Annotated in this window: 209 protein-coding genes and 3 tRNA genes (2 of these 212 only partly in view); 94 read left to right on the forward strand and 118 right to left on the reverse strand. The window is 62.8% G+C overall.

Features of this window, described 5'->3' with window-relative positions; translation table 11 throughout:
- The 9 genes from ACHAC9_RS11475 to ACHAC9_RS11515 all read left to right on the forward strand — a co-directional run.
- Positions 1-822 carry the 3' portion of a porin gene (locus ACHAC9_RS11475; RefSeq protein WP_435760112.1) on the forward strand. Its footprint begins 459 nt before the window's first position, so only the last 822 of its 1,281 coding nucleotides appear in the window; the start codon falls outside the window, past its left edge; the stop codon is at positions 820-822.
- Positions 823-949: 127 nt separating this feature from the next.
- Positions 950-1,612, forward strand: a complete 663-nt coding sequence (locus tag ACHAC9_RS11480; RefSeq protein ID WP_435760113.1) for a DUF484 family protein — start codon at positions 950-952, stop codon at positions 1,610-1,612.
- Between the two features lie 9 nt (positions 1,613-1,621).
- Positions 1,622-2,551 carry a tyrosine recombinase XerC gene (xerC, locus tag ACHAC9_RS11485; RefSeq protein WP_435760114.1) on the forward strand — a complete coding sequence of 310 codons (930 nt, stop codon included), beginning with the start codon at positions 1,622-1,624 and terminating at the stop codon, positions 2,549-2,551.
- Between the two features lie 118 nt (positions 2,552-2,669).
- Positions 2,670-3,719 (forward strand): CobW family GTP-binding protein, encoded by a 1,050-nt coding sequence (locus tag ACHAC9_RS11490; protein WP_435760115.1) that lies wholly within the window; start codon positions 2,670-2,672, stop codon positions 3,717-3,719.
- A 208-nt stretch (positions 3,720-3,927) separates the two neighbouring features.
- Positions 3,928-4,377 (forward strand): RNA polymerase-binding protein DksA, encoded by a 450-nt coding sequence (gene dksA / locus ACHAC9_RS11495; protein WP_435760116.1) that lies wholly within the window; start codon positions 3,928-3,930, stop codon positions 4,375-4,377.
- A gap of 226 nt (positions 4,378-4,603) precedes the next feature.
- Entirely contained in the window at positions 4,604-5,890 is a 1,287-nt protein-coding gene (locus ACHAC9_RS11500) for an STAS domain-containing protein (protein ID WP_435760117.1), read from the forward strand.
- A 94-nt stretch (positions 5,891-5,984) separates the two neighbouring features.
- Entirely contained in the window at positions 5,985-6,521 is a 537-nt protein-coding gene (hslV, locus tag ACHAC9_RS11505) for an ATP-dependent protease subunit HslV (protein WP_435760118.1), read from the forward strand.
- 14 nt (positions 6,522-6,535) lie between these two features.
- Positions 6,536-7,873, forward strand: coding sequence for an ATP-dependent protease ATPase subunit HslU (gene hslU / locus ACHAC9_RS11510; protein WP_435760119.1), 1,338 nt, complete (start codon positions 6,536-6,538; stop codon positions 7,871-7,873).
- A gap of 22 nt (positions 7,874-7,895) precedes the next feature.
- Positions 7,896-8,096, forward strand: coding sequence for a hypothetical protein (locus ACHAC9_RS11515; RefSeq protein ID WP_435760120.1), 201 nt, complete (start codon positions 7,896-7,898; stop codon positions 8,094-8,096).
- A gap of 75 nt (positions 8,097-8,171) precedes the next feature.
- Here ACHAC9_RS11515 and ACHAC9_RS11520 read toward each other — a convergent pair whose 3' ends face one another.
- Positions 8,172-9,797: a hypothetical protein gene (locus ACHAC9_RS11520; protein ID WP_435760121.1), complete on the reverse strand. Its 1,626-nt coding sequence runs from the start codon at positions 9,795-9,797 to the stop codon at positions 8,172-8,174.
- A 266-nt stretch (positions 9,798-10,063) separates the two neighbouring features.
- Here ACHAC9_RS11520 and ACHAC9_RS11525 point away from each other — a divergent pair, with 266 nt between their 5' ends.
- Positions 10,064-10,795, forward strand: a complete 732-nt coding sequence (locus ACHAC9_RS11525) for a helix-turn-helix domain-containing protein (RefSeq protein WP_435760122.1) — start codon at positions 10,064-10,066, stop codon at positions 10,793-10,795.
- Positions 10,796-10,897: 102 nt separating this feature from the next.
- On the opposite strand, the gene ACHAC9_RS11530 is transcribed toward ACHAC9_RS11525, so the two are convergent.
- The 16 genes from ACHAC9_RS11530 to gpmA all read right to left on the reverse strand — a co-directional run bounded on the left by ACHAC9_RS11530 (position 10,898) and on the right by gpmA (position 26,719).
- A complete protein-coding gene (locus ACHAC9_RS11530; protein WP_435760123.1) occupies positions 10,898-11,581 on the reverse strand; it encodes a type II secretion system protein N in 684 nt (227 codons plus the stop codon).
- Positions 11,582-11,592: 11 nt separating this feature from the next.
- Positions 11,593-12,813, reverse strand: a complete 1,221-nt coding sequence (gene gspF, locus ACHAC9_RS11535; RefSeq protein WP_435760124.1) for a type II secretion system inner membrane protein GspF — start codon at positions 12,811-12,813, stop codon at positions 11,593-11,595.
- A gap of 18 nt (positions 12,814-12,831) precedes the next feature.
- A complete protein-coding gene (gene gspE, locus ACHAC9_RS11540) occupies positions 12,832-14,253 on the reverse strand; it encodes a type II secretion system ATPase GspE (protein ID WP_435760125.1) in 1,422 nt (473 codons plus the stop codon).
- A gap of 7 nt (positions 14,254-14,260) precedes the next feature.
- Positions 14,261-16,564 carry a type II secretion system secretin GspD gene (gene gspD / locus ACHAC9_RS11545; protein ID WP_435760126.1) on the reverse strand — a complete coding sequence of 768 codons (2,304 nt, stop codon included), beginning with the start codon at positions 16,562-16,564 and terminating at the stop codon, positions 14,261-14,263.
- On the reverse strand, positions 16,564-17,337 hold the full coding sequence (gene gspN, locus ACHAC9_RS11550; RefSeq protein WP_435760127.1) for a type II secretion system protein N: 774 nt from the start codon (positions 17,335-17,337) through the stop codon (positions 16,564-16,566). Before gspN ends, gspD begins: the two co-directional genes overlap by 1 nt.
- Positions 17,334-17,855, reverse strand: coding sequence for a type II secretion system protein GspM (gene gspM, locus ACHAC9_RS11555; RefSeq protein ID WP_435760128.1), 522 nt, complete (start codon positions 17,853-17,855; stop codon positions 17,334-17,336). The genes gspN and gspM overlap by 4 nt, the downstream gene beginning before the upstream one ends.
- A complete protein-coding gene (gspL, locus tag ACHAC9_RS11560; protein ID WP_435760129.1) occupies positions 17,852-19,060 on the reverse strand; it encodes a type II secretion system protein GspL in 1,209 nt (402 codons plus the stop codon). Before gspL ends, gspM begins: the two co-directional genes overlap by 4 nt.
- Positions 19,061-19,076: 16 nt before the next feature.
- Positions 19,077-20,198 (reverse strand): type II secretion system minor pseudopilin GspK, encoded by a 1,122-nt coding sequence (gene gspK, locus ACHAC9_RS11565; protein WP_435760130.1) that lies wholly within the window; start codon positions 20,196-20,198, stop codon positions 19,077-19,079.
- Positions 20,198-20,803 (reverse strand): PulJ/GspJ family protein, encoded by a 606-nt coding sequence (locus tag ACHAC9_RS11570; protein ID WP_435760131.1) that lies wholly within the window; start codon positions 20,801-20,803, stop codon positions 20,198-20,200. The genes gspK and ACHAC9_RS11570 overlap by 1 nt, the downstream gene beginning before the upstream one ends.
- Positions 20,800-21,180, reverse strand: coding sequence for a type II secretion system minor pseudopilin GspI (gene gspI / locus ACHAC9_RS11575; RefSeq protein WP_435760132.1), 381 nt, complete (start codon positions 21,178-21,180; stop codon positions 20,800-20,802). Before gspI ends, ACHAC9_RS11570 begins: the two co-directional genes overlap by 4 nt.
- Positions 21,177-21,683, reverse strand: coding sequence for a GspH/FimT family pseudopilin (locus tag ACHAC9_RS11580; protein ID WP_435760133.1), 507 nt, complete (start codon positions 21,681-21,683; stop codon positions 21,177-21,179). The genes gspI and ACHAC9_RS11580 overlap by 4 nt, the downstream gene beginning before the upstream one ends.
- 8 nt (positions 21,684-21,691) lie before the next feature.
- The gene (gene gspG, locus ACHAC9_RS11585; RefSeq protein ID WP_435760135.1) at positions 21,692-22,144 is read right to left on the reverse strand and encodes a type II secretion system major pseudopilin GspG; all 453 of its coding nucleotides are present in this window, start codon (positions 22,142-22,144) and stop codon (positions 21,692-21,694) included.
- Positions 22,145-22,267: 123 nt separating this feature from the next.
- Positions 22,268-23,029, reverse strand: coding sequence for a HesA/MoeB/ThiF family protein (locus ACHAC9_RS11590; RefSeq protein WP_435760136.1), 762 nt, complete (start codon positions 23,027-23,029; stop codon positions 22,268-22,270).
- A 28-nt stretch (positions 23,030-23,057) separates the two neighbouring features.
- The gene (locus ACHAC9_RS11595; protein WP_435760137.1) at positions 23,058-24,533 is read right to left on the reverse strand and encodes a S41 family peptidase; all 1,476 of its coding nucleotides are present in this window, start codon (positions 24,531-24,533) and stop codon (positions 23,058-23,060) included.
- Positions 24,534-24,541: 8 nt separating this feature from the next.
- Entirely contained in the window at positions 24,542-25,969 is a 1,428-nt protein-coding gene (locus ACHAC9_RS11600) for a murein hydrolase activator EnvC family protein (RefSeq protein WP_435760138.1), read from the reverse strand.
- A gap of 3 nt (positions 25,970-25,972) precedes the next feature.
- A complete protein-coding gene (gpmA, locus tag ACHAC9_RS11605) occupies positions 25,973-26,719 on the reverse strand; it encodes a 2,3-diphosphoglycerate-dependent phosphoglycerate mutase (RefSeq protein ID WP_435760139.1) in 747 nt (248 codons plus the stop codon).
- 120 nt (positions 26,720-26,839) lie between these two features.
- Here gpmA and ACHAC9_RS11610 point away from each other — a divergent pair, with 120 nt between their 5' ends.
- From ACHAC9_RS11610 to ACHAC9_RS11630, 5 genes are all read left to right on the forward strand, one after another.
- Positions 26,840-27,241 carry a rhodanese-like domain-containing protein gene (locus ACHAC9_RS11610; RefSeq protein ID WP_435760140.1) on the forward strand — a complete coding sequence of 134 codons (402 nt, stop codon included), beginning with the start codon at positions 26,840-26,842 and terminating at the stop codon, positions 27,239-27,241.
- A gap of 22 nt (positions 27,242-27,263) precedes the next feature.
- Positions 27,264-27,527 carry a glutaredoxin 3 gene (gene grxC / locus ACHAC9_RS11615; protein ID WP_435760141.1) on the forward strand — a complete coding sequence of 88 codons (264 nt, stop codon included), beginning with the start codon at positions 27,264-27,266 and terminating at the stop codon, positions 27,525-27,527.
- Between the two features lie 168 nt (positions 27,528-27,695).
- Positions 27,696-28,157 (forward strand): protein-export chaperone SecB, encoded by a 462-nt coding sequence (secB, locus tag ACHAC9_RS11620; protein WP_435760142.1) that lies wholly within the window; start codon positions 27,696-27,698, stop codon positions 28,155-28,157.
- Positions 28,158-28,303: 146 nt separating this feature from the next.
- The gene (locus ACHAC9_RS11625) at positions 28,304-28,747 is read left to right on the forward strand and encodes an SH3 domain-containing protein (protein WP_435760143.1); all 444 of its coding nucleotides are present in this window, start codon (positions 28,304-28,306) and stop codon (positions 28,745-28,747) included.
- Positions 28,748-28,773: 26 nt separating this feature from the next.
- The gene (locus ACHAC9_RS11630) at positions 28,774-29,787 is read left to right on the forward strand and encodes an NAD(P)H-dependent glycerol-3-phosphate dehydrogenase (RefSeq protein WP_435760144.1); all 1,014 of its coding nucleotides are present in this window, start codon (positions 28,774-28,776) and stop codon (positions 29,785-29,787) included.
- Between the two features lie 41 nt (positions 29,788-29,828).
- On the opposite strand, the gene ACHAC9_RS11635 is transcribed toward ACHAC9_RS11630, so the two are convergent.
- From ACHAC9_RS11635 to mscL, 4 genes are read right to left on the reverse strand one after another with little or no spacing between them, the layout of a single operon-like run.
- Positions 29,829-30,197 (reverse strand): cupin domain-containing protein, encoded by a 369-nt coding sequence (locus tag ACHAC9_RS11635; RefSeq protein ID WP_435760145.1) that lies wholly within the window; start codon positions 30,195-30,197, stop codon positions 29,829-29,831.
- Positions 30,198-30,206: 9 nt separating this feature from the next.
- Entirely contained in the window at positions 30,207-30,899 is a 693-nt protein-coding gene (locus ACHAC9_RS11640) for a DUF2461 domain-containing protein (protein WP_435760146.1), read from the reverse strand.
- Between the two features lie 34 nt (positions 30,900-30,933).
- Complete coding sequence (locus ACHAC9_RS11645) at positions 30,934-32,121, reverse strand: Do family serine endopeptidase (protein ID WP_435760147.1); 1,188 nt, start codon at positions 32,119-32,121, stop codon at positions 30,934-30,936.
- Entirely contained in the window at positions 32,118-32,552 is a 435-nt protein-coding gene (gene mscL / locus ACHAC9_RS11650) for a large conductance mechanosensitive channel protein MscL (protein ID WP_435760148.1), read from the reverse strand. The genes ACHAC9_RS11645 and mscL overlap by 4 nt, the downstream gene beginning before the upstream one ends.
- A 304-nt stretch (positions 32,553-32,856) precedes the next feature.
- Here mscL and petA point away from each other — a divergent pair, with 304 nt between their 5' ends.
- The 8 genes from petA to ACHAC9_RS11690 all read left to right on the forward strand — a co-directional run bounded on the left by petA (position 32,857) and on the right by ACHAC9_RS11690 (position 38,714).
- Complete coding sequence (gene petA, locus ACHAC9_RS11655; RefSeq protein ID WP_435760150.1) at positions 32,857-33,471, forward strand: ubiquinol-cytochrome c reductase iron-sulfur subunit; 615 nt, start codon at positions 32,857-32,859, stop codon at positions 33,469-33,471.
- 1 nt (position 33,472) lies between these two features.
- On the forward strand, positions 33,473-34,888 hold the full coding sequence (locus ACHAC9_RS11660) for a cytochrome b (protein ID WP_435760151.1): 1,416 nt from the start codon (positions 33,473-33,475) through the stop codon (positions 34,886-34,888).
- A 26-nt stretch (positions 34,889-34,914) separates the two neighbouring features.
- Complete coding sequence (locus ACHAC9_RS11665; protein WP_435760152.1) at positions 34,915-35,676, forward strand: cytochrome c1; 762 nt, start codon at positions 34,915-34,917, stop codon at positions 35,674-35,676.
- Between the two features lie 97 nt (positions 35,677-35,773).
- Positions 35,774-36,385, forward strand: coding sequence for a glutathione S-transferase N-terminal domain-containing protein (locus tag ACHAC9_RS11670; RefSeq protein WP_056342583.1), 612 nt, complete (start codon positions 35,774-35,776; stop codon positions 36,383-36,385).
- Positions 36,386-36,608: 223 nt separating this feature from the next.
- Entirely contained in the window at positions 36,609-37,094 is a 486-nt protein-coding gene (locus tag ACHAC9_RS11675) for a ClpXP protease specificity-enhancing factor (protein WP_435760154.1), read from the forward strand.
- Positions 37,095-37,121: 27 nt separating this feature from the next.
- Positions 37,122-37,197, forward strand: a tRNA-Thr gene (locus tag ACHAC9_RS11680).
- Between the two features lie 336 nt (positions 37,198-37,533).
- A complete protein-coding gene (locus tag ACHAC9_RS11685) occupies positions 37,534-37,740 on the forward strand; it encodes a hypothetical protein (protein WP_435760155.1) in 207 nt (68 codons plus the stop codon).
- Between the two features lie 206 nt (positions 37,741-37,946).
- Positions 37,947-38,714 carry a GIN domain-containing protein gene (locus ACHAC9_RS11690; RefSeq protein WP_435760156.1) on the forward strand — a complete coding sequence of 256 codons (768 nt, stop codon included), beginning with the start codon at positions 37,947-37,949 and terminating at the stop codon, positions 38,712-38,714.
- 7 nt (positions 38,715-38,721) lie between these two features.
- Here the strand turns inward: ACHAC9_RS11690 and ACHAC9_RS11695 are convergent, their stop codons facing one another.
- From ACHAC9_RS11695 to ACHAC9_RS11750, 12 genes are all read right to left on the reverse strand, one after another.
- On the reverse strand, positions 38,722-39,033 hold the full coding sequence (locus tag ACHAC9_RS11695; protein ID WP_435760157.1) for a BON domain-containing protein: 312 nt from the start codon (positions 39,031-39,033) through the stop codon (positions 38,722-38,724).
- 96 nt (positions 39,034-39,129) lie between these two features.
- Entirely contained in the window at positions 39,130-40,257 is a 1,128-nt protein-coding gene (locus tag ACHAC9_RS11700; protein ID WP_435760158.1) for a tetratricopeptide repeat protein, read from the reverse strand.
- A 16-nt stretch (positions 40,258-40,273) separates the two neighbouring features.
- The gene (locus tag ACHAC9_RS11705) at positions 40,274-41,212 is read right to left on the reverse strand and encodes a type II secretion system F family protein (RefSeq protein ID WP_435760160.1); all 939 of its coding nucleotides are present in this window, start codon (positions 41,210-41,212) and stop codon (positions 40,274-40,276) included.
- Between the two features lie 9 nt (positions 41,213-41,221).
- Positions 41,222-42,205: a type II secretion system F family protein gene (locus ACHAC9_RS11710; RefSeq protein ID WP_435760161.1), complete on the reverse strand. Its 984-nt coding sequence runs from the start codon at positions 42,203-42,205 to the stop codon at positions 41,222-41,224.
- Positions 42,206-42,238: 33 nt separating this feature from the next.
- Positions 42,239-43,585, reverse strand: coding sequence for a CpaF family protein (locus tag ACHAC9_RS11715; protein WP_435760162.1), 1,347 nt, complete (start codon positions 43,583-43,585; stop codon positions 42,239-42,241).
- Between the two features lie 17 nt (positions 43,586-43,602).
- Positions 43,603-44,778 (reverse strand): AAA family ATPase, encoded by a 1,176-nt coding sequence (locus ACHAC9_RS11720; protein WP_435760163.1) that lies wholly within the window; start codon positions 44,776-44,778, stop codon positions 43,603-43,605.
- Positions 44,779-44,842: 64 nt separating this feature from the next.
- Positions 44,843-45,115 (reverse strand): hypothetical protein, encoded by a 273-nt coding sequence (locus ACHAC9_RS11725; protein ID WP_435760164.1) that lies wholly within the window; start codon positions 45,113-45,115, stop codon positions 44,843-44,845.
- 9 nt (positions 45,116-45,124) lie between these two features.
- On the reverse strand, positions 45,125-46,663 hold the full coding sequence (locus ACHAC9_RS11730; protein WP_435760165.1) for a type II and III secretion system protein family protein: 1,539 nt from the start codon (positions 46,661-46,663) through the stop codon (positions 45,125-45,127).
- Positions 46,664-46,688: 25 nt separating this feature from the next.
- The gene (cpaB, locus tag ACHAC9_RS11735; protein WP_435760166.1) at positions 46,689-47,549 is read right to left on the reverse strand and encodes a Flp pilus assembly protein CpaB; all 861 of its coding nucleotides are present in this window, start codon (positions 47,547-47,549) and stop codon (positions 46,689-46,691) included.
- A complete protein-coding gene (locus tag ACHAC9_RS11740; protein WP_435760167.1) occupies positions 47,546-48,979 on the reverse strand; it encodes an ATP-binding protein in 1,434 nt (477 codons plus the stop codon). The genes cpaB and ACHAC9_RS11740 overlap by 4 nt, the downstream gene beginning before the upstream one ends.
- A gap of 101 nt (positions 48,980-49,080) precedes the next feature.
- Positions 49,081-49,611 (reverse strand): A24 family peptidase, encoded by a 531-nt coding sequence (locus tag ACHAC9_RS11745; protein WP_435760168.1) that lies wholly within the window; start codon positions 49,609-49,611, stop codon positions 49,081-49,083.
- A 55-nt stretch (positions 49,612-49,666) separates the two neighbouring features.
- A complete protein-coding gene (locus ACHAC9_RS11750; RefSeq protein ID WP_435760169.1) occupies positions 49,667-49,849 on the reverse strand; it encodes a Flp family type IVb pilin in 183 nt (60 codons plus the stop codon).
- 348 nt (positions 49,850-50,197) lie between these two features.
- Between ACHAC9_RS11750 and ACHAC9_RS11755 the strand changes: the two genes are divergently transcribed.
- Positions 50,198-51,238, forward strand: coding sequence for a GGDEF domain-containing protein (locus ACHAC9_RS11755; protein ID WP_435760170.1), 1,041 nt, complete (start codon positions 50,198-50,200; stop codon positions 51,236-51,238).
- A 9-nt stretch (positions 51,239-51,247) separates the two neighbouring features.
- On the opposite strand, the gene ACHAC9_RS11760 is transcribed toward ACHAC9_RS11755, so the two are convergent.
- On the reverse strand, positions 51,248-52,468 hold the full coding sequence (locus ACHAC9_RS11760; RefSeq protein WP_435760171.1) for an HD-GYP domain-containing protein: 1,221 nt from the start codon (positions 52,466-52,468) through the stop codon (positions 51,248-51,250).
- A 123-nt stretch (positions 52,469-52,591) separates the two neighbouring features.
- On the opposite strand from ACHAC9_RS11760, the gene ACHAC9_RS11765 reads away from it, so the two are divergent.
- The 3 genes from ACHAC9_RS11765 (at position 52,592) to icmF (ending at position 60,708) form a co-directional block, all read left to right on the forward strand.
- A complete protein-coding gene (locus ACHAC9_RS11765; protein WP_435760172.1) occupies positions 52,592-53,524 on the forward strand; it encodes a LysR substrate-binding domain-containing protein in 933 nt (310 codons plus the stop codon).
- Positions 53,525-53,721: 197 nt separating this feature from the next.
- Positions 53,722-57,279, forward strand: a complete 3,558-nt coding sequence (locus ACHAC9_RS11770) for an indolepyruvate ferredoxin oxidoreductase family protein (protein ID WP_435760173.1) — start codon at positions 53,722-53,724, stop codon at positions 57,277-57,279.
- 141 nt (positions 57,280-57,420) lie between these two features.
- Positions 57,421-60,708: a fused isobutyryl-CoA mutase/GTPase IcmF gene (icmF, locus tag ACHAC9_RS11775; RefSeq protein WP_435760174.1), complete on the forward strand. Its 3,288-nt coding sequence runs from the start codon at positions 57,421-57,423 to the stop codon at positions 60,706-60,708.
- A 79-nt stretch (positions 60,709-60,787) separates the two neighbouring features.
- Here the strand turns inward: icmF and ACHAC9_RS11780 are convergent, their stop codons facing one another.
- From ACHAC9_RS11780 to ACHAC9_RS11795, 4 genes are all read right to left on the reverse strand, one after another.
- The gene (locus ACHAC9_RS11780; RefSeq protein ID WP_435760175.1) at positions 60,788-62,038 is read right to left on the reverse strand and encodes an MFS transporter; all 1,251 of its coding nucleotides are present in this window, start codon (positions 62,036-62,038) and stop codon (positions 60,788-60,790) included.
- 33 nt (positions 62,039-62,071) lie between these two features.
- Positions 62,072-62,713 carry a beta-phosphoglucomutase gene (gene pgmB / locus ACHAC9_RS11785; RefSeq protein WP_435760176.1) on the reverse strand — a complete coding sequence of 214 codons (642 nt, stop codon included), beginning with the start codon at positions 62,711-62,713 and terminating at the stop codon, positions 62,072-62,074.
- On the reverse strand, positions 62,710-65,052 hold the full coding sequence (locus tag ACHAC9_RS11790; protein ID WP_435760177.1) for a glycoside hydrolase family 65 protein: 2,343 nt from the start codon (positions 65,050-65,052) through the stop codon (positions 62,710-62,712). The genes pgmB and ACHAC9_RS11790 overlap by 4 nt, the downstream gene beginning before the upstream one ends.
- Positions 65,053-65,250: 198 nt before the next feature.
- A complete protein-coding gene (locus tag ACHAC9_RS11795) occupies positions 65,251-66,261 on the reverse strand; it encodes a LacI family DNA-binding transcriptional regulator (RefSeq protein WP_435760178.1) in 1,011 nt (336 codons plus the stop codon).
- Positions 66,262-66,524: 263 nt separating this feature from the next.
- Here ACHAC9_RS11795 and ACHAC9_RS11800 point away from each other — a divergent pair, with 263 nt between their 5' ends.
- The 6 genes from ACHAC9_RS11800 to ACHAC9_RS11825 all read left to right on the forward strand — a co-directional run bounded on the left by ACHAC9_RS11800 (position 66,525) and on the right by ACHAC9_RS11825 (position 75,415).
- Entirely contained in the window at positions 66,525-68,960 is a 2,436-nt protein-coding gene (locus ACHAC9_RS11800; protein ID WP_435760179.1) for a TonB-dependent receptor, read from the forward strand.
- Between the two features lie 95 nt (positions 68,961-69,055).
- On the forward strand, positions 69,056-69,367 hold the full coding sequence (locus tag ACHAC9_RS11805) for a hypothetical protein (RefSeq protein ID WP_435760180.1): 312 nt from the start codon (positions 69,056-69,058) through the stop codon (positions 69,365-69,367).
- 259 nt (positions 69,368-69,626) lie between these two features.
- Positions 69,627-72,395, forward strand: a complete 2,769-nt coding sequence (prsT, locus tag ACHAC9_RS11810) for an XrtA/PEP-CTERM system TPR-repeat protein PrsT (RefSeq protein ID WP_435760181.1) — start codon at positions 69,627-69,629, stop codon at positions 72,393-72,395.
- A gap of 129 nt (positions 72,396-72,524) precedes the next feature.
- Positions 72,525-73,310, forward strand: a complete 786-nt coding sequence (locus ACHAC9_RS11815; protein WP_435760182.1) for an N-acyl amino acid synthase FeeM domain-containing protein — start codon at positions 72,525-72,527, stop codon at positions 73,308-73,310.
- A 141-nt stretch (positions 73,311-73,451) separates the two neighbouring features.
- A complete protein-coding gene (locus ACHAC9_RS11820) occupies positions 73,452-74,339 on the forward strand; it encodes a ThiF family adenylyltransferase (protein WP_435760183.1) in 888 nt (295 codons plus the stop codon).
- Positions 74,336-75,415, forward strand: a complete 1,080-nt coding sequence (locus ACHAC9_RS11825; protein ID WP_435760184.1) for a nitroreductase family protein — start codon at positions 74,336-74,338, stop codon at positions 75,413-75,415. The genes ACHAC9_RS11820 and ACHAC9_RS11825 overlap by 4 nt, the downstream gene beginning before the upstream one ends.
- A 212-nt stretch (positions 75,416-75,627) precedes the next feature.
- Here the strand turns inward: ACHAC9_RS11825 and pepA are convergent, their stop codons facing one another.
- The 7 genes from pepA to ACHAC9_RS11860 all read right to left on the reverse strand — a co-directional run bounded on the left by pepA (position 75,628) and on the right by ACHAC9_RS11860 (position 81,423).
- Positions 75,628-76,485, reverse strand: coding sequence for a flocculation-associated PEP-CTERM protein PepA (gene pepA / locus ACHAC9_RS11830; RefSeq protein WP_435760185.1), 858 nt, complete (start codon positions 76,483-76,485; stop codon positions 75,628-75,630).
- A 203-nt stretch (positions 76,486-76,688) separates the two neighbouring features.
- The gene (locus ACHAC9_RS11835) at positions 76,689-77,777 is read right to left on the reverse strand and encodes a nucleotidyltransferase domain-containing protein (protein WP_435760186.1); all 1,089 of its coding nucleotides are present in this window, start codon (positions 77,775-77,777) and stop codon (positions 76,689-76,691) included.
- Positions 77,774-78,691 (reverse strand): HprK-related kinase A, encoded by a 918-nt coding sequence (locus tag ACHAC9_RS11840; RefSeq protein WP_435760187.1) that lies wholly within the window; start codon positions 78,689-78,691, stop codon positions 77,774-77,776. The genes ACHAC9_RS11835 and ACHAC9_RS11840 overlap by 4 nt, the downstream gene beginning before the upstream one ends.
- On the reverse strand, positions 78,685-79,011 hold the full coding sequence (locus ACHAC9_RS11845) for an HPr-rel-A system PqqD family peptide chaperone (RefSeq protein ID WP_435760188.1): 327 nt from the start codon (positions 79,009-79,011) through the stop codon (positions 78,685-78,687). The genes ACHAC9_RS11840 and ACHAC9_RS11845 overlap by 7 nt, the downstream gene beginning before the upstream one ends.
- A gap of 17 nt (positions 79,012-79,028) precedes the next feature.
- Positions 79,029-79,655 (reverse strand): hypothetical protein, encoded by a 627-nt coding sequence (locus tag ACHAC9_RS11850; protein WP_435760189.1) that lies wholly within the window; start codon positions 79,653-79,655, stop codon positions 79,029-79,031.
- A 207-nt stretch (positions 79,656-79,862) separates the two neighbouring features.
- Positions 79,863-80,510 carry an XrtA/PEP-CTERM system exopolysaccharide export protein gene (locus tag ACHAC9_RS11855; protein ID WP_435760190.1) on the reverse strand — a complete coding sequence of 216 codons (648 nt, stop codon included), beginning with the start codon at positions 80,508-80,510 and terminating at the stop codon, positions 79,863-79,865.
- Positions 80,511-80,640: 130 nt separating this feature from the next.
- The gene (locus tag ACHAC9_RS11860) at positions 80,641-81,423 is read right to left on the reverse strand and encodes a S1 family peptidase (RefSeq protein ID WP_435760191.1); all 783 of its coding nucleotides are present in this window, start codon (positions 81,421-81,423) and stop codon (positions 80,641-80,643) included.
- A gap of 384 nt (positions 81,424-81,807) precedes the next feature.
- On the opposite strand from ACHAC9_RS11860, the gene ACHAC9_RS11865 reads away from it, so the two are divergent.
- From ACHAC9_RS11865 to ACHAC9_RS11930, 14 genes are all read left to right on the forward strand, one after another.
- The gene (locus ACHAC9_RS11865; RefSeq protein ID WP_435760192.1) at positions 81,808-83,322 is read left to right on the forward strand and encodes an XrtA system polysaccharide chain length determinant; all 1,515 of its coding nucleotides are present in this window, start codon (positions 81,808-81,810) and stop codon (positions 83,320-83,322) included.
- A gap of 39 nt (positions 83,323-83,361) precedes the next feature.
- Positions 83,362-84,360 (forward strand): XrtA-associated tyrosine autokinase, encoded by a 999-nt coding sequence (locus ACHAC9_RS11870; RefSeq protein WP_435760193.1) that lies wholly within the window; start codon positions 83,362-83,364, stop codon positions 84,358-84,360.
- Positions 84,341-85,897: a TIGR03016 family PEP-CTERM system-associated outer membrane protein gene (locus ACHAC9_RS11875; RefSeq protein WP_435760194.1), complete on the forward strand. Its 1,557-nt coding sequence runs from the start codon at positions 84,341-84,343 to the stop codon at positions 85,895-85,897. Before ACHAC9_RS11870 ends, ACHAC9_RS11875 begins: the two co-directional genes overlap by 20 nt.
- Before the next feature lie 13 nt (positions 85,898-85,910).
- Entirely contained in the window at positions 85,911-86,948 is a 1,038-nt protein-coding gene (locus ACHAC9_RS11880; protein ID WP_435760195.1) for an XrtA/PEP-CTERM system-associated ATPase, read from the forward strand.
- Positions 86,945-87,829 (forward strand): XrtA system polysaccharide deacetylase, encoded by an 885-nt coding sequence (locus ACHAC9_RS11885; protein ID WP_435760196.1) that lies wholly within the window; start codon positions 86,945-86,947, stop codon positions 87,827-87,829. Before ACHAC9_RS11880 ends, ACHAC9_RS11885 begins: the two co-directional genes overlap by 4 nt.
- Entirely contained in the window at positions 87,826-89,085 is a 1,260-nt protein-coding gene (locus ACHAC9_RS11890; protein WP_435760197.1) for a TIGR03087 family PEP-CTERM/XrtA system glycosyltransferase, read from the forward strand. The genes ACHAC9_RS11885 and ACHAC9_RS11890 overlap by 4 nt, the downstream gene beginning before the upstream one ends.
- The gene (gene xrtA / locus ACHAC9_RS11895; RefSeq protein WP_435760198.1) at positions 89,085-90,614 is read left to right on the forward strand and encodes an exosortase A; all 1,530 of its coding nucleotides are present in this window, start codon (positions 89,085-89,087) and stop codon (positions 90,612-90,614) included. The genes ACHAC9_RS11890 and xrtA overlap by 1 nt, the downstream gene beginning before the upstream one ends.
- A 3-nt stretch (positions 90,615-90,617) precedes the next feature.
- Positions 90,618-91,829 (forward strand): TIGR03088 family PEP-CTERM/XrtA system glycosyltransferase, encoded by a 1,212-nt coding sequence (locus ACHAC9_RS11900; RefSeq protein WP_435760199.1) that lies wholly within the window; start codon positions 90,618-90,620, stop codon positions 91,827-91,829.
- Positions 91,814-93,757, forward strand: coding sequence for an XrtA/PEP-CTERM system amidotransferase (locus ACHAC9_RS11905; RefSeq protein ID WP_435760201.1), 1,944 nt, complete (start codon positions 91,814-91,816; stop codon positions 93,755-93,757). The genes ACHAC9_RS11900 and ACHAC9_RS11905 overlap by 16 nt, the downstream gene beginning before the upstream one ends.
- Positions 93,758-93,774: 17 nt before the next feature.
- Positions 93,775-94,992, forward strand: coding sequence for a TIGR04063 family PEP-CTERM/XrtA system glycosyltransferase (locus ACHAC9_RS11910; RefSeq protein WP_435760202.1), 1,218 nt, complete (start codon positions 93,775-93,777; stop codon positions 94,990-94,992).
- Positions 94,989-96,167, forward strand: a complete 1,179-nt coding sequence (locus tag ACHAC9_RS11915) for a glycosyltransferase family 4 protein (protein WP_435760203.1) — start codon at positions 94,989-94,991, stop codon at positions 96,165-96,167. The genes ACHAC9_RS11910 and ACHAC9_RS11915 overlap by 4 nt, the downstream gene beginning before the upstream one ends.
- Before the next feature lie 130 nt (positions 96,168-96,297).
- Positions 96,298-97,644, forward strand: coding sequence for a putative O-glycosylation ligase, exosortase A system-associated (locus ACHAC9_RS11920; protein ID WP_435760204.1), 1,347 nt, complete (start codon positions 96,298-96,300; stop codon positions 97,642-97,644).
- 378 nt (positions 97,645-98,022) lie between these two features.
- Positions 98,023-99,021 (forward strand): polysaccharide deacetylase family protein, encoded by a 999-nt coding sequence (locus ACHAC9_RS11925; RefSeq protein ID WP_435760205.1) that lies wholly within the window; start codon positions 98,023-98,025, stop codon positions 99,019-99,021.
- Positions 99,018-100,286, forward strand: a complete 1,269-nt coding sequence (locus tag ACHAC9_RS11930) for a glycosyltransferase (RefSeq protein WP_435760206.1) — start codon at positions 99,018-99,020, stop codon at positions 100,284-100,286. Before ACHAC9_RS11925 ends, ACHAC9_RS11930 begins: the two co-directional genes overlap by 4 nt.
- 79 nt (positions 100,287-100,365) lie before the next feature.
- Here the strand turns inward: ACHAC9_RS11930 and ACHAC9_RS11935 are convergent, their stop codons facing one another.
- From ACHAC9_RS11935 to ACHAC9_RS11970, 8 genes are all read right to left on the reverse strand, one after another.
- Positions 100,366-101,334, reverse strand: a complete 969-nt coding sequence (locus ACHAC9_RS11935) for a N(5)-(carboxyethyl)ornithine synthase (protein ID WP_435760207.1) — start codon at positions 101,332-101,334, stop codon at positions 100,366-100,368.
- The gene (locus tag ACHAC9_RS11940; protein ID WP_435760208.1) at positions 101,331-103,112 is read right to left on the reverse strand and encodes a hypothetical protein; all 1,782 of its coding nucleotides are present in this window, start codon (positions 103,110-103,112) and stop codon (positions 101,331-101,333) included. The genes ACHAC9_RS11935 and ACHAC9_RS11940 overlap by 4 nt, the downstream gene beginning before the upstream one ends.
- Positions 103,109-104,581, reverse strand: a complete 1,473-nt coding sequence (locus ACHAC9_RS11945) for a lipopolysaccharide biosynthesis protein (RefSeq protein WP_435760209.1) — start codon at positions 104,579-104,581, stop codon at positions 103,109-103,111. The genes ACHAC9_RS11940 and ACHAC9_RS11945 overlap by 4 nt, the downstream gene beginning before the upstream one ends.
- Before the next feature lie 260 nt (positions 104,582-104,841).
- On the reverse strand, positions 104,842-105,906 hold the full coding sequence (locus ACHAC9_RS11950; RefSeq protein ID WP_435760210.1) for a polysaccharide deacetylase family protein: 1,065 nt from the start codon (positions 105,904-105,906) through the stop codon (positions 104,842-104,844).
- 1 nt (position 105,907) lies between these two features.
- Complete coding sequence (locus ACHAC9_RS11955; protein WP_435760211.1) at positions 105,908-106,840, reverse strand: hypothetical protein; 933 nt, start codon at positions 106,838-106,840, stop codon at positions 105,908-105,910.
- Positions 106,841-106,845: 5 nt separating this feature from the next.
- A complete protein-coding gene (locus ACHAC9_RS11960) occupies positions 106,846-107,898 on the reverse strand; it encodes a sugar-transfer associated ATP-grasp domain-containing protein (protein WP_435760212.1) in 1,053 nt (350 codons plus the stop codon).
- Positions 107,899-108,044: 146 nt separating this feature from the next.
- Entirely contained in the window at positions 108,045-109,280 is a 1,236-nt protein-coding gene (locus tag ACHAC9_RS11965) for a pyridoxal-dependent decarboxylase, exosortase A system-associated (protein ID WP_435760213.1), read from the reverse strand.
- A complete protein-coding gene (locus tag ACHAC9_RS11970; protein ID WP_435760214.1) occupies positions 109,277-110,872 on the reverse strand; it encodes an acyl-CoA ligase (AMP-forming), exosortase A system-associated in 1,596 nt (531 codons plus the stop codon). Before ACHAC9_RS11970 ends, ACHAC9_RS11965 begins: the two co-directional genes overlap by 4 nt.
- A gap of 194 nt (positions 110,873-111,066) precedes the next feature.
- On the opposite strand from ACHAC9_RS11970, the gene ACHAC9_RS11975 reads away from it, so the two are divergent.
- The 5 genes from ACHAC9_RS11975 to ACHAC9_RS11995 are packed head-to-tail and all read left to right on the forward strand — an operon-like array spanning position 111,067 to position 115,256.
- Positions 111,067-112,254: an aminotransferase class I/II-fold pyridoxal phosphate-dependent enzyme gene (locus ACHAC9_RS11975; protein ID WP_435760215.1), complete on the forward strand. Its 1,188-nt coding sequence runs from the start codon at positions 111,067-111,069 to the stop codon at positions 112,252-112,254.
- Entirely contained in the window at positions 112,251-113,321 is a 1,071-nt protein-coding gene (locus ACHAC9_RS11980; protein ID WP_435760216.1) for a GNAT family N-acetyltransferase, read from the forward strand. Before ACHAC9_RS11975 ends, ACHAC9_RS11980 begins: the two co-directional genes overlap by 4 nt.
- The gene (locus tag ACHAC9_RS11985; protein ID WP_435760217.1) at positions 113,318-113,566 is read left to right on the forward strand and encodes an acyl carrier protein; all 249 of its coding nucleotides are present in this window, start codon (positions 113,318-113,320) and stop codon (positions 113,564-113,566) included. The genes ACHAC9_RS11980 and ACHAC9_RS11985 overlap by 4 nt, the downstream gene beginning before the upstream one ends.
- On the forward strand, positions 113,567-114,403 hold the full coding sequence (locus ACHAC9_RS11990; RefSeq protein ID WP_435760218.1) for a hydrolase 2, exosortase A system-associated: 837 nt from the start codon (positions 113,567-113,569) through the stop codon (positions 114,401-114,403). It abuts the gene before it with no gap.
- A complete protein-coding gene (locus ACHAC9_RS11995) occupies positions 114,396-115,256 on the forward strand; it encodes a hydrolase 1, exosortase A system-associated (RefSeq protein WP_435760219.1) in 861 nt (286 codons plus the stop codon). Before ACHAC9_RS11990 ends, ACHAC9_RS11995 begins: the two co-directional genes overlap by 8 nt.
- A 60-nt stretch (positions 115,257-115,316) precedes the next feature.
- Here the strand turns inward: ACHAC9_RS11995 and ACHAC9_RS12000 are convergent, their stop codons facing one another.
- From ACHAC9_RS12000 to ACHAC9_RS12030, 7 genes are all read right to left on the reverse strand, one after another.
- Positions 115,317-116,282: a hypothetical protein gene (locus tag ACHAC9_RS12000; RefSeq protein ID WP_435760220.1), complete on the reverse strand. Its 966-nt coding sequence runs from the start codon at positions 116,280-116,282 to the stop codon at positions 115,317-115,319.
- 80 nt (positions 116,283-116,362) lie between these two features.
- Positions 116,363-117,781, reverse strand: a complete 1,419-nt coding sequence (locus ACHAC9_RS12005; RefSeq protein WP_435760221.1) for a NosD domain-containing protein — start codon at positions 117,779-117,781, stop codon at positions 116,363-116,365.
- Positions 117,778-119,139, reverse strand: coding sequence for a PEP-CTERM-box response regulator transcription factor (prsR, locus tag ACHAC9_RS12010; RefSeq protein ID WP_435760222.1), 1,362 nt, complete (start codon positions 119,137-119,139; stop codon positions 117,778-117,780). The genes ACHAC9_RS12005 and prsR overlap by 4 nt, the downstream gene beginning before the upstream one ends.
- A 14-nt stretch (positions 119,140-119,153) precedes the next feature.
- A complete protein-coding gene (gene prsK / locus ACHAC9_RS12015) occupies positions 119,154-121,232 on the reverse strand; it encodes an XrtA/PEP-CTERM system histidine kinase PrsK (protein WP_435760223.1) in 2,079 nt (692 codons plus the stop codon).
- A gap of 58 nt (positions 121,233-121,290) precedes the next feature.
- The gene (locus ACHAC9_RS12020) at positions 121,291-122,694 is read right to left on the reverse strand and encodes a TIGR03013 family XrtA/PEP-CTERM system glycosyltransferase (protein WP_435760224.1); all 1,404 of its coding nucleotides are present in this window, start codon (positions 122,692-122,694) and stop codon (positions 121,291-121,293) included.
- A gap of 22 nt (positions 122,695-122,716) precedes the next feature.
- Entirely contained in the window at positions 122,717-123,769 is a 1,053-nt protein-coding gene (locus tag ACHAC9_RS12025; protein ID WP_435760225.1) for an SDR family oxidoreductase, read from the reverse strand.
- 92 nt (positions 123,770-123,861) lie between these two features.
- Positions 123,862-125,151 carry a nucleotide sugar dehydrogenase gene (locus ACHAC9_RS12030; RefSeq protein WP_435760226.1) on the reverse strand — a complete coding sequence of 430 codons (1,290 nt, stop codon included), beginning with the start codon at positions 125,149-125,151 and terminating at the stop codon, positions 123,862-123,864.
- A 404-nt stretch (positions 125,152-125,555) separates the two neighbouring features.
- Here ACHAC9_RS12030 and ACHAC9_RS12035 point away from each other — a divergent pair, with 404 nt between their 5' ends.
- The 3 genes from ACHAC9_RS12035 (at position 125,556) to ACHAC9_RS12045 (ending at position 131,004) form a co-directional block, all read left to right on the forward strand.
- Positions 125,556-126,629, forward strand: coding sequence for a GNAT family N-acetyltransferase (locus ACHAC9_RS12035; RefSeq protein ID WP_435760227.1), 1,074 nt, complete (start codon positions 125,556-125,558; stop codon positions 126,627-126,629).
- Between the two features lie 224 nt (positions 126,630-126,853).
- Complete coding sequence (locus ACHAC9_RS12040; protein ID WP_435760228.1) at positions 126,854-129,574, forward strand: AMP-binding protein; 2,721 nt, start codon at positions 126,854-126,856, stop codon at positions 129,572-129,574.
- A gap of 8 nt (positions 129,575-129,582) precedes the next feature.
- The gene (locus ACHAC9_RS12045) at positions 129,583-131,004 is read left to right on the forward strand and encodes an MBOAT family O-acyltransferase (protein WP_435760229.1); all 1,422 of its coding nucleotides are present in this window, start codon (positions 129,583-129,585) and stop codon (positions 131,002-131,004) included.
- Positions 131,005-131,093: 89 nt separating this feature from the next.
- Here the strand turns inward: ACHAC9_RS12045 and ACHAC9_RS12050 are convergent.
- Positions 131,094-131,169, reverse strand: a tRNA-Arg gene (locus ACHAC9_RS12050).
- 221 nt (positions 131,170-131,390) lie between these two features.
- Between ACHAC9_RS12050 and ACHAC9_RS12055 the strand changes: the two genes are divergently transcribed.
- Both ACHAC9_RS12055 and ACHAC9_RS12060 read left to right on the forward strand, forming a co-directional pair.
- Positions 131,391-132,299, forward strand: a complete 909-nt coding sequence (locus ACHAC9_RS12055) for a c-type cytochrome (RefSeq protein ID WP_435760230.1) — start codon at positions 131,391-131,393, stop codon at positions 132,297-132,299.
- A gap of 293 nt (positions 132,300-132,592) precedes the next feature.
- Positions 132,593-134,842, forward strand: a complete 2,250-nt coding sequence (locus ACHAC9_RS12060; protein ID WP_435760231.1) for a hypothetical protein — start codon at positions 132,593-132,595, stop codon at positions 134,840-134,842.
- Positions 134,843-134,999: 157 nt separating this feature from the next.
- Here ACHAC9_RS12060 and ACHAC9_RS12065 read toward each other — a convergent pair whose 3' ends face one another.
- Both ACHAC9_RS12065 and ACHAC9_RS12070 read right to left on the reverse strand, forming a co-directional pair.
- Entirely contained in the window at positions 135,000-137,075 is a 2,076-nt protein-coding gene (locus tag ACHAC9_RS12065) for a M13 family metallopeptidase (RefSeq protein ID WP_435760232.1), read from the reverse strand.
- Positions 137,076-137,220: 145 nt separating this feature from the next.
- Positions 137,221-139,305 (reverse strand): M13 family metallopeptidase, encoded by a 2,085-nt coding sequence (locus ACHAC9_RS12070; protein ID WP_435760233.1) that lies wholly within the window; start codon positions 139,303-139,305, stop codon positions 137,221-137,223.
- Between the two features lie 439 nt (positions 139,306-139,744).
- Between ACHAC9_RS12070 and ACHAC9_RS12075 the strand changes: the two genes are divergently transcribed.
- On the forward strand, positions 139,745-141,169 hold the full coding sequence (locus tag ACHAC9_RS12075; protein ID WP_435760234.1) for a S41 family peptidase: 1,425 nt from the start codon (positions 139,745-139,747) through the stop codon (positions 141,167-141,169).
- Between the two features lie 103 nt (positions 141,170-141,272).
- The gene (locus ACHAC9_RS12080; RefSeq protein ID WP_435760235.1) at positions 141,273-142,394 is read left to right on the forward strand and encodes a beta-ketoacyl-ACP synthase III; all 1,122 of its coding nucleotides are present in this window, start codon (positions 141,273-141,275) and stop codon (positions 142,392-142,394) included.
- Positions 142,395-142,473: 79 nt separating this feature from the next.
- On the opposite strand, the gene ACHAC9_RS12085 is transcribed toward ACHAC9_RS12080, so the two are convergent.
- The 8 genes from ACHAC9_RS12085 to ACHAC9_RS12120 form a co-directional block, all read right to left on the reverse strand.
- On the reverse strand, positions 142,474-144,504 hold the full coding sequence (locus tag ACHAC9_RS12085) for an FAD-dependent oxidoreductase (RefSeq protein WP_435760236.1): 2,031 nt from the start codon (positions 144,502-144,504) through the stop codon (positions 142,474-142,476).
- Positions 144,505-144,554: 50 nt separating this feature from the next.
- A complete protein-coding gene (locus ACHAC9_RS12090) occupies positions 144,555-145,010 on the reverse strand; it encodes a hypothetical protein (protein ID WP_435760237.1) in 456 nt (151 codons plus the stop codon).
- A gap of 35 nt (positions 145,011-145,045) precedes the next feature.
- On the reverse strand, positions 145,046-145,501 hold the full coding sequence (locus tag ACHAC9_RS12095) for a DUF2721 domain-containing protein (RefSeq protein WP_435760238.1): 456 nt from the start codon (positions 145,499-145,501) through the stop codon (positions 145,046-145,048).
- A 79-nt stretch (positions 145,502-145,580) separates the two neighbouring features.
- Positions 145,581-146,537, reverse strand: coding sequence for a prolyl aminopeptidase (pip, locus tag ACHAC9_RS12100; RefSeq protein ID WP_435760239.1), 957 nt, complete (start codon positions 146,535-146,537; stop codon positions 145,581-145,583).
- Between the two features lie 51 nt (positions 146,538-146,588).
- A complete protein-coding gene (locus ACHAC9_RS12105) occupies positions 146,589-147,911 on the reverse strand; it encodes an amino acid deaminase (RefSeq protein WP_435760240.1) in 1,323 nt (440 codons plus the stop codon).
- A 10-nt stretch (positions 147,912-147,921) separates the two neighbouring features.
- Entirely contained in the window at positions 147,922-148,326 is a 405-nt protein-coding gene (locus tag ACHAC9_RS12110; RefSeq protein ID WP_435760241.1) for a DUF2750 domain-containing protein, read from the reverse strand.
- Between the two features lie 139 nt (positions 148,327-148,465).
- Entirely contained in the window at positions 148,466-149,206 is a 741-nt protein-coding gene (gene phbB, locus ACHAC9_RS12115) for an acetoacetyl-CoA reductase (protein ID WP_435760242.1), read from the reverse strand.
- A 77-nt stretch (positions 149,207-149,283) separates the two neighbouring features.
- Positions 149,284-150,462: an acetyl-CoA C-acetyltransferase gene (locus tag ACHAC9_RS12120; protein ID WP_435760244.1), complete on the reverse strand. Its 1,179-nt coding sequence runs from the start codon at positions 150,460-150,462 to the stop codon at positions 149,284-149,286.
- A 369-nt stretch (positions 150,463-150,831) separates the two neighbouring features.
- On the opposite strand from ACHAC9_RS12120, the gene minC reads away from it, so the two are divergent.
- From minC to ACHAC9_RS12180, 12 genes are all read left to right on the forward strand, one after another.
- Complete coding sequence (gene minC, locus ACHAC9_RS12125) at positions 150,832-151,620, forward strand: septum site-determining protein MinC (RefSeq protein WP_435760245.1); 789 nt, start codon at positions 150,832-150,834, stop codon at positions 151,618-151,620.
- Positions 151,621-151,656: 36 nt separating this feature from the next.
- Positions 151,657-152,472 (forward strand): septum site-determining protein MinD, encoded by an 816-nt coding sequence (gene minD, locus ACHAC9_RS12130; RefSeq protein WP_435760246.1) that lies wholly within the window; start codon positions 151,657-151,659, stop codon positions 152,470-152,472.
- A 1-nt stretch (position 152,473) separates the two neighbouring features.
- A complete protein-coding gene (gene minE, locus ACHAC9_RS12135; protein ID WP_193687891.1) occupies positions 152,474-152,725 on the forward strand; it encodes a cell division topological specificity factor MinE in 252 nt (83 codons plus the stop codon).
- A 411-nt stretch (positions 152,726-153,136) separates the two neighbouring features.
- On the forward strand, positions 153,137-153,829 hold the full coding sequence (locus ACHAC9_RS12140) for a response regulator transcription factor (RefSeq protein ID WP_435760247.1): 693 nt from the start codon (positions 153,137-153,139) through the stop codon (positions 153,827-153,829).
- A gap of 129 nt (positions 153,830-153,958) precedes the next feature.
- Positions 153,959-155,242, forward strand: a complete 1,284-nt coding sequence (gene hemA, locus ACHAC9_RS12145; RefSeq protein ID WP_435760248.1) for a glutamyl-tRNA reductase — start codon at positions 153,959-153,961, stop codon at positions 155,240-155,242.
- Between the two features lie 90 nt (positions 155,243-155,332).
- On the forward strand, positions 155,333-156,409 hold the full coding sequence (gene prfA, locus ACHAC9_RS12150) for a peptide chain release factor 1 (protein ID WP_435760249.1): 1,077 nt from the start codon (positions 155,333-155,335) through the stop codon (positions 156,407-156,409).
- A gap of 103 nt (positions 156,410-156,512) precedes the next feature.
- Positions 156,513-156,989, forward strand: coding sequence for a disulfide bond formation protein B (locus ACHAC9_RS12155; protein WP_435760250.1), 477 nt, complete (start codon positions 156,513-156,515; stop codon positions 156,987-156,989).
- Positions 156,986-157,810, forward strand: a complete 825-nt coding sequence (gene prmC, locus ACHAC9_RS12160; protein WP_435760251.1) for a peptide chain release factor N(5)-glutamine methyltransferase — start codon at positions 156,986-156,988, stop codon at positions 157,808-157,810. Before ACHAC9_RS12155 ends, prmC begins: the two co-directional genes overlap by 4 nt.
- Before the next feature lie 85 nt (positions 157,811-157,895).
- Complete coding sequence (locus tag ACHAC9_RS12165; protein ID WP_435760252.1) at positions 157,896-159,755, forward strand: DUF885 domain-containing protein; 1,860 nt, start codon at positions 157,896-157,898, stop codon at positions 159,753-159,755.
- 131 nt (positions 159,756-159,886) lie between these two features.
- The gene (gshA, locus tag ACHAC9_RS12170; protein WP_435760253.1) at positions 159,887-161,485 is read left to right on the forward strand and encodes a glutamate--cysteine ligase; all 1,599 of its coding nucleotides are present in this window, start codon (positions 159,887-159,889) and stop codon (positions 161,483-161,485) included.
- Positions 161,486-161,500: 15 nt separating this feature from the next.
- Positions 161,501-162,553, forward strand: coding sequence for a histone deacetylase family protein (locus ACHAC9_RS12175; RefSeq protein WP_435760254.1), 1,053 nt, complete (start codon positions 161,501-161,503; stop codon positions 162,551-162,553).
- Positions 162,554-162,568: 15 nt separating this feature from the next.
- On the forward strand, positions 162,569-163,021 hold the full coding sequence (locus ACHAC9_RS12180) for a GNAT family N-acetyltransferase (RefSeq protein ID WP_435760255.1): 453 nt from the start codon (positions 162,569-162,571) through the stop codon (positions 163,019-163,021).
- Between the two features lie 23 nt (positions 163,022-163,044).
- Here ACHAC9_RS12180 and ACHAC9_RS12185 read toward each other — a convergent pair whose 3' ends face one another.
- Positions 163,045-163,482 carry an FKBP-type peptidyl-prolyl cis-trans isomerase gene (locus ACHAC9_RS12185; protein ID WP_435760256.1) on the reverse strand — a complete coding sequence of 146 codons (438 nt, stop codon included), beginning with the start codon at positions 163,480-163,482 and terminating at the stop codon, positions 163,045-163,047.
- Positions 163,483-163,575: 93 nt separating this feature from the next.
- Positions 163,576-165,453: a potassium transporter Kup gene (locus tag ACHAC9_RS12190; RefSeq protein WP_435760257.1), complete on the reverse strand. Its 1,878-nt coding sequence runs from the start codon at positions 165,451-165,453 to the stop codon at positions 163,576-163,578.
- Positions 165,454-165,618: 165 nt separating this feature from the next.
- On the opposite strand from ACHAC9_RS12190, the gene rarD reads away from it, so the two are divergent.
- The 3 genes from rarD to ACHAC9_RS12205 all read left to right on the forward strand — a co-directional run bounded on the left by rarD (position 165,619) and on the right by ACHAC9_RS12205 (position 168,979).
- Positions 165,619-166,509, forward strand: a complete 891-nt coding sequence (gene rarD / locus ACHAC9_RS12195) for an EamA family transporter RarD (protein ID WP_435760259.1) — start codon at positions 165,619-165,621, stop codon at positions 166,507-166,509.
- A 64-nt stretch (positions 166,510-166,573) separates the two neighbouring features.
- Complete coding sequence (gene ettA, locus ACHAC9_RS12200) at positions 166,574-168,241, forward strand: energy-dependent translational throttle protein EttA (protein WP_435760260.1); 1,668 nt, start codon at positions 166,574-166,576, stop codon at positions 168,239-168,241.
- Between the two features lie 159 nt (positions 168,242-168,400).
- Positions 168,401-168,979 carry an REP-associated tyrosine transposase gene (locus ACHAC9_RS12205; protein WP_435760261.1) on the forward strand — a complete coding sequence of 193 codons (579 nt, stop codon included), beginning with the start codon at positions 168,401-168,403 and terminating at the stop codon, positions 168,977-168,979.
- A gap of 73 nt (positions 168,980-169,052) precedes the next feature.
- Here the strand turns inward: ACHAC9_RS12205 and ACHAC9_RS12210 are convergent, their stop codons facing one another.
- From ACHAC9_RS12210 to ACHAC9_RS12255, 10 genes are all read right to left on the reverse strand, one after another.
- Complete coding sequence (locus ACHAC9_RS12210) at positions 169,053-169,628, reverse strand: porin family protein (RefSeq protein WP_435760263.1); 576 nt, start codon at positions 169,626-169,628, stop codon at positions 169,053-169,055.
- 180 nt (positions 169,629-169,808) lie between these two features.
- A complete protein-coding gene (locus ACHAC9_RS12215) occupies positions 169,809-170,405 on the reverse strand; it encodes an alpha-ketoglutarate-dependent dioxygenase AlkB family protein (protein WP_435760264.1) in 597 nt (198 codons plus the stop codon).
- A 48-nt stretch (positions 170,406-170,453) separates the two neighbouring features.
- Positions 170,454-170,816, reverse strand: coding sequence for a hypothetical protein (locus tag ACHAC9_RS12220; protein ID WP_435760265.1), 363 nt, complete (start codon positions 170,814-170,816; stop codon positions 170,454-170,456).
- 124 nt (positions 170,817-170,940) lie between these two features.
- Positions 170,941-171,318: an MAPEG family protein gene (locus ACHAC9_RS12225; RefSeq protein WP_435760266.1), complete on the reverse strand. Its 378-nt coding sequence runs from the start codon at positions 171,316-171,318 to the stop codon at positions 170,941-170,943.
- Positions 171,319-171,348: 30 nt separating this feature from the next.
- Complete coding sequence (locus tag ACHAC9_RS12230) at positions 171,349-172,182, reverse strand: Rossmann-like and DUF2520 domain-containing protein (protein ID WP_435760267.1); 834 nt, start codon at positions 172,180-172,182, stop codon at positions 171,349-171,351.
- Positions 172,182-172,760, reverse strand: a complete 579-nt coding sequence (locus tag ACHAC9_RS12235; protein WP_435760268.1) for a DUF924 family protein — start codon at positions 172,758-172,760, stop codon at positions 172,182-172,184. The genes ACHAC9_RS12230 and ACHAC9_RS12235 overlap by 1 nt, the downstream gene beginning before the upstream one ends.
- Positions 172,761-172,786: 26 nt before the next feature.
- Entirely contained in the window at positions 172,787-173,530 is a 744-nt protein-coding gene (locus ACHAC9_RS12240; protein WP_435760269.1) for an MgtC/SapB family protein, read from the reverse strand.
- Positions 173,531-173,582: 52 nt separating this feature from the next.
- Positions 173,583-173,843 (reverse strand): hypothetical protein, encoded by a 261-nt coding sequence (locus tag ACHAC9_RS12245; protein ID WP_435760270.1) that lies wholly within the window; start codon positions 173,841-173,843, stop codon positions 173,583-173,585.
- Positions 173,844-173,845: 2 nt separating this feature from the next.
- Positions 173,846-175,672, reverse strand: coding sequence for an aminopeptidase P family protein (locus ACHAC9_RS12250; RefSeq protein ID WP_435760271.1), 1,827 nt, complete (start codon positions 175,670-175,672; stop codon positions 173,846-173,848).
- 55 nt (positions 175,673-175,727) lie between these two features.
- The gene (locus ACHAC9_RS12255) at positions 175,728-176,414 is read right to left on the reverse strand and encodes a Crp/Fnr family transcriptional regulator (protein WP_435760272.1); all 687 of its coding nucleotides are present in this window, start codon (positions 176,412-176,414) and stop codon (positions 175,728-175,730) included.
- Positions 176,415-176,558: 144 nt separating this feature from the next.
- Between ACHAC9_RS12255 and ACHAC9_RS12260 the strand changes: the two genes are divergently transcribed.
- The 8 genes from ACHAC9_RS12260 to ACHAC9_RS12295 all read left to right on the forward strand — a co-directional run bounded on the left by ACHAC9_RS12260 (position 176,559) and on the right by ACHAC9_RS12295 (position 185,566).
- Entirely contained in the window at positions 176,559-178,514 is a 1,956-nt protein-coding gene (locus ACHAC9_RS12260; protein WP_435760273.1) for an AMP-dependent synthetase/ligase, read from the forward strand.
- The gene (locus ACHAC9_RS12265; protein WP_435760343.1) at positions 178,514-179,344 is read left to right on the forward strand and encodes an ABC transporter ATP-binding protein; all 831 of its coding nucleotides are present in this window, start codon (positions 178,514-178,516) and stop codon (positions 179,342-179,344) included. Before ACHAC9_RS12260 ends, ACHAC9_RS12265 begins: the two co-directional genes overlap by 1 nt.
- Positions 179,341-180,237, forward strand: a complete 897-nt coding sequence (locus tag ACHAC9_RS12270; RefSeq protein WP_435760274.1) for a branched-chain amino acid ABC transporter permease — start codon at positions 179,341-179,343, stop codon at positions 180,235-180,237. The genes ACHAC9_RS12265 and ACHAC9_RS12270 overlap by 4 nt, the downstream gene beginning before the upstream one ends.
- Positions 180,238-180,240: 3 nt before the next feature.
- Positions 180,241-181,299 carry a branched-chain amino acid ABC transporter permease gene (locus ACHAC9_RS12275; protein ID WP_435760275.1) on the forward strand — a complete coding sequence of 353 codons (1,059 nt, stop codon included), beginning with the start codon at positions 180,241-180,243 and terminating at the stop codon, positions 181,297-181,299.
- Between the two features lie 45 nt (positions 181,300-181,344).
- Complete coding sequence (locus ACHAC9_RS12280; RefSeq protein WP_435760276.1) at positions 181,345-182,646, forward strand: ABC transporter substrate-binding protein; 1,302 nt, start codon at positions 181,345-181,347, stop codon at positions 182,644-182,646.
- 55 nt (positions 182,647-182,701) lie between these two features.
- Positions 182,702-183,520 (forward strand): ABC transporter ATP-binding protein, encoded by an 819-nt coding sequence (locus ACHAC9_RS12285; RefSeq protein ID WP_435760277.1) that lies wholly within the window; start codon positions 182,702-182,704, stop codon positions 183,518-183,520.
- Positions 183,521-183,547: 27 nt separating this feature from the next.
- Positions 183,548-184,801, forward strand: coding sequence for a phenylacetate--CoA ligase family protein (locus tag ACHAC9_RS12290; RefSeq protein ID WP_435760278.1), 1,254 nt, complete (start codon positions 183,548-183,550; stop codon positions 184,799-184,801).
- Between the two features lie 126 nt (positions 184,802-184,927).
- Entirely contained in the window at positions 184,928-185,566 is a 639-nt protein-coding gene (locus ACHAC9_RS12295) for a hypoxanthine-guanine phosphoribosyltransferase (protein ID WP_435760280.1), read from the forward strand.
- Between the two features lie 72 nt (positions 185,567-185,638).
- Here ACHAC9_RS12295 and ACHAC9_RS12300 read toward each other — a convergent pair whose 3' ends face one another.
- The 4 genes from ACHAC9_RS12300 to ACHAC9_RS12315 all read right to left on the reverse strand — a co-directional run bounded on the left by ACHAC9_RS12300 (position 185,639) and on the right by ACHAC9_RS12315 (position 188,261).
- Positions 185,639-186,601 carry an NAD(P)H-dependent flavin oxidoreductase gene (locus ACHAC9_RS12300; RefSeq protein ID WP_435760281.1) on the reverse strand — a complete coding sequence of 321 codons (963 nt, stop codon included), beginning with the start codon at positions 186,599-186,601 and terminating at the stop codon, positions 185,639-185,641.
- Between the two features lie 87 nt (positions 186,602-186,688).
- Positions 186,689-187,621 (reverse strand): MBL fold metallo-hydrolase, encoded by a 933-nt coding sequence (locus ACHAC9_RS12305; RefSeq protein WP_435760282.1) that lies wholly within the window; start codon positions 187,619-187,621, stop codon positions 186,689-186,691.
- Entirely contained in the window at positions 187,618-187,824 is a 207-nt protein-coding gene (locus ACHAC9_RS12310) for a DUF1289 domain-containing protein (protein WP_435760283.1), read from the reverse strand. Before ACHAC9_RS12310 ends, ACHAC9_RS12305 begins: the two co-directional genes overlap by 4 nt.
- Positions 187,821-188,261, reverse strand: a complete 441-nt coding sequence (locus ACHAC9_RS12315; protein ID WP_435760284.1) for a thioesterase family protein — start codon at positions 188,259-188,261, stop codon at positions 187,821-187,823. Before ACHAC9_RS12315 ends, ACHAC9_RS12310 begins: the two co-directional genes overlap by 4 nt.
- Positions 188,262-188,401: 140 nt before the next feature.
- On the opposite strand from ACHAC9_RS12315, the gene ACHAC9_RS12320 reads away from it, so the two are divergent.
- Together ACHAC9_RS12320 and ACHAC9_RS12325 are read left to right on the forward strand one after the other, a co-directional pair.
- Positions 188,402-188,815, forward strand: coding sequence for a CopG family transcriptional regulator (locus ACHAC9_RS12320; protein ID WP_435760285.1), 414 nt, complete (start codon positions 188,402-188,404; stop codon positions 188,813-188,815).
- A 33-nt stretch (positions 188,816-188,848) separates the two neighbouring features.
- Positions 188,849-189,952, forward strand: a complete 1,104-nt coding sequence (locus ACHAC9_RS12325) for an extracellular catalytic domain type 1 short-chain-length polyhydroxyalkanoate depolymerase (RefSeq protein ID WP_435760287.1) — start codon at positions 188,849-188,851, stop codon at positions 189,950-189,952.
- Here ACHAC9_RS12325 and ACHAC9_RS12330 read toward each other — a convergent pair.
- Positions 189,926-190,288: a cysteine-rich CWC family protein gene (locus tag ACHAC9_RS12330; protein WP_435760288.1), complete on the reverse strand. Its 363-nt coding sequence runs from the start codon at positions 190,286-190,288 to the stop codon at positions 189,926-189,928. The two genes, ACHAC9_RS12325 and ACHAC9_RS12330, sit on opposite strands and share 27 nt — an antisense overlap.
- Before the next feature lie 16 nt (positions 190,289-190,304).
- Here ACHAC9_RS12330 and argB point away from each other — a divergent pair, with 16 nt between their 5' ends.
- Complete coding sequence (gene argB / locus ACHAC9_RS12335) at positions 190,305-191,234, forward strand: acetylglutamate kinase (RefSeq protein WP_435760289.1); 930 nt, start codon at positions 190,305-190,307, stop codon at positions 191,232-191,234.
- A 38-nt stretch (positions 191,235-191,272) separates the two neighbouring features.
- Positions 191,273-191,347: transfer RNA gene (locus ACHAC9_RS12340), tRNA-Thr, on the forward strand.
- Between the two features lie 7 nt (positions 191,348-191,354).
- Here ACHAC9_RS12340 and ACHAC9_RS12345 read toward each other — a convergent pair.
- Positions 191,355-192,239: a TraB/GumN family protein gene (locus ACHAC9_RS12345; RefSeq protein ID WP_435760290.1), complete on the reverse strand. Its 885-nt coding sequence runs from the start codon at positions 192,237-192,239 to the stop codon at positions 191,355-191,357.
- A 24-nt stretch (positions 192,240-192,263) separates the two neighbouring features.
- Here ACHAC9_RS12345 and ACHAC9_RS12350 point away from each other — a divergent pair, with 24 nt between their 5' ends.
- The 3 genes from ACHAC9_RS12350 to pabB are packed head-to-tail and all read left to right on the forward strand — an operon-like array spanning position 192,264 to position 195,454.
- Complete coding sequence (locus ACHAC9_RS12350; protein ID WP_435760291.1) at positions 192,264-193,004, forward strand: pyrimidine 5'-nucleotidase; 741 nt, start codon at positions 192,264-192,266, stop codon at positions 193,002-193,004.
- A 30-nt stretch (positions 193,005-193,034) separates the two neighbouring features.
- Complete coding sequence (gene slmA / locus ACHAC9_RS12355; protein ID WP_435760292.1) at positions 193,035-193,613, forward strand: nucleoid occlusion factor SlmA; 579 nt, start codon at positions 193,035-193,037, stop codon at positions 193,611-193,613.
- An 8-nt stretch (positions 193,614-193,621) separates the two neighbouring features.
- Positions 193,622-195,454, forward strand: a complete 1,833-nt coding sequence (gene pabB, locus ACHAC9_RS12360) for an aminodeoxychorismate synthase component I (RefSeq protein ID WP_435760293.1) — start codon at positions 193,622-193,624, stop codon at positions 195,452-195,454.
- A 26-nt stretch (positions 195,455-195,480) separates the two neighbouring features.
- Here the strand turns inward: pabB and ACHAC9_RS12365 are convergent, their stop codons facing one another.
- On the reverse strand, positions 195,481-196,068 hold the full coding sequence (locus ACHAC9_RS12365) for a glutathione peroxidase (protein WP_435760294.1): 588 nt from the start codon (positions 196,066-196,068) through the stop codon (positions 195,481-195,483).
- Between the two features lie 17 nt (positions 196,069-196,085).
- Entirely contained in the window at positions 196,086-196,508 is a 423-nt protein-coding gene (locus ACHAC9_RS12370) for a CoA-binding protein (protein WP_435760295.1), read from the reverse strand.
- 117 nt (positions 196,509-196,625) lie between these two features.
- Between ACHAC9_RS12370 and ACHAC9_RS12375 the strand changes: the two genes are divergently transcribed.
- Complete coding sequence (locus ACHAC9_RS12375) at positions 196,626-197,240, forward strand: peptidoglycan recognition protein family protein (RefSeq protein WP_435760296.1); 615 nt, start codon at positions 196,626-196,628, stop codon at positions 197,238-197,240.
- Between the two features lie 43 nt (positions 197,241-197,283).
- Here the strand turns inward: ACHAC9_RS12375 and ACHAC9_RS12380 are convergent, their stop codons facing one another.
- The 15 genes from ACHAC9_RS12380 to ACHAC9_RS12450 all read right to left on the reverse strand — a co-directional run bounded on the left by ACHAC9_RS12380 (position 197,284) and on the right by ACHAC9_RS12450 (position 211,233).
- A complete protein-coding gene (locus ACHAC9_RS12380; protein ID WP_435760297.1) occupies positions 197,284-198,687 on the reverse strand; it encodes a serine hydrolase in 1,404 nt (467 codons plus the stop codon).
- 178 nt (positions 198,688-198,865) lie between these two features.
- Positions 198,866-199,288 (reverse strand): F0F1 ATP synthase subunit epsilon, encoded by a 423-nt coding sequence (locus ACHAC9_RS12385; RefSeq protein ID WP_435760298.1) that lies wholly within the window; start codon positions 199,286-199,288, stop codon positions 198,866-198,868.
- A gap of 28 nt (positions 199,289-199,316) precedes the next feature.
- On the reverse strand, positions 199,317-200,720 hold the full coding sequence (gene atpD / locus ACHAC9_RS12390) for a F0F1 ATP synthase subunit beta (protein WP_435760299.1): 1,404 nt from the start codon (positions 200,718-200,720) through the stop codon (positions 199,317-199,319).
- Positions 200,721-200,752: 32 nt separating this feature from the next.
- The gene (gene atpG / locus ACHAC9_RS12395) at positions 200,753-201,628 is read right to left on the reverse strand and encodes a F0F1 ATP synthase subunit gamma (protein WP_435760300.1); all 876 of its coding nucleotides are present in this window, start codon (positions 201,626-201,628) and stop codon (positions 200,753-200,755) included.
- A gap of 71 nt (positions 201,629-201,699) precedes the next feature.
- Positions 201,700-203,241 (reverse strand): F0F1 ATP synthase subunit alpha, encoded by a 1,542-nt coding sequence (gene atpA, locus ACHAC9_RS12400; protein WP_435760301.1) that lies wholly within the window; start codon positions 203,239-203,241, stop codon positions 201,700-201,702.
- A gap of 88 nt (positions 203,242-203,329) precedes the next feature.
- Positions 203,330-203,863 carry a F0F1 ATP synthase subunit delta gene (locus ACHAC9_RS12405; protein WP_435760302.1) on the reverse strand — a complete coding sequence of 178 codons (534 nt, stop codon included), beginning with the start codon at positions 203,861-203,863 and terminating at the stop codon, positions 203,330-203,332.
- Positions 203,864-203,865: 2 nt separating this feature from the next.
- Complete coding sequence (locus ACHAC9_RS12410; RefSeq protein WP_435760303.1) at positions 203,866-204,336, reverse strand: F0F1 ATP synthase subunit B; 471 nt, start codon at positions 204,334-204,336, stop codon at positions 203,866-203,868.
- Between the two features lie 73 nt (positions 204,337-204,409).
- Entirely contained in the window at positions 204,410-204,655 is a 246-nt protein-coding gene (atpE, locus tag ACHAC9_RS12415; RefSeq protein WP_435760304.1) for a F0F1 ATP synthase subunit C, read from the reverse strand.
- A gap of 88 nt (positions 204,656-204,743) precedes the next feature.
- Positions 204,744-205,580 carry a F0F1 ATP synthase subunit A gene (gene atpB, locus ACHAC9_RS12420; RefSeq protein ID WP_435760305.1) on the reverse strand — a complete coding sequence of 279 codons (837 nt, stop codon included), beginning with the start codon at positions 205,578-205,580 and terminating at the stop codon, positions 204,744-204,746.
- A gap of 1 nt (position 205,581) precedes the next feature.
- The gene (locus tag ACHAC9_RS12425) at positions 205,582-205,920 is read right to left on the reverse strand and encodes an ATP synthase subunit I (RefSeq protein ID WP_435760306.1); all 339 of its coding nucleotides are present in this window, start codon (positions 205,918-205,920) and stop codon (positions 205,582-205,584) included.
- A 634-nt stretch (positions 205,921-206,554) separates the two neighbouring features.
- Positions 206,555-207,421 carry a ParB/RepB/Spo0J family partition protein gene (locus ACHAC9_RS12430; protein ID WP_435760307.1) on the reverse strand — a complete coding sequence of 289 codons (867 nt, stop codon included), beginning with the start codon at positions 207,419-207,421 and terminating at the stop codon, positions 206,555-206,557.
- 19 nt (positions 207,422-207,440) lie between these two features.
- The gene (locus ACHAC9_RS12435; protein ID WP_435760308.1) at positions 207,441-208,211 is read right to left on the reverse strand and encodes a ParA family protein; all 771 of its coding nucleotides are present in this window, start codon (positions 208,209-208,211) and stop codon (positions 207,441-207,443) included.
- A gap of 99 nt (positions 208,212-208,310) precedes the next feature.
- Entirely contained in the window at positions 208,311-208,964 is a 654-nt protein-coding gene (gene rsmG / locus ACHAC9_RS12440) for a 16S rRNA (guanine(527)-N(7))-methyltransferase RsmG (protein ID WP_435760310.1), read from the reverse strand.
- The gene (mnmG, locus tag ACHAC9_RS12445; RefSeq protein WP_435760311.1) at positions 208,961-210,904 is read right to left on the reverse strand and encodes a tRNA uridine-5-carboxymethylaminomethyl(34) synthesis enzyme MnmG; all 1,944 of its coding nucleotides are present in this window, start codon (positions 210,902-210,904) and stop codon (positions 208,961-208,963) included. Before mnmG ends, rsmG begins: the two co-directional genes overlap by 4 nt.
- Positions 210,905-211,095: 191 nt before the next feature.
- A complete protein-coding gene (locus tag ACHAC9_RS12450; protein ID WP_435760312.1) occupies positions 211,096-211,233 on the reverse strand; it encodes a hypothetical protein in 138 nt (45 codons plus the stop codon).
- A gap of 129 nt (positions 211,234-211,362) precedes the next feature.
- On the opposite strand from ACHAC9_RS12450, the gene ACHAC9_RS12455 reads away from it, so the two are divergent.
- A complete protein-coding gene (locus ACHAC9_RS12455; protein WP_435760313.1) occupies positions 211,363-212,520 on the forward strand; it encodes an iron-containing alcohol dehydrogenase in 1,158 nt (385 codons plus the stop codon).
- 1 nt (position 212,521) lies between these two features.
- On the opposite strand, the gene ACHAC9_RS12460 is transcribed toward ACHAC9_RS12455, so the two are convergent.
- The 8 genes from ACHAC9_RS12460 to ACHAC9_RS12495 form a co-directional block, all read right to left on the reverse strand.
- On the reverse strand, positions 212,522-213,379 hold the full coding sequence (locus tag ACHAC9_RS12460; RefSeq protein WP_435760314.1) for an alpha/beta fold hydrolase: 858 nt from the start codon (positions 213,377-213,379) through the stop codon (positions 212,522-212,524).
- Positions 213,376-214,398 carry a branched-chain amino acid ABC transporter permease gene (locus ACHAC9_RS12465; RefSeq protein WP_435760315.1) on the reverse strand — a complete coding sequence of 341 codons (1,023 nt, stop codon included), beginning with the start codon at positions 214,396-214,398 and terminating at the stop codon, positions 213,376-213,378. Before ACHAC9_RS12465 ends, ACHAC9_RS12460 begins: the two co-directional genes overlap by 4 nt.
- A gap of 3 nt (positions 214,399-214,401) precedes the next feature.
- Entirely contained in the window at positions 214,402-215,286 is an 885-nt protein-coding gene (locus ACHAC9_RS12470; protein ID WP_435760316.1) for a branched-chain amino acid ABC transporter permease, read from the reverse strand.
- A 195-nt stretch (positions 215,287-215,481) separates the two neighbouring features.
- The gene (locus ACHAC9_RS12475) at positions 215,482-216,687 is read right to left on the reverse strand and encodes an ABC transporter substrate-binding protein (protein WP_435760317.1); all 1,206 of its coding nucleotides are present in this window, start codon (positions 216,685-216,687) and stop codon (positions 215,482-215,484) included.
- 63 nt (positions 216,688-216,750) lie between these two features.
- Positions 216,751-217,458, reverse strand: coding sequence for an ABC transporter ATP-binding protein (locus tag ACHAC9_RS12480; protein ID WP_435760318.1), 708 nt, complete (start codon positions 217,456-217,458; stop codon positions 216,751-216,753).
- On the reverse strand, positions 217,455-218,228 hold the full coding sequence (locus ACHAC9_RS12485) for an ABC transporter ATP-binding protein (RefSeq protein ID WP_435760319.1): 774 nt from the start codon (positions 218,226-218,228) through the stop codon (positions 217,455-217,457). The genes ACHAC9_RS12480 and ACHAC9_RS12485 overlap by 4 nt, the downstream gene beginning before the upstream one ends.
- A 169-nt stretch (positions 218,229-218,397) precedes the next feature.
- Positions 218,398-220,023, reverse strand: a complete 1,626-nt coding sequence (locus ACHAC9_RS12490; protein ID WP_435760320.1) for a GMC family oxidoreductase — start codon at positions 220,021-220,023, stop codon at positions 218,398-218,400.
- A 9-nt stretch (positions 220,024-220,032) separates the two neighbouring features.
- On the reverse strand, positions 220,033-221,064 hold the full coding sequence (locus ACHAC9_RS12495; RefSeq protein ID WP_435760321.1) for an NAD(P)H-dependent flavin oxidoreductase: 1,032 nt from the start codon (positions 221,062-221,064) through the stop codon (positions 220,033-220,035).
- A gap of 1,381 nt (positions 221,065-222,445) precedes the next feature.
- Here ACHAC9_RS12495 and ACHAC9_RS12500 point away from each other — a divergent pair.
- On the forward strand, positions 222,446-223,207 hold the full coding sequence (locus ACHAC9_RS12500; protein ID WP_435760322.1) for a 5'-methylthioadenosine/adenosylhomocysteine nucleosidase: 762 nt from the start codon (positions 222,446-222,448) through the stop codon (positions 223,205-223,207).
- Between the two features lie 22 nt (positions 223,208-223,229).
- On the opposite strand, the gene ald is transcribed toward ACHAC9_RS12500, so the two are convergent.
- Both ald and putA read right to left on the reverse strand, forming a co-directional pair.
- Positions 223,230-224,345 carry an alanine dehydrogenase gene (ald, locus tag ACHAC9_RS12505; RefSeq protein ID WP_435760323.1) on the reverse strand — a complete coding sequence of 372 codons (1,116 nt, stop codon included), beginning with the start codon at positions 224,343-224,345 and terminating at the stop codon, positions 223,230-223,232.
- A 42-nt stretch (positions 224,346-224,387) separates the two neighbouring features.
- Positions 224,388-228,035: a trifunctional transcriptional regulator/proline dehydrogenase/L-glutamate gamma-semialdehyde dehydrogenase gene (gene putA / locus ACHAC9_RS12510; protein WP_435760324.1), complete on the reverse strand. Its 3,648-nt coding sequence runs from the start codon at positions 228,033-228,035 to the stop codon at positions 224,388-224,390.
- A gap of 217 nt (positions 228,036-228,252) precedes the next feature.
- Here putA and ACHAC9_RS12515 point away from each other — a divergent pair, with 217 nt between their 5' ends.
- Entirely contained in the window at positions 228,253-228,708 is a 456-nt protein-coding gene (locus ACHAC9_RS12515) for an Lrp/AsnC ligand binding domain-containing protein (protein ID WP_056340766.1), read from the forward strand.
- A 41-nt stretch (positions 228,709-228,749) separates the two neighbouring features.
- Here the strand turns inward: ACHAC9_RS12515 and ACHAC9_RS12520 are convergent, their stop codons facing one another.
- A complete protein-coding gene (locus ACHAC9_RS12520) occupies positions 228,750-229,706 on the reverse strand; it encodes a LysR family transcriptional regulator (RefSeq protein WP_435760326.1) in 957 nt (318 codons plus the stop codon).
- 158 nt (positions 229,707-229,864) lie between these two features.
- Here ACHAC9_RS12520 and ACHAC9_RS12525 point away from each other — a divergent pair, with 158 nt between their 5' ends.
- A complete protein-coding gene (locus ACHAC9_RS12525) occupies positions 229,865-230,089 on the forward strand; it encodes a hypothetical protein (protein ID WP_435760327.1) in 225 nt (74 codons plus the stop codon).
- A 119-nt stretch (positions 230,090-230,208) separates the two neighbouring features.
- Here ACHAC9_RS12525 and ACHAC9_RS12530 read toward each other — a convergent pair whose 3' ends face one another.
- Positions 230,209-230,686: the 3' portion of a DUF1003 domain-containing protein gene (locus ACHAC9_RS12530; protein WP_435760328.1), read on the reverse strand. The gene runs 77 nt beyond the window's last position; only the last 478 of its 555 coding nucleotides appear in the window; the start codon falls outside the window, past its right edge; its stop codon occupies positions 230,209-230,211.

Consider the following 230,686-nt stretch of genomic DNA (forward strand, 5'->3'; position numbering starts at 1 on the left):
TACACCCCAGGCTACGAAGTCTTCGCCGCTGCCGACACGTTTGAGTCGGGCACCGCTGGCACCTGGGGCGGCATCACCGGCGGCACCGCCGGCTTCACCGCGCTCGGCGCAGACATCCGTTCGCAGGAATCGATCCAGTACCGTATCGCCCACCCATCGGGCTTCGGCGGTTCGATCATGTACGGTGCGCGCAATTCCGGCTACCTCGGCCGCTACAACAAGTTCCGTGCGGCGGCTGTCACCTACAAGGCCAACGGGTTCGACCTCGGCCTGGGCTACAACCACGGCTACGACCAGCAAAACCGTCCTAGCCTGCGTACCTTCACCGCCGGCGGTTCGTACAGCATGGACGCGTTCAAGTTCTTCGCCGGTTTCCATAGCCAGCGCAACGAGAACTCGGCCCTGATCGCCGATTACCTGAACGCATGGGACGCCAGCATCGCACCGGCACTGGCTGCACAGCCGGCCCCGGTCCGCGCCGGCCTGCGCAATACCTTCCAGAACATCATGCGCGCCAACACGACGCAAGATGCGAACAGCTACCAGCTCGGCCTGCACTACAAGCTCGGCGGCGGCCGCGTGATGGCATCGTATGCGCACCAGAACGACCGTACCGCCTCGGACAGCGACGCCGATCTGTACGCAATCGGCTACGACTACTTCCTGTCGAAGCGTACCGATATCTACACCGTCGCCGCTATCATCAAGAACCAGAACGATGGCCAGTACACGCCAGGCACCGCCGGTTCGCCAGGCGGTTTCACGAAACTGCCGGGTGACGACGGCCGCGCCTTCCAGGTCGGCATTCGTCACCGCTTCTGATACAGCAACACGGCGCGCCTGGCGCGCCGCCCTGCTCACAAGGGCGCCTGCGGGCGCCCTTTTTGTATCTCCCGCCCCTCCCCGCTGCGGTAGAATTGCGCACCCCTTATTTCTTGCAAGATTACCGATGACTGTCACCCTGGACTCCGCCGCCGTCGCCCAATACCTGGCCGACCACCCGCGCTTTTTCGAAGAACATGCCGGCCTGCTGGGCGAAGTCAAACTGTCGAGCCCGCTGACCGGGAAAACCGTGTCGCTGCAGGAGCGCCAGATGGAAGTCATGCGCGCCAAGTACAACGCGCTCGAGCTGCGCATGGCCGAACTGATCCGTACGGCCAGCGACAACACCGTCATCCTGAACCGCTTTCATGCCTGGCACCTTGCGCTCCTGAAGTCGCGCGGCGGCGCGGCCATGGCGCGTGACCTAGTCGATGGCCTGGTCACGCATGTCGGCGTACCGCAAGCGACGCTGCGCCTGTGGAACGTGGGCGCCGAGCATGCCGACGCCTGGTTCGCCAGCAATGTGGCCGGGGATGCGCGCCTGTTCGCCTCCAGCCTGCGCGCGCCCTACTGCGGTCCGAACAAGGATTTCGAGGCAGTGCGCTGGCTCGACGAGGCCGGCGCCGTGCGCTCGACGGTACTGCTGCCCTTGACGATGGATGGCGTCACCTTTGGCTTGCTGGTCATGGGTTCGCCCGACGCCGAGCGTTTCAGCCCGATGATGGCAACCGATTTCCTGGTCCAGCTCGGCCAGTCCGCCAGCGCAGCGCTGGCGCCGCTGCGCGCCTGAGTACTTAGCATGGAACCGGCGCGCGAGGATTGGGTCGGACGCTACCTCGGCGAACTGGCTACCCAGCGCCAGCTGTCCGAACACACGATCGCCGCCTACCGGCGCGACCTGGCCGAACTGCGCCAACTGGCCGGGCACGACGACTGGACCCTGCTCACCCATGCCGACATGCGCCGCTTCGCCGCGCGCCTGCATGGCGGCGGCCAGGAACCGCGCTCGATCGCCCGTAAACTGTCGGGCTGGCGCGGCTTTTACCAATGGCTGTCGCGCCAGGTTTCCCTGCCTGCCAACCCGGTCGAAGGCGTACGCGCGCCGCACCGCCCCAAAACATTGCCCAAGGCGCTCGCCGTCGATGCCGCCGTGCAGCTGCTGGAAGCAAATCGCCACGGCCATCCGGAGCCAAGCGAACTATGCAACCGCGCCATGTTCGAGCTGCTGTATTCGAGCGGATTGCGGGTCTCGGAACTGGCCGGGCTCGACCTGGCCTATACGACTGGCGACGGCAACACCTCACTTGGCTGGCTCGATCTTGCGGCCGGCGAAGTCGTCGTCACCGGCAAGGGCAATAAAATGCGCCGGGTGCCGGTCGGCGGCCCGGCGCGCGCGGCCCTGGCAGCCTGGCTGGCGGTACGCCCGCCCGCCGCGGACGGCGGTGCCGCGCTGTTTCTGTCAAGCCGCGGCACCCGCATCACCCCGCGCGTGGTCCAGCAAAGACTGAAGACCCATGCGCTGCAAGCCGGCTCGCCCGTGCACGTGCACCCGCACGTGCTGCGCCACTCGTTCGCCTCGCACCTGCTGCAATCCTCGGGCGACCTGCGCGCCGTCCAGGAATTGCTGGGCCACGCCAGCATCACCTCGACCCAGGTGTATACGGCGCTCGACTTCCAGCATCTTGCTGCGGTGTATGACCGAGCGCATCCACGAGCGAAAGCGAAGTAGACAAAGGTTCGCGTGAGCTGGCGCAAAGACCGGTGCGGTTGATGTGGCAGATTGCAAATTACGGCATAATCTTCGGCTTCCCCATTGCCTCATCGGCCGGCCCGAACTGCGAACAACCATGTCACCCATCCCGACCACCATCCTCACCGGCTTCCTTGGCGCCGGCAAGACCACCCTCCTCAACCGCATCCTGCGCGAGGAGCACGGCCTGCGCATTGCCGTTATCGAGAACGAATTTGGCGAAGAAAACATCGACAACGAAATCCTGGTGCAGGACAGCGGCGAGCAGATCGTCGAGATGAACAATGGCTGCATCTGCTGCACCATACGCGGCGATCTGGTGGTCGCGCTGACGAGCCTGGCGCAAAAGCGCGAAGCCGGCGAGATCAGTTTTGATCGCGTCGTCATTGAAACGACGGGCCTGGCCAACCCCGGCCCGGTGGCCCAGACCTTCTTTGTCGACGAGGAAGTCGGCGCCCACTACATGCTCGATGCCGTGGTCACGGTGGTCGATGCGCGCCATGCGATGGACCAGCTCGACCGCCACGAGGAAGCCCAGCGCCAAGTCGGTTTTGCCGACAAGATCTTGCTTTCGAAGCTGGACCTGGTGGATGCGGACACGCTTGAAACACTCACAATGCGCTTAAAACGCATCAACCCGCGCGCGCCGATCTCGACCTCCGACTTCGGCCGCGCGCCAATCACCGACGTGCTCGACCTGCGTGGCTTCAACTTGAACGACAAGCTCGAACTCGATCCGGACTTCCTGCTCGCCGAAGAACACGATCACGAACATGCCGATCATGGCGATGGGCACGGCCACGTGCACACCGAGGCCTGCAAGCACGACCACCACCATGCGCACCACAGCGACGACATCGCCGCCTTCGTGTTCAAAGCCGAGCGCCCATTCGATTCGGAACGGCTCGACCAGTTCCTCGGCAGCATGGTGCAAGTCTTTGGCCCGAACATGCTGCGCTACAAGGGCGTGCTGTCGATGGAAGGCGCCGAGCGCAAGGTCGTCTTCCAGGGCGTGCATCAAATCATGGGCAGTGACCTCGGCGCAAAGTGGGAAGCGGATGAACCCCGTGGAAGCAAAATGGTCTTTATTGGTAAAAATTTACCGAAAGACGTATTTATCCGCGGATTGGAACAATGTTTGGTATAAACTATCCCGGTTTAGCGGTACCGGTTGCGCATCAAGAAGGACGCGACAGGTACGAATGATGGACCGCTGTCCCCGGCGGGCAGTGAAGACGGCGGATCGTACGGGCCGTCATGGCAGCAGCAAGGGCGCGCACCTGTGAGCTCAGGGTGCTACGGCTGAGCTAGCTGATAAAATGAAAACCTCTGTCGTATCGAAGGTAAGTGAAGTCATGACTAAAACAACGAAACCGAATGCCGCTCAGGCCGAAAACCGACTCTTGACGGAAGATGAAATTCGGGCGATGGGCGAAGAGGACTACATGAACCCGGCCCAGCTCGCGTTCTTCAAGGACCGCCTGCAGCAGCTCGAGAAGGAACTATTGAAAAACGCTGGTGAGACCACCGAACACCTGCGCGAGACCGTGCTGGTTCCGGATCCGGCCGACCGCGCCACGATCGAGGAAGAACACGCCCTCGAACTGCGCACCCGCGACCGCGAACGCAAGCTGCTCAAGAAAGTACAGCAGTCGATCGCCTCCATCGACGGCGGCGACTACGGCTGGTGCGAAGAAACGGGCGAGCCGATCGGCATCCCGCGCCTGATCGCGCGTCCAACCGCCACGCTGTCGCTGGAAGCCCAGCAGCGCCGCGAACTGAAGCAAAAGCTGTACGGCGACTGATCTTCCAGTCCGCACCCACAAAAAAAGCATGCGCAGGTCGCATGCTTTTCTCATTTTTACGCCCTGTCCGGCGCGCCGTACGCGATCAAAACTTTCCCATGAGATACACTAACGCTCGCCCGCACAGGCTTTGCGCGGGCGCACGTGTGCGCGGGACGCCGCAGGCGGGTCCATGCTACCGTCATGGATGAGCGCTTCGGCTGTGCCGGATGATGGATAGGATGACGTGGGCATATTTTCCTTCTTAAAGAAAAAACCCGAACCGGCTGCGGCGCCGGTCCTGCCCCCGCGCGCCGATGCACCGGCACGCCTGTCGCCTGAGGCAGACCGCGAGCGCCAGCGCGACATTGCGCGCGCCACCGCCGCCAAGATCGATGCCATCGAACTGGCGATGACGACCGATTTCTTCGACGATGCCGAAGCACGCTGGGGCAGCACGCGGCGCGCACCCGCCGCCACCGCCGCGGTACTGGACGAGCCCGGTGAAGTCGAACTCGTCACCCTGGCCGACGAGCCCGATGCCGCCGCCGCGCCGGTCGCGGCGCCGGTGGTCGAGGAAAGCGCGATCCTGTATGCCAACGGCCAGGGCCTGCTTGCCGAACAGATGTTACGCGACAGCCTGCGTGAGCTCGGCCGCACCGAGCGCCAGCCGTGGTGGATGCTGTTCGACCTGTACCAGGCCGAAGGACGCGAGCTCCATTTCGACAGCATCGCGATCGACTACGCGAGTCACTTCGAAACCTCGCCCCCTGCCTACGTCAACCGTTTGCCGGCAGGCCCGCCGCAGGGAGTCTATGCCGGCGTCGCACCTGCTGTGCGTCTGGGCGGCACCCTCGCCCTGGACGCCGGCGTACGCTTGCAAACCTTGCTCTCCGCCGGCGACGCTCCGGTGCGCATCGATATCGGCGGCGTCACGGGCGCCACCCATGATGGTTGCGCCGCCTTGCTGGCCGCCCTGCAGGGCCTGCGCCGTGCGGGGCGCGACATCGTGCTGGCCGGCGCCGATACCCTGCTGGCAGTGCTGCGGCCGATGCTGGCGATCGGCGAGCGCAGGGGCGGAGAGGCGCCCTGGCTGCTGCTGCTCGAACTGCTGCAACTGCTCGATCGCGAAAAGGATTTCGAAGAAACGGCAATGGACTATTGCCTTACCTTCGAGGTGTCGCCGCCCTCCTTCGAAGCCCTGGCGCAGGGCAGCAACACGCGTGTGGCCGGCAGCCACATGGCGGCGGAACAACGCTTCATGCTGCCGGCCGTCGTCGACGGCGACGTCAAGGACTTGCTGGCGGCGATCGCGTCGTATGCGGCCATCGATCCTGCCGGACCGGTCGTACTCGACTGCGCACGACTGGTGCGCATCGATTTCAGCGCAGCCGGCAAGCTGCACGCCAGCCTGCGCCGGCTGGCCTTCGATGAACGGCGCATCGAACTGCGCGAGCTGAACCACCTGGTGGCGGCACTGCTTCGCCTGTTGAACTACGGGGACTGCGCGCGCTTGTACGTACACAATTACTAAGAGCGACTTACTGTCGCGTTACCTGGCCCCATCCTGTCTTGCAATCCTGTGCAATATCCCCACTTGCGGAGGGCGAGTTAATCATGAGGCAGATATGGAACAATTTCACGGCACTACCATTGTGAGCGTACGTCGCGGCTCCCAGGTCGCATTGGGCGGCGACGGCCAAGTCACCTTGGGCAACGTCGTCATGAAGGGCTCGGCCCGCAAGGTGCGCAAGCTGTACCAGGGCAAGGTCCTGTGCGGCTTCGCCGGCGCTACCGCCGACGCGTTTACCTTGCTCGACCGCTTTGAAGCGAAACTTGAAAAGCACCAGGGCAACCTGCTGCGCTCCTCGGTCGAACTGGCCAAGGACTGGCGCACCGACCGCATGCTGAGCAAGCTTGAAGCGATGCTGCTGGTGGCCGACAAGGAAGTGACCCTGATCATCACCGGGAATGGCGACGTGCTCGAGCCCGAAGACGCCATCGGGGCGATCGGTTCCGGCGGCATCTATGCCCAGTCCGCAGCGAAGGCCTTGCAGGAAAACACCGACCTCTCTCCTGCGGAGGTGGTCAAGAAGGCGCTGACCATTGCAGGCCAGCTATGCATCTACACGAATCTGTCCCACATCATCGAAACGCTGGACTGACCGGCGCGCATACCATGAACATGACTCCCATTGAAATCGTCTCGGAACTGGACAAGCACGTCGTCGGCCAGGGCAAGGCCAAGCGCGCCGTCGCCATCGCCCTGCGCAACCGCTGGCGCCGCCAGCAGGTGGACGAACCCCTGCGCCACGAGATTACCCCGAAAAACATCCTCATGATTGGCCCGACCGGCGTCGGCAAGACAGAAATCGCGCGCCGCCTGGCCAAGCTGGCCGACGCGCCCTTCATCAAGATCGAAGCGACCAAGTTCACGGAAGTGGGTTACGTCGGCCGCGATGTCGACACCATCATCCGCGACCTGATCGACATCGGCGTGAAGCAGACCCGCGCCAGCGAAATGAAAAAGGTGCGCCAGCGCGCCGAAGACGCGGCCGAAGACCGCATCATCGACATTCTGGTGCCGCCGGCGCGCGACTTCGGCTTCAATGTCAGCGCCGCCGCCGAGGCGAAGGAAGGCGACACCACGCGCCAGACCTTCCGCAAACGCCTGCGCGAGGGTTCGCTCGACGACCGCGAAGTCGAAATCGACGTGCTCGATGCCGCACCGCAGATGGAAATCATGGCCCCGCCCGGCATGGAAGAAATGACGGAACAGATCAAGTCGATGTTTGCCGGCGTCGGCGGCGCGCGCAAGAAGGCGCGCAAGATGAAGATCAAGGAAGCGATGAAGGTGCTGGCCGAGGAAGAAGCGGGCCGCCTGATCAACGAAGACGAGATGAAACAGAAGGCGATCCACAATGTCGAGAACAACGGCATCGTGTTTTTGGATGAGATCGACAAGATCGCGACACGCTCCGAGCACGGCGGCGCCGACGTTTCACGCGCGGGCGTGCAACGCGACTTGCTGCCGCTGGTCGAAGGCACGACGGTGAACACGAAATACGGCATGATCAAGACCGACCACATCCTGTTCATCGCCTCGGGCGCATTCCACCTGGCCAGACCGTCGGACCTGATTCCCGAACTGCAGGGGCGCTTCCCGATCCGCGTCGAGCTCGAATCGCTGTCGATCGACGACTTCAAACGCATTCTGACCAGCACCGATGCTTGCCTGACGACGCAGTACGAAGCCTTGCTCGGCACCGAGGGCGTGACATTAACCTTCTCCGAGGACGGCATTCACCGCCTGGCCGAGATCGCTTTTGCGGTCAACGAGCGTACCGAGAACATCGGCGCGCGGCGCCTGTACACAGTCATGGAAAAGCTGCTCGAGGAAATCTCGTTCCACGCCAGCGACACCCAGGACAGGCAGATCACGATCGACGCGGCGTATGTCAATGAACGGCTCGATGTGCTGTCAGCCAACGAAGATCTGTCGCGCTACGTGTTGTAAGGCATTCGGGAAGGAGAGGACGATGGCGAACAAGGCACTCGCGACGCGGCAGAAGATGATGTTGCGCGCCCTACCAGCCCAACAATTCGGCAAGCCGCGCAATCCGGTCGCGGCCCTGGCCAAGGCGCGCTCGGCGGGCGCGCACGCCAAGCCGCTCTCGAACGAGCGCCACGCGGCCAAGCGCCAGCTGAAAAAAGCGCCGCTCGTTTCCGAAGACGATTGAAAAAACCGGGGCAGGTCCTGCATCAGGAGGGACATGCCCCGGCGTTCTGCCAGTAAACTTTGGCGGATTGACCTCTTACGGCTGCTGCCCGCCTTCGCACTTCGCGCTGTAATACGCCGCCTGGCCCTGGGCGCGCATCGTCCGCGACAGCTCGGCCGCCTCAGCTGCCGCCGTCTTGACGCGGGCAAAGGCATGGGCGTCATTCGCAAGGCTTGCCAGGGTCTGCTCCGCCTCCGCTTTGCCCGTCAGCGCCAATCCGAAGGTCGCGGACACGGCCAGTTCGGCTGCAAGCACCTCGGCGCCCGGCGCGTCAACACCCGCTACCGCCGCCTCGGCCGCCGCGATGGCAGCCCGGGACACGACCAGGGTTTTCGCCGTCTCCATATCGGTCGCAACCTTGGTGACGAAATCGAGGGCGGCCTGGCTTCCCGACTTGTTGATCAGGTCGCCCAGGTGGATCAGGACAGCGTTCTTCGCATTGAATACCGACCGGCTGGCGCGCGCACTGTGCACGAAGTCGATCAGCGGCTTGACGGCGATCTCGCTGCCGATGAAGCCGAGCGTGGTCACGATCTCCGGCAGGAACTCCTCGTGCTTTTCGGGCTCGTTGACCAGCCATTCCAGTAGCCGCTTGGCATCCTCCTCGGTGTATTGCGATGCGGCTTGATAGGGGATGCCCTGGATCCAGTGCTGGGAAACGAATTCGCGCACATCCTTCGTTGGCTGGATCGCCACGCCCAGCGAGCAGCTCGACGCCATCGCTTCGCCGGCGGTAATGGCCAGGGGGCCGGCCAGGAAGCTTGCCGACTCGGCACTGTTGACCACATTATGGTCCGCGCCGACGCTCGGATACATGACGGCCCTGAGGTCATCCGTGCGGTGGCCGAGGCCAGCATTGTGGCCATACTCATGCACCCAGATAAGCCCTTCCTGGTTGGCAGTGAAGCGCACCGCCGCCAGGTTGACCGTCGGGCTGCCGAGCGGGGCGCATCCGATGATCGAGCCGCCGGGACCGCCGCACCAGCGAATGGCCTGGACGATCTTGATCCCTGAGCCGGCATTGAGCAGCGCGGTCAAATCGGCCGCTGTCGCAATCGTCCCTGGTACATTTGCCGGCAACAGCCGAACCGGCCCATTGCGTACAAACCGGACTTGGGTCGCGACGTCGGCAGGCGAGTCGTCGCTCTGGAGAATGGTGCCCATGTCGCCCAGGATCCGGTCCGCCTCGGCGTCGCTCAAGGCCACGGTGCTGTGGCGCTGCACGGTGACCTGGACCGTCCTGATCGTCGCGGCCGGATTGACCACCAGGTAATCGACGTAGAGCGGTATGTCCGAAGGCCACTCGATGTTGACCCGGATATCGACGCCGCCCGCGCGCGGTGCCACGTTGTGCAGGTTGTAGCGGGCCGATCCGATGAACTTGCCTGCGTCCGGTCCACCCGCGGCCCCTTCTCCGACCGACACGAACACTTGCGAACGCGGGTTGACGTCTGCCCAGTTGAGCCGGAGCGTCCACTGGCCACGCCGCGCACCCCAGTCATGCCGATAAGTAAAACCGGCCCCGCTCAGCTCGGGCTGGGGCGAGGCCGCGCCGAACAGCGGCTGCGCCGCTTCCTGCAGGGCTTCTTGCTCGACCTCCGCGAAGGCGGCCGAGAAGGCCGACGAGATATTTTCAGGTGCTTGAAGCTGATTGTTAGACATGACCATCTCCTTTTGCATGCCGTTTAACCCAATGGTTACCCCGTCCGTGAAGCGATATGCTGGGTAGATCAGTTCGCCAGTGCCGGACCTGTACGACCCTAATTGATGTTTTTTCAGGCTGAGCTCGTTTAAATCAAGTCCAGATGGAAGGGTAACTTGAAGGGATGTTGAAGTTTCTCAGCACCTACAGTTTTCAAGCGCCAACTTGCCGCTTTGACCATTCGCCTGTACATTGATCGCCGCCCATTGCCGAGTACAGGAACCCCATGAGCTCACCCGAGCTGATCGTCGACGTGCTGCGCGCCGAGCTGCGTGCGGCCAATCTCACCTATAAAACCCTGGCCGAGCGCATCGACATGAGCGAGTCGAGCGTCAAGCGCATGTTCGGCCAGAAAGACATGCCGCTGTCGCGCCTGGCGCAGATCTGCCAGGTGGCCGGCATTGCCTTCGAGGATGTGTTGCGCGGCGCGGCCGACGCGCGGCCCCAGCCCGACGCGCTGACGCTACCCCAGGAAACCTCGCTCGTCGCCAAGCCGCGCCTGCTGCTGGTGGCGATCTGCTGCCTCGGTTACTGGAGCATGGAGCAGATCGTCGAGACCTATCGCCTGACGGAGGCCGAATGCATCGGCTGCCTGGCCGAACTCGACCGGCTTGGCATCATCGAACTGCGCCCCTTGAACCGCTACACGCTGCGCGTCTCGAACGCCTTCCACTGGCTGCCGGACGGGCCGGTGCAGCATTATTTCCGCGAACAGATCGTGCCGGATTATTTTGCGGGCCGCTTCGATGGCGCCGGCGAGACGCTGATGTGCCTGCCTGCACGGCTGTCGCCGGCCAGCGCGGCCGAGCTGGCGCAGAAGATTCATCAATTGGCGGGGGAACTGACGCGGCTGCACCGGAACGACCGGCGGCTGCCGGCGGACGAGCGCGAAGGGATGACCTTGCTGGTGGGATTCAGGTCGTGGGAGTTTACGGCGTTTACGAAGTTGCGGCGCTGAGCGCGTGTGAAAAAATCCTCCATGGCTGCGTTGAATTCGTCTCGCCGTACTAGCGTACTGTCTTCGACGATGCGCCTTGCCATGGAGTTTTTTTCACATGCTCTAGCGCACGACCGGCGCCTCGCCGCTGACCGGGCTGCCCATCGAACGGGTCGGTGGCGGCATTTGCGGCTGATTCGGCGGCGGCTGGGCGATGTCGGACGGCGGGCCTTCCTGCGGCGGCTCCTGGCCTTGGGGCACCACCGGGTTGACTTCGCCCGGCGGCGGCGCGCTTTGTACGGCGCCGGGCGCCATTTGCGGTTCATTAGGAGGCATGGCGCCGGCCGGGGCGATCGTCGGCTGCTGCGGCATGGCCATCGGCGGCGCGGCGGCGCCCGACAAGGGGATCGCCGGCTTGGTGTCGGCTGCGAGGTCGACGCGTTTCATGACGCCGCCTTCGGACAGCATCACGTAGCGCGCATGCACTTCGCTGATGCTGACCCCCGGCGCCAGTTCGCGTCCCACTTTCAACGCTTTTGGCGGCTGGCCGTCGGCGACGATGATGGCGGCACTGTCGCGTCCGGCAAAAATGATGCCGGTCAATTGGTAATTCATGGCGACGTTCGCCACCGGCTGGCCGCCGAACAGCGTGGCGGCGGCATCGGGCGACGGCTCGGGCAGGCTGGCGGTCGCTGCCGCGGCGATCGGCCGTTGCACCGGCTTGTACAGCTGCATGCCCCAATAGGTGGCCGAGACCGCCAAAAAGATCAGGGCAAGCAGGGTGAAAAGAAGAGGCAGACGCTTCATTGGTTTCCTTGTTAGCGCACCAGCTGGTTGATTTCAATGATCGGCATCAAGACCGCCAGCACGATCAAGAGCACCACCAGGCCCATGGCCAGGATCAGTACCGGCTCGAGCAGGCCGGCGATGGTCAGCGTGCGGCGCTCGAGGTCGGCCTGCTGCGAATTGGCAGCCCGCTCCAGCATCGCCGGCAGTTCGCCGGTGATCTCGCCGGCACGGATCATGTGCACCAGCATCGGTGGAAAGTGTTTTTGCACGGATAGTGCCCGCGCCAGGCTGACGCCTTCGCGCACGCTGGCCGTGGCCTGTTCGACCAGTTCGCGCATGGCGACGTTCGACAGGGTTTCGCGGCTGGTATCGAGCGCGCGCAGGATCGGCACGCCCGAGCCGGTGGTAATGGCCAGCGTGCTGGCGAAGCGCGCCGTGTTCAGGCTGCGCTCGAATTTGCCATACACGGGCGCGGTCAGCAGCCAAGTATGCCAGCGCCGTTTCAGTACCGGGTTGAGCAGTGCCCGGCGCCAGGCGAACCAGGCCGCGATCAGCGCCAGGCCCAGCAAGATGCCATAGGCGCGCATGAAGTTCGACACCCCCAGCATCATCACCGTCAGTAAAGGCAGCTTTTGCTTGGTGTTGGCGAATACGGACACAATCTGCGGTACCACATAGGTGAGCAGGAAGATCACGATCGCGAACGCGACCACGGTGACAATGGCCGGATAGGTGAACGCCAGGCGCACTTTTTGTACCAGCGCGTTGCGCCGCTCGATATAGTCGGCCAGGCGCGACAGCACGCGCGCCAGCTGGCCGATTTGTTCGCCCGACGAGACCAGTCCGCGGAAAATCGGGTCGAAATCGCGCGGATGGTGCGACAACGCATCGGAAAAGGCGATGCCGCCGATGACTTCGGAGCGGATCGAGGCGATCAGGTCGCGCAGATACGCTTTTTCGGCTTGCTCGAGCAGCGCGGTAAACGCCTGTTCCAGCGGCAGGCCCGCTTCCAGCAGGCTGGCCAGCTGGCGCGTAAACAGGGCCAGTTCCACCTGCGACAGGCGCTCGCCGAAACCGCGCGAACGGGTCACCCCGGCGGCGTCGACCTGGGCCGTGATTGCTTCGACGTTCAGGGGCGTGAGTCCCTGCACGCGCAGGTCCGAGCGCGCCGCGCGCGGACTGTCGGCGTTGACCACGCCTTTTCTCGTGGCGCCGCCCGCGTCGACCGCTTCATAACGAAATGCCGGCACTTAGTTGATCCTCATTCGCTAGTCCTTCGTTACGCGCAGCAACTCGGCTTGCGTGGTGGTGCCGTCATGCAGCCAGCGCTCACCGTCTTCGCGCATCGTGCGCATGCCGCTGTGCTGGGCCGCCACGCGGATTTCCGCTTCCGACGCCTGGTTGTGGATCTGGGCGCGAATCCCCTCGTTTGTTTCCAGCAACTCGTAGACGCCGACCCGGCCCTGGTAACCGGTGTGGCCGCAGCGCTCGCAGCCGACCGCATGCCAGTGCACGCCATCGCTCTTCTTGCATTGCGGGCACAGTTTGCGCACCAGGCGCTGAGCCATCACGCCCAGCAAGGACGACGACAGCAGGAACGGTTCGATCCCCATGTCGAGCAGGCGCGTGACGGCCGCCGCGGCATCGTTCGTGTGCAGGGTGGCCAGCACCAGGTGACCGGTGAGCGAGGCCTGCACGGCAATTTGCGCCGTTTCCAGGTCGCGGATTTCGCCGATCATGATGACGTCCGGGTCCTGGCGCAGGATTGCGCGCAGAGCCTTGGCGAAGGTCATGTCGATGCGGGCGTTGACCTGGGTCTGGCCGACGCCGTTCAGGTCGTACTCGATCGGGTCTTCCACCGTCATGATGTTGGTGGTCGAGGCGTTCAGGCGAGACAAGGCGGCGTACAAGGTGGTCGTTTTACCGGAGCCGGTCGGGCCGGTGACGAGCACGATGCCGTGCGGCTGATTGATTAATTTGTCGAACTGCGGCAACAGGTCCGGACTCATGCCCAAGTGGGATAAATCGAGCCGTCCCGCTTCCTTGTCGAGCAGACGCAGCACGGCGCGCTCGCCGTGCCCGGTCGGCAAGGTCGAGACGCGCACGTCGACCGGTTTGCCGCCGATCCGCAGCGTGATGCGGCCGTCCTGCGGCAGGCGTTTTTCGGCGATGTCGAGCTGCGACATGATCTTGATACGCGAAATCAGCGAGGCGTGAATGCCCTTGCGTGGACGCACGATGTCACGCAGCGTGCCGTCGATGCGAAAACGTACGACCGACGTCTGCTCGAAAGGTTCAATGTGGATGTCGGACGCGCCTTCGCGCAGCGATTGCGTGAGCAGCGCGTTGATCATGCGGATCACCGGCGCATCATCGGACGATTCGAGCAAGTCTTCGATCGCCGGCACGTCCTGCAGCAGGCGCGTCAGGTCGAGGTCGGCGTCGAATTCCTCGGAGACCTGGCTGGCGTCGCCGCCGGCCGAGGCGTACGCGGCGGCAATTGCGTCGTCGAGTTCGCCCCGTTCCATGCGGCGCAGCAGGATGCGCCCGAAGCGGCGCGACACCTCGGCAATGGCGGCCGGGGGGGTAGCGCTGGACACCAGGACTTCGACGCTCTGTCCGGAATCGTCGCCGGTGCGCGCCAGGACCCAGTGATCGCGGGCGAAGGCGTAAGGCAACAAATTGGTCATGATCGGATCACTTCTGGTTCGGCGGCGTCACCGGGCGAAACTCGGGCACGGGCGCCTGGTTCTGTTGGGTCGGTTGCGGCGATCTCGGCTGGCTGGTGCCGGGGCCGGTGGCCGCACCCGGACGGGCAGCCGGCGGGGCCGGTGGCGGCATCGTCGCCATGGTGCCGCCTGCCGGGGGCTGGCCGTTGATCAGCGGGGGCAATTCTGGCGCGCCCAGGTTTTGCATCAGGATCGTGTCGTCTTGGGGGCGGGTCGATGCGCCCAGCGCACGCATGTATTCGTAGCGGTCGAGCGAGATGCTGTTGTTCTGCTCCTTGCTGCGCACCACCACTGGACGCAGGAAGACCATCAGGTTGGTCTTGCCGCGCGTGCGGGTGCGGTATTTGAACAAATTGCCCACCAGTGGCAGGTCGCCCAAGCCACGCACTTTTTCCTGCTGGTGGTTTTCGTTGTCCGAGATCAGGCCGCCCAGCACGATGATCTGGCCGTCGTCGGCAATGACATTGCTTTCGATCGCGCGCAAGGTGGTCACGATGCCTTCCGGCCGGTCCAGCGTGTCATCGATGTCGGAATTTTCATGATAGATCGACAGTTTGATGACGCCGCCCTCGGAAATCTGCGGACGCACCTTCATCAACAGGCCAATGTCCTTGCGGTCGACCGTCTGGAATGGATTGGTCGAGCCGCTCGATCCCGTGGTGAACGAACCCGTGAGGATAGGGATATTCCGGCCCACCTTGATGGTCGCCAGCTCGTTGTCGAGGGTGATCATGTTCGGTGTGGACAAGATGTTGGCGGAGCCCTCGTTTTCAAGGGCGCTGGCGACCGCGCCCAGTCCCAGCTCGCCATTGATCTGCTTGAAGAGGCCCAAGGTCAGGCCCGGCAGTGAAGGAAGGCCGCTTTCCCCGGTCGTGCCGGCACGCGCGGCAGCGGCAAGATTGATGATGTTGTTGCTGGCGCCTGAATTGAACGACTGGATGCCGCCAACACGGTACTTGCTGGTGTCGCTGCCCGACAAACCGAGCCACTGGACGCCGAATTCGGCGGCTTTGGTCGTATTCATCTCGACCACCAGGGCCTCGATGTAGACCTGGGCGCGGCGCACGTCGAGCTGGTCGATGACGCCGCGCAGGTTGCGGTAGACCGCGTCCGGTGCGGTGATGATCAGGCTGTTGGTCGAAGCATCGGCCTGGATGAAGCCGGAACCGGCACCGCCGCCGGCGCCGCCGGCGGTCGCCTGGCTTTGCTGGCCGAAGTTGCTGCTGGTACCGCCCGCCCCCTGGCCCTGCTGACCCTGGCCACCGAGGCCGCCGCCGGTGCCGCCCTGGGCGCCGGTCTGGATCGAGCCGCCCGCGGTGCCCTGTTGCTGCACCGGCACCGCCGAGGCGTCCTGCGAGACGACCGCGCGCAGGGTCTGCGCCACCTTGCTGGCGTCGGCATTCTTCAGGTAGACGACGTGGATATTGCCCCTTTCGGTGGTCGCCTGGTCGAGCTTGGCGATCAGCGATTTCGCCAGATTCGCGCGTGCCTGCGAGGGAGCACGCACGATGACCGAATTGGTGCGTGAGTCGGCGAGGATCGTGACGCGCCCGGAGTCGCCGCCGGCGGCCGGTTCCATCAGGCGCGAGACGAGCGTCGCGATGTCGCTGGCGATGCCGTTACGGATCGGCACCACGTCGAGGTCGGCCGCCACCGGCGCGTCGAGCGCGGCGATGATGCGAGAGAGGCGGCGCAGGTTGTCGGCGTAATCGGTAATGACCAGGCTGTTGTTGCCCGGATTGGCCATGATCGAATTGTTCGGCGAGATCAAGGGACGCAGCACGGCCGTCAGGTTGGCGGCCGACTCGTAGGACAAGCGAAAAATCTGGGTCGCGATCTGGTCACCCTGCACCCGTGTGCCGCGCGTGCCGACCTGGGTCGGCGAGGATTGCAGTTTCGCTTCGGCTTCCGGCACCACCTTGGCATAGCCTTCGCCGGTGGTGACCACCGCAAAGCCCTGCAGGCGCAAGGCGGAGGTGAGCAAACCAAACGCCTGGCTCTTGGTCAGGGACTTTTCGGACACCAGGGTCAGCGTTCCTTTTACACGCGGATCGATAATGAACGTCATCCCCGTGTAGTGGCCGACGGCCTTGATCACCGATTCGATGTCGGCGTTCACGAAACTGAGGGCGGCGGAATTTTCCTGGGCGAAGGCCGGCGCCGGCGGCAAGGCCGTGGCCACCGCGCAGCACAGCATGACGCCCGCCGTGATGCGGCGCAAAGTTGGGCGCACTGCGGGGAATTCGGGGGTGCTACGGGAGGATGTTTTCATTATCTGAATTCTAATGCGATTATGTTCTTACCGTTCACCATACGGCGCTGGCCTAGGAGATTGAGCATATTGCCCAAGGTTTCCTCATAGCCATCGGCGGCCGACGCCTGACCCGAAAAACGCAGGCGTCCATTCTGTAACGTTCCATTTCCCGACAACAGCAAGGCGCCGCGCACCGTGCGCAACACCAGGTCGGCTTGCTGGCCGCGCCAGTCCATCACCATCTCGTAGCTGCCGAGCGGCTTGACGGGCGCCATGCGCGAGCCCATGTCGCTCATCGAGAGGATCGTGCGTCCCGTTACCGCCACGGAATTTGGCTGGCGCAGCAGGTCGAGCCGGTTCCACGACAGCCGGATCACGCCCGACGGCACCAGGGTATTCAATGGTGCGCCCAGACCGGCCAGACCCTCGGCCGGCAACAGCAATTGTCCTTCGCTCACCTGCCACTGCGACCAGCTGCCGGTGACGTGCACCGGTCGCGCCAGCGCCTGTGGATTCTCGAGCGCCATGTCCACGCGACCGACCAGCACCAGTGGCGACAGGCGCCAGTTGAAGCGGCCCGGCAACAGCGGCGTCACCGATCCACCTTCGCCCGGCGCCCCGCCCACAAAGGCTGAGCCGTTCCAGAGCGTACCCTGCGCATCCCCGAGAGTCAAACGACCGGCGCTCTGGCGTTCCACCATCGTGCCGAGCCAGCTGGCCGGCAGGAAGGCGAACACCGTCAGCGCGATCGCCAGGGCGACCACGACCAGCCAACCGAGGCCGCGCCTCATCGGGCGGCGGTCCCGTTATCCTGGCGCAGGGTCAGGTTGGCGTCGACCTGCCCGAGCGGATCCTGGGCAGTAAAACTGCCTTCCTGCACGGCGATGCGGTTTTCGCGGCGTTGGGCGTCGAGCCAGGAGACCAGGTTGGCGAACGACACCCCGGTCACCTGCAAGCGCGCGAATTCCCCGGTCAGTGTGAGCGAGCCGGGTGTGATGCTGCGCGCACCCAGGCTGGCCATCAGGCTTTCGCGCGTCATCGGGCTCACCGGTATCGGCGCCTGCCCGGCCAGCGCGCGTGCCTGGTTGGCCATACCCGAGAGCTGGGCGGCCTGCTGGCGCAGCTCGGGCAACGAACGCTGCAGCCGTGCGCGGCCCTCGACCGCCGGTTCGATCAAGCCCGTATACACGAGCGCCAACAGGACGACGCCGAACCCGGCAGCCAGGTAACGGCGTTCCTGCTCGCTGCGTGCAATCCAATATCCCGAGGCGCGTTCACGCGCCCGGCCGTAGGTACTGACCAGACTCATGGCTTGGCTCCCGTGCTGCGCACTACCCAATTGCCGGGTGCCGCCGCTTCCAGTGAAAGACTGCGCGCGGATAACGCCGCCTGCAGTTGGCGCAAGCTGGCGGGGTCAACCGTCTCCGGTTTGACCCGTACCCGCAGCGTGCGTTCCTTGTATTCGATTGAGGCAATTCCAGGCGGGCGCATCAATTCGCGGCTGGCGTCGCCCAAGGCCCCGGCCAGGTAGATGAATTCGTCGGCGCCGATCTGGCCACTGCCGGCCTGCGCGCGCGCAATACCCTGGCGCATCTGCGCGACCGGATCGACCATCGGCTGGTTCGGATACACCGACTGGAAGGTTTGCGCCATCTGTTTGCGCACCGCGTCGGCTTCGCCGCGCAGGCGCAGCCATTCGATATTGATACCAATTAAATTCACGACCACGCCCAGCAGGGCCAGCGCGATCGGCACGCGCCAGCGGCGCCAGTCGGTCTGGCGCGCACCGGCCGAACCGAGGCCCGGCACCAGGTCGAAGCTTGTCGTTTTCGCGCCCGCGATCCAGTGCGCCCAGTCATCGGCTTCTAGGGTCGTGCCGGGACCGGCTTCGGCCAGCAGCACGCCGTACTCACCGAGCTGCTCGCGCGGCACGTACAGGGCGAGCGGTGCGTCGCCGGCCAGCGCACGCGCGGTCTGCAAGGCACTGGCCGGATTGGCGTCGAGCGCCAGGCCGAGGCCGCTGAATTGACTTTGGCGCAGCAGCAATTCGCCACCGTTCAGGGCAGCGCTGACGCTGCCTGGCTGCAGGGGCAGGCACAGCTGGGCCGGCAGCACGACAACGGCACGCGCCCCCTGCGCCAGCAGGGTACGCACGAGCGGCTCGAGCCAGTCGCGCGCCACCACCGCCACCGGCCGCATACCCCCGCCCGTCGGGGGGCCGGCCACCAGCACGCAGTCGCCCGGGTCACCCAGGATGTGTTCTTCGACCAGGCCCGGCAGTGCGGCGCGCAGGCGCGCACCAGTCAGCGGCGGCACCTTCAGCGCCAGCAGGCTCACGTCGGTGCCGGCCAGCAGCAGCACGACGCGGCGGCTGGCGGCGACGATATCGGTGAGCGCGCGCAGCGCGCCTTCGCCCTGCTGCTCGATGGTGCCGCCGTCGCCGACGACGGCAAAACGGCATGACGCGCCTTCGCCTTCTGCGCGTCCCGGATGCCGGATATAAAGTGTAGTCAAACCGTCTCGCTTTCTTTTAGTTTTGACGAACCCAGATTACCTTGACGCCGCCGCCAATCGGATTGGCGCTGCGCTGGATCAACGACTGCGCATTCAATGTTGCGCGGTCGAGGCGGATCCGACTGTTCACGAGGAACCAACTGCTTTTCACGCTCACCGAATCGGCTACCAGCGTCCGCCCGGGGATATCGGTCTGGAACTTGGCGATGTCATCCCAGGGCACGTTGCGGCGGCGCGCCAGCAAGGCGTTCGCCTCCGACAGCGAAAAATTCGGAATCACCGCCGCCAGCACTTCGGCCGACGCCGTGTTCACGTTCACCGGCGTGCGTTCCGGCAGCACGATGACATACGGGCGCAGCTTTTCCAGCATTTCCGGCGTCAGGCCGCGCACCGCCAACAGATCCTCGACTTCGAGGAATTTGATTGGCGTGCCCAGGCCGGCGCGCGCAACCGGGATCGTCGCAGGCTGCTCGGGATTGGCCGGATCGGCGCCGCCCGGCGCTGCGCCATCGACTGCGCCGGCCGCGCCGGCCGCGTCCGGATTGCCACCCTCGGTTGGATCCTGCTCCTGTCCGCCGACTTCCTGCCCCGTAATCGGGTCGACCGTGCCGGCTGCCACAATCAACGGCTGGCTGCCGGCGATCAAATTCGCCGCCGTCTTCGCCAGCGCCGGGTTGATCTGCAGGTTGGTCAGCAGACGTTGGAAGATCGCCAGCTGGGCCGTATCGATCGCAGTGTTGCTTGCCAAATTGCGCAGATTGTAACGCGAGGTGGCGTCCACGATGTTACCGGAAAGGTTGGCGTCGAATACTTCGCCTTCGATCCGTTCACGTTCAATGTACTGGTCGAGCCGGGTTTCCGCCAGTGGCGTGGCCCAGACATGGGTCAGTGCCGTGTAGCGCGGATTGTCGTAGGCATCCTGGCGCAGCACCAGCGTCGACCAGTCGAGCGCGCCGCGCAGGATCCAGCGCGTCTGCAGGTGCAGTCTCTGGTTTTCCATCGAGCGCACCTGCACTTGCTGCTGCCAGAACAGGCTGGCGACGATGGAAATTGCCAGCGTGGTCAGCAGCAAGGCGGTAATGACGGCGACCCCGCGCTGGCGCCGTGGGTAGCGATGGGCGTTTGCCAACTGGCGCATCAGATGCTCCCCAGCAGGAAGGACTTGGTCAGCGGCTGCGGATAGCTGCGCGCGGCCAAGTCCACTTGCAGGCCGGTGATGGGGGTCGTGGGCATGCCTCCCGGCGTCAGGTCCGGCTGCTTTTTCCAGGCATTGTTTTGCCAGACCAGCACGCCCATCGACTGCACGCCGCCCTGCAGCATCACCCCTGGCGTCGGATCGGTATCGCTGACCGAGGCCTGCCACAGCGCATCGAGCTCGACCAGGTCGCGGGTCGTGTTCGATTCGCGCCGCATCAACTGGCCGTTGACGAGGCGGTAGGCGATCACTTGCAGGCGCGCCGGTTCGTTTTCGTTGAAGACGGTGCGTACCAGGGTCAGGCGGTTGTCGGCTTGCAGCAAGAAGGGACGGCGCCCGAGCATGGTGGCGTCGACCGCATGTTCGCAATCGCTTTGCATTTGGGCAAAGGCCAGCTGCATGCCGCGCGTCATTTCCATCTGGTCGGTGAGCGCGACCCGCGCGCGCACGATGCCATCCAGGCCACGCCAGCCGAGCACGGCCACCATGGCGAGGATACCGATCGCGACTAGAAGTTCAACCAGGGTAAAACCGCGTGCCGTCTTCATGAGGTCGGCCTCAATACCAGTTGCACGAGTTTTAGAATGCGCCGGTTCGGGTTGTCGAGGTCGTAGACGGATACTTCGACGCGCCGCAGTTGCGGATTCGGGCTGGCCAGCACCTCGTCCGTGCACATCAGCTTCAGGTCGGCCTGGCCGCAGGCATAGCTGCGCTTGCCCACTTCGGGGAATTCCTTGTTCAAGCGGATCTGCACCAGGCGGTTCTCCGCCGACCAGGTTGCCATCATGGAAGCGCGCAGGCCGGCACCGTTCGAGGCCAGGCTGCCGACAGCGCGCAGGCCGGCGGCGAGCGCCGTGCCGACGATGACAAGGGCCACCAGCACTTCGAGCAAAGTGAAACCGGTACGCGATCGGTAAGGGCTCATGGCTGTTCTCCCGGTTCGGCGACCGTGAAGTGGCCGACGCCATCGGCGCGGATCGCCACGCTGTTGTCGCCGCTGACCAGCGTCAGGACAAAAGGCTTGTCGACCGGCTCGCGCCCGAAGGTCACGCGCATGGTGTCTCCGCCCGTGCCGATGCCGGCGGCGGGCGGGTCGAGCAGCAGGCGCACCGGGGCATTCTTGAAGGGCCGCTCGCGCAATAAATCGTCCTCGGTCACGGGGACCCAGCCGGTGTCATTGCGCACCAGGAAGCGGTAGCGGTCCGGCGTGGCTTCGAACGCGACTTGCCGGTTGCGCACGATGGCTTCGTCGCGCGCCAGCTGCAAGAGCAAGGTCAGGCGCTTCGCCTCGTTCTCGAGATCCTGGCGCGGGCTGGGAATCGCATTGAGCGAGGCCATCCCGAGCGTGATGCCGATGATGACCATCACGACCAGGATTTCCACCAAGGTGAAGCCGGCGGCCCTGCGCGATGGCACGAGGCCAGCCATGACCGGCCTTATTGCTGCCAGGAGCCGACGTCGGCGTCTTCGCCCTCGCCGTTGGCCTGGCCATCGGCGCCGAACGAGAAGATGTCGACTTCGCCATGCAGGCCGGGCGACAGATACTGGTACGAATTACCCCACGGGTCCTTCGGCAGTTTCTCGACATAGCCGCCGTCCTTCCAGCCATTCGCGGACGGGCCCGAGGTCGGCTTGGTGGTCAGAGCTTGCAGCCCCTGTTCGGTGGTCGGGTAGCGCTGGTTGTCGAGCTTGTAAAGTTTTAAAGCCTGCATCATGGTGGCGATGTCGGTCTTGGCCGCAACCACGCGCGACTCGCCGGTACGGCCCAGCAACTTCGGCACGACCAGCGCGCCGAGAATACCGATGATGACCACGACAACCATGATTTCAACGAGGGTGAAGCCGCGTGCGAAACGCCGGCCAACTGCACGGTGCGAAACAATCTGCATAGTCAATCTTGGAAAGCCCTGGAAAGGTGGATCGGAACAATCGACTTAGTATAAGGCGGAATGGCGGTAGCGGCCACCCATGGCAGTGCGCCATTGTATTGCAGAGCAAGGCCCGCTGCACTCTCAGGCGTGCGCGGGTCTTTCCGCGCAGACAGTACAGGCCGGATCGCGCGCCGCCTTGATCTCGGTCCACTCCATGGCGCGCCCGTCGAGCAACAGCAAGCGCCCGGCCAGCGGGGTGCCGATACCCACGATCAGCTTCAAGGCCTCTGCCGCCTGCACCGCGCCGACGATCCCGACGAGGGGCGCGAACACCCCCATCGTACTGCAGGCAAGGTCTTCAAAACCACTATTCTCCGGAAAAACGCAGGCGTAACAGGGGCAATCGGCGCGGCCCGTATCGAACACGGACAATTGCCCGTCAAAACGGATCGCGGCGCCCGCCACCAGTGGCACCCCGGCGGCGACGCAGGCGCGGTTGACGGCGTGACGGGTGGCAAAATTGTCGCTGCAGTCGAGAACGACCGAGGCAGTTGGTACCAGGTCGCGCAAGCGTTCTTCATCGGCGCGCTCGCACAGGGCGGTGACCTTGACTTCCGGGTTGATCTCGCGTAAAGCCACGCGGCCGGACTCGACCTTCGCCATGCCGATGCGTCCGCTCGTGTGCATGGTCTGGCGCTGCAGGTTCGTCAGGTCGACCATGTCGTCGTCGACCAGGGTGATGTGGCCGACACCACTCGCGGCCAGGTACATCGCCGCCGGCGAACCGAGGCCGCCGGCGCCGATGACGAGCACGTGCGTCTCGAGCAGGCGGGCCTGCCCCTCGATCCCGATCTCGTCGAGCAGGATGTGGCGCGAATAGCGCAGGAGCTGGGTGTCGTTCATGGGTGGACGACCGATTCGATGGCGACGATTATTTCTTCGAGCCCTTCAACTCCGGTGGTTTTGTCTCGGTTCCCGGCAATTCCTTCGGCGCGGGCGAGGTCACCTCGACCGCTTCCGGCTGGGCGACCTTGACTGGCAAGCCCTTGAAATGGTTCAAGGCTTGCGCCAGTTGAAAATCATCCTTGCCGCCCAGTTCGAGCGGCTTGCGGTTTTTCAATAAGGCCAATGCGCGCTGTTTTTGCTCGGCGCTGTCGCGCGCATCTTTTGGCGCTGCGCCCGGCTTTTCGTTTTCGCCCGTCAGGTGGCGCTGCAAATCGACTTCGCGCACGCGCAGCGCATTCAAACCATCGCCTTCCGCCGTTTCCTGCACCAGCATGTCCGGCACGATGCCGCTGGCCTGGATCGGACGGCCCTTCGGCGTGTAGTAGCGCGCCGTGGTCAGTTTAATCGCGGTATCGGCCGATAACGGACGCAAGGTCTGCACCGAGCCTTTTCCAAAAGTCTGGCTGCCCATCACGATCGCACGCTTGTAGTCCTGCAAGGCGCCGGCGACGATTTCCGACGCCGATGCCGAGCCGCCATTGACCAGCACGACCATCGGCACCGTCTTCAATGCCGCCGGCAGTTTGACCAGCGGATCGGCGCCGCGCGGCGCATAGAATTCGCGCCGGCCGTAATAGCTTTGATTCGAGTCGGACAATTGCCCCTTGGTCGAGACAATCAGCTCTTCCTTCGGCAAGAAAGCCGTCGAGACGCCAATCGCCCCCGGCAGCAAGCCGCCCGGATCGTTGCGCAAGTCGAGTACCAGCCCCTTGATGTTCGGATTCTCGGCGTACAGCGCTGCCGTCTTGGTCGCCAGCTCGTCGAGCGTGGCTTCCTGGAACTGGCTGATGCGCACCCAGGCGTAACCGGGCTCGACCATCTTGGCTTTCACGCTCAGCACGCGGATTTCTTCGCGCGTGACCGGCACCACCCAGGGACGATCCTCGCCACGGCGGGCAATCGTCAGCGTGACCTTGCTGCCGGGCTTGCCGCGCATTTTCTTGATGGCTTCGTCGATCGACAAGCCTTTGACGGGGACATTGTCGATGCGGGTGATCAGGTCTCCCGCCTTGATGCCGGCGCGGTAGGCCGGCGAATCCTCGATCGGCGAGACGATTTTGACGTAGCCGTCTTCGGCCGCCACTTCGATGCCGACACCGACGAATTTACCTTGCACGCTTTCGCGCATCTCGCGGTAGGACTTCTGGTCGAGATAGACTGAATGCGGGTCGAGCGCGGCGACCATGCCGCCGATGGCGTCGGACAACAGTTTCTTGTCCTCGACCGGCACCACGTAATCGCTTTTGATGAGGCCAAAGACATCGGCCAGCTGGCGCAGTTCGTCCAGCGGCAGCGGGCTCGCCTCCCCCTTCTGCGCCCAGGCCGAGACCTGCACCGTCAGCGCCACGCCGGCCACCACACCGAGACCGACCAGCCCCATGCTTTTTGCTTTGTTGCCCATCGCTGCCCCTAGAAGTTGACCCAGCTTGCCGGATCGAAGGCTTTACCCAGATGCCTGAGCTCAAAGTATAGCCCCGATTCTTCGTTACCGCCGGTGTTGCCCGCGCTCCCAATCGGCTCGCCTGCGCGCACCGCGTCGCCCAGGCGTTTTAGCAGTGTCTGGTTGTTGGCGTAGATCGACAGGTAGCTGCCGCCGTGGTCGATGATGATCAGGTTGCCGAAGCCACGCATCCAGCCCGAGTGCACCACGCGGCCGACCGCGACAGCGCGCACTTCGGTGCCTTCCGGGGCCTTGATGAACATGCCTTTCCAGCTTGGCCCGTCGCCGCCGCGCTTGGCGCCGAAGCGCGCGGCAACCGTACCGCTGACCGGCGCGCTCAGGCGTCCGCGCATGGCGGCGAAGGCGCCCGCCGGAGCCGCCGGCGCGAGCGAAATATCGGGCGTGCGTTCGACCGGCTTTGGCTGCTCGGCCACCCTCGGTGCTTCCGGCTCCGGTGGCAACGGTTTCGGTGCCGGCTTGCCGGCTTTCGCCGCTTCACGCGCCAGGCGTTCGCGCTCGGCTTTCGCGGCGGCGCGGGCAAGTAGCCGGGCTTTTTCGGCGGCTTCCGCTTCCGCCCTGGCCTTGGCACGCGCGGCGGCCAGCGCTTCCTGGCGTTTGCGTTCGGCTTCGGCCTGCTCCTGGATCAGGCGCGTCAGCTTGTCGACCAGGCCGCTCATGCGCTGCTCGTCGCGCTGCAAGCTGTCGACCTGCTTGCGCTGCACCACCAGTTTGCTCGACAGCTCGCCCAGCAGCGCGGCGCGGCGTGCCTTTTCCTTTTCCAGCACGGCTTTCTGGTCGCGCTGTTCTCCGGCGATTTCGTCGAGTTCGATCTTGGCGTTCTCGACCTTTTCGCGGTTGTCCTCGACCTGCGCCAGGTTCGCGTTCAGCGAGGCGATCAGTCTCGCCTGGGCCTGCGAGACATAGGCCATCAGCTGCAAATCACGGTTGATGCGGTTCGGATTGTCGCCCGAGAGCAGCAGCTTGATCCGGTCTTCATTGCCGGCCACATAGTGCTCGCGCAGCAGGGCAGACACACGTTTTTTCTGATCAACAATTGTTTGTGCGAGGCGCTCCTGTTCGGTAGCCAAGCCTTGCAGGCGCACATTGGTTTCCAGCGTCTCCTGGCCCAGGTCGCGCAGGGCGCGATTGGCGTCCGAAATCTTCTCTTCCGACTCGGCCAGGTTGTCGGCGACATCTTCTTTTTCGCTCTCGGTACGGCTGATCTCTTTTTTGAGTGCAGTGAGCTTTTGCTGGATGCCGGCGCGCTGGGCTTCGGCCGCCGCTTTTTGCTTGCTGCGCTCGGTGGGCTTGGCGGCCGCGACAGATCCTGCCGCGGACAGGGCCAGCAAGCCGCACAGCAATGCGCTGGCGGCCGACTTCTTGATAGGAAAGCGCAAGACTTACTGTGCCTTCCCTTGGTTCGCCACGGCCGCGACCGCTGCGGCGATCGCCTCCTGGTCTCCCAGGTAGTAATGGCGGATGGGTTTGAGGTTGTCATCCAGTTCGTAGACCAGCGGCTGGCCGTTCGGGATGTTCAGGCCGACGATGTCGGCATCGCTGATGTTGTCGAGCATCTTGATCAGGGCACGCAGGCTGTTGCCGTGGGCCGAAATCAGGATCTGCTTGCCCGAGCGGATGGCCGGGGCGATGTCTTGTTCCCATACCGGCATCACGCGCGCCACGGTGTCCTTCAGGCATTCGGTCAGGGGAATGCTCTCTTTCGGCAAGCCGGCATAGCGCGGATCGTTGAACGAGGCAAGCGGATCGTTTTCTTCCAGCGGCGGCGGCGGCGTGTCGTAGCTGCGGCGCCAGACCAGCACCTGCTCGTCGCCGTATTTGGCGGCGGTCTCGCCCTTGTCGAGGCCCTGCAAGCCACCGTAGTGGCGCTCGTTCAGGCGCCAGTCGTTCTTGATCGGCAGGTACATCTGGTCCATTTCGTCGAGCGCCAGCCACAGCGTGCGGATCGCGCGTTTCAGGACCGAGGTATACGCGAGATCGAAAGCGAAACCGGCCTCGCGCAATGCGCGCCCGGCAGCTTTCGCCTCGTTGACGCCCTTGTCAGTCAGGTCGACGTCGACCCAGCCGGTAAAACGGTTGGCCAAATTCCAGGTGGATTCGCCATGGCGCATGAATACGATTTTGTACATAAGCTCTTCTATCAAAAGATTGCAAAAGGAATCCGCGGCAGTTGCTCGCGGCCCCAAAAAATATTTCAGTCCGGCTTCTATTTTATAATGGCCGGATTGAGTTCAACCATTGGAAGCCTTGTGAAATTCATCCTCGATAATATCTTCATCGTCGCTATTGCTGTCGTTTCCGGTGGCGCGCTGCTGTGGCCAGCCCTCGCACCGAAGGGCCGCCGCGCCAGCGCGCTGCAAGTGACCCAGCTGATCAACCGCGGCAAGACCACGATTCTCGACGTACGTAGCGCCGAGGAATTTGCCGCTGGTCACATGCGCGACGCGAAAAACATTCCGCTGGCAGACTTCAGCAATCGCATCGGCGAACTGGAAAAGTCGAAAGGCCGTACCCTCGTCGTCGTCTGCCAGAGCGGCGCCCGTTCGGACAAGGCGGTGCGCCAGCTGAAAACCGCCGGCTTCGAGGACGCCCTCAGCCTGGAAGGCGGCATGACTGCCTGGACGACTGCCGGTTTGCCGGTAACCAAATAAATCAAGATAGGAAGGAAACACCATGAGCGCCCACGTTGTCCTCTACCACACCGCCAGTTGCCCGTATTGCGTCCGCGCCGAGCGCCTGCTCGAAGCGAAGGGCATCACTGAAATCGAGCGCATCCGTGTCGACCTCGACCCGGAACAGCGCCAGATCATGATGCAAAAGACCGGCCGCCGCACGGTGCCGCAGATCTATGTCGGCGAGACCCACGTCGGCGGTTTCGACGACCTCTATGCACTCGACCAGGCGGGTCGCCTCGACCCGTTGCTCAAGGGCGAGTAAGCGACGCATTAGCAAGACATGGTGGGCTGGAGCGGGGTCTTTGAACGGCCCCCTCGCCGGAGCTATTCCATCCAAATTGATTTTGATACAATTGCCGTTGCGTTTGACTCCAAGCCCATCGGGGGGCGGCGCTTTGCCGTTCCTTTTACTTCACATCGAAAGCGTTCCATGTCCGACGAAAACCTGCAACCAGTCTTCCAAATCCAACGCGTCTATCTGAAAGACATGTCGCTGGAGCAACCAAACTCCCCAGGGATCTTCCTCGAGCAGGAAGCCCCGACCATCGAAGTCTCGCTGGACGTTGGCGCTGAAGCAATCGCCGATGGCATCTACGAATCGACCGTCACCATCACCGTGACCGCCAAGGTCAAGGACAAGGTCGCTTTCCTGGTCGAAGGCAAGCAAGGCGGCATCTTCGAGGCACGCAACATTCCTGCCGACCAGATGGATCCATTGCTGGGCATCGGTTGCCCGAACATCGTCTACCCGTACCTGCGCGCGAACATCGCCGACGTGATCACCCGCGCCGGCTTCCCGCCAGTGCACCTGGCCGAGATCAACTTCGAAGTGTTCTACCAGCAGCGCCGCCAGGCAATGGCTGAAGCCGCTGCAGCCGCGCCGGCAAACTAAGTTTACTGTTATTCGGCCCGTCCGGCACGCTGTCGGATTGGCTGGACTTCGTGATGGGCATTCTTGCCGCGCCTTTCCAGGAAAGCGTGGTGAGCATGCCCTTGCTGCCATATTGGCGTCTGGTTTTACGAAACCCGGGCCCTGCCATGATGTTTCCCCGATTATTTGCTACCGTGCTCTTGTCGCTGGCATGCGCACAAGCTTGCGCCGCCGACTTCCGCTCGGTCGGCGCGGCATCGGTCGTGCTGTATGACGCGCCCTCGGTCAAAGGCGCCAAGCGGTATATCGCACCGCGCGGCATGCCGGTCGAGATCCTTGCGCGCTACGGCGCCTGGGTCAAGGTGCGCGATGCCGATGGCGAGCTGGCCTGGACCGAGACGAAAGGCCTGTCGGCGCGCCGCAATGTCGTCGTCAAGGCGCTATCGGCAAAAGTACGCGCCGCGCCCGACGATAACGCCGCCATCCTGATGACCGCCGACAAGGGCGTGCTGCTGGAGCTCAGCGATCCGGCAGGGAGCATCTGGGTCCGCGTGCGGCACGAGGACGGCATCGCCGGCTTTGTGCGCGCCACCGAGGTCTGGGGCATCTGAATCCAACTATGCAAGAGACCAAGAAAATGAACAAGATCACTGTTCTCGGCGCCGGCGCCTGGGGCACGGCCGTCGCCATTGCGGTCGCCGCACGCCACGACGTGCTGCTCTGGGGCCGCAACGCCGAGCAGATGGCCGCCACCGAAGCCGCACGCGAGAACACGACGTATTTGCCGGGCCAGCCGCTGCCGGAGGGCTTGCGCGTGACGGCCGATTTCGAGGCAGCGCTGGCGCACGTGCTCGATGCGAACGCGGACGAGGCGCCGCTCCTGATCGCGGCCTGTCCGGTGGCGGGCTTGCGCCCCTTGCTCGAGCAGCTCAAGGGGAGAAATATCCCGAACGTCGTCTGGCTCTGCAAAGGGTTTGAGTACGGCACGGGTCTGCTGCCGCACCAGGTGGTGCGCGAGGTGCTGGGCGATGCGCTGCCGGGTGCGGCGCTGTCGGGCCCATCGTTCGCACAAGAGGTCGCCCGCGGCCTGCCTTGCGCCCTGGCGGTGGCGTCGACCTCGAAGGCCTTGCGCGACAGCGTCGTCGCTACCGTCCACGGCGGCAACCTGCGCGTGTATGCCTGCGACGATGTCGTGGGTGTGGAAGTGGGTGGTGCGGTGAAAAATGTTCTGGCGATCGCGACCGGCACCGCCGACGGTCTCGGCCTGGGCCTGAACGCGCGCGCGGCGCTGATCACGCGCGGCCTGGCGGAGATCACACGCCTCGGTACCGCGCTGGGCGGCCAGGCCAGCACCTTCATGGGGCTGACCGGGATGGGCGATTTGATCCTGACCTGCACCGGTGATTTATCGCGCAACCGACGTGTCGGCCTGGCGCTGGCGCAAGGAAAGCCCCTGGAGACCATCGTCGCCGAACTGGGCCACGTGGCCGAGGGCGTGCCCTGCTCGAAAGCCGTGCGCGACCTGGCGGCCAAGTTGGGGGTGGACATGCCGATTACGAATGCGGTGGCGGCGGTGCTGTTCGACGGGTATGACGCGGCGGAGATGGCCAAGCAGTTGCTGGCGCGCGACCCAAGGAATGAGTTGGCCTAAGCTTTATCCATTCAGCGTGGGCACGGAGCCCACGCCATGCATTATTTACCCTGCCCCGTATGCGTCGGACCACCGCCACGTGTCGGACCCAGCAGAATCGTCATCAAGGCCACCGCATCCTGGTTCGCACGGATGCCGTGCGGCTCGCCGCCCGCCAGGTACACCATCTCGTTCGGCTGCAGCACGACACTGTTGCCGTGCGCATCAACGACGATCTCGCCTTCCAGGCACAGCACCGTCACTTCTCCCTCGACCCGGTGTTCCGGCATCGGCTTGTCTTTCGGGACGATGAGCCGGATCAGTTCCATGTGTTCGGTCTTCGCCAGCGCGATCGACGTGAAATTGGCGATGTCGTCTTCGCCGCGTTGCAAGGCGATTCGTTCGCCCGATCGTGCGTGTTGCAAGGCCATGTCGCCTCCTTATTCGTTTTCTAAAAGTGTATGCGGTACCCCGCGCAGCCAGGTCACCAGCGCGAAAGCATCCTCGAATCCGCGCGCAAGCCGCGGCACCAGCTCGTCCGGATCATTCACCTTGAGCGGCAGTTCCGTCCACACGAAAAAGCTTTTCAGCTTGATGTGCTCGATATGCGGGTGCGCCGGATCAAACCCTTTTGGCGGACGCTGCAGTTTGTCTTCGTCGAGCAGATCGCCATAGGTCGCGCGCAGGTGTTTATTCTTTAACATTTTTGCGAAACCTGTCGCATCGTTGACCACGTGTTCGCGGATGGCTTTCAGGCGCGCCGCAGGCGGCAGATATTCGCCGGCACCGATGCCGAGGATCCCGTTGCCATCGACCTGAAAATAATAGGTCGAACCGCCGCCGGCGCTCGGACGGCGCTTGTTGTTCGGCGCGATGCCAGCCGAAAAACGCGTTTTATACGGGGTCTTGTCGTTCGAAAAGCGGATGTCGCGATTGATGCGGAACATCGCCTTTTTTGGGTCGACGGCGGCGATCTGGCGGTCGAAGGTCGACAACTCGCGGATCAGTTCTGTGACCACGGCCAAAAACTCTTCGCGCAGGATGTCGTAGCGCGGTTTGTTCATGATGAACCAGGGACGGGCGTTGTTTTCGCTGAGCTCGCTAAGAAATTGCGTCAAGTCACGCAGGTGCATGGAAAATCCGAAAAAGTAAAAGTAAAAGTAAAAGTTACGGGGAAAGACGTGGACGCTTGCCGACGGTGACATCGACCGTCGACTCGCGCTTTTGGCGCATGAGTTTCAAGCGCGCCTTGGCGCCGGGTGCCAGTTGGGCGATCAGGTTCAGCATGTCGCCGGTATTCTTGACGTTCTGTCCTTCGACGGCGAGCAGGATGTCGCCCGGTTGCACGCCGGCGCGGTCGGCCGGACCGTTGCGCACGACGCCGGCGATGATGGCGCCGCTCTGGCGCCCCAAACCGAAGCTGTCGGCCAGTTCGGGCGTGATGTCTTGCGATTCGATGCCGATCCAGCCGCGCACCACTTGCCCGTGCTTGATGATCGACTCGAGCACGTTGCGCGCAGTCGACACGGGAATCGCGAACCCGATGCCGATCGAGCCGCCGGTCTGCGAGTAGATTGCAGAATTGATGCCGAGCAGGTTGCCATGTGTGTCGACCAGTGCCCCGCCCGAGTTGCCGAAGTTGATCGCGGCATCGGTCTGAATAAAATTCTCGAAATGGTTGATATGCAGGTTATTCCGTCCCAGGGCAGAGATGATGCCCATGGTGACCGTCTGGCCAACACCGAAAGGATTGCCGATGGCCAGCACCACGTCGCCGACACGCGCGTCGTCCGGCTGGCCCAGCACCATCACCGGCAGGTTGCGCTCGCTGATGCGGATCACGGCGAGATCGGTTTCCGGATCGATGCCGACCACGCGGGCGGTGGCTTTGCGTCCATCGGCCAGGCCGACTTCGATCTGGTCGGCCCCTTCGACAACGTGGAAGTTGGTGATGATGTATCCCTCGCCGCTGACGATGACGCCCGAACCCAGGCTCGACATTTGTTCCTGGGGCGGCATGCGCTCGCCGAAAAAGCGGCGGAAAAACGGGTCCTTCAGGATCGGATGGGCTTCGCGCGACGCCTTGCTGGTGAGGATGTTCACCACGGCCGGCATCGCACGCCCGGCGGCATCGCGGTAGCTCTCGGCCACCGCGCCGGACGGGGCCTGCAGCACCGGCACCGTGCGCGCGCCGGGGCCGACCGGCACCTGGACCGGTGAACGTCCAAGCCAGTCGGGACGCATCGTCGCCACCACGAAGTACAAGGCGAGCACGACCGTTACCACCTGGGCGAACAGCAGCCACAGCCGGCGTAGCGGCGAGGCCGGGCGAATCGGATGGATGTCGTCTTTCACTTTTCCGGTGCGCGGCGCAGGGAGTCGCGGATTTCACGCAGTAACAGGACGTCTTCCGGCGTGGCCGGCGCTGCGGCCGCTTCGCTTGGGACGATGCGTTCGCGCATGCGGTTCATCAGGCGCACCATCTGGAAGATGATGAAGGCGAGGATGATGAAATTCAGCAAGATCGTCAGGAAATTGCCGTAGGCAATCACCGCGCCGGCTTTTTTCGCTTCCGCCAGCGCGAGTGCGGTTCCCTGATTGTTCAGGGGTATATAGTAATTTGCGAAATCGAGACCACCAAACAATTTACCGATAGGCGGCATGATGACGTCCTGGACCAGTGAATCGACGATGCGCCCGAATGCGCCGCCAATGATGACCCCGACTGCGAGATCGACGACATTGCCACGCATTGCAAATTGCCTGAACTCATCCATCATCGACATCGTTCTCTCCCGGGGTTATCGAATTAACCAAGGCGATGATACCGCAAGCGCTTTTTATCCGTGCGTACCGCGCGCCCTCGCCTGGGGCCGTGGTGGCGGCGGTCAGGAGCCGATACGTCCCGTTCCGATGGGTAAGAACGACTCGACAGGACGCCAGATTCAGTGCTCAAGGGACGCCAATTCCAGCGTTGCCGCACACCGAATATTTTTTCTCCAATAAAGATTGCCATTCACATATAATTTTATGTTGCTGCAAGCTCTTAATTGATACTCAAGATTCGACATTTCACGGAGTGGGGTTGGTATGAGTAATGAAAAGCAGGTCGATTCAGGCCGGCGCGGTTTGCTCGTTGCGACATGCGCGGCGGGCGGCGTCGTCGGTGTGGCCACGGCAGGTGCCCTGGTCAGTACCTTCCAACCGTCCGAACGGGCCAAGGCTGCCGGCGCTCCGGTTGAAGTGGATATCTCGGACGTCAAGCCGGGAGAGATGAAGGTCGTCGAGTGGCGGGGCAAGCCGGTGTGGATCCTGCGCCGGACGCCGGAAATGCTTGCCAGCCTGCCGAAGAACGATGCTCTCGTTGCCGACCCCAAATCCGAAAAAATCTTTCAGCTCGATATGCCGGAATACGCGAAGAACGAATTCCGTGCCCGTCCCGAGCACAAGGAAGTCCTGATCACGGTCGGCATTTGCTCCCACCTGGGTTGCTCGCCTTCCTCGCGCCTGTCTCCGGGACCGCAGCCGAACCTGCCCGATGACTGGCAAGGCGGCTTCATGTGCCCTTGCCACGGCTCGACCTTCGATCTGGCTGGCCGCGTGTTCAAGAACAAGCCGGCACCGACGAACATGGACATCCCGCCGCACATGTATCTGTCCGATAACAAGATCGTGATCGGCAAAGACGAGAAAGGCGAGGCATAACATGGGCGCCGCATTCAAGGAAACAAAACTGCCGGCGAACGCACCGGCCGGCCAGAAGGCGCTGGCCTGGGTCGACGACCGCTTCCCGCTGTCGAAACTCTGGAATGACCAATGGGGCAAGTACTACGCCCCGAAAAACTTCAATATCTGGTACCTGTTCGGCTCGCTCGCGATGTTGATCCTGGTGCTGCAGATCGTGACAGGTATCTTCCTGACGATGCACTACAAGCCGGACGCCAACCTGGCCTTCGGTTCGGTCGAATACATCATGCGTGAAGTCCCGTGGGGCTGGCTGGTGCGTTACATGCACTCGACCGGCGCCTCGGCCTTCTTCATCGTCATCTACCTGCATATGACCCGTGGCCTGCTCTACGGTTCCTACCGCAAACCGCGCGAATTGATCTGGATCTTCGGTTTCGCGATCTTCCTGTGCCTGATGGCGGAAGCTTTCTTCGGCTACCTGCTGCCATGGGGACAAATGTCGTACTGGGGCGCCCAGGTGATCGTCAACCTGTTCGGTGCGATTCCCGTGATCGGCCCGGACCTGTCGCTGTGGATCCGCGGCGACTACGTCGTCTCCGACGCCACCCTCAACCGCTTCTTTGCTTTCCACGTCATCGCCCTGCCGCTAGTCCTGCTGGGCCTGGTCGCGGCGCACCTGATCGCGCTGCATGAAGTCGGCTCGAACAACCCGGACGGCATCGACATCAAGGACCACATCGGCCCTGACGGCCACCCGCTCGACGCGATTCCGTCGCATCCGTACTACTCGACGAAGGATTTGTTCGGCGTGTCGGTGTTCCTGCTGATTTTCTCGGCGGTCGTGTTCTTCGCACCGGAAATGGGTGGTTACTTCCTCGAGTACAACAATTTCATTCCGGCCGATTCGATGAAGACGCCGGCGCACATTGCGCCGACCTGGTATTTCACGCCGTTCTATTCGGTGCTGCGCGCCACGACGGCCGACTTCATGTACGTGCTGATGGCGGCAATCGCCCTGTATGTCGTGTTCATCTGGATGAAGTCGCGCCTGTCGTTCAAGGCCAAGGTGGCGATCGCCGCGATTGCCCTGGTACTCATCATCGGCATGCTGCCGCAGGTGCTGGAAGCGAAATTCTGGGGCGTGGTGCTGTTCGGCTCGTCGGTCGTGATTATCGGCGCGCTGCCTTGGCTGGATCACTCGCCGGTGCGCTCGATCCGCTATCGTCCGGACTGGCACAAGTGGGTGTATTGGCTGTTCGGCCTGTCGTTCGTGGCGCTCGGCTACCTCGGTACCCAGTTGCCGACGCCGGCCTACACGCTCATTTCCCAGGTGTGCACGCTGTTGTACTTCAGCTTCTTCCTCCTGATGCCGTGGTGGAGCACCGCCGGCCGGTTCAAACCGGTGCCGACGCGCGTGACCTTCCACCCGCATTGATCGCAGGCTCAAGCTTAAGGACAACCATGAACTTCACAAAGAAACTGATTGCGGTCCTGGCACTCGTGCCGGGACTGGTATTCGCAGCCGAAGGCGGCTTTCCGCTGGACCGCGCACCGGAGCGCAGCGACATGGCGTCGCTGCAAAACGGCGCCAAGCTGTTCGTCAACCATTGCCTGAATTGCCACTCGGCCGTGTCGATGCGCTACAACCGCTTGCGCGATCTGGGCTTGAGCGACGAGCAGATCAAGACCAATTTGTTGTTCTCAGCCGACAAAGTTGGCGAGCTGATGAAGACGTCGCTGCGTACGGACGATGCGAAAGCCTGGTTCGGGGCAGTACCGCCGGATCTGTCGGTGATCGCACGTGCAAAATCGTCGCCGGCGGGCAGCGGCGCCGACTATCTGTACACCTATCTGCGTACCTTCTACAAGGACGATACCCGCCCGACCGGCTGGAACAACATGGTCGTGCCGAACGTGGCCATGCCGCACGTGATGTGGCAGATGCAGGGCCTACGTACCCCCAAAATGGTGGAGCAGGCCGACCCGCACGATGCGACCAAGAAGATCCATACCTTCGCCGGCTGGGATCAGGTAGCACCGGGCACGATGTCGTCGGCCGACTTCGACACCGAGACGGCGGACCTGGTTGCCTATCTCAGCTGGATGGCTGAGCCAGCGCAAGGAACCCGTAAGAAACTCGGTGCCATCGTGCTGATTTTCCTGTCAGTATTTGCTTTCCTGGCCTGGCGATTGAACGCGTCCTACTGGAAAGATCTGAAGTAATTCGTTTTCATTGCCCACTTGGCTATAATACGGGCACATTTTTTCGGGGTGAGTCGCTTGGCGCTTCACCCCTTTGTTTCTTAAGGAACGACCAACCATGATGGTTCTCTACTCTGGCACCACGTGCCCGTTCTCGCAACGCTGCCGCCTCGTCCTGTTCGAAAAGGGCATGGATTTCGAAGTGCGCGACGTCGACCTGTTCAACAAGCCGGAAGACATCTCGACGATGAATCCGTACGGCCAGGTCCCGATCCTGGTCGAGCGCGAATTGATTCTGTACGAATCGAACATCATCAACGAGTACATCGATGAGCGCTTCCCGCACCCGCAGCTGATGCCGGCCGACCCGCTGATGCGCGCACGTGCCCGCCTGATGCTGTTCAATTTCGAAAAGGAATTGTTCGTCCACGTGCACGTCCTGGAAAGCGACCGCAACAAGACGAACGAGAAGGCCCACGACAAGGCAAGAGCTGAAATCCGCGACCGCCTGACGACGCTGGCACCACTGTTCCTGAAGAACAAGTACATGCTGGGCGACGAATTCTCGATGCTCGACGTGGCGATCGCACCGCTGCTGTGGCGCCTGGACCACTACGGCATCGAGCTGTCGAAGACGGCCGCACCGCTGATGAAGTACGCCGAGCGCATCTTCTCGCGTCCGGCCTATATCGAAGCGCTGACGCCGTCCGAAAAGGTAATGCGCCGTTAACAGCGCTTGCCGCCATGGTGCTGTCCGCATAGACGGACCGCGCCATGTGCCGGCTTTACCTGATGCCAGTGTTGCGACGTCGTTTGACAAACCGCAGTAAGCTGGCAGCTTGTAGTTGTACGTTCCGCACGCGTTCGCTGGCGTTCACGCCGCGGCAGCGCGCGGCAGCGGTGGCGCATCCGTTCGCCGACCCATTGACGGATTACTGTTTAATTTTTTGCACATGCCTGACATCTCCACCAAGCCCTATCTGCTGCGCGCCCTTTACGAATGGTGCACCGACAGCGGTTTCACACCCTATCTCGCAGTCAAGGTTGACGCGGCAACTACGGTGCCGATGGAATACGTCAAAAAGGGCGAGATCATCTTGAACATCGCCTATGGCGCGACCTCGGGCCTGAAGATGGACAACGACGCGATCCAGTTCCGCGCCCGTTTCTCCGGCGTCTCGCGCGACATCTATGTGCCGGTACATAACGTGCTGGCGATTTACGCCAACGAAAACGGCCAGGGCATGGCCTTCGACGTCAGCGCTACCGCTGCCGAGATGGCGGCAACGGCGGAAGAACCAGGCACGAGCGCCCCAACCTTGTCGGCTGTGCCTGACCTCGCCAGTGCGGCGCCCCCGGCGCAGGTGTCGCATTCGCCCGACGACGATGACGAGCCCCCGAAAAAAGGCGGCCGCCCGACGCTGACCCGAATCAAATAGCGTTATAATTCCTGCCGTACAGATTACGCCGGCTTAGCTCATTTGGTAGAGCAGTTGATTTGTAATCATCAGGTGGCCAGTTCGAAACCGGCAGCCGGCACCAATATCCGCTGAAAAGCCCAACCTTCAAAGGTTGGGCTTTTTGCGTTTGGGGTACTGCCAGCGGCTTGAGCGGCAATCCGGACACCTCCACATGCACCTCGACAGCCTGCATCGGGTCGCTCGCGTGGATGGGCAACCTGAATTGAATTGCCTGGCCCTGGACGGCCAGCGTGCGATGACGCGGCCCCACGGCGGTACACCTTACTGCCGACGCACCGTCCAGGTGCGTCCGCGTGCGGTTTTGTGCAGGGAAGCGGGGCGCCGGCAGCGGCATGGTTCTTGCTGACTTCTTGATGTCGGCAACACGCCTCCCTCTTCCATCTCACAAGGAATGCTCATGTCCCTTTTCCTGCGTCGCCTCGTCCCTGTTGCCGCCCTCCTGGTTGCGATCCTTGCTGCCACCTTCCCCGTCGCGCCCGCCCAAGCCCACGAGACCGGTATGCCGCACCTGATCCATGAGTACGAAGCTTCGGCGGCGCTGGCTGTGGTGGTGCTGTCGCTAGTGGGTGCGGGTTTGCTGGTCAGGCGATCTCTGCGCCGCTGATCGATGGCCCCAGTGTGCACGCCATCTCGTTCCCGGTGTGCAGCGCTTTTCTCATGCTCGACCATACACGCTTGCATGCGCGAGCTCCCAGGATCACCCGCGTTTCGGCGTTTCATTCCCCCTATTGCGCAGCCGGTCGCACAGCCCGCGCCGAAGCAGGCCCCCGTATCTACAGTGGCACCATCGACTAGATGACGGAGACCACCATGAACAAACTGCTCGGCACTACCCTGATGGCTACGGCCCTGACCTTGAGCGCGAGTGCTGCCGTGGCGGCTGACCTGATGCGCGAATCGCGCACGGTCGATGCGCAAGTCACCCGCGTCAAGCTCGACGGCGTGGTCGATCTCGTCGTACGCCAGGGTGCCACGTCTTCACTCGTGATTTCGGGCGAACGTGCGGATGTTGCGCGTGTGACGACGCGCCAGCAGGGGGAGACGCTGGAGATCGGCACCGACCGCCGCAACAATTACGCCCTCGGACGCAACCCGAAACTGCGCGCCGAACTGGTCGTGCCGAACCTTGCCGAGTTTGTATCGGAAGGCGTGGGCGCCAGCACGGTCAGCGGCTTCAGCGGCGAAAAAATCGTGCTCGCCCTCGATGGTGCCGGGGCCGTAACGCTGAACGGCAGCTACCGCAATGTCGACGCCCGACTGGGAGGCGTCGGCAGCCTGAGGATCGATGGGGTCAAAGCCGAACGCATGGACCTTGCGCTGCGCGGGGCCGGCCAGCTCGCCGTGACCGGCCAGACCCGTGCCCTGCGCGCGACCCTCGCAGGCGTCGGCAACCTGGACGCGGAAAAGCTGCGCGCCGAAACCGTCAACCTCGACATGAGCGGCCTCGGTGGCGCGACCGTGTATGCCAGCTCGGCGGCGAGCCTGAGCCTCAGCGGCATGGGGTCGGCCACTGTTTATGGCAAGCCGACGCAACGTAATGCAACGACCGACGGCATGGGCAAGGTCAGCTGGCGCTAGCGGCTGACTACTTCAGGACGGTATTGTTGCGCACCTCCTTCACGCCCTTGACCTGACGCGCGAGCTGCACTGCCTTCTGGGCGCTCTCGCGCGATTCGACAAAGCCGCTCAGCTGTACCGTACCCTTGAAGGTTTCCACCTTGACTTCAGTAGCTTTTACGTTGGGATCGGCGGCAAAGGCCGCCTTGACCTTGCTGGTGATGACGGTGTCGTCAATGTATTCGCCCGTGCCTTCGCGCGTCGCGGTCGGCGCGCAGCCGACGAGCAAGAACACCATGAAGGCGGCGAACATCGAGGTGAAAGGCTGTGCAATATTCATGGCAACGCTCCCGTAAAATGAAGAATATCCCCTCATTTTCGGGTGGACGCATTGACAGCGTTTGATGCGGAACAAAGGTGCCGGGCTGCTGCGCGCTCAAGGCGCCTTGGCCGGCAACTCCGCTGTCGCCAGGGTATGGTGATTCTGCAACGCCGGGCGCAGCGCCAGTTGCCCGCGCACCAGGTCCTGGCCCAGGATCAGACGCACGTCGGTCGGCTTGCAATTGTCGACTTGGACGATCTGGGCGGGGTCGAAACGGCCCGTCTGGCGGTCACTCAGTCGCTGGGCCAGCCGTTCGGCCGCAGCGCGATAATCCGCATGATGCTCGATGCGGGTACGGCGTACCTGGAAACCTTTTTCATTGCTCAGCCGCGTTACCTGCAGCCCATCGCCCATCACCTTGCGCGACAGTGAGCGCGCCATGCCCGTAACGCCATTGCCATTGCGAATTTCCAGCAACACGAAATCAAACCGCGCACGCGGCACTGGCGGCACTGGCGGCACTGGCTTCGGCACTGGCGCGCTCTGCGCCAGCGCGCCTTGTGCGGGCAGACGCAGCAGCTCGAGGGTGCCGTCAGCGGCTGTGCGCACTTCGGTTGCCGCCCAGCCGGTATCGGGCCGCGCCGCACTCGTGACTGCAGCTTTGATCGCAGCCACCGCCGTGCCCCCGACGGCTGCATAGTCGCCGCGGAAATCGTGTTCACGCAGCGCATCGGCCTGGCGGAACATCAATGCAGCGCGTTCGTCCTGGCCCAGCCGACGCAGGCTTTCACCGAGATTGTTCCAGGCGCGATGGTCGAGTGGATCGAGCACACAGGCTTTTTCCAATGCGGCCACGGCGTTGTGAAGGTCTCCGCCCAGCAGGTAAGCATAGCCGAGGTTGGCGAACAAGTAGGCACCCTCCGGTCCCGTGCTCGGCGTCAACTCGTCGGTGAGGGTACGCCAGATGGGAACGGCCTGGGCGAAGTCGCCCCGGCGCGCAAACGCCGCGGCCAGCGCATTGCGCGCGCGAACATGGCGCGGCGTAGCAGCCAGTACCGTGCGGTAGGCCGCAATGGCCTCGTCGTAGCGGCCGGCCAAGTGATGCTGACGCCCCTGGTCGTATGTGCGATCGGCATCGACCCCAGGCGCAGCGCCGGGCTGACGCGCGACGTCGGCACAGGCCAGCAACAGCGCACCAGCGCACACTACCGAGATTTTCTTGAGCATTCGACGGGGTTGCATGGGGATTCTCCTCGATTCAGGATGCGCCGTTAACGGAAGCAAGTGTGCGGCTCAGCAGGATCCCTGCCGGCCCCAGCAGGACCATCAGCAACGTCGGAAAAATGCAAAAGATGAGGGGGAACAGCAGTTTCAGGCCAATTTTGGCGGCACATTCTTCGGCCAGCAGGCGCCGTTTGTTGCGCAAATTCTCCGAATACACACGCAGCGAGTCGCCGACGCTGGTACCGAAGCGCTCGGACTGGATCAGCATGGCTACCAGGGTATCGACGTCGTCGACGCCACTGCGCAGGGCAAAATTGCGCAAGGCCTTCTCCTTGCTAAAGCCGGCGCGCATTTCCATCAGAACCAGCTGCAGTTCCTGCGCCAGCGTCACGCTTTTGATATGGATCTCGCCCGCCACTTTTACAAAAGCCCGCTCCAGGCTCAGTCCGGCCTCGACGCAGACGGTAAGCAGGTCCAGCGCATCCGGCAAGGTTTCGAAAATCTCGCGCTGGCGGCGTCGTGCGATGTGATGCAGGCTTGCGTTCGGCATGTAGTAGCCGACCGACGCGGTCAGCAGCAGCAGGAACAGGAGGGATATGCCTGATAGCCCGATCACGGCGGTCGCGACCAGCACGCCAATCACGGCTGGCCCGAGTAATGCCAGTACTGTCTTCGACGCAAAGAACAGTGTCGGCGCAAATGGGTTCCGCCAACCTGCGTTCATGAAGCGGGTGCGTAGTGTTGATTTTTCCCACCCCTCTTCCGGGATCGATAGCTTGGTCAGCGGCTGGCTGACCTTGGCGACCCGTTCGACCCAGCCATCGGACTCGAGCTGGGTGGTATCGGACTTACCGATAAAACGGCGCAGGCGGGTACGCAGCGCCACCGGTGCGAACAACATCATCGCCAGCCAAGCCAGCGCGCAGACGATACCGAAGACGATCAGCAGAAACGATAATTGTGCGGCATTCATTGCAGCTCCTCAAATGCGAATCCGGATAACTTTGCGCAGCCAGATGACGCCGAGCAGGATCATGCCGGCCGCGTACCACATAAGACGAACACCGCTCGGGTCGGTCCACAGGAAGCTGACGTAATTCGGGTTGACCACGGTGAGTACCAGCATGACGGCAAATGGGAGCAGGCCGAGAATCCAGGCCGACATACGGCCCTCGGCCGACAGCACGCGCACCTGGGCTACCAGCTTCAATCGGTTGCGAATGATGGTACTGATGTTGCCGAGTATTTCGGCCAGGTTGCCGCCCGACTCGCGTTGGATCAGCACCGCGATGATCAGGTAGCGTAGGTCGGTGAGTGGAATGCGCGCCGCCATGTTATGCAGGGCTTCGCCCATCGGCACACCATAGTTGATTTCCTCGCGCGCGAGGCGAAACTCGCTGCTCAGCGGTTCCGGCAGCTCGTTGCCAACGATTTGCAGCACATTCGTAAAGGAATGCCCGGCACGCAGGGCACGTGCGATGAAATCGGCGGCGTCCGGCAACTGGTGCTCGATGCGGCACAGGCGCCGCGTGCGTGCGCGCCGCACCAGGAGGTAGGGGACGGCAAGCGCCGGCAGGACCAGCACGAAGCGCAGCGCCACCGGCAGCGGCAGCGGCCAGCGCATGCTCGCCATGAAGGCCAGCATGAAGGCCATCAGCGAACAGCCGAGGAAGCGTTCGACCGTCAGCCCGCTGCCGGCCTGGATCAGCAACGCATCGAGCCACTGAAGCGGCGCGATCCGGTGCAGCAAGCGATCGAAGCCGTCATGGACGCTGAACCGACGTTGCTTGAGAATCGAGATGCGCTCGCCGGTGCGTCCCATTCCTCCGGACATGACCTGCAACCGGCGCGCAATGCGCCTGGCGGCCTTGCCGTGGGTGCTCGACCACCATAAATAAACGCCCTCGATCAACAGGATCACGGCGGCGAACAGGAAAACGGTGAAGCTGTAGAAAAGCAGGTCCATGGCGCGGCTCCACTGCAGGCACGGCCTGCGGGTTCATTGGAAAATGCGGTCGGGATCGAAGGTGTCATCGGGGATTTCGACGCCGTACATCTTCAGGCGGTCGGCAAAGCGCGGACGCACGCCGGTGGCGGAGAAATGCCCGAGCACCTTGCCGTCGCGGTCGACACCAGTCTGCTCGTAATGGAAGATCTCCTGCATCGAGATCATGTCGCCTTCCATACCCGTGATTTCCTGGATGCTGACCAGTTTGCGGCCGCCGTCGATCAGGCGCGAGGCTTGCACCACCACTGTCACCGCCGAGCAGATCTGCTGACGGATCGCACGGGGCGTCAGGCTCACGCCGGCCATGCCCACCATATTCTCCAGGCGCGACAGCGCGTCGCGCGGCGTGTTTGAGTGGATCGTCGCGAGCGAGCCTTCGTGACCGGTATTCATCGCCTGCAGCATGTCGAGCGCCTCGGGACCACGCACTTCGCCGAGAATGATGCGGTCAGGGCGCATGCGTAGCGCATTCTTGACCAGCGCGCGCTGCGTAACCTCGCCCTTGCCTTCAATGTTCGCGGGCCGTGTCTCGAGGCGAACCACGTGCGGTTGACGCAGCTGCAGCTCGGCCGCATCTTCGATGGTGACGATGCGCTCGTTGGCGGGAATGAAGCCTGACAGCAGATTGAGCAGCGTGGTTTTGCCGCTACCAGTGCCGCCCGAGATCAGGATATTGATCTTGGCGATACCCAGGCCCTGCAACACCTTGACCATCGGCGGCGTCACGCTCTTGTACTCGATCAGGTTTTGCACTGTCAGGGGCGTGGCGCCGAAGCGCCGGATCGACAGGATCGGCCCGTCGATCGCCAGGGGCGGAATGATCGCATTGACGCGCGAGCCGTCCGGCAGGCGGGCGTCGACCATCGGGCTCGACTCGTCGACACGGCGGCCCACACGTGAAACGATCTTCTCGATGATCTTCATCAGGTGCGCATTGTCGTGGAAGGTGATGTCGGTCATTTCAAGCTTGCCACGGCGCTCGACGTAGACGCGACTGGCCGTATTAACGAGGATGTCCGAGACGGTCGGGTCGTTCAGCAGCGGCTCGAGCGGGCCAAAACCGAGCATTTCGTGCTGGATATCGAGCACGAGATTGTGGCGCTCATGCTGGTTGAGGACGATGCGTTCCTCCTCGATGATGCGCTGGATAAGCAGCGCCAGCTCGTGCTTGAACTGCTCGGCGGTCAGGCGCTTCAGGCGTTCCAGGTCGATCCGGTCGAGGATCATCTGGTGCATCATCTTTTTCAGTTCCTGGTAGGCCCCGTTGCCGGCTTCGACCGGCAGCACGCCGGTTTTGCGGTCATCGTCCGAGATGGAAAGGCGTTCACGCAGCGACATGGGAATCTCCTTGCAAATCAATAGTCGGCTTCACCGCGCCCGAACAGGCGGTCGAGCAGGCCACGGGTTTCGGGAGCGCGCCGTGCGGTGACAAGTTCCACCAGATCCGCCAGGCTGCGCGCCGCCGCGCTGGCGCGTGAGAGTTCGAGAACCGGGACGCCCTGATTCACCGAATCGGTGACAGCGACGTAATCGTTCGGCACGGTATGCACGACCTCGCAACCGAGCGCTGCATGCAGGTCGGGCAGGCGCAGGCGGCCACCTTTTTCGTAGCGGTTGACGATCAGGCGGATCGTCTCGGGGGGATAGCCGAGCGAACGGAAGATGTCGAGCAGGCGGCGCGCGTCGCGGATGTCGGGCAGCGCCAGCTGGAGCACCGGGTAGATGGTGTCGGTGCTGTCGAGCGCACGAAGCGAAACAGCATCAATCTGGCGCCCGACATCGAGCACGATGTAGTCATAGTGCTGGCGTGCCACGCGCAGGATGGCGTCAATGTGTTCCGGCTTGGCTTCCTTCGCCTGCGATGGGTCGTCGGCCGCGGCCAGCACGCCGAAGCCGCGCGTGACGTGCACCAGGCAGGAGTCGAGAAAGGGACCGTCGATGCGAGCGATCTGCTCACACACATCGGACAGTGTCATAGCCGGCTTCTGGTCCGAGACATACAGCGCTGCGTCGCCGAACTGGCCGTGCAGGTCGATCAGCAGCACCTTCTTTTCGGCCAGCGTGGCCAGCGCATAGCCAAAATTAGTCGAGATGAAGGTCGCGCCGCTACCGCCCTTGCAGGCGATGAACGCAAGCACCTTGCCTTCGCGTAGCTGGGCAACGCCGGCGGCGGTGGAGATGCGGTCCATCGCCTCATGAAAGGCACGGTGCACCAGCGGCAGCTGTAGCACTTCGCGCACACCCGCGCGCATCGCACGAATCAGGAATTCCGGCTGATGCTGGCTGGTGAGCAGCATGAATTGCGCTTCAGGGTACTGGCGCGCCATCCGTTCGAGCAGGTCGGCATCATCGGGCGCGCCATCGCCGGCATCGACGATTACCAGGCCCGGCGCCTCGCCCAGCGGCCGGTCGAGCGCCTCGCGCATCGACACACGGCTGTTGGCCACGTTCAGCGGCGGCACGCGTGCCGCGCCCTGGGAGGCGAGCTCGGCAAACAGCAGGCTGTCGCGGCTGATCAGAAGGGCTTTCATGACAATCCTCGTGGAGCACTGGAGTTGGAAATGACGGAGGAATTGCGGCTGGGCGCCGCTCGGCTTACTTCCCGCTGCCGAGCGTGTTGAGCAGCGGCGCGCTACCCTCGCCGCCGGGGTGGACAAAGGAACGCTGATAACGCTCATGCGCGGCGCGCGCCGCCGGCCCGTCAATGCCGCTGGCAGGGTTGGTGTTGGCTGCAGCGCGCGGATCGACTGTCTGCGCCGCGAGATTCGCACGCACTGACGCGCCGAAGTTCTTTTCGAAACGTGGAGCGGTCGAGCAGCCTTGCAGCAGCAGCAGCGCTACGATTCCTGCGATTGTCCTGGTTCTCATTGCCGCCTCCTATTTGAGTTCGAATCCATCGACGCTCTGCCCCGTGCGGGCCGTCGGTACGGGCAGTTTCGCCGCGCTCTCGAGCCGGCCGCCGAGCATCAGGGCGGCGCGTGACGGTGCATCCACGCCATCGGTCGGCAGTGCGTAGCCTGTAGCTGTCAGGGGTTTGACGAGGCGCGCCGTGATCACGAAGACCAGTTCGGTACGGTCCTGCTGAAAGTCAGTACTGCGAAACAGCGCGCCGAGCACGGGGACCTCGCCAAGCACCGGCAGCCCCTTTAAATTCGTCACCAGGTTGTTCTTGATCAGGCCGCCGATGACGAAACTTTGGCCGTCGTATAGCTGCACCGTGGTACTGGCGCGGCGCGTGGTCACGACCGGCAGGATCGCGCTACCGGAAATGCCGGCGGCATTGATGCCGATGCCTTCGCGCGACAGCTCGGACACTTCCGGTGCGACACGCAAGTTGATTCGGCCACCGCCCAGCACTGTCGGGGTAAAGCGCAGACCGACGCCAAATTCCTTTTCTTCCAGTGTGACCTTGTTGTTGTCCTGCGCCACGGGGATATAGAACTTGCCGCCGGCGAGGAAACTGCCTTCTTGCCCGCTGATGGCCATGACGTTCGGCTCGGCCAGCACGCGCACCAGGCTGTCCTGGGTCTGGGCGTCGATACCGAAACGGTTACCGTTCGAACGCTGGGCGGTCAATCCTCCTTTTGCGGTGCCGCTCAGGAAGTTCGCCGCCAGGGTGGCGGCCCAGCTGCCGGATCCGAAGCTCCAGTTGGTTCCCGCTTCGAGCCGTTCGAGCAGGCTCTTCGACACTTCGGCCACCTTCACTTCGAGTTGCACCTGCTGTGGTGCTGCCACCGCGAGCAGATTCACCAGCCGCAGGCTGGCATCGCCGGCAGGGGCGGCGCCGGCCGCATTCGGAGCCAAATCCTTCGGTACAGCGCCCAGCGGACGTAGCGGACGGCGCACATAAGCAGTGGCCAGCTCGGCGGCCCGGGCAACTGCCGATGCGTCGGACACGGTCCCGGTCAGCACCAGCGAATCGGCAGCAGCGAGCACGCGGATATCCTTTTCCTCCGGCATGACTGCAGCAAGCGTTGCCTGAAGCGCGCTCGGATCCATCGATACCGTGATATCGAGCACGCTGCATAAACCGCTGCGGCCCTGGACGATCATATTGGTGGTACCCACGTCGACGCCGGCAATGTACATTGTGTCGGGCGACACCAACATTGCCTGCACGACTTCCGGGTTGCCCACGGTGCGGTTCTGGACTGCCTCCGGCAGGCGCATCAGGGTCGATTTACCCATCTGCAGCGCCACCTGTGCAGGGCGCGCCGCTTCGCCGCTGCAACGTGGCCCGGCACCGGTACGCTCGCCGGCGCCGGGCGCGACATCGGCTTGGGGACCAGGACGCGCAGCGTGAGCGGCGCCGGCCAGCACCAACGCCGCGCCCCCAAGCGCGCACTGGCGCAACAGGGACCCCAAGTCGACGCACGGATGAATAGAGTAGCCGGACGGTTTTGAACTGGTGTTCATGATTTCACCTGACACGGTAAAGGGATCAGAAGCACTCTTGCGAGGAATGCAGGCCGTTGATGACGGTGACGCAATTGCGCCGCACGGGTGGCGTCGCGACCCGATGCACCGTGGCTTTTTCAGGACGGCGCGGTGCGGCGGCTGGCTTCGGCGCTACCGGCTTGACCACCGGCGCCGCGACCGGCAACAAGGTCAGCTTGGTGGCACCCTCGGTCTGGGCCGATTGCGGATCGACCTGGTTGCGCAGCGCCAGCGACAGCGTGCCGACACTGCGTGCCAGGTCGAGTTTCTCGGCCTGTTCCGGCGTGACCTCGAGTGTGACGGCATTTACCACGCGTGGCTTGGTCTCGTCGCGGTTGACTTCCTGTGCCACGGCCAGCACCAGGATGCGTTCGAGTACGATCTTCGAAATGCTTTGTTCGCGCGCGTTCGCCTCGGGGCCCGGGTCCTTTTCGGTACTGACGATGATGTCGACATAATTCCCCGGCAGCGTGAAGCCAGCCACACCGATGACATCATTGACGCGTACCGTGATCGCGCGCTTGCCTTCGGTGATCAGGGCCGACAGGCCTCCCAGCGTGCCGGCTGGCGCCAGCTTCGCTTCGCTCACCGGTTCGCCGGCCAGCACGCTGCTCTTGAGCACCCGGCCGGCCAGCTTCGCCGGATCGGTAAAGGCGCCCTTGGGCACGCTGTCGGCAGGCCACTCGGCCAGCTTGACCATCTCGGGCGTCAGGCGCTGGCCGAGGTTGATGTCGGTCGCAGCGATTGCGATATGCCCGGCGCTGGCGCTCGGTTGCAGCAGCAGCCAGCGTGAAGCGAGGATCACGGCGGTCAGGCCGAACAGGATGGCAATGGCCATCACGACAAGGGCGCGCTTGTTTTTCATGGTTCGATTCCTGCAACGTGGCATGAGGCCGGGGCGCTGCCGCTGGTACAGATGCTGTTCCACGCCTGCTCCAGGGCAGCGATCGTCAGGCGGGGTTCGGTTCCGGCCAAGCCGGCAAAATCGAGCACACGGCCGAGCAGCTCGTGCGGATAGCAAGCCAGTAGCGGTGTGCCACTGGCGCGGTGCAAGCGCGTGACCAGATGGTCAATCACGGCCTCGTCGCAGTCGATGCCGTGCAGCCGGCTGGCACGGCGCAGCAGTGCGCGGTAGGCCGGTTCAACCAGCGCCCCGAGACCGACGCGGTAAGCGATGCGGCGCAGGAAAGCAGGATCGAACACGCTGGCCGGGGAAAGGTTAGTCACCAGCACGAGCATGGCGTCGAATGGCATGGTCTCGCCATGTCCACCCGCCGCAAGGCGTGCCGGAGCGCCGTCGAGCATGCCGAACCAGGCCGCGAGCAGCTCGGCCACCGGTGCGCGGCCACGTCCGATATCGTCGAGAACAAGGATGCCGTTGTTGGCCTGCAGCTGCAGCGGGGCGTGATGTATACCGCTGTCAGGATCGGAATGCAGCGTGAGCATGTTCGCATCGAGTTCGGCGCCGACATGCACCAGCGGGCGTTGGCAGATTGCCCAGCGCGCGTCGCAGCTGCGCCGTTCTTCCTGCTGGCGTCCTGACGGCAGCGGCGCCGGGTGGCGCAGCGGATCGTAAAACGGGACGATATGGTCCCCGATCAGGATCGCGTATGGCACCGCCACTGCGCCCGGTAGCAAGCGCGCCAGCTTGCGGGCCAGTGTGGTCTTGCCGGAGCCGGTCGGGCCATGCAGTAACAGCGGGCGCTGCGCATGCAGGGCGGCCCCGAGCAGCTCGCGCTGGACCGGGTCGAGCCCGTCGTCGGCCAGCATCGCAGCCAGCGCTGGGGTAGGTCTGCATATCGGAGCCGACGGGCACCCACCCTGCCGTTCGGGATAGCGCAGCGCCGGCCGGCGCAGCGACTGGCGCTCGACCATCGCGCGATAGGCATCGAGCGTGACCGGCGCCGGCCCGCTATAGGAGCACTGAGCCAGACACGCGAGCGCGGCGCGTTGACCGATGGGAGTCAGTTGGTATTGCACGTCGATGTCGGAATCGCCCGACCAGGCCACCTCGACCTGCTGCTCAGTCGTCATGGCCCCCAACACTTCGCGCAGCACGCTGACGGACAGGCGCAGCTTTCCGGACAGAAGCGGCAGCGGCGCCCGGCCTGTTGTCTGCAAGGTCTTGAGCACGAGGGTGGCTAACAGACGCGCATCGAGTCCGGTATCGCCGACGGTCCTCGGTTGACGCGGCAGGATCGCGGCAATCTCCAGTTCGCCCGGCGGCATTGCGGGCGGACCCGATGCCATACCGAAAACCGCTGCGGACGCTGCGAAAGACAGCGTTTCATTCATGGCGTTTCTCCTTGCATTCACGAAGAACATTCCCTCGGAATATTGAATTCATTCTAACGACCGGGTCTTCGGAGCCATTGAGGCGCAGCAAGGGGTTACCGTCACGGAAGATGACGGTGTGCTAACAGCCATAAGGTGGTCAGCGCGATTGCGAATCCGTAAGGCATCGAACCGACGCTCGGCCGCGCCATCGAAGCGGGTCCGGGGACTTCAATGCGCAGCAGCATGGGGCGCAACAGGGTACGCAGGTTGGCATAGGTGTCCGACCAGCGCCGTGTAAACAAGATCATCACCAGTGCCATCACACCCCCTACGCACCAGGTCAGGATGCAGGCTTGCGCTGTTGCAGCGGGACCGAGGAAGAGGCCGACGGTTGCCATCAGCTTGACGTCGCCGGCGGCCATGCCGCGCATCACGTACAGTGGCAGGAACAGGGCAAAGCCGACGAGCGCACCGCCGAGGGCGATGGCGATGCCGCTGGACGGTCCGGTATCGCACAGACGCAGGCCGAGCGCGGCGCACCAGGCGAGCAACAGAAAAAGATTCGGGATCTTGCGTATCGCCAGATCGGTTACGGCCGCACTGACGACCAGAATGAGTAACAACAAGTCAAGCCAGGTCGGGATAGGCATGATCAGGCCCCATAAAAAAGCCCTCCGGATGATATCCGCAGGGCAAACCGGCTGATTAAACGGCAGCTGCCAGACGTGCCGTTACGTTAGCGAACGTGGCGCTGATCCCTTCGCCCAGGTCGCCTGCAGCGATCGCCACACCAACACCAACCAGCGCAGCGATCAGGGCATACTCAATGGCAGTGACGCCGTCTTCGTCAGCGATGAAAGCTTGCACAGCGGTAAAGATGGTTTTCATGAAAAACTCCATATGGTGGTTTATAAGAACAACCCCGCAACGGCTGGAAACTTCCCTTGACGCCGCTAACTTCGCTTTGTCGTTTCCGCTGCAGTGAGTTCACTATAGAAGATGATGCCTCAAGGAAAGTTGACTGTTAGCAAGTTTTTGGTGGAATTTATTTCCCTCGAAAAACATTGATCCAGATCGCATGCGCCTCCATGTGTCACCGGTAACAGCAAAAAACGGCACAAATATTGCTCGGATAACAAAAAGAGATTATGCTGTTTCGCTTGCTCTTAGGAAATTTTGGCATCAATGCCAGCCTGGGAGAAGTCGTGGCGGGTTGATTACATTTCTGAGAATGACATGGATTCCCTTCTGAAACACATGGTGGACATGACCGGCCACCGCGACCATGCGATGCTCGACATTTCGGTGGTGGCGGCAGTCCAGGAACTGGCCGCCGCCACGCAGACGCGGGTATTATCCATCTCCACAATCGGCACCCGCCAATATGTGCGGGTTCGTGCCACCGTCAGCGCCGGCGGGGCTGCCCACGTCGAAGACCTGCACGACAACAGCACGCCCGGCGAGCCACTCGACGCCTACCCGGACCTGGCAGCCTGCCTGGCGCGCCACGACACCAGCACTGAAGCGTGCGGCCCCGGTTGCACGCGAACATTGTGGCTGCCGATCTGGTTCGGCGAGAAAGCCGATACCTGCCTTGAAATCGTGCGCGAAGCGCCCTTCCCGGCCGCCACCATCCACATGGTCGCCGGCATCGTCGGCGTCTACCGGAATTTCCAGAATTTGCTCGACTATAGCGAACGCGATTCGCTCACTGGCCTCCTCAACCGCAAGACCTTCGAAGACCAGCTCGCACGCATGCTGCAATGCCCGGCCGAGCCGGAGCCGCCGCTACCGGGCCAGCTTGAGCGGCGCTGCAATCAGGGTGAGGAAAAAGGATGGCTGGCCGTGGTGGATGTCGACCATTTCAAGATGGTCAATGACACCTTCGGCCACTTGTACGGGGATGAAGTGCTGATCCTGATCGCGAACCAGCTGCAGGCATCGTTTCGCGCCCAGGACCGGGTGTTCCGATTCGGCGGCGAGGAATTCGTCGTCTTGCTGCGCTCGACGACGCTGGAGAATGCGCGCCGCATCATCGACCGATTCCGCGCCAATGTCGAGACCTACCGATTCCCGCAGGTAGGACGGGTGACGGTAAGTATCGGTTTTGTCAGCATCAGCCCCTACGATTCGCCCGTGGTTACGCTCGGTCATGCCGACCAGGCCTTGTACTACGCCAAGACCCACGGCCGCAACCAGGTCTGCCATTACAACGCGCTGGTCGAGCATGGGCTCTTGCAGACGATGACGTCGAACGACACCGCCGAATTCTTCTAGCGCGCCAGTTCAGGGCACGATCAGGAACTTGTTCGGATCGACACGCCACTTGTCGGGCGACTCGTGACGCACGATCTTGTCGCCACCGCCGAAACCAAGCGCGCGCGACAGGTCGAGCAGCTCGGGGCGGATGTACATCTGGCTCTTGGTGTTGAAGAACACATTCACCTTCGGCGCGAGCAGGTTGCTTTCGTGTGGTTCCACCACCACGCCCAGGCGTCCCGATTCGAGCATCACCATCGTGCCGACCGGATAGATGCCGACGCAGCGCATGAATTCCTGGGTCAGGACCGGATTGAAGTGGAACTTGCTCCACTCATAGATCTTGCGCAGCGCATCGGCCGCCGGCATGCCCTTGTGGTAGCAACGGTCCGATGTAATGGCATCGTAGACATCGACGATCGCCGCCATCTGGGCCAGTTCGCTGGTTTCTCCCTCGTTCTGCATTTCCGGATAACCACTGCCATCGCGCCGCTCATGGTGGTGCAGGGTGATGTCGAGGGGGATGGCGCCAATTCCCGGCGTCTGGCGCAGGAAATCGTAACCGTCGCGCGGGTGCTTCTTGATGATCGCGAATTCCTCATCGGTCAGGCGACCGGGCTTGTTCAGGATGGCGTCCGGCACGAGCGCCTTGCCGGTGTCGTGCAACAGGCCGCCTACCCCGGCCTGGTAAATCGTCTCCTCGTCCATGCCGCGCGAACGGGAAAACGCCACCAGCAGCGTACACACGCTGACCGAATGCAAAAAGGTATAGTCGTCCTTGGTCTTGATGCGCATCAGGCTGAGCAAGGCGCCGCTATTGCGCAAGATCGATTCGGCGATGTTCTCCACGACCGGCGAGACATTCTCCATTTCAACCGCCTTGCCCAAGCGCGCATCCTGCATCACCGTGCGCACCAGGTTGACCGCGTGGCGCCGGATGCCAACCGCACGCTGCATTTCGTCGCCGAGCGTGGAGCGCAGCGCTCTGGCCGGTTTGCTGGCAATGGCCGTCACTTCGGCCTCGATTGTCGCCTGGGATTCCGACAGCGTCGGCGCCGCGTCGACATCGAGGCCTTTGGAACTGTCGATGACGACATTGCGGATCCCGGCGCGCGTAATCTTGCGAATCTCCTCGTCGCTGCTCAGGACGAACTTGGCACGCACGAAGGGGTGCGCCATCCACCCGCAGTCGAGGTCGTGGATGGCCATGCCCACGCGAAGCTGGGAGGAATCGATTTTCTTAAGCATTGCTATGGCCCGGCGATATGTTAATCTCCGCCACCGCGACGGACGGGGCAGTATATCAATCCGATTTCCGTATATAAACTTTTCGTCATTAAAGTGTTGCGAATAGGCACAAATTAGTTCCTAATGGAATTACGACAACTTCGCTATTTCGTCGCCATCGTCGACCACGGCTCCCTGTCGCGGGCCGCCCTGGTGCTGCACGTGGCGCAACCGGCGCTGACCCAGCAACTGCGTCAGCTGGAAGAAGAGCTCGGCGCGCAATTACTGCACCGTTCCGTGCACGGCGTGCTCAGCACCGATGCCGGCAAAGTTTTCTACGAGCACGCCCAAGCCATCCTGAAACAGGTCTCCGACGCACGCTCTGCCGTCACCCAGTCGACCACGCGCCCCTCGGGCAGCGTCACGCTCGGCCTGCCACACAGCATTTCCGGGGCCCTCGCCCTGCCCCTGCTCACTGCCGCGCGCGCAACTTATCCGGAAATCACGCTGCAGCTGACCGAAGAAATCTCGGGCAGCCTGATCGAACAATTGAAATCGGGGCGCCTGAACCTGGCCGTCCTGTTCGACGACGGCCAGCTCGGCGGCTTCGAAGCGACACCGCTGGTCGAGGAAGACCTGATGTACATCTGCCGCGCCGATTCCGCGACGAAGCCGCCGGGAGCGTCGATCGCACTGGGCGCCGCGCTCGGAACGACCCTGATCCTGCCTGCCCAGCAGCAGGGCGTGCGTCCCCTGATCGAGCAGGCCGCTTCCAGCGCGGGCCTGACGCTGACCCACCTGATCGAGATCAACTCGATTGCGATCCTGAAGTCGGCGCTGCTGGCCGACATGGGCGCGACGCTCCTTCCGCTGGCCCCGCTGCGCGCCGAAATCGACAGCGGTTTGTTAGCCGCAACGCCCGTCGAGAACCCGGCGATTCGCCGCAAGGTCACCCTCTGCGCCTCGCGCAATATCCCGCTGACGAATGCGGCGGCCGCCATCAGCCGCCTGGTGCGCCAAGTCACTGAAATGCTGTGCGCAGATGACGGTTGGCCCGGCGCGCGCTTGCGTGAATAACAGGTATCATTTTTTCTTATACCCCTATTCGCATTCCCTATTTCCCCTATCAGCGCGAAGCTCCTACACTCCACGCGCCCGATACACCACCCTGGTGAGTCGCGCACGTCGCCCACCGCGGCACCACCCCACCGTCAAACTCCGCCTACCCGGCGCGGCAGAACCGGCGGGATCCCTAGCACACCCATGGAGTCCGTATGCCCGATACCGTCGCGCCGCAAGCCGCGCAGGATGTTATTTCGTCCCGCCTTAGCACCGTCACCCTCGACGACAAATACACCGCGAAATCGGGCAACATTTTCCTGTCGGGCATTCAGGCCCTGGTGCGCCTGCCGATGATGCAGCGCGAGCGCGACGGCGCCGCTGGGTTGAAGACTGCCGGTTTTGTTTCCGGCTACCGAGGCTCCCCACTGGGTGGTCTCGACGAGACCCTGTGGAAAGCAAAAAACCACCTGGAAGCGAGCCATGTGCAGTTCGTGCCGGGCGTGAACGAAGACCTCGCCGCGACCGCCGTCTGGGGCACGCAAACGGTCGACCTGATCGGCCCGACGAAATACGACGGCGTGTTCGCCATGTGGTACGGGAAGGGCCCGGGCGTCGACCGCTGCGGCGACGTGTTTAAACACATGAACCATGCCGGCACCGCGAAACACGGCGGCGTGCTGTTAGTGGCCGGCGACGACCACGGCGCATACTCATCGACCCTGCCGCACCAGTCGGATCACATTTTCTCGGCTTGCATGATCCCGGTGCTGTATCCATGTAACGTGCAGGAATACCTGGACCTGGGCGTGCATGGCTGGGCGATGTCGCGTTTCTCGGGTTGCGCGGTCGCCTTCAAGGCGCTCGCCGACACGGTCGAATCGAGCGCTTCGGTCGATGCCAATCCGCACCGCGTGCAAGTGAAACTGCCGCAGGATTTCGCCATGCCGGAAGGCGGCCTGAATACGCGTTTGTCGTCCGTCCCGCTGGGCCAGCAGGCGCGCAATCAGGAAGCGCTGATGCAGGACTACAAGATCTACGCGGCGCTGGCCTACGCGCGCGAAAACAAACTGAATCACACGACGATCGACAGCCCGAACGCGAAGCTCGGCATCATCGCCTCCGGCAAATCCTACCTCGACGTTTTAGAGGCGCTGGAAGAACTGGGTATTGATGAGGCCATGGCCGCGAAAGTCGGCCTGCGCCTGTTCAAGGTCGCGATGATCTGGCCGCTCGAACCCGAAGGCGTGCGCGAATTCGCGCAGGGCCTCGATGAAATCCTGGTGGTCGAAGAGAAGCGCCAGGTCGTCGAATACCAATTGAAAGAGCAGCTGTATAACTGGCGCGACGACGTGCGTCCTCACATCATCGGCAAGTTCGACGACAAGGGAGAGTGGGTCGCGCCGCGCGGCGACTGGCTGCTGCCGCCGAAGGCCGATTTCTCGGTGGCGCAGGTAGCACGTGTGATCGCCGGGCGCATTTCCCGCCTGATCACCGACGAAGCGACGCGTGATTTAATCAAAGCGCGCCTGGCCTTCCTCGATGCGAAGGACGCGGTATTGCAAAAAGCGATCACCACGCCCTTCCGTCCCGCCTTCTACTGCTCCGGCTGCCCGCACAACACCTCGACCAAGGTGCCGGAAGGGTCGTTCGCGCTGGCCGGTATCGGCTGCCACGTGATGGCGACCTCGATCTACCCCGAGATGAACAAGCTGACCACCCACATGGGCGGCGAAGGCGCGCCGTGGATCGGCCAGGCCGCGTTCTCGAAAGTGCCGCACGTGTTCCAGAACCTGGGCGACGGCACCTACTTCCACTCCGGTTACCTGGCAGTGCGCGCAGCCGTCTCCGCCAAGGTCAACATCACCTACAAAATCCTCTACAACGACGCGGTCGCGATGACCGGCGGCCAGCCGGTCGACGGCCAGACCTCGGTGCCGATGATCGCCCAGCAGATGGCGGCCGAAGGTGTCAAACGCATCGCCCTCGTCACCGAAGACCTGTCGCGCTACGCCGACCGCTCCTCGCTCCCAAGCCTGGTGACCCTGCACGACCGCAAGGAGATGGACGACATCCAGCGCGAACTGCGCGAGCTCCCGGGCGTGAGCGTCATCATCTACGACCAGACCTGCGCCGCAGAAAAGCGCCGCCGCCGCAAAAAGGGCGAGTTCCCCGACCTGCCGAAACGCATGGTCATCAACGAAGCCGTCTGCGAAGGCTGCGGCGACTGCGGCATCGAGTCGAACTGCGTCTCGATCCTGCCGAAGGAAACCGACTTTGGCCGCAAGCGCACCATCGACCAGTCCTCCTGCAACAAGGATTATTCGTGCGCCAAAGGCTTCTGCCCAAGCTTTGTCACGGTCGAAGGCGGCACGCTGAAAAAGAGCAAGGCCGGCGTCACCAAGGGCGATGCCGATGATGGTTGGGGCGCCCTGCCGGAGCCGGTGCTCCCAATCATCGAGCACCCGTACAACATCCTGATCAACGGTATCGGCGGCACCGGCGTGATCACCGTCGGCGCGCTGATGGGCATGGCCGCGCATTTGGAAGGCAAAGGCGCCTCGGTGCTGGACATGACCGGCATGAGCCAGAAGAATGGTTCCGTCACCTCGCACGTCAAAGTGGCAGCCACGCCGGAGCGCCTGCGCGCCCAGCGCATCGCCACCGGCGAAGCGGACCTGGTCTTGGGGTGCGACATGCTGACCACGGGCGCCGCCGACGCGATTTCTAAAATGCGCCCGGGCCGCACGCTGGCCATCGTCAACCTGCACGAGCAGCCAACCGGCACCTTCGCCCAGAACGCCGACTGGCAGTTCCCGGCCGACGACGTGCGCGGCCTGATCCTGGAAGCCGTGGGTGGCGCGGATGGCGCCGATTTCGTCGACGCCACCAAGCTCGCTACCGCCCTGATGGGCGATTCGATTGCAACGAACCTGTTCCTGATGGGTTACGCCTGGCAGAAGGGCCGTATTCCACTGACCGAAGCATCCTTGATGCGCGCGATCGAACTCAATGGCGTCGCGGTTGCCTCGAACAAAAAGAGTTTTCTGTGGGGCCGCCGCGCCGCGGTCGATGTCAAGCGCGTCGAAAAGGTGGCGATGCCAACCCAGGCTGTGCTGGTGCAGATGCCGCAAAGCCTCGATACGGTCATCAAGAAGCGCATCGAATCGCTCACCGCTTACCAGGATGCCGCGTACGCCGCTGTGTATGCCGGGCTGGTGGAAAAGGTGCGCGCGGCCGAGACAGCCGCCGGCCTGGGCAACAAGCTGTCGATGGCAGTGGCGAAATACACCTTCAAGCTGATGGCCTACAAGGACGAGTACGAAGTGGCGCGCCTGTACACCGATGGCCGCTTCCTCGAGCAGGTGGCATCCCAGTTCGAAGGCGACTTCACGTTCAAATTCAACCTGGCCCCGCCGCTGTTGGCGAAGAAGGACGCCAGGGGCAAGCTGGTGAAAGCCGAATTCGGCCCGTGGATGATGAAAGCCTTCAAGGTGCTGGCGAAGCTGAAAGGCCTGCGCGGCGGGACCTTCGACGTGTTCGGCCACACCGCCGAGCGCAAGATGGAGCGCGCCTTGATTGCCGAATACCGTGCGATGATCGAAGCGCTGCTGCCGTCGCTGAATGGCGCGAACCATGCCACCGCGGTCGAGCTGGCGAACCTGCCGGAACAGATCCGCGGCTTTGGCCACGTGAAGGAAAAGGCGGTCGAGGCATTCCGCGTGCGCAAGGCGGAGCTGCTGAGCGGCAAGGTCATCAAGCGCGCAGCGTAATTTCCGGCCTTGTACCGCGTGGGCTCTCGAACCCACGCGGTCACCCGTTGATCATCCGAACATCCTGAACTTGACGTTAACGTTAACGTCATATACCGTACAAATCGAACCTGTCCGCCGTCCGACTCCAGAAGGAACCCCATGAACGACATCACCACCGCTGCCAAGCTCGAGCTGCAAGAGCCGCCAAAGCTCGCCAACAAGGTCCGCTTCGTCACCGCCGCGTCGCTGTTCGATGGCCATGATGCCTCGATTAACATCATGCGCCGCATCCTGCAGTCGAACGGCGTCGAAGTCATCCACCTCGGCCACAACCGCTCGGTCGACGACGTCGTCACCGCAGCGCTGGCCGAAGACGTGCAAGGCATCGCCATCTCCAGCTACCAGGGTGGCCACGTCGAATATTTCAAATACATGATCGACCTGCTGCGCCAGCGCGGCGGCGCCCACATCAAGGTCTTCGGCGGCGGCGGCGGCGTGATTGTCGCTTCCGAAATCGAAGAACTGCACGCCTACGGCGTCACCCGCATCTTCAGCCCGGAAGACGGCCAGCGCATGGGCCTGGTGGGCATGATCCGCTCGATGATCGACACCTGCGACGTCGATTTGTCGCCGTATGCCCCGACCACGATCGACGCCCTGCGCACGGGCGAGATCGCCGAGCGCCATCGCCCGCTGGCCCAGCTGATCACGGCCCTGGAAAACGGCAAAGTCGACCCCGAACTGCGCAAGCAGATCGTGGAAGTGGCCGACACGGTCAAGGTGCCGGCGCTTGGCATTACCGGCACCGGCGGCGCGGGTAAATCCTCGCTCACCGATGAACTGATCCGCCGCATCCGTCTCGACCAGAACGACGCCCTGAACATCGCCGTGATCTCGATCGACCCGTCGCGCCGCAAGTCGGGCGGCGCCCTGCTCGGTGACCGCATCCGCATGAACGCGATCGCTCCGTGGAACGGTGTGAGCCGCGTCTTCATGCGCTCGCTCGCCACGCGCGAAGCGGGTTCGGAGATTTCGCACGCGCTGCCCGACGTGATCGCCGCCTGTAAAGTCGCCGGTTTTGATCTGATCATCGTCGAAACTTCCGGCATCGGCCAGGGCGACGCCGCGATCGTGCCACACGTCGACGCCTCGATGTACGTGATGACCCCGGAATTCGGCGCCGCCTCGCAGCTGGAAAAAATCGACATGCTCGATTTCGCCGATTTCATCGCGATCAACAAGTTCGACCGAAAGGGTGCGCAGGACGCGCTGCGCGACGTCGCCAAGCAGTACCAGCGCAACCGCGAACTGTGGAGCCAAAACCCGGACCAGATGCCGGTGTTCGGCACCCAAGCCTCGCGTTTCAATGACGATGGCGTGACGGCCCTGTACCACGGCCTGCTGCCGAAGCTGGCCGAACTGGGTCTGCAAATCGCGCCGTCGAAGCTCGCCGTGCCGCCGCAAAAGCAGTCGAGCGGCAAGCACGTGATCGTGCCGCCAGCCCGCGCGCGTTACCTGGCGGAGATCTCGGACACCGTGCGCGGCTACCACAAGAACACCGCGAAACAGGTCAAGTTGGCGCGTGAACGTCAGCAGTTAAGTGAAACCAAGCGCATGCTGGCCGCAGCGAACCGCGAAGTGGTGCTGGACGACCTGATCGTCGAGCGTGAGAACGCGATGGACGCCGGCGCCAAAAAGCTGCTGGCCATGTGGCCGGATATGCAGGCCGCCTACGCCGGCGACGATTACGTCGTCAAAATCCGCGACAAGGAAATTCGCACCACTTTGGTGCAAAAAACCCTGTCCGGCACCACGATCCGCAAAGTCGCGCTGCCGAAGTTCGAGGACCACGGCGAAGTGCTGCGCTTCCTGATGCTGGAAAACGTGCCAGGCTCGTTCCCATTCACGGCCGGCGTATTCGCTTTCAAACGCGAAGGCGAAGACCCGACCCGCATGTTCGCCGGCGAAGGCGATGCCTTCCGCACGAATAAACGGTTTAAATTAGTGTCGACTGGGATGGATGCGAAGCGCCTGTCCACGGCCTTCGACTCGGTCACGCTGTACGGCGCCGACCCTGCACTGCGTCCCGACATTTACGGTAAAGTCGGCAACTCGGGCGTCTCGATCGCGACGCTCGACGACATGAAAGTACTGTACGACGGTTTCGACCTGTGCAGTCCAAGTACGTCCGTCTCGATGACGATCAACGGCCCGGCGCCGACGATCCTGGCGATGTTCATGAACACCGCCATCGACCAGCAAATTGAAAAATTCGTGGCCGACAACCACCGGCAGCCGACCGACGACGAAGCGGCGAAAATCAAGGCATGGGTGCTGGCGAATGTGCGCGGTACCGTGCAGGCCGACATCCTGAAGGAAGACCAGGGCCAGAACACCTGCATCTTCTCGACCGAGTTTTCGCTGAAAGTCATGGGCGACATCCAGGAGTATTTCGTGCACCATCAGGTGCGCAATTTTTACTCGGTGTCGATCTCGGGCTACCACATCGCCGAAGCCGGCGCGAACCCGATCTCGCAGCTCGCATTCACCCTGTCGAACGGTTTTACTTTCGTCGAAGCCTATCTGGCGCGCGGCATGCACATCGACGACTTCGCCCCGAACCTGTCGTTCTTCTTCTCGAACGGCATGGACCCGGAATACACGGTGCTGGGCCGCGTGGCACGCCGCATCTGGGCCGTCGCGATGCGCGACAAGTACGGCGCCAACGACCGTTCGCAGAAACTGAAATACCACATCCAGACCTCGGGCCGCTCGCTGCACGCGCAGGAAATCGATTTCAATGACATCCGCACCACGCTGCAGGCGCTGATCGCGATCTACGACAACTGCAACTCGCTGCACACCAACGCCTACGATGAAGCCATCACCACGCCGACCGACGAATCCGTGCGGCGCGCATTGGCGATCCAGCTGATCATCAACCGCGAATGGGGTCTCGCCAAGAACGAGAACCCGAACCAGGGCGCGTTCATCATGGACGAATTGACCGACATGGTCGAAGAAGCCGTGCTGCAGGAATTCGAGCGCATTGCCGAGCGTGGCGGCGTGCTGGGCGCGATGGAAACCGGCTACCAGCGCGGCAAGATCCAGGAAGAGTCGATGCTCTACGAGCACAAGAAGCACGACGGCTCGCTGCCGATCATCGGCGTGAACACCTTCCGCAATCCGAAGGGCGCGGAAGCGCCGGCGACAATCGAACTGGCCCGCTCGACCGACGACGAAAAGCAGTCGCAGCTGACGCGCCTGGACGCCTTCCACCAGCAGCACGCCAACGAAGCACCGGCCGCGCTGGCGGCCCTGCAACAAGCGGCGATCGACAACCTGAATGTGTTCGACAAGCTGATGGACGCCGTGCGCGTCTGCTCGCTGGGCCAGATCACGACCGCGCTGTTCGAGGTGGGTGGGCAGTACCGCCGGAATATGTAAATCCGACGGCCCACATAAAAACGGCATTGGTGGCGCGAGCCCCAATGCCGTTTTTTCTTCGTCCGCAAAACAGGTGCGCTCACACCGTCTGCGCGACCGCCTCCCCCGTCTGCTCCACCTGACGGCGGAAGAAGAACAGCGTGATGAGCACCATCGTGATCGGCACCAGCGTCAAATAAAACGCAAAGTGGCCGCTGAAGTTACCGAACACGTAACCGGTGATGAAGGAACCCGTGGTGCCGCCCAAGGCCGAGAAGATGACCAATAAGCCGGTCATGCTTGAATGCTGATTCTTCGGCAGGGAGCTGAGCATGACCGAATTGATGCCCGGGTAGATCGGCGCCATGAACAGGCCGATCAGCGGGAACAGGAAGGTCGCCAGCGGCGCAGTCGCCCAGCTCACATTCGCGTCGATGGCCAGGTCGCGCGTCAGCGGCAGCGCCAGCAGCACCATTGCCGCCATGCCGATCACGCAGCCGTTCATCACCGTGTACCAGTGCACCTTGCGCATCACGACGCCGGCCGACAAACGCCCGATCGCCAGACACGCAGCAAAAATGCTGGCCACCTGCACGCTCATCGCTGCCGGCAATTTCAGGATCTCGTTGTTGAAGGTCGGCAGCCAGGTGCCGACGCTTTGCTCGATCAGCACATACAGGAAGGCGGTCAGCACGAACACGCACACCAGCGGCTTGAAGAACAGCTTGATCATCGCCAGAAAATCGTCCCAGCGGCTGCGTCCTTCCGGCAGCTGGGCGCCGCTTTCATCGAACGGCGTCGTGGCCAGCAGCAGGAAGGTCAGCGCGCACAAAGCGCCCAGCACCCAGTACACCTGCAGCCAGCTTTGCGACTTCGGATTGCTTGAATCAATGAAGTGGGCGAACACCCAGTAGGCGCTCAGCACGCCCACCATGAAGAAGCCTTCCAGCATGTTCATGATGCTGGCGTGGTGCTTGCGGTCGGTGGCGATCAGCCCCAGCGTCGAATACACCGACACTTTTACCAATGCAAACGCCACGCCCACGCACAGGAACAGCAGTTTCGCCATCAGGAAGCCCGGCACCAGCGGCATCGCGATACAGGCGCCGGTGACGATGGCCAGGGCGACCAGCATCGCATTCTTGTAGCCCAGGCGCGGCAGGAACGAGGCGACCATGAACGACACGGCCGCGATCGGCAAGTCCTTGAACGCCTCCAGGATGCTGGCGCCCGATTTACTCACATCGTAGTTGTTGATGACTTGCAGGATCACCGTGCCCACGCTGTTGAGCAGGATCGCGAAGACGAAGTAGATCAGGAATAAGGCCAATAAAATGCGCTGGTTTTTCACGCTGTCTCCCGGTTTTTATAGTTGTGCGTGCTGTCAGTAGTCGCCGAGCGAAAATTGCGCCAGGCTCGGAATCACCAGGTCGGCCTGCGTCAACACGTCCGGACTGCCGACGCCCAGCGCGAACATCCCCGCCGATTTGATCGAGGCCACGCCGGCCACCGCGTCTTCCACGCCGAGGCAGTCCTCAGGCGCCACGCCCAGGCTTGCTGCCGCATTCAGGAAGATTTCCGGATGCGGCTTGCTGTTGGCGATCAGCGCCGCGTCGACCACATAATCGAAGCGCTCGCGGATGCCGAGGCGGTCCAGCACCGTAAAGGCGTTCTTGCTGACCGAGGCGAGACCAATCGTCAAGCCCGCCGCACGGACCGCCGCCAGCGCGTCGAGCGCGCCCGGCAGCAGGTCGGCCGCGCTCATCGTCGCGATCAGTTCGACGTACTGCTTGTTCTTGCGCTCGGCCAGCGCCAGCTTCTGTTCCATCGAATAGGTGTTGGAAGAACCGGCCAGGATCAGGTTCAGGGACCCCATGCGGTCCACGCCCTTCAAATTTTCGTTGAACGCGTGATCGAAATGCACGCCTTCCGATTCGGCCAGCGCTTTCCAGGCCAGGTAGTGGTAATGGGCGGTGTCGGTGATGACGCCGTCGAGATCGAAAATGACTGCTTTAAAACGGCTCATACTTGCGCCTCCATCGGGATGCGGGCGTGTGGCGCCGCGCGGGTCAGGGCCAGCGGCTGGCCCAGGTGGGTAAAGTCGAGAGAATCGCCGGAGAGCAGCGTGTATTCGGCCGCCTCATCCGTAATGCGCACCTGCAGCTGGGCGCCGCGCAGCTGGATCTTGAACTGGTAGTGCTGCCACTTTCGGGGAAGCGTCGGTGCGAAGCGCAAGGCGCCATCCGAGACGCGCATGCCGGCAAAACCGTAGGCCACGCCCATCCAGGTGCCGGCCATCGCCGCCGTGTGCACGCCGTAATGGGTATTGCCATGGGTGTCGTCCAGGTCCAGGCGCGCCGTCTCCATGAAGTAATCGTAGGCCTTGTCGTGGTAGCCGACCTCCGAGGCGATGATGCTGAAGATGCACGACGACAGCGACGAATCGTGCGTGGTGACGGCTTCGTAGTAATCGAAGTCGCGGCGTTTATCATGGATCGAGAATTCGTTCGACAGCAGCAGCAGCGCCAGCACCACGTCGGCCTGTTTGCAGACCTGGTGGCGGTAGATCACCATCGGGTGGTAGTTCAGCAGCAGCGGGTAATTCTCTTTTGGCGTGTTCGCGAAATCCCACACCTTTTTCGACAGGAAGCTGTCGTCCTGCTCGTGGATGCCAAGCTTGCCGTCATACGGTAGATACATGCGCTCGGCCGCATCGCGCCAGACGGCGACTTCTTCCTCGCTGACACCGGTGACAGCTGCGACGCGCGCAAAGTCATCAAAGCGTGCGCGCTTCAGGAGGTCGGCCATGTCGGCGGCAAAGCGCAAGTGCATGCGCGCCATCGCGTTGGTGTAGTAATTGTTGTTCACCAGCGCCGTGTATTCGTCCGGGCCCGTGACTTCATTGATGCAGAAGCGCCCTTCGCGGTCATCGCTGCCGATGCCGATCCAGATGCGCGCCGTTTCCATCACGATTTCCAGGCCCGCCTGCGCCATGTAATCGAGGTCGCCGGTCGCTTCGTAATACGATTTGATCGAATACGCGATGTCGGCGTTGATGTGGTACTGGGCGGTGCCGGCCGGGAAGTATGCCGAGCACTCGCCGCCGGCGATGGTGCGCCATGGGTACAAGGCGCCCGTGACATGCGCCATCTGGCGTGCACGCTCGCGCGCTTGCTCCAGGCCGGCGTAGCGGTATTCCAGCAGCTTGCGCGCGATCTCGGGTTTTGAGTACAGGAAGAACGGGAAGATGTAGATTTCGGTATCCCAGAAGTAGTGGCCTTCATAGCCCTCTCCGGTGACGCCCTTGGCGGCGATATTCGTGCGCCCGTCGCGACCGACCGATTGCAGCAGGTGGTATTCATTAAAACGGATGCCCTGCTGGAGGGCGTCGTCGCCGGCAATCTCGACGTCGGCGCTGGCCCAGAAGTCGGCGAGGAAGGCCGCTTGCGAGGCGCACAGGGCCTCGAAGCCGGCCGCTTGCGCGCTTGCCAATGTCTCGCGCGCACGCGCCAGCAACTCGCCTTCCGGATAGTCGCGCGACGAGTGGTAGCTGCCGTATTTCGTCAGGCGCAGGACCTGGCCTTCGACCGCTGCGCACATGAACGATTGGCCGGCGCGTTGGCCTTCCTGCCAAGCGCTCGCTTCGGACCCCTCGACCGTCGTCCCAATCGCGCTGACCAGCATGAAGCCGCTATTGTGCGTGCGCTGCACGAGCGCCGAGAACGCCCCATCCTGTTCGGTTGACACCGTATGCAGGGCAGGCCCCGACACCGCCGAGCCGACGCGTGGATCGTCGCCCGCTTCCTGGTTCTTGACGGCGCCGTCCACAAACGAGCGCAAGGTGATCGTCCCCGAAAAATTCAGGGGCGTGAGTTCGACCTCGATCGCAAACAAATGTTTATTCGCGAAGGCGACGACGCGACGGCTGCGCATTGCAATGCGCTTGCCGCCTGGCGCGGTCCACTCCAGGGAACGCACCAGCACCCCGGTGCGCAGGTCGAGCATGCGCTCGTACCGGCCCAGCGTCCCGGTCAAGGGATCGAAGCGCTCGCCGTCGATGACGATTTCGACACCCTTCGCGTTCGGCACATTGAGCATGAACTGGTTGGTCTTGGCCAGCGCAAAGGCGGCTTCCGGATAGACGATCGGCTCTGATTCGTAGAAGCCATTCAGGTAGGTGCCGTCGAGCGAGGTGCCGGCCGGGCCGGTGTAACCTTCTTCGCCGGTGCCGCGCAGGCCAATGTAGCCGTTACCGAGTGCGAACAGGGTCTCGCGCAGGAAGTGCGAGGCAGTATCGAAACCGCTCTCGCGGATACACCACGAATCAAGCGGAAGGGTAAAACTTGGGCTGTCGGATGGCTGCACGGCGAGTCCTCAAAAACGGTGATGGCGGTGGATCGAAGTCGAAACATATCAGGCGGCCGCGCGGGCGGACACCGGGGTGTACAAAGTTAAATAAGAGCGGCTAACAAAGCCCTCAGGGCAAGGCGCATCGTCGAAGACAGTACGCTAGTACGGCGCGACGAATGCAACGCCGCCATGGGGGCTTTGTTAGCCGCTCAATCAGGTCTGGCGCACGATCAGTCTGGTCGGGAGCGTCTCGGAGGCGACCGGCTCGTCATTGAGCAGCGCCAGCATCTTGCGGCCCAGCAGGACGCCGCCGTCCCGTAAATCCTGGTGCACGCTGGTCAGCGGCGGTACGAAACTGGCCGCGCCCGGCGTGTCGTCGTAGCCGATGACCGACACTGCGTCCGGCACGCGCAGCCCCTGTTCGGCCAGCGCGCGGATCGCGCCCATGGCCAATAAATCGCTGGCGGCGAACACGCCGTCCACGGCGCCGGCGCCCTTCTTCTTCAGGTAGGTGCTCATGCTCTCGAAACCGGCTTCGAAGGTGAACGCTTTCGGGCGGATGATGTGGACGATGCCGTTGCCGCGCATGGCCTCGATAAAACCGGCGCAGCGGCTGTGCACTTCGGCGTGGTCGACGTCACCGAGAAAAACCAGTTTGCGCCGACGCTGCTCGATGAAGCGCGCCGCGGCGCTGGCGCCGCCTGCATGATTGTCGCTGCCGACCACGACATACGAATCGGACGCTCCCGGCGCGCCCCACACGACCAGCGGCAGGCCCGCCTTCTGTAGCACCTTCACAGCCTCGCCGTGCGAACCTTGCCCCAGCAGGATCATGCCGTCGGCGCCGCGCACCGGGGCGCTGTCGAGCAGCTGGCGCGAGGTGAGCACGACCGTATAGCCGGCCGCCGTCAATTCTTCGGTGATGCCGCCCAGCAGGGCCAGCGGATACGGGTCCGACATCGGCCGCCCTTTGATGGGCGTCATTTCCACCACCACGGCCACCGAATTGCTGCGTCCCATGCGCAGGTTGCGCGCACTGATGTTCAGCCGGTAGCCCTGCTCTTCGGCGATGCGGCGCACTTTATCCCGGGTCTTGTCGGTCACGAGCGGGCTGTTGCGCAGTGCACGCGACACCGTGATCGTCGACACCCCTGCCAATGCGGCCAGGTCTTCCATCGTCATGCCGGCATCGCTGTTGCGCTTTACATTTTTATTGGTCGCCATACGATGCTCGGGGGAGGAAGAACAAAACTGCGGCAAATTATGACAGATTTAAATGCGTGTGGAACGAAAATGACATCGATAACAATTTCATTGACATCGATATCATTCCTTGATTCAATGACACATATTGAGGCATTCATGCACCGACTGAAGCCGCCAATGCACCGAATGAGAGCACTGCGACAGTACTGCGTTTGACGACCCCAGCGGTCCGCATGTCAAGGAGACAAAATTTTGAACCATAATATAAAGAGAGCAATCACATGAACCAATCCAAGCAGTTCGTGCTATCGACGGTCGCACTGGCCGTGCTGACCCTGGTCAGCCAGGCCCAGGCCGCCGGCCAGGCGCAAGATGCGACCAGCACTGCGGTGACCCAGGAAATCCAGCAGGTTGTCGTGACCGGCACTGCGTCGGCTTCCGGCACGCGCAAGATCGACACTTCCTTCTCGATCACCACCGCCAATGAAGAGCAGCTGAAATCGGCATCGCCAAGCAGCACCGCCGACATCCTGAAACTGGTGCCGGGCGTGTATGCCGAATCGACTGGCGGCCAGTCGGGCGCCAATGTCGAAGTGCGCGGCTTCCCGTCGGGCAGCGATTCGCCATTCGTCTCGGTCCAGCTGAACGGCAATCCGGTGTATCCGGTGCCGGTGCTGTCCTTCTTCGAGGGCACCTCGGCCTTCCGCCTGGATGACACGATCGAGCGCGTCGAAGTGCTGCGCGGCGGCCCGAGCACGATCTATTCGGTCGGCCAGCCTGGCGCAACGATGAACTTCATCCTGAAAAAGGGCGACGATACGCCTGAGCGCACGATTCGCCTGACCACCGGCACCGGCAAGCTGCGCCGCGGCGATGTATTCATCGGCGGCAAGATCTCCGATGGCTGGTACGGCACCGTCGGCGGCTTCTACCGCCAGACCCAGGGCGTGCGCGACCCGCAGTTCAAGGCCGACGATGGCGGCCAGCTGACCGCAACGCTGACCCGCAAGCTCGACGGGGGCGAAGCGACCTTCTACGTGCGCTCGACCGACGAAAAGAACGCGTTTTACACGGGCGTGCCGCTGATCTCCAGCAATAACGGGCGCACGATCAGCGAATTCCCGGGTTTCGATCCGCTCACCGGCACCCTGATGAGCAACGAAATGCGTCATTTCACGATCGACGCCGCGCCCGGCAAGACGCTCGAGCGTGACCTGGCCGAAGGCCGCGGCATGAAGGCCACCGTGTGGGGCGCGAACTACGAGCAGAAGATCGCCGGCTGGGACGTGTCGAACAAGGCAAATTACTTCAGCGGCGACCTGAACACCATCTCGATGTTCACCGGTGACAACCCGCTCACCGCCGCCGCCTACCTGGCCGCTGCCAACACCAGCTACAACCCGACCGCGGCGACCGCCTCGGGCAGCATGACCTACGTGAATGGCGGCGGCGCCGTCGATCGCAACCAGCAAGTGGTGCAGGCCGGCCTCTGGTCGGTGGAAAAGCAGTTGAGCTCGTTCACGAACGAGCTGCGCGTCAGTCGCGAAGTGATCGCCAATCATACGCTCACCGTCGGCGGCTACTACGCGAACTACCGCTCGAACGACGAGTGGTACCTGGGCAATGCCCACCTGATGACGGCGACGCCGAACGCGCGCCTGATCAATGTCAGCCTCGACAACGGCACCGTCGTCGCACGCAACCGCAAGTCCGGCAACGTTTTCTATGCGCCGCTGGCCAACTACACGGGCGAAAACATGGCCCTGTTCCTGGCCGACGAGTGGAAGATCAGCGAGAACCTGCGCGTGGACGCCGGCCTGCGCCGCGAAAAGCAGCGCCTGGAAGGGTCGATCTCGAACCTGCGTTCAGGCGACACCGACGACAACCCGCTGACCGTCTACAACAACGGCACCTCGATCCCGACCGGCACCTACACCAACCTCAAGCGTGACGACAGCGTCAATTCCTTCACGGTCGGCGGTTTGTACAAGCTGAACAAGGATGCCAGCGTGTTTGTGCGTGCCAACAAAGGCAACACCTTCATCTATTTCGATGACCTGCGCAATGCCGGTACCCAGGCCGCGGTCAACGACCGCAACGGCGTGCCGAACCCGGAAGTGACGCAGTACGAAATCGGCTTTAAAACCGCCAATTCCTTGTACAGCGCCTACATCAACGCGTTCTACACCGACTTCACCGGCATTTCGTTCCAGCAGATCACGACCAATGCGGTCCTGAACTCGGTCAGCGGCTCGCGCGGCCATGGCGTTGAATTCGAACTCGCCGTGCGTCCGGTCAAGAACCTGCAAGTGAGCATGACCGGTAACTACCAGAAATCGAAGTACCGCGACAACCCGGCCATCGTCGGCAATGAAGTCCAGCGCCAGCCGAACTTCCAGTTCCGCCTGAGCCCGAGCTATCGCATCCCGCTGGGTGACAATGCCGTGAAACTGTACGGCACCTACACCCACATCGGCGACCGCTTTGCCGACCAGGCCAACCTGTCCTACCTGCCGTCCTACCAGACCGTCGACCTCGGCGCGCTGGCCTCGATCGGCGACAAGTGGGAAGTGCGTGTGGCTGCGACCAACCTGACGAATGAACTGGGCCTCACCGAGGGCAACTCGCGCCTGACCGGCGCCCAGAGCAGCGGTCCGATCAACGCCCGTCCGATCTTCGGCCGCGCCGTGGAAGCCTCGCTGCTGTACCGCTTCTAAGACTTACGCGTCAGACCCGGCTTGGGAGCGGCTTTTGCCGCTCCTTTTTTTTGCGTGCTCTAGAATGAAAACCTGACCCATTCCCGGAGGCCCGCATGCCGATCAAACCGGAAGACCTTGCCGCGCTGATGCGCGAAGTCGAACTCGAGGACCCGATCGATTTCGCCGACCTGCCCTTCGCCGAAGACGATTTGCGTGCGCTGGTGGCCAGCCACCTGTGCGAGATGGCGGGGGCGCTGGACAATTTCAGTACCGAAGACCGCCTGCTGACCCTGCTTGCCGTGTCGGCCAAGCTGGTGCTCGAGAACCTCGTTCTGCATGTTCAGTTGCTTCGGCGTCACGGCTTGCCCGTGAGCGAGGACGTTGACGCCCTCCTCGGGCGCCTGCGCAAGCGCGAGGAAGAGTGAAGCGCGTCCGTCCTTCACAGTTTGCCCTCCGACATTGCTATGAAATAAGGGTGGAAAAGCAAGCAAACACAGTGCAAGCTGGCGGTCGGCGCTGCGCCCCCCTGCCAACAGCCTTTTTATTGCGGCGCGGAAATCCCCTGTCTACAACGATAGTCTGATTGTGCGGTAATTAATCTGTTCCTTGAGGTATTATTGTTGGCTAGGAAACTTGTCGCCGGGTGTATCCCGGTCGGCATCAGCTGTCAAAATTGAGGAAGCCATGTCCCGTAACAAGATCAAATTCACCACCGCTGTCGTTTCGGGCGCACTGCTGCTCGGTGGCCTGACTGCCTGCAACCGCGATCAGTCGACCGCGAGCCTGCTGGCCGAGGCCAAGCAATACCAACAGAAGGGCGACCAGAAGGCCGCCCTGATCCAGCTGAAAAATGCGGTGGCGAAGAGCCCCGAAGACGCCGAGGCGCGTCTGCAGCTCGGTACGCTGTATCTGGAAACCGGCGACGCCGTGTCGGCCACCAAGGAGCTGCGCAAGGCTGCCAGCCTTGGCCTCGCGCCTGCGCGTACGCTGCCGCTGCTGGCCCAGGCCATGCAGACCCAGGGCCAGTTCAAGGAAATGCTGGTCGAGATCAAGCCGGAGCTGGCCGCGAAGTCGGCGCCTTTGATGGCGCTGCGCGGCGATGCCCTGCTCGCCACCGGCGACACCGACGGCGCCAAGGCTGCCTACGAGGTGGCGCTGACGCTCGCGCCGGCCAGCGGCGCGGCCCTGACCGGCCTGGCACGCCATGCCCTGGTGAAGGATGACCAGGCAACGGCGCAGCGTTATGTGGCCGAGGCGATTGCGAAGGACAGCAAGAATCCGGACGTCTGGATGTTCCAGGGCGGCATGCTGCGCGGCCTGGGCAAGCCTGACGAGGCGCTCGCCGCCTTCGACAAGGTCCTCTCCCTGCGTCCGCAAGACCGCAATGCGAACCTGGAAAAAGCCTATATCCACATCAACCAGAAAAAATTTGTCGAAGCGCGCGCCCAGATTGAGGCGGGCAACAAGGTTGCACCGAACAGCCTGCTCGTCACTTACGCCAGCGCCCTGCTTGACTACAACGAAGGCAAGAACAAGGAAGCGCGCGAGTCGCTCCAGCGCGTCCTCACGAGCGCTCCGAACCACATGCCGAGCGTCCTGCTGGCCGGCGCCGTCGAGCTGAATCTGAACTCGCCGCAACAGGCGCAGATGCACCTGCGCAAATACCTGGAAATCGACCAGAATAACGTGTATGCGCGCAAGCTGATGGCGCAGGCAATGCTGAAAAGCGCCCAGCCGGGCGACGCCGCCGCGATCCTGGCCCCGGCCTTGACCGATACGCGCGATCCCCAGCTGCTGGCGCTGGCGGGCGAGTCGTACATGCAGGCGCGCGATTTCGGCAAGGCCACGACCTACCTCGAAAAAGCGGCCGAGCTGGCGCCGGAAGCGGCCGTGCTGCGCACCTCGCTCGGCATCTCGCGCTTGAGCCAGGGCGACACCGCCAAGGGCATCGCCGAACTGGAACGGGCCACCGAGCTCGATCCGAAGTCGGACCGTGCGCTGGCGGCGCTGGCGCAGGCCGAACTCGGCCTGAAACACTACGACAAGGCACTGGCTGCCGTCAACAAGCTCGAGACGCTCAAGCCGCAAGAGCCGCAGACCTACAACCTGAAGGCAACCGTGCTGCTCAGCAAGGGCGACGTGCCCGGTGCCCGCGCCGCTTTCGAAAAAGCGCTGCAGGTCACGCCGACCTTCTTCCCGGCCGCCGCCAACCTGGCCAAGCTCGACCTGATGGAGAAGAAGCCGGAAGCGGCGCGCAAGCGCTTCGAGGCGATCCTGGAAAAGGACAAGAAGAATTTCGGCGCCATGGGCGCGCTGGCCGAACTGGCGCTGCTCGAGAAGCGTCCCGAAGAAGCCACGACCTGGCTGGAGAAGGCCCAGGCCGAGAATCCTGATGCAATCCCGCCGGTCCTGAAGCTGGCAGGCCACTACCTGGCGACGAAGCAGGAAAAGAAGGCGCTCACGCTGGCACGCAAGTTCCAGACCGCGAACCCGACCAGCCCCGAGATGATGGACCTGCTCGGCCAGGCGCAGCTGGCAAACAATGATGCCCAGGGTGCACTCGACAGCTTCAGCAAACTGGTCAACATGGCGCCGAAGTCGGCGCTGGCCCAGATGCGCCTGGCACAGGCGCAGGGCATTCTGAAGAACGATGGCGGCGCGGCCGAGTCGCTCAAGAAGGCCAATGCCCTGGCACCGAACATGATGCAGGCACGTGTCGCCCAGGTCGAGCTGGCGACGCGCCGCGGCCGCCACGACGAGGCGCTGACGCTCACGCGCCAGCTCCAGCAGGACGCGCCAGGCTCGCCGATCGGTTTCCTGCTCGAAGGCGACTTGCAGCAGGCGCAGAAGAAACCGGCACTGGCAGTGGCTGCGTATGACAAGGCACTCGCCATCACCAAGTCGGGTGCGGTCTTGCTGCGCAGTGCCCAGGTACTCAAGCAGATGGGCAAGGAAGCCGAAGCGAACGGGCGCGTTACCCAGTGGCTCAAGGCGCATCCGGACGACATGCAGGTGGCGATGTACATGGCCGAATCGCACCTGTCGGCCAAGCAGTACAAGCCTGCCGCGGCGCTCCTGGAAGACATCGTCAAACGCATGCCGGAGAACGGCGCGGCACTGAACAACCTGGCATGGGCCTACCAGCAGGAAAAGGATCCGCGTGCGCTGGCCACGGCCGAACAGGCATTCAAGTTCGCCGGCAGCAATGCCGCGGTGATGGATACGCTGGGATGGATGCTGGTGGAACAGGGTAATACCCAGCGCGGCCTGCCGCTGCTGCAAAAAGCGGCTGCTACACCGGCGGCCACACCGGAAATCCGGTATCACCTGGCGGTCGCCTTGCATAAATCGGGCGACAAGACGGGCGCGCGCAAGGAACTCGAAACCCTGCTCGCGCAGAACAAGCCATTCGCCCAAATGGAGGAAGCACGTTCGTTGCTAAAAACGTTGTAACCGACTACTATTTGACTTAAATAAAATCAACAGGACCGCGCTTTTCCGCCCGACGGACAAAGCGCGGCATAGCGCCAAGAAAAAGACGCCGCCCAACCAGGCGGCGTCCTGAAATGAAGGTGTCTCGCGATGACAAATCCCGACGAAGTGAAGGAACGTGACGATGGTTCCATCGAATTTCTAACGAACGCTCATGTGTCAGAGGATCGCGATACTATAGCGAACTCAGAATTAGAGGATGTTATCGTGAACCAAGATTCATATGGAATCCGGCTTACCGATACGGCAAAAGGACGCAATTCGGCCAGCATGCTGGTCAACAAGATGTATGCTTGGCGCGGCTATGCTGGCACGCACCAGTTCAGCGACGATCCCAATCGCATCACTCTGACTGCTACCGACAAAGGTGAGGTAGTCGGCACCCTGACGCTAGGTATCGATTCGCCCATCGGCCTGATGGCCGACCAGATCTTCAAGGAAGAACTCGACGCGCACCGCGCCCGCGGCGCCAAGCTCTGTGAATTCACCAAGCTGGCGTTCGATCCGACCGTGCGCTCGAAAACGTCGCTCGCCAACTTGTTTCACTTGGCGGTCATTTACGCCCGCGATATCCACGATTGCACCGACATTGTTATCGAGGTCAATCCGCGTCACCGCCGCTTTTACGAGCATATGCTCGGATTCAAGCGTGAAGGCGATATGAAGAATAATCAGCGCGTGAATGCACCGGCCTACCTGCTGCGTATCGAGCTGGCGTATGTCACCGAGCAGATTCAAAAGCACGGCGGCAGCTTCAGCGAAACGGCCGGCGAAGCGGGCACCGAACGTTCGTTCTATCCCTATTTCTTCTCCCCGCGCGAGGAGCAGGGTATTATCAACCGCCTGCGCCGCATCGACGAACACCAGGCTGCCTGATTTACCGCCCCGTTCCGGCCTGCTTTCTCGAAGCAGCGCCGGCAGGCGTGCCACGCAGATGCGCGACGCAGTTGCGCCAATATAGTGCGCCTACTTTTCGCCATCCCGACATTCACCGCCGATCGATTCGCCTCCCCTTACATGACCACTCCTTTCCGCTATGAGCAGGCTTTTTCCCGAAATATTGGCTGGGTAACGCGGGAGGAGCAGGCGCTGCTACGCAGCAAGCGGGTCGCGATTGCGGGCGGCGGCGGCGTCGGCGGCGTTCATGCGCTGACCCTGGCTCGCCTGGGCGTGACGAAATTCCGCATCGCCGACTTCGATACCTTCGACGTTCCCAACTTTAACCGCCAGGTCGGGGCGATGGTCTCGACCTTGAACCAGCCGAAGGTCGACGTCATCCGCCGCATGCTGCTCGACATTAATCCCGAATGCGAAGTCGACGTGTTTGCGGAAGGTATCAACGAGGCCAACCTGAACGCCTTCCTCGAAGGCTGCGACATGTATGTCGATGCGCTCGACTTCTTTGCCTTCGATATCCGCCAGAAAACCTTCGCGCTGTGCGCCCGGCTCGGCATTCCCGCCAGCACCGTGGCGCCGCTGGGCATGGGGGCGGCCCTGCTGAACTTCCTGCCGGGCCAGATGACGTTCGAGGAATATTTCCAGTGGGGAGATCTGCCGGAAACGGACAAGGCCGTCCACTTCGTGGTCGGCCTGGCGCCGGCCGGCCTGCACCGTCCTTACCTGGTGGTGCCGGAAGCGGTGAATTTTGTCGAGCGCCGCGGCCCCTCGACCATCATGGCCTGCCAGTTGTGCGCCGGCGTGATGGGGACCGAAGCGTTAAAGATCCTGTTGGGACGCGGACGCGTGCTGGCGGCGCCCTGGGGCATCCAGTTCGATGCCTACCGCAACAAACTGGTGCGCACCTGGCGCCCTGGCGGCAACAGGAATCCGCTGCACCGCCTGATGATTAAAATTGGAAAGAAACAACTGGCCAAGGACTTGGCAGCCGCGGGAGTGACAGCATGAACGACAGCATCAAGGCGGGTACGATCGAACAGATTCTCGAACTGGCGCGCTGGGCGCCCAGCGGCGACAACATGCAGACCTGGCGCTTCGAGATCGTGGCGCCGGATCACCTGGCCGTGCATGCCTATGATACGCGCGACCACTGCGTCTACGACCTCGACGGTCACCCGAGCCAGATCGCTTTCGGCACCCTGCTCGAGACGGTTGCCATTGCCGCCAGCGGCCACGGCCTGCGCGCCGACGTTGGGCGTCGTCCCGAGGGACGCGCCACGCATCCGGTGTTCGACGTGCGTTTCAGAAACGACTCGTCGGTAGTGCGCAGCCCGCTGATCGAGGTGATCGACAAGCGCACCGTGCAGCGCCGGCCGATGCGCACGACAGCGCTCACGGACGAACACAAACGCATCCTGGCGGCGACCGTGGCGCCGGCGTATTCGCTCACCTGGCTCGAGAGCCGTGGGCAAAAATGGCAGGCAGCCAAACTGATGTTCAATAACGCCCGGCTGCGCCTGACGATGCCGGAAGCCTTCGAGACCCACCGCAGCATCATCGACTGGAAAAACCGCACGCATAGCCCGGACAAAGTGCCGGCCGATGCGCTCGGCGTCGACGCGATGACGCTGCACCTGATGAAATGGGCGATGGTCAGCTGGCGCCGCATGTCTACCGTCAACACGTTAATGGGCACCTGGGCGCCGCGCCTGCAGATGGACCTGGCGCCCGGCATGGCCTGCGCCGCCCACTTCGTGCTCAAGGCGCACAATGCCCCGACATCGATCGACGATTACGTGGCCGCGGGCCGCGCGCTGCAGCGCTTCTGGCTGACGATGACTACGCTCGGTTTGTACATGCAGCCGGAAATGACGCCGCTGATCTTCTCGAAGTATGCACGTGAAGGCACGCGCTTCACGGCCCAGCCGAAGCTGGCCGCTGCTGCCGAAGCATTGCAGCGCGACACCGAGGCCCTGATCTTCAACGACAGCCTGTTCCCGGTTTACATGGGCCGCCTCGGCTATGGCCCGGCACCCGAAGCACGCTCGGTGCGGCGCCCGGTCGCCGAGCTGATGAAGCGCTGAGCCCAGCCAGACTCATGACAAAAAAAGCGGCGATGACCTGATGGTCATCGCCGCTTTTGCTTTCATTTCCCTGCTTGGAAGATCTTTTTTGTGACCGCCAGCGCTTGCCCAGCAACTCGCGTCTTATTTTATTTGCAAAAAATTATTGCTTCATGAAAAAGAGCGGGCAAGCCCGCTCTTTTTCAGTCCTTCAGGTGCTGCTCAGAGGGCAATTAAGCCTTCTTTGCGCGCTTGCGGCTCATGACGCCGGCGCCCAGCATGGCGATACCGAACAGGGCCAGCGAACCTGGCTCTGGCACTTCAGCCAGCTTGAACTGACCGTTGTTGCCAAGGAAGATGTTACCTGGGCCGTTAGCGTAGGCGGTGCCGTTGCAACCAGCACCGGTGAAACCGGCGAATTCGCAGGCGATTTCGCTCACTTGCACGGCGTCTGGGCGGCCGACGGTGTTGGCGTTGGTGAAGGCGAAGGCCATCACCGATTCCAGCGACAGGTCGTCGCCGTTTTCACGGAAGAAGTAGCCAGCGTCCAGGGAGCCAGCGTCGGCTTTCGCGAACACGGTCACTTGACCGTTGTTGGTTGGCGAGCCGCTTGCATCGACCAGGCCACCGCCGCCAGCCATCACGGTGAAGGTAGCGATTTCCTCGCCCAGGTTGGCGCCGTAGAAGCCGTTCGTGCTGGCGTACTGGTTGTTAACTTCGTTCTGATACATGCGAATGGTGCCGCCCGAGAACGAGAAGGCGCCGCTGAAGTTACCGCTACCGGCACCGACGAAGGTTGCGGTGATGTTGCCGCCTGGGTAGTTCACAGGGAACAGCGCGCCGTTGGCGTCAGCCTGGACGATGTTGAACACAGCGTGCTCGGTGAACGAGAAACTGGTGCCGCCGGTTGGGGTGATCTGGATGAAGGCATTGCCGTTCACATCCAGCGATTCCTTGACCGTCTGACCGCTGGCGAAGCCGCCGCCGGTTGGGTTGAAGACCCAGTTGTTCAACACGGTCGCGGCGCTGGCGCTGCCGGCGAAGGTCATTGCAACAGCTGCGGCACAGGCCAGTTTCTTCAGAAATTTCATGATTCAGATTCCTCGCTTAAGTTAATAGGTTGGGCAAACACACTCTGCTATTAGCAAGTGCCGTGCCAGCCTATTAATTTCTTTTGAAATCAGGAACTTATGTCGAGTAATTTGATCTAGCTCAACCACCGTGTAAAAAAACCCGACAGCATAATGTCACAAAAATTTCTTGTAAGAATTTTAATGTTATTAAAACATTTTTCTCAAATAGATTTAACATTTCCCGGAGACAAGAAAGCTTTGTGAAACAGGTGGCGCGCCAGCATCAGCGGTGGCATGCGCAACCAATTGCCGCGTATATATAACAAGCTGTCGCCCGCGGGAGCGAGCACACTGCCGCTGCCAGGCAGGAATGGCCGCAGCGCATTGCGAAACAAGGCATCCATCAGCGCCAGCAAGGCCGCGTTCGGACGCCCCCCGTCGGCGTCGGCGACGGTTGCAGCCGGCACGGGCGTGCCGAGCAGCTCCATGGAATAACGCAGCGCGTAAAACAGCGGACGCTCGAGCTCGAGCTGGCGCGCGCGCCCAGGGAGCGCCTGCCAGAAGCCTGGCTCGGCCGCGCCGAAATGGCAGAGCAGCCGGTGCAGGTCGAACAGGTCGCGCAGGCCGTGGTCGTACTCGCCTTCGGAAAACAGGTGGGTGGCGCTGTGCAGCACCATGTCGCACGGCGCGAGCACTTGCAGGCCCGGCACGCCGGGAAGGGCGCGCGCGTCCGCGCGCAGCAGTGCCGGGTCCGGCCGTACCGCCGCCGTCTCCGGCAGGATCGCATGGTGCACGTCGATCACGGTGGCGCGGCGCATGTGCTGCATCGGCGGCAGCTCGTGCATCCACTCGCGGTAATACCGCTGGTCGTATTCGTCGTGGTGGCCGGCCGCCCAGCCGTGCAGGATCAGCAGGCTTTCGACGTCGGGCAGCGCCGCCTTCGGCACCAGGATGTCGATATCCGAAAACAGGCGCCCGCTTGCCGCCGGCAATCCTGCCGCCACGTAGGCCGTACCCTTGAGCAGGAGCAGCGGCAAGCCGGTGTCGGCCAATGCGCGCTGGACCTGCTGCACTTCGAAGCGTACCGCCTGGGTATGGCGTTCCCATGCCGTGCGCGACCACGCCAGGCGGCGCTGCACGCGTTCCGGCAACGCCGCCAGCACGCCGTGCTCTTCGGCCAGCAAGGCCAGCGTGGCGCCCAGGTCCGCCGCGCCCGCCTGGCGCAGCAATAATTCCCAGTCGGGCGCGTCAAACGCCGCCATCGACGCGGGCTCGCGCAGTACCCGGGTCAGCAGTGGCAAGGTGTTCATGGACGCTCCGCCAGCAGGCGCTCGAACACGACAATCGCGTCGTCGAGCGCGCCGTAGCTGAAATCGAAGGTGCGGGTGCTGTCGATCAGGCGGGCGGCCGTCGTAAAACCGGCGGCGCCGAGCAGGCTGTAATTGAACGCGTTCTCGGCCAGGCGCAGGTGAGCCCGTGCCTGCGGCACCGGCACCAGCTCCGCCGGCGCACCGGCGCGCCATTTCGGGAATACGATCCAGGCCGGCGTCGCCGGCTCCTGCGCGCGCGCGACGCTGGCGCCAGGGACGCGCATGTGCGCCACCGTCCCCTTGATCGTATCGGCGACCGGGGGCGACAGGTGGGCCTCGGGCGCCCAGGCGCGAATCACGTCGATCGAACCATTTTTCAGGCTGACCGGACGCGGCACCGGGTCGATACGCCCGTCTTCCAGGCGTATCAGGGTCAATTCATCGGACAGCAGGCGCCAGCCGCGCGCCACCAGCGCGGCGCACAGGGTGCTCTTGCCGGAGCCCGGCGGGGCCGGCAGGATCACGGCCGCCCCTTCCCTTTCGACCACCGCGGCGTGGATCACCAGCCAGGAGTGCGCATGGCTCGAGACGCACCAGTTCATCGCCCACTCGAACATCGGGTACACCTGGGCCAGCGGCAGCGGCTGGAACGGCGCCATGCCATCGTAATGGAAGAATACCTGGGGCTTGACCAGGCGCCGCAGTCCGCGCGGGCTGCGCAGCAATACGTCGAAGTCGGCAGGCGTGTCTTCGCCCAATACCGGATAGTCGGCATACATGCGTCCCAAGGCCCGCGCCAGCGCCGGCAAGGCGCTGCGCACGCAGGCAACGAAGGGCCCGGTTTGCAGGCGCAGCCCGGGACCGCGCAGGCGCGCGGCCAGCGCTTGCGGGCCGAGTGCCGCAACGGTCAGCATGGGGCGCAGTCGATCAGGTGCAGCGCGGCCAGGTCGGTCAGCACGGCGTGGAGGAATTCGTCATGCGGCACGGGGGGCGCCCAGGCGTCGCCGCGCGCGGGCGCGGCGCCAGGATCGGCGTCGAAGTCGAACTCGAAATGTGCCGCAAGGCGCGAGGCCGGCTGCGGCCCCGCCTGCAGGTGGTGCAGCAAGGCGAGGGCGAATTCGTCGAGCAGGTGGGTATCGCCCGACAAGTCATTGTAGAGCACGCATTCGCCATCCCAGCAGCGGTGCAGCAGGCGCTGACCAGGGGCCAGGCGCCAGATCGGCGAATTTGTCATGCGTGCGCCCGGTCGTGCTAGCGGAAGGTGCTCTCGAGATAGGCAGCAATCGCCGCCCCACTCCAGGGCGTTGCGCCAGCGCCGGGCGAGTAATAGCCCTTCGTAACGAAGCTGTTCCAGATTTCCATCAGTCGCTCTTCCGGCAACACGCTCGGAATACCCTGGAAACGCGCTGCCCGTGCATTGAGCAGGGCCGCCACGCATTGCATCGCCACGTTATTGCGGTCGATCGCCTTGACGGTCTTCGATGGATTGATGACCCCCATGAGCGTGACGTCGGCCAAGCCGGCATACTTGCCGGCACAACCGAACACCTTGCCGAATCTCGCAGTCGGATCGATACCGGCGCCCTTCCATGCGTAGGCATGGGTTTTCCAGTAGCCGTGCGAGCGGTTGTAGCTGCATGATTGCTGCGGCTTGGCGCTGGCGCCCGGCTTCATCGACATGAAGCCAGAAGGCGAGATGCAGACCGACTGTCCGTAGGTCGCCATGCCGGGCTGGCTGTGCAGCGTCAGGATGACACCGGTCGCGCCGGCGCTGGCGCGCGTGAAGCGGCGCCGTGCTAGGCCTTTGGCGTCGAGAACAGGTACAGGGGCAAGCTGGTTGCCAGACGACAGTGAGGAGTTTTTTTCTTGGGTGTCCATATAATCGTTTCCTGAGTTCAACGAAAGTATGCCACGCCCAATTCACGACCGGGATTTTTACTGCTCAGCAATTTTCATGCCATCAGGAAACCAACTGATCAATTTCAACAACAAATCAATTACTTAGCTGCGTTTAACTGAGCTGTGCCCAAAAACAACAACGGCGCCGAAAGGCGCCGTTGCAAGAAAGCCGACCGTCGATTCAGGTCAGAAGAAGCTTTCCGGAATCACCAGGATGTCGCCCGGACGCATCGGCATGTTGGCCGAGATGTCGCCGTCCTTGATCAGGTCATCGAGACGTACATTCAGTTTTTCCTGCTTGCCGTTGACGTTGCGGATGATGCTGGCACGGTTGCCCGATGCAAATTCGGTAACGCCGCCGACCGCGATCAGGACGTCCATCAGCGACATGTCGCGCCGATAAGGCAGCGCTTGCGGCTTGGCGGCCTGGCCGATCACGCGAATCTGCTCGCCGTAATTACCGATGAAACCGGTGACGACGACGGTCACGACCGGCTGCTGGATGAACTTGGCCAGCGCCTTTTCGATGTCGCGCGCCAGTTCGGTCGAGGTCTTGCCGGCTGCCGGCAGGTCTTCCACCAGCGGGGTCGTGATCTTGCCGTCGGGACGGACGGGAACCGACATCGACACTTCCGGATTGCGCCAGACGATGATGTTGACGGCGTCGCCAGGACCGATCAGGTAATCGGCCGGCGCGGCGCCGGCCATCGCGGCAGCCGAAGGTGCAGGCGGCTTGTTCCACAGTGCGCAGCCGGACAAGGCCAGGGCGCAGGCGGTTGCCAGGGCCAGTTTCGTCAGATTCGTCGAGATCTTGCTCACGTCATTCCCCTTCATGACAGCAGCGACAGGCAAGGCCAGGCTGTTGTTCTAGCAAATTAAAAATTGTTATTTAGCCATCAAAACGGGCATATTGTATCTCAATCGTGCCTGCACGAAAGGCGTACACGATTGAAATACTTCCTTTTCACTTTTGCTGCAACAGTTCCTGCACGTAGCGCGCCGGGATCGCGTAGGAAATACCGCTCGGACTCGTGATGGCCGTCTCCTTCAGCCCCTTGACGAGTACCATATTAATGACGCCCAACACTGCGCCAGTTTCGACGTCATAGACCGGGCTGCCGCTGTTGCCGGGATACGCCGTGCCGTCGAGCTGGAAAATCTTCAATGGGTCGCGCTGCAACTGGGTGATCGCACGCGCGTCGAGGCGGCGCGAACTGATCGACGGCATCACGATCGGCGTGATCGCCGACAGCGTGGCACGGTGGGTGACGTGGTTCAGGCCAAGCACCATCCCAAGCGGAAACCCGGTCAAGGCCAGCACCTGCCCTTCGGCGACCATGCGCGAGTCGCCCAGTGCCAGCGCCGGCAGCGGCGGGCCGTCGGTCAGGCGCAAATGCGCGAGATCATGGGCCCGGTCGAGCGCCACCAGGCGCGCCGGGCGAAAGCGGAAATCCTGGCCGGAACCGACCACCACGCCGAGCTCTTCCATTTTGGCGGTATCGAGTGTCATCGGCACGACATGCGCGTTCGTGATAATACTCAAGCCGTCGCCGACGGCAAAGCCGGTGCCGGTAAACACGACGGACGGGCTGCGTGTCTTCAGAAAGCTGCCGACCCCGACGACCGACGGTTTAATGGTGGGAATGGTGCGCGCCAGGCCATCGGCCCGTACTGGCATACTCCATGCCAAGGCGCCCAGCACGGCACATGCGGCCAACGCACGGCGGCGGCCCGATAGCTTAATCATGTGGCATTCATTATTTCGAATAGGAATCAATCGTGCAAGCCTCTTTACGAATAAAACATTACAATACAAGGGTTTGATGTTCCGCAAAGACGTTGTCACGACCTGCTGGCGACGGTTTGCTCTTCACCTCATCCTTGATGAAGTGCAACACTTTTCACTGCTTTAGTTTGTCTGGCGGCAATAATAACGCCGAAGATGAGGTGCGGCGGTAGAATTAGCATTGCAATTTAGTATTTGTGTTGTAACGGGTCCTACCCGGCACGTTTATTACCACAATTTTCCGCAACGCAATTGCAATTGCACATACTACAAGCGATGATGCGTGTTCTTTTGTGATTGTTCCTGCCTGGCTGCGCGCCGGGCCCTCATGGCGAGACTGACGAGATGGCAGAAATAACAGCCCTAATCCTGAACTTCCTCAAGGCCCTCGGTAAATACCGTTGGCATGCAGTGACCATCGCCTGGCTGGTGGCACTGATCGGCTGGGCAGTCGTGCTCAGGCTGCCGAACACGTACGAGACTTCGGCCCGTGTGTACGTCGATACCCAGAGCATCCTGAAACCGCTGCTGGCCGGCATGACCACCCTGCCGAACCTGGATCAGCAAGTGATGTTCATGCGCCAGACCCTGATCAGCCGTCCGAACGTCGAGCGCGTCATGCGCGATACCGACCTCGACGTCAGGGCGACCAGCAGCCGCGAGAAAGAAAAGATGGCCGACGAGTTGATGGCCAAGATCAAGATTGCCGGCACCGAGCGTGACGACATCTATACCATCAGCTATACCTCGACCGACGCGAAGCTGGGCAAGGACGTGGTCCAGTCGCTGCTGACCATCTTCGTCGAAGGCAGTTTTGGCGGCAAGAAGCAGGATTCCGACAAAGCCATCCAGTTCATCGATGAACAGATCCGCCTGGCGGAAGAAAAACTGGCCGCCGGCGAAAACAAGCTCAAGGAATTCAAGATCAAGAACATGGGTCTGATGCCGCAAAGCGGCGATTTCAGCGGCAGGGTCGCCGGCGCCACCGACGCGCTGAGCCAGGCGCGCCTCGAGCTCGCCGAAGCCGAGCAGTCCCGGAATGCCATTCGTCGCCGCATGACCGGCGGTGGCGGCTCGGGAAGCGGCGGCGGTATGGTCGATCCGGAACTCGAAAGCCGCATCGCCACTGCCCAGAAGAACCTCGACACGCTGCGCCTGCAGTACACCGAGGAACACCCGGACATCATCGCCACCAAACGCCTGGTCGAGCAGCTGCAGGTGCGCAAGAAGGAAGAAGCGAAGAAGGGCCGTCCTGATCCGGGCGTGGCCGCCAGCCCGATGATGCAGCAACTGACCGTGACCCTGTCGGATGCCGAATCGCGTGTCGCGGCGCTGCGTGCGCGCGTGAATGAATACACCAGCCGCGTGGCGACCCTGCGCAGCCAGAGCACGACAGCGCCGGAAGTCGAGGCCCAGCTGGTCCAGCTGAACCGCGACTACGAGATCAACCGCGAGAATTACCAGAAGCTGGTCGAGCGCCGCGAGCAGGCCAAGCTGTCGGGCGACCTGTCCTCGGCCACCGACATGCTGACCTTCCGCGTGGTCGAGCCGCCGATGGCCGCCAGCCAGCCTAGCGGCCCGAACCGCCTGGCACTGTTCTCCGGCGTGTTCGCATTGGCCCTGGCAGCCGGCCTGGTCGGCGCCTTCCTGATGAGCCAAGTGCGCCCGACTTTCCTCAGCCACTCCACGCTGCGTGAGGCGACCGGTTATCCGGTACTGGGATCGATCAACATGCACTGGACCGACAGCCAGAAAGTGCTGCGCAAGCGCCGCCTGCTCGGTGTCGCCGCCGCGGTGCTGGTGCTGGTCGGTGCGTATGTCATCGGCGTGGCCGTCATGCTGGTGCGCGCCAGCGCCTGAAGCACCTGAAGCCGTAACGGACCAATATTAGGAGCGAATGTGAGCATTATCGAAAAAGCGGCCAGCCGCATTGACCAGGCCCGCGAAGCGGCCCCGGCCCCGGTCGTCGTCGAGCACGACGGGCAGAAGATCGTCCTGGAACCGCAGGCGCAGGCCGCCGCCCCGGTTGCACGTGTCGAAGCGCCCCACGTCGCTACGCCGGCGGTGGCTACTCCCCGCGTCGAAGCACACCGCGCCGAAGCACCTCGCCCCGCCGCGACGCGCGTCGCTGCGCCGGGCGTTGCTACGCCACGCAAGACGGCGCCAAAACCAGGCGTGCCCAAGGTCGATCTCGATTTGGTGCGCATGCGCGACGCCGGCATGGTCACCGCCGCCAGCGGCCGCACCAGCCTGCTGGAAGATTTCCGCGTCATCAAGCGCCCGCTGCTCAAGCAAGCCTTCAGCGAGGGCTCGCCAGGTCGCCCGAACAACCTGATCATGATCACCAGCTCGCTACCGGGCGAAGGCAAGACCTATACCGCGATCAACCTGGCGATGAGCATCGCGATGGAACTCGACCACACGGTGCTGCTGGTCGACGCCGACGTTGCCCGTCCATCGGTGTTGCGCACGCTCGGCCTGCCGGCCCAGCGCGGCCTGATGGACATCCTGGTCGACGACAAGCTCGACCTGTCGGACGTGATGCTGCGCACGAATGTCGACACGCTGAGCATCCTGCCTGCCGGCACCAGCACGCCGCGCGCCACCGAACTGCTGGCCAGTTCGACGATGAGCAGCCTGGTCAACGAGATCGCCAGCCGCTATCCGGACCGCGTCATCATTTTCGATTCGCCGCCCCTCCTGCTGACGAGCGAATCGCGCGTGCTGGCCAGCCACATGGGCCAGATCGTGATGGTCGTCGAGGCCCAGGCCACGACCCAGCACGCGGTCAAGGAAGCGCTGCGCCAGCTCGAGGGCTGCAGCAACGTCAATCTCATCTATAACAAGGCGCGGGACATCCCGGGGATCGAAGAGACGTATGACTATCACTACGGCTAAACGCATCGCTGCACGTGTGCCGCAACTGGCGCCGCTGGCCGCCGCGCTGATGCTGGCGCTGCCGGCCCAGGCGCAGTGGAAAGTCACGCCCTCGCTGACGCTGGGCCAGACCTATACCGATAACGTCGGCCTGCAAAGCGATGCCAACAAGCGCAGTGACTGGGTCACCGAAGCGACGCCGGGCATTGCGGCCTACGGCCGGAATTCGCGCGTGCAGCTGAGCGCCCGGGCGAGCGCCTCGTTCTACAAGTACGCCAGTGGCGAGCCGGTCGGCACGCGCAGCAACAACAGCCAGTATTCCGCCAGCGGCCGCGTCAAGGTCATCGACGAGCTTCTGTATGTCGATGCGAGTGCGCAAGGTGGTAGGCGTAGCCTGTCCGCCTTCGGCCTGCGCCAGGACAGCGGCAACCGTTTCGCCGACGAGAACAGCACCGACGTTGCCAGCTGGAGCATCAGCCCATATCTGACCCGGCGCTTCGGCAACTTTGCCGTCGCGTCGCTACGCTATACCCACGAACAGGTCAATGCCGACGATATGCGTTTCGGCAACAGCAGCACCGACAGCGCCCTGTTCACCCTGGGCAGCGGACGCGCGTGGCGCGACGTCGGCTGGAACCTGCGCTATGCGCGCCAGGATCTGCAGACCGACCGGTTCGGAGACACCACCTCGGAAAACGCGCTGCTTGGCCTCAACTACTCAGTGCACCGTACGCTGAAACTGACCGCCACGGGCGGCTACGACAGCTACGATTACCAGGCGCTGGGCGGCCGCACGGCCGGGGCCAGTTGGTCGGCCGGCTTCGCCTGGGCTCCGTCCGCGCGCACCGCCGTCGATATGTCGGTCGGCCGCCATTTCCTTGGCAACACCGGCTCCCTGCTGGCCTCGCATCGCAGCCGCCACACGGTCTGGCGCCTGAGTTACTCCGATGGGGTGACGAATTCGCGGCAGGAGTTTGCGCAGGCGCTGACGATCGACACGGCAACGGTGATCGACGCGCTGTTCTCCCCGACGATCGCCGATCCGTTCGCGCGGCGCCAGGCGGTGCAAGACTATCTGCTCGCCAGCGGCCTGCCGCTGAGCACGACGCAGAACGTGAATTACCTGACCAACCGCTTCTTCCGCCAGAAGCAGGCGCTGGCCTCGTTCGCCTTCAACAAGCGCGCCCACAGCACCTTGATCTCGGCCTTCGTCAACGAACGCCTGGCGCTGTCGACGGGCGAAGCCGATGCCGGTCTGCTGGGCAGCGAACTGTTCGCACTGAACAACAACGTGCGCCAGTTTGGCGCCAGCGCCGCCCACAGCTACCGCATCAATGCGCTCACCAGCGCCACTGCGACACTGACGGCGACGCGCAACCGTTCCCTGACCACCAGCTTCGAAACGGACCAGCAAAGCCTGCGACTGGCCATGACGCGCCGCTTCAGCCGCAAGCTGCTCGGTAACGTCGAGTTGCGCCGCGCGCGCGGCGACCGTGGCCTGTTCGGCGCGGGATACACAGAAAACGCAATCAGCGCCACCCTTTCGGCCCAGCTTTAAGCGGAGTGACACGATGTACGAACCGTATTATGGATTTACAGCCAAGCCTTTCCAGCTGCGTCCCGACCCGCACTTCTTCTTCGGCAGCAAGGGCCACAAGCGCGCCATGGCCTATCTCGAATATGGCCTGTCGCAAGGTGAAGGCTTCATCGTCGTTACCGGCGAAGTCGGGGCCGGCAAGACGACGCTGGTGCGCAACCTGTTCAACAAGCTCGCGTCAAACCAGATCGTGGCCGCCCACATCGTCAATACCCACCTCGACCCGGACGACACGCTGCGCATGGTGGTCTCGGGCTTCGGGCTGCCCTACGAGGGCGCCAGCAAGACCGACCTCCTGACCCGTCTCGAGCAGTTCCTGCACGACGTCGACCGCCAGGGCAAACGCGCCCTGCTCGTCATCGACGAAGCGCAGAACCTGAACCCGAAGACGGTCGAAGAGCTGCGCATGCTGTCAAACTTCCAGACCGACGACAAGTCGCTGCTGCAGACCTTCCTGCTGGGACAGCCGGAATTTCGCAGCACGCTGCACAGCCCCGGCATGCAGCAGCTGCGTCAACGCGTCATCGCCAGCTACCACCTGGGCCCGATGGATGCGCCGGAAACGCGCGCCTACATCGAGCACCGCCTGCACACGGTCGGCTGGAAGGGCGATCCCGGCTTCGATGACGCAGCCCACGAGGCGATCTTCGCCCATACCGGCGGCATCCCGCGCAAGACCAACACCTTGCTCGACCGCGTGCTGCTGATGGGCTACCTGGAAGAGCTGCATCACTTTACCGAAGCGCATATCCAGACCGTCATCAGCGACATCAGCGAAGAATTCCAGCAGCCCGAGGTCCTGGGCACGCCGACCATCCGCACCATCGACGGCGAATCGATGGCCGACGGCATGGGCAGCGTCGCTGATCGCCGCGACAGCATCGAAGTGCTCGACGAGCGCATGATGCGGCTCGAGAAATCGGTCGTCTCGGTGCTGTCGATCCTGAAAAAAATCGTCGCCACGCCGCAAAACGGCGTGCCCGTTAACCAACACGTGGATACCTCCGAATGAAGATGCAAACTCCCGCCGCCCGGCCGCAGCGCCAGCCGGGCGAGCGCATTCGCAACGCGATGACCTGCGACGTCGAGGACTATTTCCAGGTCTCGGCATTCGCTCCCTACATCAGCCGCGACAGCTGGCCGACGCGCGAATGCCGCGTCGAGGCCAACATCGAGCGCATCCTGGCGCTGTTCGAGCGCCACGACGTCAAAGGCACCTTCTTCACGCTCGGCTGGATCGCCGAACGCTATCCGCAGATGGTGCGCCGCATCGTCGCGGCCGGCCATGAACTGGCCAGCCACGGCTATGGCCACCAGCGCGCCTCCGACCAGAACCGTGCCGAATTCGACAACGACATCAGGTCAAGCAAAGCGCTGCTGGAAGACATCTGCGGCCAGCAGGTGATCGGCTACCGCGCGCCGAGTTTCTCGATCGGAGAAGGCAACCTGTGGGCTCTGGAAGCGTTGGCCGAAGCCGGCTACCGCTACAGCTCGAGCATCTACCCGATCGCCCACGACCATTACGGCATGCCCGACGCGCCGCGCTTCGCCTTTTATCCGAACGGGCCGGACGGCCTGCTGGAAGTGCCGATCACGACCGCCATGCTGGGCAATCGTAAACTGCCAGCCGGCGGCGGCGGCTATTTCCGTTTGCTGCCGTACGCGCTGTCGCGCTGGATGGTGAAACGCGTGAACGAATCGGACAACGAGCCGGCGCTGTTCTACTTCCACCCATGGGAACTCGATCCGGGCCAGCCGCGTCCCGCAGGCCTGGACGCCAAGTCGCGCTTTCGCCACTACATCAACATCGAGCGCATGGAAGGACGCATTGCCGCCCTCGCCCGCGATTTCGCGTGGGACCGGATGGACCGCATCTTCCTGAGCAAGCCATGAATTCGATCATCGAGGGCGCGTTGCAGCGCAAGGCGGCCGCAGTGCAAGCCGAGGCCGTCGAGGCGGCCAGGCAGGACCTGCTGCTGCTGGTGCACCGCATCCCTTACCCGCCGAACAAGGGCGACAAGATCCGCTCGTACAACCTGCTGAAACACCTGGCGACGAAGTACCGGGTGCACCTGGCTACTTTTGTGGACGACGCCGACGACTGGCAGCACGTGCCGGCTGTCGAGGCGATGTGCGCCAGCAGCCATTTCGTGAAGCTCGATCCGCTCAAGGGAAAGATTCGCAGCGCCAAGGCGCTGGCGACGGGCAAATCGCTGTCGCTGGAATACTATCGCGATGCCGACATGAAGCGCTGGGTCGCGCGTACGATGCGCGAACGCGGCATTGCGCGCGTGATGATGTTCTCGTCGGTCATGGCACAGTATGCGGACGATTTTCCGGCGGCGCGCCGCGTGATCGACTTCTGCGATGTCGACTCCGACAAATGGCGCCAGTACGCCGAGAAAAAGAAGTGGCCGATGAGCTGGGTGTACCGCCATGAAGCGCGCAGCCTGCTGGCCTACGAGAGAAAAGTCGCCAACGAATTCGACGCGTCGCTGTTCGTCTCCGCGCCCGAGGCCGAACTGTTTCGCACCCTGGCGCCGGAAAGCCGCGCCAAGATCGGTCATTTCAGCAATGGCGTCGACACGGAGTATTTCAGCCCGGCGCGTGACTATGACAACCCGTTCGCCGCTGGCGAGCAGTCGCTCGTGTTCACCGGTGCGATGGACTACTGGCCGAATATCGACGCCGTCAAATGGTTCGCCGAACACGTGCTTGAGCGCGTACGCGCCGCCGTGCCGGGCGCACGTTTCTACATTGTCGGCTCGCGCCCGGCGACCGAGGTGCTGGCGATGGCAAGCGACGCCATTGTCGTGACCGGCACCGTGCCCGACGTGCGCCCGTATCTCGCCCACTGCGTCGCCGCGGTGGCCCCGCTGCGCATCGCGCGCGGCATCCAGAACAAGGTGCTCGAGGCGATGGCGATGGCCCGTCCGGTGGTCGCGTCGCCCCAGGCGTTCGAGGGCATCGATGCCGTCAACGGCCACGAACTGCTGGTGGTCGACGCGCCGGCCGACTACGCCGACAGCCTGATCGAGCTGCTGCGTTCTGCGCACCCGAACATGGGCCGGGCCGCGCGCACCAGCGTCGAGCGCCACTACAGCTGGCCAGCCCACCTGTCCCAGATCGAAACGAGGTTCGAATGCTGATGAACGAGAACCCGGCCCTGGCCGGCGCTGCCTCTGGCCGCCTGTCGGTGCCGAAGATCGCCGTCATCGTCGCCGTCTTCCTGGCCCTGCTGGTACTGTACTGGGGCACCGCCGCCTCGATGGTGGCGGTGTGGAACAGCTCCGAAACCTTCGCCCACGGTTACGCCATCGTGCCGATCAGCCTGTGGCTGATCTGGCGCCGGCGCGAAGTCTTCTCGCGCATCCCGGCCGCGCCCTACTGGCCGGCGCTGCCCGTGCTGGCCCTGTGCGGCGGCGCCTGGCTGCTCGCGCGTGCCGGCGAAGTGCAGGTCGTGATGCAGTACGCCTTTGTCTTCATGGTCCCGGTCGCCGCTGCGGCCGTGCTCGGCCGGCGCCTGGCCGGCGCCCTCGCCTTTCCGCTCCTGTTCCTGCTGTTCGCGGTGCCGTTCGGCGAAGTCTTCGTACAACCCCTGATTAACTTCACCGCCGACTTCACCGTCGCCGCGGTGCGCGCCACCGGCATCCCGGTACTGCGCAACGGCACCTTGTTCGAGCTCCCGACCGGCAACTGGTCGGTGGTCGAAGCCTGCAGCGGCGTGCGCTACCTGATCTCGTCGATCACGCTCGGCTCCCTGTACGCTTACCTGAGCTACCGCTCGACCACGCGGCGCGTCCTGTTCATCGGCCTGTCGATCGTCGTGCCGATCATTGCCAATGGACTGCGCGCCTACATGATCGTCATGATCGGCCACATGAGCGGCATGGAACTGGCCACCGGCGTCGACCACCTGATCTACGGCTGGTTGTTCTTCGGCCTGGTCATGTTCATCATGTTCTGGATCGGCAGCTACTGGCGCCAGGAAGAAGCGGTCCCGGCAAACGCTGGCGCCGCCCAGGCGGCAGTTGCGCTGCCTGCGAAATCGATCATCGGCGTGGCCATCGCGACGGTGCTGGTGGGCGCACTCTGGCCAGCCCTGGGCGCGCTCAGCGACAAGGCGGCCTACAATCCGGCGCGCGTGCAGCTCGACGGAGCGCGCCTGGCGTCGAGCCCTGCCGGCCTGCCGGCCTGGAGCCCGGAATTCCAGACCCCCGATGCGACGCTCAAGGGCCTGTACACGGCCGCCGGCGCGCCGGTCCACCTGAACCTGCTGTACTACCGCAACCAGGGACCGAACAAGCGCCTGATCACCTCCGTCAACCGCGTCGACAACCGCAAGGAGGCCTTCTTGCAGATCGGGTCAAACGGCCGTCTCGAGGAGATCCGCGGCCAGAAGCTGGCGCTGCGCGAAACCCGCGTCAAGGGCCCGGACGGCAATTACCTGGTCTGGCACTGGACCTGGGTCGACGGCCAATTCGTCGCCAACGACTACCTCGGCAAACTGCGCCAGGCCAAAGCCAAGCTGATGCTGCACGGCGACGACGGCGCCGCCCTGATGGTCGCGACGCCGGTCGGCGAGCAGGCCGACACCGCGCGCGCCACGCTGCGCGCTTTCCTGGACGCGAACCTGGCACCGCTGCAGGCAACGCTCGAGGCAGCACGGGAACACTAAATCATGGCTGTCACGAAGAACCGGCCAGCGCAACCCCCGCTGGTCGTGCACCTGATCTACCGGCTCGACTTCGGCGGGCTGGAAACCCTGCTGGTCGACTGCATCAACCACATGCCGCCCGAGCGCTACCGCCATGCGGTCGTCTGCCTGACCGACTACACGGCGTTTGCCGACAAGATCACGCGGCCCGGCGTGGAACTGTATGCGCTGCACAAGCAGCCGGGCCTGGGCCTGGGCATTCACGTAAAACTGTTCAAACTGCTGCGCCGGCTGCGGCCGGCGATCCTGCACACGTATAATTTCGCCTGCGCCGAGTATGCCGTCCCGGCCTGGGCCGCCGGCGTGCCGGTGCGCATCCACGCCGAACACGGGCGCGACGCCGGCGACCCGCACGGCCTGAACCGCAAGCACAATTTCCTGCGCCGCAGCCTGGTACCGTGGATCGACCGCTATGTACCGGTCTCGCACGACCTGGCGGGTTGGCTGAAGGAGGTGGTCGGGATCCCGGCCGCGAAGCTGGAACTGATCATGAACGGCGTCGATACGGTACGCTATGCGCCGCACCTGCCGGCGGCAAGCATGCCCTGGGCGGACGGTGTCGAAACGCCTGGCGCGGCCCGACCGTTCGTGATCGGCACCGTCGGCCGCCTGCAGGATGTCAAAGACCAGGCCACGCTGATCGAGGCCTTTGCCCTGCTGTGCGCAGGGCGCGGCGCGGCGCGGGGCGACCTGCGCCTGGCGATCGTCGGCGACGGCCCGCTGCGCGAGCGGCTGGCCCGGAAAGCGCAAGATGCGGGCGTGGCTGACCTGGTGTGGTTCCCGGGTGCGCGCAACGATATCCCGCAACTGATGCGCAGCTTAGACGTGTTCGCCCTGTCCTCGATTGCCGAGGGCACGCCGGTCACCCTGCTCGAGGCCATGGCCTGCGGGCGGCCGGTGGTCGCCACCGCGGTCGGCGGCATCCCGGAAGTGGTGCAGGACGGCGTGAATGGCGCCCTGGCTCCGGCGCGCGACCCGCAGGCGCTGGCCGATGCCCTGGCCCGCTATGTGGACGACCCGGCGCGCCTGGCGGCACACGGCGCCGCGGCGCGCGAACGGATCGAACGCCATTACAGCGTTGCAGCCATGGTCGGCGCCTATACGGCCCTGTACGGCCAGCTCTGCAACTCCAAGACAACTTTTAAAGAAATCACCCAACCATGTGCGGAATCGTAGGCATTTTTGACCCGCGCGGCGTCGCCCAGTTCGACCGCGCCGCCCTCGTCCGGATGAACCAGACCCAGTTCCACCGCGGCCCCGTCGAGGGCGACGTGTACCTCGAACCGGGCGTCGGCTTCGGCCACCGCCGCCTGTCGATCATCGACCTGGCCGCTGGCCAGCAGCCGCTGTTCAACGAAGACCGGTCGGTCGTCACCGTGTTCAACGGCGAGATCTACAACTTTCGCGAACTGACGAAAGAGCTGACCGCCCTCGGCTACAAATTCGCCACCAGGTCCGATACCGAGACCATCGTCCACGCCTGGGAAGAATGGGGCGAGGACTGCGTCAAGCACCTGCGCGGCATGTTTGCATTCGCCATTTGGGACCGCAACAAGCAAACCTTTTTCGTGGCGCGCGATCACCTCGGCATCAAGCCGCTGCACTATGCCTTCCTGCCGGACGGCACCTTCGTGTTCGGCTCGGAACTCAAATCCCTGCTGTCCTTTCCGGAACTGCCGCGCGTGATCGAACCGCGCGCCGTCGAGGAATATTTCGCCTACGGCTACGTGCCGGAGCCGCGCACCATCTTCAAGGACGCCTTCAAGCTCGAACCAGGCTACTCGCTGACCCTGAAGGTCGGCGCCGGTGCGCGCAACGTGAAACCGAAACGCTGGTGGGACGTGCCCTTCGCGCCGCACGCGCCGATGGCGGAAAAGCAGATGGAAGAAGAGCTGATCGTACGCTTGCGCGAAGCGGTCGAGAGCCAGCTGGAAGCGGAGGTGCCGCTGGGCGCCTTCCTGTCCGGCGGCGTCGACTCGAGCGCGATCGTGGCGATGATGGCCGGCCTGAACAAAGGTCCGGTGAACACCTGCTCGATCGCCTTCAACGACCCGGCTTTCGACGAATCGACCTATGCGCGCCAGGTGGCCGAGCAGTACAAGACGAACCACCAGTGCGAAACCGTCGACAAGGACGACTACGGCCTGGTCGACCTGCTCGCCGGCCTGTACGACGAGCCGTATGCCGACAGCTCGGCCATTCCGACCTACCGCGTCTGCGAACTGGCCCGTAAACGCGTGACGGTCGCCCTGTCGGGCGACGGCGGCGACGAGAACTTTGCCGGCTACCGCCGCCACCGCATGGCGATGGGCGAAGAGCAGGTGCGCTCGATGCTGCCGCTGGCGCTGCGCAAACCCGTGTTCGGCTTCCTGGGTAAAGCCTACCCGAAGGCCGACTGGGCGCCGCGCATCTTCCGTGCCAAGACCACCTTCGAGGCGCTGGCGCGCGACCTGACCGACGGTTATTTTCACGGCGTGTCGATCCTGGTCGACCGGGTGCGCGACCAATTGTTTTCGACAAGCTTTCGCAGCCAGCTGCAGGGCTACCGCGCGGTCGAGGTCATGCGCGGCCACGCCGCCAACGCGCCGACCGACGATCCGCTCTCGATCATCCAGTACGTCGACATGAAGACTTACCTGCCAGGCGACATTTTGACCAAGGTCGACCGCGCCAGCATGGCGCACGCACTCGAGGTGCGCGTGCCGCTGCTGGACCACAAGTTCGTCGAATGGGTCTCGGGCCTGCCGTCGTCCAGTAAGCTGCGTAACGGAGAAGGCAAGCACATTTTTAAAAAGGCATTGCAGCCTTACCTGTCGGACGACATTTTGTACCGCAAGAAGATGGGCTTCTCGATTCCGCTGGCCTCGTGGCTGCGCGGCCCGCTGCGCGAGTCGATGACGGCAGCGGTGCTCAACCCGATGCTGCTCGACACCGGCATCTTCAATCCCGCTTTCCTGAAGCAGATGGTCGACGAGCACCTCGCCGGCACCAAGGACCACAGCACCGCGCTGTGGGCGGTGCTGATGTTCGAAGCCTTCCTGCGTAAAAACGGCGCCGATGGCGCCACCAGCGCGAGCGGTTCCCTGATCGCCACCGCCGCCTAACGGAGTTTCAAGAAATTATGCGTGTCCTTCACGTCCTCGACCATTCGATCCCGCTGCACAGCGGCTACACTTTCCGCACCGCTTCGATCCTGCGCGAGCAGCGCGCGCTCGGCTGGGAAACTTTTCATGTGACCGGTTCCAAGCACGCGGGCGGCAACAACGCGACCGAAGAAACGGCCGACGGCCTGCATTTCTACCGCACCGCGAAATCAAACGGCGCGCTGGCGAAGCTGCCGATCTTGAACCAGCTCGAAGTGATCCAGGGCCTGGAAAAGCGGCTCTTGGAAATCATCCCGCAGATTAAACCGGACGTGCTGCACGCCCACTCGCCCTGCCTGAACGCGATCGCCGCCCTGCGCGCCGGGCGCAAGTTCGGCATCCCGGTCGTGTACGAGGTGCGCGCCTTCTGGGAAGACGCCGCGGTCGACCACGGCACCAGCAGCGAGAACGGCCTGCGTTATAAGCTGACGCGCGGCCTGGAAACCTATGCGTTAAAACGCGCCGATGCGGTGACCACGATCTGCGAAGGCCTGCGCCGCGACATCGTCGAGCGGGGCATCCCGGCAGCCAAGGTCACGGTGATCCCGAACGCGGTCGACATCGACAAGTTCGCCGTCGGCGGCGAAGCCGACCAGATTCTAAAACGCCAGCTTGGCCTGCATGGCCATCGCCTGATCGGTTTTATCGGTTCGTTCTATGCCTATGAAGGCCTGGACATCCTGCTGCGCGCGGTGCCGGCCCTGACGGCACGCTCACCCGACCTGCGCGTGCTGCTGGTCGGCGGCGGTCCGCAGGATGCCCAGCTGCGCCAGCTGGCAAAGGACCTGAACATCGCCGACAAGGTCGTGTTCACCGGCCGCGTGCCGCACGACCAGGTGGCAAAATACTACGACCTGCTCGACGTGCTGGTCTACCCGCGCCTGTCGATGCGCCTGACCGACCTCGTCACGCCTTTGAAACCGCTGGAAGCGATGGCGCAAGGCCGCATCCTGGCCGCCTCGAGCGTGGGCGGGCACCGCGAGCTGATCGTCGACGGCAAGACCGGCATCCTGTTCGCACCGGACGACCCGGCCGCGCTGGCGGTCAAGGTCGGCGATTTGCTCGACGCCCAGTCGACCTGGCCGGCACTGCGCCGGGCCGGGCGCGCATACGTGGAAACCGAGCGCAACTGGCCGGTCAGCGTGGCGCGCTACAAGAACATCTATGGCCGCTTGACGGGACTGAAGGCTGCATGAAGATCCTGACGTTCAGTACCCTGTTTCCGAACAGCGAGAAACCGGGTCACGGTATTTTTGTCGAAACGCGCTTGCGCCACCTGGTCGCGAGCGGTCAGGTCGAGGCGCGCGTGGTGGCGCCGACTCCCTGGTTCCCGTCGACCAATCCGCGCTTCGGCAACTACGCGCGCTTTGCGAAAGCGCCGCGCGAAGAGATGCGCCACGGGATCCAGGTCTCGCACCCGCGTTACCTGGTGGTCCCGAAAGTGGGCATGAACCTGGCGCCGGCCTTGCTGGCGCAGGCGGCGAAGCCGCGCATTGCGCGCATGATCGACGAAGGCTACGACTTCGACCTGATCGATGCCCACTATTTTTATCCCGACGGCGTGGCTGCCGCCATGCTGGGGCGCTATTTTAATAAGCCGCTGGTGATCACGGCACGCGGCTCGGACATCACCTTGTTCCCGCAGTACCCGCTGCCGCGCCGGATGATCACGTGGGCGGCGAAACGCGCCGACGCCGTGATCACGGTCTGCAACGCGCTGCGCGACGAAGTGGTGGCGCTGGGGATCGACGCCGAGCGCGTGGTGTCGCTCCGTAACGGCGTCGACCTCGAACTGTTCCGCCCGACAGAGCGGTCGCCGAACGCCATGTTCACCTTGCTCGCGGTCGGCCACCTGGTGCCGGTCAAGGCGCAAGACCTGATCATCGGCGCGCTGACCTTGTTGCCGGGCGTGCGCCTGGTGCTGGCCGGCGACGGCCCGGACCGGATAAAACTGGAAACCCTGGCACATGAGCTGAAGGTCAGCGACCGTGTTACCTTCCTCGGGGCGGTGCCGCAGGCGCAGCTGCGCGGCCATTATGGCGCGGCCGACGCGCTGGTGCTGTCGTCGAGCCGCGAAGGCTGGGCCAACGTGCTGCTCGAGGCGATGGCTTGCGGCACACCGGTCGTGGCCAGCCGCGTCTACGGCACGCCCGAAGTGGTGGCGGCGCCCGAAGCGGGCGTTCTGATGCAGGAACGCAGTTACCAGGGCGTTGCCGACGCGGTCAATGCCCTGCGCGCGCATTACCCCGACCGCGGCGCAACGCGCCGTTATGCCGAACGCTTCAGCTGGGACGATACGACCGCGGGCCAGATCCGCCTGTTCGATCGCGTGCTGGCCGCCCGTTCCAAAACGGTCGCTTGCTTAACATGATGGAAATGGACGGATGCTATGGAATCATTATTGTGGGCACTTGACCTGCTTGCGGTCACCTACTTGTGCCTGTGGGCGCTGAAGCAGGAAAAGCGCAAGGACAAGGCTGAGCGCGAGGGGAAACAGAACGATGCGTGACCTTGTCATGCTTACACTGCTGCCGGTCATGCTGTATGCGATGGTGCAGCGCCCCTTCATCGCGGTCGGCATGTGCCTTTGGACGGCGCTGTTCTTTCCAAATGCCTGGGTCTATGGCATTGCCAGCATACCGAGGTACAACCTCCTGTTCGCGGCCGTGGCCATCATCGGCTATCTGGCGTGGAAGGACAAGCCGACGGTACGGCTCACCGGACTTGGTATATTGGTACTTGCCTTCTTCCTGTGGACCGTGGGCAGTACCGCGACCTCTATCGGGAATCAGGAGGTTTCCTGGATGATCTGGAACCGTTTTGCAAAGGTCGTGGCGCTGTTCGTCTTCGTCGTGCTGGTCGTCAAGAACAAGCTGCACTTCGATTTCATGCTGTGGTGCGTCGTGCTGTCGGTCGGCTTTTACGCCGACCTGGAAACACTGAAGTTCATCGCCAGTGGCGGTGGTCACAGGATTGTCGGTCTCGACGGGCACGTGCTGGGCGACCGTAATGAATTGTCGCTGGCTTTCGTGATGACCCTGCCGCTCTGCTACTACCTGTGGACCGAATACGGGAAGCAGTCTCGCATGCTTAATCTGGCACTGCTGGGCACGATGGCCTTGCTGGGCCTTGGGGTCATCGGCACCCAGTCACGCGGTGGCCTGGTCGCGTTGCTCGCACTGGGTGGTTATATGTACCTCAAGAGCGACCGCAAGATGCTTCTTTCGGTGCTCATCATTGCCTTCGGCATCGGTGCGTCGTTCTATATCTCCGAGGATTACGCCGCGCGTATCGACACGATCACAGCCGCAGGCGAGGATAGTTCATTCATGGGCCGGGTGGTCGCCTGGAAGTTGAGCTTCATCATGGCGATGCAGAACCCCTTCTTCGGCGGGGGTTTCAAGTCGCTCGAGTACTTCCCGGTCTGGTCCGACTTGACGAGAAACTTTTTCGATTATCCTTGGTTCCATACGGGCACCTCATTGCCCAACACCCAGGTTGCGCGCGCCGCGCACAGCGTCTATTTCCAGGTACTGGGCGACCATGGCTTCGTTGGCCTGGCCTTGTATCTGAGCTTCCTGGTGCTCGCTTTCATCAAGGCCGGCAAGGTCGCGCGCAAGGCGCGCAAGGCCGGTGCGCCGGACTGGTTGCCGCTGGCAGCGACCATGGTGCAGTTGAGTATTTTCGCGTTCGCAGTCGGGGGCGCCGCACTCAGCCTGGCGTATTTCGACCTGCTGTTCGCACTGTTCGGACTGGTCGTGGTGCTGGAAACGCGACTCCTTGCCGCTGTCACGCCGCAAGCCGGCGTGGCGCCCGGTGCGATGGCAGCGCACAGACTGGCTGCATGAATGAGACCGGTGGCCCGTTTCCGAACAGAAGACCCTGGAGTATGCCCACCTGCTCAAGGTTCTGTGTATCATAGGCAATGACTATTGTGTTCGCGATGTCCCGGGCCGCCGTCTGGCAGGACGGCATGCCGTCGGAGGCTGAGGTTTCCCGAACCGCCAACGCGTTTTCCCGGCCCCATTTCCAGCCTGCCCGGGCACGTCTGCCCGTGCAGCGGGTCAGCGGGTCGGCACCGTTACCCGCACCCATGATCGCTAGCCCACCAATTCGATGAATCCATACACTGCATGCTTCCTCCACCCTGCGCTCCCCTGCCCCCCGGCCGCGCTGGACGCGCAGGGGGAGGCGGCGTCGCAGTTGCCGAGATTGCCGCCGCTCCAATGAACCGACCCAAACGACATAACTGGCTCGGCGCGCTGTTACTGCGTGCGACCGGCAGCGCCATCGGGCTCTCGCGCCAGCACAGCCTGGCGGTCGTGAACTACCACCGCGTGCTGGCGCGTCCCGATCCGCTGCTCGACACCGAACCCGACGTCGCCGCCTTCCACTGGCAGATGGCGCTGCTCGCCGACTGCTTCAACGTCATGCCGCTGCACGACGCGTTGCGCGCGCTCGACGAAGGCCGCCTGCCTCCGCGCACCGTCTGCATCACCTTCGACGACGGCTACCGTTCGGTGCACGACCTGGCGCTGCCGATCCTGCGCAAGTTCAAGCTGCCGGCGACGGTCTTCGTCACCAGCGGCTTTATCGGCAGCAACGCCGGCAATATGTGGAACGACCGCATCATCCATGCGGTGCAGTCGCTGCCGGCGGGCACCCTCGACCTGACCGACGTCGGCCTGGGAAGCTATTCCCTGGGCTCGCTGGAAGAGCGCAAACAGACCGCGCAGCGCCTGACCGAGGCCGGCAAATACCTGCCGCCGCTTGAACGCGACAGCTTGGTCAAATGCCTCGACCGCATGAGCGGGATGCACCACGACGCCCTGATGCTCACGCCCGAGATGCTCGTCGCACTCGAGCGCAATGGCGTGGAAATCGGCGCGCACACGATTTCGCACCCCATCCTTACCAGCCTCGACGACGAGAGCGCACGTGCCGAGATCGTGACCGGCAAGCGCCAGCTCGAGGCCCTGATCGGCAAGCCGGTGCGCCTGTTCGCCTACCCGAACGGCAAGGTCGGACAGGACTACGATGCGCGCCATGTCGAAATGGTGCGCCAGGCGGGCTTTTTCGCCGCCTTCACAACCGCAGTCGGTGCGATCACGGGCGACCAGGACCGGTTCCAGCTGCCGCGCAGCCGTCCCTGGGACCGCACGCCCTTTCGCTTCGGCCTGCGCCTCCTGAGCTGGATGGCGCTCGGCAACCGGCAACCACGATGAGCAACAAGGATAGCAACATGCACAACCGTGCGTTATTGATCGCATTTCATTTCCCCCCACAGTCAGGTAGCAGCGGCATCCAGCGCAGCCTGAGTTTTTCGCGTCACCTCCCTGCCAGTGGCTGGGAACCGATGGTACTGACAGCTAAAGCAAACGTCTACGAAGCCCAGAATCCCTCGCAGCTGGCCAGCATCCCCGCGAACCTGACGGTGCGCCGCGCGTTCGCGCTCGACGCCAAGCGCCATCTGGGCTGGCGCGGCCGCTACCTGAATGCAAGCGCCCTGCCCGACCGCTGGATCACCTGGAGCCTGGGCGCCATACCCGCCGGCCTGTCGATGATCCGTGCCCAGCGTCCACGCCTGATCTGGTCGACCTTCCCGATCGCCACCGCGCACCTGATCGGACTGGCCCTGCACCGCCTCACCGGTCTGCCCTGGGTTGCCGATTTCCGCGACCCAATGCTGCAGCCGGCCTATCCTACCCACAAGGGACAGCGCCGCATGTATGCCTGGATCGAGCAGCAGACCATCCGCCGCTGCCAGAAAGCGGTGTTTACGACCCAGGGCGCGATGGATTCCTATCGCGAACGCTTCCCGGACATCAGGGCGGACAAGTTCGTCGTGATCGAGAACGGCTACGAAGAGGATGCTTTCGGCCCGGTACCAGCCGGCACAGCACCAGCAGCAGCGCCCGACCGTCCACTGGTACTCGTGCACAGCGGCCTGCTGTACGACACCGGACGCGACCCGTCAGCCTTCCTCGAAGCGCTTGCGCGCCTGAAAGCGGCTGGCGTGATCGCGCCCGGCAGCCTGCGCATCGTCCTGCGCGCGCCCGGGAATATCCCCGCAGTGTCCGCCCTGATCGACAAATACGGCGTGGCCGACATTGCAGCGGCCGCTGCGCCCGTTCCCTACCGCGAAGCACTGACTGAAATGGCGTGTGCCGATGGCCTGCTGCTGTTCCAAGGCACGCCCTTCAATAATCAGATTCCGGCCAAGGTATACGAGTACTTCCGGGCGCGCAAACCGATCTTCGGCCTGGTCGACCTTCAAGGAGAGACGGCGCGCGTGCTGGGCGCAGCCGGCTTCGGGGACGTCGCCTTCATCGACGATGCCGGCGAGATCGCGGCCGCCCTCGAGCGCTTTCTCGGCCACCTGCGCGCCGGCAACGCCCATGTAGCGCCGCTCGAACTGGTGGAACGCTCCTCGCGCGCGCACCGTGCGCGTCAGCTGGCGGCAGTGTTCGACAGCGTCGTCAGCAAGTAAGCGGGCGCCATCGGGCGCCGAGAAAAAAACGGCGTGCGAACCATTGGTTCGCATGCCGTTTTTTTGGGTCCGCCCGTCCTTACTTCTGGCGCTGCTGGAAGTCGTTGATGCGCTGGTCGACGATCTTCCCATCGTGGATACAGATCGCCGGCTTGAGTACCGGATCGTTTTCCGCGCGGCCTTCGATAATGATGTCGAGGTATTTCACCATCTCTTCGCCCAGGCAGGCGGTCACCGAGTAGCCGATCAGCGCCGGCGTATGGTCGACCGCGTAGTGCAGCACACCGTCCACCATATAGACCGGGTCCTCGATCGTGGTCGGGCGGCTGGTCTCGATGGCGCCGGCACGATCGCAACTGATGTCGACGATCATTGCCGGATTTTTCAGTTGCGACAGGTCCTCGCGGTAGACGATGTGGTCCTTGCGGTACACGTCCCACAGCAAACCATTGACCACCACGTCGTACTGCGACAGTTCCTGCCGCAACAGCTTCTCGGTCCTGCGTTCATAGACGTTAATGTGCGCACCCATGCACGAGAGGACGCGGTGCGCGCCGCGCGCGACATTGCCGCGCCCGATCAGTGCCACATTGCACTCGTAGACCAGCTTGCCGTACAGGGTGAACGCATGCATGATCGCCGCTTCACCGGCCAGTTCGTTACTGCGCCAGAAGACGTGGCGCCCGCCCTCGTACATGTCTTCCCAGGCGATCGCGGTAATTTGCTTCTCCACGATCTTGTCGGTGATCGAGCGGTTCTGCACCGCGTGGACCCAGCCGAACACCGTCTGGCCGCTGCGCAGCTCGGACAAGTACGTGGCATCGCCAATCTTCGGGTCGACGATCACGTCTTGCGCCAGTGCTTCCTCGCGCGAGACGATGTTGGCGCCGGCGGCAATGTACTCCTCGTCCTTGTGGCCGAAGGACTCGCCGTAGCCAGCCTCGAAGTACAGCTTGTCGCGGTTGCGGATGCGTGCGATATGCTTGGGCAGCATGGCCCGGCGCTTCTCGTTTTCCTTCGTGCTGATCATCAGTCCGACTGTTTTCATGCTGTCACCTTTTTGGCGGGTTGTACTTCGTTGAACAGGGTTCCGCCCGTGCGGTGCGAGCGCTGCGCAGCCGACCCGGCGTCGATAAAGATGGGCGCCTCGCGTCCCGTGCGCACCAGCAACAGTAGCGGCCGGAACAGCCAGTCGCGGCGGCGGCGAAGCGCCGGCAACAGACGCGAGGCCAGCAACAGCAGCTTGTTTTTCCAGTTCAAGTACTTTAACGCGGCAAGTACGCCTGCCGATTCCCCGTATGCGTAGCGCTCCTCCGCACGGGCACGCTCAAGGCTCGTTTGTTCGTCAAGCGGGGCGTGATCCGCCGGCAAATTACGTGAGCCATGGAAATCGTAAAACTCAGGGTAGAAGCGCCGCAGGCATTCTTTCTGGAAGAAATATTTGTACTTTTCGGCAGGGTGGTATCTCAGCGTCGCCAAGGCAAACTCGAGGTCGCAGTACGGAAAAACGACGACGTGGCCGGGAGGGTGCATCATCGTGATCCATGGACTGATACAGCGCCGCGTACGCGATTGCAGGAAAGCCATCTCGGCCTGGTTCAAATTCGGCGCAAACTGATCGAGGTAGCCACGGTAACGCTCGCGCAGGGCATCGACAGAGGGAAACAACGACGATAACTGGCGCAAGGCAAACGGCTGCGTGGCACGGTTGAGTACCAATTGGTAGTCCTTGGACGGCGTCTCATGCAAGCCGTCGATCTCGAAACCCGAGTTTCCAAAGGTGTCGCCTGCGAGGCCATCGAAAATCAGCGACGGCGGCCGCTTCGCCAGCCAGCGCATAAAAGGCAGCGCCCAGCCATGCATGAAACTCTCGGTTCCGATCAGGGCCTGGCGACGCACCGCATCGGTCTCCATCTCGGCAGGCGGGACTGCCTGGACCAGCTCGCAGTCAATGCCGAAGGCGCCTGCGATCTTCGGCGCATAGAACGAGTCAATATCGTAGTCGTGGCCATTTTTGTGATGGAAGGTCTGGCATGTCACGGCCTTGAACGGGACCTTCTTCCGGACCAGCGTACCAAAGAAGCGACGCGAGTCGAAGCCGCTGGAAAATGGCAGAGTAACACCGCCTACATCAAGCTTCAGGCAGCGCTCCATCGCCGACATATAAGCGTCTTCGACAATGCGGAAATCATCGTCCTCGATCTTGTCCTCTCCAGGCGGCAAATGGGCGAAGTCGTACCACTGAGCGACATCAGCGCCGTCGCGCCGGATTGTCATCTGCGTTCCCGACTTGAAGCGCGCAATGTTACTAAAGAAGCTCCGGTCGGCCATCGGAAAGCCATTTTGCATCATGGTGACCCAGGAAACCAGGTCTGGCTCGTCATCGGCGAGATGGATGAGGACCGGATGAGACGCGAAGAACCATGCCCCATCCATCTGGCGATAATACATCGGTCCGAAACCGAACGCATCGCTCCGGACGACTGCCTGGCCTAGCTGCGAATCGTGTCGTATACAGGCAAACGCACCGTTCTTCAGGGCTTCGGGCGCCTTGATTTTCTCAAGAGCAGCATCGTCAGAATATGAGTGCACACCCAGCTCGGCCTCGTAACCGCGAAAGACCAGCTGGACGTCGCCATGTTCGTGTACCAGGGCGCGGCTGCTCGCCGGAGCACGCGAGCTTACGGCCCAGAACTGGGGCGTACTGATGAGCGCTAGACTGGCGGGCGCGCCCGTGAATTCAGCTACGCTTTGGGGAAATATGCAGGCTACGAAAAACTCGACGTCGGCAAACTGCCGCGACATCAGGTCCAGGTCGATCTTCATTTAGTCTCGCTCGGTATGGCAACAGCCGGCGGCGTTGTCCGTTTGATCTTATTGAGGAAAAAGGCTTCGGCGCCGTCGGGAGAACCGGCGAGCCGCCATAGCCCCAATACGACGACGCAATAAACGATGGCGCCGGTGACGACTTTCATGACCAGCATCAGCCAGTCCGGTGCAGTTACTTCCGATTGCAGCAGCAACAGAGCGAGGACCATTGCCAAGCATCCAAGTGCTGGACGCCCGGTTCCTCGCGCCAGCATCGCGACTGTCAGCCCGGGAATATTGCGCATTACCAACCAGTACGACACGCCAAAGGTCAACACGATTGCAGCCATGCGTACTGCGGCGATGCGTTCGGGCAACAGCTCACTTTGCAGCAATAACAGGCCGACACCGAACAAAATGATTTGGACCCAGCTGGTTACGGCCAGCAGGCGCATTTTCCCGATCACGGTCAGCACATAGTTGGCACTGCTGTTAATTGCCTGGATGATGTTCGAGAGGGCAAGAATCTGGACGAAAGGGACGATGAATGTCCACTTCGCGCCAAGCGCCACGGGCACCAGTTCGTGCGCCGTCAGGACGAAGCCGATGCAGGTAGGAAAAGTAATCATCACCTGTACCGCCTGGGCCCTTACCAGCAACCGCGTCAGCTCGGCCAAGTCGTCCTTGACACGCGCAAAAGCGGGAAACAATACACGGTTGATCGGCGCAAGCAAATCGTTGCCGGGAACGTTAGAAATCTCGTTAGCCAGCGTATAGCCGCCGGTGATGCCGGTTTTGGCTACGCCGCCGACAAGGAAGATGTGCAAGTTGCGGTCCAGGTAGCCACTGATATTCTTAACCAGCACCCATTGCGAGACCGAAAAGATGGACCCGATTTCTGCCAGCGAGAATTTCGGGCGCATAGGGTGCACCATGTAGCTGCGCAGGGTGCTGAACAGGCGCGAGCACAGCGCCCCGATCACCATGCCCCAGTAGCTCTGCAGGATGAGGGTGAGGGCGATTGTGGTAAAAAAGCTGACGAGACGCTTGAACAGCATGAATTTCGCGTCTTCCGCAAAACGAAGCTCTTTCTGGAAGGTAATAACGCCGACGTTCTCGTACGACGCGATCATCATCGACAAAGCCATCAACTGCACAACAGGCATGACGCGCGGATCACGGTAATAGTCAGCGGCGAAGGGCGCCAGGATCATCAGGACGGTCGCTACGGCGGCAACCTGCAGGATGCGCAAGGTCCATGCCGTGTTGTAGAAGGCTTGGCTGGGGTTCTTGCGTTGGATGATGGCAACGTTGATGCCAAGGTCGAAGATGACATCGGCAAACGCTACAACTACCGAGGCCATGGCAACAATACCGAAATCGTCGGGAATGAGGATGCGGGCAAGGATGAAGGTACTGACAACACCGACGATGCGGTCGATCCAGCGCATGGCGACCATGATGATGGCACCGCCGGTAATGCTCATGTTCTTACTCTGGGACATCTCTACTGACTACCTTTGTTGCGATTCGAATCGGTGGCAGGACGCCACAGGATGGAGCACACCATAACGGCGGGGCAAAGCGCGGGTCGGCCGCATTGCTACGAATTCACCGAAGGCCCGATCCGGCGCAGCGCGCCTTGCTTTGATTCTGGGAAATGTTATCCAAGGCAGAGTAGACCAAGCCATTGAGCGTGTCAACAAATGCAACAATCGTGCGCACCCGCGGCATGCCGGGCTGTGCATCAGGTGGGCGAGGGCTGCAACGCGTGCGCCGTCAGGTTCGCGCGCCGCGTCAGCGTGCGCAGCAACTGGAGCACCCCGCTCATCTCTGCTTCGAATTCGATCATCGCAACATCGCCGCCGTCGAGGAAACGCGGCAGGAAAAATCGCGTATTGCGGCCGCGCAAGTTGACCAGTCCGGGCACGCAGGTGGTGGCGGTGGAGACACCGGCCGCCTGCATGACGGCGGGTGCGCCGGCGTCGAAGGCACCACTCGGATAACAGTAATGGGTGGGACTCGGCAAGCCCGCAGCTTCGATGACTTCCCGGCATTGCTCGATGTTGGCGCGGTTGCGCGCGTCCTGTCCCGGCATGTATTCGTGCACGTGGCCGTGCAGTTCGATACTGCATCCCCGGACTGCGGCGGCGTGCAGCTCGTCGGTGGTCATATAGCTGAAACGTCGCGACGCCAGGTCGAGCTGCGCCGGCGTGACGCCGAGCGCAATTCCGAGGCGTTCGAGACAGGACGCCCGTCCGGCATGCGGTTGGCCTGCCAGCCATGTCTCGGCTGCGCCGCACAGGCGCCGCCGCTGGGCGGCGTCGGCCAGGTTGCACGGGCCATCCACGGCAGGATCAATGCCCTGCACCAGCACCGCCTTCGGTCCGGCCTTCCACAACAGGTAGCGCAGCGCGACTGCGATGATCGGAGCGCCAGCCTTGTAGGCTTCCGTATGCAGGTACAGGGCGGGCCGGTGGCCAAAGTCTGCCAACAGCGGGAGCAGGTCATGCCAGGACGAATACCAGCCATCGTCGAGCGTGACAGCGACGGGAATACCGCGCACCGCCGCGGCCGTGCCATCGGCTACCTGGTCGAGCGTAACCGGCACAAAGCCTTTCTTGCGCAACCACTTCAAACGTTCGCGCAACTGCCCGGGTGTGCAAAACAATTTCGGGTTGTACAGGCGCTCGTCGCCAAGGCTGCCACCGTGATAGCACAGGATCCGCGGATACTTACGCGTTAGCACGCGCATCAGCGCAAACACGCCGGCCATCCTGGCCGCGCGCAGAACCGTTTGTTTCATATTCATCTTAATTCCTATCTAACACATCGGACCTGTGCGACCAGGCTATCTGGTCGCGCCTGATCCATACCAGCGTCCACGATGCTGGCCGATACCGGCCGGCGGCATGCAGCGCGCGCCGCTTTTCCGAGGTTGCCGTGGCGTTTCCAACGGCCTGGGTGTCATGGGAGACGTATAGCACGCGCGCGCCACCCGATTCTGGCACCTTGCGCAGATAAGCCAAGTGCGGGCTGATGGCTTCTACCGCCGGGTCATAAAACCAGCTACCGCCAATCATGCCCAGCACATCGGGGTAAAGGCTGTACAAATCCGCACAGCAGCGGTAGCACTCGTTTCGCCCCGCCTCGTTGAATTCGTCGAGATAAAGTTTGTGTACATGGACTTCAAAATAGGGCCGAAAGCCGCCGGCGCGCACGAAAAAAAGCAGGCGCCCGGGAAGCTTGCGCAACCCCGCCTTCCACAAAAGTGAGCGGCCGACGCCGGAATGCGGATCGATGACGCTCGATGCCCCTGCATACAGGCGCAAGGTGGCCAGGCCCAGCTCCTTCAGGAACACGTCGGCCTCGAGCCTGCAATATTGCAAAACGCTATCGTCATGCGCAGCGATGCGTTCGAACTGCCTGAACTGGTGTGCGCGCACGCGTGCAGGAAGCAGGTCGGCGCGGCCGCTGCGCAATGTGGAACGGACAGCCGACAACAGGCAGGCCAGCAAGAAAATACGGGCGCCCTGCTCGCCGGCCTCGCGGAGTATGCCCGCATGTACGGCCTGCGCTTCAGGTGCGATGTACTTGAAGCCAGCACGCCCAGGCGTTACCTCAATGCATGCCACGAAAGCGGCGACACGCTCGGCAAGACCTGGCAGGTCCGGCAGGCGTCCAAAGAGCGTACCCAGCCCCGTGGCGAGCCGCGTTGCGAGGTCAGGAACGGGCTGGTCGCGCATCGGGGTCAACCATTGAGCGCAACTTGCGACGGGATTTCGAGGATGGCAAAATCGATGTAGTCGGGTTTATTGTTGACTTCGATGATGACGGGCCCTTGCGCAGTAAATGCCACATCGACGCCGAGGTAGCGGGTATGCGGAAAGGCTGCCAGCGTGCGGCAGGCAACTTCCTTTGCCTCGTTCCAGAACGGCACCATGACGCCCTCGATGCGGGCAGCGTGGTCTGGATGCACCACGTAATCGATGTCGACCTGTGGCCGCCGGCCCGGCCCCAGGCGTCCGGTATCGAGGTTGGCTACCGTCCACATGCCGCCGGCACCGACGTTATCGACAAGCGTGCCGGCGCGTCCGATACGGGCAAAGGCGCCGAAAGCGTGGGCGTCGCCCTTCTCCGGCTGGTACACCATCATGCGGATCGTATTAACACTCGATGGATTAAGAGCATGCATGACGGGGTGCTGCTCGATGAATTCCTGCAGGATGCGGTTGCCATGCGGCGCATACTGGGCATAACGCTCGACGAATACGTCGCAGCTGATCATTTCACCCGACCCGAGCAAACGCAGCGTCGGCTTGCCACCCTCGCGCACGACGTCTGCGGCGACGAAGCCGCGGCCATTCCAGCCTTCAGTTTCCTTGGCACAAAAGCGGTCCACCGGCTCGTTCATCAGCAACCGTTCGAGATCGGCTCCTGTGCGCAATGGCAGGCCGTGCAAGTCCAGGCCCTTTTTTGCACACAAGTGCCCGAAGGTGCGCGGTGCGGGAATACCCAGCAATTTGAACAACGCCGCTTCGGGCAGTTTATTTTGCGGCAACTTGTTGTAACGCGGGTCGTTCAATTCAGACACGCGCTTCTCGTACAACTTGTGGCCGTAGAACCCCTTCTTGAAGCTCATCGTGGCGTTGCGGCGACTTAGTCCGGCATCGAAGTAATAGCCGGGGCCGAAGCCGCGTGCGATATACAAATAGCCGATTTCGTAAATCTTGCGAAGTACGGTGACATCGCGCCCTTGGTTGTCGTCGAGTATGCGACGAACAAGCTTGGAAATCTTGATCATGGAGATTGTTTCAGCATGGGGTGTGGCCTAAGCAGCATGAACCACTGCATTCGCGTTGTTTTGGAAGGTCTTTACTTTTTAACATATATTCTATATGAATCGACGGCAGGCATGGCTTCTTGTACCGCCCAGGCAACGACAGGTTGTTAAACCAGCACTTCGGGAGCGTCGGGATGGCTGAGAAAACCTTGCGGACTGGCCGAGCGGCCATAGGCGCCCGACTGGAACACGACCACCAGGTCGCCGATCTCGGCCACCGGCAACTCCATGCGCTCGGCCAGCAGGTCGAGCGGGGTGCAGAGGGGACCGACGACCGAGGCCATTTCGCGTTCATGCGCGGCGCTCATCCGGTTACCGATCGCGACCGGGTAATTCTTGCGGATCACCTGGCCGAAATTGCCCGAGGCGGCAAGATGGTGGTGAAGGCCGCCGTCGGTGACGAGGAAGACCTGGCCGCGCGAGATTTTACGGTCGATGACGCGCGCCACGTACACGCCGGCCTCGCCCACCAGGTAGCGCCCCAGTTCGATCGATACCTGCGTGTCCGGCAAACTCCCCTTCACGCGCGCCAGCGCTGCATCGAGCGCTTCTCCGATCGGCGCCAGGTCGAGCGCGGCTTCGCCCGGAAAATACGGAATGCCGAAGCCGCCGCCGATGTTCAGGATCCGCACCGGGTCGCGTGTGTCATCGGCGAGCCGCTGCGCCAGCACCAAGGTCTGCGCCTGCGCCTCGATGATCGCCTCGGCCTTTAAACTTTGCGAACCGCTGTAGATGTGAAAGCCGAGCACCGTCAGGCCAAGCGCGGCGCACAGCGCCAGCAGGCGCGGCGCATCTTCGGCGTCGATGCCGAACTGCTTGGCGCCGCCGCCCATGCGCATGCCCGAGCCCTTCAGCTCAAAATCCGGATTGATGCGCAGCACCAGCAGCGGAGACAAGCCGAGCGCGTTGCCGATCCGTGCCAGTGCACGCAGTTCGCGCTCGGATTCGGCATGCACGACGGCGCCGGCGGCCACCGCCCGCGCCAATTCCGCGTCGGACTTGCCGGGACCGGCAAAGCTGATCCGCCCCGGGTCGATCCCGGTATCGAGCGCGACCTTCAGTTCGCCGCCGGAGGCCACGTCGATGCCATCCACCAGCTGCACCATGTGCTGCACCAGCGCCGGCATCGGGTTGGCCTTCATCGAAAAGTGCAGTTCGACTGCCGGCGGCAAATGCGCGCGCACGTGGGCGACGCGCTCGCTCAGCAGGCGCCGGTCATAGGCATAGAACGGGGTGCTGCCGACGCGCTGCGCCAGGCGCGTGAGCGGCATTCCGCCCACCTGCAGGCAATCGTCGGCGACCGGGAACAGGGTCTGGGCGGCGTGAACCGGTTTCGCGTTCATGATGGGGCTTTCAGGCTGTCGAACAGGGTCATGAAGGATTGCTGCAGCAGCTTGCGGTCGATCTTGCCGTTCGGGTTGCGCGGCAAGGGTTCACTGCGCAGGCCGACGTGGGCCGGCACCATCCAGGCCGGCAGGCGGCGCTGGCATTCCTTCAGCAATGCGCCAGGGACGAGACTGTCGTCCTGCGCCAGCGCCAGCAGCACGATTGCCTGGCCCAGCTGAGGGTGCGGCACCCCGAAGGCGACTGTTTCCACGACCTGGCCGCTGGCGTACACCGCTTCCTCGACCTCGGTCGGGCTGACACGGTAGCCGGACACCTTGATCATGTCGTCGCTGCGGCCGATGAAGTAGAGATAACCCTCTTCGTCCCTGCGCACCGTGTCGCCCGACCAGACGGCCATCTCGGCCAGCGGCAGGGCCGGGTCCTGGCCCGGCGCCGGCTTGAAGCGCTCGGCGGTTTTAACGGGATCGTTCCAGTAGCCGAGCGCGACGAGCGCGCCGCGATGCACCAGTTCTCCGGGTTCTCCCACTGCGCACGGCGTACCGTCGGAACGCACTACCATCACCTGCGCGTTCGGGATCGCGCGACCCATCGAATCGGGGCGACGGTCAAGTTCCGACGGCGGCAGGTAGGTCGAACGGAAGGCTTCGGTCAGGCCGTACATCAGGAACAGTTCGGCATTCGGCAAGGCCGCGCGCAAGCTTGCTACCGTGGCTGTCGGCAGCGCGCCGCCGGAATTGGTCAGATAGCGCAGCGAGCAATCGGCTGGCCACGCCAGGTTCGCCAGCTGGAACCACAGCGGCGGTACCGCGGCCAGGCCCGTGATGCCTTCGTCGGCCACCGCTTTGAGAATGTCCTTCGCGAACAGGTGGTTGATCAGGACTGCAGTGGCGCCAACGAGGAAGGCGCAGGTCAGCTGGCTCAAGCCGTAATCGAAACTGAGCGGCAGCACCGCCAGGATGCGCTCTTGCGGCGTGAGCGCCAGATAGCTGGCCACGCTGCGCGCGCCGGCGGCCATGTTCCGGTGCGACAGCACCACGCCTTTCGGCTTGCCGGTGCTGCCCGAGGTGTACAGGATCGCCGCCATGTCGGCGTCGATCGGACGACGCGCGGCGAGCACGCCGGTGGCCGGGCTCGCCTGCGCCGCGTCCCAGGCGCGTACAGCGAAGGCTTCATGCGGCAGATGCACTTGCGGCGCGTCGGTGACAAACACCGTGCGCAGGTCCGGGCAGTCGGCCAGCACAGCGCTCAATTGCGCCAGCCGCGCCGGGGACGTGACCAGCACGCGCACGTTGCAGTCGGCCAAGATGTGGGCGACCTGCTCGGGTTTCAGCTGCGGATTGACCGGTACGAAGACGGCGCCGGCCAGCGCCGCGCCGAACATCGCTGCCACGTTCTCGACCCGTTTTTCCAGGAACACGGCAACGCGTTCGCCCGCTTGAACGCCGGCGCCGATCAGCGCCTGGGCTGCGCCTTCGACGGCGGCGGCCAGCGCGGCGTAGTCGAGGCGACTGGCGCCATACACCAGCGCCTCGGCAGCGGGCGTGCGGCGCGCGGAATCGAACAGAAAATCGTGAATCAGGTCAGCCATAATCGGAACAATGCGAGGTCAATGCTGTATCAATGCGGTATGAATGCGAGCCCACTGCGGGAGCGCGCGCCCTGGCGCGGCGCAGCCCGCAATCTTAACAGCTTGCAGCTTGCGGCCTTGTCTAACGTGCCGGTTTCGTGGCAAGGGGGCATGTCTCGTGGCAAATTTTTCAACACCCGGTTTATACTGGCCGGATGCTCGCGAACCCGCTCCCTGGCCGGCCCCTGATTCCGCTGGCGCCGATCCTGTCGGCGTCCTCGTTCCGGCGTGCCGCCGGCGCGCGCGTGCATACCGTGCTCGACGCCGGCAACTACCGCCTGGTGACGAGCGGGCGCGTGGCCATCGCCCTGGCGCTGCGTGAGATTGGCGTCGGACCCGGCGAGCAGGTTCTGGTGCCGGCCTACCATAGCGCCTCGATGATCCCGCCGGTGCTCTGGCGCGGCGCCGAACCCGTGTTCTACCGCGTGCAGCCCGACGCCTCCGTGGACCTGAAAGACCTGGAGGCCAGGATCGGCCCCACCACGCGAGCGGTGATGGTCACCCATTATTTCGGCTTCCCGCAAGACATCGCGCCGATCCGTGCCTTGTGCGACGCCCGTGGCATCGCCCTGATCGAAGACTGCGCGCACTGTTTTATTGGCGAGCACGGCGGCCGCCCGGTCGGCGCCTGGGGAGACTATGCGATCGCCAGCAGCATGAAATTTTTGCCAATCTACGAAGGCGGTGCGCTGGTCTCGGCACGGCACCGGCTGGACAAGGTGGTGCTGGAGTCGGCCGGCGCCGGTTTCGAGGCGAAAGTGGCCTTGAATTCGCTGGAAAAAGGGTTTGAGTACGGCCGCCTGCCCGCGGTGCGCGCCGCCCTCTCCTTGCCGCTGCGCGCCAAGGGCGCCCTGTGGGGACTGGTCAAGCAGAGGCGCGGCGGCGCCGTCCCTGCGCTGGCGCCGGACTCCTCGGACAGCAGTTTCAATTTCGATCCGCGCTGGATCGACAAGCGTTCTTCCCTGTTCGCGCGCGCCATGCTGAAACTGGCCGCGCCGGCGCGCATCCAGGCGTTGCGCCGCAGCCACTACGCGCGCCTGGAAGCGGCAGTGCAGGGTGTATCAGGCGTGCGCCCCCTGCACCCGCGCCTGCCCGACGGCGCCTGTCCCTGGGTGTTCCCGCTGCTGGTCGACGACCCGGAACCTTTGTTCGTGCGTTTAAAAACGCGCGGCGTGCCGCTGACGCGCTTCGGCACACCCCAGTGGGAAGGCGTCGATGCGACCACCTGCGCCAACAGCGCCATGCTGGCGCGTCACGTCCTGGCCCTGCCCTGCCACCAGGAATTGAAGGAAAGCGAAATCGCCTGGCTGGCCTCGACCTTGCGCGAAGCGATCTCGCAATGAGCTGGCAACTGGGTCCGGCGCGCGAATTCGCACGCCACGCCGAGGACTGGGCGCGGCTGCACGCCTCGCTCGACGCGCGCCACGCATCGAGCCTGCTGGCGGCGGAGTTTGTCGCGCCGCTGCTCGAACAGTTCGGGCGCGGCGACGAACTGCTCGCCTGTTGGCGCGACAAGAGCAAGACGGTGCGTGCGATGGCGATCGTGCGCCCGAGCAGGCGCGGCGCCTGGAGCACCTTTCAGCCGGCGCAGGCGCCGGTCGGGCTGTGGCTGCAACAGACGGACATCGACACTGAACCGCTGGCGCGCAGCCTGCTTGGCGCCCTGCCCGGCTTCCCGCTGCTGCTGGCGCTGACGCAGATGGACCCGATGCTGCTGCCACGCCCGGCCGACGGATCATGTGTGCGCACCCTCGACTACATCGACACGGCGCGCGTGACCCTGGCCGGCAGTTTCGACGATTACTGGAACGCGCGCGGAAAAAACCTGCGCGGCAATTTGAAAAAGCAGCGCGCGCGCCTGGAGCGCGAAGGCGTCGACACGCGGATGGTGGTCGAATGCCGGCCTGCGGACATGGCGGCGGCGGTAGCCGACTACGGGCGCCTCGAAACCTCGGGCTGGAAAGGCGGCGAAGGCACGGCGGTCAGCGTTGAGAATGTTCAGGGCCGCTATTACCGCGCGATGCTGGAAGGGATGGCCGCACGCGGCGCCGCCAGCGTCTATCGCTATTATTTCGCAGAGCAGCTGGTGGCGATGGACCTGTGCGTGGAAGACGGCGAGAGCATCGTGGTGCTGAAAACGGCGTATGACGAAAGCGTGGCGTCGAACCTGTCGCCGACCTTGCTGATGCGCGAGCAAGCCTGCCGCAGCCTGTTCGATGGCGGGCGCTTCCTGCGCCTCGAGTTTTACGGCCGCGTGATGGATTGGCATACGCGCTGGACGGAAGAGGTACGCACTATGTACCATGTCAATTATTACCGCTGGCCGGGAGTTGGCCGCCTTCACACACTGTTGGAAGCGCGCTCCAAGGCGCACTCCCAACCCGCTCACACTACGACGACAAGCCCATGAAGTATCTCCAAGAAGTCAAAACGCTCCTGATCGACGTGCTCCATCTCGGCCCCGCCGGGGAAAGCCTGACGAGCGATTCGCCGCTGCTGGGCAGCCTGCCCGAACTCGACTCGATGGCCGTGGTCACGCTGATCGGCGCGCTGGAAGAACATTTCGGCATCATGGTCGACGACGACGACATCAGCGCCAGCACGTTTGCCACCCTCGGCAGCCTGGCCGAATTCGTGGCCGCGCGCGTCGGGTAAATGAGCGATCCCGCCCACGCGCGCGCCGACGCGTTCTTCCTCGACACGCCAGACGGAACGCGCTTTTGCATGTACCACGCGCCGAGCGGCGAATGCCGCGGCGCGCTGGTCTATGTGCACCCGTTTGCCGAAGAGATGAACCGTTCGCGCCGCATGGCCGCGCTGGGCGCGCGCGCCCTGGCCGCGCAGGGTGTCGGTGTTCTGCTGATCGACCTGCACGGCTGCGGCGACAGCGCGGGGGACTTCGGCGACGCCACCTGGGACGGCTGGCTGCGTGACATCGCGGCAGCACGCGCATGGATCGAGCAACGTTTAGAACGCACAGCCGGCCTGTGGGGGCTGCGCGTCGGCGCCCTGCTCGCAGTGCTGCATGCGCAGCGCGCACCGGTGGCACCGGAACGGCTGCTGCTGTGGCAACCGGTCACAAACGGCGCGGGCTACCTGAATGGCTTCCTGCGCCTGCGCCTGGCGGGCGAACTGCTGGCGGGCGGCAGCGACAGCGGCGGCACCGAAGCGCTGCGCGAAGCGCTGGCCGCTGGCGAATCGCTCGAGATCGCAGGCTACACCCTGAACCCGCAACTGGCCGCCGGGCTGGATGCGGCCGATGCGCGCGCGCTCGGCCCGCGCTGTCCGATCCACTGGTTTGAAGTCACAGCCGCCGCCGGGCGTCCGCTGCCGCCGGCCGCCGTGCGCGTGGCCGATACCTGGCGCCTGCAAGGCAGCCGGGTCGACGTCCACCCCGTGCAGGGCCCGCAATTCTGGACGGCGCCCGAGACCGTCGATTGCCCGGCCCTGTTGGCGCTTACCCTGGCCTGCCTGGAGAACCGCGATGCCTGAAGAACGCGCACTTGCCTTCGCCTGCCGCGGCGCCTGGCTGTACGGGATTGTGAGCTTGCCGGCCATGGCGGCCACGCCACAAGCGCGCGGCGTATTGATCGTCGTCGGCGGCCCGCAATACCGCGCCGGCAGCCACCGCCAATTCACCCTGCTCGCGCGCGACCTGGCGGCAAACGGCATCCCTGCCATGCGTTTCGATTACCGCGGCATGGGCGACAGCGAGGGAACATTGCAGGATTTCGAGAACGTCGACGACGACCTTCGCGCCGCGATTGACCGTTTTTTTGCCGAATTCCCGGACATGCGTGAGGTCGTGCTCTGGGGCCTGTGCGACGGCGCCTCGGCGGCGGCGATGTATGCGCCGCAGGATGCGCGCGTTGCGGGACTGGTGTTGTTGAATCCCTGGGTACGCACCGAGGAAGGCGCGGCGCGCGCCACCATCAAGCATTATTACAAGAACCGCCTGTTTGACCGGCACCTGTGGAATAAGATTAAAAATGGCGAATTCGACGTCAAGGCATCGGTAGGCTCACTACTTGACAACGTCGGCAAGGCCCTGAGCCCGCGCCGCAGCGGCAGCGGTGGTGGCGACGCCAGCAGCGCCTCGCTACCGGAACGCATGGAGGCGGCGCTGACCCACTTCGGCGGCCGCGTGCTGGTCGTGCTGAGCGGCGCCGACCTGACAGCTCAAGAATTCGCAGGCCTCGTGAATCGCCCTGGCGCTTGGCAACGCCTGCTCGCCACGCCCCGCTTTATGCGCAAACAGATCGACAAGGCCGACCATACGTTTTCGCGCCGGCCCTGGCAAGACCAGGTGTCGCAGTGGACGCGCGACTGGCTGCGCAGCTGGTAAGGTCAGTAGAACACTCGACCGTTTGGCTTCCTGTTGCCACCTCCCAATATCGGGGCTGTATTACGCTGCTACGTGCGCCGTCTCCGATGTGTGCGTGCACAGTAACAAGGGCGCTACTTGCGTCGCCGACCAGTCACGCGGAGCACGCAGCTGGCGCGCAGCATACAGGCATGACGGGTGTTTCAGGAACATCGCGCGCGCCTGCTCCGGTTGGGCGCTCAGCCATTGATTGATCATGTCCTGAGCCGTCGCTGGCAGCAATTGCGGCGGCAAGCGATTAACCGTCATATGTTCGCGTACTGCTCGAGTTTCCAGCGTCCCATGGGCTTGGCGCAGCTGCCGCTTGAAATAAGCGACAACATTCTTATAGTTAAGTTCGGATATCCCATCCACGTCCCAAGTTGCGTCCGCTACAGCCACGACGGTACCCCGCTTCCACTGGTTATTAGCAGGATCGAGCCTGAAGCACAAAGCCGCACCGAGCAGGGGGTCGGTGCGATACAACCCAAGCGGGAGGCGGAAACCTGCGTTTCGTATCGCACTCATACTGGTGGCCTTCAGCGCATACAAATTGCCGTGAATGCCGCCGGTGCGCAGCATTCCCTCGCGCAACCGTTTGGCCGATCGCCCGGAAGTTGGAACGCCGCTTGCAGCCAGCGCGTCTGGTGACGTCGCTAGACGATGTTCGATTGCAGCGAGCGCACCAGGCCTGACACGTGCATAGCCATCAATGAAAAACGTGATGCCGCCCGTATCCCATATGCGATGGACGTACTCGTTCCAGGTGTGGGCCTTGTCGGGTGCGGCAATCGACCAGATCCGCAAGGTACAGCCACCGGTGGCGAACGTGGCCGCCACGTCGGCAAAAAGTGCGGCAAGCTGTTGATTACCGTTGATTAGTACATCGATCGTCGCTTGTCGTCCCGCACATGCGGCGATGACGGCACGCACAGTGCCTGACAACACTGACGGCGTTTCGCGCGCCGTAAAAATCGCGACGGCCCAACGAGAGGTCACATTTGACATTCTGTACTCCACACTTGCATAAATGGTTGACGATTATAGATCGTTCGCTACCTTGACCTTGGTTCCGGCACGTTACAGCTTCAGCCTGTGCCACGGCGCAAGCATCGGGCGAAATTGTCGAAGGCACCATAGTCTCGTTGCGTCTCACGCACATTTTCACACAGGCCGGAGGCAGGTGCGCCCGCGTCCCGCCCGGCCGCCTCGTCGCGCCAGCGCAGATCAAGCCGCGCCGGATCGGCAAACAGGCCGCGCTGCGGATGCCATCCGAAATACAGCTGCCAGACAGGCGTGTGGAGGTTGTCCCCGGCGCGCAACATGCCGCCTTCGTCGGACCATAACGGTCCATCGACCAGGTTGCCCTCGAGCGTGGCGCCGCTGGTCGGAAAGCGCACCTGCACCCCCGCCGTATTTAATATCGTGTTGTCGGAAAGCGTAGTATTCGCCGCGCTGTTCAGATAAATGCCGACGTCCGAGCAGCCCGACACCAAGTTGGCACGCATGATGCCGCCATCGTGTTCGGTGATGCAGCGCCCGTCGCGGCAGTAGGGTTTGCCGGTGGCGCCGCCGCCAAAGGAGAGGCCGACGCGCTGTCCCGGCTGGCCGGCCAGCGCCGCTTCGCACAGCACCACGTTGCGCTCGAAGACGGTACGCTCGGCGCCGCCTTTGGCAAACGCCCCGTAGCTGATGCGGTCGCCCCCGGTCTTGACGAAATCCTGGATCAGGTTGGCGCGAATGGTCCAGTCGCTGGCGGCGACCAGGTCGATCGGCGTGACCGGATGCGAGGTTTGTCGCGGCGCCGCGTTACTGAGGGTGTTCGATTCGATCAGGCCATGGTCGGGAAAGGCACCGCCCTCGCCGTTGATTTTAAAATGGGCGTTGAAGTCGCGGATGGTGTTGTTGCGGGCAACAAAATGGTGGGCCTTGCCGACCACGTGGAAGGCATGGTCGCAGGTGTCGTCGTATTTGCAGGTGCCGCGCAATTGGAGGTTCTCGAAACGCCAGTATGGCGCCGTCACCTTGAAACCTTCAGCGGCGGCAACGTCGATGCGCACCGAGCCGGGGCGCGCCGCGCGCACGACGATCGGCGCGCTGGCAGTACCGGTAAGGCTCGCGTACACCGTGGCACGCAGCGCATACTCGCCTGGCAGAAAGGTGATGACGTCGCCCGGCGCGGCGTTCGCGATGGCGCGCCATGCTTCTTCGCTGGAGGCGACCAGGCGCTCGTTACCGGCAGGCGCGCGCGGTGCGTCCGGCTGGGCGCCGAGGGTCAGCGCCGGCGGCACGTATGGGCCGACGTCGCCGCGGTCCAGGCGCAGCAAGGTAGTTGACGTAAAACGGCCGGCGCCTTCGATCAGGCTGTTGTGGCCACTTGTGCGCTTCTCGATATACGGCGCCAGCGCACGCGGCGTGACGCCTTCGGATTGCAGAATGTACAAGCCGGCAGCGCCGGAGGAGGCAGCCAGCACCAGCGGCACGGCCAGCAACGTGAACAGCCTCATGCGCCGGTCTTGATGTTGTGACGGCTCATCAGGTCGTACATGGTCGGGCGGCTGATGCCGAGGATTTCGGAAGCCTTGACGATATTCCCGTCAACGCGCCCGAGCGCCTTCACGATGGCTTTATATTCGGCTTCGTCGCGCACCTGGCGCAGGTTGATCGGCTCTTCTTCCAGCCCCTCTCCCGGCAGGCCGAGGTCGTCCGCGACGATGGTGTTGCCGTCGGCCATGATGACGGCGCGTTTAATATAATTTTCCATCTCGCGCACATTGCCCGGCCATGGGTAGGCTTCGATGGCGGCGATCGCATCCGGTGCGAAGTGCAGCGCCGCACGCCCTTCCGCGGCGCAGAATTTATTTTTGAAATGGTGGGCCAGCAGCGCCGCATCGCCCTCTCGCTCGCGCAGTGGAGGAATGGTCACCACGATCTCGGACAGGCGGTAATACAAATCTTCGCGGAAGCGGCCGGTGGCGCACAATTCCTTGAGTTTCTGGTGCGTCGCGCAGACGATGCGCACATCCACCGCAATCTCTTCGTGGCCGCCGATGCGCTCGATCACGCGCTCCTGCAGGAAGCGCAGCAGTTTCGCTTGCAGCGGCATCGGCAAGTCGCCCACTTCATCGAGGAAAAAGGTGCCGCCGTGGGCCAGTTCGACTTTGCCCTTGGTCTGCTTGGCCGCGCCCGTAAACGCACCCTTTTCATAACCAAACAGTTCGCTTTCCAGCAGGTTTTCCGGAATCGCCGCGCAGTTGATCGCCATGAAGCGCTCTTTCGCGCGCGGACTCAAGGCGTGCACGGCACGCGCCAGCACCTCTTTACCGGTTCCCGATTCGCCCAGCAGCATCACCGAGGCCGAGGTGGGGGCCACCTTTTCGACGTTGCGGCAGATTTTCAGCATGGAGGGGGCGCGCGAGATCACGCCGGCCATCGGCGAATCGGCTTGCTGCTGCTGCATGCGGCGGTTTTCCTGCTGCAGTTGGTGCAGGAAGAAGGCGCGCTGGATGACCAGGTTCAGCACCTCGGGGTCGCACGGCTTCTGGTGGAAGTCGTAAGCGCCCAGGCCGATCGCTTTTACCGCATTTCCATGGTCCTGGTTACCGGTCAGGACGATCACGCGTGTATCCGGCGCCAGCGCCAGGATCTGCTGCAAGGTGGCCAGACCCTCGGTCGAGCCGTCCGGGTCGGGCGGCAGGCCCAGGTCCATGGTCACCACCGCCGGTTCGTGGCGGCGGATTTGCGCAAGCGCGGCCTCACGGTCGCCGGCAACGGCGACGTCGTAGGCGTCGAGGCTCCATTTCAGCTGCTTTTGCAGCCCGGGGTCGTCTTCGATGATCAGGAGTTTCTGTTTATTCTGTGTCACGGTAATCCTCGGGGTCAGGCTGCCCGTTCGAGCAGCGCATCCTGCCGGTGCAGGGGCAGGATGACTTTGAAAGTGGTGCCGAGCGACGGCCTGCTGGAGACTTCCAGGCGTCCGCCCAGTTCGTTGATGTATTCGCGGCTCTCGAACACGCCGATGCCCATGCCGGCCGATTTGGTCGACTCGAATGGCTTGAACAGGCGCTCGCGGATGAAGTCCTCGCTCATCCCTTCGCCGGTGTCGGTGATCTCGATCCGGACCGCTTCGCCCTCGCGCCAGAGGCCGATGATGACGCTGCCGTCCTTTGGTGTCGCTTCGATCGCGTTCTGGATCAAGTGGCCGACAACGCGTTCCAGCCGCTCGCGGTCGGCCAGCACGCGCAGTCCCGTGTCGCGCACGTCCAGCTGTGGACGCGGCTCGAACGCCGCCTTCATGGCGACGGCCTGGCGCACCACCTGGTCGATTGCCAGGGACATCGGCTTTTCCTCGACGTCGATGCGCGACAGCTTTTGCAGCATCAGCCGCATTTTTTGCACCGACAGCGATACCGTCTCGAGCATGTCGGCCTGGAATTCGGGGTTATTCTTGTGCTTCTCGGCGTTCGCGTTCATCAGCGACAGTTGCGAGACCAGGTTTTTCAGGTCGTGCACGACAAAGGTCGACATCCGGTTGAACGACTCGAACTGGCGCGCTACCATTAGCTCGTTGGCCGCGTCCTGCTGGGCCAGATAGCTGGCGGCCTGGCTGCCGGCAATCTCCAGCAGATCCAGCACTTCCCAGTTCAGCTTGACGCGGCTGCGCGCGGTCTGCAGCACGACAAAGCCGGACAATGTCGTCCCCATCATGAGCGGCACCACCAGCCAGCCGCGCGGCCAGGACAGCAGCCATTCCGGCAGAACCAGGCCTTCGTATTTTTCCGGCTCGTCCGCGTATTCGCCAAGGTCGATCACCCACTGGGTCGATTCGAGGAAGCGGCACAGGGAAGAGTCCGCCGGCTCATTGAAGTCCGGCAGCGGCACATCCCACCCGGCAACCGGCTCGAAGGCACCGCCTTCGCGATGTTGCCAGAGCGCCCCGCCCGGGCTTTCGACCAATGCGGCCACCGCCTGCACGGTACGCTCGCCCAGGTGCGGGCCGGCGGCCGACAAGGTGCGCGTAAAGCGCATCCACTCTTCGCGGTAGTCGTAGCCGTAGCTGTAGAAATGCTTGCTGATGAAGACCTTCAGCCAGGCGCGGAAGGTGCCAGAGAACAGGATGCCGGCCAGCAGCAGCAGCGCGCCGAACAGGAAGGTGACCTGCATCACGGTGCCCCAGCTGCCGCCGAAATAGCGCAGGTAGTAGCCGGCCGAACCCATCGCCAGCAGGTAGATGGCCGAGCCGAACAGGGCGGCGGAGTGGAACATCGCGCGGCGCGACACCGCCAGCGGCGAGCGCCACGATGTGGCGCGCCGCATCGACAGCGCCAGCAGCGGCACCGTCAGCGCATTGATGACGCCGCGCGCGGCCCAGATGTCCGGGTCGACCTCGCGGAACAGCATCGCGTGGCTGTACAGATAAAAATCATAGGCGAACATGCCGCCGATGCCGAGGCACGCAAATTTGATCGCCCAGCGTTCCTGGGTGGTCTTGTTGCGGTAGGCCTGCTCCACCAGCAGCATGCCGCCGACCGCCTGCACCACGCGCGCCATCACCGGCAACACGCTTTCGAGCAGGGCCAGGTCCCAGAAGCCGAGGGTGGCGGCGGCCAGCGCCAGCAGGTAGCAGACGGCCGCCACGAACAGGGCCGGGCGCAGCTTCAGGGGTAATTTACTGTCGGGATCGCGCCAATCGCCCAGCAACACGACCAGGAACAGCGACCAGACGGCATTTCGCGCCACCTCGAAGCCGTCGGAGAGATCGGTCCACATCAGCAAATCGGTCGCTGCCCAGGCCAGCGAGCCGGCCCAGAAGCAGGATGTCATGCACGCGGCCACCAGCAGCGGGCCGTGCGCCCGCCCGCGCCAGCTGGTGAGCAGTGGTACGCCCAGCAACAGGAAGCCGACGGCCGCGAGGCCGTAGCTGTAGGTGGCGATACTGGTCAGGGAAACACTATCCATGTGCACCTGTCGGGCACATGGGCCCGGCGGAAAATATTAGCGCGGGCCTTGAGAGCAATTAACGGCCGCTGCGGAACAGGACGACTTTTAAAGTGTTAATCAGGACCAGGAAGTCGAGGAACAGGCTGTTGTTCTTCACGTAGTACAGGTCGTATTGCAGCTTTTGCAGCGCGTCCTCGGCCGACGAACCGTAGCCGTAACGCACTTGCGCCCAGCCGGTGATGCCTGGCTTGATGCTGTGTCGGACATTGTAGTACGGGACCACTTCAATCAGCTGCTCGACGAAATACGGACGCTCCGGACGAGGACCGACAAACGACATTTCACCCTTGAACACGTTCAGGATTTGCGGCAGCTCGTCGATCCGGGTCTTGCGCATGAAGTTGCCCACGCGCGTGACACGCGGGTCGTCCTGCGCGGCCCACTGTGGCTTGCCGCCCTTTTCGGCGTCGGCGCGCATGCTGCGAAATTTATGCACGAAGAAGCTTTTACCGTCCTTGCCAACCCGTTCCTGCGAATAGAACACCGGGCCGCGGTCTTCGAACCACACCGCGAACGCGGCCAGGAACATCAAGGGGAAAGTCACGGCAAGGATGGCCGTGCTGCAGATCAGGTCGAAGGTGCGCTTCATGAAGATGCGGACAAAGCTCTGGTCGAAGCCGCCGCCGAAGACGAGCCAGCTCGGCTGGATCGAATCGACGCGGATCTGGCAGGTTTCGCGTTCGAAGAAGGTGGCGGCATCGGTGACCTTCAGCCCTTGCAGCTTGCAGTCGAGCAGTTCCTTGATCGGGAAGCCGCCGCGGCGGTTCTGCACCGAGACCACGATTTCCGACACGTTGTACTGGCGCGCCAGTTTCAACAGCGAATCGGTGTCGCGCATTTTGAGCAGCTCCGACGGTTCGACGCACACTTCCTCGCCCGGGGCCGGGATGAAGCCGGCGATGTCGTAGCGGTGGTAGCGGTTGGCGCGCTCGGCCAGTTCGCTGCATTCCTTGGCCAGCGGCCCGCCGCCGAGGAAGATGATGCGCGACTGCAGGAAGCGTGCTTCCGAGGTCTTGAAGAAGATCATGCGCGCAATAAAGATGCCGGCCGCGGCCAGCGCGAACACGAGCACCAGGATACTGCGGCCGAACGAAAGCTCGGGCGCGATGTAGAACACCAGCGTCAGGATCAGGAAACCCATGACGAACGACGGCATCAGCTTCATCAGGAACGGGTGGCGCAGGCCTTCCTCGAAATCGAGCTGGTACATGCCCATGGCGCTCATGCTGAACACGATCGCCAGCGCGAACGCGACGGCCGAGGTGAAGAAATGGTCGAGCGACGGAACCGTCACCGTGCTGCCGATGTCGATATAGCGCAGCGCAGCACCCGCGTAGGCGGCGCCGAGCAGCACCAGCACTTCCACGACCAGCAGCACGGATACGATCTTTGACACGTAATGGTTAGAAATCCTGAACACGTCAGTCTCCTGATTCTTTTACTTACTCGGATGCCACATGCGATCCCTGCTTGAGCAGGTCCTGCACATACCAGTCCATGGCTTGGCGCAGGCCTTCGTCGATCCGGTGCGTGGGCGCATAGCCCAGCAGCGTGGCGGCCTTGCCGATGTCGGCTTGCGAATGGCGCACGTCGCCGCGGCGGAAATCCACATACTCGGGCTGATGCCCATCCACATGCGGGAAGCGCGCGCGCAAGATGTCGCGCATCATCGCGTACAGTTGGTTGAGGCTGGTACGCTCGTTGAGCGCGACGTTGTACACCTGGTTCACGGCATCGGGCTGGGCCATGGCCGCCAGCAGGTTGGCCTGCACGACGTTGTCGATGTAGCAGAAATCGCGGCTGGTCTCGCCGTCGCCGTTAATGCGTAGCGGCTGGTTGCGGATCAGTGCAGCGACCCATTGCGGGATCACGGCGGCATACGCCCCATGCGGATCCTGGCGCGGGCCGAACACGTTGAAGTAGCGCAGTCCAATCGTTTCCATGCCGTAGGTACGGCCGAACACGTTCGCATACAGTTCGTTGACGTATTTCGTGACCGCGTAGGGCGACAGGGGATTGCCGATCACGTCTTCCACTTTCGGCAGCGCCGGGTGGTCGCCATAGGTCGAGCTCGACGCGGCGTAGACGAAGCGCTCTACCTTGGCGTCGCGCGCGGCGACCAGCATGTTCAGGAAACCGGTGACATTCGTGTCATTGGTCGTGATCGGATCGTCGATCGAGCGCGAGACTGAACCGAGGGCGGCCTGGTGCAGGACGAAGTCGACCCCAAGACAGGCGCGCGCGCAATCGCCTGGCACGCGAATATCGCCTTCGATGAAATTAAATTTCATCCAAGCCTCATCCGTGACAGATTCTTTCACCTGATCCAGGTTGTGGCGATGCCCGGTGGCGAAGTTGTCAAGCCCGGTCACACGCTGGCCAAGCTTGAGCAAGGCCTCGACCAGGTTCGAGCCGATGAAGCCGGCAGCGCCGGTGACCAGCCAGTGGTGGCTGTGCTGGCCCAGTTGCTGCCTAACGTCTTGAATCTTATTCACAGTTCAGAACACTTTCTCGATAATGCGGTGCGACAGGCGTCAGGACGAACAAAGCCGCCGCGGCAAAGCGGCGGCTCGTCCCGTATAAAATCTTACAGGCGCCAGACGCAGTAGCCAGCCTCGCGGATGGCCTTTTCATCGAATTGCGACTTGACGTCGATAAAGCAGCCGCCATCATTGAGCTTGGTCTGGAAGTCGGTCAGCGACATGGCCAGCACTTCCTTGTGCGGCACGGCGGCGATGAAGGCGTCTGCCTTCGGCAGGCTGTCCCAGGTTTCCAGCTTGATTCCGTACTCGTGCTCGGCTTCGCCGGCATCGGCCAACGGGTCGTACACGTGGACGTCGACGCCGTAGCTCTGCAGCTCATGGACGATATCCGCCACTTTCGAGTTGCGCAGGTCCGGGCAGTTTTCCTTAAACGTCAGACCGATGACGTTGACTTTCGAACCCTTGACCTGGAAACCCGACGAAATCATCGATTTTACCGTCTTTTCGGCGATGAACTTAGCCATGCCGTCGTTGATGCGGCGGCCCGCCAGGATCACTTGCGGGTGGTAGCCGACCATCTCGGCCTTGTGCGTCAGGTAATACGGATCGACGCCGATGCAGTGGCCGCCGACCAGGCCCGGGCGGAACGGTAAAAAGTTCCACTTGGTACCGGCCGCTTTCAGCACTTCGAGCGTGTCGATGCCGATCTTGTCGAAGATCAGCGCCAGCTCGTTCATCAGGGCGATGTTCAGGTCGCGCTGGGTGTTCTCGATGACCTTGGCCGCTTCGGCGACCTTGATGCTGGACGCGCGGTGCACGCCGGCGGTGATCACGGACTCGTACAGTTGGGCGACGCTTTCCAGGGTCTCGGCGTCATCGCCCGAGACCACTTTCAGGATCGTCGTCAGCGTGTGTTCCTTGTCGCCCGGATTGATGCGCTCTGGCGAGAAGCCGACGTGGAAGTCCTGCAGCCAGGTCAGGCCCGAATGCTTTTCCAGCAGCGGGATGCAGATTTCTTCGGTAGCGCCTGGATACACGGTCGATTCAAAAATGACGATGGCGCCCTTTTTGAGGTTCTTGCCGACCGTGGTGCTGGCGCCGATCAGCGGCGTGAAGTCCGGGTTGTGGGCGATGTCGACCGGGGTCGGCACGGCCACGACGACGTAGTCCGCCTGCGCCAGCAGCGCCGGGTCGGTCGTCACTTCCAGCTGAGCGGCTGCCTGCAGCTGCTCGCTCGAGACTTCACCCGTCGGGTCGATGAATTTCTTGTAGTTGTCGATTTTTGACGCCGACAGATCGAAACCGATCGTCCGTACTTTCTTGCCAAATTCCACTGCGAGCGGTAACCCGACGTAACCCAGTCCTACTACCGCGACGACCTGATCTGCTTTCATTATCAGCTTCCGATATCGAATAAAATTTTGCTAATATGCCAATATTTAATATAGCATGGGGACTAGGCTTGCCTCAACTGAGCACCTAGTTTGTGCGCCATCAACCACACGTGTTCAAAAACGATGTTGTATTCACGGCCGCACCTTCGTTGTTTTTTGGTCCTTGTCGCTCACCGACCTCATCTGATACATGACGCTATCGGTTGCAGCACACAGCAGAATGGCCATGCCGTTGCTATGACACTGCGCAATATAGCATTTTCTGCCCAACAAGTTCCGTAAGAAAATGAATCGTGCGCACTGCACACATTTGCAAGGCCGGACGGAAGATATTGTCGATCGTTTACAATCTTGGGCGACCTATCATCATCGCAAAACACCGATAGCCACCGCAGGAGCAGCGCTTGAACGACCTTACATTCTCCTACCTCGACAATGACGCATCCGGCAACGACGCGCTGGACGCTTTTGTGCGAGCCCATCCCGAAGGCAACGCCTACCAGTTGGCGGCATGGCGCCGCGCCGTCGCCGATGCCTACGGCTATGCGGGCCAGGTGCTGGTGGCCCGCCGCGACGGCGAGCTGGCCGGACTGCTGCCCTCCTGTGAAGTCGCCCGTCCCTTGTCCCGCCCGCGCTGGATTTCGTTGCCCTTCTGCGACCTGGGCGGACCGCTGGCGCTATCGCACGAGGTGAATGGGGCCCTGGCGGCCCGGATGCAGCGCGACCTCAAGCCGGCGCGTGCGGCCGGACTCGAACTGCGTTGCTCGGGCGTGGGAACAGAGGACGAAGCGACGCTCGAGGGACGCAAGGTGCGCATGGTGCTGAGCCTGCCGGAGAGTGCTGCGGCCCTGATGCAATCCTATCCACCGAAGCTGCGCAGCCAGGTGCGCAAGGCGGAAAAGAACGGCCTCACCTCGGCAGTAGAGACTGGGGTGGAGGCCGTCGGCGCGTTTTATGAGGTCTACAGCCGCAACATGCGCCGGCTCGGCAGCCCGCCGCACAGCCGCGCCTGGTTCGAAGCGCTCCAGCGCCACTACGGCGCCGGCGGCGACATGTTCATCGTGCTGGTGCGGCACGAGGACAAGGTCATTGGCGCCGGCTGGGTGCTGCTGTGCGGCGGGAATGCCGTCATTCCCTGGGCCTCGACCCTGGCCGACTACAATTCGCTCGCGCCGAACATGCTGCTGTACTGGGCCATCCAGTCGCAGCTGTGCGAGCGCGGCGTGCGCCAGTTCGATTTCGGCCGCTCGACCTTTGGCGAGGGCACCTATAAATTCAAGAAACAATGGGGCGCGCTGCCGGTGGCGCTCGACTGGCGCGAGTGGGATGCGCAAGGTGTCGAAGCACCTTCCGCACCGGCGGCGCAGGGCGGCGCCGCTTCGAACCTGCGTCCCCTGATCGAGAGCGCCTGGCAACGCCTGCCGCTGGCGGTGACGAACAGCCTGGGGCCGCGCCTGCGGCGTTACATTACGCTGTAGACAACGTGCAACACCTGATTTACATACTTGCACTTATATTAATATTTGTATCAGATACGCAACATCGCTAATACATTTTGCGAACAACAATATTTACGGCTATGCGGAGTGCCATCGTAAGACTTATCCTACGGCAATTCAGACTCTATTACGTTCTCTCGGCTATTCAGTTGATGCGCCCTCTCTAAATAAGCGGAGCAAATGAGACACGGAAAATCAACAACATGCCTGAAGTCTTATTTGCCTTGCGCTTACGCGATCATGGTCAGAACATTGCGCTCCTTAACGACGACGGCCAGCGGCTGACGTATGCGGCACTGGCCGACTTGGTCGATGCACAGGCGGCGAAGCTTACCGGGCCTGCGCGGCTGGTCATCGTCGAAGCGGACAACAGCGTCGCGTGTGTTGTTGCTTACTTGGCTTGCCTGCGGGCGCGCCATCCAGTGCTTCTCTGTGAACCGGGCTCGACTGTATCAGACCCCCGCACTGCGCTTACCTACGGCGCAGCGCAGGTATTCCGGCACGCGGCAGGGAACTGGCGCTTCGAGTCGCTCGATACTGTACTGCCGATCGACCCGCACCCGGACTTGTGCGTGCTCCTGTCGACCTCCGGCACCACCGGCAGTCCGAAGCTGGTACGCCTGTCGCGCGAAAATATCCAAAGCAACGCTACGTCGATCGCCCTTTACCTCGGCCTCGACAGCACCGAGCGCGCCATTACCAGCCTGCCCTTGTACTACTCGTATGGCATGTCGGTTCTTAATTCGCATCTGCACGCGGGCGCCGCCGTACTCCTCACTAACAAGTCGGCCGCCGACTCGGAATTCTGGACCTTCTTCGGCAACGAAGGGGCAACCAGCCTGTCGGGAGTCCCATTCACATTCGATTTACTCGAACGTATCGGCTTTCGTTCCCAACACTATCCTGCGCTGCGCTACCTGGCCCAGGCCGGCGGGCGCCTGCCGGCGGAACGGGTACGCTTGTACGCCGAATGGGCGCAGGCCTCGCGCCGACAGCTGTTTGTCATGTACGGGCAAACCGAAGCCAGCCCCCGTATGGCATATGTGCCCCCCGCGCAACTGCTCGACAACACCGATGCGATCGGTATCCCGGTGCCGGGAGGCAGTTTCGACCTGATCTGCGAAGATGGCTTGCCGGTGCAGGCGAGCGATGCTCCCGGCGAACTGGTGTATCGCGGCCCGAATGTCATGATGGGCTATGCCGAAACGGCCAGCGATCTGGCCAGGGACAAGGACACCTTCGCGCTGCGCACCGGCGACCTGGCCTGCCGTAAGGAAAATGGCTGTTATTACATCATCGGACGCAAGAGCCGGTTTTCGAAAATCGTTGGACTGCGTATCAGCCTTGATGAAGTCGAACGCTGGGTACACGACTGCGGCTTTAACGGCATTGTCAGCGGCGACGACCGCGTGATCGTTGTAGCCGTGACTGGGGCGGCAAACGACCTGAAGCAGCGCCTGGCGCAGCGTTTCGCCCTGCCGCCGTCGGCGTTAGCCGTGATCGCACTCGGGGCGATCCCGACGCTTCCCTCCGGGAAATTCGATTACCGGACAGTCTTGCAGCTCGGGCATGAAGTGGTTGACGCCCCCCAGCCGGGACCGGCATCGCTGCTCGCGGCCTATCGCGATGTCCTGGGGAATGCCGATGTGCGGCCGACTGACAGCTTCCTCGACCTCGGCGGAGACTCGATCAACCTCGTTGAAATCGCGCTGGTACTGGAAGCTTACCTTGGCGCGGTGCCGGACAACTGGGAAGCACATGCGATTGCATCGCTTGAGGCGCTCAAGGGCGGCGCAGCGGCGCAGAGCGCCGGTTCGGAAGCTGCTGACGCCAGTCCTGCCACGCGGCGCGGAGGCTTGTTGCAAGCCGGGTTGGTGGCACTTGTGCTACTGCTCGCCGTCGAATCGATGCTGCAAGCACGCTCCTACCTGAAAACTGGACGTAGCGCAATCAGTCTGGTTACCGGAGAAACGTCGGTCGTGATGAACGAGCGCTTCCAGGTCAAGACCTACCGCCCGAACATGAAGGATCCAAAGCCCGGGGACGACCTGGAATTCACCACTAACACACTGGGCTTTCGCAGCCCGGAAATTTCGCAGCTTCCGGCCCCGGACGAATTGCGCATTGCTGTCGTTGGCGCATCGACCGTGGCCGGTGCCTATGCGAAGACCAATGGCGCCACCTTTCCGCACCTGCTGGAAGAGCGCCTGCGGCATGCCATGCCTGGCCGGCGCGTCAACGTCATCAATGCGGGGGTCGAGGGCTACACGGTCAGGGAGATCGACAAGCTGGTCGAGCGCGCGATCATCCCGCTGCGCCCGAACGTGGTCGTGATCTATCCTGGCTTCAATGACATGGCGTATATCTGCAAGGCGACGAGCGGCAAGGCCAGCATTGCGTTGCAGCCGGTCCCCGCACCCAGACTGCCAAACTGGATCATGACGCGCGAAATCATCTCAAAGAACACTGTGCCCTTGCGTGATTCGCCGGTGCGTTCCAACAAGATTGACCCGAAGACAAACTTTCCCGTGTCTTATGGCCGGACCCTGGACCACATTGTTACCAGGCTCCAGGCCGCCGGTATCAAGCCGGTCCTGCTGACGGTCGCGCGCGCCTTCAGGCCGGGCGACGGCGAAGCGGGCAAGCGTCTGGCCACCACGGCCCTGTTCTACAACCATTGCCTGGACTATGCGGGCCTGAACCAAGCGGGAACTATGTTCAACCAGACAATCGCAACCGTGGCCAGGAGGAACCGGACTTTGCTGATCGACCTTGGCACAAAGATGCCCGGCGGACCCAAGCATTTCGTCGATGCCGCGCACTTTACGCGCACAGGAGAAGAAATTTCTGCCGAGATCATTTTCCATGAACTCGTCAACGATATGAACCTCGTCAAGCCTGGCGGCTTGATGGCTAGCGAATAAGGCCCGTAGTGGATATCACAGGTTTCAGCTATCTGGCCTTCTTTGGTACGGTATTGGTGTTGCACCGTCTACTGCAAGCAAGCCACGATGCCCAGAAATGGTTGTTGATTGCAGCAAGCTACTATTTTTACGCAACCATCGACTGGCGCTTTTGCGGCTTGCTAGCCGCGCTTACCACGATCAATCATGTCGCCGGGGCCGCTGTCGTCACGGCGGCCGATCGTGGCGCAGCACGCCGCGCCATCACCGGTGCCGTCGTCCTCAGCCTCAGCTTGCTGTGTTACTTCAAGTACCTGAATTTCTTCGGCTCCATGGTCAACTCGCTGATGGCTTGGCTCGGTACGGGAAGCCTGGTGCCCTTCGTGAACATACTGCTTCCGGTCGGGATTTCCTTCATGACCTTCCAGGCCATTACCTACCCTATTGACCTCTACCACCGTCGCCTCGACCAGCCGGCGAATGCGGTTGATTTCACCCTGTTCATGGCGTTCTTCCCGCGCCTGCTGTCGGGCCCGATCGTCACGGCTGCTTACTTCATGCCGCAGTTACGCCCGCTCTACCCGCAGGTGACGCGCGATCAGCGCTTCGCAGGCTTGTCGCTCATCATGCGGGGGGTCGTAAAAAAAGTCCTGATTGCCGATACGCTGGGCGTTTGCCTGGTCGAGCCGGCATTTGCGAATCCCGGCAGTTTCTCTTCCCCCTTCCTCTGGATGGCGCTATTCGGGTACAGCTTCCAGGTCTACCTTGACCTCTCCGGCTATACCGACATGGCACGCGGTGCGGCCACCATGCTCGGCTACCAGCTGCCAGTCAATTTTAACCGGCCCTATCTCGCCACCAGCATCGCCAACTTCTGGCAGCGCTGGCATATCACGATGTCCTCGTTCTTCCGCAACTACCTGTACGATCCGCTGTCGAAGTCCGGGTTCGCCCCAGTGGCCGTCAACCTGCTCATCGTTTTTGTCGCCATCGGCCTGTGGCATGGTGCCGGGTGGAACTTCGTGGTGTACGGCCTGATTCACGGCTCCATGGTAGCGTTCGGCCATTTCCGTGACGAGGCCCGGATCCGCAAAGGCGCTGCACCGGTCGTGTATCGCGGCCGCCAGCTGATGTTGCGCGTCGCTTTCATTTTTGTCGTTGTCGTGCTAACACGGCTGCTGTTTCGCAGCACCGACTTGGAAATGGTCAGGGTCTATATCGCCGGGCTTTTCCGCGCCACCGGTGGCAGCTTTCCGGTCTCTTTTGCCGGACTGCTAGCGCTAACAGCGGCCGCAGCGCTGCATTTCACACCGATACAGTGGCGCGACCGTTTCATGGCGTATGCGAATACGCGTCCAGCGTGGATGTTTGGCGCCGGTTTTGTGGTGATGCTGTACATGACAATCGCCATGACGCGCGGGCGTGGCGGGTTTATTTATTTCCAGTTTTAGAAAGAATGCTGCCCGGAACGCCAGAAAAACGCCTATACAAGCGTTTTTGCACAAATGCGGAAATAAGAAATACGAAAGAGGCGTAAAAATGGTGCGGCTGGCTGGGATCGAACCAGCGACCCTTGGCTTCGGAGGCCAATACTCTATCCACTGAGCTACAGCCGCACGGGGAAAACACGTCGAGTCATCTCGCAAGGAAATGCCTGAGCGATGAGAAGGATACATTCTTTCGCCCCCCCCGTCCATGGAAAGTGAAAGTTGCAAACGAGCCATGTGCCACCGAGCATCTTTTGAGACTATAATCGCCGATTGGCGGCCTTTGCAAAAAGTCATGCAGGAAGAACACACGCCGGGTAGCAGGTTTTTTTAATCGCATTAAGGAAATCATGAGCGACGCACACAATGAACAATCGTTTATCCGGACGCCCAAGCAACTGATCGGGGTGGTCGCAGGCTTCTTCCTGGTAATCGTTATCGGCATCATCCTGCTGGTCTCTTTCGTCACCAATGACAGGTTGGAGGGTGCCGGCACCAACAGCCTGGGACCGGAAGCGGTCGCACAACGCTTGCGCCCGGTAGCCGAAGAAGGCTTCATGCTGCGCGATGCAAATGCACCAAAGGTGCTACAAGCGGGCAATGCCGTGTATACCGCCGTCTGCGCCGCCTGCCACACCAGCGGCGCCGCCGGTGCACCGAAGACCGGTGTTGCCGGCGACTGGACCGCGCGCCTGGCGCAGGGTTACGACACGCTCGTCAAGCACGCCATCGAGGGCATCCGCGCGATGCCGGCCAAGGGCGGCAACCCCGACCTGGACAATGTGGAAGTCGAACGCGCTGTTGTGTATATGGCCAACCAGAGCGGCGCCACATTCAAGGAGCCGGCCGTCCCCGCTCCGGCTGCCGCGCCTGTCGCCGGCACCGAAGCGGCAGCCGCACCGGCGGCCGCGAATGCCGCTACCGCAGCGCCTGTCGCCGGGACCCCGGCCAGCGCCGCGCCGGCGGCTCCTGCTCCTGCCGCCGAAGCCGCCCCGGCCGTCGCCAGTGCCGACACCGGCAAGGCGCTCTACAACAGTGCCTGCATCGCCTGCCATGGTGCCGGGATCGCGGGCGCGCCGAAGCTGGCCGACAAAGCCAACTGGGCGCCACGCATCCAGCAAGGCAACCCGGTGCTGTACGAGCATGCGATCAAGGGTTTCCAGGGCAAGGCCGGCGTCATGCCGCCAAAAGGCGGCGCCAGCGCACCGGACGCCGACGTCAAGGCAGCGGTAGACTTCATGGTGGCTTCCGCGCGTTGAGGGATCTCACGAAACAGATGGACAAAACCGCCCGATAGGCGGTTTTTTTTATTTCGCAAAAAAGAAAAAAGGGCAACATAAATACACAATGTTTGATTTATAAACGAATAATATACGTAAAAAAATCGACAACGTTGTGTTGTATTTGGAAGAAATTCTGAAAAGCAACAATGATTTTGCTGTTAGCGAGTCTTGCTTTGGCGTAACCTTTAGAAATTCCAAGGGGCAATAATTTGTTCCCCTAAGTAACTTCTGAAGAAGCCGCCATGACTCTCCCACTCCAAAATTTTGCAATGCGAATCGCCGCAATCGCGGCATTCGGTAGCACGCTCGTGGCCTGCGGCGGCGGCGGTGGTTCCAGCGCGCCGGCCAGCGTGGCACCGACTTCGACGGCAACGCCAATGGCGCCTGCAGCGGCAGCCCCGGTCGCCCAGGCAGTCATCAACACGCCAGCCGATGCAGGCCCGGCCGCGACCGCGCCGCTGTCGGCAGCCGTTGCCGCGCCTGCGCAAGCCACTACCGCAGCGACGACGACCTCGTACAGCGTCTTTGGCATGGTTACCGATGTGCAGATCCAGAACACCAGCGCGACTGTCCAGGAGGCCCTGCCGGTCACCTTCGGCCAGGCGTTCGCCGTAAGTCACCTGATGCCGACCGATTCGCTGGTCGGCCGCTTTGACAATGGTAGCACGATCCCATTGCAGCTCGACGTCAAGGCAACCCACCCTGACGGCTCTGTGCGCCATGCCGTGGTGTCGGGCATCGCCCCGAACATGGGCCCGAACGAAACGCGCACGCTGTCGTTGATGAAATCGAACGCCCCCCATGCCACCGGAATGGGCCCGAAGACGCTCCTGATGAACGGTTTCAGCTCGTCCGTGCATGCCACCATCAACGGCGTGCGCTATAACGCCTCGGCCGATGACATCATCAAGATGGGCGGCGCTTACCAGACCTGGCTCTCGGGCGCAGTCGCCAACGAGTGGCACGTGTCGGCGCCGCTGACCACGGCCGACGGCGTGGCGCACCCCCACCTGACCGCGCGCTTTGCGATCCGCTGGTACGACGCAATCAAGAAAGCACGTGTCGACGTCACGGTCGAGAACGCCTGGGCCTACGAGCCGAACCCGCAGAACTTCACCTATGATGCCGAAGTCATGGTGCGCGGCGCTGTCGTCTACGCGAAGCCGGGCCTGACCCAATACCACCATACCCGCTGGCGCAAGATGTTCTGGTGGGGCGGCGACGCCTCGCAGGCCTACGTCAAGCACAACACGGGCTACCTGATCGCTAGCCGCGCGCTGCCAAACTATGACCAGAGTGTGGTCATACCGGAGACCACCCTGGCCGGCCTGAAGGCGTCCTGGAGCGGGACCAAGATTGAACCAATGGGCGTCGGCCTGGCCAATCCTTACATGCCGAGCACCGGTGGGCGCAACGAGATTGGACTGCTGCCAGGCTGGGCTGCGACCTACCTGCTGTCGATGGACGCGCGCGCCAAGGACATTACACTCGCCAGCGGGGACCTGGCCGGTAGCTGGTCGTCGCATTATCGCGACAAGAATACCGATCGCCCGGTCAGCTTGTTGGACTATCCATATATGACCATTGTTGGCATCGCGACCGATACGCGCAATCCTGCCACCAAGCTGCAGGAGGCGTTCCCGAAGTGCGCCGTCGGCGCCAGCTGCAGCACGCCTAACAGCCATGACACGTCACATCAACCAGGATTTGCCTATCTTCCCTACCTTGTGACCGGCGATTTTTATTATTTGGAAGAACTGCAATTCTGGGCCATGTACGATGTATTCGCCTCGAATCCAGGCTACCGCAAGAATATTCAAGGACTGCTGGAACCGGAACAGGTACGAGGCCAGGCCTGGAGCATGCGCACCCTGGCGCAGGCAACCTATATCACGCCGGACAGCGATCGCCTGAAGTCGCATTTCGCCGGCATTCTGACGAACAACCTTGATTGGTATAACAAGGAATACACCGATAACGCCGCTGCAAACGTCTTCAGCGTGATTGCCACCAAGAGTGCGGTGATTTACGACAACAAGCGTGGCATCGCACCTTGGCAGGACGATTTCTTTACTGCGGCCATTGGTCACGCGGCCGAGCTCGGCTTCACCGGCGCACAGAAATTGCTGGCATGGAAAGCCAAGGCGCCCGTGATTCGGATGACCGATCCGGGCAACTGCTGGATCGATGGCGCGCTGTACTCCATGAACATCCGTGACTCGGCAACCAGCCCATTCTACACAAGCATGGCGCAAGCCTCGGCAGCGAGCCAGACAACAACCTTCCAGTCGCTCGAATGTGGAAGTGCTGCGATGGCAAGCTTCCTCAAGCTGAAGGTAGGGGAAATGACCGGCTATTCGTCGAGCATTGCCGGTTATCCGTCGAACATGCAGCCAGCCTTGGCGTATGCGGTCGATGCCCAGCTGCCGAACGGTGCCGCAGCATGGACAAAGTTCATGGGCCGCAGCGTCAAGCCGAACTACGGCACCAGCCCGCAGTTCGCGATCGTGCCCCGCTAAGCAAGCGCATCGAAGGTGCCATAAGGAAACCCCAGCTGCCGCAAGGCCGCTGGGGTTTTTTCTATGGCTGTGCTGCTCGACGAGCGCGCCGAGCGAGAATAAAAAACACCGCCGGCGCGAGCCAGGCGGTGTTTTTGAAGGAAAGACGAAACCGTGCTTACCAGATGATCACGCGGTCTTTCGGCGCCAGGTACATCTTGTCGCCCTCTTTGACCTTGAAGGTCTCGTAGAAGCCCGGCTGGTTCATCAGGGTGCCGTTGGCGCGGTACTGGCCCGGCGAGTGCGGGTCGGTCTTGACCTGGGCGATCCGGGCCGGCTCGCGCATCTTTTCGCGCCAGACTTGCGCCCAGCCCATGTACAGGCGCTGCTCGCCGGTGAGGCCGTCGATAACCGGCGCCTTTTTCCCCTTCAGCGAGATTTTATAGGCTTTCGCTGCGATGGCCAGACCCGAGTTGTCGGCGATGTTTTCGCCGAGCGTCAGTTCGCCGTTCACGTTATAGCCTGGCAGCGGGCTGTAGCCGTTGTACTGCTTGACCAGCATCGTGGCCTTGGCCTTGAAGTTCTTGTGGTCGGCTGCAGTCCACCAGTCGCGCAGGTTGCCGTTGCCGTCGTACTGGGCGCCCTGGTCGTCGAAGCCATGGCTGATTTCGTGGCCGATCACGGCGCCGATACCGCCGTAGTTGACTGCGTCATCGGCATTCGCGTCGAAGAACGGTGGCTGCAGGATCGCCGCCGGGAACACGATCTCGTTCATCTCCGGGTTGTAATAGGCATTGATCGTCTGCGGCGTCATGCCCCATTCTTCACGGTCGATCGGTTTGCCCAGCTTGTTCAACTCGCGCTCGGCTTCGACCACGCGCGAACGCATCACGTTGCCGACCAGGTCGTCACGCTTGACGCTCAGGGCCGAATAATCCTTCCACTTGTTCGGGTAACCGATCTTCGGGGTGAACTTGGCCAGTTTCGCCTGCGCTTCCTTCTTGGTCGCCGGGCTCATCCAGTCGAGCTTGTCGATGCTCTGTTTATAAGCCGCCAGCAGGTTCGCCACCAGCTTCTCCATGCGCGCCTTGTGCTCCGGCGGGAAGTACTCGGCCACGTACAGCTTGCCCACCGACTCGCCCTGCGCACGCTCGACCGCGCCGACGCCACGCTTCCAGCGCGGTTCCATCTGCGTCACGCCCGACAGGGTCTTGCCGTAGAAGTCGAAGCGCTCGTCGACGAAGTTTTTGGAGAGGAAGCTGCCGTAGGATTCGATCAGGTGCAGCGACAGGTAAGCCTTCCAGGTATCGAGCGAGGTCTTGTTCGACAGCTCGGCGAAGCCCTTCAGATAGGTCGGCTGGCTGACGATCACGTAATCGGCCTTGCCGGCGATGCCGGTGGCCTGCAGCCAGCTGTTCCAGTCGTAGTTCGGCGCCACCTTGGCCATGTCGGCCAGGTTGACCTTGTTATACGCCTTCACCGGGTCGCGCAGTTCGACCTTGGTCCACTGGATCCGGGCGATGTCGGTCTCGAAGTCGACGATGGCTTTCGCGTTGGCGGCAGCGTTCTTGTCGCCGGCGAGAAGCAGCATCTTCTCGGCGTGCTGCTGGTACTTGGCGCGGGTCTCGGCCAGCTTCTTGTCGTCTGCCTTCAGGTAATAATCGCGGTCGGGCATGCCCAGGCCGCCCTGCATGATGTCGGCGACGTACTTGGTCGAATCCTTGTTGTCCTGGTGGATGGCGAAGTCGAACGGCACGCCGACGCCGATCTTGCCCAGGCGCGCCAGCATGGCCGGCAGCTCGGACTTGTCCTTGAGCGCCGCGATTCTATCCAGTTCGCCCTTCAGCGGCGTCACGCCCAGCTGTTCCAGGCGCGCCTCGTCCATGAAGCTGGCGTAGAAGTCGCCGATGCGCTGGGCATCGGTGGCCGCCGCCGGGTTGCTGGCGGCGGACTTTTCGATGATGCCGCGCAGGCGCGGCAAGGTGTTGTCGCGCAGCTGCATGAACGAACCCCAGCTCGCCTTGTCAGCCGGGATTTCGGTGTTCTTGAGCCACTTGCCGTTCAGGTATTCAAAAAAGTCGTCCTGCGGACGCACGCTTTGTTCGATGTATTCGGTGGCGATACCGGACGACAGGACCGGAGCCTTGGCGCTTTTCGGGGTAGTCGCGCCTGCCGCGGTGCCCGCCGCAGGTGCGGCATTGGCAACGCTGGCGACCAGCGCGAGCGTCAATGCGCTCAGCAGATGTTGTTTCATGTGTCTCTCTTTTTTATCGTGGTGATGGATGGTGACCAGTCTTCCGGCTCGGCGCTCGTGGCGCCGAACCGGGCACCGGCGGGGCATATGCATGCCATGCATACGGGTCGTTTGCAGCATGTTTTTGCCCGGCCGATCAACGACTTTACCAGATCGTGACGCGATCTTTCGGCGCCAAATACATTTTGTCGCCTTCCTTCACGCCGAACGCTTCGTAGAAGGCCGGGTGGTTCATCACCGTGCCGTTGGCGCGGAACTGGCCCGGCGAGTGCGGGTCGGTTTTCACTTGCACGATTTGCTGCGCTTCGCGCATTTTGCTGCGCCACACCTGGCCGAAGCCCATGAAGAAGCGCTGGTCGCCGGTGAGGCCGTCGATCACCGGGGCCGGCTGGCCTTTCAAGGAGATCTTGTAGGCTTTATAGGCAATCGCGAGACCGGAGTTGTCGCCGATGTTTTCGCCCAGGGTCAGTTCGCCGTTGACGTTGTAGCCAGGGATCGGGCTATACGCGTTGTACTGTTTCACCAGCATGTCGGCACGTTTCTGGAAGGCCGCGCGGTCTTCTTTCGTCCACCAGTCGCGCAGGTTGCCGTCGCCATCGGACTGGCTGCCCTTGTCGTCGAAACCGTGGCCGATTTCGTGGCCGATCACGGCGCCGATCGCGCCATAGTTCACCGCGTCGTCGGCGCGCATGTCGAAGAACGGCGGCTGCAGGATCGAGGCCGGGAACACGATCTCGTTCATCGAGCTGCTGTAGTAGGCGTTCACCGTCTGCGGCGTCATGCCCCACTCTTCGCGGTCGATTGCTTGTCCCAGTTTCGTGATGTTGCGGTTGTAGCCGAATTCGGCCGCGCGCTTCACATTCCCCACCAGGTCATCCTTGCGGATGGTCAGCTTCGCATAATCGCGCCACTTATTCGGGTAGCCGACCTTCGGCGTGAATTTCGCCAGTTTTGCTTGTGCTTCCTTCTTGGTCGCCGGGGTCATCCAGTCGAGCGTGTCGATGCTTTGCGCGTAGGCGGCGGTGACGTTTTTGACCAGTTCTTCCATGCGCGCCTTGCGCTCGGCCGGGAAGTATTTGCCGACGTACTGGCGGCCCAGGGCTTCGCCCAGCGCGCCTTCGACGGTCGACACGCCGATCTTCCAGCGTGGACGGTTCTCCAGCGCGCCGGTGAGCGCCGTGCCGTAGAAGGCGAAGTTGGCGTCCACAAAAGGCTTCGACAGGTAGGGCGAGTATTCGCGCAGCAGCTGCCATTCAAAATACGATTTTAACGTTGCCAGGTCGGTGTCGGCGACGACCTTGTTCAAGCCCGTCAGGTAGCTTGGCTGGGCCACGATGATGTAATCGAGCTTGTTGCCGACGCCGGCCGCTGCCAGGGCCGCGCTCCAGTCGTAGCCCGGGGTCAGCGCGGCAAGTTCGGTCACGCTCATCTTGTTGTAGCGTTTCACCGGGTCGCGGTTCTCGACCTTGGTCCACTGCACCTTGGCCAGTTCGGTCTCGAAGTCGACGATCGCCTTGGCTTGTGCGGCGGCGTTCTTTTCGCCCGCCAGACCCAGCACCTTCGCCACATGCGCTTCGTACTTGGTACGGGCCTCCAGCATGCGCTTGTCGTCGAGTTTCAGGTAGTAGTCGCGGTCCGGCATGCCGAGGCCGCCCTGGCCGATGTAGGTGGCGTACTTGGTCGAGGCGCGCGCATCCTGGCCGACACGGATGCCGTAGGGCGTGGCGACACCGATTTTCGACAGGTGGGCGATCAGGCTTGGGATGCCCTTCTTGTCCTTCAGGGTGCGGATGCGCTGCAGTTCGCCAGCCAGCGGCCTGGTGCCGAGCTCTTCCACGCGCGCTTCATCCATGAAGCTGGCGTACAGGTCGCCGATCTTCTGGACGTCGGTGCCGGCCTTCTTGTTCGGGTCCTTCTGGGCCGCCTCGATGATGCCGAGCAGTTGCGGCTGGGTGTCGTCGCGCAGTTTGAGGAAGGTGCCCCAGCTCGACTTGTCGGCCGGGATGTCGGTCGTTTTCAGCCACTTGCCATTCAGGTAAGTAAAGAAATCGTCCTGCGGGCGCACCGAGGTGTCGATGTACTGGGTGTCGATCCCCGAAATCGGGGCGCTTGATGCCGTTCCCGCGGCGACTGCAGCCGCCGGCGCGGTGTTGGACTTGGTGGCGTCGCCGGCGTGGGCGAAGGTGGCCAGCACGGACAGAATCAGGGTGCTCAAAAGGGTACGTTTCAAGGAAGTCCTCGTATGCCGATAGAAAACGCGCACCGGGCGAGGCAGCCATGCCCATGTGCACCAACAGGATTGTTACCGGAAGAATGCCCGATCCAGACCCATCCGTCGAGAGGAAGTGTGGCAAAAATGATGTCGTCCGGCGGCGCGGGTGGCCTGGCAAGCAGGCAAAAAAATGCCCACGGAGGGGGCCATGGGCGAAACCACTTTGGGGTGGAGAGAGAAAAACCGAATTGACTATAGAAGTGGCCCGGAGCCGGCGTGCCCACTCTTACAATTACTTACCTGGCGCACAAGCGGTTTTACACGTGGGCGCGCGGCGCGGCACGCCGCGCGCAGGTTTGCGCGGGCGCACACCGGGCCGGGCGCGATTCGGGTTTATACTGGGGGCGCGCTATCTCATGCGTGCCAGGGCGCCTGTTCGCCGTCACCACCAACAGCTATGGCCTCCACTCTCAAAAATACCGGCTTGATCATCGCCGGCGTCGCCGCTGGCGCCGCCGTCACGATGCAGTTCTCCGCGCTCGCCTATAAACCGGTCGAGCCGAGCATGCCGCTCGACCAGCTGCAGCAACTGGCGAAGGTGGTGGAGGTGATCCGATCCGATTACGTCGAGCCGGTCGAGGGCGGTAAACTGCTGACCGACGCCATCTCCGGCATGGTCGATGCGCTCGACCCGCATTCGGCCTACCTCGACCCGGCCGCCTTCCGCGAGCTGCGCGAAGGCACCGAAGGCAAGTTCGTGGGCCTGGGAATCGAGATCGGCGAGAGCGACGACGGTTATGTCGAAATCGTCACGCCGATGGAAGACTCGCCGGCCGAACGCGCCGGCATCCTGGCGGGCGACCTGATCACCCGCATCGACGGCCTTGATGTACGCGGCCTGGGCCTGGAAGAAGCGGTCAAGCACATGCGCGGCATGCCCGGCACCCGCGTCACGCTCACCATCGCGCGCCAGAACACGCCGCAACCGCTGGTGCTCACCGTCGAGCGCCAGGAAATCGTGCAGAAAAGCGTCAGGGCGAACATCGTCGAACCGGGCTACGGCTGGCTGCGCATCGCCCAGTTCCAGGAACCGACGCTCGACGACATGGCCGAAAAACTGGCCGAGCTGGCGCGCAAGGAGCCGCACCTGAAGGGACTCGTGCTGGACTTGCGCAACGATCCGGGCGGCTTGCTGCAAGGAGCGATCGGCGTCTCCGCCGCCTTCCTGCCCGAAGGCGCGGAAATCGTTTCCACGAATGGCCAGCTGCCCGAATCGCGCCAGCGTTTTTATGGGCGTCCCGAACACTACATGCTCAGGAGCGGACGCGACCCGCTGTCGATCGTGCCTGCCGCCTTTAAAACGCTGCCGCTGGTAGTGCTGGTCAATACCGGCTCGGCCTCGGCCTCCGAAATCGTGGCCGGCGCCCTGCAAGACCATAAACGCGCGGCGATCGTCGGCACCCCGACTTTTGGCAAGGGATCGGTACAGACGATCCGTCCGATCGGGCGCGACGCCGCCGTGAAACTCACCACGGCGCGCTATTTCACGCCCAACGGACGCTCGATCCAGGCACGCGGCATCGTGCCCGATTTCGCGGTCGACGAAAACGCCGAGAACGATGGCCTGAACGCGCTGCGCCTGCGCGAAGCCGACTTGCAACACCATTTATCCGGCGACGGCGCCGAGGAAAAAACGCGCCCGGACGATATCGAAGAGCAGATGGCCCTGCTCGACGCAGCGCGCGACCGCAAGCCGCTGGCCTACGGCAGCGCCGCCGACTTCCAGCTGGCGCAGGCGGTAAAACACCTGAAAGGCGAGCCGATGCAGCTATCGAAGCGGTCAGCGCCCCCTGCCCTGGCGCGCCACCAGGCCCCGAAATAGCGTCCGTGATAGTCGCCTCGACAATTCCCAGGCCCGGGTTGATTGTGTAGAATCGCCGTCATTCACCGGGGAATCCCCCGTTATCTCCTTTGAAAGTCTCATCATGAAACCTGTCGTCATCAGCGGCACCGGCCTGTTTACGCCCCCGTATTCCATCTCGAACGACGAGCTGGTGACGGCGTTTAATGCGTACGTCGAACTGCACAACGCCGAACACGCCGACGCGATCGCCGCCGGCGAGGTGACCCCACTGGAAGCCTCGAGCAGCGGCTTCATCGAAAAAGCGTCCGGCATCAAGTCGCGCTATGTAATGGAAAAGGAGGGCATCCTCGACCCGAGCCACATGACCTCGCGCATCCCTGAACGCGGCGACGACGAACTGTCGCTGCAGGCGCAGATGTGCGTCGCCGCCGCGCGCGACGCGCTGGCCCGTGCCGGCCGCGTCCCTGCCGACATCGACATGGTGCTGGTCGCCGCCTCGAACATGCAGCGCGCCTACCCGGCGATGGCGGTCGAAGTGCAGGACGCGCTCGGCATCGAAGGCTACGGCTTTGACATGAATGTGGCCTGTTCGTCCGCCACCTTCGGCATCCAGACCGCGATGGCGGCGGTGCAAACCGGCCAGGCGCGCGCCGTGCTGGTCCTGAATCCGGAAATCACCAGCGGTCATTTGAATTTCCGCGACCGCGACAGCCATTTCATTTTCGGCGACGCCTGCACCGCGCTGATCATCGAAGCGGCCGATACGGCCGTGGGCGAACACCAGTTCGAGATCCTCGAATCGAAGCTGAAGACGAAATTCTCGAACAACATCCGCAACAACTTCGGCTTCATGAACCGCTTCGACGAAGCGGGCGCCGGCAAGGCCGACAAATTGTTCCGCCAGCAGGGCCGCAAGGTGTTCAAGGAAGTGTGCCCGATGGCCGCCGAGATGATCCGCGAGACGGTGGAAGCGGCTGGCCTGCAGATCCCGCAGGTGTCGCGCTACTGGCTGCACCAGGCGAACCTGAACATGAATTTGCTGATCGCCCGCACCCTGCTCGGGCGCGATGCCGAGCCGAACGAAGCGCCGGTGATTCTCGATAGCTACGCGAATACCTCGTCGGCGGGGTCGATCATTGCGTTTCACATCCATCAGGACGATTTGCCGGTCGGTGCGAACGGCGTGATCTGCTCGTTCGGGGCGGGGTATTCGATCGGCTGCGTGGTGGTGCGCAAGAAGTAAAGTCCGTATTATTCAAGCGTTGTAGCGCGTGGAGTCAGGACTCCACGCGCTACGGCATTCGATCCGAGCCAAACGCCACCTATAAACGCGCTGCCAATTCCGCGCCTTCCCGAATCGCCCGCTTCGCATCGAGCTCCGCCGCCAGCACCGCCCCACCAATCTTGTGGAACGACGTCGTCGACGACACTTCCCCCGCCGTCAGCTCGTCCAGGCTCTCCTGCCCCGCGCAGATGACGACATTGTCCACTTCCAGCAGCCGCTGCTCGCCCCCGACCGTGATATGCAAGCCTGCATCATCGATGCGGTCGTACTGCACCCCCGCCAGCATCTGCACGCCGCCGCGCGTCAAGGCCGCACGGTGCACCCAGCCCGAGGTTTTACCGAGCCCGGCCCCCGGCCGCGTGCTCTTCCTTTGCAGCAGGTACAACTGGCGGTACGGATGCGCCGGCACGGGTTTGACCAGGCCGCCCTCCACGGTGGCATCGAGGTCGACGCCCCACGCCCCGGTCCAGGTTGAAATCGGCTGCGGCAAGGGGTGCATCGGGTCGTGCAGCAGGAATTCGCCGGTATCGAAACCGATGCCGCCGGCGCCGATGATCGCCACGCGTTTGCCGACCGGCGCCTTGTCGCGCAAGACCTGCAAATACGACAGCACCTTCGGATGTTCGATACCGGGAATGGCCGGCATGCGCATGCGCACTCCGGTGGCGACGATGACGTCGTCAAAACCGGCAGCCAATAATTCATCGCGCGTCACGCGGCGGTTCAGTTGCACGTTGACGCCCGTCGTTTCCAGCTTGCGCGTGAAATAGCGCACCGTCTCGGTAAATTCTTCCTTGCCCGGGATCTGCATGGCGACATTGAACTGGCCGCCGACCCCGTTCGATGCTTCGAACAGCGTCACCGCGTGGCCCCGCTCGGCGGCAACGGTTGCCGCCGACAGCCCGGCCGGTCCGGCGCCGACCACGGCGATTTTGCGCGGCTTGTGCGTCTTTGTGTAGACCAGCTCGGTCTCGTGGCAGGCGCGCGGGTTGACCAGGCAGCTGGCGCGTTTGTTCGCGAAGGTGTGATCCAGACAGGCCTGGTTGCAGCCGATACAGGTGTTGATCTCGTCGACCCTGCCGCCCGCCGCTTTCGCCACAAAGGCGGCATCGGCCAGGAAGGGACGCGCCATCGACACCATGTCGGCGTCGCCGCGCGCCAGCACGTCTTCCGCTTCGCGCGGCATGTTGATGCGGTTCGAGGCGACCACGGGAATAGTCACTTCGCGGCGCAGACGCCCGGCGACGCTGGCAAAGGCCGCGCGCGGCACCGAGGTGACAATCGTCGGCACCCGCGCTTCGTGCCAGCCATAGCCCGTGTTCAGGATGGTGACGCCGGCTCCCTCCAAGGCTTTCGCCACCGTGATGACTTCTTCCCAGGTGTTGCCGCCTTCGACCAGGTCCAGCACCGAATGGCGATACATCAGGATGAAGCTGGGCCCGACGGCTTGCCGGATTCGGCGCACCACCTCGATCGCCAGGCGCATCCGGTTCTCGATCGGGCCGCCCCAGCGGTCGGTACGGCGATTCACGCGCGCGCACAGGAACTGGTTCAGCAGATAACCCTCGCTGCCCATCACCTCGACGCCGTCGTAGCCGGCCAGTTTCGCCAGTTTTGCGCAGCGCACGTAGGCGCGGATGGTCGATTCGATCCCGCGCTCGGTCAGTTCGCGCGGCTTGAATCTTGAAATGGGCGATTTCACGGCGGAGGCCGAAACGACGAAGGGTTGATAGCCGTAGCGGCCCGCGTGCAGGATTTGCATCAGGATCTTGCCGCCCTCTTCATGCACCGCGCGCGTGACGCGGCGGTGATTGACGACGTCGCCGATAAAATTCAGGGTGCCGCCCAGCGGCAGCAGCCAGCCTTGCCGGTTCGGGGAAATGCCGCCGGTGACGATCAGCCCAACGCCGCCGGCCGCACGCTCGCGGTAGAAAGCGGCCAGTTTGCCGTAATGATAAAAGCGGTCTTCAAGCCCGGTGTGCATCGAGCCCATGATCACGCGGTTCTTCAGCGTCGTGAAACCCAGGTCGAGCGGGGCGAGGAGATGGGGATAGGCGGTGTTTGTCATCCCGGCATTAAACCGGGAATTCGTGGAGTCAGGGTTCTAAACGTGGGCCATCACACCAGATGACTCTCCGGCGCGCGCAACTCCGCAAACTGCTCGATGCTGCCGATGTTTACCGTCACCGGATTCAGGCTGGCATTCGACGACAGCGAGCGCCAGGCGAATTTCCATTCCTGTTCCTGCGCCTGGGCGCCGCTCTTGGTGAACGCCGCGCCCAGCGGCGAGCGGCTGCCGTATTCGACGGCGCCGTCGATGCCGGCCCAGTTCGGCAGCGCGCGCTGCACCGCGCGGTGCAGGCGTTCGCCGAATTCCTCGCTGTTGTGGATGACGAGGCAGCAGTCGGCCGGTCCCAGCACCCCGAACAGGGCTTTGTTCCAGGCCTGCGAGAACGACAGGGTCAGGAAACCGCCGGCGGGCAGCAGGCGGAACTGGCCAGCTTTCAATGCCTGCTCGAGCTCGTCGCGCATGCCATAGCGGTGCAGGGTGGGTGGGCGCTGGTAGTCGTGCATGTGATACTCGATTCGATATAAAAAAAGGTGCGGAATTATGTGCGGCGCTCGCCCGTCGCCAGGCTGACGTCGTGGCGCATGCGCATGAAGCGCGACGAGATGAAGATCTCGCGCAGGAAAAAGACGAAGCTGAAGATCAGGCCGAACATCGCCAGCACGAAGGAGGCGGCGATGTACTGGTCGAGCTTGATGTTCGCGCTGTCGCCCAGGAACAGCATCGCAATCACGAGGCAGACCAGGAAACCGCAGGCGGTGCTCGAGGTGATCGCGTAGTTGATCAGGTGCGAACGGGTGTACAGCGTTTCCAGTTCTTCGGTGTATTCGTCGTTCGGGCCGATGCGCAGGCGGTCTTCCAGCACGCGGGTGCGGTCGATAATGCGCGCCAGCCGGTTGGTCAGCACCGTCAGCTTGGTCGCCACGCCCGTCAGCAGGAAGACGGGGGCGATCGCCAGCTGGATCATGTGGCCGATGTCGCTAATCTGGATATTCATGGAAACACATTGGTTGGCGTTGGCTATCTGTCAGGCGTAGTGTAGCAGCCGCGTACGGGCTCATTGACGCCAGTCTGGCTCAATCGAAGCGTCCATGGCGCTTGAACCCTTCGGTTGCCGCGACCAGCGCACGGGCGATGCCCAGCTCCAGCGCGCCGTGGCCGGCGTCCGGGATCATGCGCATGGTGGAACCCGGCCAGGCGGCGTGCAGGCGGTGCGCCGACAGCGGCGGGCAGATCACGTCGTAGCGGCCCTGCACGATCACGGCCGGCAGGTGAGCGATACGGCCAATGTCGCGCACCAGCTGGTCTTCTTCAAGAAAAGCGCCGTTGGCCATGTAGTGCGCCTCCAGCCTTCCGACACCCAGGTCGAGCGTGTCGGACGCCTGCTCTTCTTCCTGCGGCAGCAGGAACACCCTCCTGCCTTCGAAACGGCTCCAGGCGCGCGCCGCCGGCCAGTACAGGGCCGGATCGTCGCACAGCAGGCGCCGCGCATACGCTCCCAGCAAGTCGGCCCGTTCGTCGAGCGGGATCGGCGCGATGAACTCTTCGTACAGCTCCGGATAAAACCATTGCACGCCATGCAGGAACCACTCGACTTCGGCTTTGGTACAGAGAAAAATGCCGCGCAAGACAAACCCGAGGCAGCGCTCGGGGTGCAGCTGGCCATAGGCCAGCGCCAGGGTCGAGCCCCAGGAGCCGCCGAACACCAGCCAGCGCGCAATGCCGAACATGATGCGCAGGCGTTCGATGTCCTCGATCAGCAATTGCGTCGTGTTGCTGCGCCACTCGCCCAGCGGGGTCGATTTGCCGGCGCCGCGCTGGTCGAACAGGATCACGCGGTAGGCGTGCGGATCGAAAAAGCGCCGGTGCTGGGGAGACAGGCCCGCGCCCGGACCGCCGTGCAGGAACAGCACCGGGATGCCGTTCGGGTTGCCCACCTCTTCCCAATACAGGGTGTGCAGGTCGTCGAGCGCCAGCTTGCCGTGGCGGGTCGGTTGGATCGGCGGAAACAGCGACGGCGGGGTGGCGGGCATGGCGGCTCTCTCGAAGGTCGAGCACCGATTGTAGCCTACGGTCGTGTCCTTTCAGAAGAAGGTATTGTAGGCGCCGCGCACGTGGTAATCGTCGTCCACGCCCAGCAGCAGCGGCCACTTGTCGAAGGTGGTGCATGGGTGGGAGATACCGCAGCCGACCAGGTCGCCGACCGCCAGTTCGCTGCACAAGGGATGGCCTTCGGGCAGGTGCAGGTAGGCGTGCTGGTCGTTCAGCTTGACAATGCTGCACGCTGGCGGCAGCGCGTGCGGCGTGCCGGGACCGGGACCGGGACGGTGGTACAGCAGCGGAATCGGCAGGTCGGCGTCGTACGAGGCGTCGCGCTTGCCCATGGTGAGAATTGCCAGCGTCGGTTCCGGGCGCGACTGCACCATCGACCATACCTCCAATGCCGGGCGCAAGCCATCGTGCTGCCCTTCGCGCGCGTTCAGTTCGCCGATCATGCGCTCATAGGTGCCGTGGTCGCTCGTCAGGTAGCAGCCGCTGCGCAGCACTGCGCGCACGGGCCGCGACAGGCCGGACACGGCGCCGACAGCGCGCGCAACGAGATCGAAGTAGGAAGAACCGCCAGCCGACAACAGGATTTCGGCGCCAATGAACAAACCTTCTTCGTCGGCAGTGCGTACCAGTCCGGCCAGTTGCGCGAGGAAGGCATCGACCGCCGCCAGGTCGGCATGGCGGTCCTCGGTGACCAACAAGCCTTCATAGCCCTCGAAGCCGGCCAGTTGCAAGCCCGGCGCGCCGGCGATGGCACGCGCCACGGTAATGGCCGCCTCAGGCGTGCGGCAACCGGCGCGTTTTCCCGCCAGTCCCAGTTCGACCAGCACCGGCAGCGGGTGCGCCAAGGGCTGCAGCGCCACCGCCTCGGCCAGGCGCGCGACCCCGGCCAGCGAATCGGCCAGCACGATGCACTCGAAACCCGGGTCGCCGTGCAGCAGCGCCAGGACCGCCCGGATGTCGCTCGGCGCTACCAGCTGGTTCGCCAGCAGCACGCGGCGCACGCCAAAACGGTGCGCCACCTGGATTTGCGTGGCGTTTGCCAGCGTGATGCCCCAGGCGCCGTTGGCCAGCTGGGCGCCGAACAGTTGCGGGCTCATCGTCGTCTTGCCGTGCGGCGCCAGCGTGACCTGGTAACGCTCGCAAAAGCGCCGCATCCAGTCGAGGTTGTGGCGCAGGGCGGCCGTTTTCAGGACCGCCACCGGGAAGCTGGTATCGGCATGTAAAACATTCCACCCCTGCACCCCGATCGCGCCCTGGCGCAGCGGCTGCGTGATCGGCAAGCCTTTGACGCCGGGGTGCAGCAGCTGTTCGTCAAGCGCGGCCAGGACCAGGCCGTCGTAAGGGAGGGTATGCATGCGATGGTCCTTATTCGGCAGGGTGGTCCGGGGAGCCTGCGTGCTGGCGCAGGCGCGCCAGCAAGTCCTTGCGCAGTTCGGTGTGCGAAGGCGTCAGTCCGTATTCGTCGGGCGTATAGGTGATGCCCGGCAGGATGCCGTCGGCCTCGAGCTGGGGCAGCAATTCATCGAACAATTCCTGCAAGCCGAACTCCTGCGGTTCATAGCCTTCCCATTCGAGTACGGCGCATTGCCGCGCCAGGTCACGCGTTGGCCACAAGGGAAACACGAGGGCGCCCTCGTCGGTCTTGCCGATGGCCCAACCATCGTTGACCAGGCCCCATACCTGGCCGGTATCGGCCACACGGCGGATGAAGTGGTCGTAGCGCAGCGCCTTCGGCAAGGCGAGCACGTCTGCTTGGGAATCGGTCGTCATGGAAGTAGTGAACGTGAAAGTGGCTTCTTCAGACAGGATACAAAAAAAGCGGCGGACGGGCTGCGCGGGTGCGTGTGCGGAAATCCAGGCAATAAAAAAGCACTGCCGCGGCAGTGCTTTCGGGTTATTACGGTGTCGATTACGACATGTGCTGGCCGCCGTTGATCGCAATGTTGGCGCCGGTCACAAACGCCGCTTCGTCCGACGACAAATAGGCGACCAGGCCGGCGACTTCGTCCGGTTTACCGAGGCGGCCCATCGGGATTTGCGGAATGATCTTGCTTTCCAACACCTCACTCGGGATCTCCATCACCATCTTGGTGCCGATATAGCCTGGCGAGATGGTGTTCACGGTCACGCCCTTGCGCGCCACTTCCAGCGCCAGCGCCTTGGTGAAGCCGTGCATGCCGGCTTTCGCGGCCGAATAGTTGGTCTGGCCGAAAGCGCCCTTCTGGCCGTTGACCGACGAGATGTTGATGATGCGGCCCCAGCCACGTTCGACCATGCCGTCGCAGACCGGTTTCGTCATGTTGAACACGGAATCGAGGTTGGTCTTGATGACCGCGTCCCAATTGACCTTGTCCATCTTTTTGAACGTCATGTCGCGCGTGATGCCGGCGTTATTCACCAGCACGTCGACCGGACCGACTTCCTGCTGGACCTGGGCCACGCAGGCCTGGGCCGAATCGTAGTCGGACACATCGCAGGGAAAGGCCTTGAAATGAAAGCCCTGGTCGCGCATCGAGGCCAGCCAGCTTTCGGCCTTGGTGCTGCCCGGCGAGTGGGTCGTGACGACCGTGTATCCGAGTGCGGCCAGCTTGATGCAGACCGCTTCGCCCAGACCGCCCATACCGCCCGTTACCAATGCTACTCGTGCCATTTGTCTTCTCCAGTATTTTTATGTTCGTCAGTTAAGGGAGCCGCGATCACGCCGCCCCCTCACGTACTACCAGCTTGTCAGTCGCGTTCGACTGCCAGCGCCACGCCCATCCCGCCGCCGATGCACAGGCTGGCCAGGCCACGCTTGGCATCGCGCCGGATCATTTCGTGCAGCAGGGTCACCAGCACGCGTGCGCCGGAGGCGCCGATCGGGTGGCCAAGCGCGATGGCGCCGCCGTTGACGTTGATCTTCGACGTATCCCAGCCCATTTCCTTGTTGACCGCCACCGCCTGCGCGGCAAAGGCTTCGTTAATTTCCATCAGGTCGACCTGGTCATGGGTCCAGCCGGCCTTTTGCAGGCACAGGCGCGAGGCCGACACCGGGCCCATGCCCATGATGGTCGGGTCCAGTCCCGAGGACGAATAGGCCTTGATGCGCGCCAGCGGGGTCAGGCCCAATTCGCGCGCCTTCGAGGCGCTCATCATGATCACGGCGGCGGCGCCGTCGTTCAGGCCCGACGCGTTGCCGGCGGTAACAGACCCTTCCTTGTTGAAGGCCGGACGCAGGCTGGTGAGTGCCTCGATGGTGCTGCCCGCTTTCGGATACTCGTCGGTATCGAACACGACGACACCTTTTTTCGACGGGATCTCGATCGGGAGGATCTCGTCCTTGAATTTACCCGCAGCCTGGGCCGCCTCGGCCTTCAGCTGCGAGTTCAGCGCGAACTCGTCCTGCTCGGCGCGCGAGATGTCGTACTTGCGCGCGACGTTCTCGGCCGTGACGCCCATGTGGTACTGGTTGTAGACGTCCCACAGGCCGTCGACGATCATGGTGTCGACCAGTTTTGCGTCGCCCATGCGGAAACCGTCGCGCGAGCCGTTGAGCACGTGCGGCGAGGCGCTCATGTTTTCCTGGCCGCCGGCAATGACGATGCTGGCGTCGCCGCAGCGGATTGCCTGGGCCGCCAGGTGGGTGGCTTTCAGGCCGCTGCCGCAGACTTTATTGATGGTGTAGGCCGGCACCATGTCGGGCAAGCCACCCTTGATCGCGGCCTGGCGCGCCGGGTTCTGGCCGGCGCCGGCGGTGAGCACCTGGCCCAGGATGACTTCGCTGACGGTGGCCGGATCGATGCCGGTTTTCGCCAGCAGCTGGCGGATGACCTGCGCGCCGAGCTCGGCGGCTGGGATCTTGGCGAGCGACCCGCCGAATTTGCCGACCGCGGTACGGCCGGCGGCTACGATGACGACGTCTTCCATTCTTGTCTCCAATATCTGGGCTTAGCCAGGTTGAAGGCGACAGCACGATGCGCTGCGCTGCGCCCTGTGGCGATGATGTTGCTGCACACCCGGGCTGCTGTGCACGGCTGCCGATTCGGCCTGGCGGAAACCTCGGATGGTAGTTTTCACACCAGCGTTTACGTTTGAGCAAAGTCAATCTTATCAGCTTATCCACGGAAAACAACCAGTAAAGCCGATAGGGCGACAATGGGTTTTTGGACGGTGTTTTCCAGCAAAATACGGAACGCGCTCGCACCCCCAGTTGCCCTATGGAATGATAGGGGAATTGCTGCCCTTTTCAGCAAATTTCACAGTAGAATGCACGGGCTAATCCAACCTGAACCGTTTATGTCGAAAAGCCCGTCCAGCCTGCCCATCGAAATCAAGATCTCCACGGTCGTCGCCATCTCGGCGATCCTGCACTCGAGCGACCCGATTGCGATCGATGCGGCCCTCAAGCAGATGACCGGCGGCGTCTCGGACTTTTTCGACGATGAATTCGCAGTGATCGACGTCGGCGTCATCGCCGCCGAGGCCCCGTATATCGACTGGCGCGCGCTGGTCGACCTGCTCAAGCAATATCGCCTGAATGCGGTCGCGGTGCGCGGCGCCACGCCAGCGATGCTTGATGCCATCAAGGCGCGCGGCCTGGCGCTCGACGACGGCGCCGGCGCCGGCCGGGCACGCGAGGATGTGGCGGCAGCGACGGCCGCCACTGCGGCGGTGACGATCGTTCCTGTGCAAGCTCCGGCTCCCCCGCCTGCACCGCAAGCGCACACCGTAGCGCTGCCGGCGATGATCGTCGATACCCCGGTGCGCGCCGGGCAGCGGGTGTATGCGCGTGGCTGCGACCTGATCATCACGGCAGCGGTCAACAATGGCGCCGAGATCATTGCCGACGGCAGCATCCACGTATACGCGCCGATGCACGGGCGTGCGCTGGCGGGGGCTTCCGGGAATGCCGATTCGCGCATCTTCGGCCTGTCGCTGCAACCGGAATTGGTGTCGATCGCCGGCGTGTACCGCACCTTCGACGAGGGGTTCCCGGCCGAGCTCGCACGCCAGCCGGCACAAATTCGCCTGGTCGGCGACCGGATCGATATATCATCGCTGACTCCGGTTTCGAACCGCGTGTAAGCCAGGCACTGACCAGTTACTGTAAAGGACACTTTTGTGGCAAGAATTATTGTTGTGACGTCCGGCAAGGGCGGCGTGGGCAAAACCACCTCGAGCGCGAGCTTTTCCACCGGCCTGGCCCTGCGCGGCCACAAGACCGCCGTGCTGGACTTCGACGTCGGCCTGCGTAACCTCGACCTGATCATGGGTTGCGAACGGCGGGTGGTGTATGACCTCGTCAACGTTGTCAATGGCGAGGCGACGCTGAACCAGGCGCTGATCAAGGACAAGCACTGCGAAAACCTGTTCATCCTGCCGGCCTCGCAGACGCGCGACAAGGACGCCCTGTCGGAAGACGGCATCGAGCGCGTGCTCAACGAGCTCGTCAAGATGGACTTCGAGTTCATCATCTGCGATTCGCCGGCCGGCATCGAGCACGGCGCCCTGATGGCATTGACCTTCGCCGACGAAGCGCTGATCGTGACCAACCCGGAAGTGTCGTCGGTGCGTGACTCCGACCGCATCCTCGGCATCATCCAGGCCAAGTCGCGCCGTGCCCAGACCGGCGGTGAGCCGGTCAAGGAACATTTGCTGATCACCCGTTATTCGCCGAAGCGCGTCGAAAACGATGAAATGCTGTCCTATCAGGACGTGCAGGAAATCCTGCGCATTCCGCTGATCGGCATCATTCCGGAATCGGAATCGGTGCTGCACGCGTCGAACCAAGGTAATCCGGCGATCCACTTCAAGGGCACCGACGTGGCCGAGGCATATGAGGATGTCGTGGCCCGCTTCCTGGGCGAGGAGCGTCCACTGCGCTTCACCACCTACGAAAAGCCGGGCCTGCTGCAGCGCATTTTCGGGACAAAGTGATATGGCCCTGCTCTCATTCCTGTTCCCCGAAAAGAAGAAGAGCGCGACCGCAGCCAAGGAACGGCTGCAGATCATCATCGCTCGCGAGCGCACCAACCGCACGGGCCCGGATTTCCTGCCGGCGCTGCACCGCGAACTGATCGAAGTGATTTCGAAGTACACCAAGGTCAACGCGGATGACATCAAGATCTCGCTCGATCGCCAGGGCAACCTGGAAGTGCTCGACGTTAACGTGGTGCTGCCGGACGCCTGATGCTCCCGCATCACCGCTTTATCAAGTAATAGGCGTCCGGCCAACACCGGGCGCCTTTTTCGTTTCCCATGCGAAATAACTCGCAGTCGCATGTGGCGCCAGTCCTACATCAGCTATCTCTTCTGTCCTACCCACAGCTGGCAAGCCATGAAACACTGTTGTTTTTTGGCCATTGATGTTGCTTTTACGCGTCGAGGGTTCAAGCTAGGTGATCCCTGTAAAAAATGTCGGATTTGAGCACTTATAGAGGGAAAAATGATGAGAAAGGGAAGCCAGCCAGGCGCTGACCCACCCTCTTTCGATAAAAAATGGAAGTTAACAATTAGCATTATTTTGTCAAAGTCTGATATAGTCAGTTTAACGTTGTAGGAGTCATCCTACAGTATGAATTTGACCCATAATGCGCCCGCCATGAGAATAGCCGTCCTTGATAATGACCGTAGTCAGGCAGACCTGGTTTGCCAGGTATTGAGTGCCGCTGGCCACAGTTGCCAGTTTTTTGACAGCGGCAAGGAGATGCTGGCGCAGATGCGCAAGGACAGCACCGATCTCCTGATCATGGACTGGCCCGCCGGCGCCCCTGACGCGGCCGACACCCTGCGCCGCGCCAAGGAAAAGATGGCGCCCGACGCACCGGCGATGTTCCTCGTCAGCGGCAGCGCCGAGGACGACATCGTGGCCGGCATGGCCGCCGGCGCCGACGACTACCTGGTCAAACCGCTGCGCCGCGGCGAGCTGGTGGCACGCGTGTCCGCCCTGCTGCGCCGCGCCTATCCGGCCCAGACCGGCACCGAGCAGCTGCAATTCGGTTCCTACGTCTTCGAGACCCGTCCGGGCCGCCTGCTGAAGGACGGCAGCGTCATCGACGTCACCCAGAAAGAGTTTTATCTGGCCCTGCTGTTCTTCCGCAACATCGGCCGTCCCCTGTCGCGCGCCTACATCCACGAAGCGGTGTGGGTCCGCGAAACGGCCGTGCCTTCGCGCACGATGGATACCCACGTTTCGCGCGTGCGCAACAAACTCAGCCTGCGGCCTGAAAACGGTTTTCGTCTGGTGCCGGTGTACAGCTACGGCTACCGTCTGGAAAAGCTCGGCGCGGCGTAAAGTCGGGATCGACGCGGCGCAACCGTAGAGCAAGCCGTTTGCGCCTTCTTCATGGTCCTCGATTGCCCCATAAACCCTGCGCGCATGAGGGTATAATGCTTTTCACCGTTTCCCTTCTTTCACCCCCGCATGCAATTGCTCGCCGTTGGCCTGAACCACACGACCGCACCGGTCTCGCTGCGCGAGCAGCTGGCGCTCGGGCCTGAGCAACTGGGGCGCGCGGTGCACTCGGCGCGCGAATGGTTCGGCCGCATTGGCGGCATCGACGCCCGCGGCGGCGACGAGGCAGCCATCCTCTCCACCTGCAACCGCACCGAGCTGTACGCCGCAAGCGGCGTGCCGAATCCCCTCGACGCCTCGGCCCAGTTCCTGGCCCATTATCACGCCCTGAATTTCGCCGAACTGCGTCCGCACCTGTACATGCTGCCGCACGACGACGCCGTGCGCCATGCCTTCCGCGTCGCTTCCGGGCTCGACTCGATGGTGCTGGGCGAACCGCAAATCCTCGGCCAGATGAAGGACGCGGTGCGCACCGCCGACCAGGCCGGCGGCCTGGGCACCTATCTGCACCAGCTGTTCCAGCGCAGCTTCGCGGTGGCCAAGGAAGTGCGCACCACGACCGAAATCGGCGCCCACAGCGTGTCGATGGCCGCCGCTTGCGTGCGCCTGTCGCAGCGCATTTTCGACAGCATCGCCGATCAGCACGTGCTGTTCATCGGCGCCGGCGAAATGATCGAACTGTGCGCCGCCCATTTTGCCGCGCACAACCCGAAATCGATCACGATCGCGAACCGCACCATGGAACGCGGCGAGTCGCTCGCCACGCGCCTGGACGCGCGCGCGATCCGCCTGGCCGATTTACCGGACTGCCTGGCGCAATTCGACATCGTCGTCTCCTGCACCGCCTCTACATTACCGCTGCTCGGCCTGGGGCTGGTGGAACGCGCGATCAAAGCGCGGCGGCACCGTCCCGTCTTCATGGTCGACCTCGCCGTGCCGCGCGATATCGAGCCGGAAGTGGCGAGATTGGACGACGTCTTCCTGTACACGGTCGACGACCTGGCGCAGGTGGTACAAACCGGCATGGAAAGCCGCCAGGCCGCGGTGGCCCAGGCCGAAGCGATCATCGAGACCCGCGTCGCCTCCTTCATGCACTGGATCGGCGACCGCGCCGTGGTGCCCGTGATCCAGCAACTCCACGAGTCGAGCGAGGCGCTGCGCCTGGCCGAACTCGAACGCGCCCGCAAACTCCTGGCGCGCGGCGAAGATCCCGACGCCGTGCTGGAAGCGCTCTCCAAAGGGCTGACGGCCAAATTCCTGCACGGTCCGCAGCAGGCGCTGCACCGCGCCGAGGGCGACGAGCGCGCACGTCTGGCGAGCCTGCTGCCGCAGCTGTTCCGCGGCCGCCGTTAGCGTTTATTTTTCCGCAGTCGCGCCTCCCGAGGTGCATCCTGGCGCTGCCGCGCCATTCCCGTTATCCCCCCTGCTCTTCCCGAAACTACTATGAAACCATCGATGCTGGCCAAGCTGGACCAACTCGCGAACCGCCTGGTCGAACTCGACGAATTGCTGACCCATGAAGGCGCCACCGCCAACATGGACAATTATCGAAAGATGACGCGCGAGCATGCCGAGATCGGCCCGCTGGTGGCGTTGTACCACCAGTACCAGGACGCGAACGGCGACATCGGCGCGGCCCAGGAAATGCTGGGCGATCCAGAGATGAAAGAGTTCGCGCAGGAGGAAATCGAAGCGGCCAAGGCGCGCCTGGCCGCGCTCGAGCTCGACCTGCAGAAAATGCTGCTGCCAAAGGATGAAAACGACGAGCGCAACATTTTCCTCGAGATCCGCGCCGGCACCGGCGGCGACGAGTCGGCCCTGTTCGCCGGAGATTTGCTGCGCATGTACACCCGCTTTGCCGAACGTAATCGGTGGCAGGTCGAGATGGTGTCGGAGTCGAACTCGGACCTGGGCGGCTACCGCGAAGTCATCGTGCGCGTGATCGGCAATGGCGTGTATTCGAAACTCAAATTCGAATCGGGCGGGCACCGCGTGCAGCGCGTGCCGGCCACCGAAACGCAGGGGCGCATCCACACCTCGGCGTGCACGGTGGCCGTGATGCCGGAAGCGGACGAGGTCGAGGACGTGAACATCAACCCGGCCGACCTGCGCATCGACACCTACCGCGCATCCGGCGCCGGTGGGCAGCACATCAACAAAACCGATTCGGCGGTGCGCCTGACCCACCTGCCAACCGGAATCGTGGTCGAATGCCAGGATGACCGCAGCCAGCACAAGAACAAGGCGCAAGCGCTGAAGGTGCTGGCCGCGCGCATCAAGGACGTGCAGCTGCGCGCGCAGCAATCGCAAGAGGCGGCGACCCGGAAAAGCCTGATCGGTTCGGGCGACCGCAGCGAACGCATCCGCACCTATAATTTCCCGCAGGGCAGATTGACCGACCACCGCATCAACCTGACGCTGTATAAACTCGATTTCATCATGGACGGCGACCTGCTCGACCTGACCAACGCCCTCGCCGCCGAGCACCAGGCGGAATTGCTGGCCGCCCTGGGCGATTAAGGCCGGATTAAACCACCATTGTTTTGCGAATGTGAAAATGCGGCAGCGACGCTTGCGTATGCGAGAATCGCGCCACTCTCCTGACCACGAAAGCTATTGCGCGATGCCACGTTCCCGTTCCGTCCTCCTGATTATTTCCCTCATCAGCTTCGCGCTGGTCGCCATCGCCGTCTACCTGCAGCACGCGCACGACATGCTGCCTTGTCCGCTGTGCGTGATCCAGCGTTACCTGTTCCTCGCCATCGGCATTGCCGCCCTGCTTGGTGCGCTGCGCGGCAAGATCCGCAGCGGTGCCGGCGTCGCGCTGCTGGCGGCGCTCGGCGGCCTGGGCGTGGTCGGCAAGCATTTGTATGTGCTGGCGAATCCGGGTTTTTCGTGTGGCATCGATCCGATGGAAACCATGCTGAATAAAATCCCGACCGCCACCCTGCTGCCGTGGCTGTTCCAGGCCGACGGTCTGTGCGAGAACGCCACCGACGGCATACTCGGCCTGTCGATCCCGCAGTGGTCGGCCGTCTGGTTCGTGCTGCTGGCGCTGGCCCTGGTCTGGGTACTCGTCGCAGGGCGCCGCGCGCGATGAAGATTGCTCCTGGTGCCACGGTGGGTGCGCTGCAGGCCGGCCTGCCGCTCGACCCGCTGGAAAACCGCATCCTGCTGTGCCATGCGCTGGGCCTCACCCGGGTTGGCTTGATTACCAATGCCGAGCGCGCGCTGAACGCGGAGGAAGCCGCCTGTCTGGCCGCGCTGGTTGGGCGCCGCCAGGGTGGCGAGCCGATCGCCTATATCGTCGGGCAGCGCGAATTCTTCGGGCTGCCGTTCCAGGTCAGCCCGGCCGTGCTGATTCCACGTCCGGATACGGAACTGATCGTCGAATTGACGCTGGAGCGCCTGGCGCCGCGTGCGCGCGTGCTCGACATGGGCAGCGGCAGCGGCGCGATCGCGGTTGCAGTGGCGCACACGCGGCCGGACACAGCCGTGACTGCACTCGACCTCAGCGAGGACGCGCTGGCCGTGGCGCGCGCGAACGCCGCCGCGAATGGCGCCACCGTCCGCTTCCTGCGCAGCGACTGGTTCACCGCGCTGGGCAATGAAGCGTTCGACCTGATCGCTTCGAATCCGCCGTATATCGCGTCAAGCGACGAACACCTGGTGCAAGGCGATCTGCGCTTCGAACCGAGCGCGGCGCTGACCGATTTCGCCGACGGCTTGTCGGCGCTGCGCACGATTATCAAAGGCGCCCCTGCGCATTTGATTGCGGGCGGCTGGCTGCTGCTCGAGCATGGCTATGACCAGGCCGAGGCGGTGCGGGGCTTATTCACGGACGCTGGCTATGCCGAGGTCGAGAGCTGGCGCGATGTAAATGGGATCGAGCGCGTCAGCGGCGGCCGTCGGCGCAAATAGATCCCGGGCGACACCCAGCATCGTCAGGGTGCGCGGTCTTCCTGCCAGCGTTGTTACAATGCCCACATCCCACTTTCACTCCCCGATGCGCCGCCTACTCGCTCTCCTCCTGTTCACCGCCCTGTTCCACGGCGCCGCGCGCAGCGCGCCGGGGCCGGCTGCTGCGCTGTTCGAGCGCGACTGGCAATGGCGCCTCGAGCAGCATCCGGAATACGCGACCTCGCTCGGCGAGCGCCACTATAACGAGCGCCTGTCCGACCTCGCACCAGGCGCCGCGCGTGCCAGGCGCGACCAGGCCCGCGCCATGCTCGAAGAAGCGCGCGCCATCGACCGCACAGGCTTGAGTCCGCAGGAACGCCTCTCGCTCGACCTGTTCGTGTTCGACAAGGAGCGCCAGCTCGCCACGCGCGCCTTCACCATCGTCGACCCGCAGCCGCTGACCACCTGGGACGGCCTGCACGTACGCCTGCCGCGCCTGGTCGCCCAGACGCCGTTCGGCAGCGAAGACGACTACCGCAATTACATCGCGCGCTTAAAGGCCTTGCCAGGCCACGTCGACGGCCTGATCGAGGCGCTGCGCGAAGGCATGCGTAGCGGCTGGATGGCCCCGAAGGCCAGCGTGCGCGGCGTGCCGGAGCTGCTGCGTGCGCTGCGCGAACGCCTGACCGAGGGACCGCTCGCGGCTCCCTTGCGCCGCATTCCCGCCACCATCGACGTCACGGTGCGCGAGGAACTGCTGGCGGCCGGCACGGCGGCCCTGAACGACAGCGCCGCCCCCGCCCTGCGGCGCCTGGAAGAGTTTGTTCGTAGCGAGTACCTGCCGGCGGCACGCGACACCCTGGGCGCGTCCAGCCTGCCCGGCGGCCCCGGTTATTACGCCTTCCTGGCGAGGAATGCCACCGGCAGCGAGCTGACCCCGCTTGAGCTGCACGCGCTCGGCATAAAGGAAGTGGCGCGCATCCGCGCCGCGATGCTGCAGACGATTCGCCATACCGGATTTCGCGGCAGTTTGCCGCAGTTCCTCGCATTCGCGCGCAGCGACAAGCGCCTGTTCGCGCGCGATCCGGAAGCGCTGCTGACGCGCTACCGGCGCGTGATCGAGCGCGCGCAGGCAGGCCTGCCGGCCCTGTTCGGCACGATTCCGGCGGAGGAAATCGGCGTCAAACGCCTCGGCCAGGCCGGCGCCGGAGGCCAGGTAGCGGCGTATTACGAAGCGGGCACGCTGGATCGCAGTGCGGCGCTGGTGGTCAATACCGAGCGCCTCGGGAGCCAGCCGCTGTGGGAAGTCGAGACGCTGGCGCTGCACGAAGCCGTACCGGGCCACCACTTGCAAGTGGCGCGCGCGCGCTCCCTGCGCGAGCTGCCGGCATTTCGCCGCAACGGCTGGGACGACGCCTTCGGCGAAGGCTGGGCCACCTATGCCGAGAGCCTGGGACCGGAACTGGGCTTGTTTCGCGATCCGTTTTCCCGCTTCGGCTACCTGAACGACGACATGTTCCGCGCCGCGCGCCTGGTGGTCGACACCGGCATCCACGCGCTCGGCTGGTCGCGCCAGCAGGCGCTCGACTACCTGAACACGCACACCGCGAACGCGCCGCAGGATAACGAAGTCGAGGTCGACCGCTACATCGCCCAGCCGGCACAGGCGCTGAGCTACAAGGCGGGCCAGTTGCGTATCAAAGCCTTGCGCGAGAAGGCGCAAGCCGCGCTGGGCCTGCGTTTTGATGCGCGCCGTTTTCACGATGCGCTGCTGGGCAATGGCGTGCTGCCGCTGCCGCTGCTCGAGCGCGAGATGAACAAATGGCTGTCGGTCCAGGTAAATGGGCCGGAGACGCCGGCGACGCCGCCCGGCAAGCGTCCGGGCGAGGCGCCGGCGGCCGGCATCACGCCAGTGCCGGAGCACGCCGGCACGGTGCCTGGCCCCGCCTCCCCCGCCTCCGATTGACGCCGCCGCCAGGCAGCATTGGGCGCGACCAGTCTGCCTGGCAGTAAATGGACCGGCCACCGACGCGCTGTCCGATTTTCGGTTACTCTCTGCACCAATCACGCTCAAGCAGTATAAGAAAGGAAACACCCGTGTCGAACCAATTGACCCGCCGCCTGGCCCTGCTGGACGACGATGCCCACCGTGGCCTGCTCGGACAGGGCCTGCGCGGCATTGAACGCGAAACCCTGCGCGTCGACCCACAAGGCCAGCTCGCGCGCACGCCTCATCCGGTCCAGCTCGGCGCGGCGCTGACTCACCCGCAAATCACGACCGACTACGCCGAGGCGCTGCTCGAATTCATCACCCCGGCCGAGCACGACATCGGCCTGGCGCTGCACCGGCTCGACGCGGTGCACCGCTACGCCTATGCCAAACTGGGCGACGAAATGCTGTGGAGTTCGTCGATGCCGGGCGAATTGCCGCCTGAGGAAGACATCGAGATCGGCTGGTACGGCAGCTCGAACATCGGCATGCTCAAGCACGTGTACCGCCGCGGTTTGGCCCTGCGCTACGGCAAGGCGATGCAGTGTATCGCCGGCATCCACTACAATTATTCATTGCCGGAACAGCTGTGGGCGCTGATCCTTGCGGGTGACGGCATTCCCGAAGAACGGCGCAAGGCGCTGCGCGACTTCCAGTCCGAAAGCTATATTGCCACCATCCGCAACTTCCGCCGCTATGCCTGGCTGCTGATGTACCTGTTCGGCGCCTCGCCGGCGCTCACCAGGAGCTTCCTGCGCGGCCGCGAGCATGCGCTCGACACGCTGTCCGACGACACCTTGTTCCTGCCGTATGCGACCAGCCTGCGCATGAGCGACCTGGGCTACCAGAACGATGCCCAGTCCGGCCTGCGTCCGCACGAAAACAGCCTGGAAAGCTATGTCACGAGCCTGATGGATGCGGTGAACCGCCCGTATGCGCCGTATGCGGAAGTGGGCACGAAAAGCGATGGCGAGTGGATCCAGCTGTCGACCAATGTGCTGCAGATCGAGAACGAATACTATTCGACGATCCGCCCGAAGCGTGTGATCCGCAGCGGCGAGCGGCCGGTACAGGCGCTGTGCAACCGCGGGGTGCAATACATCGAGGTGCGCTGCCTGGACGTCGATCCGTTCGAGCCGATCGGTATCAGCGTCGAGACCGGCCGCTTCCTCGACGCCTTTTTACTGTTCTGCGCGCTCGACGAGAGCCCGATGATCAGCGCCGCCGAGGGGGAAATCCACGCCCGTAATTTTGCGCACACGGTGAAGGAAGGGCGCCGCCCCGGCTTGACCCTGAGCCGCGACGGCGAGGAAGTGCTGCTGTCGGCGTGGGCCGATGAACTGATCGAACGCATCCGTCCACTGGCGCGCCTGCTCGACGAAGAGCACAACGAGGGCGGCGTGCACGAAGCCTCGCTGGCGCAGCAAAAGGCGAAGGTCGCCGACCCGAATAAAACGCCGTCGGCACGGGTGCTGGCCGAAGTGAAGGCGCTCGGTTCGGCCGCCGCCTTTGGACTGCGCCAGAGCGAGCTGCATGCGGCCTATTTCCGCGACAGCCCCCTGATGCCGGCCGAGGAAGCGGTGTTCGCCGAGATGGCAGCCGCTTCGCTGGCCGAGCAGGCGCTCGTCGAGCAGCAGGATAGCGTCAGCTTCGACGACTTCGTGGCGGCCTATAACAGCAGTACACTGTGCGGGAATAACCAATAAAACCCCGGGATTGCCTTGCTCACTTTTTATAACGAACACCATGCCCAGCACCGCGCGAAGTCGACGCGGCCCGCTGGCGAGGGGTCCTTGGAAAAGCCCGAGCGGGTCGAACTGGTGTTAACAGAGCTGCAGCGGCGCGGGCTGGGCGAGATCGTCACCCCGCACCGCGCGCCGCTTGTTTCGCTGGAACGCATCCACACTCCGCGTTACCTGCATTTCCTGCGCAGCGCCTGGAGCGAGTGGACGACGCTCGATCCGGCCAATAGTGAAAAAGATGCGCAGGCATCGAACTGGCCGGTGCGCGGTCTGCGCAGCGATATCGAGCCGGACAGTGTTACCGGTTGCCTCGGCCTGTATTCGATGGACGCGACATCCCTCACTGCCGGCACCTGGAACGCAGCGAAAACCGGCGCCGACTGCGCCATCAATGCGGCGCACGCGTTGCGCCTGGGCCAGCGCGGCAGTTTTGCGCTGACCCGCCCCCCGGGCCACCATGCGGGCGCCGACTTTTTTGGCGGCGGCTGCTTCCTGAACAATGCGGCGCTGGCCGCCCAGCACCTGCTCGACGATGGCGTGAAACGCGTGGCCATCCTCGACATCGACTACCACCACGGCAGCGGCACCCAGGGCATTTTCTATGGCCGCAGCGACGTGCTGACGGTCTCGATCCATGGCGACCCGCGCCTTGAGTTTCCGTATTATCTTGGCCATGCCGACGAAACGGGAAGCGGCGAAGGGAGCGGCTACAACATGAATCTGCCACTGCCGCGCGGCACCGGCGCGGCGCAATGGCTGGCGGCGCTGGAGACGGCCTGCCTGAAATTGGGCATGTTCGCGCCCGAGGCGCTGGTGGTCGCGCTCGGTGTGGGCGCATGCGGCGACGATCCGGACGCGGCCGCGAACGCGGGATGGTCCCTGCACGGCGCCGATTACCTGCGCATCGGCGAGCGCATCGCCTGGCTCGGCCTGCCGACCGCCTTCGTGTTCGAAGGCGGCCAGGCGCACGCCGACATCGGCATCCATACGGTCAACGTGCTCGAAGGCTTCGAGACAGCGGCCACCCTTTAATTTACGGATTTACACATGATCGAATGGCAATGGTGCAGCTTCGCCGAACTCTCCGGCGCGCAGCTGTATGAAGTACTGGCCCAGCGCCAGGGGGTGTTCATCCTGGAGCAGACTTGCCTGTACCCGGACATCGATGGCTACGACCTCGACGCCCACCACCTGCTCGGCTGGCGCGACATCGGCGGACGGCGCGTGCTGGTGGCCTACCTGCGCTGCCTGGCGCCGGGCGCGAAATACGGCGAGATGTCGCTGGGACGCATTCTGACGACGATGGATGCGCGCGGCTCGGGCGCCGGACGCGAACTGGTCGCGCACGGCATCCAGTATGCCGAGCAGCTGCACCCGGGCCACCGTATCCGCATCGGCGCCCAGCAGCGGCTGGAAAAGTTTTATCAGGACTTCGGTTTCGAGACCGTTTCGCCTCCCTACGACGAAGACGGCATCATGCACATCGATATGCTGCGCTGACCCATCCGTTACGGAATAAGGTCTTATTCGACGCCGGTCAGCTCGACCTCGAACAGCAGGCCCGCGTTCGGCGGGATCGGACCGCGTCCCGCACTGCCATAGGCGAGCGTCGACGGAATCGACAGGCTGCGCTTGCCGCCGACCTGCATGCCGATCAAACCCTGGTCCCAGCCGGCGATGACGGCGCCTGTGCCCAGCGTGAAGCTGAACCTGCTGCTCTCGAACTGGGGACCTTTATGGTCGGCCGTACTGGCGCTGTAATACCAGCCGGTGTAATTGACCGTGATCTTCTTGCCGCTGGCGGCGAGCGCGCCGCTGCCGACCACGTTGTCGGTCACCACCAGGGTAGCCGGGTTGCTGACGGCAATCGCTGGCGCACTGCTGGCGCCGCCGCCACCGCAGGCGCTCAAGGTCAACAGGATGGCGCAGCAGGCGGCAAGCCGGGAAAGGTTAAGGGACATCGGCAACTCGCGGAAAGGTGTGTTTAACAGAAGAAACTGCACCTTACCCGAGCCCGCTACCCCGCACTGTCCGCTTTTTGTAGGATATGTGTATCAGATCTCGACCTGGGTACCGAGCTCGATAACCCGGTTGGTCGGAATTTGATAGTAGTCGGCCGCGCCGCGTGCGTTGCGCGACATCGCCACATACAAATGCTCGCGCCAGGGCGCCATGCCGCCGCCCGGGGCCGAGATCACGGTCTGGCGCGCGATGAAGAACGAGGTCTCCATCATCTCGAAGGGCAGTCCCAGCGTGGCGCAATGGTCCATCGCACCCGGGATGTCCGGTTCGTCCTTGAAACCGTAGTGGATATTGAGCTGGAAGCAGTTGTGCCCGAGCTCGACCACCTGCACCTGTTCCGGCAGCGCCACCCAGGGTTCTTCCTTGATGCGCACGGTGAGAAATACGACGCGCTCGTGCAGCACCTTGTTATGCAGCAGGTTGTGCAGCAGCGCATGCGGCACGCCATCGCTTTCGCCGCGCAGGAAAATCGCCGTGCCGGGCACCCGGGTCGGCGGGCCCACGAACAGCGACTGTAAAAACGCGTCGAGCGGGATTGCATGCCTTTCCAAGTTCTCGAACACCAGCTCGCGGCCGCGCTTCCAGGTCAGCATGCCGGTCAGCAGGACAGCGCCGAGCAGCAGCGGGAACCAGCCACCATGGAACAGTTTCAGGGAGGTCGACGCGAACAGCATGATGTCGATGACGAGGAAAAAGCCGGTCGCGCCGATGCACAGCACCAGCGGCAGCTTCCAGCGGTAGCGCGTCACGAAGAAGGTCAACACGGTCGTCGCCATCATCGTCGCCGTCACGGCGATGCCATAGGCGCCGGCCAGCGCTTCGGAAGAACCAAACCCGATCACGGCGATCAGGACGATGATCAATTGCAGCCAGTTCACGGCAGGAATATAAATCTGGCCGATCTGGCTTTCCGAGGTGTGCAGGATGCGCATGCGCGGCAGCAGGCCAAGCGCGATCGCCTGCTTGGTCATCGAATAGGTGCCGGAAATCGTCGCCTGCGAGGCAATCACCGCCGCCATCGTCGACAGGATCACCAGTGGAATCACGCTCCAGCTACCGAGCTGGTGGAAGAACGGGTTGTCGATCGCGGCCGGGTCGGCGATCAGGAGGCCGCCCTGGCCGAGATAGTTCAGGGTCAGGGCCGGGAAGGCGATCAGAAACCAGGCCATGCGGATCGGTTTTTTGCCGAAGTGGCCCATGTCGGCATACAAGGCCTCGGCGCCGGTCACGGCCAGCACCACCGCGCCGAGGGCGACGAAGGCGAGGAATTCGTTGTCCATCATGAAGCGCAGCGCATACAACGGGTTGAGCGCGTTCAGGATCACCGGCGACTCGACGATGTTGACGATGCCCATCGCGGCCAGGCTGAAGAACCAGACCAGCATGATCGGCCCGAAGAAGCGGCCGATGCCGGCCGTGCCATGGCGCTGCACGCTGTACAAGGCGACCAGCACGACGATCGTGAACGGCACCACGTAATGCGACATGCCGGGCGCCGCCACTTCCAGGCCCTCGATCGCACCGAGCACGGAGATGGCCGGTGTGATCACGCTGTCGCCATAGAACATGGTGGCGCCGAGCACGCCGATCACGAGCAGGGGAAAGTGCCAGCGCGAATTTTTGGTGACTGAATTCAAGGCCAGCGCCATCAGCGCCATGATGCCGCCCTCGCCGCGGTTGTCGGCACGCAGGACAAGGGTGACGTATTTCAGCGAGACGATGATCGTCAGGCTCCAGAAAATCAGGGAGATGATACCGAGGATGTTCGGGGTGGTCAGCGGCAAGCCGTGCTCGGGGTCGAAGATCGCGCGCAGCGTGTAGAGGGGACTGGTACCGATATCGCCGTAGACGATGCCGACCGCGGACAGGGTCAGCGCCGCGACGCTGCTCTTCTTATTTTCGGAGGTCAAAATTGCACCATTGTTTTGTTCTGGTGCGGCGCACCATAAAATATTGACAAGCAAATTGCAAGAACATTTCGTCAGGCATCATACACCGCCCCCAAATTGGGCAGCGCCAGCAGGGATTGCCCCTATCGGGGATAATGTCAGCCCTGCAATCCGATTCCTTCCCTCATGCGTACCGGCATCCTCTCCGCTGGCTTGGCCTTCCTGTGCTGGGGCCTGTTCCCTCTGTATTTTCACGCCTTGAACGATGTGCCGGCGATGCAGATCCTTGCCAATCGCATGCTGTGGTCGCTCGCCTTCCTGCTCATTGTGCTGGCGCTGCGGCGTCAATGGCGCTGGCTGAGCGGGGTGCGCCAACCGCGGGTCTTCTGGAGTTTTGTCGCCTCGGCGCTTCTGCTCGGCACCAACTGGCTGCTGTATATCTGGGCCGTGAATAACGGTCACGTGCTCGACGCGAGCCTGGGCTATTTCATCACGCCGCTGGTCAACATCATGTTCGGCTTCTTCCTGCTGAAAGAGCGCCTGCGCCCCTTCCAGTGGGGCGTCATCGGGCTGGCCGCCCTCGGCGTGGCCTGGCTGACCTGGCAGTCCGGTAACCTGCCGTGGATCGCCTTGTTTTTGGCAGCGACCTTCGGCGCCTACGGCTTGCTGCGCAAGACCGCCGCGCTCGGTGCATTGGAGGGGCTGTCGTTCGAGACCATGGTGCTGTTCCCGCTGGCGGGAGCCTATCTTGTCTGGCTGACCCTGCATGGCGAGAATGTCTTCCTGAATACGGCGTCAGACAGCACACGCTGGCTCCTGCTCGCGTCCGGCCCGATCACGGCGATCCCGCTGCTGCTGTTTGCCAGCGGCGCGCGCCAGATTCCGCTGTCCATTCTCGGCTTGCTGCAATACCTGGCGCCGACCATTCAATTCCTGCTCGGCGTGCTGCTGTTCAAGGAAGCGTTCACGGCCGACCGGCTGGTGGGTTTCGCCATGATCTGGACCGCGTTGGCGCTGTTCGCCGGTGAAGGGCTGCTGCGACGCGGCCAGGCCCAGCCGGCACCGAAAGTTTCGTGATGGGGGTGCCCCCCAAGGCGCTTCTATCGTATCCTTTGCACCTTGATTTTCTACAGACAGAATAATGGCTAATTACGTTTACACCATGAACCGCGTGGGCAAAATCGTCCCGCCGAAACGCCAGATCTTGAAGGATATTTCTCTGTCCTTCTTCCCGGGTGCGAAGATCGGCGTGCTGGGCCTGAACGGCTCCGGCAAGTCGACCCTGCTCAAAATCATGGCAGGCATCGACACCGATATTCAGGGCGAAGCGCGTCCGATGCCGGGCCTGAACATCGGCTACCTGCCGCAGGAACCGCAGCTCGATCCGGAAAAGACCGTGCGCGAGGAAGTCGAATCCGGTCTCGGCGAAGCCTTCGAGGCGCAAGCCAAGCTGGAAGCCGTGTACGCCGCCTACGCGGACGAAGACGCGGATTTCGATGCGCTGGCGAAAGAGCAGGAACGCCTGGAATCGATCATCTCGTCCTCGGACGGCGGTAACCTGAACCTGCAGCTGGAAATGGCCGCCGACGCGCTGCGCCTGCCGCCGTGGGACGCGAAGATCGCGGTCTTGTCGGGTGGCGAAAAGCGCCGCGTGGCGCTCTGCAAGCTGCTGCTGAGCAAACCCGACATGCTGCTGCTCGACGAACCAACCAACCACCTGGACGCCGAATCGGTCGAGTGGCTGGAGCAATTCCTGCTGCGCTTCCCCGGCACCGTGGTCGGCATCACCCACGACCGCTACTTCCTCGACAATGCCGCGGAATGGATCCTGGAACTGGACCGCGGTTCGGGCATTCCATGGAAGGGGAATTACTCTTCCTGGCTGGACCAGAAGCAGGCGCGTTTGAAACAGGAAGAATCGACCGAGTCGGCACGCCAGCGGGCGCTGCAGAAGGAACTCGAATGGTCGCGCCAGAATCCGAAGGCGCGACAAGCCAAGTCGAAGGCGCGCCTGGCGCGCTTTAACGAATTGTCCGAATTCGAATACCAGAAGCGCAACGAGACCCAGGAGATTTTTATTCCGGTCGCGGAACGGCTGGGCAACGAAGTCATCGAATTTAAGAACGTCTCGAAGGCCTTTGGCGACCGCCTGCTGCTGGACAACGTCTCGTTTACGGTGCCGCCCGGCGCGATCGTCGGCATCATCGGCCCGAACGGCGCCGGTAAATCGACCCTCTTTAAAATGATTTCAGGTAAAGAGCAGCCGGACAGCGGCGAAGTCGCGATCGGCAAGACCGCGCGCATCTCGCTGGTCGACCAGCACCGCGACGACCTGGCCAACAACAAGAGCGTGTTCGAAGACGTCACCGGCGGCGCCGACATGCTCAGCGTCGGCCGTTTTGAGATGCCGTCGCGCGCCTACCTGGGCCGCTTCAACTTCAAGGGTTCGGACCAGCAAAAAATCGTCGGCAACCTGTCGGGTGGCGAACGCGGCCGCCTGCATTTGGCAAAAACCCTGCTCCAGGGCGGCAACGTCCTGCTGCTGGATGAACCGTCGAACGACCTCGACGTGGAAACCCTGCGCGCGCTGGAAGACGCCCTGCTCGAGTTCGCCGGCAGCGTGATGGTGATCTCGCACGATCGTTGGTTCCTGGACCGGATCGCGACCCACATCCTGGCCTTCGAGGGCAATTCGCAGCTTACCTTCTTTGACGGTAACTACCAGGAATACGAAGCGGACAAGAAGAAACGGTTGGGTGAAGAAGGCGCGAAGCCGAAGCGGATTCGTTACAAGCCATTGACGACTTGATTCACTACTTGTTCAACGAAGCATGGAATGCCCGGTCTTCACCGGGCATTTTTTTGCCCAAAATTTATGCGCGGAAATGGAACGCCGCAGGACGCGACAGTGTGTAGAATCGGTTGCCGATGAGGCAGCAAGTTCCGCCTCCCCTTTGCGCCAATCCACATGGCGACCACCATCGATTGGCACACTTTGCCCATGACCGACTACCGCGACAACCGGGTTCCCGGTGGGACCTTTTTCTTCACGGTGCGCCTGCTGGACCGTGGTAGTTCCCTGTTGACGGACCACATTGCCGCATTCGGCGATGCGATCCGCCAGGCGCGCGTCCGTAAACCCTTCCATCTCGATGGCTGGGTGGTGCTACCCGACCACGCCCACGCGATGTGGACGCTGCCCCCGGGTGACCACGACTGTTCCAGCCGCTGGCGCGCCGTCAAAATTGCATTCTCCAAAGCGCTGCGTAAATCGCTCGCCGCGGCGGGCGCCGATGGTGCGATCTGGGCCCGCCAGTACCAGGAATTTCGCGTGGCCGACGATGCCGACTACGTCTCCCTGATCGACTACATGCATACCAATCCAGTGCGCCATGGACTTTGTTCTGCAGCGCATGACTGGCCTTGGTCGTCGGTGCACCGGTTTATTTCGGCGGGCTTGGCGGCGCCGCAGGTGCACACGCCGCCGGTGCTGCCGCCATGGGCGATGGGGCGCGCGATAGGAATGGGCGCGGCGCCGGCCTTATAGCACGGCGTCATCCTCGCCCAAAAGATAAAGGGCCCGCAGGCCCTTTATCGTTACATCAGGTACGACTCACAATTTAGAAATTGTATTTCGCGCCAATGGTCCACAGGTCGGGCTTGGTGCCGAAGTCTGCTTTCTTGCCGAAACGCTCGTACTCGGCAATCAGGGACACTTGCTGATTGATCGCGTACTGCGCGCCCAGGCCCGCATAGGCGGCATTGTCGCTCACTTTACGGTTCATGCCAGGCGTCGACGAAGTCATTTCACGCTTCGTGTGCGCCACACCCAGCTTGGCGTAGGCGGAAACTTTATCGTTGACAGCCATGGTGGCCTTGCCGGCGACATAAGCACCGTAACCGTCGGCCTCAGCAACGCCGGGTACGCCGTTGACCGTGTAGTTGGCGCGCGACTTGCGGAAGTCGGTATAGCCAGTCTCGACAGCGTAAGTCTGGTCGATTTCTGCGCCAGCGAAGACCTTGCCCGAACCCTTGAAGCCGCGGCTGCTGACACTGCTGGCGTTCGGGACGCGGTATTCGCTTTCAGCGGCAGACACGCCAGCGCCAACGTAAAGGCGCGGCGAGGTGGTGGTCTGGGCCTGGGCGGCGGACATGGCGGCGGTACCTGCGATCAGTGCAAAGATGAGCTTTTTCATACGAGAATCCTTTTCGTTATTGACTGGCTCGCGATGCATGAGTGAATCGCGATGGATTCAAGATAACACTGGCAAAACGCCACGTCCGTGGGTATTCCGTAAGAGATGTAATTGAATGTAACATAACTGACTTGTAGTTCAGTTATTTTAACGCCGACATTGCGGTAGGAAGCCGGCAGATTAGACGATGTACCGGAACGTTAGATTCAGACGCTCTCCCAGGGGAAGGGTCGATTTATTGATGCCGTGGAGCCAGTTTCTCTGCAATTGGCCGCGCATCAAGAGCAGACTGCCGTCTGCGAGCGGGAGTTGGACCGTCCGTTTGTCGCGCTTATGCCGCAATATGAAGCTGCGCGTGGCGCCATAACTGAGCGAGGCGATGACCGGGTCTGCGCCGAGCTCGGGCTCGTCGTCGCTGTGCATTCCCATGCTGTCGCGCCCGTTGCGGTAGCGATTCAGCAGCACGCTGTTAAAGCCGTGCCCGCATGCCGCCTCGACGGCCGCACGCAGTTGCAGGAGCAGCGCGGTCCACGGCAAGGGTTCCAGGCGCAGGCCGGAATAGGTATAGCTGGCGTCGCCGTACCAGGCCGTCAGGCGCGGCTGCAGGTGGCGCTTGCCGTAGACGACCACGCTTTCCTCGCGCCACGGCGTCTCGGCCAGGAGGCGCGCAGCGATTTCCGCGTTCGACCAGGGCAGCGCGAGCTGGGCCAGCAGCGCCAGTTCGCCGTCGTCGATCGGGATTGGCACCAGGATGCCAGGCGTGTCGAACAAATCCATGGTGCAGCTAAACTTTCATCTTACCGGCACAGCTTTTACATTAAAACCTCAAGCGTAGGCTTCGGCCATGGTCATCACGCGCGTCGTGACGCTGATGCCGAGCTTGCCGAACAGGCTGTCGATCGCAGCCAGGTTGGCGCTGCATTCCTCGGTCTTCCAGCCCTTGAAAATGTCGGTGCCATCTTTTTCGAAATGCAGGTCGAGCACGCGGCCGCCGTCGCGGTGCGTGTAGTTCTTCTGGTAAGACCCCTTGAAGCCGAGCTCGGCCAGTTCTGCCAGTACCGCTTGCGGTGGATTGTCGGGATCGGTCGCCAGGTAGACACCGAAGGTTTTACCTGGCGGCTTGGCGGCGACATCGACTTCATAAATGCCCGGCGCCTTCATGACCGCGGTACTTTTCAAAAACAGCATGTTGCCTCCTACGCATCGGACCGGCCTGGGCGCGACGCGCACCAGTCACCGATATGATGAATTCAACAGGCAAGCTTATTGCCGATTGGCAAATTTGTCGATTCCCGGATGCAGTTATTTTGCTCTAATGCATCAATAAACCAACGACTGTGCCGCCAATCAGCAACGCACTTGCCACCATGCCAAGTACAAAGCCGATTTCGCGCCGCGCCGGGTCGCGGTAATAGCCCAGCGCGTACGCGATCCGGCCGACGCACCAGAGCAAGCCGCCGGCGGCTGCCCAGGCGTCGCCCAGGTAAGTCGCGCACAGCCAGAGCGGCACGATCACGATCGGCAACTGCTCCAGTGTGTTGGCCTGCACCCGCTGCGCGCTGTGGAAGGCGGCCGGTCCCTCCATCGAGGGCGCCGGCACTCCGTATTTGACGCGCGCATAGCCGGCCATCACGCCGGTCCAGAAATACACGCCGAGAACGGCCAGCATGGCCCAGGCGGTGAAGATCATCGACACTCCTCCATCAAATAACAAGGCGGCTCACGCCGCGCCACGCCGCTTGCGCTCAGCCAGTGCCTTAGTGGCCTCGACCAGGGCCTCGTACAAGCTCGCTGTCGGCGCATCCCAGTCTTCCAATGCCGCATGCTGGCGCGCGACAGTGTCCATGTCGCCGCGTGCGATCGGCCCGCTGAGGGCGGCGGGCGCGCCGAGCCGGAATACATTGGCGAGCGTTTCGCTTGCCAGCGGCCGCGCCAGTTCGCGCGCGACCTCAGGCGGCACGCCGGCCGCGCCATACGCGCGCAGGGCGGCGTCGAGCACCGTCACCAGGTAGTTCGAGGCGAACACGGAGGCGGCATGATAGACCGTCTTGGCGGGGGCGTCGATGGTCACCAGGCGCGCACCGATCGCCTCGAAGGCAGGAGAGAGCAGCGCCAGCGCCTGCGGATCTCCTTCGACCCCGCACCAGGTGCCGTCGAAGGCCGTGGCGACTGCCGCCGGATCGGCAAAGCTGCGTACCGGATGCACGCTCGCCACCCGCGCGCCGCGCGCCCTTGCCGCCTGCAATTCGCCAGAGGCCTTGGCGCCGCTGCAGTGAAATACCGTGGCCCCATCGAGCAGTCCGGCGGCAGCCAGTGCCGCGCAGGTGGGTGCGATCGCGTCGTCGCCGACAGCGAGCATCCAGACCTGGGCAGAACGTAGTTCGGACGCCTGCGCCAGCGCGCGGCCGGCGCCGATGAAGGCGACGGCGTCGAGCGCGCTGGCATGCGAGCGCGTCAGCACGTCCTGGACCGTCAACACACCGTGCTGCGACAACAGGCGGCCCAGCGTGCGCCCGACATGGCCGGCGCCGACGATGTTCAGTAGCGGCGTCATCAGAACCCGGCGCCGGGCTGGCCCAGGTACTGCAGTTCGTCGGCAGTGGAAGCGCGGCCCAGGATCGGGTTACGGTGCGGGAAGCGACCGAAGCGCGCGATCACACCGCGGTGGCGGTGCGCGTAGTCGAGCATCTCTGTAAACCCTTCGTGTTCGGCGGCCAGGCGCGCGAACAGGTCGACCGCGCACCGCTGCATGCGCGCGTCTTCCGCGTGCTCGTAGGGCATGTAGACGAAAGCGCGCCCTAACGGTGGCAACGCGAGGTCGGCGCCGCTGTCGACCAGCGCCTGCGCCGCAGTCAAGGCCAGCGTATCGCCGGCAAACGATTCCGGTGCGTCGCGGTGCGCGTTGCGGGTGAACTGGTCGAGCACCAGGATGCGCGCCAGCGCGCCTTCGGGACCATCCATCTCCCATTCGCGCAGGCCGCCTGCGAGTGCCTGGGCAATCAGGCTGCCGAAGCGTGCGCGGATCTGCGCGTCGAACGCGGGGTCCTTGCGAAACCATTCCATCCGCGCCTTGCCGTAGCCAGGGTCGCCAGGCGGCAGGAACCAGAAATCGAGAACGTCTTGCGCTTTCATTGATGCCAATCCCAGTCTTCGTTATGTTAGTTGCGGGCGTGCGAGAGTTGGAACCCCTCGACACCTTCGGACGCCGCCAGTTCGGCGGCCAGTTCGGTGAGCGTGGCGCGGTTGTGGCGCGACAGCGCGATGGCGACGAAGCGCCACTCCTGGCAGCCCTTGCTGCTGGCGATCGTCAGCGAGCTGCCGGCGATCTGGTAGCCGCGCTCGAGCGCCGCTTCGCGCAAGGCGTCTTCGCGCGGCAGATAGGCCTCGCGAAAACGCAGCGTCACCGCCACCGCGCGGCGCGAAGGCAGGAAGGCCTCCACCTTGTTCAGGTAGATCATGATCATCGCCGAGAAAAAGGCCAGCCCCATCGCGGCGAGATAAAAGCCGACGCCGACCAGGATGCCGATTACGGACGAACTCCAGATCGAGGCCGCCGTCGTCAGGCCGCTGATGTTAAAACCTTCGCGCATGATGACGCCGGCGCCAAGGAAGCCGATGCCGGTCACCACGCCCTGCATCACGCGGGTCGGGTCGACCATGCCGATGGCGGCGGTCTGGCCGCCGAACCACATCTCGGGATAGCCGCTGACGATGGTCAGCGCGCAGGACGCCATGCAGACCAGGCCATAGGTGCGCATGCCGGCAGCGCGGCCGTGGTACGAGCGTTCATAGCCGACCAGCAGGCCCAGGAACAGCGAGCCGGCCAGGTGCAGCAGGATCACCGCATTGATGGCGATCTCGTGCAGCGACCAATAGGGAGCCAAATAATCGTAACTCGTCATGCCGGGCTTCCAGGGACTGTTTTACGAAGTGCGTCAGGGACTGCGGGACCGCCTACGGCTTTTTCTTGACCAGCTGCTTCTCGAAGGCGATGTCATTCTTGGTCATGCGCCGTACCTCCTGCGGTCCGAGGCCATTCACGAAGGCAACGAATGCATCGAGTTCGAGCGGGGCGCACAGCGGCGGCGAACCCGGCATATCGGACAGATAGAACCCGCCTTCGGCGGTACGGGCCATCGAATAACCGGTGTGTCCCGTACGGCGTTTCAGGCGGTCGACGGCGGAACTGGCGCGGGTGGAGCGGGAGGAAGCCATGTTTAAATAGCCCTCGTACGCAGCTCTAACCATTCGCGCGCGGCGCCACTCACATGCGGCAGCAGGCGTTCGCATACCTGCGCGTGGTAGCCGTTCAGCCACTGCAGCTCATGCGGCTGCAGCAGGGTCATGTCGAGGCAGCGCGTGTCGATCGGGCACAGGGTGAGCGTCTCGAAGCGCAGGAACTCGCCGAATTCGCTTTTTTCCCCATTGCCGGCAGGCACGTTCAGCACCAGGTTCTCGATGCGGATGCCCCAGCGCCCCGGTTTATAAATGCCCGGCTCGATCGAGGTGATCATGCCCGGCTCCATGGCCGTGTGCGGATCGGGTGCGGCAGTCGGCGAAATGACTTGCGGGCCTTCGTGCACGTTCATGAAGTAACCGACGCCGTGGCCGGTGCCGTGACCGTAGTCGACGCCGGCGGCCCAGATCGGGGCGCGCGCGATCGCGTCGAGCATCGGCGAACGGGTGCCGCGCGGGAAGTGCGCGTTCGAGAGCGCCATCATCCCTTTTAGTACCAGCGTGAAATCGCGGCGGTGCGCGTCCGTGATCTGGCCGACCGGGACCACGCGCGTGATGTCGGTGGTGCCGCCCAGGTACTGGCCGCCCGAATCGATCAGGAGCAAGCCATCGCCTTCGATCAGGGCATGCGATTGTTCGGAGGCGCGGTAATGCATGATCGCGCCGTTGGCATTGAAACCGGCGATCGTATTAAAACTGGCGCTGACAAAGTGCGGACGGCGCGCACGCGCGGCCGTGATCTGTGCGTCGATCGTCAGTTCGGTCAAAGGGGCGCGTTGCGGGTTGGCCAATTCCGCTTCCAGCCAGGCGAAGAATTCGCACAGGGCGGCGCCGTCCTGCTCCATTGTGGCGCGCACGTGGACGGCTTCAAGCTCGCTTTTGCGCGACTTGGCGAATGTGGTCGGGTTGATCGCCTCGACGATGTTGACCTCAGCGCCCACTGCGGCGCGCATGCCGGCCGTGATGCGGCGCGGGTCGATCAACAGGCTGCTGCCCGCCGGCAGCGATGCCAGCGCGTCGGCCGCGGCGGCATACGGCGCCAGGCGCACACCATCTTCCATCAGCCTTGCCTGCAGCGCGTTTGACACCTTGCCCTCGGCGACGAACAGCGTCGCACCATCCCCCTCGAGGAGAACATGGGCGACGAACACGGGATTGAAACTCACGTCCGCTCCGCGCAGGTTGAACAGATAGGCGATGTCGTCGAGCGTGGAAATAAAATGGCGCTCGGCGCCGAGTGCCGCCATGGCGGCGCGGGTGGCAGCGAGTTTATCGGCGCGGCGCATCGTCGCATGCGGCGCCGCATGTTCGTACAGCGCTTCAGTCGGCAAGCCGGGACGCTCAACCCAGATCTCGTCGAGCAGGTCGATGTCGGTACGCAGAAGGACCCCGCGCGCCGCCAGCGCATCCTTCAACAGGCGCGCCACGGCCAGGCCGAGGACGCGCGCGTCCACCGCCACCGTCTGGCCCGGCTGCATGTTTGCGGCCAGCCAGTCGATGTGCAGCAGGCTGGCACCGGACGGGATCTTCATCAGCTTGATCTCGCTGCCGGCCAGTTCTGTTTCAGCCTGGGTAAAGTAGCGGCCATCGGTCCAGACGCCGGCAACATCGGCGGTCACGATAAAAGTGCCGACCGAGCCTGTAAAACCGGACAGCCACTCGCGCCCCTGCCAGCGGCGCGGCAGGTATTCGGACAGGTGGGGGTCGCTCGAGGGCACGATGTACGCGTCGATGCCGTGGCGTTTCATGGCGGCGCGCAGCTGTTCCAGGCGAGCGTCGCGGGAGGAGGAGTTAGTTGGAGTAGGCATGCCTAATATCATACCCCCAACGATACAGATTGGCGTAGGGCATGCGTTGCCGTGCCTAGGCCTGGTACAGGCGCAGGCCTTCGAGGTCAAGCACGCGGATCCCGCCGTAATCGAGCCGCAGCAGTCCCGCCTTCTCGAGCAACTGTAAGGCCTGGTTGGCGCGCTGGCGCGAGGCGCCCGACAGGTAGCCGATCTCTTCCTGCGACAGCTGTACCAGTTTATCGAGCCCCGGATACAGGTGGTCGTTGAACATCGCCGCCAGGCAGCGCGCGACGCGCGTGTCGACGTCGAGCATGCGGTCGGTTTCCACCTGCCCGATGAACTGGCCCAGGCGTTCATTCAATTGCATGAGCAGGAAACGGTTGAACGGCAGGCTGATCTCGAGCAGCCACTCGAAGGTGGCGCGCGGCATGCGTGCCACCCGGGTATCGCGCAGCGCCATCACGTCGTACTTGCGGAACTCGTCTTTCAGCAGCGAACCCTCCCCGAACCAGCCGCCGGCGGTCACGCCCGTAAACGTCACGCTTTTGCCGGACGGGGAAAAATTGTTGATTTTGACTAAGCCGTCGATGATGCCGACCCAGGTTTCCAGCGCCTCTCCCTTGCGGCAGACGAAACCGCCTTTCGGCACGAACTGTTCGAAGCAGACGGCCTCGACCCGCGCCATCTCGGCAGGCGTGAGCACACGCCCCCAGATGGTGGCGCGCAGGTGTTCCACGAGTGTCGGTGTCTGGATTTTCATTGTGCAACGCGTCATCGAAAGTCAGGCCAATTGTCATCTGGATGACAACTTCCCTGTCCAACGCAAAGTACTATCTTCACATAAAAAATTCGCCGGCAGCAGATTTTGCGCCAGGCCAGGGTTGCCTTATTCGAGGAGACAGCGATGGAGACATCGGAAAGCGTGCCATTGCAGACTTTTCCGCGGCGCCTGCTCGCCCACGCACAGCAGCGCGGGGCGCGCCCGGCATTTCGCGAGAAATACCTGGGTATCTGGCAGGAATGGTCCTGGCTGCAAGTGAACGCCGAGGTGCGCGCCCTGGCCTGCGGGCTGGCCTCGCTCGGGTTTCGGCGCGGCATGAACCTGGCCATCATCGGCGACAACCGGCCGCGCCTGTACTGGGCGATGCTGGCGGCGCAATGCCTGGGCGGCGTCCCGGTGCCGCTGTATCAGGATGCCCCAAGCGCCGACATGGCCCACGTGCTGAACGACGCCGACATCGAATTTGCCGTGGTCGAGGACCAGGAGCAGGTCGATAAACTGCTCGAGCTCCAATCCGAGTGCCCGCGCGTGCGCCAGATCGTGTTCGAGGATGAACGCGGCATGCGCCATTACCAGCATGCCGGCCTGCTGTCGTTCGCGCGCATCCAGGAACTCGGACGAGAATGGGATGCCGCTCATCCTGGCGCCTTCGATGCTGAGGTCGAGGCCGGCAGAGGCAAGGACACCGCCATCATCCTGTACACCTCGGGCACCACCGGCAAACCGAAGGGCGTGATGCAGTCGCACGCGGCCTTGCTCGCAGCCGGCGCCGGCGGGGTCGGCTTCGACAAGCTGACCGAGCGCGAAGACATCCTGTCCTATTTACCGATGGCCTGGGTGGGCGACTGCCTGTTCTCGCTGGCCCAGGCAATGGTCGCCGGTTTTACGGTCAACTGCCCGGAGTCGAGCGACACCGTGCTCACCGATTTACGAGAAATCGGCCCGACCTATTATTTTGCGCCGCCGCGCGTGTTCGAAAACATGCTCACGACCGTCATGATCCGGATGGAAGACGCGAGCGCCATCAAACGCCGCATGTTCGATTATTTCATGAACGTCGCGCGCCGCAGCGGCGCCGCGATTTTGGACGGCAAGCCGGTCAGCGCGGGCGAGCGGTTCAAATACGCGCTGGGCAGGATTGCCGTCTACGAACCACTGAAGAACGTGCTGGGCCTGTCGCGGGTGCGCGTGGCCTACACGGCGGGCGCCGCGATCGGCCCCGACCTGTTCCGCTTCTACCGCTCGATCGGGGTCAATTTAAAACAGTTATATGGCTCTACCGAAACCTGCGCCTATGTCTGCCTGCAACCGGACGGAAACATCAAATTCGACAGCGTCGGCATACCGGCGCCGGGGGTCGAAGTCAAGCTGGCCGCGAACGGCGAGGTATTGGTCAAGGGCGTGTCGAACATGGGAGGCTACTTCAAGCGCCCGGACGCGACCGCCGAGGTGATCGACAGCGATGGCTACTTTCATACGGGCGACGCCGGCGTGTTCGACAGCGACGGTCATCTGAAAATCATCGACCGCGCAGCCGATGTCGGCACCATGCACCAGGGCGCCATCTTCGCGCCCAACTACATCGAAAACAAGCTGAAGTTCTTCCCGTTCATCAAAGAGGCGGTCGCCTTCGGGAATGGGCGCGACCAGGTCTGCGCTTTTATTAACATCGACATGGAAGCGGTCGGCAACTGGGCCGAGCGGCGCAACCTGGCCTATTCTGGCTACACCGACCTGGCGGCGCACCCGCAAGTCCTGGCCCTGATGCGCGACTGCGTACAAAAGGTGAATGCTGATCTCGCCGGGGAGGCACTGATGGGCCACACGCAAATCCACCGTTTTCTGGTGTTGCACAAGGAGCTCGATCCGGACGACGACGAGCTGACCCGCACCCGTAAAGTGCGCCGTAAATTCGTCGCCGAAAAATACGCGGTGCTGATCGACGCGCTGTACTCAGGTAAAGCGTCGCAGTTCATCAGCACGCAAGTGAAATTCGAGGATGGACGCACGGGACTTGTGAGCGCCGACCTGCGCATCGTCGACAGCGCGACTTATCCGGTCATGGAGGAAGCAGCGTGATGGAGATGATGCAAGCACCGGCCGTGCCCGGCGCCGGCCGCAAGATCGGCGAAGTGATCCTCGACCTGAAAAACATTTCGCTCGCCTTTGGCGGCGTAAAAGCGCTGACCGATATTTCGTTCGACGTGAGGCAGCACGAGATCCGCGCCATCATCGGGCCGAACGGCGCCGGCAAAAGCTCGATGCTCAATGTAATCAACGGCGTGTATCGCCCGCAGCACGGCGAGATCGTGCTGCGCGGCGCCCACCGCACCAACATGGATTGCTACAGCGCGGCGAAAGCGGGCATTGCACGCACTTTTCAAAATATCGCGCTCTTCAAGGGAATGACGGTCCTCGACAACATCATGACCGGGCGCAACCTGAAGATGAAGACGAATTTCCTGCAGCAGGCCTTTTATCTGGGGGCCGCGCGCAGGGAAGAAATCGCGCACCGCGAAAAGGCGGAATCCATCATCGATTTTCTCGAGATCCAGGCGATCCGCAAGACGCCGGTCGGACGCCTGCCCTACGGCCTGCAAAAGCGCGTGGAACTGGGGAGAGCCTTGGCGGCCGAACCGGAGATCCTGCTGCTGGACGAACCGATGGCCGGCATGAACGTCGAAGAAAAGCAGGACATGTGCCGCTTCATTTTGGACGTGAACGACCAGTTCGGCACGACGATCGTCCTGATCGAACACGACATGGGGGTGGTGATGGACATTTCGGACAGGGTCGTCGTGCTCGACTATGGCAAGAAGATCGGCGACGGCACGCCCGACGAGGTGCGCGCCAACGAGAACGTCATCAAGGCCTACCTGGGCCAGGCGCACGAGGAAGACAAGCCATGAGTTTCTTTATCGAAGTGCTGCTCGGCGGCTTGTTGTCCGGGGTGATGTACGCACTGGTGGCGATCGGTTTTGTCCTGATCTATAAAGCCTCGGGCGTGTTCAACTTCGCCCAGGGCGCGATGGTATTTTTCGCGGCGCTGACCTGCGTCGGCATCGTGGATAAATTCGGCGTGTCGCTGTGGGTGGCGATTCCGATCACGATGCTGGTGATGGTCGCGCTGGCCCTGGCCATCGAGCGGGTGGTACTCCGCCCGCTGGTGAACCAGCCGGAAATCACGCTGTTCATGGCCACCATTGGCCTGGCGTTTTTCATCGAAGGCCTGGCGCAGCTAATCTGGGGTTCGCAGGTACGCAAGCTCGACCTGCCGATCGAGGACGTGCCGAACGGGTACCTGATGGACAACTACAACATCCTGGTCTCGCAGTTCGACATGATGGCGGCGATCGTCTGCGCGGTACTGGTGGTGGCGCTGGCGCTGCTGTTCTCGAAAACCAAGGTCGGACGCGCGCTGCGTGCGGTGGCGGACGACCACCAGGCGGCGCTGGCGGTCGGCATCCCGCTGCAGCGGATCTGGGTCGTGGTGTGGTCGGTGGCCGGCCTGGTGGCGCTGGTGGCGGGTTTATTGTGGGGCGCACGAAATGGCGTGCAGTTCGCACTGACGTTTATTGCCTTGAAGGCTTTGCCGGTGCTGATCCTCGGTGGATTTACCTCGGTGCCGGGCGCGATCGTCGGTGGCCTGATCATCGGCGCCAGCGAGAAGCTGGCCGAGGTGTATATCGGGCCAATGGTCGGCGGCGGCATCGAAGGCTGGTTCCCGTATGTGCTGGCTTTGCTGTTCCTGCTGGTGCGGCCCGAAGGGCTGTTCGGCGAAAAAATCATCCGGAGGATCTGACCCATGCTGTACCGTGAAGCCGGACAATTCAAGACCAGCTACGAAGCCGACGGCCAGATCCTGCCGATCCGCCAGGACCGGGTCGGCCTGTTTATCTTACTGCTGGTGGCATTGGTGGCCGTCCCCTTGTTTGCCTCGCCCTATCTGCTCTCCGCCATCCTGATCCCGTTCCTGATTTTTGCGCTGGCGGCGCTCGGGCTGAACATCTTGACCGGTTACGCCGGCCAGCTCTCGCTCGGCACCGCCGCCTTCATGGCGGTCGGCGCCTATGCCTCCTTCAATTTCGTGGCGCGCATTCCCGGCATTCCGCTACTGGTGGCGTTCGTGCTCGGCGGCCTGTGCGCGGCGATGGTGGGCATCGCTTTTGGTTTGCCCTCGCTGCGCATCCGCGGCTTTTATCTCGCCGCTGCCACGCTGGCCACCCAGTTCTTCGTCATCTGGTGCCTGACCAAGATCCCGTACCTGACCAATTACAGTGCGTCGGGCGTCGTCACGGTGCAGACGATGCAGATGTTCGGCTACCAGTTCGTGAGCCCGGTATCGAAATACCTGCTGGTGCTGGGCATCGTGGCCGGCATGGCGCTGCTTGCAAAAAACATGATCCGCTCGAACGTGGGGCGCTCGTGGATGGCGATTCGCGACATGGACATGGCGGCCGAAGTGATCGGTTTCCGGCCGCTGCGCACGAAACTGCTGGCCTTTGCCGTCAGCTCCTTCTATTGCGGCGTGGCCGGCGCCCTGTACGCCTTTGCCTATCTCGGCACGGTGGAGCCGGAAGCCTACAGCCTGGACCTGTCGTTCCGGATCCTGTTCATGGTGATCATCGGCGGTGTCGGCTCGATCCTCGGCTCCTTCCTCGGCGCGGCATTTATTGTACTGCTGCCGATCGTCCTGAACATGCTGGCGCATGCGCTGGGCCTGGCCACGAATTACGCGTCGAACCTGGAACTGATGGTGTTCGGCAGTTTGATCATCTTTTTCCTGATCGTCGAGCCGCACGGTCTCGCGCGCCTGTGGCAGATCGGGAAAGAAAAGCTGCGCTTGTGGCCCTTCCCGCACTGACAGTCCTTATTGCCATTCATCGTCGTTAAAAAAGAGGAGACCTACATGAAAGTCATCAAATCGGTTCTGTTGTGCGCCGCGCTCTCTGGCGTCGGCGGGCAGGTACTGGCCGCCGACCAGTTCGTGGCACTGCCGTCGTACCGCGTCGGGCCCTACGCAGCAGGCGGCTCCGGCATCTATGGCGGCATGATCGATTATTTTAATCTGGTCAACGCGAACGGCGGCATCAACGGCGTCAAGATGACCTGGGAAGAGTGCGAGACCGAATACAACGCCTCGCGCGGCGTCGAGTGCTACGAGCGCCTGAAAACGAAAAATGGCGGTGCCACCCTGGTCGACCCGCTCTCGACCGGCATCGCTTACGGCATTGTCGACCGCGTGGCGGTCGACAAGATCCCGATGACCATGCTCGGCTACGGCCGCTCGGACGCGGCCAACGGTAAAGTGTTTCCGTATGTGTTCCCGCTCGTGACCAGCTACTGGAACCAGGCCGCGGCGATGATCAAGTACCTGGGCGACAAGAACGGCGGCTATCCGAAACTCAAGGGTAAAAAAATCGTCTACCTGTACCACGATTCGGCTTTCGGCAAGGAAGCCATGCCGGTGCTCGACGCCCAGGCGAAACAGTATGGTTTTGAACTGATCAAGATCGCAGTCGCCCCGCCGGGCAGCGAGCAGCAATCGCAATGGCTGCAAATCCGCCAGGCCAAACCCGACCACGTGATCCTGTGGGGATGGGGTGTCATGAACTCGGTGGCGATCAAGACCGCGCAAAGGAATGGTTTCCCGCGCGAAAAAATCCTCGGCGTCTGGTGGGCCGGTTCGGAAGAAGACACGATCCCGTCGGGCGAAGCAGCCAAGGGGTATACCTCGATGACCTTCAATACCCCCGGCAACTACCCGCTGATGGACGACATCCGCAAAAAAGTCTACGCGGCCGGCAAAGGCAACCTGTCCGACCAGGCCCGCATCGGCACGGTGTATCACATGCGCGGCGTGACCCTGGGCGTACTGTGGGTCGAGGCGATCCGCACCGCGCAGGAAAAATTCGGCAAAGGGAAAACCATGACCGGCGAGCAGGTGCGCTGGGGCCTGGAAAACCTGAACGTCGACGCTTCTCGCCAGAAGGCGATCGGGGCGTTTGGCATGTTCCCGACCGTGAAAACCAGCTGCGACGACCACGAGGGTTCCGGTGCCGTGAAAGTCCAGCAATGGGATGGCAAGAAGTGGAACGCGATCACGCCGAACTGGGTGGTCGGCGACAAGGCCTTGACGCGCAAGCTGCTGGAAGAGTCGTCGCTGGCCTATGCCAAGGAAAAGAATATGACGCCGGCCTGCATGCAGTAATTGTCGATGCACCCGTCCCCTGCCACGTGGCGGGGGACATTTTGGAACAGACACCATGACCAGCACCAGCGAACAGCCCTACCTGTCGGTGAACAACATCGAAGTCATATACGACCACGTGATCCTGGTGTTGAAGGGCGTGTCGCTGCAGGTGCCAAAAGGGAAGATCGTGGCCCTGCTGGGCGCGAACGGCGCCGGCAAGTCGACGACTTTAAAAACCATTTCGACCCTGCTGCGCGGCGAACGCGGCGACGTGACCAAGGGAGAAGTACGCTTCCAGGGCGAGCGTATCGACCAGCTGACGCCCAATGAGCTGGTGCGGCGCGGACTGTCGCAGGTGATGGAGGGGCGCCACTGTTTCGGCCACCTGACGATCGAAGAGAATCTATTAACCGGCGCTTACACCCGCAATATCGGGCGTGGCGAGCTGAAAACCGCGCTCGAATCGGTGTACCACTATTTCCCGCGTCTGAAGGAACGCAGAAGCAGCCAGGCCGGCTACACCTCGGGCGGCGAACAGCAGATGTGCGCCATCGGGCGCGCCTTGATGGCCAATCCCTCGATGATCCTGCTCGACGAGCCGTCGATGGGGATCGCGCCGCAGGTCGTCGACGAGATCTTCGGCATCGTCAAGGATTTGAATCAGAAGGAAGGCGTCTCCTTTCTTCTTGCGGAGCAGAACACGAACGTCGCCCTGCGCTATGCCGACTTCGGCTACATCCTCGAGAACGGGCGCGTCGTGATGGACGGCGCGGCGAGCGACCTGGCCAACAACGAGGACGTCAAGGAGTTTTATCTTGGCGTGTCGGGCGCGGGCCGAAAAAGTTTTCGCGACATGAAGTTTTATCGGCGCCGCAAACGCTGGCTGGCATAAACGCAGCGCACCCTAATGGAGAGCACCATGACGAGCATCACCCTCGATGCGCTGGAAACGCGCGCCCCGGAAGAACGCGAACGCGACCTGCTGGCGCGTTTGCCAGGCCTCATCGCACGCGCGCAGCAGGCCCCGGGCTGGGGCCGCATCCTGAACGGGATCGATCCGGACACGATCACGACGCGTGAAGCGTTGGCCCGGCTGCCGGTAACCCGTAAATCCGATTTGAAAGCGCTGCAGGAGGGAGAACCGCCCTTCGGCGGGTTGACCGCGACGGCGACAAGCGAGCTGGCGCGCGTATGCATGTCGCCCGGCCCGATTTTTGACCCCGAAGGGCGCGCTGCGGACTGGTGGCGCTTCGCGCGCCCGATGTACGCGGCCGGCGTGCGCGCAGGCGGCCTGCTGCAAAACTGTTTTTCGTACCACTTCACGCCGGCCGCCTTCATGGTCGAAAGCGGGGCTGCCCGCATCGGCTGCAGCGTGATCCCGGCCGGCACCGGACAGACGGAAATGCAGGTCCAAGCCATGGCGACACTGCGTCCCGATACCTATGTCGGCACGCCCTCGTTCCTGCGCATCATCATCGAAAAGGCAGGCGAGCTGGGTGCCGACATCAGCAGCGTGCAGCACGCGCTGGTCGGCGCCGAGGCGCTGCCGGAGTCCCTGCGCAGCTGGTTTCGCGACAACGGCGTGGCGCACGTGTTCCAGACCTATGCCTCGGCCGACATCGGCAGCATCGCCTACGAGACGGCCACCGACGGCGTGCTCGATGCGGGCATGGTGTTAGATGAAGAGGTGTTACTCGAAATCGTGCGCCCCGGCAGCGGGGAGCTGGTGGCGCCGGGCGATATCGGCGAAGTCGTGGTCACGCTGTTCAATCCCGACTATCCGCTGATCCGGTTTGCCACCGGAGACCTGTCGGCGCTGCTGGTCGATGGACCATCGGGGGTACGCACCAACAGCCGCATCAAAGGCTGGATGGGCCGCGCCGACCAGACCACCAAGGTGCGCGCCATGTTCGTGCACGCCTCGCAGGTGCAGAACATCGTGCGCCGCCATCCGGAAATCATCAAGGCGCGGCTCGTCGTATCGGGACAGATGGCGAACGACCTGATGACCTTGCAGTGCGAAGTGGAAGGTGTCGTCGGCCCTGCTTTGGCAACGGCGATTGGCGCCACGATCCGCGACGTGACCAAGCTGCGCGGCGAGGTCGCCTTCGTGGCGCCGGGGACGCTGCCGGACGACGGCAAAGTGATCGACGATGCGCGCGACTACAGCTGAACAACAGCCGACGATCTTGCATGGCAAAGGGGAAAAATAGTGCTGGAATCTTCCCTGCGCCAATAGTCCGCCCGACATTGGCAATATTCGCGATAATTGGGTATTCCCCTTTACCGTGAATTGTCCATGCAAGATTTTCATGTTGTGCGCGCCCGAGCCCTGCTGGAACATGCGCAAGAGATCGTAACGCCCGACCAGGTGCAGTCTGCCGTACGCCATGTAGCGGATGTGCTCAACGAGCGTTTCAGCCATCCCGGGAATACCACCTTCCCGCTGGTGCTCGGCGTGATGGGCGGCGCCGTCGTTTTTACGGGCTCTCTGCTGCCCCAGCTCGACTTCCCGCTCGAATTCGATTACATCCACGTCAGCCGCTACGGCGACGACGACCGCGGCGGACAGGTCGTGTGGAAAGTCATCCCGCGCCAGAACGTGGCGGGACGCACGATCGTCGTTCTCGACGACATCCTCGATGAAGGCGAGACCCTCGCTCACGTGAAACAGCGTTTACTGGACATGGGCGCGGCCGACGTCATCATCGCCGTATTCGCCGACAAGGACATCGGGCGACAAAAGCCGATCGACGCCGACATCATCGGCTTGACGCTGCCGAACGCCTTCGTGGTCGGCTTCGGCATGGACGTGTACGGCTACTGGCGCAACCTGCCGGGATTGTGGTCGATCCGCCAGGAAGATTTGAAGCCGGCCGAGCCGGAAACAGAGTATCCGATTCCGGATGTAAAAGCCTCCGGAAACGGAGTCGACTGAATCCGTTGTCGAACCGGTTTACCAGAACAACAAGGCCTCCGAATGGAGGCCTTTTGAATTCGAACGATCAGCTCAGCGCAGCGACAAACGGGCACGCGCCGCATCGTATTCGCGGCGCAAGCGCTCGACCATCTCGGCCACCGTCGGCACGTCGTGCATCAGGCCCACGCCCTGCCCTGCGCCCCAGATGTCGCGCCAGGCCTTGGCTTTCGAACCGCCATCGCCAAAGCTCATCTTGCTCTTGTCCGATTCCGGCAGCGCCTCCGGGTCGAGTCCGGCGTTGACGATCGATTTTTTCAGGTAGTTGCCGTGTACGCCAGTAAACAGGTTCGTGTAGACCACGTCGGCCGCGCTCGATTCGACGATGGCGTCGCGGTAGTCGTCGCTGACGTTCGACTCTTTCGTTGCCAGCCAGCGCGAACCGATATACGCGAAGTCGGCGCCCATCGCCTGCGCCGCCAGGATGGCGTCGCCGGTGGCGATCGAACCGGACAGGGCGATCGGACCATCGAAAAATTTACGCACTTCGCCAACCAGCGCAAATGGCGACAGCGCGCCGGCATGGCCGCCGGCGCCGGCCGCGACCAGGATCAGGCCGTCGACGCCGGCTTCCAGCGCTTTCTGTGCGTGGCGGATCGAGACCACGTCGTGCAGCACGATGCCGCCATAGCTGTGCACGGCATCGAGCATCTCTTTCGGCGGCGCGCGCAGCGAGGAGATGATGATCGGCACCTGGTGCCTGACGCAGACGTCGACATCGTGCTCGAGGCGCGTGTTCGAGGCGTGCACGATCTGGTTCACCGCGATCGGGCCGATTTTCGCGCCCGGATTGGCGGCGGCGTAATCGGCCAGCTCTTTCTGCAGGTCGGTCAGCCAGGTGTCGAGCAGCTCGGCCGGGCGGGCGTTCAATGCCGGGAAGGAACCGACGATCCCCGCCTTGCACTGCGCCGCGACGAGGGCCGGACCGCTGGCGATGAACATCGGCGAGGCGATGACGGGTAAGGAGAGGTTTTGCAGTACGGTGGGCAGCGTCATTGGCAGCTTTCGGCGTGGAGTTATTCGGACGGCTGGCAGATTATAGGGTCAAAAAAGCACGACCGTGCTAGACCGGCGGCTCTAAATTCATGCGTCGACCAGGAAATCGCCCTCGATGCGGGCGGCCTTCGCGCGCAGCAGGGAGGAGATGGCCCAGTTGGCGAGCGGAGTGTAGAGGTCGGGTATGCCGGCCGCGATATCCATCTGCCGCAACGCACTCCCTACCACAGGAATCGCCTCTAGCAACCCCGGCAGCGCACTGAGTAAAATCCGCTGGCGCTCGAGCAGCAGAAATTTCACCAGCACCTTCACCGCATTTTCCGCATTGCGCTTCGGATCCGCGGCCAGGTAATCGAGCCGCGAATACGCGCGCTGCAAGGCCCCCGGCACATCTGTAAACATCCGGCCGTGGCCGGGAATCACGACCCGTGCATCGAGCGTGGCAATCAGATCGAGCGTCGCGCGCGCTTCCACAAAACCGGGTTCGCCCGCCAGTTCCGGAAAGATGACACCGAAACCGTTTTCCCACAGCGCGTCGCCCGAGATCAGGATGCCCTCTTCCGCGCAGAACAGGAATAGCGCATGCGGATCGTGGCCAGGGGCGCCCAGCACATCCCACGCCATGCCACCCAGTTCCAGCCTTTGCCCGGGCGCCAGCAGCGCATCGAACGTAAAACGCGCGCATTGCTGGCCGGTGGCGCGAAAACTCAGCGCCTCCTCGTCCCAGGCGGCGACTTTTTTGCTCTCTGCCGCAGGAATCGCCGTATGGCACCCATATGCCGCCTGCAGCGCGCCATTCCCGCCGCAGTGGTCCGAATGCAGATGGGTATTGACCAGGCGCGCGAGCGGGCGCTCGCCGAGCGCATGGCGCACCAGCGCCAGCGTTTGTGGTGCATGCGTCACATAGCCGCTGTCGACCAGCGCCGGCGCATCCGCCGTGAACAACACGTTGTTCGACGACAGCCAGCCGCGCTCGAAGACGCGCATCGTGTCAGGCAAGGTGGGCAACTGCAGCCTCATTCACCGAAATCCAGGTTCGCTTCGCGGCGCCGGATCTCGCTCCACAGCGCGCGTTTGACATCATCGCTGGCGCTGCCCCAGGCCACGATCTCGTCGATCGTACGCAGGCAGCCGCGGCACAGACCCGTCTTCCCATCCATCTCGCACAGGCTGATGCAGGGGGATGGAACCGGGGTCTGCAGGTCGGGAGGCGACAGGCTCATGCCACGGTCCCCCCAGGCGCCGCGTGACGCTTCCTGTCGACACGCCCATTAAAACGCGCCGCATCGATGACGCAGCGCTCGTGCGTGCCTTCGCAAATGCGTTCCTGCTCGTCCCAGGCTTGTACCTTGAAACGCACACGCTGGCCTTCGACCGCGAGCACTTCGCCTTCGATACGCAGCAGCATGCCTGGCGGCGTCGGCGCCAGATGTTGAAAACTGACCATCGTGCCCAGGCTCTGTTCGCGTGGCCAGTCGAGGAAAGGCAGCATCCCGTGCACGCAAGCCAGTTCCATCATGCCGACCAGGTAGCCGGTGGCAAGGACGTCGGGCATGTCGCGGCAAAACGGGGTGTCGTGGTACAGCTGCGGCACAGTCGCGCGCGGCGGCACCGTGTACTGCCATGCGAAGCGCAGGCCGGGTTGTAATTCTGGACTCATGGAGAAATAGATTACCCGATTCAATCGAATCGCGCTTGACTGCGGAGCGCAGGCGCGTAGACTTGGCGTCACATTAAACCATCCACATGGATGGTGCCAGGATGGTTTGAAAGGATGGTGTAAGCATGCGCGGTCAACTTATGAGCACACACGAAGCAAAACCGAAGCTGGTGGATTCGGAAAAAATCACGATCAACCTGGGCATGATCGACCTGGGCCAAATCGACTTGCTGGTCAGTGAAGGGTTTTATAGCAACCGAACCGACCTGATCCGCACCGCCATCCGCAACCAGTTGAATACGCACGCCGATGTAGTCCGGCAAACCGTTGCCCGCCGCAGTCTCGTCCTCGGGATGCACCATTATTCCCGGGCCGACCTGGAAGCGGCGCAACAAGCCGGGATCCGGCTGCAAATCCAGGTGCTCGGCTTGGCCAGCATCGCCAACGACGTCACGGTCGAACTGGCCCTGGCCACCATTGAATCGATTTCGGTCCTGGGGGCGCTGCATGCAAGCAGCTCCATCAAGGCCGCATTGGCAGAGCGCATTCTTTAAAGCGCATAAAAGGAAGCCAAAATGAAACTGAACATGAATCTGAATAACAAACTCTTCGCGCAAATGCGTGCCGCCACCCGCAACCTGATCAAGAAGCCCCAGGTCGATACGAACAAGGTCATTCAAGATGCGTTGAAAAACGCCTCGGCCATGAGCCAGTCGGCGCAGGCGCAGATGCGCGGCTTTTCGCAAGCCAATGGCGCGGCCAACGGGCACATGCCGTCCGACGTGCCGGACATGCTGGCCGAACTGAGCCGCAAATTCGGTCACGCTGGCGCCGCCGCCAATGAACCTGCGGTCCTTCTGCCCGGCACCTTCAGCGACGCCAGTTTTACCAACAGCGCCGGCACCCGCAGCTACAAACTGTATGTGCCGAGCAGCTACAAGGGCGAAGCGGCGGCACTCGTGGTGATGCTGCACGGCTGCACCCAGGACCCGGACGACTTCGCCAAAGGCACGCAAATGAACGCGCTGGCCGAGGAAACCGGCTGCCTCGTCGTCTATCCGTCCCAATCGCGCCAGGCCAATTCCTCGCGCTGCTGGAACTGGTTCAACGCCGTCGACCAGAAACGCGACCAGGGCGAGCCCTCGATCATCGCCGGCATCACGCGCGAGGTCATGGGCAAGCACAAGATCGACCCGGCCCAGGTGTACGTCGCCGGCCTGTCCGCCGGCGGCGCCATGGCCACCATCATGGGCACGCTGTACCCGGAACTGTATGCGGCCGTCGGCGTCCACTCCGGCCTGCCCTACGCCTCGGCGCATGATTTACCATCGGCACTGGCCGCGATGCAGGGCCAGCTCCAGCGTCAGAACAAGCCGGGGAAAGCGATCCCGATCATTGTCTTCCACGGCGACAAGGACCATACCGTGCACCCGACCAATGGCGACGAGCTGATGGTGCATGCGCGCGACGCCGCCGATGTCATGGCGGTCGAGCCCGGCCGCGTGCCGAACGGCCATGCCTATACCCGGACGACGCACAAGGGGTCCGACGGCAAGCTGCAAGGCGAACACTGGGTCATCCACGGCGCCGGCCACGCCTGGTCGGGCGGCAGCGCCCACGGCACCTATACCGACGGCAAGGGACCGGACGCGAGCCGCGAGATGCTACGTTTCTTCGCGACGCATCGATGAGATAGTCGGGCCTGGCTTGTTTGCCTGCGCAATATGCGCACGCAAACAAGCGGGACACCAGCAGCCGGCATCCACACCCGGCACCGGCACCACCGCCGGCAAGCTCGTGCACCAGCAGGGTCCCTCGCCACCATCGGCCATGGCACAGCCGAACGCGGCGCCACAGCGGGTACATAGGCTCATGGTCCACCCTTGCGACAGGAATTGTTCGTCATGTGTAATATCGTAGAAGAATTCATCGGCAGCGATCCTGACACGGTCACACGATAAAATACAACAAGTGCGCCATAGAATGCCTACAAGGCGCCCGTGTTGCCTGTAAAATCTCCGCCACATTCATTTCGGACTCTCCATGAACGCTCACGTGACCAGCTTGACAACCGATGACCCATCGAGTGACCTGACCAAGGTCTCCCCGCAGATCAAGGCTCAGATCCTGGCCGAGGCGCTCCCTTATATCCGCAACTTCCATGGCAAGACCATTGTCATCAAGTACGGCGGGAATGCCATGACCGACGAACGCCTGAAGCACGGCTTCGCGCGCGACGTCATCTTGCTGAAACTGGTGGGCATGAACCCGGTCGTGGTGCACGGCGGCGGCCCGCAGATCGACAACGCCCTGAAAAAGATCGGCAAGCAAGGTACCTTCGTGCAAGGCATGCGCATCACCGACGAAGAGACCATGGAAGTGGTCGAGTGGGTGCTGGGCGGCGAAGTGCAGCAGGACATCGTCATGTTGATCAACCACTACGGCGGCCAGGCAGTCGGCCTGACCGGCAAGGACGGCGGCCTGATCCGCGCACGCAAGATGAGCATGCCCGACAAGGACAAGCCGGGCGAGTTCCTCGACATCGGCTTCGTCGGCGAGATCGACGCGATCAATCCGGCGGTCGTGAAAGCGCTGCAGGACGACGCCTTCATTCCGATTATTTCTCCGATCGGCTTCGGCCAGGACGGGCAAGCCTACAACATCAATGCCGACGTCGTCGCCGGTAAAATCGCGGAAATCCTGAAAGCTGAAAAGCTGATCATGATGACCAACATCGCCGGCGTGCAGGACAAGGCCGGCAACCTGGTGACCGACCTGTCGGCGCGCGAAATCGACGAGATGTTCGAAGACGGCACGATCTCGGGCGGCATGCTGCCAAAGATCTCGTCGGCCCTGGACGCCGCCAAGTCGGGCGTGAACACCGTGCACATTATCGATGGCCGCATCGAGCACTCTTTGTTGCTGGAAGTCTTGACCGAACAGGCTTTTGGCACTATGATCCGCTCGCATTAAAATATATGTGGCGGTGTCCATGCCGCCCTATCAGTACCGCCCTTTTAGCTCAGTGGTAGAGCACTCCCTTGGTAAGGGAGAGGCCACGTGTTCAATCCACGTAAAGGGCACCATCTTTCTTCAGTACACCCGTTCCACCTGCAAGCCGCGTTCGCACAGCAGCGCCGGTACCCCACGTTTCCCGAGCAAGTGCAATAAACCGATCGCCGCCACCGCATTGTTTTCGCGCGCCAGCAGCGCAGCGAGTTTATCGGCCATCGGCCCGTTGCGCTCCTCCAGTATCAATTCACGGACGAACTTGCCGCTGACGCTGTCGTCGTTGTCGATGCGGCGGGCGATGGCGTCGAGTGCCTTCTGGTCGGCGCGCTCATAGGCATCGAACAGTTCGCGCGCCTCGCGCAGCTGGCGTCCCGACGCCATATTTTCCAGTGTTTCTTCGAGCAGGCTCCACTGCGTCCCCAGCGGCAGCCGGTCCAGCAGCGCCGCCTGGTACTGCGCCGACTCCAGCTCGGCGATGCGCGTCTTGCCGCGCGCCAGGCCCGCCAGATGGGCGTCCACACCCCGTGCCGGGTCGTAGCCCAAGCGGGTCACGTCCGCCATTGCGAGCATCATCACCAGCATCCAGGGTTTGAATTGCGCCACTGCGGCCGGATTGACGCCCTGCTGCGTCAGGACGGCCTCCAGGCGCCGGCGGCGCTCGGCAGGCAGGCCGGCATGGCCCGGGCTGCCTGCCGGGAACAAGCCATGCTGGTGGAAGGCCGCCTCGGCGGCGCCGGGATCGCGTGCCATGTCCACCTCCAGCGCCAGCGTGGGGGCCGCCGCCACGATGTCGCCGATGCGCGGTTCGAGCGGATAGTAGGCGGGCTTGCCCGCATGGATGGTTCCGTACAGGTACAAGGTGTTGCCCTTGCCGCTGACCTTGAATAGCGCCCCGCGTTCGACCGCCAGCGCCTGGAATGCCGTCAATAGCAAGCCGAAGAAGACCACTATAATTGAACGTCGCATCCATTTCTCCTGTTATTTGAAAACGTGCCAAATCATATCCCCGCCTCTCCCGTCTGGCTATTCGACCTGGATAACACCCTGCACGACGCCTCGCACGCGATCTTTCCGGCCATTAGCGCCAACATGAACACGTATATCGCGCGCGTGCTCGACGACGGCATCACGCCGGTGACGCAGGCGCGGGTCGATGCCGCGCGCCTGGGTTACTGGAAGCGATATGGCGCCACCCTGCTCGGCATGATGCGCCACCATGGCGTGAACGCCGCCGATTTTCTCAGCCAGACGCACGACCTCAAGGATCTGCGCGCGATGATGCGTTCCGAGACCGGCCTCGGGCGCCTGTTGATGAAACTCCCCGGCCGCAAGATCCTGCTGACGAATGCGCCGCGCGATTATTCGACACACGTGATGCGCCACCTGAACCTGGGCCGGCATTTCGCGCACCACATCGCGATCGAGCAGATGCACGTGCACCGCCAGCTGCGTCCGAAACCGTCGAAACTGATGCTGGCGCGCCTGCTGCGGCGCCACGGTGTCGCCGCGCGCGACTGCATCCTGGTCGAGGACACGCTGGCGAACCTGAAAAGCGCCAAGCAACTGGGCCTGCGCACGGTGTGGGTGACGCAATACCTGCGCCTGCGCGAATCGAGCACGCTGGCGATGGCGCGCCCGCGCAGATTGATTCGCCCAAATTATGTCGATGTCAAAGTAAAATCCGTGCGCCAGCTGCCGAAGCGCTTGCAGCGGCTGCGCGCATCGACTTGATTATTCGACTAATTACTCTTCCGGGATCCCATGGCAAGCACCAAGCCAGGCCAGCGTAAGTTGCAAATCCTCCAGGCCCTGGCGGCCATGCTCGAGCAGCCCAAAGGTGAAAAAATCACCACCGCCGCGCTGGCGGCGCGTTTATCGGTGTCGGAAGCGGCGCTGTACCGCCACTTCGCCAGCAAGGCGCAGATGTTCGAGGGCCTGATCGATTTCATCGAAGCGAGCGTGTTCGGCGTCATCCACCAGATCCTTGAAAAGGAAGAACGCGGCGTCGACCAGCTGCACGCGATCCTGCAGATGCTGCTCTCCTTTGCCGCGAACAATCCGGGCATGACGCGGGTCCTGATCGGCGACGCATTGGTCGGCGAAGACGAACGCCTCGAGCTGCGCATGAACGGCTTTTATGAGCGCATCGAGCTCGCTTGCAAGGGCGCCCTGCGCCTGGCCGCGAGCCAGGGCCACGGCATCGAGGACGAGGTCGGCGCGCGCGCCAGCCTGCTCGTGAGCTATGTGACCGGGCGCTGGCACCGCTATGCCAAGAGCGGCTTTCGCCAGAACCCTGCCGAGGGGAGCGGCGTACAATTGTCGCTTTTGCTGGCCGCCTGACGTTCACCATGCACACCGTCTTTGCACTGCTCGACGATGCGAGCGCGGAGGGCCAGGCGCAGGCACGCTCGCGCCTGTACACCGGCCATGCCGGCACGCTGAGCTGTGTCGATGCTGCCGGCTGGGGCGGCGTGCTGGAAGCGCTGCAGGCCGCCCTGGCACGCGGGCTGTACGCCGTCCCCCTGCTGAGCTATGAACTCGGCGCGCACCTGCTCGGCATCCCGACCAAGGCCCTCCCCGGCCCGCTGGCGCAGGTGCTGCTGTTCGAACGCTGCGAACTGTTAAGCGCCAGCGCAGCCCTGGCCTGGCTCACGACACGTGCCGCGAGCGACACCCCGGCGGGCGTGGCCGGCGTCACAGCGAACGTCGACGAGGCGCGTTTCGTGGACGCGATCGGGCGCATCCGCGACTACATCGCCGCCGGCGACACCTACCAGGTCAACTACACGTATCGGCTGCGCTTCGACGCCTTCGGCTCGATTTTTGCGCTGTACCAGCGCCTGCGCCTGCGCCAGCCGGTGCCCTACGGCGCCCTGATTGGCTTGCCGGACGGCGGCGCCGTGCTGTCCTTCTCTCCGGAGCTGTTCGTGCGCCACACGGGAGAGTTCCTGCTGGCGCGCCCGATGAAGGGCACGGCGCCCGCGAGCGAGGATGAGGCCGTCAACAGCGAGCGCGCCGCCGCGCTCGCGCTGGATCCAAAAAACCGCGCCGAAAACCTCATGATCGTCGACCTGCTGCGCAACGACCTCGGGAGAATCGCGCAAACGGGCAGCGTCGCCGTGCCAAAACTGTTCGAGGTCACGCGTTTCGGCGCCGTGCTGCAGATGACCTCGACGGTGCAGGCGCGCCTGCGCGATGACGTGAGCTTGTCCGACCTGTTCGCCGCCCTGTACCCCTGCGGCTCGATCACCGGCGCGCCCAAGCGGCGCACGATGGAAATCATCGACGAACTCGAACCGGACCCGCGCGGCCTGTATACGGGCGCGATCGGCTGGTTCGATCCGCCGGGCGATGGGCGCGCCTTCGGCGATTTTTGCATGTCGGTGCCGATCCGCACCTTATCCCTGGAACCGGGAGCGCAGCTGCGCCGTGGAGAATTGGGTGTCGGTGCCGGCATCGTGTACGACAGCGACCCGCACAGCGAGTTTGCCGAATGCCGCCTGAAGGCGCGTTTTCTCACCGGGCTAGCGAACGACTTCGACCTGTTCGAGACCATCAAGGCGTCGTGGCAGGACGGCCCGCGCCACCTCGACCTGCACCTGGCGCGGATGGGCGCCTCGGCCGCCTATTTCGGCCTGCCCTTCGACGAACATGCCGCGCGCACCCTCGTCGTCGACGCCTGCCTCGCGCTGCCGCCCGCAGCGGGCATCCACCGGCTGCGCCTGTCGCTCGCTGCGAACGGCGAGCTGACGATGACTTCAAGCCCTTTGGCGCCCTTGCAAGAGCCCGTAAGACTGGTGCTGGCCGACACGCCAACCGCGTCGGGCGACGTCTTCCTGCGTCATAAAACGTCGATCCGTTCCCGCTACGACGCCGCCTGGCGCGGCGCCGAAGCGCACGGCGCCTTTGACGCCCTGTTCTTCAACGAGCGTGGGGAATTGACCGAAGGGGGGCGCAGCAATGTGTTCGTACTGCTTGACGGGCGCTGGTGCACGCCGCCGCTATCGTGCGGGCTGCTGCCGGGCGTGATGCGCGCGGTGATGTTGACGGCTCCGGCCTGGCACGCGGTCGAGCGCATCATCACGCGCGACATGCTGGCGCGGGCCGAAGGAATCGTCGTGTGCAATGCGCTGCGCGGGCCGCTGCTGGCGCTGCTCGAGCGGCCTTACACCGCGGTGTAAGGCCGCCGGCGCCGCAACGGTAAAAATTACAGCGCGCCTTCGATCTTGTTCACCAGTTGCGCATCTTCCGGCGTCACCTTGCTCGGGAAATGCTCGATCACTTTACCGTCGCGCCCGATCAGGTATTTCGTGAAATTCCATTTCGGTTCCTTGCCGGTTTGCTTCGCCAGCGCCGCGTGCAGCGGATTGGCGTTCGCGCCGGTGACCGGCGTCGGCGCGAACATCGGGAATTTCACGCCATAGGTGTTGTAGCAGAGGTCGGCGATTTCCTTGGTGCTGGCGGCTTCCTGTTTAAAATCGTTCGACGGGAAGCCGAGGACCACCAGGCCGCGCGGGCTGTATTTCGTATACAGTTTTTCGAGCCCCTCGTACTGCTTGGTATAGCCGCAGTAGCTCGCCGTGTTCACCACCAGCACCACTTTGCCGGCGTACTGGCACAGGTCCTGCGGCGCTTCGTCCTGCAGGCGTTTGAAACTCTGTTTCAACAGTGCCGGACAGGCGGCCGGCGCCGGGCTGGCGGCAACGAGCGGGCGGTGCGGGACCACGCCGGCAGGTTGCGCACTGACTGAAGCGGCCGCGGCCAGCAGGGAAATTGAAAAAACGGTTTTCAGCATGATGGGTCCGGTGGTAGTCAAGCGTCGAGCTTGCGGTGTTCGATTTTCAGGCAGTGGTTCATGACGACGTCGAGGCCGGCGGCGCGCGCCAGGTCGGCGGCAGGCTGGTTCTCAATGTCGAGCTGCATCCACAGGCAGCCGGCGCGCACGGCGATCGCGTCGCGCGCCAGCGGCGGGATGTCTTCGGATTTGCGGAAGCAGTCGACGATGTCGATGCGCTGCCCGTTTGGAGCCAGCGCATCGGCCGCTTCCTGCAGGCTGGCATAGACCCGCTCGCCCAGGATCTCTTGGCCGGCATACGCCGGGTTGACCGGGAGGATGCGGTAGCCCTGGCCTTGAAGATACTCGGCCACGCCGAAGCTGGCGCGCTCAGGCTTGTTGGACAGCCCGACAACGGCGATGGTTTTGCTGTCTTGCAGGATTTGGGGAATCGTTCTCATGGTCGCTCGGAGGTGTCAGGTCCTTGCTAGCTTAACAGGTTTATATTGCGCGCCGCGCGTTTGCGTGAACCCGGTTAACTGTGAAAAGATGGCGCCTTCTTCTGTCCGGACCCATCCATGAAAATCGCCTCACGCGCCACGCGCGCCCTCGCTGTTCTTTCGCTCGCGCTCGCCGCCACCGGCTGTGCCATCAAGCCGACTACGCACTCACCGGCAGTCGTCGCGGTCGCCGACTGGGGCGGCACACCCGCCGATCCCGCCAAAGCCCGGCGCCACACGATTACCCACATCACGCTGCACCATCAGGGCGAGCCGTTCAAACCCGGCACCGACCCGCGCCAGTACCTGCGCAACTTGCAAACCTGGTCGCGCACGACCAAGAACTGGCTCGACATCCCGTATCACTACATCATCGACCTGGAAGGACGCACCTATGCCGGGCGAGATATTGCGTATGCCGGCGACACGAACACCGAATACGATCCGAGCGGGCATGCCTTGATCGAGGTGGTCGGTAATTTCGAGGAAGTCGAGCCGAACCGGCAGCAGCTCGATGCCGTCGTCGACGTGATGGCGATGCTGGCGCAGAAATACGGGGTGCCGGTCGAGAACATCGCCAGCCACCGCGACCACTCGGACAAGACCGTGTGCCCGGGAGCGAATTTATATCGTTATGTTCAAAGCGGGTATTTCCGCGAGCAGGTCGCATTGCGCCTGACCCGCGCCCGGTAAGCGAGGGCAGGAGGCGCGACCGGTGGGCCGCGCCTCCCGCCCATCACAGTTGTGCGTCCCCGATGCGCGCATGGCGGATCGCCTCTCCGGCCTGGTGCAGCGTCACATGCGTCACCGCGCCCTTGGCGTCCTGGCCGAACTCGAAGGTGTCGAGCGAATTGGGCACAAAGAAGCCGGTCGCCGAATACGCTTTCAGGCGCACCGGCGAACGTCCCGTGCGCTGCATGACGAGCGCATCGCCCTCGCGCCTGAACGTGCGCACGGCCGGCTTCTCGATCTCATACACGCCGGCAAAGCGCTCCAGCGTGGCGGGGTCGAGTGCGATCTCCTTGAAGTCGGGTAGCGGTTTGCCGATCGCAACCGCCGCTGCCTTGCTCGCCACCACCCCGGGGCTGACGATCCCCCCGTCCGCATTGCTCAGTACCGCCACGAACACGTTATGTTCGGGCAGGCGCAGCGCGTAGGTGGAAAAGCCGTTGATGCCGCCGCCGTGCGCAATCGTCGTGGCGCCTTGCAGCTTGCCGGTCTCCCAGCCATAGCCATACCCGGTCGACTTGCCGGAGGCGAGCGTGTACGGCGTGAAGGCGCGCTGCCAGCTCGCCGGTTGCAACAGCTTGCCGCCCGCGATGGCGCCCTCCCAGCGCGCCAGGTCGTCGACGTTGGAGACCAGCGAACCGGCCGCGTACGGCTGCGTCATGCTGAGTGGCGCGCTGCGGCCATAGCCCGCGCCGTCGCGCGAGTGCCCCGCCGCGCGTGGCGCCCGACCCCGTTCATGACCCTCGTAAGCGGTGTCGTGCATCCCCAGCGGCACGAAGATGCGCTGTTCGACGAACTTCGCATACGGCCGGCTTGATACTTTCTCGATGATCGCGCCCAGCAGGAAGTAGCCTGAGTTGTTGTAGCGGTAGCTCGTCCCTGGCGCGAATTCCAGTGGATCGTGTTTAAAACTGTCGATCATGGCGGCGACGCTGATGTCCTTGTGCATGCCGGTCAGGTAGGCGGGTTTTCCCGTAAAGCTGACGATGCCCGAGGTATGGGTCAGCAGGTGCTCGACCGTGATGGTCTTGCCGCCAGTCGGATAATCCGGGAAGAAGCGCGTGATGTCGTCGCTCAACGCGAGCTTGCCCTCTTCGGCCAGCATCAGGATCGCCACCGCCGTGAACTGCTTGGTGATCGAACCGAGGCGCAGGACGGTGTCGGGCGTCATCGGCTCCTTGGCCAGGGTGTCGGCCATGCCATAGGCCTTGCGAAACACGGTCTTGCCGTCCTTGACGACGATGACGGTGGCGCCCGGTTCGTTGGCCTTGTAATGGGCGCCGATGCCCGCGTCGATCGTCGCTGCCAGCGCTCCCTGCGACGGTACGGCGACAATTGTTTCCTGTGCCCCGGCGGGCGGTGTGCCCAGCAGGATGACTACGGCAACGCAGACTGCGGAAAGTTTCAGCATGGTGAGCATCCCTTCTTGTGGAATTGGTATGCCGCGACTGTACGGACGTGCAGGATCTTGAACAACGCGGGATCGACGAACTGCCGAAAATGCAGGACGAGCTGCGCTGCAAGCGGCGCGAGCAATAAAAAAGGCAGCCCTGAGGCTGCCTTTTGTTGCTACCGTACTGCGTGCCGCATTACCGACCGCGCGAACGCAATCTCTGGATCGCTGCCAGCTGGGCGATCGCCGACGCCAGTTCGGCTTGCGCTTTCGCGTAGTCGATCTTCGAGTCCTGCGATTGCATCAGCTCTTCGGCCTGCTTCTTGGCCGCTTGCGCTTTCGCTTCGTCCAGGTCGCCACCGCGGATCGCGGTGTCGGCCAGGACCGTCACGCCGTTCGGCTGCACCTCGAGGATACCGCCGGCAACGAAGACGAACTCTTCGCTGCCGTCAAGCTTCTCGATGCGTACCGCACCCGGGCGGATGCGGGTGATCAGCGGGGTGTGCTTCGGGTAGATACCCAGCTCGCCCGCTTCACCCGGCAACGCGACGAAAACGGCTTCTCCCGAAAAAATCTGGGATTCTGCCGAGACCACGTCAACGTGAATTGTGTTTGCCATGTGTGTCCTTCAGGTTGAAGACGCCGACTTAGGCAGCCAGTTTCTTGGCTTTTTCGACCGCTTCTTCGATGGTGCCGACCATGTAGAACGCCTGCTCCGGCAGGTGGTCCAGTTCGCCCGATGCGATCATTTTAAAACCCTTGATCGTGTCTTTCAGCGAAACGTACTTGCCTGGCGCGCCAGTAAACACTTCAGCGACGTGGAAGGGCTGCGACAGGAAGCGCTGCATTTTACGTGCACGGGCGACCAGCAGTTTGTCTTCCGGTGCCAGCTCGTCCATGCCCAGAATCGCGATAATGTCACGCAGTTCCTTGTAACGCTGCAGGGTGCCCTGGACAGCGCGCGCGGTGTCGTAGTGTTCCTGGCCGACGACGAGCGGGTCCAGCTGGCGCGAGGTCGAATCGAGTGGATCGACCGCAGGGTAGATACCGAGCGAAGCGATGTCACGCGATAGCACGACGGTCGAATCGAGGTGGGCGAAGGTGGTCGCCGGCGACGGGTCGGTCAAGTCATCCGCAGGGACGTAGACGGCCTGGATCGAGGTGATCGAACCGGTCTTGGTCGAGGTGATGCGCTCTTGCAGGCGGCCCATCTCTTCGGCCAGGGTAGGCTGATAACCCACTGCCGACGGCATACGGCCCAGCAGTGCCGAGACTTCGGTACCGGCCAGGGTGAAGCGGTAGATGTTGTCGACGAAGAACAGAACGTCTTTACCTTCGTCACGGAAGGCTTCAGCCATCGTCAGGCCGGTCAGCGCGACGCGCAGGCGGTTGCCTGGTGGTTCGTTCATCTGGCCGTAGACCATCGCGACCTTCGAGTTTTCCGGATTTTCCAGGTCGACGACCTTGGCGTCCGCCATCTCGTGGTAGAAGTCGTTACCTTCGCGGGTACGCTCACCCACGCCGGCGAACACGGACAGGCCCGAGTGCGCTTTAGCGATGTTGTTGATCAGTTCCATCATGTTGACGGTCTTGCCGACGCCGGCGCCGCCGAACAGGCCGACTTTACCGCCTTTGGCGAACGGGCAGACCAGGTCGATGACCTTGATGCCGGTTTCCAGCAGGTCTTGCGATGGCGACAGTTCGTCGTAGGCAGGCGCGGTGCGGTGGATCGATGCCATGCGCTCGTGGCTGACCGGGCCGCATTCGTCGATCGGGTTGCCCAGCACGTCCATGATGCGGCCGAGCGTTGCAACGCCGACCGGCACCATGATCGGTGCACCGGTGTTCTGGATCATCATGCCGCGACGCAGGCCTTCGGAGCTGCCCAGCGCAATGGTACGGACAATGCCGTCGCCCAGCTGTTGTTGGACTTCCAGGGTCAGGTCGGAGCCTGCCATTTTCAGTGCGTCGAAGACTTTCGGCATGGCGTTACGCGGGAATTCCACGTCAACCACTGCGCCGATACACTGAACGATTTTGCCATCAGCCATGTTCGTTCCTTCAGATATAGTTAAATTCTTATTTAGACCGCTGCCGCACCGGCGACGATCTCGGAGAGTTCTTTGGTAATCGCTGCCTGGCGGGTCTTGTTATAGATCAGCTTCAGCTCGCCGATGACACTGCCTGCGTTGTCGCTTGCCGCTTTCATCGCGACCATGCGCGCCGATTGCTCGGACGCCAGGTTTTCCGCGACGGCCTGGTACACCAGGGCCTCGACATAACGCACCAGCAGCTCGTCGATCACGATTTGCGGTTCGGGTTCGTAGATGTAATCCCACGAGATCGAACCCTTGTCCGCTTCCAGGTGCTTTGACGGCAACGGGAGCAGCTGTTCGATCACCGGTTCCTGCTTCATCGTGTTGACGAACTTGGTGTAGCACAGGTAGACGGCATCCAGCTGGCCATCCTGGTATGCGTCGAGCATGACCTTGATCGGGCCGATCAGCTTGTCCAGGTGCGGGGTGTCGCCGATTTGCGTCGCATGCGACACCAGCTTGACGCCGACGCGGTTCAGGAAACTCAGCCCCTTGTTACCGATGGCAACAGCCTCGATGCGGTTGCCCGCCGCTTCCATCTCGCGCGATTTCACCGTTACCTGGCGCAGGATGTTGGTGTTCATGCCGCCGCACAGACCTTTATCGGTCGAGACGACGATGAAGCCGACAGCTTTTGCCTGCACGTGCTTGGCTTGCGCCATGAACACGTGCGTGTACTCCGGATTTGCGCCGGCCAGATTGGCGGTAATGGTCCGAATTTTTTCACTGTAGGGACGGGCGGCGCGCATACGGTCCTGCGCTTTGCGCATTTTCGATGCGGCGACCATTTCCATCGCCTTGGTGATCTTCTTCGTATTCTCTACGCTCTTGATCTTGCCACGAATCTCTTTGCCTACTGCCATGAGTCCTTACTCCTTCCGGTCACCGGCAGCGCAGTTTTGCAAACGCGCTGCTGGATCCTTCATTTCATGAATTAAAATGCGCCGGATTTTTTGAAATCAGCAATGGCGGCGGCGAGTGCTGCTTCGGCGTCCTTGTCCAGTTGCTTGGTTTCTTCGATCTTCGACAGGAGCGCAGCCTGCTTGGTCTTCAGGTAGCCGTGCAGGCCCGCCTCGAACGGCAGCACTTGCTTGACTTCGATGTCGTCCAGGTAGCCCTTGTTGACGGCGAACAGCGATGCGGCCATCAGCGAGATCGACAGCGGCGAGTACTGTGGCTGCTTGAGCAGCTCGGTCACGCGCGCACCACGGTCCAATTGCTTGCGGGTCGATTCGTCCAGGTCCGATGCGAACTGCGCGAAAGCGGCCAGCTCACGGTACTGCGCCAGGTCGGTACGGATACCGCCCGACAGGTTTTTGATGACCTTGGTCTGGGCAGCGCCACCGACGCGGGAGACCGAAATACCGGCGTTAATCGCAGGACGGATACCGGCGTTGAAGAGCGAGGTCTCCAGGAAGATCTGGCCGTCGGTAATCGAAATCACGTTGGTCGGCACGAAGGCCGAAACGTCGCCCGCTTGCGTCTCGATGATCGGCAGTGCGGTCAGCGAGCCGGTTTTACCGGTCACGGCGCCGTTGGTGAAGTTCGACACGTAGTCGGCGTTGACGCGCGCAGCACGTTCCAGCAGGCGGCTGTGCAGGTAGAACACGTCGCCAGGATAGGCTTCGCGGCCTGGTGGACGGCGCAGCAGCAACGAAATCTGGCGATAAGCGACAGCTTGCTTCGACAGATCGTCATACACGATCAGCGCATCTTCACCGCGGTCGCGGAAGTATTCGCCCATCGCGCAGCCAGAGTAGGCCGAGATGTACTGCATGGCGGCCGATTCCGAAGCGGAAGCGGCGACAACGATGGTGTAATCCATCGCGCCGTGCTGCTCGAGCGAGCGCACGATGTTCTTGATGGTCGATGCCTTCTGGCCGATCGCCACGTACACGCAGGTCACGTTCTGGCCGCGCTGGTTGATGATCGCGTCGACTGCGACAGCCGATTTACCGGTCTGGCGGTCACCAATGATCAGCTCGCGCTGGCCACGGCCGATCGGCACCATCGCGTCGATCGACTTGATGCCGGTCTGCATAGGCTGCGAGACCGATTCGCGGGCGATGACGCCAGGCGCGATCTTTTCGATCGGGGCGGTCAGCGTGGTGGCGATCGGACCCTTGCCGTCGATCGGCTGGCCCAGTGCGTTGACCACACGGCCACGCAGTTCAGGGCCGATCGGCACTTCCAGGATGCGGCCGGTCGTCTTGACGATGTCGCCTTCCGAGATGTGCTCGTAAGCACCCAGGATGACCGAACCGACCGAGTCGCGCTCGAGGTTCATCGCCAGGCCGAAGGTGTTGCCAGGGAATTCCAGCATCTCGCCCTGCATCACGTCCGACAGACCGTGAATACGGCAGATACCGTCGGCCACGGAGATCACGGTGCCTTGATTGCGAACGTCAACGGCCGCTTCGAGGCCCTGGATGCGGGTCTTGATCAGTTCGCTGATTTCAGATGAATTAAGTTGCATGAGTGCTAACTCCTAATAGTTTCTTGATGCCGAGGGCAAGGACGTGAGATGCCGGCTGGACGTGCAAAGTTCCTGTGCGAAGTTCCGCTTACGCCGCCAGCGCAGCATGCATCTGCTGCAGCTTGGCGCGTACCGAGGTATCGAGCACTTCATCGCCGACCAGCACGCGCACGCCACCGATCAGCGACGGATCCACGGTGACCGTTGGATTGAGCTTGCGGCCAAATTTCTTTTCCAGCAGGCCAAGCAGTTCGGCCACCTGGGCATCGGTCAGCGCAAACGCGCTGTCGATGTGCGCGTCGGCAGCGCCGGCCTGGGCATTCTTGAGCACCTGGAACTGCGTGCCGATTTCCGGCAGCAGTACGATGCGGCCATTTTCGGCCAGCATCGTCAGGAAGTTCATTGCCTCCGGCGTGACCGGCGCCTTGACCAGCGAGGCCAGGGTGGCGACCAGGTCGGTGGTGGTCAGGGTCGGGTTGGCGGCAAACGCCTGCACATCAGGGTTGGCGCCGACTTGTGCCAGTTCGGACACGAGTTCGGACCAGGCTGCCATATTGCCTTGCTGGGCAACACGGAACAGCGCTTCGGCGTAGGGACGGGCGACGGTTGCGAGTTCGGCCATGATTACAGCTCGGTCGACAGTTGCGACAGCAGGGCGGCGTGCGCGTCTGCGTTCACTTCGCGCTTGAGGATCTGCTCGGCGCCTTTGACGGCGAGTGCGGCCACCTGGCCACGCAGTTCTTCGCGCACGCGCGTCACTTGCTGCTCGGCGTCGGCCTTTGCATTGGCGACGATACGGGCGGCTTCGTCGGCGGCAGTCTTCTTGGCGTCGTCGATGATCATCTGGGCACGCTTTTCGGCATCGGCAATGCGCTTCTGTCCTTCATCACGAGCACCGGCCAGTTCGGCCTGCACGCGCTTTTCGGCGGCAGCCAGGTCAGCCTTGCCACGGTCGGCGGCAGCCAGCCCATTGGCGATCTTCTCGGCACGCTCGTCGAGCGCTTTCATCAGCGGCGGCCAGACGAACTTCATCGTGAACATCGCCAGGATGAAGAAGACAGCGAACTGGGCAAACAGGGTTGCGTTGAGGTTCACGGTATTTTCCTTCTCACAAAAACGGATGCCGAACCGCGATGGTTCGGCCCTTCAAAACCTGAAATGCGTCGTCTTATGCTGGGACGAACGGGTTCGCGAATGCGAACAGCATGGCGATACCAACGCCGATCAGGAATGCCGCGTCGATCAGGCCGGCCAGCAGGAACATCTTGGTTTGCAGGGTGTTCATCAGTTCAGGCTGACGTGCAGAAGCTTCGAGGTATTTACCGCCCATGATAGCGATACCGATACAAGCACCGATAGCACCCAGGCCGATGATCAAACCGCAAGCCAGTGCAACAAAAGAAAGGTCAGTCATGATTACTCCAAAAAGTGAATTTAAAAACTAGATTAAAAAATTACTACTTCGTTACTACTACTATTCTGTTCGATGCTTGCTGCGCCGATCAGTGGCCTTCGTGGGCCTGACCGAGGTACACCAGCGTCAGCATCATGAAGATGAATGCCTGCAGGAATACGATCAGGATGTGGAAGATTGCCCAGATCGAACCGGCAATGACTTGGCCGGCGAAACCGAAGATGGTGGCGGTCGAACCAAGCAAAGCGATCAAGAGGAACAGCAGCTCGCCGGCAAACATGTTGCCGAACAGTCGCATGCCGAGCGACACCATTTTTGCTGCGTATTCGATGATATTCAGGAGCAGGTTGAACGGCGCCATCCAGATGCCGAACGGTGCTGCGAACAATTCGTGAATCCAGCCGCCGAAGCCCTTGATCTTGATGCCGTAATAAATCATCAGGACCAGCACGCCGAGCGAAATGCCGATGGTGCCGTTCAGGTCGGCGGTCGGCACGACACGGTGGTACGGGAACAGGTGCTCGACGCCGAGCCACTTGAAACCTTCCGCAAACAAGTCGACCGGCAGGAAATCCAGCGAATTCATCAGGGCAACCCAGACGAATACGGTCAGTGCGGCCGGGGCGATGAAGCTGCGGTCGCCGTGGACGATGGACTTGGCCTGGTTGTCGACCATTTCAACGAGAATTTCGACGGCAGCCTGGAACCGGCCAGGCACGCCTGCAGTAGCGCGGCGCGCGGCAGACCACATGATCAGGCAGCCCAGCACGCCCATCAGGACCGACCAGAACATGGTGTCGTAGTGGATGATCGAAAAGTCGACCGGACCGTTCTGGTGATGGTTCGACAGGTGGCCCAGGTGGTGCTTGATGTACTCTGATGCGGTGGGCGCGTGATTCGCTGCGCCTTCTACGGTTGTCGTCATATCAGTGCCTAAATAATAAGAATATGTAACTTTTCAGCGCTACGACGAACCCGGCGATCAGCGCCAGCCAGTTCAGGTCGTGGTACAGCGTTGCGGTCAGCCACAGCAGGGCGACCGTCAGTGCAATCTTGATAAATTCCCAAATGAAAAACGTTGCAGGGTTTGCCCCGCCCGCTTTCTGGGCGCTGGCGAACAGCCGCGCCGCCATAATGCCGTTGGGCACGACACAACAGATCCCGCCGAGTACCGCCGAAAACATCGCAGGCCATCCCCCCAACAGTGCGGCGAGGACGCCGACGACTGCTGTCGCGATCAATTGCAGGGAGACCAGGCGCAACATTTTTATTCTTCTGCCTTGGCCATGTGGTACGAGTTACGGTGTGGTAATTACATGAATCAGCGGGATTATAAGTTCGATAGTGCATTTGAGTCAAACGATTCCGGCTGTGCTCGGCCTTTTCACGGCTGTGCGAAATGCCACACAAATATTGCTGGAAACACGAATTTTCGCGGTAGATCGCAGCAGGAAATACAGATGTTGGAGCAGAAGTGTGACGGCGGTTGGCCGCACAAATCGCTGTTGTTTTGTTGCATCACTGCAAAGAGTGGGGTCCGCGAAATCGGCATCTGCGGGCGCCAGGATTGCCGTGTTCGCCCAAGCATGGATTGCTGATCCGGTGCGTTCTCGCCCGTACAAGCTTATGCACTGCCCGTGCACATGCTGTCGACAGGGTTGTCGACAGGCTTATCCACAGTCTCCCCAGGATTGACACTTGTGTCCACGCAATCGTGCCCATGCGTGCCGCAAGGCGACGCTCTGTGCGTGGGTCGGGATTGGCAAGCTTGCGCGACGCTCCTGGCTTATCCCCGCTCCTCCACAGCTTGTACAGCGCCTCTTCACAGCCGCACACAAGCATGTTCACAGGCTTATCGACAGAGTTATCCACAAGCCGGTGAGGAAGACGGTGCGCAGCTCAGGCGCGCAATCTCGCCAGCAGCCCCTCGAGAATATCGAGATCTGCAAAATCGATGATTACCTGTCCCCTGCCCTTGGCCCCCATCTTGAACACGACCGGCGTCGCCAGCTTGTCCGACAGCTCTTCTTCCAGGCGCACGATATCTCCCGACTTTTCTTTTACGCGCGCTTGGGTTGTTGAGGCCTGCTCTTCCAGCGCGCGCGTCACCAGCTTCTCGGTTTCGCGTACCGACAGGCGTTTCGAGACGACGTGGTTCGCCAGCGCGATCTGGCTGGCGTTGTCCACCGACAGCAAGGCGCGCGCATGGCCCATGTCGATGTCGCCCGCCATCAGCATGGTTTGCACGGGCTGCGCCAGGTTCACCAGGCGCAGCAAGTTCGACACGGCGCTGCGCGATCGGCCGACCGCGCTCGCCGCCTGCTCGTGGGTAAAATCGAAGTCGGAAATCAGGCGCGCGATGCCCTGCGCTTCTTCCAGCGGATTCAAATCCTCGCGCTGGATGTTTTCGATCAGGGCCATCGCGGCAGCGGCCTGGTCGTCGACGTCGCGCACCAGCACGGGGATTTCCTCGAGGCCGGCCAGTTGCGCGGCGCGAAAGCGCCGCTCGCCGGCGATGATCTCGTAGCGTCCGCCCGCCACCGGGCGCACCAGCACCGGCTGCATGATGCCCTGGGTTTTGATGGAGGCAGCCAGTTCATTGAGCGCCCCCTCGTCCATCCGGGTACGCGGCTGGTATTTGCCGGCCTGCAGCTGGGAAAGGGGTAAGGCTGACGGTGCGCCTGCCGGGGCAGGTGCATCCATCATGTCCCCGCCGAGTAACGCATCGAGACCGCGGCCGAGGCCCTTGAGTTTTTTCGTCGCCATTCTGGATAACTCTCTGTGATTACATTGTCTTGATGCGCTCGACCATTTCGGCCCCGAACGCGATATACGCCTGCGCCCCTTTCGAGGACGGGTCGAAGGTCACGCCCGGCACGCCATACGAAGGCGCCTCGGCCAGGCGCACGTTGCGCGGAATGATCGTCTTAAAGACTTTGCCGCCGAAATGCTGCTCGAGCTGGGCCGAGACTTGCTGCGACAAGGTCATGCGCGGATCGAACATCACCCGCAGCAGGCCAATGATTTTCAAATCCGTGTTCAGGTTGGCGTGCACCTTTTTGATCGTATTCACCAGGTCGGACAGGCCCTCCAGTGCGTAGTACTCGCACTGCATCGGGATGATCACGCCATGCGCGGCGCACAGGCCGTTCAGGGTCAGCATCGACAATGCGGGCGGGCAGTCGACCAGGATGAAATCGTAGTCGGCGTCCACCTGCGCCAGCGCGTGCTTCAAACGCCGTTCGCGATTATCGAGTTCCACCATCTCGACTTCGGCGCCGGCCAGTTCGCGGTTTGCCGGCAGCACGTCGAAGCGCCCCGCCCCGGAGCGCTGGCGCGCCTCGGCCACTGTCGCCTCGCCCAGCAGCACCTGGTAAGTCGACGCCGTCAAGGACGCCTTGTTGATGCCGGCGCCCATCGTCGCATTGCCCTGCGGGTCTAGGTCGACCAGCAGCACGCGCTGTTCCAGCTTGGCCAGACCGGCGGCCAGGTTGACGCTGGTGGTCGTCTTGCCGACGCCGCCCTTTTGGTTTGCAACACAAAATATTTTTGCCATCTGTTCTTTCCGGACGCAACAATTCAAGACATACCGTTCATACTGAATAAACCGTTAGTTTGGTTTATATGATATACATGGTATAAACCATTTATATCGTTAGCTGGTTTGTGCTGCTTTTTCGATGAATACCAGGTGCCGCTCCGCTTCCAGTTTCGCCACCCGTAGGGGCCGCAATTCCTTCACTTTCCATTCGCTGGGCAGCCTTTCCTGCTCCTCGCTTGGTGCCGTGCCTTTCAGGGCAATGAATTGGCCGCCCTCGGCCAGAAGGTGTCCCGACCAGTTGACGAAATCCGACAGGTCGGCAAACGCACGCGAGGTGATGACGTCGAACGGTCCCGCTTGCAACTCTTGCACCTTCTTCGTGTAGACGGTGACGTTCGTCAAACCCAGTTCCGCCTTCACTTGCGTCAGGAAGGCGGTTTTTTTATGGACGGTGTCGATCAGGGAGACCTGCATGTCCGGCCGGGCAATCGCCAGCACGATGCCGGGCAAGCCGCCCCCTGCGCCGACGTCCAGCACCTTCTTCGCGTCAACGAAGGCCGGTACCGCTGCCAGGGAATCCAATAAATGGTGGGTCACCATTTGCAGCGGCTCGCGCAAGGAGGTCAGGTTATATACGCCGTTCCACTTGACCATCAGGGCCAGGTAATCCATCAACTGCGCGCGCTGGGCCGCCCACAGGGGCAGGTCCATGGCGTCGATGCCGTCGCTGAGCACCTCCATCAGTTTTTCACGGTCAAAACCCCTCACTGTGCTGCCTCCTCATTCGTGTTGCTCGGTACTGCCGTAAACCCTTTGGCGCCGCGTTTTTTCAGGTGCACCAGCAGCAGAGAGATTGCCGCCGGGGTCACGCCGGAGATGCGCGACGCCTGGCCCAGGGTTTCCGGACGCTGTTGATCGAGCTTCTGGCGTACTTCGAACGACAGTGCCGTGATGTCGAGGTAATCCAGGTTTTCCGGCAATTTCATGTTTTCGTAATGGTCGTGCCGCTCCACTTCTTTCGCCTGGCGGTCGATATAACCCGCGTATTTCAGCTGGATTTCGACTTGCTCCTGGACTGCCGGATCGTCGACGCCCGGGCCCGCGAGCGCCTGGCCCTCGATGCCTGTCATCGTCATCAAGGTGCCGTAGTCGACACCCGGGCGGCGCAGCAAGTCAGCCAGGTTGTATTCGCGTTCGAGCGCCTGTCCAATGACACGTTCCGATTCAGCCGCCGCCAGGATGCGCGGATTGACCCAGACCGAGCGCAGGCGTTCGAGTTCGCGTGCAACCGATTCGCGTTTCGTTTCGAAGGCCGCCCACTGGGCGTCGCCGACGACGCCGAGCTTTCGGCCCATTTCCGTCAGGCGCATGTCGGCGTTGTCTTCGCGCAGCGATAAACGGTATTCCGCGCGGCTGGTGAACATGCGGTAGGGTTCGGCTACGCCCTGGGTCGTGAGGTCGTCGACCAGCACGCCCAGGTAAGCTTCCGAGCGGCCAGGGGTCCAGGCTGGTTCACCTTTGGTTTGCAGCGCCGCATTCATGCCGGCCAACAAACCCTGGGCAGCCGCTTCTTCGTAGCCGGTGGTGCCGTTGATCTGGCCGGCAAAGAACAGGCCCTGAATTGCCTTCGTTTCCAGCGAGGCTTTCAGCCCGCGCGGGTCGAAATAATCGTATTCGATGGCGTAGCCGGGACGCAAAATAAACGCATTTTCCATGCCCTTCATCGAGCGCACCAGCGCGATTTGCACGTCGAACGGCAGGCTGGTCGAGATGCCGTTCGGGTAGATTTCGTGCGTGGTCAAGCCTTCCGGCTCGAGGAAAATCTGGTGCGATTCTTTCGAGGCGAAGCGGTGGATCTTGTCTTCGATCGACGGGCAATAGCGCGGACCGACGCCTTCGATGACGCCGGTGTACATCGGGCTGCGGTCGAGACCGCTACGGATGATGTCGTGGGTGTGCGCATTCGTGTGCGTGACCCAGCATGGCACCTGGCGCGGGTGCATGGCGGTCGTGCCCATGTACGAGAACACGGGCACCGGATCGAGGTCGCCCGGCTGCTCCGCCAACACGGAAAAATCGATGCTGCGCCCGTCGATGCGCGGCGGCGTCCCGGTCTTTAAACGCCCCTGCGGCAGTTTGAGTTCTTTCAGACGGGCTGACAGCGAGACCGCCGCCGGATCGCCGGCACGGCCAGCCGTGTAGTTTTGCAAGCCGACGTGGATCTTTCCGTCAAGGAAAGTACCGGCAGTGAGCACCACGGCGCGGGCGCGGAACTGCAGGCCGATCTGGGTCACCGCGCCAACCACGCGCTCGCCTTCGACGATCAAGTCGTCGACCGCTTGCTGGAACAGCCACAGGTTCGGCTGGTTTTCGATGCGCGAGCGGATCGCCGCCTTGTACAGGATGCGGTCGGCCTGGGCACGGGTAGCGCGTACGGCCGGACCTTTCGACGAGTTCAGGATGCGGAACTGGATGCCGGATTCGTCGGTGGCGATCGCCATCGCTCCCCCAAGGGCGTCGACTTCTTTGACCAGGTGGCCCTTTCCGATGCCGCCGATCGACGGATTGCAGGACATCTGGCCCAGGGTTTCGATGTTGTGGGTAAGGAGCAGGGTCTTCTGCCCCATGCGTGCGGACGCAAGCGCGGCTTCGGTGCCGGCATGGCCGCCGCCGACGACGATCACGTCGAATTCAGTTGGAAATAGCATGATGGAGGTGGGAGGCGAGGAGGCTAATTCGCGATTATAGAATCTTTTGCGTTCTCCATCTCAGCGCGACGGAAAAACAGGGGGGATTTTGTTTCACGTGGAACACAGCAGAGGGGCGCGTTGTGACTGTTCCACGTGAAACAATTGAGCGCCGGCGCACACCAATCCCGCTTTGTTCCACGTGAAACATCCTAACTCACCAAGCGCACGCAGGCGCTTCCTTTGGCACGAATGGAAAAATCGCGCACCTGGATCAGGCCGTCGCCGCCCACGGCGTCCGCCAAGCCGGCAAGAATGGCTGCTCCGCCGAGCCGCATAAAATCAATCATCCACTGCTTTCACACCACAGAGAGAGAGCGAAATTGTACGGCAACCCGGCAGTCCCCTGCCCGTCCGGCGCCGCCTTTCTGATGTAAGCTATTTACACTTACTAAACTTAAACACGACTTGGGACGACCATGACCGCCTTTGCCTTCAACACCGTTGCCAGCATCATTTCGGAACCGGGCGCCAGAGCCCGCCTCGGCGCGATCGTCGCCGAACGTTTTATGGACATACGCCGCGTGCTGATCGTGACCGACGCCGGTTTCCTGCGCACCGGCTTGCTCGCGCCTGCGCAGGCGAGCCTGACGCAGCTGGGGTTGATCGTGAACGTGTTTTCGGCTGTCGTGGCGGACCCACCGGAACACGTCGTCCACAGCGCCGTGCACGCCGCACGCGACATGAAAGCCGAGCTCATCATTGGCTTCGGCGGCGGCAGTTCGATGGATGTAGCGAAGCTGGTGGCGGTACTGGCGGGCAGCGATCAGGCGCTGGGTCAGATCTACGGCATCGGCAATGTAAAAGGGCAGCGCCTGCCGCTGGTGCAAGTGCCGACCACGGCCGGCACCGGTTCCGAGGTCACCAACATCGCCATCGTCACCACCGGCGAGACGACCAAGATGGGCGTCGTCTCTCCCCAGCTGTATGCGGACCTGGCCCTGCTCGATGCGGAACTGACGCTCGGCTTGCCGCCGCTGGTGACCGCGGCCACCGGAATCGATGCGATGGTGCATGCGATCGAGGCGTACACCAGCAAGCACAAAAAAAATCCGCTGTCGGACAACCTGGCGCGCGAAGCGCTGCGCCTACTCTCAAGAAACATCATGACCGCCGTCGAGGACGGCGGCAACCTGGAAGCGCGGCAAGCCATGCTGCTCGGCGCCTGCCTCGCCGGCCAGGCGTTCTCGAACGCACCGGTCGCCGCGGTGCACGCCCTCGCCTACCCGATCGGCGGCATTTTCCACGTGCCGCACGGACTGTCGAACTCGCTCGTCCTGCCGCATGTGTTGCGCTTCAATGCCTCGCACGCAGCGCACCTGTATGCCGAGCTGGCCGACATCGTCGTGCCCGGCAACAGCGGCAGCCTGGAAGCGCGCACCGAAGCCTTGATTGCTGCGATGCAGCAGATCGCCGCACGGACCGGAATCCAGACGCGCTTGCAGGAGATGGGGATTATTGAAACCGACCTCGACCGGCTGGCGGACGACGCGATGCTGCAGACTCGCCTGCTCGGCAACAACCCGCGCGAGATCACGCGCAGCGACGCGCGCGCGATCTACGCCGCGGCGCTGTAATTTAAAGAGAGGAGATGGGCGCCGCAGAGTGCGGCGCTTGTGCAAAGAAGTCGAGCAATAAGGCGTTGACCCGTTCGGCGGCCGTGACTTGCAGCCAGTGGTCGGCGCCCTCGATGCGCTCGAACCTGAAACTGTCGGCGACATAGCTTGATGAGTCGCGCATCTGCGTTTCGCCCAGCGCCGGATCGAGACTGCTCCAGACACCCATCACCGGCACCCGCACGGGTTCGTGCTTTTTACTAAAGACGATCCCGCGTGGCACGTTTGCACGGAAATAATTCAGCGCCGCTGTCATCCGGCCTGGTTCCCGGAAACTGCGCTTCCAGTGCGCGACCAGGGCGCGGTCCGACGTAAAACGGCCCATCACATAACAATCGCCAGCCAGCAGCGAACGCTCGGCCAGTCCCGGCAGCAGGAACCACATCATATAGCTCGAGCGCAGGTATTGGAGCAAGCCTGCGCGCGCGACGGCGGCCGGGTGGCCGACCGACAGCGCCACATATTGCTCGATGCGCTCGGGCGCCGCCATGCACAGCAGCCAGCCGACGACCGCACCCCAGTCGTGCCCGACCACGCGCGCCCGTTCGATACCGAGCGCGTCGAGCATCGCGAGGATATCGGCGCGCACGTGTTCCAGGCGGTAGGCGTCGACCGCCAGCGGCGCGTCACTGCCGCCATAGCCGCGCAGGTCGGGGGCGAGTACCCGGAAACCCGCCGCCACCAGTGGCGCGATTTGCTTGCGCCAGACGACGTGGGTGTCCGGAAAGCCGTGCAGCAGCACGACCGCGGGTCCCTGCCCCACGCTTTGCACTTGCAGGTGCAAGCCGTTGACGTTTAGGTGCAGGGACTCTTGCTTCATGCCGTTTCTCGGTCGGCTGGTGCCGCGCTGCGAGTGGACTGCGCCGGGGCTTTTCTCCCCATCCGCTCGAACAGGGCGCCAATTTCTCCGACGATACCGCGGCGGAACAGCAGCACGCAGACCACGAAGATCAGGCCGGTGACCATGCCGACCGATTCGCCCAGTGTCGTGAACCAGGAAATGCCGGTGTGCTCGGCCAGGAAATTGCCGACTTCGCCCAGCTTGTTTTCCAGCGCGACGATGATGAAGGCGCCGATGATCGGACCGGCCATCGTGCCCATGCCGCCGACCAGGGTCATCAGGACCACCAGGCCCGACATGGTCCAGTGCACGTCGGTCAAGGTCTCGAAGCCGAGCACGACCGTCTTGGTGGCGCCTGCAAGGCCCGTCAGGGCCGCTGACAGCACGAACGCAAGCAGCTTGTAGCGATCGGCGTCATAGCCCAGCGAAACGGCGCGTGGCTCGTTTTCCTTGATGGCTTTCAAGACCTGGCCGAAGGGCGAGTGCACGGTGCGGTTGATCAGGGCAAAGCCACCCACTGCGATCGCCAGCACCACGTAGTACAGGGTCAGGTCGTTCGACAGGTCGATTACGCCGAACAGTTTCCCGCGTGGCACGCCCTGCAGACCATCTTCACCGTGCGTAAATGGGCTGCGCAGGGCGGCGAAGTACACCATCTGCGCCAGCGCCAGGGTGATCATCGAAAAATAAATGCCCTGACGCCGGATCGCGAGCGCGCCGATCACCAGCCCCAGCACGGCGCTGGCCGCGACACCGGCCAGGATGCCGAGTTCCACCGGCAGCCCGACCGTGGATAACAGGTAGCCCGTCATGTAGCCGGCGCTGCCGAAGAAGGCGGCGTGGCCGAACGACAGCAAGCCCGTAAAACCGATCAAGAGGTTGAACGCGCAGGCGAACAGCGCGAAGCACAGCAGCTTCATCAGGAAGACCGGATAGCCGAAGAAGGGTGCGGCCAGGGCGGCGGCAAAGGCCAGCGCATAGATAATTTTCTTGTTCATCGCTTATTTCTCCTTACCGAACAGACCGGCCGGGCGCAGCAGTAGCACGATGACCATGACCACGAACACAACGACTTCCGACCCTTCCGGATAGAACACGCGGGTCAGGCCCTCGATCACCCCCAGCAGCAAGCCGGTAATGATCGAACCGAGAATCGATCCCATGCCGCCGATCACGACGACGGCGAACACGACGATGATGAGGTTCGAGCCCATCAGCGGCGTGACGTTGATCACCGGCGCCGCCAGCACGCCGGCCAGACCGGCCAGCGCGACGCCGAAGCCGTAGGTGAGTGTGACCATGCGCGGCACGTTGATGCCGAAGGCCTCCACCAGTTTCGGGTTTTCGGTACCGGCGCGCAGGTAGGCGCCGAGCCGCGTCTTTTCGATCACGAACCAGGTGCCGAGGCAGACGATCAGGGAGCACACCACGACCCAGGCGCGGTAATTCGGCAGCATCATGAAACCGAGGTCGGTCGCGCCTTGCAATTGCTCGGGCACGTCCAGGGTCTGGCCGGAGACGCCGAAGAAGGAGCGGAACACGCCCTCCAGCAGCAGGGTGATGCCGAAGGTCAGCAGCAGGCCATATAAATGGTCGAGTTTATACAGCCAGCGCAGCATCGTCTTTTCGACGGCGATGCCGAAAGCGCCGACGGCGAGCGGCGCGAGCACCAGCATCATCCAGTAGTTCAGGCCGTACGAGGTGACGCCGATGTAGGCAATGAAAGCCCCCATCATGTACAGCGCACCGTGCGAAAAATTGATGACGTTCAGCAAGCCGAAAATGACGGCCAGGCCGAGCGAGAGCATCGCGTAGAAGGAACCATTGACCAGGCCCAGCAAAAGCTGGCTCATCATGGCCTGCAGGGGAACTCCGAAAATTTCCATAGGTACCCAAAGCAAAAAGTCGGGATGGCGGTCAGCCGGGGCGGCCGGACCGGCCACAGGGGTGGTGAAGAAAAATTCAGGTTACAGAGAAACCGAATTCGGGTTGCATGCAATCGTGAAACGCGTGGAGGGCTTGCCTTCCACGCGTTCGCTTTACGTTTGCCTTACGGCGCGGTTTACATCAAGCTTGACTGCTTACTTCCACGCCGCGCACTTGGTCTCGGCCTTCTTGGTGAACGCCTGCTCGCCCGGGATGGTGGCCACGACCTTGTAGTAATCCCATGGATACTTCGACTCGGCCTTCGATTTCACCTGCATCAAGTACATGTCGTGCACCATGCGGCCGTCTTCGCGGATGACGCCGTTCTTGGTAAACATGTCGTTGATCTTGGTCGATTTCAGCTTGGCCATGATCTTGGTCGAATCGTCCGTGCCGATCGCTTTCACCGCGTTCAGGTAGTTCATGGTTGCCGAGTAGTCGGCCGCCTGCAGCATCGACGGTTCCTTCTTCATCTTGGCAAAGTAACGCTTCGACCAGGCGCGGGTGTCGGCGTTCATGTCCCAGTACCAGCCGTCGGTCAGGTACATGCCCTGGGTCGCGTCCAGGCCCAGCGTGTGGACGTCGTTGATGAACACCAGCAGGCCGGCGACCTTCATACTCTTGGTGATACCGAACTCCTTGGCCGCCTTGATCGAATTGATCGTGTCGCCGCCCGCGTTCGCCAGGCCCAGCACCTGGGCCTTGGACGATTGCGCCTGCAACAGGAAGGACGAGAAGTCCGAAGCCGACAGCGGGTGTTTCACACTGCCAAGGACGTTGCCGCCGTTGGCTTTGATGACTTCCGTCGTATCGCGTTCGAGCGACTGGCCGAAGGCATAGTCGGCGGTCATGAAATACCAGCTCTTGCCGCCCTGCTTCATCACGGCCGAACCGGTGCCGCGCGCCAGCGCCACGGTGTCGTAGGCGTAGTGCACGGTGTAAGGCGAGCACTGTTCGTTGGTCAGCTGCGCGGTGCCGGCGCCGATCGAAATAAAGACTTTTTTCTTTTCGGCTGCGACCTTGGCCATGGCCAGGTTGGCACCCGAATTGGTGCCGCCGATCAGCATGTCGAGACCTTGCTGGTCGAACCATTCGCGCGCCTTCGAGGCGGCGATGTCCGGCTTGTTCTGGTGATCGGCTACCACGAACTGCACCTTCTTGCCGTTGACGGCGCCGCCGAGGTCGGCGATCGCCATGCGCACGGCTTCGGCGCCGCCGTTGCCGTCGATGTCGGAATAGACGCCGGACAAGTCGGTCAGCAATCCGATCTTGATGGTGTCGTCGCTGATTTGGGCATACGCAGGTGCGGCGAAGCCGGTAAGTAAGGCGCTGGCGGCGAGGGCGAGGGCTGTGCGTTTCATTGTTGTGTCTCCGTTCTTGTGGTTGATCGTACTTTTACTTTTACTTTTACTTTTACTACGTTACTAAACGCCCAGTAGTTCGGTCAGTACCGGCATCCGGGCAGTGAGGTCTTGCGCCTCGATGGTTTCGACGATTTGCCCATGTTCGACAACGTGGAAGCGGTCCGCGAGGGGCGCGGCGAAGCGGAAGTTCTGCTCGACCATGACGATCGTGTAGCCCTTCGCCTTGAGCATGGTGATCATGCGCCCCAGGCCCTGCACGATGACCGGCGCCAGGCCCTCGGAAATTTCGTCGAGCAGCAGCAGGCGCGCGCCGGTGCGCAGGATGCGCGCCACGGCCAGCATTTGCTGTTCTCCACCCGACAGGCGCGTGCCCTGGCTATGGCGGCGCTCTTTCAAATTCGGGAACATCTCGTAGATCTCGTCGATCGACATCGCCGTGCCGCCGCCTTTCAGGGCGGGTGGCAGCATCAGGTTTTCCTCGGTCGAGAGCGACGAGAAAATGCCGCGCTCTTCCGGGCAATAGCCGACGCCGAGGTGGGCGATGCGGTGGGTCGGTAAGCTAATCGCCTCGACGCCATTGATGCGGATCGAGCCGGTACGGCGCCCCGTCAGGCCCATGATCGCGCGCAGGGTCGTCGTGCGGCCGGCGCCGTTGCGGCCAAGCAGGGTCACGACTTCGCCTTGCGCGACCGACAGGCTGATGCCGTGCAGGATGTGCGATTCGCCATACCAGGCTTGCAAGTCAGTGATTTCCAAAGCGGCGCTCATGCGTGCCCCGCTTCGAGTGCGCCGTCGGCGGTGCCCATATACGCTTCCATCACTTGCGGATTTTTCGAGACTTCGGCATAGGTCCCTTCCGCCAGCATGGCGCCGCGCTGGAGGACGGAAATGCGGTCGCAAATGCCGGAAACGACGCTCATATTGTGTTCAACCATCAAAATCGTGCGTCCTTGTGACACTTTTTTAATCAAGGCCGTCACGCGGTGCACGTCCTCATGGCCCATGCCCTGGGTCGGCTCATCGAGCAGCATCAGTTCCGGCTCCATCGCCAGCGTAGTGGCGATCTCGAGCGCGCGCTTGCGGCCATACGGCAGATCGGCGGTGACGGTGTCGGCAAAGCCGGACAGGTCGACCTGGTCGAGCAGCGCCATGGCCCTGTCATCCAGGGAAGACAGCGAAGCTTCGCTGCGCCAGAAATGAAAACTGGTTCCGAGCTCGCGCTGCAGGCCGATGCGCACGTTCTGCAATACGGTCAAATGCGGGAATACGGCGGAAATCTGGAACGAGCGGATGATGCCGCGACGCGCGATTTGCGCCGGCTTGTCATTCGTGATGTCGCGCCCGTTGAACAGGATCTCGCCCGAGGTCGGCACCAGGAATTTCGTGAGCAAATTAAAACAGGTGGTCTTGCCGGCGCCGTTCGGGCCGATCAAGGCGTGGATGTGCCCGCGCTGGACGCGCAGGTTGACATCATTGACTGCAGTAAAACCCTTAAACTCTTTGGTCAAGTTCTTTGTTTCAAGAATGACGTCTGCCATCGTGTCTCCAATGCGTGGATGTGCTGCGTCGAGAACAGCCTATTTGAATAGACTCTCGGCAAATATCACACAGATTGGTTATTTACACAATACAACGCGATCCTGTGCAGCCACGCACAATGGACACGCTCACGCAGACCGATTGTGCAAATTTGAACAGGGTATGGATCTAGCGAGCGGCGGCGGCAATCAGCATGGCCGCCTTTTCGGCAATCATCAGGGTCGGCGCATTCGTGTTACCCGAGGTAATGAATGGCATGATCGAGGCATCGACCACGCGCAGGCGCCCTACTCCGCGCACCCGCAACTGGCTGTCGACCACGGCATCCGGATCGTTCGATATACCCATCTTGCAGGTGCCGACCGGGTGGAAGATCGTGGTGCCGATCAGGCTCGCCGCTTCGGCCAGCTCTTCCTCGGTGCGGTAGGCAATTCCCGGCTTGAATTCCTGCGGCTGATACACCGCCAGGGCCGGCGCGGCGACGATCCGGCGCGTCAATGCCAGCGCCGCGGCCGCCGTTTGCCGGTCCTCGGCCGTGCTGAGATAGTTCGGCGTGATTTTGGGAGGAGCATAACTGTCGTGGGTGCTGAGGCGCACATGCCCGCGCGCCGTCGGGCGCAGGTTGCAGACGCTGGCGGTAAATGCCGGAAACCCGTGCAGCGGGTCGCCGAATTTTTCCAGGGACAGGGGTTGCACGTGGTATTGCAGGTTCGGCGTCGCCTGCTGCGGGCTTGACCTGGCAAACGCGCCCAGCTGCGACGGCGCCATCGACATCGGCCCGCTGCGCAGGAACGCATATTCGAGCCCGATTTTCATCTTGCCGAACCAGCTGGCGGCGCTCATATTCAAGGTTTTCACCCCCTGCACTTTATACACCATGCGCAGTTGCAGGTGGTCTTGCAGGTTTTCGCCGACGCCGGGCAGGTCGACCACGGGCGTCACGCCATGGCGCTGCAAGTGGGCGCCGTCTCCGATCCCCGACAATTGCAGGATATGGGGCGAGCCGATGGCGCCGGCAGCAAGTAAAGTTTCGCGCCCGGCGACCGCGCTGTAGGCACGCCCGCCACCGGTAAATTGCACGCCGCGGCAAATCGTCCCGGAGTCTGTTGTTTCCAACACCAGGCGCTCGACGTGGCAGCCGGTCATGATGGTCAGATTCGGCCGCTGGGCCGCCGGTTTCAAAAACGCTTTCGCGGTATTCAAGCGGATGCCGCGGCGCTGGTTGACTTCAAAGTAGGAAGAGCCGGCATTGTTTCCGGTATTGAAATCGTCGACCTTGTCGATGCCGACTTCAGCTGCGGCATCGCGGAAGGCATCGAGGATTTTCCAGGACAAGCGTTGCTTTTCGACGCGCCATTCGCCGCCGGCGCCGTGTACCTCGCTGGCGCCCCGATAATGGTCTTCGCTTTTTTTAAATAGCGGCAGCACGGCGTCCCAGCGCCAGGAATCGTCGCCGCACGCGTCGGCCCAGCGGTCATAATCCTGCTGCTGGCCGCGCATGTAGATCATGCCGTTGATCGACGAGCTGCCGCCCAACACTTTACCGCGCGGATAGATCAGGGCCCGGCCACCGAGGCCCGGGTCCGGTTCGGTATTGAACAGCCAATCGGTGCGCGGATTGCCGATGCAATGCAGGTAACCGACAGGAATGTGGATCCACAGGTAGTCGTCGCGCGCTCCCGCTTCGATCAGCAGCACCTCGACATTCTTATTTTGGGTTAAGCGATTCGCCAGAACGCAGCCCGCAGTACCGGCCCCCACGATGATGTAGTCGTATTCTCCAGCCGATTCCACGCGCGCTCCTCAGGTCTGCAATTCGGATGCCAGCAATGCGATCAAGCGCCCTGCCGCCATCGGCCGCGCTCGGTTAAATCCGGTACCGGCCCACATCGACATCAATTCGGTATCGCCGCTTTTCGCGGCTGCCGCGCGGATGGCGCCGGTCAACGCATTCTGGATCGGGTACGGCGGCACTTGCGACTCCACGCTTGCCATTTGCCGCATGAAACGGTTCTCGATGCCGCGTGCATAGCGCCCGGAAAAACTGCGCGTCAGCCGCGTCTGCCCTTCCCCGCTGATGATCCGTGCTTTATAGGCGGAGTGGATCGCGGCTTCGTCGGTCACGAGAAACGCGGTGCCCATTTGCACGGCGCGCGCACCCAGCGCCAACGCGCGTTTGATGTCTTCCCCGCGCATGATGCCGCCGGCGGCGATCACGGGAATGGCGACGGCCGCCACCACCGCCGGCCACAGGTCCTGGCTCGAGAGCGTCGCGTCTTCCTGGCGTCCAATAAACGTGCCGCGGTGTCCGCCAGCTTCGACCCCCGAAGCGACGACGGCATCGGCGCCGATCGCTTCCCAGGCCAGCGCCTCTTCGACTGTGGTAACGGTGCCGATCACGAGGATGCCGGCACGGTGCAGGCGTTCGACTTGCACGCTTTCCAGGATGCCGAAAGTAAAACTCACGGCCGCCGGACGCAGTGTCAGCAATGTCTCGAACTGCGCCGCGAAATCCTCGCACCATGCAGCCGGGGTCGGCAGGCTATTCCACCCCAGGCTTTCCCAGACCGGGCGCAGCAATTCGGCGCCGCCCGCCACCTCGGCCTCGCTCGGGTTGGGCGCGCCCTGGACGAAAAAATTCAGCAGGAAGGGACGGGGCGTCAACGTCCGGAGCCGCGCCACTTGCTCCTCGATCGTCTGCGGGCTGAGCAGCGAACAGGGAAGCGCGCCAAGCGCACCGGCATTCGACACGGCAGCTACCAGTTGCGGCGTGCAAGCGCCGCCCGCCATCGGGCCCTGGATGACCGATATCTGGAACAAGTCGTCGATTCCCATGTCCGCCTCCGTGTTGTTCGATGTCGTTTCAATTTTCACTAAGGCAAGCTTACCAGATCGTAAACTTCGCGCCAGTGGGTCAACTGTGGATAAGCCTCTTGATATCCACAGGTACGGATTGTGCGAAAACGCCGTTTGGAGGGCGCTTCAAATTCTTGTCCAGTTTTGTCATGCCTGCGATACAGGCGTCAACACAGGCTTATACCGCGTGTAAGCCGATGATTTCTCATCTGTTAACAGGCTTATCCACAGAAAACGCCTGTTGTTAACACTACTACTATTCTTGTATACCTCTCTTGGTTGTAAACCTGAAGAGCGAAGGCTGCGGCTTCGCGAAATTTTTTTTTCTGAAACACGCCGAACTGTTGGCCCCCTGCGTCAGATCCCACGTTACGGGAGCAGTTCGCCCTTGCCGTGCTTGCCATCGCCAGCCTTGTCCTCTTGCCAGACACGACAGTTGAGCAAACGCGGCGCGCTTGGCCAAACAGGATGTGGACAAACCCATGCATATCCACAGGAGCGAATGTGCAGAAGCCCTGCGATTCGACAGCGCGCGAAATCTGTTCACCTTCGGTGCAAGCCCGATACACGGCTTGTGCAGCACATCGAAAAGGCGCTAACTCCTTGAACCTGTGCAGAAAATCGCACTTATCCACAGCAAGGGGCCACCTCTACTATTACTACTATTTTTTATATATCTCTTTTAATTAAATACATAAAGGAGGCGCTCTGTGAAAAACCGGGCTCGGATCGGATACTGGACAAGCGCCAGGCAGCGTCTTGTCAACGATTGGATGGGTCTGCAGAAAAACGAAACGCGCACGGCCGCCATGGAAACAGGACAGTGGCTGACGAATGCTGCAAAAAAAAAGAAGCGCCTCGCATGCGTTCGAAGCTGAAGGATGCCTTGCCCTTGATCGGCAATCTAAAAGTTTGGCAGGAAACAAGATGCCGACGCTGGCGGTGACATGCTGACGCGGCACCTGATCGCCAGGATGTGAATACCCGGGGTCAAAGACGACTGACAGGCAAAAAAGCGGTTAACAGCCACTCTGGCTGTGGACAAGCCACTGCATATCCACAGGAGCCTTTGTGCAGAACGACGTTTACTGAAGACAACTCAGCTTTTCTCCAACAACGGTGCAAGCTCGATACAATCTTTGTCCCGCGCGTTTGTGATGACCTAAACTGCTGATCTTGTGGAGTAAACCGATCTTATCCACAGTAAACTGCTCGTTTACTACTACTACCAATCTGTATACAACCCTTTATTACTGTAAACAGAGAACAACGGGAAGTGCGTGGAAAACCGTTTTCCAGGACGAAAACCACGACTGAAACCCTGTTTTCGTGTTCAAACCCTCTCACCAACAAGAAAAATATGCGTCTCGGGATCATCAGCGCGCTGTCTGAAGAACAGCAAGGGCTCGTGGAGGCCATGCAGAGCCCCTACAAGCTCATCCATGGTCAACGAACCTACTGGGTCGGACAACTGTGGGAAATCGACGCTGTGTGCGTCCTGTCGCGTATAGGCAAGGTTGCCGCTGCCGTGACGACGACCACGCTTGTGGAGAAGTTCGGAGTTACCCACATCCTGTTTACGGGTGTTGCAGGTAGCGGCGATCGGTCGATCAAGGTGGGCGACATCGTGGTGGCCGAATCGCTGGTCCAGCACGACATGGATGCCAGTCCCCTGTTTCCACGTTTCGAGGTGCCGCTCACGGGCATGACGCATTTTCCGGCCGACCATCACCTGGGTACGCGCCTGCTCGATGCCGCCTACGCATTTTTGGAAAACGATTTTTCCGATGCGATCGATCCGCTTGAAAAAGCCGCCTTCGGCCTGCGCCAGCCGCGCATCCACCGCGGCCTGATTGCCAGCGGCGACCAGTTCGTCAACGACCGCGAGCACATCAATGGCTTGAATGCCGCTCTGCCTGGCCTGGTGGCGGTCGAAATGGAAGGGGCGGCAGTGGCCCAGGTCTGCCACGAATTGAATGTGCCCTGCGCCGTGATCCGGACGATATCGGACAACGCCAATGAAAACGCGGCCACCGATTTTTTACGTTTCGTAAAATCGGTGGCCGCGCAGTATGCGTTTCACATCGTCCGCCGCTTTTGCCAGCAGACGAAGGTGTTATGAATAAAAAATAAAAAATAAAAGGTCAGGCCAGCAGGGACTCGGCCGGCACGTAATCGTAGCCCAGGGTGTGGGCCACGGCTGCATACGTCACCTGGCCCAGGCATACATTCAATCCCTGGCGCAGGTGCGCGTCGTCGATCAGGGCGCGCCGCCAGCCTTTGCTTGCCAGGGCCAGCGCATGGCCGATGGTCGCGTTGTTCAGTGCAAAGGTCGAGGTACGGGCCACGGCGCCCGGCATGTTCGCCACACAATAATGCACCACGCCGTCGACAATGAAGGTCGGGTCGGCGTGGGTGGTCGCATGCGAGGTGTCGAAACAGCCGCCCTGGTCGATCGCCACGTCGACCACGACCGCCCCCTTCTTCATGCGCGAAATCATGCTGCGCGTGACCAGTTTCGGCGCCGCCGCACCCGGCACCAGCACGCCGCCGATCACGAGATCGGCCGCCAGCACCGCCTCCTCGATCGCGTGCCCCGTCGAATACACGGTGGCGATGCGATTCCCATACACCAGGTCCAGTTGGCGCAGGCGCTCGATGTTTTTGTCCAGCACCGTCACCCGGGCGCCGGTACCGACCGCCATCTGCAGCGCATTCGTGCCGACCACGCCGGCGCCGATGATGACGATGTGGCCCGGCGCCACGCCCGGCACGCCGCCCAGCAGCAGCCCCATGCCGCCCTTTGACTTTTCCAGGTGCGCCGCGCCCGCCTGGATCGACATGCGGCCGGCCACTTCGCTCATCGGCGCGAGCAGCGGCAAGCCGCCGCCGTGGCCGGTGATGGTTTCGTAGGCAATGCAGACTGCCTTCGATTTGACCAGCGCCGCGGTCTGCTCCGGGTCCGGCGCCAGGTGCAGATAGGTGTACAGGATCTGGCCTTCGCGCAGCATCGCGCATTCGCCCGGTTGCGGTTCCTTGACTTTGACGATCATCTCGGCACGGGCAAAGATTTCTTGCGCCGTGTCGACGATGATGGCGCCGGCCGCCACGTATTGCGCATCCAGCAAGCCGATCTCGCTGCCGGCGTTCTTCTGGACAATGACTTGATGCCCTCGTGCGACCAGCTCGTGCACGGAAGGCGGGGTCAGGCCGACCCGGTACTCATGGTTTTTTATCTCTTTTGGAACGCCAACTAACATGTCTTCCTCCATTGAACGACCACCACTAAAAGTGCACCATGATTACAGCCCCAGCGTCATCAGGCTTGCGTTGCCGCCAGCGGCCGTCGTGTTGACGCACACCGCCCGTTCAGCCACCAGGCGCCACAGGGCCACCGGCAAGCTTGCATCGGTATCGACGATGCCGACGATGGCGCCATGTCGCGCCGCCAGCTGCGAACGCAGGCTGCCTTCCAGGCCGGCCTCGATCAGCGCGATATCGAATTCGCAGTTACCCACTTCCGCTGCGCCGATAAAGCCGATGCGGTCCTTGACTTCGGCTGGCAGATCTTCCGGCACCAGCGCCGGGGAGGTGGCCAGCACGAAGGCGCGGTTGCCCGTCGCCAGCGCCGCCGCCAGTTGATTCAGCATGGCTTTCATCGACGACGCTGCGCACAGCACGACCCCGCGCGGGACGAAACGCAAGCTGTTCTTTTCGCCGGTCGGGCCCGGCAGTTCGATCGTCGTGCCGTTCAGCTGGGTGCGGGCATAGGTCTCGCCCAGGCTGACAATGTCCTGATGGCCGTTGTTTCTCGCCCAGACCAGCAGTTCGGACAGCGCCGCATACGCTTGATGCGCATGCGCCAGCAGCGGTGGGGCGTGACGCTGCAGGCGCTTGATATACAGCGGACCGCCCGCTTTCGGGCCGGTGCCGGATTTGCCTTCTCCGCCAAACGGCTGCACGCCGACGACGGCGCCGACGATGTTCCGGTTCACGTAGATGTTGCCGACATGCGCGCGCGTGGTAATGAAATCGATGGTCTCGTCGATGCGCGAGTGAATACCCAGCGTCAGGCCGTAACCGCTGGCATTGATCGCATCGACCACTTTTATTAAGTCGGCCCGGCGGTAGCGCACGATGTGCAGGACTGGACCGAACACTTCCTGCTTGAGTTCCGCCAGCGAACCGATTTCGAGCACGGTCGGCGCCACGAAGCTGCCCTGCGACGTCACCGACGCCGGCAATTCGAGCGCGAAATGCTGTTTCGCCGTAGCGCGCATGCGCTCGATGTGGGCCAGCAGGTTGCGCTGGGCTTCCCCATCGATCACGGGACCGATGTCGGTCGCCAGGCGGTCCGGGTTGCCAACGCGCAGTTCTCCCAGCGCACCCTTTAGCATGCGGATGGTTTTATCGGCGATATCCTGCTGCAGGAACAGCACGCGCAGCGCCGAGCAGCGCTGGCCGGCACTGTCGAAGGCCGAACTGAGTACGTCCTGCACCACCTGCTCCGGCAGCGCCGACGAGTCGACAATCAAGGCGTTCTGGCCACCGGTTTCCGCTACCAGCGGAATGTCGATGTTTTCCAGCTCCGCACGCTTTGCCAGCGTGCGGTTGATGAGTTGCGCGACTTCCGTCGAGCCCGTGAAAATCACGCCTTTTACACGCGCGTCAAGCGTCAGTGCGGCGCCGACGACTTCGCCGCGGCCCGGCAGCAGTTGCAGGGCCGCGCGGGGGATCCCTGCTTCATGAAACAGTTCGACCGCGCGGTAGGCGATCAATGGCGTCTGCTCGGCCGGTTTCGCCAGCACGACGTTGCCGGCGGCCAGGGCCGCGGCGACTTGGCCTGTAAAAATGGCTAATGGGAAATTCCATGGGCTGATGCAGGTGACCGGTCCCAGCGCCTCGGCGTGCGGCGCATCGTTGACCTGCGCGCCGTAGTAACGTAAAAAATCGACCGCTTCGCGGATCTCGGCGATCGCGTTCGGCAAGGATTTGCCGGCTTCGCGCACGGCCAGGGCCATCAGCTCGGTGCAATTGTCCTCGAACAAGTCGGCCACGCGGTCGAGCATGGCAGCACGCTCACGGTTGGCGCTGCTGTTCCATTCGGCGGCAAAGGCAGTGGCCGCGCCCAGTGCGGTCTCGACATCGGTTGTTGATGCTTCCTGCACCTGGCCGACGATATCGGCATGCTGGGCCGGGTTGACGATCGACAGCATGGCGGCGCCGTCGACGCTGCCGGCAATCAGCGGTGTCGCGCGGTAGTCGCGCTGGCGTGCCAGCTCCGAGCCAAGCATGCGTAGCGCATCTTCATTCGTCAGGTCGATGCCGACGGAGTTCTTTCTCTCGGTACCGAACAGCGCGCGCGGCAAGGCGATGCCCGTATGCGGGGCGCCGCCGCTGGCGCGTGCCACCTCGAACGGATCGTTCAATAAAGTCTCGATCGCGACCTTTTCGTCGACGATCTGGTTCACAAAGGACGAATTCGCGCCGTTTTCCAGCAAGCGGCGTACCAGGTAGGCGAGCAGGGTTTCGTGGGACCCGACCGGCGCATAGATACGGCAGGCCTTGTTCAAATTCTCCTTGCCGACCACCTGGTCGTACAGCGTTTCGCCCATGCCGTGCAGGCACTGGAATTCATAGTTGTCGATGCCGCGTTCTTTGGCCCAGGTATAGATCACCGATAAAGTGTGGGCATTGTGGGTCGCGAACTGGGCGTAGATGAGGTCCGTCGCCCCCAGCAGTTTTTCCGCACAGGTCAGATACGACACGTCCGTGTACACCTTGCGCGTGTACACCGGGAAGCCCGGCATGCCGTCCACTTGCGCGCGCTTGATTTCGGCATCCCAATACGCGCCTTTTACCAAACGCAGCATGAACTTGCGGCTGCTGCGCTTGGCCAGGTCGATGACGTAATCGATCACGAACGGGCAGCGCTTCTGGTAAGCCTGCACCACCAGGCCGATGCCTTCGAAACCGGCCAGTGCGGCATCAAATGCCAGCGCTTCGAGCATGTCGAGCGAGATTTCCAGGCGGTCGGCTTCTTCGGCATCGATGTTGATGCCGATGTCGTACTGTTTTGCGAGTAACACGAGGCTGCGCACGCGCGGCAGCAGTTCGCTCATCACGCGCGCCGACTGGGCGCGGCTGTAGCGCGGGTGCAGGGCCGACAGTTTGATGGAAATGCCCGGACCGTCCTTGATGCCGCGCCCATTCGATGCCTTGCCGATCGCATGGATCGCTTTTTCGTAAGAGGCGTAATAGCGTTGCGCATCGTGTTCCGTCAGCGCCGCCTCGCCCAGCATGTCATACGAATAGTGATAACCGCGCGCTTCGTTCGGCTGGCTGTTTTTCAGCGCTTCGTCGATCGTCTGGCCGGTGACGAACTGGTTGCCGAGCATGCGCATGGCCAGATCCACACCCTTGCGGATCAGCGGTTCGCCGCCCTTGGCGATCAATCGCGTCATGGCCGAACCGAGGCCGCGTTCGCTGTTGCTCGAGACCAGTTTACCGGTGACCAGTAGCCCCCAGGTGGCGGCGTTCACGAACAGCGAAGGCGATTCGCCCAGATGGCTGCGCCAGTCGCCGCGGCTGATTTTATCGGCGATCAGGCGGTCGGCGGTGGCGCTGTCGGGAATGCGCAGCAGTGCTTCGGCCAGGCACATCAGGGCCACGCCTTCTTCCGACGACAGCGAGAATTCATGCATCAGGGCGTCGACGCCCGAGGCACGCGTGCGTTTCGCGCGCACGGCCGACACCAGGCGGTGCGCCAGCGGTTTTGCGTCCATGCTCGGACGCGCACCCTGATGCAGTAACCAGTGCACGGCCTCGGCTTCGTCGCGGCGGTAGGCGGCCGTGATGGCGGCGCGCAGCAGCGTCTGCTCCGGCTTGATTTCAGATTGGAACGCGTCGAACGGAACGAAGGTGGTGGCGGCAGTAGCGGCGATCTGCATGGTGAGTCTTTGCATTAAAAATAGGGGGAATCAGGGAAAGCGCATAACAAAACGCGCCGGTCTGGAGGAGAGCCGGCGCGCGTTTTGGGTCGTGCTTCAATCGTTTGATTGTAGAAGGATTTCTTCTGGATTAATTCTGTTTTTACGGGGCACTAGCAATAGATAGTTTTTGATGCGAGAATTCGACCAAATTATATTTATGCAGGAGAGAGACGGCATGCTGGACAAGATTTCAAAAAAAATTCTCGCCGAGTTGCAAAACGACGGGCGCATCAGCAATGTCGAGCTGGCAACCCGGGTCAACCTGTCGCCGGCCGCCTGCCTCGAGCGCGTGCGCAAACTCCACGAATCCGGCTACATCATGGGCTACACGGCCCAGCTCAATCCCCAACTGCTGGATGTGTCCTTGCTGGTGTTTATCGAGGTCGTGCTGGACCGCACCACGCCGGAAGTGTTCGATGCGTTCAAACAGAGCGTGCAGCTGATCCCTGAAGTGCTGGAGTGTCACATGGTGGCCGGCGGCTTTGACTATCTCGTCAAAGCGCGTGTCAAAGACATGGCGGCGTACAGGGAATTCCTGGGCAAGACGCTGTTGCAGAAAGGCGTGCGCGAGACGCACACCTATGCGGTGATGGAAGAAGTGAAAAATACGACGAAGCTGCCGATTCGGTAATCAGGGCGGCCGATCCCGTCCGCCCTGGCTCATCTCAACGCTTACGCAGCCACGCGCTCGCCCTTCGGCGCCGTGGCCGCCGCCGCCGTCGTTTCCAGATTGCTGCGCAGCCAGCGGTGCGCCGGACTGCGGCCGTCGCGTTCGTGCCAGAGCATGTCGAGGTGCACAGCGGGCAGGACGAAGGGCAGTTCGCGCCAGACCAGCGACTCCGTCATGCCGGTCGAGACCATCAAGTGTTTCGGCAACACCGTAATCAAATCCGAATTCGCCACCACCCGTCCCGCCGTGAAAAACTGGTTCACGGTGAGCAAAATGCGCCGTTCGCGTCCAATTTGCCCCAGCGCTTCATCCACCAGGCCGTGCGCGCGGCCGGAAAAACTCACCAATAGATGGTTCGCCTTGCAATAGGTGTCGAGATCGAGCTTCTGGTTTGCCAGCGGGTGGCCCTTGCGCATCACGCACACGTATTGGCCGGAATACAGGCGCTCGTGGCGGATCGGCGAACCGGTTTCCCCCGACAATTGCGCTGCCACGCCAGGGAAGAAGCCGACGGCCAGGTCGATGTCGCCGCGCAGCAGCATCGGGCGCGGCTCGCGCGTGGTCAGCGGCACCATGCGGATGTTGACGCCTGGCGCTTCGCTTTCGATCGAACGCATCAATGACGGTAACCAGTAGGCGGCGGTGGCGTCGGCCATCGCCATGCGGAAGGTGGCCTGCGCCTTCGACACATCGAAGGTTTCCGGCATCACGGCTGCTTCCAGTGAGGCCAGCGCCGCGCGCACGGCCGGCCACAGCGCTTCGGCGCGCGGAGTCGGCTTGACGCCATACGCGGTGCGGATAAGGAGTTCGTCGCCCAGGCTTTCGCGCAGGCGCTTGATTGCATTCGAGACTGCCGGCTGGGTCATCGCCAAATGGCCGGCGGCGCGCGTTAAATTTTGTTCGGTCATGACTGCGTCGAACACGCGCAGCAGGTTCAGGTCGAGGGTCAGGAAGCTCATGGCAGTGTCTCGTTAGCAGTAAGGGTATCTATTGGTCTGCGTCAAAGTGTACCGCATTTCATTCACAATCCATATAAGACCTATTAGGAATCAGAATTAGATTTATATGCTGCAATGCACTATAGTTTGTGAAAACAACATCCTGTAGTTAGAAATCCATGCCGTTCGTACAAGCTGTTACCGAATTTTCCTTCCTGCTGCCGCCGATCGCCGAACTCGTGCGTGGCGCACTGGTGCTGGCGCTGCTGGCCAGTGTCGTGCTGTTCTTCCGTCCCCTGCTTTCCGGCCTGGTGCGCGCTTTCATATTGACCGTGCGCCCACGCCTTTCCCGTCAAGAGCGCGCTGCGCGCCAGCAGCGCAACGCCCTCAGCGGCCGCGCTTAACACGCTCGGTCCATAAAAAAACGCGGCGTCCGGTCACCCGGCGCCGCGTTTTATTTTGTCCCCTGCTTTGGCCTGCGTCGCCCGGCAGCGTCGGCTCGAGCGAATACAAAGTCAAGCTGTCAATACTTGTGGGCGCGGTCCTGCTCGTGGTCACGCTCGATTGCCTCGAGTACGGTACTGGTGTCGGCCGAGTGTGACAGCTCTTCGGCTTCGGCATCGACCCTGTCGGGCAAGTTGGGAGAATCGCGCCGGATATCTTCGAGCATGGCGATGATCTTGCTGGTCTTTTCTTCGGACAGCAGGCTGATCTGCAAATCGAGGTGGGCATTGTGCTCGGCCAGCTTCGACATGCGGTTCTGGCGGATCAGCACGGTGGTGGAAATGATGAAGGCATTCAGGCTGACGAAACCTTGCAGCCAGAAGAACGGTGGTTCGTCGAACTGCTCGAAGCCCAGCCCAGGCGCCGCCAGGTTCAGGATGATCCAGCAGACGATGAACACGACATTCGCGGCGACATAGCCTGGGCTACCGAGAAACACGCTCATTTTCTCGATAAAAGCCTGGGCGCGCGTCACCTTTCGTTCATTGCGCTCGTAA

Origin of the sequence: Massilia sp. CMS3.1, from assembly GCF_051262535.1 — a bacterium.
In the GTDB taxonomy this organism is placed as follows: domain Bacteria; phylum Pseudomonadota; class Gammaproteobacteria; order Burkholderiales; family Burkholderiaceae_D; genus Telluria.

Bases quoted from the DNA above. Each gene is read 5' to 3' on its own strand.
- ACHAC9_RS12295 (WP_435760280.1), top strand. From the start codon at position 184,928: ATGCAAGATTTTCATGTTGTGCGCGCCCGAGCCCTGCTGGAACATGCG.
- ACHAC9_RS12365 (WP_435760294.1), bottom strand. From the start codon at position 196,068: ATGCTGAAAACCGTTTTTTCAATTTCCCTGCTGGCCGCGGCCGCTTCA.
- ACHAC9_RS11800 (WP_435760179.1), top strand. From the start codon at position 66,525: ATGAACCAATCCAAGCAGTTCGTGCTATCGACGGTCGCACTGGCCGTG.
- ald (WP_435760323.1), bottom strand. From the start codon at position 224,345: ATGTTAGTTGGCGTTCCAAAAGAGATAAAAAACCATGAGTACCGGGTC.
- mscL (WP_435760148.1), bottom strand. From the start codon at position 32,552: ATGTCGATGATGGATGAGTTCAGGCAATTTGCAATGCGTGGCAATGTC.
- ACHAC9_RS12465 (WP_435760315.1), bottom strand. From the start codon at position 214,398: ATGAACAAGAAAATTATCTATGCGCTGGCCTTTGCCGCCGCCCTGGCC.
- ACHAC9_RS12305 (WP_435760282.1), bottom strand. From the start codon at position 187,621: ATGAGGCTGCAGTTGCCCACCTTGCCTGACACGATGCGCGTCTTCGAG.
- ACHAC9_RS12065 (WP_435760232.1), bottom strand. From the start codon at position 137,075: ATGAAACAACATCTGCTGAGCGCATTGACGCTCGCGCTGGTCGCCAGC.
- ACHAC9_RS12475 (WP_435760317.1), bottom strand. From the start codon at position 216,687: ATGAAACGCACAGCCCTCGCCCTCGCCGCCAGCGCCTTACTTACCGGC.
- ACHAC9_RS11730 (WP_435760165.1), bottom strand. From the start codon at position 46,663: ATGAACACCAGTTCAAAACCGTCCGGCTACTCTATTCATCCGTGCGTC.
- gspE (WP_435760125.1), bottom strand. From the start codon at position 14,253: ATGACCAATTTGTTGCCTTACGCCTTCGCCCGCGATCACTGGGTCCTG.
- ACHAC9_RS12300 (WP_435760281.1), bottom strand. From the start codon at position 186,601: ATGACGCTGCCCACCGTACTGCAAAACCTCTCCTTACCCGTCATCGCC.
- ACHAC9_RS11625 (WP_435760143.1), top strand. From the start codon at position 28,304: ATGATGTTTCCCCGATTATTTGCTACCGTGCTCTTGTCGCTGGCATGC.
- secB (WP_435760142.1), top strand. From the start codon at position 27,696: ATGTCCGACGAAAACCTGCAACCAGTCTTCCAAATCCAACGCGTCTAT.
- ACHAC9_RS11710 (WP_435760161.1), bottom strand. From the start codon at position 42,205: ATGGACCTGCTTTTCTACAGCTTCACCGTTTTCCTGTTCGCCGCCGTG.
- ACHAC9_RS11770 (WP_435760173.1), top strand. From the start codon at position 53,722: ATGCCCGATACCGTCGCGCCGCAAGCCGCGCAGGATGTTATTTCGTCC.
- ACHAC9_RS11845 (WP_435760188.1), bottom strand. From the start codon at position 79,011: ATGACAAATTCGCCGATCTGGCGCCTGGCCCCTGGTCAGCGCCTGCTG.
- ACHAC9_RS12040 (WP_435760228.1), top strand. From the start codon at position 126,854: ATGCCTGAAGTCTTATTTGCCTTGCGCTTACGCGATCATGGTCAGAAC.
- xrtA (WP_435760198.1), top strand. From the start codon at position 89,085: ATGAACGAGAACCCGGCCCTGGCCGGCGCTGCCTCTGGCCGCCTGTCG.
- pgmB (WP_435760176.1), bottom strand. From the start codon at position 62,713: ATGAGCCGTTTTAAAGCAGTCATTTTCGATCTCGACGGCGTCATCACC.
- ACHAC9_RS11935 (WP_435760207.1), bottom strand. From the start codon at position 101,334: ATGAAAACAGTCGGACTGATGATCAGCACGAAGGAAAACGAGAAGCGC.
- rarD (WP_435760259.1), top strand. From the start codon at position 165,619: ATGCGTACCGGCATCCTCTCCGCTGGCTTGGCCTTCCTGTGCTGGGGC.
- icmF (WP_435760174.1), top strand. From the start codon at position 57,421: ATGAACGACATCACCACCGCTGCCAAGCTCGAGCTGCAAGAGCCGCCA.
- ACHAC9_RS12090 (WP_435760237.1), bottom strand. From the start codon at position 145,010: ATGCACGACTACCAGCGCCCACCCACCCTGCACCGCTATGGCATGCGC.
- ACHAC9_RS11805 (WP_435760180.1), top strand. From the start codon at position 69,056: ATGCCGATCAAACCGGAAGACCTTGCCGCGCTGATGCGCGAAGTCGAA.
- prmC (WP_435760251.1), top strand. From the start codon at position 156,986: ATGAAGATTGCTCCTGGTGCCACGGTGGGTGCGCTGCAGGCCGGCCTG.
- ACHAC9_RS11745 (WP_435760168.1), bottom strand. From the start codon at position 49,611: ATGCCTATCCCGACCTGGCTTGACTTGTTGTTACTCATTCTGGTCGTC.
- ACHAC9_RS12500 (WP_435760322.1), top strand. From the start codon at position 222,446: ATGCGTCTCGGGATCATCAGCGCGCTGTCTGAAGAACAGCAAGGGCTC.
- atpD (WP_435760299.1), bottom strand. From the start codon at position 200,720: ATGGCTGATGGCAAAATCGTTCAGTGTATCGGCGCAGTGGTTGACGTG.
- ACHAC9_RS11815 (WP_435760182.1), top strand. From the start codon at position 72,525: ATGACAAATCCCGACGAAGTGAAGGAACGTGACGATGGTTCCATCGAA.
- ACHAC9_RS11945 (WP_435760209.1), bottom strand. From the start codon at position 104,581: ATGAGCATTACCGGCGGTGCCATCATCATGGTCGCCATGCGCTGGATC.
- ACHAC9_RS11525 (WP_435760122.1), top strand. From the start codon at position 10,064: ATGAGCTCACCCGAGCTGATCGTCGACGTGCTGCGCGCCGAGCTGCGT.
- ACHAC9_RS11670 (WP_056342583.1), top strand. From the start codon at position 35,774: ATGATGGTTCTCTACTCTGGCACCACGTGCCCGTTCTCGCAACGCTGC.
- ACHAC9_RS12225 (WP_435760266.1), bottom strand. From the start codon at position 171,318: ATGATCTTCACCGCCTGGGCCATGCTGGCCGTTCTCGGCGTGTATTTC.
- ACHAC9_RS11880 (WP_435760195.1), top strand. From the start codon at position 85,911: ATGTACGAACCGTATTATGGATTTACAGCCAAGCCTTTCCAGCTGCGT.
- ACHAC9_RS12140 (WP_435760247.1), top strand. From the start codon at position 153,137: ATGAGAATAGCCGTCCTTGATAATGACCGTAGTCAGGCAGACCTGGTT.
- ACHAC9_RS11965 (WP_435760213.1), bottom strand. From the start codon at position 109,280: ATGAACGCGAAACCGGTTCACGCCGCCCAGACCCTGTTCCCGGTCGCC.
- gspD (WP_435760126.1), bottom strand. From the start codon at position 16,564: ATGAAAACATCCTCCCGTAGCACCCCCGAATTCCCCGCAGTGCGCCCA.
- ACHAC9_RS12250 (WP_435760271.1), bottom strand. From the start codon at position 175,672: ATGCCTACTCCAACTAACTCCTCCTCCCGCGACGCTCGCCTGGAACAG.
- ACHAC9_RS11875 (WP_435760194.1), top strand. From the start codon at position 84,341: ATGACTATCACTACGGCTAAACGCATCGCTGCACGTGTGCCGCAACTG.
- gspN (WP_435760127.1), bottom strand. From the start codon at position 17,337: ATGAGGCGCGGCCTCGGTTGGCTGGTCGTGGTCGCCCTGGCGATCGCG.
- ACHAC9_RS11925 (WP_435760205.1), top strand. From the start codon at position 98,023: ATGAACCGACCCAAACGACATAACTGGCTCGGCGCGCTGTTACTGCGT.
- ACHAC9_RS11985 (WP_435760217.1), top strand. From the start codon at position 113,318: ATGAAGTATCTCCAAGAAGTCAAAACGCTCCTGATCGACGTGCTCCAT.
- ACHAC9_RS12255 (WP_435760272.1), bottom strand. From the start codon at position 176,414: ATGAAAATCCAGACACCGACACTCGTGGAACACCTGCGCGCCACCATC.
- gspK (WP_435760130.1), bottom strand. From the start codon at position 20,198: ATGCGCCAGTTGGCAAACGCCCATCGCTACCCACGGCGCCAGCGCGGG.
- ACHAC9_RS11490 (WP_435760115.1), top strand. From the start codon at position 2,670: ATGTCACCCATCCCGACCACCATCCTCACCGGCTTCCTTGGCGCCGGC.
- ACHAC9_RS12455 (WP_435760313.1), top strand. From the start codon at position 211,363: ATGACCGCCTTTGCCTTCAACACCGTTGCCAGCATCATTTCGGAACCG.
- ACHAC9_RS11855 (WP_435760190.1), bottom strand. From the start codon at position 80,510: ATGAAGGGGAATGACGTGAGCAAGATCTCGACGAATCTGACGAAACTG.
- ACHAC9_RS11900 (WP_435760199.1), top strand. From the start codon at position 90,618: ATGGCTGTCACGAAGAACCGGCCAGCGCAACCCCCGCTGGTCGTGCAC.
- ACHAC9_RS12215 (WP_435760264.1), bottom strand. From the start codon at position 170,405: ATGGATTTGTTCGACACGCCTGGCATCCTGGTGCCAATCCCGATCGAC.
- ACHAC9_RS12515 (WP_056340766.1), top strand. From the start codon at position 228,253: ATGCTGGACAAGATTTCAAAAAAAATTCTCGCCGAGTTGCAAAACGAC.
- ACHAC9_RS12105 (WP_435760240.1), bottom strand. From the start codon at position 147,911: ATGCATACCCTCCCTTACGACGGCCTGGTCCTGGCCGCGCTTGACGAA.
- hslV (WP_435760118.1), top strand. From the start codon at position 5,985: ATGGAACAATTTCACGGCACTACCATTGTGAGCGTACGTCGCGGCTCC.
- ACHAC9_RS12080 (WP_435760235.1), top strand. From the start codon at position 141,273: ATGAAACCTGTCGTCATCAGCGGCACCGGCCTGTTTACGCCCCCGTAT.
- ACHAC9_RS12005 (WP_435760221.1), bottom strand. From the start codon at position 117,781: ATGAGGCTGTTCACGTTGCTGGCCGTGCCGCTGGTGCTGGCTGCCTCC.
- ACHAC9_RS11700 (WP_435760158.1), bottom strand. From the start codon at position 40,257: ATGCAACCCCGTCGAATGCTCAAGAAAATCTCGGTAGTGTGCGCTGGT.
- ACHAC9_RS11840 (WP_435760187.1), bottom strand. From the start codon at position 78,691: ATGCTGACCGTTGCGGCACTCGGCCCGCAAGCGCTGGCCGCGCGCCTG.
- ACHAC9_RS12345 (WP_435760290.1), bottom strand. From the start codon at position 192,239: ATGCGACGTTCAATTATAGTGGTCTTCTTCGGCTTGCTATTGACGGCA.
- ACHAC9_RS11570 (WP_435760131.1), bottom strand. From the start codon at position 20,803: ATGAAGACGGCACGCGGTTTTACCCTGGTTGAACTTCTAGTCGCGATC.
- ACHAC9_RS12370 (WP_435760295.1), bottom strand. From the start codon at position 196,508: ATGAGAACGATTCCCCAAATCCTGCAAGACAGCAAAACCATCGCCGTT.
- ACHAC9_RS12210 (WP_435760263.1), bottom strand. From the start codon at position 169,628: ATGAAAAAGCTCATCTTTGCACTGATCGCAGGTACCGCCGCCATGTCC.
- ACHAC9_RS12285 (WP_435760277.1), top strand. From the start codon at position 182,702: ATGACCAGCACCAGCGAACAGCCCTACCTGTCGGTGAACAACATCGAA.
- ACHAC9_RS11865 (WP_435760192.1), top strand. From the start codon at position 81,808: ATGGCAGAAATAACAGCCCTAATCCTGAACTTCCTCAAGGCCCTCGGT.
- ACHAC9_RS11860 (WP_435760191.1), bottom strand. From the start codon at position 81,423: ATGATTAAGCTATCGGGCCGCCGCCGTGCGTTGGCCGCATGTGCCGTG.
- atpE (WP_435760304.1), bottom strand. From the start codon at position 204,655: ATGACTGACCTTTCTTTTGTTGCACTGGCTTGCGGTTTGATCATCGGC.
- ACHAC9_RS11890 (WP_435760197.1), top strand. From the start codon at position 87,826: ATGAATTCGATCATCGAGGGCGCGTTGCAGCGCAAGGCGGCCGCAGTG.
- gpmA (WP_435760139.1), bottom strand. From the start codon at position 26,719: ATGTACAAAATCGTATTCATGCGCCATGGCGAATCCACCTGGAATTTG.
- ACHAC9_RS11675 (WP_435760154.1), top strand. From the start codon at position 36,609: ATGCCTGACATCTCCACCAAGCCCTATCTGCTGCGCGCCCTTTACGAA.
- ACHAC9_RS12320 (WP_435760285.1), top strand. From the start codon at position 188,402: ATGAGCACACACGAAGCAAAACCGAAGCTGGTGGATTCGGAAAAAATC.
- prsK (WP_435760223.1), bottom strand. From the start codon at position 121,232: ATGGATAGTGTTTCCCTGACCAGTATCGCCACCTACAGCTACGGCCTC.
- ACHAC9_RS11590 (WP_435760136.1), bottom strand. From the start codon at position 23,029: ATGAACGACACCCAGCTCCTGCGCTATTCGCGCCACATCCTGCTCGAC.
- atpA (WP_435760301.1), bottom strand. From the start codon at position 203,241: ATGCAACTTAATTCATCTGAAATCAGCGAACTGATCAAGACCCGCATC.
- hslU (WP_435760119.1), top strand. From the start codon at position 6,536: ATGAACATGACTCCCATTGAAATCGTCTCGGAACTGGACAAGCACGTC.
- ACHAC9_RS12155 (WP_435760250.1), top strand. From the start codon at position 156,513: ATGCCACGTTCCCGTTCCGTCCTCCTGATTATTTCCCTCATCAGCTTC.
- ACHAC9_RS12240 (WP_435760269.1), bottom strand. From the start codon at position 173,530: ATGACGAGTTACGATTATTTGGCTCCCTATTGGTCGCTGCACGAGATC.
- cpaB (WP_435760166.1), bottom strand. From the start codon at position 47,549: ATGAAAAACAAGCGCGCCCTTGTCGTGATGGCCATTGCCATCCTGTTC.
- atpG (WP_435760300.1), bottom strand. From the start codon at position 201,628: ATGGCAGTAGGCAAAGAGATTCGTGGCAAGATCAAGAGCGTAGAGAAT.
- ACHAC9_RS11940 (WP_435760208.1), bottom strand. From the start codon at position 103,112: ATGAAGATCGACCTGGACCTGATGTCGCGGCAGTTTGCCGACGTCGAG.
- atpB (WP_435760305.1), bottom strand. From the start codon at position 205,580: ATGACGACAACCGTAGAAGGCGCAGCGAATCACGCGCCCACCGCATCA.
- ACHAC9_RS11820 (WP_435760183.1), top strand. From the start codon at position 73,452: ATGACCACTCCTTTCCGCTATGAGCAGGCTTTTTCCCGAAATATTGGC.
- ACHAC9_RS11635 (WP_435760145.1), bottom strand. From the start codon at position 30,197: ATGGCCTTGCAACACGCACGATCGGGCGAACGAATCGCCTTGCAACGC.
- ACHAC9_RS12165 (WP_435760252.1), top strand. From the start codon at position 157,896: ATGCGCCGCCTACTCGCTCTCCTCCTGTTCACCGCCCTGTTCCACGGC.
- ACHAC9_RS11750 (WP_435760169.1), bottom strand. From the start codon at position 49,849: ATGAAAACCATCTTTACCGCTGTGCAAGCTTTCATCGCTGACGAAGAC.
- ACHAC9_RS12030 (WP_435760226.1), bottom strand. From the start codon at position 125,151: ATGAAAGCAGATCAGGTCGTCGCGGTAGTAGGACTGGGTTACGTCGGG.
- ACHAC9_RS11825 (WP_435760184.1), top strand. From the start codon at position 74,336: ATGAACGACAGCATCAAGGCGGGTACGATCGAACAGATTCTCGAACTG.
- xerC (WP_435760114.1), top strand. From the start codon at position 1,622: ATGGAACCGGCGCGCGAGGATTGGGTCGGACGCTACCTCGGCGAACTG.
- ACHAC9_RS12495 (WP_435760321.1), bottom strand. From the start codon at position 221,064: ATGGGAATCGACGACTTGTTCCAGATATCGGTCATCCAGGGCCCGATG.
- ACHAC9_RS12380 (WP_435760297.1), bottom strand. From the start codon at position 198,687: ATGCTGAAACTTTCCGCAGTCTGCGTTGCCGTAGTCATCCTGCTGGGC.
- ACHAC9_RS12120 (WP_435760244.1), bottom strand. From the start codon at position 150,462: ATGGAAGACGTCGTCATCGTAGCCGCCGGCCGTACCGCGGTCGGCAAA.
- ACHAC9_RS11660 (WP_435760151.1), top strand. From the start codon at position 33,473: ATGGGCGCCGCATTCAAGGAAACAAAACTGCCGGCGAACGCACCGGCC.
- ACHAC9_RS11665 (WP_435760152.1), top strand. From the start codon at position 34,915: ATGAACTTCACAAAGAAACTGATTGCGGTCCTGGCACTCGTGCCGGGA.
- ACHAC9_RS11885 (WP_435760196.1), top strand. From the start codon at position 86,945: ATGAAGATGCAAACTCCCGCCGCCCGGCCGCAGCGCCAGCCGGGCGAG.
- ACHAC9_RS11595 (WP_435760137.1), bottom strand. From the start codon at position 24,533: ATGGGCAACAAAGCAAAAAGCATGGGGCTGGTCGGTCTCGGTGTGGTG.
- dksA (WP_435760116.1), top strand. From the start codon at position 3,928: ATGACTAAAACAACGAAACCGAATGCCGCTCAGGCCGAAAACCGACTC.
- ACHAC9_RS12110 (WP_435760241.1), bottom strand. From the start codon at position 148,326: ATGACGACCGATTCCCAAGCAGACGTGCTCGCCTTGCCGAAGGCGCTG.
- ACHAC9_RS11720 (WP_435760163.1), bottom strand. From the start codon at position 44,778: ATGAAAGCCCTTCTGATCAGCCGCGACAGCCTGCTGTTTGCCGAGCTC.
- mnmG (WP_435760311.1), bottom strand. From the start codon at position 210,904: ATGCTATTTCCAACTGAATTCGACGTGATCGTCGTCGGCGGCGGCCAT.
- ACHAC9_RS12230 (WP_435760267.1), bottom strand. From the start codon at position 172,182: ATGACGCCGCTACTGAACATCGTCGGCGCCGGCCATGTCGGGCGCACG.
- ACHAC9_RS12085 (WP_435760236.1), bottom strand. From the start codon at position 144,504: ATGACAAACACCGCCTATCCCCATCTCCTCGCCCCGCTCGACCTGGGT.
- ACHAC9_RS11580 (WP_435760133.1), bottom strand. From the start codon at position 21,683: ATGGCTGGCCTCGTGCCATCGCGCAGGGCCGCCGGCTTCACCTTGGTG.
- ACHAC9_RS12245 (WP_435760270.1), bottom strand. From the start codon at position 173,843: ATGGCTTCCTCCCGCTCCACCCGCGCCAGTTCCGCCGTCGACCGCCTG.
- ACHAC9_RS12385 (WP_435760298.1), bottom strand. From the start codon at position 199,288: ATGGCAAACACAATTCACGTTGACGTGGTCTCGGCAGAATCCCAGATT.
- ACHAC9_RS12470 (WP_435760316.1), bottom strand. From the start codon at position 215,286: ATGGAAATTTTCGGAGTTCCCCTGCAGGCCATGATGAGCCAGCTTTTG.
- ACHAC9_RS12430 (WP_435760307.1), bottom strand. From the start codon at position 207,421: ATGGCGACGAAAAAACTCAAGGGCCTCGGCCGCGGTCTCGATGCGTTA.
- minE (WP_193687891.1), top strand. From the start codon at position 152,474: ATGGCCCTGCTCTCATTCCTGTTCCCCGAAAAGAAGAAGAGCGCGACC.
- ACHAC9_RS11980 (WP_435760216.1), top strand. From the start codon at position 112,251: ATGAGCTGGCAACTGGGTCCGGCGCGCGAATTCGCACGCCACGCCGAG.
- phbB (WP_435760242.1), bottom strand. From the start codon at position 149,206: ATGGCACGAGTAGCATTGGTAACGGGCGGTATGGGCGGTCTGGGCGAA.
- putA (WP_435760324.1), bottom strand. From the start codon at position 228,035: ATGCAGATCGCCGCTACTGCCGCCACCACCTTCGTTCCGTTCGACGCG.
- ACHAC9_RS12275 (WP_435760275.1), top strand. From the start codon at position 180,241: ATGCTGTACCGTGAAGCCGGACAATTCAAGACCAGCTACGAAGCCGAC.
- ACHAC9_RS11715 (WP_435760162.1), bottom strand. From the start codon at position 43,585: ATGTCGCTGCGTGAACGCCTTTCCATCTCGGACGATGACCGCAAAACC.
- ACHAC9_RS12205 (WP_435760261.1), top strand. From the start codon at position 168,401: ATGGCGACCACCATCGATTGGCACACTTTGCCCATGACCGACTACCGC.
- ACHAC9_RS11915 (WP_435760203.1), top strand. From the start codon at position 94,989: ATGAAGATCCTGACGTTCAGTACCCTGTTTCCGAACAGCGAGAAACCG.
- ACHAC9_RS11755 (WP_435760170.1), top strand. From the start codon at position 50,198: ATGGATTCCCTTCTGAAACACATGGTGGACATGACCGGCCACCGCGAC.
- ACHAC9_RS11520 (WP_435760121.1), bottom strand. From the start codon at position 9,797: ATGTCTAACAATCAGCTTCAAGCACCTGAAAATATCTCGTCGGCCTTC.
- ACHAC9_RS11515 (WP_435760120.1), top strand. From the start codon at position 7,896: ATGGCGAACAAGGCACTCGCGACGCGGCAGAAGATGATGTTGCGCGCC.
- argB (WP_435760289.1), top strand. From the start codon at position 190,305: ATGAACGCTCACGTGACCAGCTTGACAACCGATGACCCATCGAGTGAC.
- petA (WP_435760150.1), top strand. From the start codon at position 32,857: ATGAGTAATGAAAAGCAGGTCGATTCAGGCCGGCGCGGTTTGCTCGTT.
- ACHAC9_RS12095 (WP_435760238.1), bottom strand. From the start codon at position 145,501: ATGAATATCCAGATTAGCGACATCGGCCACATGATCCAGCTGGCGATC.
- ACHAC9_RS12520 (WP_435760326.1), bottom strand. From the start codon at position 229,706: ATGAGCTTCCTGACCCTCGACCTGAACCTGCTGCGCGTGTTCGACGCA.
- ACHAC9_RS12405 (WP_435760302.1), bottom strand. From the start codon at position 203,863: ATGGCCGAACTCGCAACCGTCGCCCGTCCCTACGCCGAAGCGCTGTTC.
- ACHAC9_RS11740 (WP_435760167.1), bottom strand. From the start codon at position 48,979: ATGAATGAAACGCTGTCTTTCGCAGCGTCCGCAGCGGTTTTCGGTATG.
- ACHAC9_RS12185 (WP_435760256.1), bottom strand. From the start codon at position 163,482: ATGTCCCTTAACCTTTCCCGGCTTGCCGCCTGCTGCGCCATCCTGTTG.
- ACHAC9_RS11995 (WP_435760219.1), top strand. From the start codon at position 114,396: ATGCCTGAAGAACGCGCACTTGCCTTCGCCTGCCGCGGCGCCTGGCTG.
- ACHAC9_RS11955 (WP_435760211.1), bottom strand. From the start codon at position 106,840: ATGCGCGACCAGCCCGTTCCTGACCTCGCAACGCGGCTCGCCACGGGG.
- ACHAC9_RS12290 (WP_435760278.1), top strand. From the start codon at position 183,548: ATGACGAGCATCACCCTCGATGCGCTGGAAACGCGCGCCCCGGAAGAA.
- slmA (WP_435760292.1), top strand. From the start codon at position 193,035: ATGGCAAGCACCAAGCCAGGCCAGCGTAAGTTGCAAATCCTCCAGGCC.
- ACHAC9_RS12280 (WP_435760276.1), top strand. From the start codon at position 181,345: ATGAAAGTCATCAAATCGGTTCTGTTGTGCGCCGCGCTCTCTGGCGTC.
- pepA (WP_435760185.1), bottom strand. From the start codon at position 76,485: ATGAAATTTCTGAAGAAACTGGCCTGTGCCGCAGCTGTTGCAATGACC.
- ACHAC9_RS12265 (WP_435760343.1), top strand. From the start codon at position 178,514: ATGGAGATGATGCAAGCACCGGCCGTGCCCGGCGCCGGCCGCAAGATC.
- grxC (WP_435760141.1), top strand. From the start codon at position 27,264: ATGAGCGCCCACGTTGTCCTCTACCACACCGCCAGTTGCCCGTATTGC.
- ACHAC9_RS12075 (WP_435760234.1), top strand. From the start codon at position 139,745: ATGGCCTCCACTCTCAAAAATACCGGCTTGATCATCGCCGGCGTCGCC.
- ACHAC9_RS11920 (WP_435760204.1), top strand. From the start codon at position 96,298: ATGCGTGACCTTGTCATGCTTACACTGCTGCCGGTCATGCTGTATGCG.
- ACHAC9_RS12325 (WP_435760287.1), top strand. From the start codon at position 188,849: ATGAATCTGAATAACAAACTCTTCGCGCAAATGCGTGCCGCCACCCGC.
- ACHAC9_RS12055 (WP_435760230.1), top strand. From the start codon at position 131,391: ATGAGCGACGCACACAATGAACAATCGTTTATCCGGACGCCCAAGCAA.
- ACHAC9_RS11760 (WP_435760171.1), bottom strand. From the start codon at position 52,468: ATGCTTAAGAAAATCGATTCCTCCCAGCTTCGCGTGGGCATGGCCATC.
- ACHAC9_RS12270 (WP_435760274.1), top strand. From the start codon at position 179,341: ATGAGTTTCTTTATCGAAGTGCTGCTCGGCGGCTTGTTGTCCGGGGTG.
- ACHAC9_RS11795 (WP_435760178.1), bottom strand. From the start codon at position 66,261: ATGGCGACCAATAAAAATGTAAAGCGCAACAGCGATGCCGGCATGACG.
- ACHAC9_RS11695 (WP_435760157.1), bottom strand. From the start codon at position 39,033: ATGAATATTGCACAGCCTTTCACCTCGATGTTCGCCGCCTTCATGGTG.
- ACHAC9_RS12310 (WP_435760283.1), bottom strand. From the start codon at position 187,824: ATGAGCCTGTCGCCTCCCGACCTGCAGACCCCGGTTCCATCCCCCTGC.
- prfA (WP_435760249.1), top strand. From the start codon at position 155,333: ATGAAACCATCGATGCTGGCCAAGCTGGACCAACTCGCGAACCGCCTG.
- ACHAC9_RS12485 (WP_435760319.1), bottom strand. From the start codon at position 218,228: ATGGCAGACGTCATTCTTGAAACAAAGAACTTGACCAAAGAGTTTAAG.
- ACHAC9_RS12450 (WP_435760312.1), bottom strand. From the start codon at position 211,233: ATGATTGATTTTATGCGGCTCGGCGGAGCAGCCATTCTTGCCGGCTTG.
- prsT (WP_435760181.1), top strand. From the start codon at position 69,627: ATGTCCCGTAACAAGATCAAATTCACCACCGCTGTCGTTTCGGGCGCA.
- ACHAC9_RS11910 (WP_435760202.1), top strand. From the start codon at position 93,775: ATGCGTGTCCTTCACGTCCTCGACCATTCGATCCCGCTGCACAGCGGC.
- ACHAC9_RS12235 (WP_435760268.1), bottom strand. From the start codon at position 172,760: ATGAAAGCGCAAGACGTTCTCGATTTCTGGTTCCTGCCGCCTGGCGAC.
- hemA (WP_435760248.1), top strand. From the start codon at position 153,959: ATGCAATTGCTCGCCGTTGGCCTGAACCACACGACCGCACCGGTCTCG.
- ACHAC9_RS11685 (WP_435760155.1), top strand. From the start codon at position 37,534: ATGTCCCTTTTCCTGCGTCGCCTCGTCCCTGTTGCCGCCCTCCTGGTT.
- ACHAC9_RS12330 (WP_435760288.1), bottom strand. From the start codon at position 190,288: ATGTGGCGGAGATTTTACAGGCAACACGGGCGCCTTGTAGGCATTCTA.
- ACHAC9_RS12260 (WP_435760273.1), top strand. From the start codon at position 176,559: ATGGAGACATCGGAAAGCGTGCCATTGCAGACTTTTCCGCGGCGCCTG.
- pabB (WP_435760293.1), top strand. From the start codon at position 193,622: ATGCACACCGTCTTTGCACTGCTCGACGATGCGAGCGCGGAGGGCCAG.
- ACHAC9_RS11705 (WP_435760160.1), bottom strand. From the start codon at position 41,212: ATGAATGCCGCACAATTATCGTTTCTGCTGATCGTCTTCGGTATCGTC.
- ACHAC9_RS12480 (WP_435760318.1), bottom strand. From the start codon at position 217,458: ATGAGCGCCGCTTTGGAAATCACTGACTTGCAAGCCTGGTATGGCGAA.
- ACHAC9_RS11990 (WP_435760218.1), top strand. From the start codon at position 113,567: ATGAGCGATCCCGCCCACGCGCGCGCCGACGCGTTCTTCCTCGACACG.
- ACHAC9_RS11530 (WP_435760123.1), bottom strand. From the start codon at position 11,581: ATGAAGCGTCTGCCTCTTCTTTTCACCCTGCTTGCCCTGATCTTTTTG.
- ACHAC9_RS12060 (WP_435760231.1), top strand. From the start codon at position 132,593: ATGCGAATCGCCGCAATCGCGGCATTCGGTAGCACGCTCGTGGCCTGC.
- ACHAC9_RS11975 (WP_435760215.1), top strand. From the start codon at position 111,067: ATGCTCGCGAACCCGCTCCCTGGCCGGCCCCTGATTCCGCTGGCGCCG.
- gspM (WP_435760128.1), bottom strand. From the start codon at position 17,855: ATGAGTCTGGTCAGTACCTACGGCCGGGCGCGTGAACGCGCCTCGGGA.
- ACHAC9_RS11850 (WP_435760189.1), bottom strand. From the start codon at position 79,655: ATGGACACCCAAGAAAAAAACTCCTCACTGTCGTCTGGCAACCAGCTT.
- minC (WP_435760245.1), top strand. From the start codon at position 150,832: ATGTCGAAAAGCCCGTCCAGCCTGCCCATCGAAATCAAGATCTCCACG.
- ACHAC9_RS12375 (WP_435760296.1), top strand. From the start codon at position 196,626: ATGAAAATCGCCTCACGCGCCACGCGCGCCCTCGCTGTTCTTTCGCTC.
- ACHAC9_RS12460 (WP_435760314.1), bottom strand. From the start codon at position 213,379: ATGAAGCAAGAGTCCCTGCACCTAAACGTCAACGGCTTGCACCTGCAA.
- ACHAC9_RS11905 (WP_435760201.1), top strand. From the start codon at position 91,814: ATGTGCGGAATCGTAGGCATTTTTGACCCGCGCGGCGTCGCCCAGTTC.
- ACHAC9_RS11960 (WP_435760212.1), bottom strand. From the start codon at position 107,898: ATGATCAAGATTTCCAAGCTTGTTCGTCGCATACTCGACGACAACCAA.
- ACHAC9_RS11480 (WP_435760113.1), top strand. From the start codon at position 950: ATGACTGTCACCCTGGACTCCGCCGCCGTCGCCCAATACCTGGCCGAC.
- ACHAC9_RS11930 (WP_435760206.1), top strand. From the start codon at position 99,018: ATGAGCAACAAGGATAGCAACATGCACAACCGTGCGTTATTGATCGCA.
- gspG (WP_435760135.1), bottom strand. From the start codon at position 22,144: ATGCAGATTGTTTCGCACCGTGCAGTTGGCCGGCGTTTCGCACGCGGC.
- ACHAC9_RS11725 (WP_435760164.1), bottom strand. From the start codon at position 45,115: ATGAGAACCAGGACAATCGCAGGAATCGTAGCGCTGCTGCTGCTGCAA.
- ACHAC9_RS11690 (WP_435760156.1), top strand. From the start codon at position 37,947: ATGAACAAACTGCTCGGCACTACCCTGATGGCTACGGCCCTGACCTTG.
- ACHAC9_RS12435 (WP_435760308.1), bottom strand. From the start codon at position 208,211: ATGGCAAAAATATTTTGTGTTGCAAACCAAAAGGGCGGCGTCGGCAAG.
- ACHAC9_RS11970 (WP_435760214.1), bottom strand. From the start codon at position 110,872: ATGGCTGACCTGATTCACGATTTTCTGTTCGATTCCGCGCGCCGCACG.
- ACHAC9_RS12180 (WP_435760255.1), top strand. From the start codon at position 162,569: ATGATCGAATGGCAATGGTGCAGCTTCGCCGAACTCTCCGGCGCGCAG.
- ACHAC9_RS12220 (WP_435760265.1), bottom strand. From the start codon at position 170,816: ATGCTGTTTTTGAAAAGTACCGCGGTCATGAAGGCGCCGGGCATTTAT.
- ACHAC9_RS12315 (WP_435760284.1), bottom strand. From the start codon at position 188,261: ATGAGTCCAGAATTACAACCCGGCCTGCGCTTCGCATGGCAGTACACG.
- ACHAC9_RS11640 (WP_435760146.1), bottom strand. From the start codon at position 30,899: ATGCACCTGCGTGACTTGACGCAATTTCTTAGCGAGCTCAGCGAAAAC.
- pip (WP_435760239.1), bottom strand. From the start codon at position 146,537: ATGCCCGCCACCCCGCCGTCGCTGTTTCCGCCGATCCAACCGACCCGC.
- ACHAC9_RS11835 (WP_435760186.1), bottom strand. From the start codon at position 77,777: ATGAACACCTTGCCACTGCTGACCCGGGTACTGCGCGAGCCCGCGTCG.
- ACHAC9_RS12000 (WP_435760220.1), bottom strand. From the start codon at position 116,282: ATGTCAAATGTGACCTCTCGTTGGGCCGTCGCGATTTTTACGGCGCGC.
- ACHAC9_RS11765 (WP_435760172.1), top strand. From the start codon at position 52,592: ATGGAATTACGACAACTTCGCTATTTCGTCGCCATCGTCGACCACGGC.
- ACHAC9_RS11950 (WP_435760210.1), bottom strand. From the start codon at position 105,906: ATGAATATGAAACAAACGGTTCTGCGCGCGGCCAGGATGGCCGGCGTG.
- gspI (WP_435760132.1), bottom strand. From the start codon at position 21,180: ATGAGCCCTTACCGATCGCGTACCGGTTTCACTTTGCTCGAAGTGCTG.
- ettA (WP_435760260.1), top strand. From the start codon at position 166,574: ATGGCTAATTACGTTTACACCATGAACCGCGTGGGCAAAATCGTCCCG.
- ACHAC9_RS11630 (WP_435760144.1), top strand. From the start codon at position 28,774: ATGAACAAGATCACTGTTCTCGGCGCCGGCGCCTGGGGCACGGCCGTC.
- ACHAC9_RS12525 (WP_435760327.1), top strand. From the start codon at position 229,865: ATGCCGTTCGTACAAGCTGTTACCGAATTTTCCTTCCTGCTGCCGCCG.
- ACHAC9_RS12425 (WP_435760306.1), bottom strand. From the start codon at position 205,920: ATGTTGCGCCTGGTCTCCCTGCAATTGATCGCGACAGCAGTCGTCGGC.